At 63.1% G+C, this 228,382-nt stretch carries 213 protein-coding genes, 1 tRNA gene and 2 riboswitches (2 of these 216 cut by a window edge); of the genes, 115 read left to right on the forward strand and 99 right to left on the reverse strand.

Going from position 1 to position 228,382, the window contains the following annotated elements:
• Together C8J33_RS01045 and mnmD are read right to left on the reverse strand one after the other, a co-directional pair.
• Positions 1-196: the start of a DEAD/DEAH box helicase gene (locus C8J33_RS01045; RefSeq protein ID WP_165910536.1), read on the reverse strand. Its footprint begins 1,352 nt before the window's first position; the window shows 196 of its 1,548 coding nt (coding positions 1-196); its start codon is at positions 194-196; the stop codon falls past the left edge of the window.
• A gap of 298 nt (positions 197-494) precedes the next feature.
• Complete coding sequence (gene mnmD, locus C8J33_RS01050) at positions 495-1,247, reverse strand: tRNA (5-methylaminomethyl-2-thiouridine)(34)-methyltransferase MnmD (protein ID WP_132662760.1); 753 nt, start codon at positions 1,245-1,247, stop codon at positions 495-497.
• 38 nt (positions 1,248-1,285) lie between these two features.
• On the opposite strand from mnmD, the gene C8J33_RS01055 reads away from it, so the two are divergent.
• Both C8J33_RS01055 and C8J33_RS01060 read left to right on the forward strand, forming a co-directional pair.
• Positions 1,286-2,449, forward strand: a complete 1,164-nt coding sequence (locus tag C8J33_RS01055; RefSeq protein WP_245507030.1) for an NAD(P)/FAD-dependent oxidoreductase — start codon at positions 1,286-1,288, stop codon at positions 2,447-2,449.
• A gap of 93 nt (positions 2,450-2,542) precedes the next feature.
• Complete coding sequence (locus C8J33_RS01060) at positions 2,543-3,076, forward strand: tetratricopeptide repeat protein (RefSeq protein ID WP_132662761.1); 534 nt, start codon at positions 2,543-2,545, stop codon at positions 3,074-3,076.
• Positions 3,077-3,141: 65 nt separating this feature from the next.
• On the opposite strand, the gene C8J33_RS01065 is transcribed toward C8J33_RS01060, so the two are convergent.
• A complete protein-coding gene (locus C8J33_RS01065; protein WP_110799507.1) occupies positions 3,142-3,495 on the reverse strand; it encodes a PRC-barrel domain-containing protein in 354 nt (117 codons plus the stop codon).
• A 219-nt stretch (positions 3,496-3,714) separates the two neighbouring features.
• Between C8J33_RS01065 and C8J33_RS01070 the strand changes: the two genes are divergently transcribed.
• The 5 genes from C8J33_RS01070 (at position 3,715) to uraH (ending at position 7,048) form a co-directional block, all read left to right on the forward strand.
• On the forward strand, positions 3,715-4,521 hold the full coding sequence (locus C8J33_RS01070) for a DUF1045 domain-containing protein (RefSeq protein ID WP_132447697.1): 807 nt from the start codon (positions 3,715-3,717) through the stop codon (positions 4,519-4,521).
• 138 nt (positions 4,522-4,659) lie between these two features.
• On the forward strand, positions 4,660-5,586 hold the full coding sequence (gene puuE / locus C8J33_RS01075) for an allantoinase PuuE (RefSeq protein WP_132662762.1): 927 nt from the start codon (positions 4,660-4,662) through the stop codon (positions 5,584-5,586).
• Between the two features lie 2 nt (positions 5,587-5,588).
• Entirely contained in the window at positions 5,589-6,101 is a 513-nt protein-coding gene (gene uraD / locus C8J33_RS01080; protein WP_132447963.1) for a 2-oxo-4-hydroxy-4-carboxy-5-ureidoimidazoline decarboxylase, read from the forward strand.
• Complete coding sequence (locus C8J33_RS01085; protein ID WP_422037255.1) at positions 6,098-6,604, forward strand: ureidoglycolate lyase; 507 nt, start codon at positions 6,098-6,100, stop codon at positions 6,602-6,604. Before uraD ends, C8J33_RS01085 begins: the two co-directional genes overlap by 4 nt.
• Before the next feature lie 81 nt (positions 6,605-6,685).
• On the forward strand, positions 6,686-7,048 hold the full coding sequence (gene uraH / locus C8J33_RS01090; RefSeq protein ID WP_110799388.1) for a hydroxyisourate hydrolase: 363 nt from the start codon (positions 6,686-6,688) through the stop codon (positions 7,046-7,048).
• Here uraH and C8J33_RS01095 read toward each other — a convergent pair.
• The 6 genes from C8J33_RS01095 to C8J33_RS01120 form a co-directional block, all read right to left on the reverse strand.
• On the reverse strand, positions 7,033-8,187 hold the full coding sequence (locus C8J33_RS01095) for an alpha-hydroxy acid oxidase (protein WP_132447694.1): 1,155 nt from the start codon (positions 8,185-8,187) through the stop codon (positions 7,033-7,035). The two genes, uraH and C8J33_RS01095, sit on opposite strands and share 16 nt — an antisense overlap.
• 95 nt (positions 8,188-8,282) lie before the next feature.
• Positions 8,283-9,593, reverse strand: a complete 1,311-nt coding sequence (gene guaD / locus C8J33_RS01100) for a guanine deaminase (RefSeq protein ID WP_110799386.1) — start codon at positions 9,591-9,593, stop codon at positions 8,283-8,285.
• On the reverse strand, positions 9,590-10,828 hold the full coding sequence (locus C8J33_RS01105) for a urate hydroxylase PuuD (RefSeq protein WP_132662764.1): 1,239 nt from the start codon (positions 10,826-10,828) through the stop codon (positions 9,590-9,592). The genes guaD and C8J33_RS01105 overlap by 4 nt, the downstream gene beginning before the upstream one ends.
• A 126-nt stretch (positions 10,829-10,954) precedes the next feature.
• The gene (locus tag C8J33_RS01110) at positions 10,955-11,398 is read right to left on the reverse strand and encodes a hypothetical protein (RefSeq protein ID WP_132662765.1); all 444 of its coding nucleotides are present in this window, start codon (positions 11,396-11,398) and stop codon (positions 10,955-10,957) included.
• Positions 11,395-11,649: a hypothetical protein gene (locus C8J33_RS01115; protein WP_110728381.1), complete on the reverse strand. Its 255-nt coding sequence runs from the start codon at positions 11,647-11,649 to the stop codon at positions 11,395-11,397. The genes C8J33_RS01110 and C8J33_RS01115 overlap by 4 nt, the downstream gene beginning before the upstream one ends.
• Positions 11,650-11,727: 78 nt before the next feature.
• Positions 11,728-12,624: a LysR substrate-binding domain-containing protein gene (locus C8J33_RS01120; protein WP_132662767.1), complete on the reverse strand. Its 897-nt coding sequence runs from the start codon at positions 12,622-12,624 to the stop codon at positions 11,728-11,730.
• A 98-nt stretch (positions 12,625-12,722) separates the two neighbouring features.
• Between C8J33_RS01120 and C8J33_RS01125 the strand changes: the two genes are divergently transcribed.
• The gene (locus tag C8J33_RS01125) at positions 12,723-12,935 is read left to right on the forward strand and encodes a hypothetical protein (RefSeq protein ID WP_245507031.1); all 213 of its coding nucleotides are present in this window, start codon (positions 12,723-12,725) and stop codon (positions 12,933-12,935) included.
• Here C8J33_RS01125 and xdhC read toward each other — a convergent pair.
• The 3 genes from xdhC to xdhA form a co-directional block, all read right to left on the reverse strand.
• Positions 12,911-13,735, reverse strand: coding sequence for a xanthine dehydrogenase accessory protein XdhC (gene xdhC, locus C8J33_RS01130; protein WP_132662768.1), 825 nt, complete (start codon positions 13,733-13,735; stop codon positions 12,911-12,913). The genes C8J33_RS01125 and xdhC overlap by 25 nt on opposite strands.
• Positions 13,732-16,071: a xanthine dehydrogenase molybdopterin binding subunit gene (gene xdhB, locus C8J33_RS01135; RefSeq protein ID WP_132662770.1), complete on the reverse strand. Its 2,340-nt coding sequence runs from the start codon at positions 16,069-16,071 to the stop codon at positions 13,732-13,734. Before xdhB ends, xdhC begins: the two co-directional genes overlap by 4 nt.
• 120 nt (positions 16,072-16,191) lie before the next feature.
• Positions 16,192-17,688 (reverse strand): xanthine dehydrogenase small subunit, encoded by a 1,497-nt coding sequence (gene xdhA / locus C8J33_RS01140; protein ID WP_132662771.1) that lies wholly within the window; start codon positions 17,686-17,688, stop codon positions 16,192-16,194.
• A gap of 197 nt (positions 17,689-17,885) precedes the next feature.
• On the opposite strand from xdhA, the gene C8J33_RS01145 reads away from it, so the two are divergent.
• The 4 genes from C8J33_RS01145 (at position 17,886) to sbmA (ending at position 22,430) form a co-directional block, all read left to right on the forward strand.
• Complete coding sequence (locus tag C8J33_RS01145) at positions 17,886-18,944, forward strand: LLM class flavin-dependent oxidoreductase (RefSeq protein WP_132662772.1); 1,059 nt, start codon at positions 17,886-17,888, stop codon at positions 18,942-18,944.
• 134 nt (positions 18,945-19,078) lie between these two features.
• A complete protein-coding gene (map, locus tag C8J33_RS01150; RefSeq protein ID WP_110728375.1) occupies positions 19,079-19,828 on the forward strand; it encodes a type I methionyl aminopeptidase in 750 nt (249 codons plus the stop codon).
• Positions 19,828-21,027, forward strand: a complete 1,200-nt coding sequence (locus tag C8J33_RS01155) for a YbfB/YjiJ family MFS transporter (RefSeq protein ID WP_245507032.1) — start codon at positions 19,828-19,830, stop codon at positions 21,025-21,027. The genes map and C8J33_RS01155 overlap by 1 nt, the downstream gene beginning before the upstream one ends.
• A 131-nt stretch (positions 21,028-21,158) precedes the next feature.
• Complete coding sequence (gene sbmA / locus C8J33_RS01160; protein WP_110733855.1) at positions 21,159-22,430, forward strand: peptide antibiotic transporter SbmA; 1,272 nt, start codon at positions 21,159-21,161, stop codon at positions 22,428-22,430.
• A gap of 22 nt (positions 22,431-22,452) precedes the next feature.
• On the opposite strand, the gene C8J33_RS01165 is transcribed toward sbmA, so the two are convergent.
• The gene (locus tag C8J33_RS01165) at positions 22,453-23,484 is read right to left on the reverse strand and encodes a polysaccharide deacetylase (RefSeq protein WP_422038020.1); all 1,032 of its coding nucleotides are present in this window, start codon (positions 23,482-23,484) and stop codon (positions 22,453-22,455) included.
• Positions 23,485-23,847: 363 nt separating this feature from the next.
• Between C8J33_RS01165 and C8J33_RS01170 the strand changes: the two genes are divergently transcribed.
• From C8J33_RS01170 to der, 3 genes are all read left to right on the forward strand, one after another.
• Positions 23,848-24,435 carry an NnrU family protein gene (locus C8J33_RS01170; RefSeq protein WP_132662775.1) on the forward strand — a complete coding sequence of 196 codons (588 nt, stop codon included), beginning with the start codon at positions 23,848-23,850 and terminating at the stop codon, positions 24,433-24,435.
• Between the two features lie 139 nt (positions 24,436-24,574).
• Entirely contained in the window at positions 24,575-25,237 is a 663-nt protein-coding gene (locus C8J33_RS01175; protein ID WP_132662776.1) for a tetratricopeptide repeat protein, read from the forward strand.
• Between the two features lie 137 nt (positions 25,238-25,374).
• The gene (der, locus tag C8J33_RS01180; RefSeq protein ID WP_110799374.1) at positions 25,375-26,793 is read left to right on the forward strand and encodes a ribosome biogenesis GTPase Der; all 1,419 of its coding nucleotides are present in this window, start codon (positions 25,375-25,377) and stop codon (positions 26,791-26,793) included.
• A 160-nt stretch (positions 26,794-26,953) separates the two neighbouring features.
• Here the strand turns inward: der and C8J33_RS01185 are convergent, their stop codons facing one another.
• Positions 26,954-27,868 carry a sugar kinase gene (locus tag C8J33_RS01185; RefSeq protein WP_132662777.1) on the reverse strand — a complete coding sequence of 305 codons (915 nt, stop codon included), beginning with the start codon at positions 27,866-27,868 and terminating at the stop codon, positions 26,954-26,956.
• Between the two features lie 191 nt (positions 27,869-28,059).
• Here C8J33_RS01185 and C8J33_RS01190 point away from each other — a divergent pair, with 191 nt between their 5' ends.
• Positions 28,060-29,712, forward strand: a complete 1,653-nt coding sequence (locus C8J33_RS01190; RefSeq protein ID WP_132662779.1) for an alpha-glucosidase — start codon at positions 28,060-28,062, stop codon at positions 29,710-29,712.
• Here C8J33_RS01190 and C8J33_RS01195 read toward each other — a convergent pair.
• From C8J33_RS01195 to C8J33_RS01245, 11 genes are all read right to left on the reverse strand, one after another.
• Entirely contained in the window at positions 29,704-29,958 is a 255-nt protein-coding gene (locus C8J33_RS01195) for a hypothetical protein (RefSeq protein WP_110799371.1), read from the reverse strand. The genes C8J33_RS01190 and C8J33_RS01195 overlap by 9 nt on opposite strands.
• A complete protein-coding gene (locus C8J33_RS01200) occupies positions 29,955-30,155 on the reverse strand; it encodes a hypothetical protein (protein ID WP_132447681.1) in 201 nt (66 codons plus the stop codon). The genes C8J33_RS01195 and C8J33_RS01200 overlap by 4 nt, the downstream gene beginning before the upstream one ends.
• A gap of 60 nt (positions 30,156-30,215) precedes the next feature.
• Positions 30,216-31,913: an adenine deaminase gene (gene ade / locus C8J33_RS01205; protein WP_132662780.1), complete on the reverse strand. Its 1,698-nt coding sequence runs from the start codon at positions 31,911-31,913 to the stop codon at positions 30,216-30,218.
• A 153-nt stretch (positions 31,914-32,066) separates the two neighbouring features.
• Positions 32,067-32,795: an esterase family protein gene (locus C8J33_RS01210; RefSeq protein ID WP_132662781.1), complete on the reverse strand. Its 729-nt coding sequence runs from the start codon at positions 32,793-32,795 to the stop codon at positions 32,067-32,069.
• Complete coding sequence (locus C8J33_RS01215; RefSeq protein ID WP_132662782.1) at positions 32,792-33,757, reverse strand: acetylxylan esterase; 966 nt, start codon at positions 33,755-33,757, stop codon at positions 32,792-32,794. The genes C8J33_RS01210 and C8J33_RS01215 overlap by 4 nt, the downstream gene beginning before the upstream one ends.
• Positions 33,758-33,862: 105 nt before the next feature.
• Complete coding sequence (locus C8J33_RS01220) at positions 33,863-35,191, reverse strand: aspartate aminotransferase family protein (protein WP_110799501.1); 1,329 nt, start codon at positions 35,189-35,191, stop codon at positions 33,863-33,865.
• A 338-nt stretch (positions 35,192-35,529) separates the two neighbouring features.
• Complete coding sequence (locus C8J33_RS01225) at positions 35,530-35,871, reverse strand: ArsR/SmtB family transcription factor (protein ID WP_092934751.1); 342 nt, start codon at positions 35,869-35,871, stop codon at positions 35,530-35,532.
• 119 nt (positions 35,872-35,990) lie between these two features.
• Positions 35,991-36,731 (reverse strand): HugZ family protein, encoded by a 741-nt coding sequence (locus tag C8J33_RS01230; protein WP_132662784.1) that lies wholly within the window; start codon positions 36,729-36,731, stop codon positions 35,991-35,993.
• Positions 36,732-36,848: 117 nt separating this feature from the next.
• Positions 36,849-37,898 carry a choline ABC transporter ATP-binding protein gene (choV, locus tag C8J33_RS01235; protein WP_132447675.1) on the reverse strand — a complete coding sequence of 350 codons (1,050 nt, stop codon included), beginning with the start codon at positions 37,896-37,898 and terminating at the stop codon, positions 36,849-36,851.
• The gene (gene choW / locus C8J33_RS01240; protein WP_110728362.1) at positions 37,895-38,740 is read right to left on the reverse strand and encodes a choline ABC transporter permease subunit; all 846 of its coding nucleotides are present in this window, start codon (positions 38,738-38,740) and stop codon (positions 37,895-37,897) included. The genes choV and choW overlap by 4 nt, the downstream gene beginning before the upstream one ends.
• Positions 38,741-38,922: 182 nt before the next feature.
• Positions 38,923-39,879, reverse strand: coding sequence for a choline ABC transporter substrate-binding protein (locus C8J33_RS01245; RefSeq protein ID WP_132447673.1), 957 nt, complete (start codon positions 39,877-39,879; stop codon positions 38,923-38,925).
• Positions 39,880-40,277: 398 nt separating this feature from the next.
• Between C8J33_RS01245 and C8J33_RS01250 the strand changes: the two genes are divergently transcribed.
• From C8J33_RS01250 to C8J33_RS01260, 3 genes are all read left to right on the forward strand, one after another.
• Positions 40,278-40,859, forward strand: a complete 582-nt coding sequence (locus tag C8J33_RS01250; protein ID WP_110799363.1) for a thymidine kinase — start codon at positions 40,278-40,280, stop codon at positions 40,857-40,859.
• A 33-nt stretch (positions 40,860-40,892) separates the two neighbouring features.
• On the forward strand, positions 40,893-41,285 hold the full coding sequence (locus C8J33_RS01255) for a c-type cytochrome (protein ID WP_132662785.1): 393 nt from the start codon (positions 40,893-40,895) through the stop codon (positions 41,283-41,285).
• Positions 41,286-41,406: 121 nt separating this feature from the next.
• Positions 41,407-42,540: a DUF2333 family protein gene (locus C8J33_RS01260; protein ID WP_132662786.1), complete on the forward strand. Its 1,134-nt coding sequence runs from the start codon at positions 41,407-41,409 to the stop codon at positions 42,538-42,540.
• Positions 42,541-42,549: 9 nt separating this feature from the next.
• On the opposite strand, the gene C8J33_RS01265 is transcribed toward C8J33_RS01260, so the two are convergent.
• Complete coding sequence (locus C8J33_RS01265) at positions 42,550-43,545, reverse strand: extensin family protein (RefSeq protein WP_132662787.1); 996 nt, start codon at positions 43,543-43,545, stop codon at positions 42,550-42,552.
• 352 nt (positions 43,546-43,897) lie between these two features.
• On the opposite strand from C8J33_RS01265, the gene C8J33_RS01270 reads away from it, so the two are divergent.
• From C8J33_RS01270 to queF, 3 genes are all read left to right on the forward strand, one after another.
• Positions 43,898-46,087, forward strand: a complete 2,190-nt coding sequence (locus tag C8J33_RS01270; protein WP_132662789.1) for an anthranilate synthase — start codon at positions 43,898-43,900, stop codon at positions 46,085-46,087.
• 259 nt (positions 46,088-46,346) lie between these two features.
• Positions 46,347-47,315 carry a cation diffusion facilitator family transporter gene (locus C8J33_RS01275; protein WP_132662790.1) on the forward strand — a complete coding sequence of 323 codons (969 nt, stop codon included), beginning with the start codon at positions 46,347-46,349 and terminating at the stop codon, positions 47,313-47,315.
• Positions 47,312-47,776, forward strand: coding sequence for a preQ(1) synthase (gene queF / locus C8J33_RS01280; RefSeq protein WP_132662791.1), 465 nt, complete (start codon positions 47,312-47,314; stop codon positions 47,774-47,776). Before C8J33_RS01275 ends, queF begins: the two co-directional genes overlap by 4 nt.
• A gap of 21 nt (positions 47,777-47,797) precedes the next feature.
• Here queF and C8J33_RS01285 read toward each other — a convergent pair whose 3' ends face one another.
• Together C8J33_RS01285 and C8J33_RS01290 are read right to left on the reverse strand one after the other, a co-directional pair.
• Complete coding sequence (locus tag C8J33_RS01285) at positions 47,798-48,628, reverse strand: DUF2076 domain-containing protein (protein WP_132662792.1); 831 nt, start codon at positions 48,626-48,628, stop codon at positions 47,798-47,800.
• 205 nt (positions 48,629-48,833) lie between these two features.
• A complete protein-coding gene (locus C8J33_RS01290; RefSeq protein WP_132662793.1) occupies positions 48,834-49,418 on the reverse strand; it encodes a HupE/UreJ family protein in 585 nt (194 codons plus the stop codon).
• A 274-nt stretch (positions 49,419-49,692) separates the two neighbouring features.
• On the opposite strand from C8J33_RS01290, the gene C8J33_RS01295 reads away from it, so the two are divergent.
• Complete coding sequence (locus tag C8J33_RS01295) at positions 49,693-50,274, forward strand: ATP-dependent Clp protease proteolytic subunit (RefSeq protein ID WP_110799354.1); 582 nt, start codon at positions 49,693-49,695, stop codon at positions 50,272-50,274.
• A gap of 55 nt (positions 50,275-50,329) precedes the next feature.
• Here the strand turns inward: C8J33_RS01295 and C8J33_RS01300 are convergent, their stop codons facing one another.
• Both C8J33_RS01300 and C8J33_RS01305 read right to left on the reverse strand, forming a co-directional pair.
• The gene (locus tag C8J33_RS01300; protein WP_132662795.1) at positions 50,330-50,716 is read right to left on the reverse strand and encodes a type II toxin-antitoxin system VapC family toxin; all 387 of its coding nucleotides are present in this window, start codon (positions 50,714-50,716) and stop codon (positions 50,330-50,332) included.
• Positions 50,713-50,991: a type II toxin-antitoxin system Phd/YefM family antitoxin gene (locus C8J33_RS01305; RefSeq protein WP_110799352.1), complete on the reverse strand. Its 279-nt coding sequence runs from the start codon at positions 50,989-50,991 to the stop codon at positions 50,713-50,715. The genes C8J33_RS01300 and C8J33_RS01305 overlap by 4 nt, the downstream gene beginning before the upstream one ends.
• A gap of 166 nt (positions 50,992-51,157) precedes the next feature.
• On the opposite strand from C8J33_RS01305, the gene C8J33_RS27780 reads away from it, so the two are divergent.
• Complete coding sequence (locus C8J33_RS27780) at positions 51,158-51,283, forward strand: hypothetical protein (RefSeq protein WP_274533663.1); 126 nt, start codon at positions 51,158-51,160, stop codon at positions 51,281-51,283.
• 215 nt (positions 51,284-51,498) lie between these two features.
• Positions 51,499-53,208 (forward strand): 2-isopropylmalate synthase, encoded by a 1,710-nt coding sequence (gene leuA, locus C8J33_RS01310; RefSeq protein ID WP_132447665.1) that lies wholly within the window; start codon positions 51,499-51,501, stop codon positions 53,206-53,208.
• Between the two features lie 68 nt (positions 53,209-53,276).
• Here the strand turns inward: leuA and C8J33_RS01315 are convergent, their stop codons facing one another.
• The 4 genes from C8J33_RS01315 to C8J33_RS01330 form a co-directional block, all read right to left on the reverse strand.
• Positions 53,277-54,104: an anti-sigma factor family protein gene (locus C8J33_RS01315; RefSeq protein WP_132662796.1), complete on the reverse strand. Its 828-nt coding sequence runs from the start codon at positions 54,102-54,104 to the stop codon at positions 53,277-53,279.
• 2 nt (positions 54,105-54,106) lie between these two features.
• A complete protein-coding gene (locus C8J33_RS01320; protein WP_132662797.1) occupies positions 54,107-54,595 on the reverse strand; it encodes an RNA polymerase sigma factor in 489 nt (162 codons plus the stop codon).
• A 199-nt stretch (positions 54,596-54,794) separates the two neighbouring features.
• Positions 54,795-55,703 (reverse strand): metallophosphoesterase family protein, encoded by a 909-nt coding sequence (locus tag C8J33_RS01325; RefSeq protein ID WP_132662798.1) that lies wholly within the window; start codon positions 55,701-55,703, stop codon positions 54,795-54,797.
• 79 nt (positions 55,704-55,782) lie between these two features.
• The gene (locus C8J33_RS01330; RefSeq protein ID WP_132662799.1) at positions 55,783-56,769 is read right to left on the reverse strand and encodes a glutathione S-transferase family protein; all 987 of its coding nucleotides are present in this window, start codon (positions 56,767-56,769) and stop codon (positions 55,783-55,785) included.
• Positions 56,770-57,042: 273 nt separating this feature from the next.
• Between C8J33_RS01330 and C8J33_RS01335 the strand changes: the two genes are divergently transcribed.
• The gene (locus C8J33_RS01335; RefSeq protein WP_132447959.1) at positions 57,043-57,543 is read left to right on the forward strand and encodes a GNAT family N-acetyltransferase; all 501 of its coding nucleotides are present in this window, start codon (positions 57,043-57,045) and stop codon (positions 57,541-57,543) included.
• A 102-nt stretch (positions 57,544-57,645) separates the two neighbouring features.
• On the forward strand, positions 57,646-58,512 hold the full coding sequence (locus C8J33_RS01340; protein WP_132662801.1) for an alpha/beta fold hydrolase: 867 nt from the start codon (positions 57,646-57,648) through the stop codon (positions 58,510-58,512).
• On the opposite strand, the gene C8J33_RS01345 is transcribed toward C8J33_RS01340, so the two are convergent.
• From C8J33_RS01345 to C8J33_RS01360, 4 genes are read right to left on the reverse strand one after another with little or no spacing between them, the layout of a single operon-like run.
• Entirely contained in the window at positions 58,509-60,590 is a 2,082-nt protein-coding gene (locus C8J33_RS01345) for a hypothetical protein (protein ID WP_132662802.1), read from the reverse strand. The two genes, C8J33_RS01340 and C8J33_RS01345, sit on opposite strands and share 4 nt — an antisense overlap.
• A gap of 10 nt (positions 60,591-60,600) precedes the next feature.
• Positions 60,601-63,462, reverse strand: coding sequence for a DUF4159 domain-containing protein (locus tag C8J33_RS01350; protein ID WP_132662803.1), 2,862 nt, complete (start codon positions 63,460-63,462; stop codon positions 60,601-60,603).
• The gene (locus tag C8J33_RS01355; protein WP_165929702.1) at positions 63,459-64,382 is read right to left on the reverse strand and encodes a DUF58 domain-containing protein; all 924 of its coding nucleotides are present in this window, start codon (positions 64,380-64,382) and stop codon (positions 63,459-63,461) included. Before C8J33_RS01355 ends, C8J33_RS01350 begins: the two co-directional genes overlap by 4 nt.
• Positions 64,383-64,386: 4 nt before the next feature.
• Positions 64,387-65,400, reverse strand: coding sequence for an AAA family ATPase (locus tag C8J33_RS01360; RefSeq protein WP_110799344.1), 1,014 nt, complete (start codon positions 65,398-65,400; stop codon positions 64,387-64,389).
• Positions 65,401-65,609: 209 nt separating this feature from the next.
• Between C8J33_RS01360 and C8J33_RS01365 the strand changes: the two genes are divergently transcribed.
• Genes C8J33_RS01365 through C8J33_RS01375 form a run of 3 tightly spaced genes read left to right on the forward strand, consistent with a single transcriptional unit; the run spans position 65,610 to position 68,180 of the window.
• Complete coding sequence (locus tag C8J33_RS01365; protein WP_132662804.1) at positions 65,610-66,245, forward strand: DUF1285 domain-containing protein; 636 nt, start codon at positions 65,610-65,612, stop codon at positions 66,243-66,245.
• A 25-nt stretch (positions 66,246-66,270) separates the two neighbouring features.
• Positions 66,271-66,912: a CoA pyrophosphatase gene (locus C8J33_RS01370; RefSeq protein ID WP_132662805.1), complete on the forward strand. Its 642-nt coding sequence runs from the start codon at positions 66,271-66,273 to the stop codon at positions 66,910-66,912.
• Positions 66,909-68,180 carry a CCA tRNA nucleotidyltransferase gene (locus tag C8J33_RS01375; RefSeq protein ID WP_132662807.1) on the forward strand — a complete coding sequence of 424 codons (1,272 nt, stop codon included), beginning with the start codon at positions 66,909-66,911 and terminating at the stop codon, positions 68,178-68,180. Before C8J33_RS01370 ends, C8J33_RS01375 begins: the two co-directional genes overlap by 4 nt.
• A gap of 56 nt (positions 68,181-68,236) precedes the next feature.
• Here the strand turns inward: C8J33_RS01375 and C8J33_RS01380 are convergent, their stop codons facing one another.
• Entirely contained in the window at positions 68,237-68,422 is a 186-nt protein-coding gene (locus tag C8J33_RS01380) for a DUF1059 domain-containing protein (RefSeq protein ID WP_092934694.1), read from the reverse strand.
• A 190-nt stretch (positions 68,423-68,612) separates the two neighbouring features.
• Here C8J33_RS01380 and C8J33_RS01385 point away from each other — a divergent pair, with 190 nt between their 5' ends.
• Together C8J33_RS01385 and C8J33_RS01390 are read left to right on the forward strand one after the other, a co-directional pair.
• Positions 68,613-69,092, forward strand: coding sequence for a DUF4168 domain-containing protein (locus tag C8J33_RS01385; RefSeq protein WP_110799341.1), 480 nt, complete (start codon positions 68,613-68,615; stop codon positions 69,090-69,092).
• 139 nt (positions 69,093-69,231) lie between these two features.
• Positions 69,232-69,777, forward strand: a complete 546-nt coding sequence (locus tag C8J33_RS01390; RefSeq protein ID WP_132447653.1) for an adenine phosphoribosyltransferase — start codon at positions 69,232-69,234, stop codon at positions 69,775-69,777.
• Between the two features lie 73 nt (positions 69,778-69,850).
• On the opposite strand, the gene ychF is transcribed toward C8J33_RS01390, so the two are convergent.
• Positions 69,851-70,954, reverse strand: a complete 1,104-nt coding sequence (gene ychF, locus C8J33_RS01395) for a redox-regulated ATPase YchF (protein ID WP_110733914.1) — start codon at positions 70,952-70,954, stop codon at positions 69,851-69,853.
• A gap of 160 nt (positions 70,955-71,114) precedes the next feature.
• Here ychF and C8J33_RS01400 point away from each other — a divergent pair, with 160 nt between their 5' ends.
• The 3 genes from C8J33_RS01400 to clpS all read left to right on the forward strand — a co-directional run bounded on the left by C8J33_RS01400 (position 71,115) and on the right by clpS (position 72,149).
• Complete coding sequence (locus tag C8J33_RS01400; RefSeq protein ID WP_110728335.1) at positions 71,115-71,372, forward strand: AbrB/MazE/SpoVT family DNA-binding domain-containing protein; 258 nt, start codon at positions 71,115-71,117, stop codon at positions 71,370-71,372.
• Between the two features lie 2 nt (positions 71,373-71,374).
• Complete coding sequence (locus tag C8J33_RS01405) at positions 71,375-71,770, forward strand: type II toxin-antitoxin system VapC family toxin (RefSeq protein ID WP_281024614.1); 396 nt, start codon at positions 71,375-71,377, stop codon at positions 71,768-71,770.
• A 70-nt stretch (positions 71,771-71,840) separates the two neighbouring features.
• Complete coding sequence (clpS, locus tag C8J33_RS01410) at positions 71,841-72,149, forward strand: ATP-dependent Clp protease adapter ClpS (protein WP_110799338.1); 309 nt, start codon at positions 71,841-71,843, stop codon at positions 72,147-72,149.
• Between the two features lie 37 nt (positions 72,150-72,186).
• Here the strand turns inward: clpS and pth are convergent, their stop codons facing one another.
• The 4 genes from pth to C8J33_RS01430 form a co-directional block, all read right to left on the reverse strand.
• Positions 72,187-72,903 (reverse strand): aminoacyl-tRNA hydrolase, encoded by a 717-nt coding sequence (pth, locus tag C8J33_RS01415; protein ID WP_132662809.1) that lies wholly within the window; start codon positions 72,901-72,903, stop codon positions 72,187-72,189.
• 133 nt (positions 72,904-73,036) lie between these two features.
• On the reverse strand, positions 73,037-73,816 hold the full coding sequence (locus tag C8J33_RS01420; protein ID WP_165929704.1) for a transporter substrate-binding domain-containing protein: 780 nt from the start codon (positions 73,814-73,816) through the stop codon (positions 73,037-73,039).
• A gap of 55 nt (positions 73,817-73,871) precedes the next feature.
• Positions 73,872-76,244, reverse strand: a complete 2,373-nt coding sequence (locus C8J33_RS01425; protein ID WP_132662812.1) for a putative bifunctional diguanylate cyclase/phosphodiesterase — start codon at positions 76,242-76,244, stop codon at positions 73,872-73,874.
• A gap of 215 nt (positions 76,245-76,459) precedes the next feature.
• Positions 76,460-77,110: a 50S ribosomal protein L25/general stress protein Ctc gene (locus tag C8J33_RS01430; protein ID WP_132662813.1), complete on the reverse strand. Its 651-nt coding sequence runs from the start codon at positions 77,108-77,110 to the stop codon at positions 76,460-76,462.
• A 256-nt stretch (positions 77,111-77,366) separates the two neighbouring features.
• Here C8J33_RS01430 and C8J33_RS01435 point away from each other — a divergent pair, with 256 nt between their 5' ends.
• Complete coding sequence (locus C8J33_RS01435; RefSeq protein ID WP_132662814.1) at positions 77,367-79,475, forward strand: putative bifunctional diguanylate cyclase/phosphodiesterase; 2,109 nt, start codon at positions 77,367-77,369, stop codon at positions 79,473-79,475.
• A 24-nt stretch (positions 79,476-79,499) separates the two neighbouring features.
• On the opposite strand, the gene C8J33_RS01440 is transcribed toward C8J33_RS01435, so the two are convergent.
• Positions 79,500-80,699, reverse strand: a complete 1,200-nt coding sequence (locus tag C8J33_RS01440) for a benzoate/H(+) symporter BenE family transporter (RefSeq protein ID WP_132662815.1) — start codon at positions 80,697-80,699, stop codon at positions 79,500-79,502.
• 212 nt (positions 80,700-80,911) lie between these two features.
• Between C8J33_RS01440 and C8J33_RS01445 the strand changes: the two genes are divergently transcribed.
• From C8J33_RS01445 to C8J33_RS01455, 3 genes are all read left to right on the forward strand, one after another.
• Positions 80,912-81,859 carry a helix-turn-helix domain-containing protein gene (locus C8J33_RS01445; protein ID WP_132662816.1) on the forward strand — a complete coding sequence of 316 codons (948 nt, stop codon included), beginning with the start codon at positions 80,912-80,914 and terminating at the stop codon, positions 81,857-81,859.
• Between the two features lie 162 nt (positions 81,860-82,021).
• Complete coding sequence (adh, locus tag C8J33_RS01450) at positions 82,022-83,530, forward strand: aldehyde dehydrogenase (RefSeq protein ID WP_132662817.1); 1,509 nt, start codon at positions 82,022-82,024, stop codon at positions 83,528-83,530.
• A gap of 257 nt (positions 83,531-83,787) precedes the next feature.
• Entirely contained in the window at positions 83,788-84,183 is a 396-nt protein-coding gene (locus C8J33_RS01455; RefSeq protein ID WP_422037281.1) for a DUF779 domain-containing protein, read from the forward strand.
• Positions 84,184-84,195: 12 nt separating this feature from the next.
• Here C8J33_RS01455 and C8J33_RS01460 read toward each other — a convergent pair whose 3' ends face one another.
• A complete protein-coding gene (locus C8J33_RS01460) occupies positions 84,196-86,028 on the reverse strand; it encodes a hypothetical protein (RefSeq protein WP_132662818.1) in 1,833 nt (610 codons plus the stop codon).
• Positions 86,029-86,216: 188 nt separating this feature from the next.
• Between C8J33_RS01460 and C8J33_RS01465 the strand changes: the two genes are divergently transcribed.
• Genes C8J33_RS01465 through C8J33_RS01475 form a run of 3 tightly spaced genes read left to right on the forward strand, consistent with a single transcriptional unit; the run spans position 86,217 to position 88,355 of the window.
• Positions 86,217-87,239, forward strand: coding sequence for a glycosyltransferase (locus tag C8J33_RS01465; protein WP_132662820.1), 1,023 nt, complete (start codon positions 86,217-86,219; stop codon positions 87,237-87,239).
• Positions 87,240-87,255: 16 nt separating this feature from the next.
• Positions 87,256-87,993, forward strand: a complete 738-nt coding sequence (locus C8J33_RS01470; RefSeq protein ID WP_132662821.1) for a class I SAM-dependent methyltransferase — start codon at positions 87,256-87,258, stop codon at positions 87,991-87,993.
• The gene (locus C8J33_RS01475) at positions 87,990-88,355 is read left to right on the forward strand and encodes a transporter (protein ID WP_245507033.1); all 366 of its coding nucleotides are present in this window, start codon (positions 87,990-87,992) and stop codon (positions 88,353-88,355) included. The genes C8J33_RS01470 and C8J33_RS01475 overlap by 4 nt, the downstream gene beginning before the upstream one ends.
• A gap of 30 nt (positions 88,356-88,385) precedes the next feature.
• Here the strand turns inward: C8J33_RS01475 and C8J33_RS01480 are convergent, their stop codons facing one another.
• The 6 genes from C8J33_RS01480 to lgt form a co-directional block, all read right to left on the reverse strand.
• The gene (locus tag C8J33_RS01480) at positions 88,386-89,318 is read right to left on the reverse strand and encodes a ribose-phosphate pyrophosphokinase (RefSeq protein WP_110799329.1); all 933 of its coding nucleotides are present in this window, start codon (positions 89,316-89,318) and stop codon (positions 88,386-88,388) included.
• A gap of 265 nt (positions 89,319-89,583) precedes the next feature.
• Positions 89,584-90,582, reverse strand: coding sequence for a hypothetical protein (locus C8J33_RS01485; RefSeq protein WP_245507034.1), 999 nt, complete (start codon positions 90,580-90,582; stop codon positions 89,584-89,586).
• Between the two features lie 259 nt (positions 90,583-90,841).
• Positions 90,842-91,993, reverse strand: coding sequence for a M24 family metallopeptidase (locus C8J33_RS01490; protein ID WP_132662822.1), 1,152 nt, complete (start codon positions 91,991-91,993; stop codon positions 90,842-90,844).
• Between the two features lies 1 nt (position 91,994).
• Positions 91,995-92,780 (reverse strand): peptidoglycan editing factor PgeF, encoded by a 786-nt coding sequence (gene pgeF, locus C8J33_RS01495; protein WP_132662823.1) that lies wholly within the window; start codon positions 92,778-92,780, stop codon positions 91,995-91,997.
• A gap of 191 nt (positions 92,781-92,971) precedes the next feature.
• Positions 92,972-94,063: a class I SAM-dependent methyltransferase gene (locus tag C8J33_RS01500; RefSeq protein WP_132662824.1), complete on the reverse strand. Its 1,092-nt coding sequence runs from the start codon at positions 94,061-94,063 to the stop codon at positions 92,972-92,974.
• Positions 94,060-94,911 (reverse strand): prolipoprotein diacylglyceryl transferase, encoded by an 852-nt coding sequence (lgt, locus tag C8J33_RS01505; protein ID WP_132662825.1) that lies wholly within the window; start codon positions 94,909-94,911, stop codon positions 94,060-94,062. Before lgt ends, C8J33_RS01500 begins: the two co-directional genes overlap by 4 nt.
• A 267-nt stretch (positions 94,912-95,178) precedes the next feature.
• Here lgt and C8J33_RS01510 point away from each other — a divergent pair, with 267 nt between their 5' ends.
• The 8 genes from C8J33_RS01510 to C8J33_RS01545 all read left to right on the forward strand — a co-directional run bounded on the left by C8J33_RS01510 (position 95,179) and on the right by C8J33_RS01545 (position 101,246).
• Positions 95,179-95,439 carry an accessory factor UbiK family protein gene (locus C8J33_RS01510; protein WP_092934652.1) on the forward strand — a complete coding sequence of 87 codons (261 nt, stop codon included), beginning with the start codon at positions 95,179-95,181 and terminating at the stop codon, positions 95,437-95,439.
• A 433-nt stretch (positions 95,440-95,872) separates the two neighbouring features.
• Positions 95,873-96,373: a YbjN domain-containing protein gene (locus C8J33_RS01515; protein ID WP_132662826.1), complete on the forward strand. Its 501-nt coding sequence runs from the start codon at positions 95,873-95,875 to the stop codon at positions 96,371-96,373.
• Entirely contained in the window at positions 96,370-97,194 is an 825-nt protein-coding gene (gene proC, locus C8J33_RS01520) for a pyrroline-5-carboxylate reductase (protein ID WP_132664416.1), read from the forward strand. The genes C8J33_RS01515 and proC overlap by 4 nt, the downstream gene beginning before the upstream one ends.
• A 124-nt stretch (positions 97,195-97,318) precedes the next feature.
• The gene (locus C8J33_RS01525; RefSeq protein WP_110799325.1) at positions 97,319-97,660 is read left to right on the forward strand and encodes a tRNA-binding protein; all 342 of its coding nucleotides are present in this window, start codon (positions 97,319-97,321) and stop codon (positions 97,658-97,660) included.
• A 320-nt stretch (positions 97,661-97,980) separates the two neighbouring features.
• Positions 97,981-98,232: a PilZ domain-containing protein gene (locus C8J33_RS27860; RefSeq protein WP_422038023.1), complete on the forward strand. Its 252-nt coding sequence runs from the start codon at positions 97,981-97,983 to the stop codon at positions 98,230-98,232.
• Positions 98,145-98,807: a TadE/TadG family type IV pilus assembly protein gene (locus C8J33_RS01535; RefSeq protein WP_245507035.1), complete on the forward strand. Its 663-nt coding sequence runs from the start codon at positions 98,145-98,147 to the stop codon at positions 98,805-98,807. The genes C8J33_RS27860 and C8J33_RS01535 overlap by 88 nt, the downstream gene beginning before the upstream one ends.
• Positions 98,807-99,211, forward strand: coding sequence for a TadE/TadG family type IV pilus assembly protein (locus C8J33_RS01540; protein WP_132662829.1), 405 nt, complete (start codon positions 98,807-98,809; stop codon positions 99,209-99,211). The genes C8J33_RS01535 and C8J33_RS01540 overlap by 1 nt, the downstream gene beginning before the upstream one ends.
• 49 nt (positions 99,212-99,260) lie before the next feature.
• Positions 99,261-101,246, forward strand: coding sequence for a flp pilus-assembly TadE/G-like family protein (locus C8J33_RS01545; RefSeq protein WP_132662830.1), 1,986 nt, complete (start codon positions 99,261-99,263; stop codon positions 101,244-101,246).
• Positions 101,247-101,317: 71 nt separating this feature from the next.
• Here C8J33_RS01545 and C8J33_RS01550 read toward each other — a convergent pair whose 3' ends face one another.
• The 3 genes from C8J33_RS01550 to C8J33_RS01560 form a co-directional block, all read right to left on the reverse strand.
• Positions 101,318-102,697, reverse strand: coding sequence for an ATP-binding protein (locus tag C8J33_RS01550; RefSeq protein WP_422038025.1), 1,380 nt, complete (start codon positions 102,695-102,697; stop codon positions 101,318-101,320).
• A gap of 82 nt (positions 102,698-102,779) precedes the next feature.
• Entirely contained in the window at positions 102,780-103,481 is a 702-nt protein-coding gene (locus C8J33_RS01555) for a response regulator (protein WP_110799319.1), read from the reverse strand.
• A gap of 96 nt (positions 103,482-103,577) precedes the next feature.
• Positions 103,578-104,030: a MarR family winged helix-turn-helix transcriptional regulator gene (locus C8J33_RS01560; RefSeq protein ID WP_132662831.1), complete on the reverse strand. Its 453-nt coding sequence runs from the start codon at positions 104,028-104,030 to the stop codon at positions 103,578-103,580.
• Positions 104,031-104,323: 293 nt separating this feature from the next.
• On the opposite strand from C8J33_RS01560, the gene C8J33_RS26865 reads away from it, so the two are divergent.
• Positions 104,324-104,500 carry a hypothetical protein gene (locus C8J33_RS26865; RefSeq protein ID WP_165929707.1) on the forward strand — a complete coding sequence of 59 codons (177 nt, stop codon included), beginning with the start codon at positions 104,324-104,326 and terminating at the stop codon, positions 104,498-104,500.
• Positions 104,501-104,670: 170 nt separating this feature from the next.
• On the forward strand, positions 104,671-105,312 hold the full coding sequence (locus tag C8J33_RS01565; RefSeq protein ID WP_110799317.1) for an MBL fold metallo-hydrolase: 642 nt from the start codon (positions 104,671-104,673) through the stop codon (positions 105,310-105,312).
• An 84-nt stretch (positions 105,313-105,396) separates the two neighbouring features.
• Here the strand turns inward: C8J33_RS01565 and C8J33_RS01570 are convergent, their stop codons facing one another.
• The 5 genes from C8J33_RS01570 to C8J33_RS01590 all read right to left on the reverse strand — a co-directional run bounded on the left by C8J33_RS01570 (position 105,397) and on the right by C8J33_RS01590 (position 108,531).
• A complete protein-coding gene (locus C8J33_RS01570; RefSeq protein WP_110799316.1) occupies positions 105,397-105,819 on the reverse strand; it encodes a BA14K family protein in 423 nt (140 codons plus the stop codon).
• Between the two features lie 281 nt (positions 105,820-106,100).
• On the reverse strand, positions 106,101-106,316 hold the full coding sequence (locus C8J33_RS01575; protein ID WP_092934625.1) for a cold-shock protein: 216 nt from the start codon (positions 106,314-106,316) through the stop codon (positions 106,101-106,103).
• Positions 106,317-106,792: 476 nt separating this feature from the next.
• Positions 106,793-107,701, reverse strand: a complete 909-nt coding sequence (locus tag C8J33_RS01580; protein WP_132662832.1) for a DMT family transporter — start codon at positions 107,699-107,701, stop codon at positions 106,793-106,795.
• Positions 107,702-107,884: 183 nt separating this feature from the next.
• Positions 107,885-108,073 (reverse strand): hypothetical protein, encoded by a 189-nt coding sequence (locus C8J33_RS01585; protein ID WP_132662834.1) that lies wholly within the window; start codon positions 108,071-108,073, stop codon positions 107,885-107,887.
• A 5-nt stretch (positions 108,074-108,078) separates the two neighbouring features.
• Positions 108,079-108,531: a hypothetical protein gene (locus tag C8J33_RS01590; protein ID WP_110728307.1), complete on the reverse strand. Its 453-nt coding sequence runs from the start codon at positions 108,529-108,531 to the stop codon at positions 108,079-108,081.
• Positions 108,532-108,935: 404 nt separating this feature from the next.
• Between C8J33_RS01590 and C8J33_RS01595 the strand changes: the two genes are divergently transcribed.
• Complete coding sequence (locus C8J33_RS01595; RefSeq protein ID WP_110799314.1) at positions 108,936-110,138, forward strand: pyridoxal phosphate-dependent aminotransferase; 1,203 nt, start codon at positions 108,936-108,938, stop codon at positions 110,136-110,138.
• Positions 110,139-110,159: 21 nt separating this feature from the next.
• On the forward strand, positions 110,160-111,314 hold the full coding sequence (locus C8J33_RS01600; protein WP_132447629.1) for an MFS transporter: 1,155 nt from the start codon (positions 110,160-110,162) through the stop codon (positions 111,312-111,314).
• Positions 111,315-111,385: 71 nt separating this feature from the next.
• On the opposite strand, the gene C8J33_RS01605 is transcribed toward C8J33_RS01600, so the two are convergent.
• The 4 genes from C8J33_RS01605 to trxB form a co-directional block, all read right to left on the reverse strand.
• A complete protein-coding gene (locus C8J33_RS01605) occupies positions 111,386-112,513 on the reverse strand; it encodes an alkene reductase (protein ID WP_132662835.1) in 1,128 nt (375 codons plus the stop codon).
• A 39-nt stretch (positions 112,514-112,552) separates the two neighbouring features.
• On the reverse strand, positions 112,553-112,846 hold the full coding sequence (locus C8J33_RS01610; protein ID WP_092934615.1) for an ArsR/SmtB family transcription factor: 294 nt from the start codon (positions 112,844-112,846) through the stop codon (positions 112,553-112,555).
• A gap of 667 nt (positions 112,847-113,513) precedes the next feature.
• Positions 113,514-114,410, reverse strand: coding sequence for a LysR family transcriptional regulator VtlR (locus tag C8J33_RS01615; protein ID WP_110799311.1), 897 nt, complete (start codon positions 114,408-114,410; stop codon positions 113,514-113,516).
• A gap of 110 nt (positions 114,411-114,520) precedes the next feature.
• Positions 114,521-115,495 carry a thioredoxin-disulfide reductase gene (gene trxB / locus C8J33_RS01620; RefSeq protein ID WP_110728302.1) on the reverse strand — a complete coding sequence of 325 codons (975 nt, stop codon included), beginning with the start codon at positions 115,493-115,495 and terminating at the stop codon, positions 114,521-114,523.
• Positions 115,496-115,864: 369 nt separating this feature from the next.
• On the opposite strand from trxB, the gene C8J33_RS01625 reads away from it, so the two are divergent.
• From C8J33_RS01625 to C8J33_RS01640, 4 genes are all read left to right on the forward strand, one after another.
• Positions 115,865-116,704, forward strand: coding sequence for a glycosyltransferase family 2 protein (locus C8J33_RS01625; protein WP_132662836.1), 840 nt, complete (start codon positions 115,865-115,867; stop codon positions 116,702-116,704).
• Positions 116,705-116,714: 10 nt separating this feature from the next.
• On the forward strand, positions 116,715-117,737 hold the full coding sequence (locus C8J33_RS01630) for a glycosyltransferase (RefSeq protein ID WP_132662837.1): 1,023 nt from the start codon (positions 116,715-116,717) through the stop codon (positions 117,735-117,737).
• Between the two features lie 216 nt (positions 117,738-117,953).
• Positions 117,954-118,421 (forward strand): Lrp/AsnC family transcriptional regulator, encoded by a 468-nt coding sequence (locus C8J33_RS01635; protein ID WP_110728578.1) that lies wholly within the window; start codon positions 117,954-117,956, stop codon positions 118,419-118,421.
• Complete coding sequence (locus C8J33_RS01640; protein WP_132662839.1) at positions 118,422-119,333, forward strand: glycosyl transferase; 912 nt, start codon at positions 118,422-118,424, stop codon at positions 119,331-119,333.
• Positions 119,334-119,342: 9 nt separating this feature from the next.
• Here the strand turns inward: C8J33_RS01640 and C8J33_RS01645 are convergent, their stop codons facing one another.
• The 5 genes from C8J33_RS01645 to carB all read right to left on the reverse strand — a co-directional run bounded on the left by C8J33_RS01645 (position 119,343) and on the right by carB (position 127,004).
• On the reverse strand, positions 119,343-120,416 hold the full coding sequence (locus C8J33_RS01645; RefSeq protein ID WP_132662840.1) for a glycosyltransferase family 4 protein: 1,074 nt from the start codon (positions 120,414-120,416) through the stop codon (positions 119,343-119,345).
• A gap of 149 nt (positions 120,417-120,565) precedes the next feature.
• Positions 120,566-121,042: a transcription elongation factor GreA gene (greA, locus tag C8J33_RS01650; protein ID WP_062592294.1), complete on the reverse strand. Its 477-nt coding sequence runs from the start codon at positions 121,040-121,042 to the stop codon at positions 120,566-120,568.
• 245 nt (positions 121,043-121,287) lie between these two features.
• Entirely contained in the window at positions 121,288-122,886 is a 1,599-nt protein-coding gene (locus tag C8J33_RS01655) for a methyl-accepting chemotaxis protein (RefSeq protein WP_132662841.1), read from the reverse strand.
• Positions 122,883-123,224 (reverse strand): hypothetical protein, encoded by a 342-nt coding sequence (locus C8J33_RS01660; RefSeq protein WP_132447620.1) that lies wholly within the window; start codon positions 123,222-123,224, stop codon positions 122,883-122,885. Before C8J33_RS01660 ends, C8J33_RS01655 begins: the two co-directional genes overlap by 4 nt.
• A 294-nt stretch (positions 123,225-123,518) precedes the next feature.
• Positions 123,519-127,004, reverse strand: coding sequence for a carbamoyl-phosphate synthase large subunit (carB, locus tag C8J33_RS01665; RefSeq protein WP_110799304.1), 3,486 nt, complete (start codon positions 127,002-127,004; stop codon positions 123,519-123,521).
• A gap of 265 nt (positions 127,005-127,269) precedes the next feature.
• On the opposite strand from carB, the gene C8J33_RS01670 reads away from it, so the two are divergent.
• From C8J33_RS01670 to C8J33_RS01685, 4 genes are all read left to right on the forward strand, one after another.
• Entirely contained in the window at positions 127,270-128,181 is a 912-nt protein-coding gene (locus C8J33_RS01670) for a neutral zinc metallopeptidase (protein ID WP_110799303.1), read from the forward strand.
• Between the two features lie 108 nt (positions 128,182-128,289).
• Positions 128,290-130,203 carry a PhoX family protein gene (locus C8J33_RS01675; RefSeq protein WP_132662842.1) on the forward strand — a complete coding sequence of 638 codons (1,914 nt, stop codon included), beginning with the start codon at positions 128,290-128,292 and terminating at the stop codon, positions 130,201-130,203.
• 359 nt (positions 130,204-130,562) lie between these two features.
• On the forward strand, positions 130,563-131,804 hold the full coding sequence (locus C8J33_RS01680) for a TCR/Tet family MFS transporter (protein WP_132662844.1): 1,242 nt from the start codon (positions 130,563-130,565) through the stop codon (positions 131,802-131,804).
• A 154-nt stretch (positions 131,805-131,958) separates the two neighbouring features.
• Positions 131,959-133,356: an MATE family efflux transporter gene (locus C8J33_RS01685; protein WP_132662845.1), complete on the forward strand. Its 1,398-nt coding sequence runs from the start codon at positions 131,959-131,961 to the stop codon at positions 133,354-133,356.
• 201 nt (positions 133,357-133,557) lie between these two features.
• Here the strand turns inward: C8J33_RS01685 and carA are convergent, their stop codons facing one another.
• Complete coding sequence (carA, locus tag C8J33_RS01690; RefSeq protein ID WP_132662846.1) at positions 133,558-134,769, reverse strand: glutamine-hydrolyzing carbamoyl-phosphate synthase small subunit; 1,212 nt, start codon at positions 134,767-134,769, stop codon at positions 133,558-133,560.
• Between the two features lie 330 nt (positions 134,770-135,099).
• Between carA and C8J33_RS01695 the strand changes: the two genes are divergently transcribed.
• The 10 genes from C8J33_RS01695 to C8J33_RS01740 all read left to right on the forward strand — a co-directional run bounded on the left by C8J33_RS01695 (position 135,100) and on the right by C8J33_RS01740 (position 146,782).
• Entirely contained in the window at positions 135,100-135,558 is a 459-nt protein-coding gene (locus C8J33_RS01695; RefSeq protein ID WP_132662847.1) for a GatB/YqeY domain-containing protein, read from the forward strand.
• A gap of 144 nt (positions 135,559-135,702) precedes the next feature.
• On the forward strand, positions 135,703-137,754 hold the full coding sequence (gene dnaG / locus C8J33_RS01700) for a DNA primase (RefSeq protein WP_132664417.1): 2,052 nt from the start codon (positions 135,703-135,705) through the stop codon (positions 137,752-137,754).
• 301 nt (positions 137,755-138,055) lie between these two features.
• Positions 138,056-139,957 (forward strand): DNA helicase RecQ, encoded by a 1,902-nt coding sequence (gene recQ / locus C8J33_RS01705; RefSeq protein ID WP_422038028.1) that lies wholly within the window; start codon positions 138,056-138,058, stop codon positions 139,955-139,957.
• A 588-nt stretch (positions 139,958-140,545) separates the two neighbouring features.
• Positions 140,546-142,600, forward strand: coding sequence for an RNA polymerase sigma factor RpoD (rpoD, locus tag C8J33_RS01710; RefSeq protein ID WP_110728286.1), 2,055 nt, complete (start codon positions 140,546-140,548; stop codon positions 142,598-142,600).
• Positions 142,601-142,877: 277 nt separating this feature from the next.
• Positions 142,878-143,453, forward strand: a complete 576-nt coding sequence (locus C8J33_RS01715; RefSeq protein WP_132662849.1) for a GNAT family N-acetyltransferase — start codon at positions 142,878-142,880, stop codon at positions 143,451-143,453.
• 67 nt (positions 143,454-143,520) lie between these two features.
• Positions 143,521-144,777, forward strand: coding sequence for a DUF930 domain-containing protein (locus C8J33_RS27285; protein WP_132662851.1), 1,257 nt, complete (start codon positions 143,521-143,523; stop codon positions 144,775-144,777).
• 106 nt (positions 144,778-144,883) lie between these two features.
• Positions 144,884-145,237 carry a DUF1428 domain-containing protein gene (locus C8J33_RS01725; RefSeq protein WP_132662852.1) on the forward strand — a complete coding sequence of 118 codons (354 nt, stop codon included), beginning with the start codon at positions 144,884-144,886 and terminating at the stop codon, positions 145,235-145,237.
• A 39-nt stretch (positions 145,238-145,276) separates the two neighbouring features.
• Entirely contained in the window at positions 145,277-145,699 is a 423-nt protein-coding gene (locus C8J33_RS01730) for a secondary thiamine-phosphate synthase enzyme YjbQ (RefSeq protein WP_132662853.1), read from the forward strand.
• 133 nt (positions 145,700-145,832) lie between these two features.
• Positions 145,833-146,237 carry a ketosteroid isomerase-related protein gene (locus C8J33_RS01735; RefSeq protein ID WP_132662855.1) on the forward strand — a complete coding sequence of 135 codons (405 nt, stop codon included), beginning with the start codon at positions 145,833-145,835 and terminating at the stop codon, positions 146,235-146,237.
• A gap of 170 nt (positions 146,238-146,407) precedes the next feature.
• Complete coding sequence (locus tag C8J33_RS01740; protein WP_132447609.1) at positions 146,408-146,782, forward strand: hypothetical protein; 375 nt, start codon at positions 146,408-146,410, stop codon at positions 146,780-146,782.
• 284 nt (positions 146,783-147,066) lie between these two features.
• On the opposite strand, the gene C8J33_RS01745 is transcribed toward C8J33_RS01740, so the two are convergent.
• The gene (locus C8J33_RS01745; RefSeq protein ID WP_132662856.1) at positions 147,067-147,822 is read right to left on the reverse strand and encodes an SIMPL domain-containing protein; all 756 of its coding nucleotides are present in this window, start codon (positions 147,820-147,822) and stop codon (positions 147,067-147,069) included.
• Between the two features lie 153 nt (positions 147,823-147,975).
• Here C8J33_RS01745 and C8J33_RS01750 point away from each other — a divergent pair.
• Positions 147,976-148,051 (forward strand) — tRNA-Ile (locus C8J33_RS01750).
• Between the two features lie 1,107 nt (positions 148,052-149,158).
• Here C8J33_RS01750 and C8J33_RS01755 read toward each other — a convergent pair.
• The gene (locus C8J33_RS01755; protein WP_110799277.1) at positions 149,159-149,713 is read right to left on the reverse strand and encodes a flavin reductase family protein; all 555 of its coding nucleotides are present in this window, start codon (positions 149,711-149,713) and stop codon (positions 149,159-149,161) included.
• 189 nt (positions 149,714-149,902) lie between these two features.
• Entirely contained in the window at positions 149,903-151,381 is a 1,479-nt protein-coding gene (locus C8J33_RS01760) for an FAD/NAD(P)-binding protein (RefSeq protein ID WP_132662857.1), read from the reverse strand.
• Between the two features lie 183 nt (positions 151,382-151,564).
• Between C8J33_RS01760 and C8J33_RS01765 the strand changes: the two genes are divergently transcribed.
• From C8J33_RS01765 to C8J33_RS01785, 5 genes are all read left to right on the forward strand, one after another.
• Positions 151,565-152,545 carry an aliphatic sulfonate ABC transporter substrate-binding protein gene (locus tag C8J33_RS01765; RefSeq protein WP_132662858.1) on the forward strand — a complete coding sequence of 327 codons (981 nt, stop codon included), beginning with the start codon at positions 151,565-151,567 and terminating at the stop codon, positions 152,543-152,545.
• On the forward strand, positions 152,545-153,432 hold the full coding sequence (locus C8J33_RS01770; RefSeq protein ID WP_132662859.1) for an ABC transporter permease: 888 nt from the start codon (positions 152,545-152,547) through the stop codon (positions 153,430-153,432). Before C8J33_RS01765 ends, C8J33_RS01770 begins: the two co-directional genes overlap by 1 nt.
• Positions 153,432-154,223, forward strand: a complete 792-nt coding sequence (locus C8J33_RS01775) for an ABC transporter ATP-binding protein (RefSeq protein WP_132662860.1) — start codon at positions 153,432-153,434, stop codon at positions 154,221-154,223. Before C8J33_RS01770 ends, C8J33_RS01775 begins: the two co-directional genes overlap by 1 nt.
• Positions 154,220-155,389: an FMNH2-dependent alkanesulfonate monooxygenase gene (gene ssuD, locus C8J33_RS01780; RefSeq protein WP_110733999.1), complete on the forward strand. Its 1,170-nt coding sequence runs from the start codon at positions 154,220-154,222 to the stop codon at positions 155,387-155,389. Before C8J33_RS01775 ends, ssuD begins: the two co-directional genes overlap by 4 nt.
• A 198-nt stretch (positions 155,390-155,587) precedes the next feature.
• A complete protein-coding gene (locus C8J33_RS01785) occupies positions 155,588-157,021 on the forward strand; it encodes an FAD/NAD(P)-binding protein (RefSeq protein WP_132662862.1) in 1,434 nt (477 codons plus the stop codon).
• Here C8J33_RS01785 and C8J33_RS01790 read toward each other — a convergent pair.
• Entirely contained in the window at positions 156,955-160,329 is a 3,375-nt protein-coding gene (locus C8J33_RS01790; RefSeq protein WP_132662863.1) for a class I SAM-dependent DNA methyltransferase, read from the reverse strand. The genes C8J33_RS01785 and C8J33_RS01790 overlap by 67 nt on opposite strands.
• Before the next feature lie 267 nt (positions 160,330-160,596).
• Here C8J33_RS01790 and C8J33_RS01795 point away from each other — a divergent pair, with 267 nt between their 5' ends.
• The 7 genes from C8J33_RS01795 (at position 160,597) to C8J33_RS01825 (ending at position 166,299) form a co-directional block, all read left to right on the forward strand.
• Positions 160,597-162,123, forward strand: a complete 1,527-nt coding sequence (locus tag C8J33_RS01795; protein WP_132662864.1) for an aldehyde dehydrogenase (NADP(+)) — start codon at positions 160,597-160,599, stop codon at positions 162,121-162,123.
• Positions 162,124-162,277: 154 nt separating this feature from the next.
• Positions 162,278-163,036 (forward strand): sulfite exporter TauE/SafE family protein, encoded by a 759-nt coding sequence (locus tag C8J33_RS01800; protein WP_110799271.1) that lies wholly within the window; start codon positions 162,278-162,280, stop codon positions 163,034-163,036.
• Between the two features lie 65 nt (positions 163,037-163,101).
• On the forward strand, positions 163,102-163,710 hold the full coding sequence (locus tag C8J33_RS01805; RefSeq protein ID WP_132662866.1) for a DedA family protein: 609 nt from the start codon (positions 163,102-163,104) through the stop codon (positions 163,708-163,710).
• 237 nt (positions 163,711-163,947) lie between these two features.
• Positions 163,948-164,448 carry a sigma-70 family RNA polymerase sigma factor gene (locus C8J33_RS01810; RefSeq protein WP_422038030.1) on the forward strand — a complete coding sequence of 167 codons (501 nt, stop codon included), beginning with the start codon at positions 163,948-163,950 and terminating at the stop codon, positions 164,446-164,448.
• Positions 164,445-165,164, forward strand: coding sequence for an anti-sigma factor (locus tag C8J33_RS01815; RefSeq protein ID WP_132662867.1), 720 nt, complete (start codon positions 164,445-164,447; stop codon positions 165,162-165,164). Before C8J33_RS01810 ends, C8J33_RS01815 begins: the two co-directional genes overlap by 4 nt.
• 161 nt (positions 165,165-165,325) lie before the next feature.
• Positions 165,326-165,883, forward strand: coding sequence for a fasciclin domain-containing protein (locus C8J33_RS01820; RefSeq protein WP_062592338.1), 558 nt, complete (start codon positions 165,326-165,328; stop codon positions 165,881-165,883).
• A 269-nt stretch (positions 165,884-166,152) separates the two neighbouring features.
• Positions 166,153-166,299, forward strand: a complete 147-nt coding sequence (locus C8J33_RS01825; RefSeq protein ID WP_132662869.1) for a DUF1127 domain-containing protein — start codon at positions 166,153-166,155, stop codon at positions 166,297-166,299.
• Positions 166,300-166,552: 253 nt separating this feature from the next.
• Here C8J33_RS01825 and C8J33_RS01830 read toward each other — a convergent pair whose 3' ends face one another.
• Complete coding sequence (locus C8J33_RS01830) at positions 166,553-167,884, reverse strand: dicarboxylate/amino acid:cation symporter (protein WP_132662870.1); 1,332 nt, start codon at positions 167,882-167,884, stop codon at positions 166,553-166,555.
• Between the two features lie 212 nt (positions 167,885-168,096).
• On the opposite strand from C8J33_RS01830, the gene C8J33_RS01835 reads away from it, so the two are divergent.
• From C8J33_RS01835 to C8J33_RS01845, 3 genes are all read left to right on the forward strand, one after another.
• A complete protein-coding gene (locus tag C8J33_RS01835) occupies positions 168,097-169,947 on the forward strand; it encodes a sensor histidine kinase (RefSeq protein ID WP_132662871.1) in 1,851 nt (616 codons plus the stop codon).
• Positions 169,944-171,293: a sigma-54-dependent transcriptional regulator gene (locus C8J33_RS01840; protein WP_132662872.1), complete on the forward strand. Its 1,350-nt coding sequence runs from the start codon at positions 169,944-169,946 to the stop codon at positions 171,291-171,293. Before C8J33_RS01835 ends, C8J33_RS01840 begins: the two co-directional genes overlap by 4 nt.
• A gap of 315 nt (positions 171,294-171,608) precedes the next feature.
• Positions 171,609-174,302: a bifunctional diguanylate cyclase/phosphodiesterase gene (locus C8J33_RS01845; RefSeq protein WP_422037306.1), complete on the forward strand. Its 2,694-nt coding sequence runs from the start codon at positions 171,609-171,611 to the stop codon at positions 174,300-174,302.
• Positions 174,303-174,475: 173 nt separating this feature from the next.
• Here C8J33_RS01845 and C8J33_RS01850 read toward each other — a convergent pair whose 3' ends face one another.
• On the reverse strand, positions 174,476-176,188 hold the full coding sequence (locus C8J33_RS01850) for a methyl-accepting chemotaxis protein (RefSeq protein WP_132662875.1): 1,713 nt from the start codon (positions 176,186-176,188) through the stop codon (positions 174,476-174,478).
• A gap of 316 nt (positions 176,189-176,504) precedes the next feature.
• Between C8J33_RS01850 and C8J33_RS01855 the strand changes: the two genes are divergently transcribed.
• The 4 genes from C8J33_RS01855 (at position 176,505) to C8J33_RS01870 (ending at position 181,205) form a co-directional block, all read left to right on the forward strand.
• Positions 176,505-176,912 (forward strand): DUF4112 domain-containing protein, encoded by a 408-nt coding sequence (locus C8J33_RS01855; protein WP_110799263.1) that lies wholly within the window; start codon positions 176,505-176,507, stop codon positions 176,910-176,912.
• Positions 176,913-177,032: 120 nt separating this feature from the next.
• Complete coding sequence (locus C8J33_RS01860) at positions 177,033-177,233, forward strand: hypothetical protein (RefSeq protein ID WP_181425147.1); 201 nt, start codon at positions 177,033-177,035, stop codon at positions 177,231-177,233.
• A gap of 556 nt (positions 177,234-177,789) precedes the next feature.
• Complete coding sequence (locus tag C8J33_RS01865) at positions 177,790-179,157, forward strand: TadE/TadG family type IV pilus assembly protein (RefSeq protein ID WP_132662877.1); 1,368 nt, start codon at positions 177,790-177,792, stop codon at positions 179,155-179,157.
• A gap of 173 nt (positions 179,158-179,330) precedes the next feature.
• Complete coding sequence (locus C8J33_RS01870) at positions 179,331-181,205, forward strand: DEAD/DEAH box helicase (RefSeq protein ID WP_132662878.1); 1,875 nt, start codon at positions 179,331-179,333, stop codon at positions 181,203-181,205.
• 62 nt (positions 181,206-181,267) lie between these two features.
• Here C8J33_RS01870 and C8J33_RS01875 read toward each other — a convergent pair whose 3' ends face one another.
• The 3 genes from C8J33_RS01875 to C8J33_RS01885 all read right to left on the reverse strand — a co-directional run bounded on the left by C8J33_RS01875 (position 181,268) and on the right by C8J33_RS01885 (position 183,136).
• The gene (locus tag C8J33_RS01875; protein ID WP_132662880.1) at positions 181,268-181,942 is read right to left on the reverse strand and encodes a sulfite oxidase-like oxidoreductase; all 675 of its coding nucleotides are present in this window, start codon (positions 181,940-181,942) and stop codon (positions 181,268-181,270) included.
• A 76-nt stretch (positions 181,943-182,018) separates the two neighbouring features.
• The gene (locus C8J33_RS01880; protein ID WP_110728258.1) at positions 182,019-182,276 is read right to left on the reverse strand and encodes a DUF982 domain-containing protein; all 258 of its coding nucleotides are present in this window, start codon (positions 182,274-182,276) and stop codon (positions 182,019-182,021) included.
• A 125-nt stretch (positions 182,277-182,401) separates the two neighbouring features.
• On the reverse strand, positions 182,402-183,136 hold the full coding sequence (locus tag C8J33_RS01885) for a GntR family transcriptional regulator (protein WP_132662881.1): 735 nt from the start codon (positions 183,134-183,136) through the stop codon (positions 182,402-182,404).
• 245 nt (positions 183,137-183,381) lie between these two features.
• Here C8J33_RS01885 and C8J33_RS01890 point away from each other — a divergent pair, with 245 nt between their 5' ends.
• From C8J33_RS01890 to C8J33_RS01915, 6 genes are all read left to right on the forward strand, one after another.
• Positions 183,382-184,470: an ABC transporter ATP-binding protein gene (locus C8J33_RS01890; protein ID WP_132662882.1), complete on the forward strand. Its 1,089-nt coding sequence runs from the start codon at positions 183,382-183,384 to the stop codon at positions 184,468-184,470.
• Positions 184,471-184,517: 47 nt separating this feature from the next.
• A complete protein-coding gene (locus tag C8J33_RS01895; protein ID WP_132447581.1) occupies positions 184,518-185,813 on the forward strand; it encodes an ABC transporter substrate-binding protein in 1,296 nt (431 codons plus the stop codon).
• 213 nt (positions 185,814-186,026) lie between these two features.
• Complete coding sequence (locus C8J33_RS01900) at positions 186,027-186,947, forward strand: ABC transporter permease (protein ID WP_132662884.1); 921 nt, start codon at positions 186,027-186,029, stop codon at positions 186,945-186,947.
• A gap of 1 nt (position 186,948) precedes the next feature.
• Entirely contained in the window at positions 186,949-187,770 is an 822-nt protein-coding gene (locus tag C8J33_RS01905; RefSeq protein WP_110799253.1) for an ABC transporter permease, read from the forward strand.
• A gap of 8 nt (positions 187,771-187,778) precedes the next feature.
• The gene (locus C8J33_RS01910) at positions 187,779-188,519 is read left to right on the forward strand and encodes an aspartate/glutamate racemase family protein (protein WP_132662885.1); all 741 of its coding nucleotides are present in this window, start codon (positions 187,779-187,781) and stop codon (positions 188,517-188,519) included.
• 131 nt (positions 188,520-188,650) lie between these two features.
• The gene (locus tag C8J33_RS01915; RefSeq protein ID WP_132662887.1) at positions 188,651-189,952 is read left to right on the forward strand and encodes a flavin monoamine oxidase family protein; all 1,302 of its coding nucleotides are present in this window, start codon (positions 188,651-188,653) and stop codon (positions 189,950-189,952) included.
• Between the two features lie 6 nt (positions 189,953-189,958).
• On the opposite strand, the gene C8J33_RS01920 is transcribed toward C8J33_RS01915, so the two are convergent.
• Positions 189,959-190,774: a DUF1194 domain-containing protein gene (locus C8J33_RS01920; RefSeq protein WP_422038032.1), complete on the reverse strand. Its 816-nt coding sequence runs from the start codon at positions 190,772-190,774 to the stop codon at positions 189,959-189,961.
• Between the two features lie 164 nt (positions 190,775-190,938).
• Here C8J33_RS01920 and C8J33_RS01925 point away from each other — a divergent pair, with 164 nt between their 5' ends.
• A complete protein-coding gene (locus tag C8J33_RS01925; RefSeq protein ID WP_132447576.1) occupies positions 190,939-192,228 on the forward strand; it encodes a glucoamylase family protein in 1,290 nt (429 codons plus the stop codon).
• A 47-nt stretch (positions 192,229-192,275) separates the two neighbouring features.
• On the opposite strand, the gene C8J33_RS01930 is transcribed toward C8J33_RS01925, so the two are convergent.
• From C8J33_RS01930 to C8J33_RS01945, 4 genes are all read right to left on the reverse strand, one after another.
• Positions 192,276-193,034: a CbtA family protein gene (locus C8J33_RS01930; RefSeq protein WP_132662889.1), complete on the reverse strand. Its 759-nt coding sequence runs from the start codon at positions 193,032-193,034 to the stop codon at positions 192,276-192,278.
• Between the two features lie 206 nt (positions 193,035-193,240).
• Positions 193,241-193,417 (reverse strand): CbtB domain-containing protein, encoded by a 177-nt coding sequence (locus C8J33_RS01935; protein WP_092984467.1) that lies wholly within the window; start codon positions 193,415-193,417, stop codon positions 193,241-193,243.
• A 49-nt stretch (positions 193,418-193,466) separates the two neighbouring features.
• Positions 193,467-193,730: riboswitch (cobalamin riboswitch) on the reverse strand.
• A 50-nt stretch (positions 193,731-193,780) separates the two neighbouring features.
• Positions 193,781-194,248 (reverse strand): SRPBCC family protein, encoded by a 468-nt coding sequence (locus C8J33_RS01940; RefSeq protein ID WP_207904021.1) that lies wholly within the window; start codon positions 194,246-194,248, stop codon positions 193,781-193,783.
• 98 nt (positions 194,249-194,346) lie between these two features.
• Positions 194,347-194,880: a hypothetical protein gene (locus tag C8J33_RS01945; RefSeq protein WP_132662893.1), complete on the reverse strand. Its 534-nt coding sequence runs from the start codon at positions 194,878-194,880 to the stop codon at positions 194,347-194,349.
• A gap of 172 nt (positions 194,881-195,052) precedes the next feature.
• Here C8J33_RS01945 and C8J33_RS01950 point away from each other — a divergent pair, with 172 nt between their 5' ends.
• Entirely contained in the window at positions 195,053-195,556 is a 504-nt protein-coding gene (locus tag C8J33_RS01950) for a ferritin-like domain-containing protein (RefSeq protein ID WP_132662894.1), read from the forward strand.
• A 79-nt stretch (positions 195,557-195,635) separates the two neighbouring features.
• Here the strand turns inward: C8J33_RS01950 and C8J33_RS01955 are convergent, their stop codons facing one another.
• From C8J33_RS01955 to msrA, 4 genes are all read right to left on the reverse strand, one after another.
• A complete protein-coding gene (locus C8J33_RS01955) occupies positions 195,636-196,760 on the reverse strand; it encodes an ABC transporter substrate-binding protein (protein WP_132662896.1) in 1,125 nt (374 codons plus the stop codon).
• A gap of 5 nt (positions 196,761-196,765) precedes the next feature.
• Positions 196,766-197,545, reverse strand: a complete 780-nt coding sequence (gene fhuF / locus C8J33_RS01960) for a siderophore-iron reductase FhuF (RefSeq protein WP_132662898.1) — start codon at positions 197,543-197,545, stop codon at positions 196,766-196,768.
• Between the two features lie 6 nt (positions 197,546-197,551).
• Complete coding sequence (locus C8J33_RS01965) at positions 197,552-199,729, reverse strand: TonB-dependent siderophore receptor (protein ID WP_132662900.1); 2,178 nt, start codon at positions 199,727-199,729, stop codon at positions 197,552-197,554.
• 170 nt (positions 199,730-199,899) lie between these two features.
• Positions 199,900-200,631 carry a peptide-methionine (S)-S-oxide reductase MsrA gene (msrA, locus tag C8J33_RS01970; protein ID WP_132662901.1) on the reverse strand — a complete coding sequence of 244 codons (732 nt, stop codon included), beginning with the start codon at positions 200,629-200,631 and terminating at the stop codon, positions 199,900-199,902.
• 392 nt (positions 200,632-201,023) lie between these two features.
• Between msrA and aqpZ the strand changes: the two genes are divergently transcribed.
• Complete coding sequence (aqpZ, locus tag C8J33_RS01975) at positions 201,024-201,755, forward strand: aquaporin Z (RefSeq protein ID WP_132662903.1); 732 nt, start codon at positions 201,024-201,026, stop codon at positions 201,753-201,755.
• 70 nt (positions 201,756-201,825) lie between these two features.
• Here aqpZ and C8J33_RS01980 read toward each other — a convergent pair whose 3' ends face one another.
• The 6 genes from C8J33_RS01980 to C8J33_RS02005 all read right to left on the reverse strand — a co-directional run bounded on the left by C8J33_RS01980 (position 201,826) and on the right by C8J33_RS02005 (position 207,709).
• The gene (locus C8J33_RS01980) at positions 201,826-202,311 is read right to left on the reverse strand and encodes a 6,7-dimethyl-8-ribityllumazine synthase (RefSeq protein ID WP_132662904.1); all 486 of its coding nucleotides are present in this window, start codon (positions 202,309-202,311) and stop codon (positions 201,826-201,828) included.
• Positions 202,312-202,400: 89 nt separating this feature from the next.
• Positions 202,401-202,566: riboswitch (FMN riboswitch) on the reverse strand.
• A 73-nt stretch (positions 202,567-202,639) separates the two neighbouring features.
• On the reverse strand, positions 202,640-203,701 hold the full coding sequence (locus tag C8J33_RS01985) for an ABC transporter ATP-binding protein (RefSeq protein ID WP_132662906.1): 1,062 nt from the start codon (positions 203,699-203,701) through the stop codon (positions 202,640-202,642).
• Positions 203,702-203,715: 14 nt separating this feature from the next.
• Positions 203,716-204,504, reverse strand: coding sequence for an ABC transporter permease (locus C8J33_RS01990; protein ID WP_132662908.1), 789 nt, complete (start codon positions 204,502-204,504; stop codon positions 203,716-203,718).
• Positions 204,501-205,406, reverse strand: a complete 906-nt coding sequence (locus C8J33_RS01995) for an ABC transporter permease (protein ID WP_110799237.1) — start codon at positions 205,404-205,406, stop codon at positions 204,501-204,503. Before C8J33_RS01995 ends, C8J33_RS01990 begins: the two co-directional genes overlap by 4 nt.
• Before the next feature lie 92 nt (positions 205,407-205,498).
• Complete coding sequence (locus C8J33_RS02000; RefSeq protein ID WP_132662909.1) at positions 205,499-206,602, reverse strand: ABC transporter substrate-binding protein; 1,104 nt, start codon at positions 206,600-206,602, stop codon at positions 205,499-205,501.
• Between the two features lie 162 nt (positions 206,603-206,764).
• A complete protein-coding gene (locus C8J33_RS02005; RefSeq protein ID WP_132662911.1) occupies positions 206,765-207,709 on the reverse strand; it encodes a MurR/RpiR family transcriptional regulator in 945 nt (314 codons plus the stop codon).
• Between the two features lie 104 nt (positions 207,710-207,813).
• On the opposite strand from C8J33_RS02005, the gene C8J33_RS02010 reads away from it, so the two are divergent.
• From C8J33_RS02010 to C8J33_RS02045, 8 genes are all read left to right on the forward strand, one after another.
• Positions 207,814-208,611, forward strand: a complete 798-nt coding sequence (locus C8J33_RS02010) for an N-formylglutamate amidohydrolase (RefSeq protein WP_245507037.1) — start codon at positions 207,814-207,816, stop codon at positions 208,609-208,611.
• A gap of 215 nt (positions 208,612-208,826) precedes the next feature.
• Entirely contained in the window at positions 208,827-210,410 is a 1,584-nt protein-coding gene (locus C8J33_RS02015; RefSeq protein WP_132662913.1) for an amino acid permease, read from the forward strand.
• Positions 210,411-210,499: 89 nt separating this feature from the next.
• Positions 210,500-211,864, forward strand: coding sequence for a glutamine synthetase family protein (locus C8J33_RS02020; protein WP_132662914.1), 1,365 nt, complete (start codon positions 210,500-210,502; stop codon positions 211,862-211,864).
• 79 nt (positions 211,865-211,943) lie between these two features.
• Complete coding sequence (locus tag C8J33_RS02025; protein WP_245507038.1) at positions 211,944-212,387, forward strand: helix-turn-helix domain-containing protein; 444 nt, start codon at positions 211,944-211,946, stop codon at positions 212,385-212,387.
• Positions 212,380-212,796, forward strand: coding sequence for a type II toxin-antitoxin system VapC family toxin (locus C8J33_RS02030; protein WP_132662917.1), 417 nt, complete (start codon positions 212,380-212,382; stop codon positions 212,794-212,796). The genes C8J33_RS02025 and C8J33_RS02030 overlap by 8 nt, the downstream gene beginning before the upstream one ends.
• 116 nt (positions 212,797-212,912) lie before the next feature.
• Complete coding sequence (locus tag C8J33_RS02035) at positions 212,913-214,298, forward strand: aldehyde dehydrogenase family protein (RefSeq protein ID WP_132662918.1); 1,386 nt, start codon at positions 212,913-212,915, stop codon at positions 214,296-214,298.
• The gene (locus C8J33_RS02040; protein WP_132662919.1) at positions 214,295-215,440 is read left to right on the forward strand and encodes an iron-containing alcohol dehydrogenase; all 1,146 of its coding nucleotides are present in this window, start codon (positions 214,295-214,297) and stop codon (positions 215,438-215,440) included. Before C8J33_RS02035 ends, C8J33_RS02040 begins: the two co-directional genes overlap by 4 nt.
• Before the next feature lie 185 nt (positions 215,441-215,625).
• Complete coding sequence (locus tag C8J33_RS02045) at positions 215,626-216,318, forward strand: ParA family protein (protein WP_132662921.1); 693 nt, start codon at positions 215,626-215,628, stop codon at positions 216,316-216,318.
• A 139-nt stretch (positions 216,319-216,457) separates the two neighbouring features.
• Here the strand turns inward: C8J33_RS02045 and C8J33_RS02050 are convergent, their stop codons facing one another.
• Both C8J33_RS02050 and C8J33_RS02055 read right to left on the reverse strand, forming a co-directional pair.
• Positions 216,458-217,759: an NAD(P)/FAD-dependent oxidoreductase gene (locus C8J33_RS02050; protein ID WP_132662922.1), complete on the reverse strand. Its 1,302-nt coding sequence runs from the start codon at positions 217,757-217,759 to the stop codon at positions 216,458-216,460.
• Positions 217,760-218,003: 244 nt separating this feature from the next.
• Complete coding sequence (locus tag C8J33_RS02055) at positions 218,004-219,395, reverse strand: L,D-transpeptidase family protein (RefSeq protein ID WP_110799226.1); 1,392 nt, start codon at positions 219,393-219,395, stop codon at positions 218,004-218,006.
• Positions 219,396-219,598: 203 nt separating this feature from the next.
• Between C8J33_RS02055 and C8J33_RS02060 the strand changes: the two genes are divergently transcribed.
• Positions 219,599-220,438 (forward strand): DUF4432 family protein, encoded by an 840-nt coding sequence (locus tag C8J33_RS02060; protein WP_422037322.1) that lies wholly within the window; start codon positions 219,599-219,601, stop codon positions 220,436-220,438.
• A gap of 76 nt (positions 220,439-220,514) precedes the next feature.
• The gene (locus tag C8J33_RS02065; protein WP_092934460.1) at positions 220,515-220,856 is read left to right on the forward strand and encodes a TIGR01244 family sulfur transferase; all 342 of its coding nucleotides are present in this window, start codon (positions 220,515-220,517) and stop codon (positions 220,854-220,856) included.
• 87 nt (positions 220,857-220,943) lie between these two features.
• Here C8J33_RS02065 and C8J33_RS02070 read toward each other — a convergent pair whose 3' ends face one another.
• Positions 220,944-221,834, reverse strand: a complete 891-nt coding sequence (locus C8J33_RS02070; RefSeq protein WP_245507124.1) for an alpha/beta hydrolase — start codon at positions 221,832-221,834, stop codon at positions 220,944-220,946.
• A 222-nt stretch (positions 221,835-222,056) separates the two neighbouring features.
• On the opposite strand from C8J33_RS02070, the gene C8J33_RS02075 reads away from it, so the two are divergent.
• A complete protein-coding gene (locus C8J33_RS02075; RefSeq protein WP_132662926.1) occupies positions 222,057-223,109 on the forward strand; it encodes a ribonuclease T2 family protein in 1,053 nt (350 codons plus the stop codon).
• Between the two features lie 151 nt (positions 223,110-223,260).
• Positions 223,261-224,910: an energy-dependent translational throttle protein EttA gene (ettA, locus tag C8J33_RS02080; RefSeq protein ID WP_110799222.1), complete on the forward strand. Its 1,650-nt coding sequence runs from the start codon at positions 223,261-223,263 to the stop codon at positions 224,908-224,910.
• A 303-nt stretch (positions 224,911-225,213) separates the two neighbouring features.
• On the opposite strand, the gene C8J33_RS27865 is transcribed toward ettA, so the two are convergent.
• Complete coding sequence (locus C8J33_RS27865; protein WP_132662928.1) at positions 225,214-225,729, reverse strand: AAA family ATPase; 516 nt, start codon at positions 225,727-225,729, stop codon at positions 225,214-225,216.
• Positions 225,730-225,883: 154 nt separating this feature from the next.
• On the opposite strand from C8J33_RS27865, the gene C8J33_RS02090 reads away from it, so the two are divergent.
• Both C8J33_RS02090 and metF read left to right on the forward strand, forming a co-directional pair.
• Positions 225,884-226,897, forward strand: a complete 1,014-nt coding sequence (locus C8J33_RS02090; RefSeq protein ID WP_132662930.1) for an ArsR/SmtB family transcription factor — start codon at positions 225,884-225,886, stop codon at positions 226,895-226,897.
• Positions 226,898-227,812, forward strand: coding sequence for a methylenetetrahydrofolate reductase [NAD(P)H] (metF, locus tag C8J33_RS02095; protein WP_132662932.1), 915 nt, complete (start codon positions 226,898-226,900; stop codon positions 227,810-227,812).
• Positions 227,813-228,288: 476 nt separating this feature from the next.
• Here metF and C8J33_RS02100 read toward each other — a convergent pair whose 3' ends face one another.
• Positions 228,289-228,382, reverse strand: the 3' portion of a protein-coding gene (locus C8J33_RS02100; protein WP_132662933.1) for a DMT family transporter. Its footprint extends 845 nt past the window's final position; only the last 94 of its 939 coding nucleotides appear in the window; its start codon lies beyond the right edge, outside the window — the gene reads right to left on this strand; the stop codon is at positions 228,289-228,291.

Genomic DNA, 228,382 nt, shown 5'->3' on the forward strand with positions numbered 1-228,382 from the left:
CCAGCATGCGCTCGATCATCGGCAGGCCGAATGCGGCGGTCTTGCCGGTGCCGGTCTGTGCGAGGCCGATGAGGTCATGGCCTGCAAGGACGAGCGGAATGGCTTCGGCCTGAATCGGCGTCGGCACGGTGAAACCTTCAAGGGTAAGGTTCGCAACCATCTGCTCGGAGAGGCCAAGGGAAGAAAAATTGGTCAAAGGTATGCCTTTCGGGGCGCCAAACGACAGGGACCGGAACAACGCTTCTCTGCGGTTCCGGGTCATCTGGTTTCAAGAACCCCGCGTGAAATGGGATCTTGGTGGGTTGAAAAAGCTGTCTGCGCTGCGGGTGCCGAATATGGCACGGTCTCATGGGTGCGCTTGGCCTTCGCTACGGAATGACAAAATCCGCTGGGCACGCTCACGCGGCGGCCGGAAGGTGACGCTGGCCCTCATGTCGTTGTTTCCCGGCCGAAAGTCAAGCTGTCTTTTCGCATGTGCGAACAGACCATCAGCCTTAGAGGGTGCGCGCAAGTTCCGCTGGCTTGGTGCCGCACAACATTTCCCGCTTGCCGGCAAAGCCCTTGCGGCGCTCCACCACGAAGCCCGCGGCCTGGAGATTGCGGCGCACGAAGCCGGCGGCGGCGTAAGTGGCAAAGGTGCCGGCTGGTGCCGTGCGGTCGTGCACCGCTGTCATGAGCGCCTGCGACCACATGTCGGGATTGCGCGAGGGTGCGAAACCGTCGAGGTACCAGGCATCGAACGTCTCGGCATAGGTTTCGACACCGTCGATGGCCGAGCCGCAGACGATGGTGAGCGTGACGTCGCTTGCGAGGTCGAGACGGACGCTGCCGGAAAGCGTCTGCGGCCATTCGGCGACCAGCGCGTCGCGCTCATCCGTGATCTCGGGCCAGGCGGAGAGGGCGCGCGCGATGTCTGCCGCCTGCATGGGGAAGCGCTCGAACGAGGTGAAGGCGAGGCGGGCGCGAGCCGGTTTCTCGGCCATCTTCCACTGGCGCCATGTTTCGCAGAAATTGAGACCGGTGCCGAAACCGAGTTCGCCAATGGAGAAGACATGCGCTTCCTTCCAACGCTCCGGCAGGCCGTTACCGTTCAGGAAGACATGACCGCACTCCAGCCGTCCATCCGTGCGGCAATAAAAATGATCGTCAAATTCAACGGAATACGGCATATCGCCGGTGTGCCAGTCGAGTGTCTGGTGGTCCGGTGTCCGAACTTCAACGTCTTTGGTCGGGCGGCTCTCTGTCATGGACAAGCGATAATAAGCCCTGCGGGCAAGGTCAATCGATGGCGGATATGAAGACGGATCTGGTCGTTATCGGCGGGGGCATCATGGGCCTCTGGGCGGCGCTTCATGCGGCGCGCGCGGGGCTTGAGGTTCTGCTCGTGGAGCGGGCGACGATCGGGGCGGGTGCGAGCGGCGGGCTGCTCGGCGCGCTGATGCCGCATACGCCCGACCGCTGGAACGACAAGAAACAGTTCCAGTTCGATGCGTTGGTTTCGCTGGAGGGTGAGATCCGGCGGATGGAGGCCGAGACCGGTCTTTCCGCGGGATACCGGCGAACGGGCCGGCTTATTCCGCTCGCAAAGCCGCATTTACGAGAGATCGCGCTCCGGCAGGTGGTGGATGCGGATGTGAACTGGCGAAGCGGAGAGGTCGGCTTTGCTTGGGGCGTTCTGGATACTGCGCCGGATGGCCTTTTCTCGTCGGATGTCGTCGCGCATGGAGCCGTTTTCGATCAACTGGCCGCACGTGTTTCGCCGCGCGGGCTGCTGCAACTTCTGACGTCCGTGCTCGGCACGATGCCCGGTGTAACCATCCGCGAGGGATGCGCGTCGCGGGAGATCGATCCGCGGCAGGGGCGGGTCGTTCTTGCCGACGGAGCCGTCGTCCATGCCGGGAATATCGTGCTTGCGGCCGGAGTGGGCAGCTTTCCCCTGATCGATAACTTGCAGCCGGTGGAGGGTGCAGAGGCGCGGCCGGCAAGCGGTACGGGCGTGAAAGGGCAGGCGGCGCGGCTTGCGGTCGATCTCGATCCCGCACTGCCGATCCTCTATTCGGATGGCGTCTACGTCATCGCGCATGACACCGGCGGCGTGGCGATCGGCAGCACCAGCGAGGTGGACTACGCCGATCCGTTGTCGACCGATCACAGGCTGGACGATCTGCTCGCGAAGGCGGGGAGACTGGTTCCGGCGCTGGTCGGCGCGCCGGTCATCGAGCGCTGGGCGGGCCTTCGACCCCGAGCCGTGGGCCGGGACCCGATGGCGGGGCCGCATCCCGACTATCCCCGCCTGCATCTCCTGACCGGTGGCTTCAAGATCAGCTTCGGCATCGCGCATCGCCTGGCGCAGGCGGTGGTGGAGCGAATCTGCGGGCGAGGAGAAACAATTGCGTTACCCCTGTCGTTCCGGTGCGAAAGCCATTTTGGCGTTTCGGCGCGCCGCTGAGCATCGTCATCTCCCGGCATTGCCGGCCGCTGTTTGCATCTGTAAGAATCCTCGACAGGAGCGGATGACATTTTCGTCCGCCTGGAGGATTCCATGTCGATGTCCCAACACGTTCTGTCTCTCCTTGCCGGCGCCTGCATCGCCTCCGGGCTTTTCCTCTCGCCGGTCTACGCGGCAGGAGATGACAGCTCTAAAACGCCCGTCTGCAAGAAGGGTGAGATTTACGACCAGAAAACCAAGAAATGCGTCAAGCAGCAGGGTTCGAACCTGACCGACGAGAACAAGGCGGACTATGCTTACGCGCTGGCCAAGGCCGAGCGCTATGCCGAAGCACTTGAGGTTCTGGACACTGTCGACAATCAGGAGACGGCCGAGGTTCTCAACTATCGCGGCTATGCCACGCGCAAGCTGGGACGGACGGACGAGGGGATCGGCTATTACCTGAAATCGGTCGACAAGGACCCGAAATATGCGAAGGTCCGGGAATATCTGGGCGAGGCCTATATCGTAAAAGGCCAGATCGATCTCGCGCGCAGCCAGCTTGAGACCATCAAGTCGATCTGCGGCACCGATTGCGAGGAGTACAAGGATCTTGCAGAGGTCATCGCCGATCCTTCAAAGATCTGAGGCGACATGAAAATGGGCGCTGCCTTCTGGCGCGCCCCTTAACATTGCGGATGATTTACGCACACCTACATCCAGTAGGGCGGCACGCCGTAATAATCGTAGACGAGGCGACCGTTTTCACGGTTCCAGTCATACTCGTCGTCACTGCGATACTTCGGCGCCTTCTCGACCTGTTCACGGGTCAACTCGGTGCGATAGCCGCCAAGCTCTTCGTCATAGCTGAGCTTCGTCCACGGAATCGGGTAGTGATCTTCGCCGATGCCAAGAAAGCCGCCGAAGCCGAGCACCGCGTAGGCAACCTGACCGCTCTGCTTGCCGATGATCAAGCGTTCGATCGAGCCGATGCGCTTGCCATCCGCTCCGTAAACGCGTGTTCCCTCCACCTTGTCGCTGGCGATGAGATCATGGGTCTCGACAATGCTGGCGTCCTGAAGCTTCTGGCTGTTCTCCGGATGACCGGGGCTGTCGCCGTGCAGATTGGGGTTGTGATAGGTCACGTTCCTTCTCCTCTTCTGGCTTGATGTCTGTAAAACGTGCGAATGGCCGTCCGGTTCCGTTGTTTTCGATGCACATAAGAAGCCGTCTTCGTCAGGCTGTCATGCAAATCACGTAGCGCAGGGGGCAAATCGAGGTTTGCCATGCGCTACGCCATTTGCTTCACCCCGCCGATCCATGATCCGCTCTCCGTTGCCGCAGCCGAATGGCTGGGGCGAAACGTCTATTCCGGTGACCTTTGCGAGCAACTGTCGGTGGCAGGCTGCAGCGCGCAGGATGTGGCCTTCTACACCGCGGTGCCGCGTCGCTACGGCTTCCACGGGTCGATCAAGGCGCCGTTTCATCTGGCGACGGACCGGACCGAATCGGCGCTTCTGAAGGCGATGATGCGGTTTGCCGGCGAGATCACTCCGTTCGAGATTCCGGATCTCGAGGTCTCCTGGCTCGGCAGCGCCTTCGGGCTCAGTCCGCGCGTGCCCTGCGAGCCGATGACGCATCTGGCGGCACGGGTCGTCCAGGCTTTCGATGAGTTCCGCGCCCCCTTTACCGAGCAGGATATCGAGCGGCTTGATTCCGACAAGCTGACGGCACCGCAGTTTTCGAACCTGCACCGCTGGGGACATCCTTTCGTCATGGACGAATTCCGGTTCCACATGATGCTGACCGGGCCGATGACGGCTGCCATGCGCGCGAAGATGGAAGGGCCGCTGCGGGCGCAGTTCGAGCCCTTGCTCGCGCAACCGGTAAAGGTTGCGAGCCTTGCGCTGTTCATCGAGCCTGGGGCCGGGGCACCGCTGCGCGTGCATTCCCAGCACCCTCTCGGCAAGCTTTCGGCGCATAAGCCGACGGCGCGCTTTACCGTGCCTTCAGACCCCACGGCCTCGGCGGCGACGCCGGCGCGTGAGGTGCAGATGGCGCAGGCCATGCGGCGGTTGAGCACGAGCGCCTGATCACCGGCGCTGGAGACAGGCGCATCCGACAGACGTGCGAGCGGTGAAGGAATTGCCGATTTCGGCTGTCGATATCGATCTTTATGCCTCGACTTTCCCGCTTCGGATGGTACCGTTTGGCGACAAAGAGGGGTGACCATGGATTTTTCGACACCGCGCGATCTCGTCGGCTACGGCCGTCATCTGCCGGAGGTTCACTGGCCCGGCGAGGCCAGGATCGCCGTTCAATTCGTCGTCAATTACGAGGAAGGCGGCGAGAGCACGATCATGGATGGCGAGAAGGCCTCCGAATCGCTGCTGTCGGAAATCGTCGGCGCACAGCCCTGGCCGGGGCAGCGCAACCTCAACATGGAATCGATCTACGAATACGGCTCGCGCGCCGGCTTCTGGCGGCTGTGGCGCCTGTTCACCAGCCGCAATGTGCCGGTGACGGTTTACGGCGTGACGCTGGCGATGGCACGTAACCCGGACGCGGTTGCCGCCATGAAGGAAGCCGACTGGGAAATCGCCAGCCACGGCTATCGCTGGCTGGAATACAAGGACTTTACCGAGGAGGAGGAGCGCCGTCACATCGCCGACGCCGTGCGGCTGCACACGGAGCTCACCGGCTCGCATCCGCTTGGCCTCTATCAGGGCAAGCCTTCCGACAATACGCTGAAGCTGGTCATCGAGGAGGGCGGTTTCCTCTATTCTTCCGACAGCTATGCCGACGAACTGCCCTATTGGGTGCCCGGCAAGACGCCGGAGACGCCGCATCTTATCATTCCCTATACGCTTGACGCCAACGACATGCGGTTCGCCACGCCGCAGGGGTTCAATTCCGGCGATCAGTTCTTCACCTATCTCAAGGACACGTTCGACGTGCTCTATGAGGAGGGTGCCGAGGGGAGCCCGAAGATGATGAATATCGGCCTCCACTGCCGCCTCGTCGGACGTCCCGGGCGGGCAGCGGCGCTGGCGCGCTTCGTTGATTACGTGCTTTCCAAGGACAAGGTGTGGATCGCCAAGCGGATCGACATCGCCCGCCATTGGCATGCGCATCACAAGCCGGAGGCTGGCCTGTGAGCATCGAGAAGGACAGCGCCGAAGGGCGGGCCTTCATCGGCCAGTTCGGCGGCATCTTCGAGCATTCGCCATGGGTTTCGGAAGAGGCACTCGACGGGCTGCCGGATGGTCCGCTGACGGCTGCCGCCGTGCATGCGGCCATGGTGCAGGCCTTTCGGGCTGCCTCGACTGAGAAGCGGCTGCAGGTCCTGCGCGCGCATCCTGATCTTGCCGGCCGTCTGGCGATTGCCGGCGGGCTGACCGCCGATAGCAAGGCGGAGCAGGCCTCGGCCGGTCTCGATCGCCTGACGCCGGAGGAGCACGAACGCTTCACCACCTGCAATGCGATCTATACCGACAAGTTCGGCTTCCCCTTCATCATCGCCGTGCGCGGTAAGACGAAGGACGACATTCTCGCGGCATTCCAGGCGCGTCTGGACAACACACCGGACGAGGAATTCGCGACGGCCACAGCCGAGGTCGAGACGATCGCGCGGCTGCGGCTCGACGCTCTCCTTCCCGGATCGCGGACGTGAGCGGGTTGGTCCTGCCCATCGAGCCGCTGACGGCAGAGGCCTTCGCGCCCTTCGGCAGCGTCATCGAGGCTGACCCCAAGACGATGCGGCTCATCAATGGCGGCACGACGGAGCGGTTTCATGCGCTCGGCAAGGCGGAAGCCGCTGGTGAGGATGCGCGCGTCATCATCAACATCTTTCGCGGGCAGCCCCGGTTGTTCCCCTACGTCGTCGACATGATGGAGCGGCACCCCTGGGGTTCGCAGAGCTTCATTCCGCTCGACAACCGGTCGTGGCTGGCGGTCGTGGCGCAAGACGAGGATGGCCAGCCCGGTCGTCCGCGGGTGTTCGCCTGCTCGGGCCGTCAGGGTGTGCATTATGGCCGCAACGTCTGGCACCACCCGCTGGTCGCAGTCGGTGCCGTCAGCGATTTTCTCGTGGTCGATCGCGAGGGGAGCGAGCATAATCTGGAAGAGATCTTCTTCAAGACGCCCTTCACGATCGCGGCGTCTTCGCTGTCGTGAGTCCGACCGCTCGTTCATTTTAAACGCGTTCCACCGCTCCCATCGGCATCCGGCCGGTCGGGTCTCCTGAAAGAGGTCATCATGATCACCACCGGCCGCCTGACCACCCATGTTCTCGATACGGCGCTCGGCCGCCCTGCGGCCGGCCTGCAGGTCGCGCTTTTCCACATCGAGGGCGAGGCGCGCACGCTGTTGAAGATCGTGGCGACGAACGGCGACGGACGGGTGGACGCGCCGCTTCTGGAGGGCGATGCCCTTGTGCGTGGGACCTATGAGCTCGTCTTCCACGCAGGCGATTACCTCAAGGCGAGCGGAACGGCGCTTTCCGATCCGCCCTTCCTCGATATCATCCCTTTGCGCTTCGGCATCGCCGACCCTGCGGCGCATTATCACGTGCCGCTGCTGCTCTCGCCCTACAGCTACTCCACCTACCGGGGAAGCTGACCGGCGTCAGAATCGAGGATATCCCTGTCGACGTCGAGGATGTCGCGCTTGCCGCAGAGCGCCATGGTGATGTCGAGTTCCTTGCGCAGGATGTCGAGCGCGAGACGCACGCCGGTCTTGCCGCCGGCGCCGAGGCCGTAGAGGAACGGGCGGCCGATATAGGTGCCGCGCGCGCCGAGGGCGACGGCCTTCAAGATGTCCTGGCCCGAGCGGATGCCGCCATCGATATGAATCTCGATATCGCCGCCGACGGCATCGACGATGCGGGGCAGCATTGAAATCGAGGACGCCGCACCATCCAGCTGACGTCCGCCATGGTTGGAGACAATGATCGCATCCGCACCGGTCTTTGCCGCCATGCGGGCGTCTTCTGGATCGAGGATGCCCTTCAGGATCAGCGGGCCGCCCCAGAGCTGCTTGATCCAGGCGACGTCGTCCCAGGAGAGTTTCGGGTCGAACTGCTCGGCCGTCCAGGCGGACAAGGAGGAGAGATCCGAAACGTTCTTGGCATGGCCGACGATGTTGCCGAAGCCGCGCCGCTGGGTCTTCATCATCTTCAGGCACCAGCCGGGCCGCGTCGCCATCTGCCAGATATGCTTGGGCGTGAACTTCGGCGGCGCGGAGAGACCGTTGCGCAGGTCCTTGTGACGCTGCCCGAGGATCTGCAGATCGAGCGTCAGCACCAGCGCCGAGCATTTCGCCGCCTTGGCGCGGTCGATGAGATTGCGGACGAAATCGCGGTCCTTCATCACGTAAAGCTGAAACCAGAACGGCTTGGTCGTGACCGAGGCGACGTCCTCGATCGAACAGATACTCATGGTGGACAGCGTGAACGGCACGCCGAACTCTTCCGCCGCCTGCGCCGCCAGCATCTCGCCATCGGCGTGCTGCATTCCGGTCAAGCCTGTGGGGGAGAGCGCCACCGGCATCGAGACTTTCTGCCCGATCATGGTGGTGGCCAGCGACCGGTTGGTCATATCGACCAGCACCCGTTGGCGCAGCTTGATCTTGTGGTAATCCGCCTCGTTGGCGCGATAGGTACCCTCCGTCCAGGCGCCGCTATCGGCATAATCGAAGAACATCTTTGGCACACGACGTTTTGCCAGAGCTTTCAGGTCGCTGATTTCGAGGGACGGCATGGGCAAGCTCCGCAGTGGGTTGTCGTTTGTCTCCTATCACGCCGGATGCCGGGCGTTAAGCGCCTGCGGAGTAACTGGTCAATAAAATTTACCAGTCAGGCAAGCTTGGTCTTTGCCGCGCGTCCGGCGACGTAGGTTTCCACCACGGCACGGTCGTCGCCCATGGTCTGCAGCAGGAAAAGCTCGTCGGAGAGGGAGGTGACGACCTCCGCTTTCAGCGCCATGGCCGGCGTTGCCGCCATGTCGAGCACGATGAGATCGGCGTCGGTTCCTGGCTCCAGCGTGCCGATGCGCTCCGACAGCGACAGGGCCTCGGCATTGCCGAGCGTCAGATAGTAATAGCTGTCGAACGGGTTCAGCCGCTCGCCCAGCAATTGCTGGATCTTGTAGGCCTCGTCCATGGTGCGCAGCATGGAGTAGCTCGATCCGCCGCCGATATCGGAGGCGACGGAGATGCGGACCGGCTTTTCCCGTCGTGCCAGCTCCTTCAGCGGGAACAAGCCGGAGCCGAGGAAGAGATTGGATGTCGGGCAATGCACCGCGATGGAGCCCGTCTCGCTCATCGCATCCCGCTCGCGCTCCGACAGGTGAATGGCATGGCCGAACAGGGATTTTTGCCCCATCAGGCCGTAACGGGCGTAGACGTCGGTATAGTCGGCGGCGTCGGGATAGAGCGAGAGGGTGTAGTCGATCTCGTCGCGGTTTTCCGACAGGTGGGTCTGGATGTGCAGGTCGGGGAACTCGGCGGCGAGCGCCTGCGCGGCCGACATCTGTTCCGGCGTCGAGGTGATCGCGAAGCGGGGGGTGATGGCGACGTGGTTGCGGCCCTTGCCGTGCCATTGGGCGATGACCGCGCGCGTCTCGTCATAGCCCATCTCGGGCGTGTCGAGCAGCCCCTGTGGCGCGTTGCGGTCCATCATCACCTTGCCGGCGACCATGCGCATGTCGTGCTTCATGGCTTCCGCGAAAAAGGCATCGGCCGAGGTCTTGTGAACGGAGCAGTAGGCGACCGCCGTCGTCGTGCCATGGCGGATCATTTCATCGAAGAAATGTACCGCGATACGCTGCGCATGCGCCGTCTCCACGAAGCGGCATTCCTCAGGGAATGTGTAGGTGTTCAGCCATTCCAGCAGATTGGCCGCATAGGAGCCGATGACCTGCATCTGCGGAAAGTGGACATGGGTATCGATGAAGCCCGGCAGGATGAGGTGCGGCCTGTGGTCGATCTCGACGGCATCTTCGGGCGCCTGCTCGCGCACGGCGTCGTAGGTTCCGCTGGTGACGATCAGGCCGTCGCGCAGAAGCAGCGCGCCGTCGGTCTCGTAGGCATAGGCTTGGGCATCGTCCATCGACAGGGGGCGGCGGCGGAAGGTGAGCGTGCGGCCGCGAAGAAGCGTAGATGTCATCGTATGGTGGTTCCCGCGGCGCTTTCGAACCAGGCGGCGATCAGCGCGCGTTCGTCGGCCGTCATGTCGGTGAGGTTGCCGGGCGGCATGGCGTGGCTGCGGCCGGCCTGCAGGTAGATTTCGCGGGCGTGGGCGGCGATCTCGCCATCATTTTCCAGCATCACACCCTTGGGTGCCCGCACGAGGCCCTCGTAAACCGGTTCGGCCGCATGGCACATGGAGCAGCGGGTGGAGACCGTGTCGCGCACGGCGGGGAAATGGGCGTTTTCGGCGAAGCGGGCGAAGGCCGGGGGAACGGCTGCGGTCTCCGCCGCCGTGCCCGGCAGCTTCGGTGCTGTCGAGAGCCACATGATGAGGATGAAGAGAAGGACTGTGACGAGCCATGTCCAGGTCGGGCGGCCCTTGCGGGCGTGGGTGGTGTTGAACCAGTGGCGGATGGTGACGCCCATGAGGAACACCAGCGCCGCGATGATCCAGCTATAGGCCGTGGCGAAGGCCAGCGGATAGTGGTTCGACAGCATGAAGAAGATGACGGGCAGCGTCAGGTAGTTGTTGTGCAGCGAGCGCTGCTTGGCGATCGCACCGTATTTCGGGTCGGGCGTGCGCCCGGCAATGAGGTCCGCCACCACGATGCGCTGGTTGGGCATGATGATGAAGAAGACGTTGGCCGACATGATGGTGGCCGTGAAGGCGCCGAGATGCAGGAAGGCGGCGCGGCCGGTAAAGACCTGCGTATAGCCCCAGGCCATCGCGACCAGCGCCACATAGAGCAGGCCCATCAGCGTCCACGTGTTCTTGCCGAGCGGCGACTTGCAGAGCAGGTCGTAAAACAGCCAGCCTACTCCGAGAGAAGCGAGCGACAGGAGGATCGCGGTGGTGGAGGAGATGTCGAGCACGTGGCGATCGACGAGGAACAGGTCGGCGCCGCCGTAATAGACCAGACAGAGGAGGGCAAAGCCGGACAGCCAGGTGGTGTAGGCCTCCCATTTAAACCAGGTCAGGTGCTCCGGCATCATGGCCGGGGCGACCAGATATTTCTGGATATGGTAGAATCCGCCACCATGGACCTGCCATTCCTCGCCATAGGCCCCAACCGGCAGATGGGCGCGCTTCACCAGTCCGAGATCGAGCGCGATGAAGTAGAAGGAGGAGCCGATCCAGGCGATCGCTGTGATCACGTGCAGCCAGCGCACGGCAAAAGCCAGCCATTCCCACACGATGGCGTATTCGTACATTCCTGTCCCCTTTCATGCCCCCCGACCGTCACATTGCGAGAATTTTCAGGGCGAGGGAAGGGGCGCTTTCTCAAAGATCCGCGTGCTCGACAAGATATTTGGTGGCGAGTGCGATATCAACACGGATCAAGAGTCCCGAGGGGTGAACGAGAGCTTCTTCCGTTTGTTTTCAGCGAGGATCGCCGATTTGATGCGCTCGAAGAACGCTTGAGGGACGAACCCGTAGTCGACACGCTCTGGAATATCTAGTCTCGGGCGTAAATCGTAGCCGGGCCAGATGAAGCGGTTGAGCTGCGTTAGCCGAACCCAATGGCGACCATCGTCCAATCCCAGGGTCCGAGCGACGGCTTGAGGCATTTCGAGTGACGTCGATATCTCGTCAGGTCCGGGGGCGGAATGCGTGATAGGCACGACAACGACCTGGATCTCCGCCGTCTCCCTGACATTCGCAGCCAGAACAATGGCGCATGGTCTGTCCTTGGCTGCTTCGTACCTGCCTTTGTCATGATCCTCCTTCCAGAGGAACGCATATCGAACCACCAGACCCGGTGCCGGCGCCGGTAATTTCACGCCGGCGAAACGCCATAGCGGGCATTTTCGAGATCCGATATCGTCTCGTCGTCTAGTTCGCCGACCACAAGGACTTCGCGCTCCCTGCGTTTCAGCCTTTTGTAGTGCTCAAGTTCACTGGCAGAGAGATAGCCACCGACAACCCGCCCGTGGCTGGTGATTTCAATCATCTTCTCGGTAATGGCCTCGTCCTGATAGCGCGCAAAGCCACGCGAAAAGACGGTTGCCGGGATTCTCAGAGCCTCGGACATCGACATCTCCTTTTCTGAGTAAAATACGTAAAATACAAAAATCGTCAAGGTTGAACGGGAGTCGTATCACCGCAGTCGTTACTTTTGAGCCGTGGCAAACTCCTCTAAAATCCAGTCGCGGAAATCACGGATCTTGCGGACGTTGCGGCGTGCTTCCGGATAGACCAGCCAGTAGTGAAACCCGTCATTTGCGGCGGTGGCAAAGGGCTGGATGAGGCGGCCGCTGGCCAGATCATCGGTGTAGAAAGCCGGGGTGAGCATCGCTACGCCTTGGCCGGCAATGGCAAGGCCCGCCTCGTAGAGTTGCGCGCCCATCTTGCTCGGCGTCTGGTGGCTCAGATCGGGCAGCGGATGGCCGATGGCGGTAAACCAAAGCGGCCACCAGGGGTCGGCAGGATCGATGATCCGGAGTTTGAGAAGATCGGCGGGCGTTTCGATGCCGCCGATACTGTCCGCCAGTTTCGGACTGAGCATGGGCGTAAAATCGACCGGCATCAGCGGGTGTGAGACAAGGCCCGGCCAATTGCCGTGACCGGCCCTCAATGCGACGTCGGCGCCTTCGCGCGCGAGATCGATCACATGCTGCGTCGTCGTCAGCCTGACGGCGATCCTGGAATGGCGAAGTTGGAAGGCGCCAAGATGGCGCGACAGCCAGAGCATGGCGAAGGTCGGCGTTGCATTGATATCCAGCGTTTCCATAGCCGTTTCGCGCGCCGCCGACACGGCCTCTCCCAGAAGGTCAAACCCTTGGGCGACCTTCGGCAGCAGCCGTTCGCCGGTCTCCGTCAGCGTGATCTGGCGCGGACGGCGCAGGAAGAGGGGTTCGCCGATGTTCTCCTCGAGAAGTTTGATCTGATAGCTGACAGCGGTCTGGGTGAGGCCGAGTTCCTCGCCGGCACGGGTGAAGCTCGACAAGCGGGCGACCGCCTCAAACACACGCAGGGCATTCAGCGGGAACTGGCGGGACATCTTCATGGATCAGTTCTCTTGATGGCGGCAGGCGGATGTTCGATTGGATTTCGACTATGCATGGGCCGATGATGCAAGCCAATCCTTAACCGACTGGTGATGCCATGAGCCTGAAGACGACGCGCCCGATCTTTCTTCATAGGTTGAAAGCCAACGCTCTCGGCCATGCCCTGCGCTGTGTGCGGGCGGTGCTCGCCTGCTTAATCCAGCGACGCTACCCGCGGCTCGACCTCCTGAGCATGCCGCCGCATTTGCAGCGCGATCTCGGCTTTCTCGATGGGCGAGATCCGCGCTACGAGCCGGCAGAGAGGCGGTAGACGTCAAGCGCGACCAGCACTTCGGCCACCGTCATCGCGGCGATCACGGGGGGGCGCTTGTCGCTTACGGTCTTGCCACCGATGGGCAGGATGAGGCGGGAGAGGGCGGTGTCAGCGAGGCCTTCGTCGCGCGCCCAGCTGGCGAAGGTCGCCCGTTTGGTCTTCGAGCCGATCATGCCGGTATAGGCAAGGTCGGTGCGGGCGAGCGCTTCCCGCGCGATCAGAAAATCCAATGCATGATCGTGCGTGAGGATGATGACCGCGCTGCCGGGGTCGATGTCCTTTACAAGAGATTCCGGCATGGCGGTCAGGCGATGGCTCGCGCCCGATGACATCAGGTCGAGTTCGGTCCGGCGCGTTTCGACCGCGATGGTGCGCACGGGCAGGAGCACCAGCGCATCGGCCAGCGCCCGGCCGACATGGCCGCCGCCAAACAGCCAGACCTCGGGAAACCCCTTCACACGAGCTTCCAGCATCGCATCGAGATCGTCGCGCGCGGGCGTGTCGAGCGTGCGGAAGGAGAGCGCGACCCGACCGCCGCAGCACTGGCCGATCTCTGGCCCGAGCGGAATGTCGAGGCGCGTTTCCGTCGTCATGCCCGCCAGCAGGTTGCGGGCGTGATCGGTCGCCATGTGCTCCATCTGCCCGCCGCCGATGGTGCCGTGGCTGTCGGTGGGTGAGACGAACATGAAGGCGCCGGTCTCGCGCGGGGTCGAGCCGCGCGTCTCCGCCACCTCGATCCAGACGATCTGTGCCTCGCGGGCGAGAAACGCCTGCAGGCTGCCGACGACGAATTTCATGGTGCGGCACGCATCCGCTCGACGGCCATCAGCACGCGTTCCGGCGTGGCCGGCGCATCGAGGCGCGGGCACTGCCGGTAGTCGCCGACGCTGGCAACCGCCATAGAGATGGCTTCGAGCACGGAGATCGGCAGGTTGAACGGCGGTTCGCCCACGGCCTTGGAGCGGCCGATGGTCTCTTCACCGTTCTCGCTCCAGTCTGCGAGCTTGACGTTGAAGATCTTCGGCCGGTCGGAGGCCAGCGGGATCTTGTAGGTGGAGGGTGCGTGGGTGCGCAGCCGACCCTTGGCATCCCACCAGAGCTCTTCCGTCGTCAGCCAACCCATGCCCTGCACGAAGCCGCCTTCGATCTGGCCGATGTCGATCGCCGGGTTGAGCGAGCGGCCAACATCGTGGAGCACATCCACCCGCTCGACCATGTATTCCCCGGTCAACGTGTCGATCGAGACCTCCGAAACCGCAGCGCCATAGGCGAAATAGTAGAACGGCGTGCCGCGGCCGGTGGTGCGGTCCCAATGGATCTTCGGCGTCTTGTAAAAGCCGGCTGCCGACAGTTGGATGCGGGCGAAATAGGCCAGCTTGATGAGGTCGTTGAAGGGCACGCGTTCCTCGCCGATGAGGACATGGTTCGGCACGAAGGCGATCTTGTCCGGCGTCGTCTGCCAGCGCTCGGCAGCGAAGGCGACGAGCCGTTCCTTGATCTGCCGGGCGGCGTCGGCCGCAGCCATGCCGTTGAGGTCGGTGCCGGAGGAGGCGGCGGTGGCCGATGTGTTCGGTACCTTGCCCGTGGTCGTCGCGGTGATCTTCACGCGGTCGATATCGACCTGGAAGCTGTCTGCCAGGACCTGCGCGATCTTGGTGTAGAGCCCCTGGCCCATCTCCGTGCCGCCATGGTTCAGGTGGATCGAGCCGTCCTGATAGACATGAACAAGGGCGCCTGCCTGGTTGAAGGCGGTCATGGTGAAGGAGATGCCGAACTTGACCGGCGTCAACGCGATGCCCTTGCGGATGATGCGGCTGCCGGCGTTGAAGGCGAGGATGTCGGCGCGGCGCTTCTGATAGTCGGCGTTTGTCTCAAGCTCCGCCACCAGCTTGCCGATGACGTTGTCCTCGACCTGCTGGTGATAGGGCGTCAGATCGCGGTCGGAGCCTTTTTCGCCGTAAAAATTCAGCTTGCGGATCTCGAGCGTGTCTTTGCCGAGCGCATAGGCGATCTCCTCGATCATGCGTTCGGCGCCGACGATCCCCTGCGGTCCGCCAAAGCCGCGATAGGCGGTGTTGGAGACGGTGTTGGTCTTCAGCGGTTCGGAGATCAGGCGCACATGCGGATAGAAATAAGCGCCATCCGCGTGGAAGAGGGCGCGGTCGGTGACGGGGCCGGAGAGATCCGAGGAATAGCCGCAGCGGGCGGCAAACGTCGCGTCCACGGCATGGATGCGGCCGTCGTCGTCGAAGCCGACCTCGTATTCGACCAGGAAGTCGTGACGCTTGCCGGTGCAGGCCATGTCCTCGTCGCGGTCGGGGCGGAATTTTACAGGGCGGTTCAGTTTCTTGGCCGCAACGGCGGCGATGACCGCGAACTGGTTGCCCTGCGTTTCCTTGCCGCCGAAGCCGCCGCCCATGCGGCGCACCTGCACGGTGACGGCATTGGAGGGCACGCCGAGCACATGGGCGACCATGTGCTGCACTTCGCTCGGATGCTGGGTAGAGGACCAGACGGTGATGTCGTCGTCTTCGCCGGGAATGGCAAAGGCGATGTGGCTTTCCAGATAGAAGTGCTCCTGTCCGCCGATGCGCATCTCACCCTTCACGCGACGCGGCGCGTTCGGCATTTCGTGGATGGCATCGCCGCGCGACAGGGTCAGCGGCTTGGTCACGAGCTTGCCGCCAGCCTCGCGCGCCTGCACGACGTCGATCGCATGCGGCAGGTCGTTGTAGACGATCTTGGCATGACGGGCGGCGCGGCGGGCGGCGTCGCGCGTTTCGGCGATAACGGCGAAGGCGGCCTGACCGTGGAACTCGACGAGGCCCTCCGCCAGCACGGGCTCGTCATCGAGGTGGCTGGGACTGATGTCGTTGGAATGCGGCATGTCGCGCGCGGTGAGAACGCAGATGACGCCGGGATAGGCTTCCACGGCGCTCAGGTCCATCGAGACGATTTCGGCATGGGCGCGGTCGGTCAGGCCGAGCGCCGCATGCAGCGTCCCCGCCGGCTCGGGCATGTCGTCGATATAATCGGCGCTGCCGGCCACATGCTTGTGCGCGCTGTCATGGCGAAGGTTCTTGTGCATGCCGCCGCGGATGGTCTTGCGCTCCTGAAAGGTTGAGGTGTCCATGATGCGTCTCCTTGACCTTAAGGCTCGTTTTCGTTTGCAGCCCGCATGCGCGACTGCCCCTCATCCGCCTGCGGGGAGAGGGTTAGGGTGAGGGGCTACGCCAACCCAAGGCGCCACATTTTATTCCGCGGCCTCGAACCTTACCAGCTCCGCCGGCGTGCCCGATGTTTCCAGATAGAAGCGCAACAGCAGGTTCTTTCCCGTCAGCGCGCGATAGGCGCTGGTGGCGCGCCAGTCGCTCAGTGGTTGGTAGTCGATGTCGAAGGCCGGGCGGGCGGCGGTGACGGTTTCCTCCGTCCAGGGCTTGCCGATCAGCGCCTCCTCGACGGCCGTAGCGCGCTTCGGCGTGCCCGCCATGCCGCCGAAGGCGATGCGGGCGGATGTGACCATGCCTTCGGGCGATACGGCGAGGCGGAAGGCGGCGCAGAGGGCGGAGATGTCCTCGTCGCGGCGTTTGGAGATCTTGTAGACGGCGAAATGCTCGTCTGCGGGCAAGCTTGGCACGAACAGGCTCTCGACGAACTCGCCCGGATGGCGGTCCTGCCGGCCATAGGCGATGAAATAGTCCTGCAGCGGCAGGGTGCGTGTGCCGGAGACGGAGCGGAGCGTGACTGTGGCGTCGAGCGCGATCAAGGGCGGCGGGGTATCGCCGATGGGCGAGCCGTTGGCGATGTTGCCGCCGATGGTGCCCATGTTGCGCACCTGATCGCCACCGAGCCTGTCGAGCAGCTTCCCGAGCGGTGGCAGACGGCGAGCGAGCGTGGCGAAGGCGAGCGAATAGGTGACGCCGGCGCCGATGGTGATGCCGTCGGACGTTTCGGTGATCGACTGGAGATCCGAGAGACCGTTGATAAAGATGACGGGGTTGATGGCGCGCATCTGCTTCGTCACCCACAGGCCGACATCGGTGGAACCCGCAACCACGGTGCCTTCTGGATAGGCCGCCAGCGCTTCGGCCAACGCCTGCGCCGAGCCCGGCACGACGAGGCGGGCATCGGGTGGACCGAGGACGATGGTTTCGCCTGTGGGCAAGCCCGAGAGAAACGCGCGGACGCGATCGCGCATTTTCAGGATTGGATCGAACACGGCATCGGGCCGGGCGGTGGCGACGGCTTCGGCCGCGCGCACGATCGGCTCGTAGCCTGTGCATCGACAGAGATTGCCTTGCAGCGCCTTTTCGATGTCGGCCCGGCCGGGAGTGTCCTTCGACAGCCAGAGGCCGTAAAGCGACATGACGAAACCCGGCGTGCAGAAGCCGCACTGCGACCCGTGATAATCCACCATCGCCTGCTGCACCGGGTGGAGGGTGCCGTCGCGTGCGGCCAGATGCTCGACGGTCACGACATGGGTGGCGTTGAGCGAGCCGACGAAGCGGATGCAGGCGTTGACGCCTTCATAGACGAGGTCTCCCGCGACCAGACGCCCGACGAGAACGGTGCAGGCGCCGCAGTCGCCCTCCGCACAGCCTTCCTTGGTGCCCGTCAGCCGGCGCTCCAGCCGCAGGAAATCGAGCAGCGTCGCGGTGGGCGCCACGGTCTTGAGGTCGATCTCGCGGTCGTTGAGCAGGAAACGGATGCTGCCCGAGGACGGATTGGCGGTGTCTGTGGTGATGGTCATTCGGACCCCTTGTCTTGACGGACAAGACTAAGCGCAAAGACAGCCGGCTGACAATTGCTTTTGGTACCTCGCGCGCCCTTCCAAGCTGCCGGCTGATGTAAACAGGGTGGCGACGCAGCGTTTACGCCTTCGGCGGTGGGAAAGCGCGCTCGCCATGTTTATGTGTGGGAAAACAGCTTCATCAGGACAGGCACATCATGGAACTCGGTCTTTACACTTTCGGCGATGTCGATCCCAAAGCCGCTGACAAGGGCCGCGAGGGCGAGCGGCGGCTGAAGAACCTGCTCGAAGAAATCGAACTGGCCGATCAGGTCGGCCTCGACGTCTTCGGCCTCGGGGAGCATCACCGTGTCGATTATGTGGTTTCGTCCCCGGCCGTGGTGCTGGCGGCGGCAGCTACCCGCACCAGCCGCATCCGGCTGAGCAGTGCTGTGACCGTTTTGTCGTCGGACGACCCGGTGCGTGTGTTCCAGCAGTTCGCGACGCTCGATCTTCTCTCCGGCGGGCGGGCGGAGATCATGGCGGGGCGCGGCTCCTTCATCGAATCGTTTCCGCTGTTCGGCTATCCGCTGGAAGATTACGATGACCTGTTTTCCGAGAAGCTGGACCTCTTGATGGCGCTGCGCAGCGGCGAGATCGTGACCTGGGAGGGCGAGAAGCGGGCAGCCCTGCACGATCGCGGCGTCTATCCGCGACCGCTGCAGGCGCCGCTGCCGCTGTGGGTGGCCGTCGGGGGCACGCCGCAGTCCGTTGCGCGGGCGGGTGCGCTCGGCCTGCCGGTGGCGCTGGCGATCATCGGGGGCGAGCCGGCGCGCTATGCGCCGCTGTTCGATCTCTACCGCGAGGCCGCGCGGCGCGCCGGGCAACCGGCAACGGGGCTGAAGACCAGCATCAACGTTCACGGCTTCATCGCCGATACGACGCAGGCGGCTGCCGACCAGTTCTACGGCCCGCAGGCCGAGGTGATGGACAGGATCGGCCGCGAGCGCGGCTGGGGGCCGACCAACCGGGCGCATTTCGACCAGGCGATCGGCCCACGCGGCAATCTGTTTCTGGGCGATTCCGAGACGGTCGCCGAAAAGATCATCAAGCATCACCGGATCTTCCGAAACGATCGCTTCCTGCTGCAGATGGCAATCGGCCCCATGCCGCACGACCAGATCATGCGCGGGATCGAGCTTTACGGCACGAAGGTCGCGCCGCTGGTTCGCGCTGTCATCGCCGAGGACGCGGCGCGGGCGGCCAGCGCCGTCTGAGACAGCGTGTCGATCCCTGCGAACCGCCCGGCTTCCTTGCGTGCGAGAAGCGGAGTACATAGGTTTGCTTTTTGACCGGCGCACCGGGGCCTCGTTCCCCGCTGCACCGCACCAGCCTTCGGATACGAACGACCATGACACTTGAAAACGCCGACGATCTCGAACGCCTGAAGGAGATCGGCCGGATCTGCGCCAATGCGCTGCAGATCATGGGCGCCGCCCTGGAACCGGGCATGACCACGGCGGAGCTCGATCTCATTGGCCGCAAGGCCCTGGAGGCGGAGGGTGCGCAGTCGGCACCGGAGCTTTCCTATCGTTTCCCCGGCGCCACCTGCATCAGTGTCAACGAGGAGGTCGCGCATGGCATTCCGGGCGCGCGGGTGATTGCGGCCGGAGATCTGGTCAATATCGATGTGTCCGCGGAGAAGGGCGGGCTGTTTGCCGATACTGGCGCGTCCTTTGCCGTGCCGCCCATCTCGCGGGCGACGGAGCGGCTCTGCCGGGATGGCAAGCGCGCCATGTGGGTGGGGCTGAACGAGGTCAAGGCGGGCAAGCCGCTCGCCGCTATCGGCAATGCCATCGGCGCCTTTGCCCGCAAGAACCGCTACACGCTGATTTCCAACCTCGCCAGCCATGGCGTCGGGCGCTCATTGCACGAGGAGCCGACCGAAATCTCCACCTGGCCGGACAAGCACGAGAAGCGGCGCATGGAAGACGGGATGGTGTTCACCATCGAGCCCTTCCTGTCGATGGGCGCGCAATATGCCGAAGGCGGCGACGATGCGTGGACGCTCTACAGCGAGCCGCGCGCGCCGACCGTGCAGTACGAGCACACCGTGGTCGTGACCCGCAACGGTCCTCTCGTCGTCACGCTGCCAGGCTGATGCCCACCACGCGCACATCCGGCCTTCGGCTTCTGGCGACGGCAATGGCCGGCGCGATCGCGATGGCGGTCGCCATGGGCTTCGGCCGGTTCTCCTACACGCCCATCCTGCCCGGCATGATGCTGGATATTCCGCTGACGCCGGGGCAGGCCGGGGTGATCGCGGCCGCCAATTTCGTCGGATATCTGCTCGGTGCCGTGCTTGCCGGCCTGTCTTTTGCGCAGGGGCGGGAGCGGGTGATCGGGCTCGGCATGCTGGTCGCGACCACCGTGCTGCTCTGCGCCATGGGGTTGACGACCTCTGTGGCGATGTTCGCGCTGATCCGGTTTCTTGCCGGCATGGCCAGCGCCTTCACCATGATCATGATCTCCCAGATCGTGCTGACCCGGGGGGCGGCCGCCGGCAATACCCATGTGCAATCCCTGCATTTTGCAGGCGTCGGGCTCGGCATCGCCGCGTCGTCGCTCATGGTCTGGCTGCTGCCGTCGGGCCAAGGCGAAGCTTTGGCGAACTGGCGGGAGGCCTGGTTTGCGGGGGCATTCCTCGCTCTGCTCGGCACCGCCTGCGTGGCGCTGCTGCTGCCGGATGGGCCGACGAGCACCGCGAGCGCGAGCGTTGCCGAGCCGCCGCTCGTCTGGACGCGGCCGTTTACGGCCTTGACGCTGACCTACGGCCTGTTCGGCTTCGGCTACGTCATCACGGCGACCTTTCTCGTTGCCATGGCGCGTGCGGGTGCGGTGGATCACACGATCGAGTTTCTCTCCTGGCTCGTCACGGGCCTGAGTGCTGCGGCCTCCGTTGCCGCCTGGCGGAAGGCGGTGCCGCGCTTCGGCATCGTCGGCGTCTATCTCATCGGCCTCGTGGTGGAGGCGCTCGGCCTCATCCTCACCGTGGTTCTGCCGTTTCCGGCAGCACCTCTTGCCGGCGGCCTGCTGCTGGGCGCCACCTTCATCATGATTACGGCCTTCGGCCTGCAGATCGGCCGGGCCCTGGCGCCGGCCAGCCAGAGGCGCGCGCTCGCGGTCATGACCGCCGCCTTCGGCATCGGGCAAATCATTGGACCGCTCGTCGCCGGCTGGCTTGCCGGCACCACCGGCAGCTTTACTCTGCCGACGCTCATCGCCAGCGGCGTCCTCATCCTCTGCGCGATCATCATCTTTGCCGAGCGCCGGGGTATCCGCATGGCATCGGGGCTTTGAGACGCTACGGATTAAATAAACGTAACCTTTCCAAGGCGTGATTGTGATGAGACGGCATTTGGCCTAGGTTCGCGCCGGTTTCGCGCTTCCCGCGCGAATGACGTCGTTGCATCAAGCTGAAGGCGCTCGATTTGTTTGTCTCCTTTTTCCCCTACCCACGATACTTCTTCCCGTCTGTTGTCATATGGACCATGCTCGCGATTGCCGCATGGTATGCGGGGGGAAGCGCGTTCGGTGGGCTGATCGGTCTACCTCCGCTGCCTCCGGGAACGGAACCGGTGATCGGCGTGTCCGTCTTCTGGTCGCCGCCGTTCCTTTGGTTCTATATCTACTATGCGATCATGGTCGGCCTCTTCGCTGCCTTCTGGTATACCTATCGCCCGCATCGCTGGCAGAACTGGTCTATCCTCGGTTCCGCACTGATCATGTTCAACACCTATTTCTCCGTCCAGGTCGGCGTCTCCATCAACGCCTGGTACGGCCCCTTCTATGACCTCATCCAGCAGGCGTTGGCACGCACGGCTCCGGTAACGGCCGACCAGCTCTACATGGGCATGATCGGCTTTGCCGGCATTGCTTTCGTTGCCGTCACGGTGGGTGTTCTGAACCTGTTTTTCGTCAGCCACTATGTTTTCCGCTGGCGCACGGCGATGAACGATTTCTACATGTCGCATTGGGACAAGCTGAGACACATCGAAGGCGCCTCGCAGCGTGTTCAGGATGACACGATGCGGTTTTCACGAACCATGGAAGGGCTTGGCGTCAATCTCGTCAGCTCCGTCATGACGCTGATCGCCTTCATGCCCATCCTGTTCAAATTCTCCGCCACGGTCACCGAACTGCCCTTCATCGGCGAGGTGCCGCATGCTCTGGTCTGGGCGGCGATCTGCTGGTCCTTGTTCGGCACGGTGTTTCTGGCCGCTGTCGGTATCAAGCTGCCCGGGCTTGAGTTCCGCAACCAGCGTGTCGAGGCGGCTTATCGTAAAGAACTGGTTTATGGGGAGGACGATCCAGATCGCGCCGATCCGATTACGGTTATGCAACTTTTCGCCAATGTCCGCCGCAATTACTTCAGGTTGTATTTCCACTACATGTACTTCAACGTCGCCCGCATCTTCTACCTGCAGGCGGACAACCTGTTCGGGACGTTCGTGCTCGTGCCGTCCATCATCGCGGGCAAACTCTCGCTCGGTGTGCTCAACCAGATCCAGAACGTCTTCGGGCAGGTTCGGGAATCATTCCAGTATCTGGTGAACTCGTGGACGACGATCGTCGAGCTTCTGTCGATCTACAAGCGTCTCCGCGCCTTCGAATCGGCCATCGAGGGCGAGCCGTTGCCGGAGATCGATCAGCGCTATCTGCAGGCCCGGAACGAGGAAGACGTGAACCCCGCGCAGCCGTGAAATCCGTCTTTACCCATCACGATCAGAAGGCGGAGGGATCCGCCTTTTTTCGTGCCTCGATCAGAGGTAGGGCCTGCGCATAGCTGACGCAGGCGACGTCGGACTTCCGGCACGTTTCGGTGAGGAAGGTTTCCAGAGCGCGCCAGTAGGCGCCGCCGTTCATTTCCACGAAGTGGAAGCCGAGCTGCAAGGGGATGCGGTTACCGTCGTACTGGGTGGCAAATGCATCGCGATAGGCCTTGAGCGTACGCTGCTCGAAAGTGGCGCTGTCCTTGCGGTTTTCCACGCCCATCGAGTGGCGGACGAAGAGGTTGTAATCCATACCGATGACGCGGCGGCCGGTCGGGCCTTCGGGGATCAGCGGCAGGCCGAAGCGCTGGATGCCGTCTTCCGGCGTCGGCCAGGCCGGTCCCTTCGTCACGAGGCTGGCGTCGTAGGAGAGGCCCGCCTTTCGTTCGGCCGGAACGAGGCCGGCGCTGGTCGAAAGGTAGGGCGCGCGAAACCCCTTGATGCCGTCGATCATGCTGCGCCAGCCGTCCGGCTCTTCGGCGCTGATGCCGGCGGCTTTCCAGCCATTGTCGAGTGCCGCATCGAAGGCGGTGAATTCGGCACTCCAGTCCTTTTCGCTCCAGTCCTTGCCGTCGAAGTGGCCGCAGCCATGGCTGCCGATGTCGTGGCCATCCTGATGGGCCTGCCAGATGTGGTGCACGCGCGTCGCGATCTCGTCCCGGCTCTGGGCATAGCCGACATTCGACGCCCCGACCTTGTGGCCGCTCGGCCGGTAGGACCGTCCGCCCTCGGCTCGCGTCATCAGGAAGGTGCAGGAGAGGAAATAGGTGAAATGCGCCCCGACCTTCGGTGCCATGGCAAGGCTTCGTTCCCAGAGGCGATTGTCGTGGGCGCCATCGAACGAGATGATGACGAGTTGCTGGAATGTCGATGGTGTCTTCGTGGACAGTGACGGGGGAGCGGTTTGCGCTGCCGGGCGCGGCGGGTCCGCCCGCACGACCGACGGCGCCAGCGTCATCGACGGCAGGAGGAGGAGGGCGGCCAAGGGGGCGGAGGATTTGTGCATGCGGAAACCTGACGTGATGCGCCCGCTGCGGACTGTGGCGATCTGAGCGCGATGTCGGCCCGCAGCAGAGAGATGTTGAACACGGCGCGACCGGATGGAGACGATCGGCGCTCGCCCATGCGACAGGAATGCGGCGATCCTTTGAAGCCGTGACAGCCAAAGGCCATAGAATGCGGAAAAACCGACGGAAAGTGGCTTTCGAGGCGTGCGGAGCGCAGCATATCAGAAAAGCGTTGCAGATGCCCGGATTTGCTTCATAAATCTTTGTTAACCCTTTCGGGTGCCGTCTATGGGCGGCTGAAGCTGTTGGGCGACGGCGTGACAAAGTGATGGGGTGCAGCCATGGGACTACTGGTTCTCGGTATCGTCGTTCTCTTGGGCGTGCATCTGCTGCGGATCGTGGTGCCCGGCCTGCGCGCAACGCTCATCGCGCGGTTGGGCAAGCCGACCTTCATGGTGCTCTACGGGCTCGTCAGCCTTGCCGGTCTCTGTCTTGTCGTGGTGGGCTTCGGGCAGGCGCGGGCCGTCACCGGCCTGCTCTATGCGCCGCCGGTGTTCCTCAAGCATGTGGCGCTGCTGCTCATGTTGCCCGCCTTCATCTGTCTCGCCGCCGGGTTTCTCCCGGCCGGGCGGATTGCGGTGAGGACACGGCACCCGCAGGTGCTCGCCATCAAAATCTGGGCGCTGGCGCATCTGCTGGCCAATGGAGAGACGGCATCCGTGCTGCTGTTCGGCGCATTCCTTGCCTGGGGCGTCATCGCCAGAATTTCGCTGAAGCGGCGCGCAAGGGCTGGTGAGGATGTGCTTCCGGTCTTTCGCTCGCCGCGCTTCGACGTCATGGCGATCGCGCTCGGCCTTCTGGCTTATGTCCTTTTCGTTCTGAAGCTTCATGAGGTGCTGATCGGCGTCTCGCCGATCGCGCTGTCGTGAAACGCTTTCGAGGGGATTTATGAGGGCAGGGTGCTCACAATGGCGCGATTTCGCCTTGCCCCCTTACAATATGCGCGAAATAGGCTAGAAGCGCGGCTTTGACAGAAATGGCAGAGAAGGCCGGTCCGCCGGAACCCGAATGGCGCATCAGAACGACAGTTTCATCCGCGAGGTCAATGACGAGCTTCGCTCCGAGCAGGTCAAGGCGGTCTGGCTCCGCTTCGGCGGCATTCTTGCCATGCTCGCGATTCTCATCGTCATCGGCACGATCGGCAAGGTCGCCTACGACTATTGGCACGAGACCTCGGCCTCCGCATCGGGCGATGAATTTCTGGCAGCCCTGACGCTTGCCAAGGACAACAAGCCCGACGAGGCGCTCGCCGCCTTCGACAAGCTGGAAGCCGACGGTTATGGCGCCTATCCGGTTCTGGCGCAGATGCGCGCGGCGACGCTGAAGGCCCAGAAGGGCGATACGGCGGCTGCCATCACGGCCTTTACCGAAATTTCGAAGAACGATGCGATCGTGCAGCCGATGCGGGACGCAGCCCGCATCCGTGCCGCTTATCTGCTGGTCGATACCGGCACCTATGCGCAGGTCGCGGCGGAAGCCGAACAGCTGGCGGTGGACGGCAACGGCCTGCGCAGCTCCGCCCGCGAAGCGCTGGGCCTCGCCGCCTTCAAGGCCGGCGACAAGGCCAAGGCGAAAGAGTGGTTCCAGCAGATCGTCGACGACAACCAGGCACCCCGCGGCCTTGCCAACCGGGCGCGCATGCTTCTGGACGTCATGGCGTCCACGCAGTGACATGAACCCCGTGACGCTGCCCCTCGCGGGGCGGCTTGCGGGATGAACCGAGAGGTCGCAACGCCCAGTGCCCGTCATGACGACGGGCGGCGCTACGGCCAGTACAGCGGCGTGAACGCCGCGACAGGATTTTTGAGATGAACTTCACCGTCGCCATCGTCGGCCGCCCCAATGTCGGCAAGTCCACGCTCTTCAACCGTCTTGTTGGCAAGAAGCTGGCGCTGGTCGATGACACCCCGGGCGTGACGCGCGACCGGCGGCCGGGCGATGCGAAGCTCGTCGATCTCCGCTTTACCATCATCGACACGGCCGGCCTCGAGCAGTCCGGCCCCGAGACCCTGCAGGGCCGCATGTGGGCGCAGACGGAGGCCGCGATCGACGAGGCCGACCTGACGCTGTTCGTGGTCGATGCCAAGGCGGGCCTGACGCCTGCCGACCAGACACTGGCCGACCTGTTGCGGCGGCGCGGCAAGCCGGTCGTGCTGGTCGCCAACAAGTCGGAAGCCAAGGGCTCCGACGGCGGCTTCTATGATGCCTTCACGCTCGGCCTCGGCGATCCCTGCCCGATTTCGGCCGAGCATGGCCAGGGCATGATCGATCTGCGCGATGCCATCGTCGAGGCGATCGGCGAGGAGCGGGCCTTTCCGCCCGTCGTGGACGAAGCCGAGACGAACGTCGACCTGCGCAAGACGGCGGATGAAGGCGACGATGACGAAGAGCCGGCCTATGACGAGACCAAGCCACTCCGCGTCGCCATCATCGGGCGGCCGAATGCGGGTAAGTCGACGCTGATCAACCGCTTCCTCGGCGAGGATCGTCTGCTGACTGGTCCGGAAGCCGGCATCACGCGCGATTCCATCTCGGTGGAATGGGACTGGCGGGGCCGCACGATCAAGATGTTCGACACGGCCGGCATGCGCAAGAAGGCGCGTGTGCAGGAGAAGCTGGAAAAGCTCTCGGTTGCCGACAGCCTGCGCTCGATCCGCTTTGCCGAATCCGTCGTGATCGTCTTCGATGCCACCATCCCGTTCGAAAAGCAGGACCTGCAGCTGGTCGATCTGGTGATCCGCGAAGGTCGCGCGGCCGTTCTCGCCTTCAACAAATGGGACCTCGTCGAGGACCCGCAGGCGCTACTCGCCGAGCTGCGCGAGAAGACCGAGCGGCTGCTGCCGCAGGCCCGCGGCATCCGGGCCGTGCCGATGTCCGGACAGACCGGGTACGGGCTCGACAAGCTGATGCAGTCGATCATCGACACGGACAAGGTCTGGAACCGCCGTATCTCGACGGCGCGGCTCAACAAATGGCTTGATGCGCAGCAGACGCAGCACCCGCCACCGGCCGTCTCCGGCCGTCGCCTCAAGCTGAAATATATGACTCAGGTCAAGGCTCGCCCGCCGGGCTTCATGATCTCCTGCACGCGGCCGGACTCGGTGCCCGAGAGCTATATCCGCTACCTGACCAACGGCCTGCGCGCCGACTTCGAGTTGCCGGGCGTGCCGATCCGCATTCACCTCAGGGCGTCCGAGAACCCGTTCGAAGGCAAGAAGCGCCGCTGAAGGTCGCTCCATCGGGACGCCGCCTAGAGGCGTTCCGATGCGGACCTCTTCGATAGCGTCGTCCGATACGGTTATTTCGCGAGTCTATCCCGATATTTAGCCTCAGCGGTTCGCGTGACTTTTCACGCGAACGCGATGGCGTTGGTTATACACGCTGCTATCACGCCTGCGGCAGATGCTCGACGGGTACGAGCGCGCCGTGATGGGCGATGACGGCGGCGGCGACGCGGGCGGCGAAGGCTGCGGCTTCGGCAGGGGCAACGCCTGCCAGAACTTTCGCCAGAAACGCACCGTTGAAGCTGTCGCCTGCGCTGGTCGTGTCGACCACGGCCTCCACCTTCGGCGGCGATATGCGCGCGACGTCGCTTCCTTCGGCGGAGAGAAGGGCATCTCCGCCGCCATTCTTGACGAGGACCATGTCCGCGCCCCACTGCCGGTAGCGGGCGATCGTCGCCTCGGGGTTGGCATCGCCGAAATGCACCTGCTCGTCATCGAAGCTCGGCAGAAGGACGGTCGAGGCGCGGGCGCCGGCCTCAACGACGGAGCACAGGGTCGCCGCGTCTTCCCACAACCGGGGCCGGATATTGGGGTCGAAAACGACGCGCTTTCCCGAAGCCTTTGCGCGCCGCAGTTCCAGGATCAAGGTTTCGCGCGCTTCAGGCGAGAGGATGGCGAGCGTGATGCCGGAGAAGACGATGGTGTCGGCCTTCTCGATGGCGCCGCGCAGATGCGCGGCATCGTCGGCGAGCTTTCGCGCGGCAGATGCCGAGCGCCAGTAGGAGAAGCTGCGCTCGCCATCCCTGAGGTGGATCATGTAGAGGCCGGGGGCGGCACCCTCGATCTGCCGGATGTCCTCGGTGAGGATGGCCTTGCCCTCGATAAAGGCGAGCATCTCCTGCGAAAGGAGATCGGTGCCGACGGCGCTGAGATAGGCGACGTCGATATCGGCGGGGAGGTAGGTCCGGGCATAATAGGCGGCGTTCAAAGTGTCGCCGGCAAAGCCCTTGCGCAGCAGCCCGCTGCCGGCATCGCCGAGTTCCACCATGCATTCGCCGATCGCCAGAAGCCGTGCCATCGCTGTTCTCCTCTTTGCTTTTGCCGGATAAAGCCTGCAGGCGGTGATGGCAAGGCGACTTGTCTCATTCTCGCCCGCTAATTCATGGGCCGTTCCCGCGGTTGTCTCCGAAAGCGCAGCTCCCGTCATTGCGTCGTCGATTGCCCAACGTTAGAACATCGGCTGTCCCCATCATTCAGAAGGAATCGTCCATGGCCTCTTCCCCGAAGACCAACCCGGACTGGTGGCGTGGCGCGGTGATCTATCAGGTCTATCCGCGTTCGTTCCAGGATACGAACGGAGACGGGATCGGGGATCTGCCGGGCATCACCGCGCGGCTGCCGCATATTGCGAGCCTCGGCGTCGATGCCATCTGGCTCTCGCCCTTCTTCACCTCGCCCATGGCCGACATGGGTTACGACGTGTCGGATTATTGCGATGTCGATCCGATGTTTGGAACACTGGCCGATTTCGACACGATGCTCGCGGAGGCGCATCGCCTCGGCCTCAAGATCATCATCGATCAGGTCATTTCCCACACGTCCGACCAGCATCCCTGGTTCAAGGAGAGCCGGGAGAGCCGCAACAATGCGCGTGCCGACTGGTATGTCTGGGCGGATGCGAAACCCGATGGGACGGCGCCGAACAACTGGCTGTCGATCTTCGGCGGCCCCGCCTGGGAATGGGACGGCGTGCGCCGGCAATACTACCTGCATAACTTCCTCGGCTCACAGCCGGACCTGAACTTCCACAATCCAGATGTACAGGAGGCCGTGCTTGACACGGTTCGTTTCTGGCTGGAGCGCGGCGTGGACGGCTTCCGGCTCGATACGGTCAACTACTACTTTCACGACAAGGAACTGCGCGACAACCCGCCGCTCGGGCTCGGCGACGACGGGCCGGGGCTCGATGCGCCCGACGTCAATCCCTATGGTATGCAGAGCCATCTTTACGACAAGACGCAGCCTGAGAATATCGGCTTCCTCAAGCGCTTCCGGGCGCTGCTGGAAGAATATGACGACCGCACGGCTGTCGGCGAAGTCGGCGATGGCGGACGGTCGCTGAAGACGCTGGCAGCCTATGTCAGCGGCGGCGACAAGCTGCATATGTGCTATACGTTCGATCTCTTGGGACCCGACTTCACGGCAAGCCATATCAAGCATTGCGTCTCGTCGTTTCAGGAATCGGTGACGGACGGCTGGGTCTGCTGGGCCTTTTCCAACCACGACGTTCAGCGGCACGTCTCGCGTTTCATCCAGAACGAGAGCGAGCGGGAGCGGATCGGCAAGCTGGCGATCTCCGTGCTTGCGACGCTGCGCGGCTCCATCTGCCTCTATCAGGGGGAGGAGTTGGCCCTGCCGGAAGCCGAACTCGAACTGCACGAGCTGCGCGATCCCTACGGCATCCGCTTCTGGCCGGCCTTCAAGGGCCGCGACGGATGCCGTACGCCGATGCCGTGGGACAATGCCGGTCAGAGCGGCGGCTTCTCCACCGGGCAACCCTGGCTGCCGGTGCCGGATGTGCACAAGGCCATCGCCGTCGATGGGCAGGATGCGGACCCGGGCTCGGTGCTCGCGCACTACCGCGCGACGCTCGCCTTCCGCAAGGCGCATGCCGAACTCTTCGATGGCGGGATGACCTTTCTCGATACCAACCAGGACATCTTGATTTTCACCCGCGAGAAGGCCGGCGACAAACTTCTCTTCGTCTTCAACCTGCGCCGGGGTCCGCAAACCGTGACGCTGCCGAAGGGCATGACCATCGCCGAGACGCTGCCTTTGCCGGGATTTGACACGGCGCGGGTTGAGAACGGCGAGATCGTGCTGGAGGCGCTGGATGCCTTTTGCGGGCGGGTGTCAGGCTAGAAGCTTGTCATAATCGGCATGCGAGCCGATCCAGAACCAGACAAGGTCTTCGCCGTTTCTAACGGCGAGGGCCCGCCAGGATGATCCGACCCGAACGGACCAGAAGCGGCCCACCTGCTTCAGATGGAGGGAGGGGTGGAAAGGATCACCCTTCAGGATATCGAAATTGCGATCCGCAACCGTTCTCACATGCCCGGGAAGTGCGTCGTAGCATTTCCAGAACGCGGCGGTTGCATGATGCTTCAAAGGCGTCGTGCTCGTCCCGCGGAAAGCTCGGATAGGGCGGCATCTGCCAGCGCATCAAGCTTTCCGGATGTTGCATCCGTTTCGAAACGCTCGTCCCAGCGCTTTGCCTGTAGGTCTTCGAACCAGCGTGTGAACTCCGCGAGGTCTTCGGCGGATAGCTCGGTTACCGATTTTTCGATATGTTCGAGGCGGCTCATCACGGTCTCCGATTTTGCGCGAAGATTAGAACACGCGCCTGTTTCTGCCAAGATCGTCCTTCACCCGATCAGAACGAACCGATCCACATCCACCAGCCCTTTATCCGAGATCTTCAGATGCGGGATCACGGGCAGGGGCAGGAAAGCGAGTTGCAGGAAGGGTTCCTGCAACGTGGCGCCCAGAGCGAAGGCGGCCTGACGCAGGTGGTGGAGGGTGTCGCGGACGCTCTCATAGGGCTCGAGGCTCATCAGGCCTGCGACGGGGAGAGCGATTTCGCCGGTCACGACGCCGTCTTCGACCACGACGAAACCGCCCTTGATCTCGCCAAGCCGATTGGCGGCGAGTGCCATGTCGTCGGGATCGACGCCGACGACGCAGATATTGTGGCTGTCGTGCCCGACCGTCGAGGCGATGGCACCCTTCTTGAGACCGAAGCCCTGGACGAAGCCGTTGGCGTGGTTGCCGTTGACGCCGTGGCGCTCGATGACGGCGACCTTGATGATATCGTGTCCCAGATCGACGCCCGTCTGGTTGCCGTCCGCCGGCAGTTGGAAACGACGATGCTCGGTGATGATCTTGCCCGGGAGAACGCCGATGACGGACGTCTCGCCCTCCGTATAGGGAACGGCGAAGGCGGCGGCGTGGATGTGGCCCGCCTTGACGCTGTCGAGGCCGACGGGTGCGACAGGGCGACGGGTGGTAAAGAGGGCATCGGTCACGCGGCGGCCGCCAGCGAAGACCATCTGCGCCTTGCAGCTTGCAAGGCTATCCACCACCACGAGATCGGCCCGCCAGCCGGGCGCCACCAGTCCGCGATCCCTCAGGCCGAAGGCGCGGGCGGCGGAGATGGAGGCGGCGCGATAGACGACGAGCGGGTCCACGCCGTGGGCGATGGCCTCTCGGATCATGTAGTCGAGGTGACCCTCTTCAGCAATATCGAGCGGATTGCGATCGTCGGTGCAAAGCGCGAGAAAGGGTGACAGCCGCTCGGTCAGGATCGGCATCAGGGCGTGGAGGTCTTTGGACACGGAGCCCTCGCGCACGAGGATGTGCATGCCCTTGCGGATCTTCTCCAGCGCTTCGTCCGCCGTCGTGCATTCATGATCGGTGCGGATACCGGCTGCGAGATAGCCGTTGAGGTCGAGACCGCGCAGCAGCGGGGCATGGCCGTCGATATGGCCGTCCTGGAAGGCTTCGAGCTTGGCGAGGCAGATGGGGTCCTTGTGGATGACGCCCGGAAAGTTCATGAACTCGGCAAGGCCGATCACCTTCTCATGGTTCCGATAGGGCAGCAGCGCCTCGATCGGCAGGTTGGCGCCGGAGGTCTCCAGATGGGTCGCCGGCACGCAGCTCGACAGCTGCACGCGGATATCCATGATGGTCTCGCGGGCGCTCTCGAGGAAGAACTCGATGCCTTCGGTGCCAAGCACGTTGGCGATCTCGTGCGGGTCGCAGATGGCGGTCGTCACACCATATGGGAGCACGCAGCGGTCGAACTCGTGGGGTGTGACCAGCGAGGATTCGATGTGCAGATGCGTATCGATGAAGCCGGGCACGACGATGCGGCCGGAAATGTCGATCTCCTCCACGCCCTGATAGCTGCTGCAGGTGCCGACGATACGGTCGCCGCAGAGGGCGATGTCGGATTCGATGCATTCGCCGGTGACGAGATCGAAGAAGCGGCCGTTCTTGAGGACGATGTCGGCAGCGACGCGGCCCGTGCCCTGGTCGATACGGTCGGAGAGGGAGGCGGACATGGGAGCTCCGATTCTGGCGGCGATAAGCGGCATGATGGGTTGGTGATGTCTGGTGCGGTGCACCAAGGCACATCATAGAGGGCGCAGCCGGCAGGGGAAGGGTAGCGTGCGAATTGTCCTGTCGCCGGTGCTCTGGATCGGTACGCGTGGCCGTCAGATGTAGAGCGCGGCCATCTTGCGCCAGGACTGGCCGCGATGAGCACGGCCGTCCCAGATGTGGAGCTGGTGGCCGACGCCCTTTTCGCTCAGCAACTGGCTCAGATGCCGGTTGTTATCGAGGAAAGGGTCGGCATTGCCGATGGTCAGAACGATGTCCACGGACCTCAACCGATCGAGCCGCCAGTCCTGCGAGAGGCCGGGGAGGAAATGCGTCGGTGTGTGGAAATAGACCTCGTCGTCATAATGTCCGTCGAGCAGGTTCGAGAAGCTCTCGATCTCCAGCGTCAGGTCGTAGCGGCCGGAAAAGGCGACGAGCTTGGAAAAGAGATGCGGGTGGCGGAAGACGAGGCTGGCCGCCTGGTAGGCACCGAGGCTGCAGCCCTGCACGATGGTGGCGCCGTACGGATTCTTGTGCGCCATGAGCGGCAGCACTTCGTTGAGGACGTATTCCTCCAGCGCCCTGTGGCGGCGGATGCGGTCGGCGGGATGGAGGCTGCGGTCGTAGAAGGTCTCCCGCGCGAGCCCCTCGATGCAGAAGAGCTGGAGATGACCGGCGCGGACCTTGTCCGCCAATGTATCGACGAGGCCGAGCTTCTCGTATTCCCAGAACCGACCTTCGCGTGTCGGAAACATCAGCACCTTCGCGCCCGCATGCCCGAACACCAGCAATTCCATGTCACGATGGAGCCGTGGACTGTACCAGCGCAGATATTCGCGATTCATGGTGTCCCGAAGAGGTTCCCGACTTTTGCCATCAGCGCAGAGGACTGCGCCGCCTGACCAGGATAATCGAAATGCCCGGCATCCAGGATGAAGATTTCGTTACAATCCTTGATCGGTAGCGCATTGGCAACGGAGAACTGGCAGGGCGGAGCGACCGCGGGATCGAAACGTGCGACGGCGCAGAGGAGGGGTACGGTGATGCGGGTGGCGGCGCTTGCCGCATCGAAGAACCGCAGCGTCTGCTGCACCTCCGGGTGCGTGCGGCCATAGGCCTGCACGGCGCGGGCGCTGCCGATAGTGGGCAGCGTGAGCCAGAGCGGCCGGTTTCCGAAGGTGGGAACGACGAGGTGGCCCCGATCGATTCGGTCGTCATGGGGTATGGCCAATGCGCCGATACCGCCGCCGAGGCTGATGCCGCTGTAGCCGACACGGCCTTTCGTGCCGGGAAAGAGCGTGTTCAGCACGGTTACGGCGACCCAGACGTCTTCGACGCAGCCGCCGATAATGTAGCGGTCCGGCTTGTCGATATCGTGCAGGACGTGCCAGGCGGGGTCGGACGAGATCGGCGCGCGCGAACTGCGGGAAAGGCCGCGGAAGCAGGGAAAGAGGATAGCTGTGTCTTCGACCGGCAGGTCGAGATCGGGCTGATCGCGTCCGCCATAGCCGTGGCCGACGACGAGGCCGCGGCGCACGTTTCCGTGTTGGGGGACGAGAAGCCAGCCGCCGATGCGGAAGCCGTCCGTCGAGGTGTAGGATAGATCGTGGATGGTCCACCTTGGATGCCGCGTTGCCGAGCGCGTAAGGCTCGGGCTTGGGTCTATGGCAAGCGCCTTGCGGTAGCGCGCCTGCCAGAAGGCGTCGAACCCCTCCACCTCCGGCGGCGGTCGGATCGCGCGGAGTTCCTTGAGCCCGAGGCCGTAGGTGGGGTCGAAGTCATAGGGGTGGCGCTTGGGTATGCTCATGGTCGGCGAGGCTCATGCTCACGAGAGAGGGTGGCCCGACGCGGAGCGCGGGAAGGCCTCCAGCGTCCCGCAGCAGCTCGCTGCTACGGGATGATGATAAATCGCTCAGATGCCGCTTTCGAGCACCTGCCGGATGCCGGCAACAAGCTCATCGATCTGGGCTTCGGTTATGATCAGCGGCGGGGACAAGGCAATCGTGTCGCCGGTTGTGCGGATCAACAGGCCATTCTCATAGGCTTTGAGGAAGGCCGAGAAGGCGCGCTTCGTCGGCTCGCCGGCAATCGGCGCGAGTTCGATGGCGCCGATGAGGCCGATGTTGCGGATGTCGATGACATGCGGGCAGTCGCGCAGCGAGTGCAGAGCGTTTTCCCAATAGGGTGCGAGCGTGGCTGCGCGTGTGAGAAGGCCCTCGTCACGGTAGGTGTCGAGCGTGGCGATAGCGGCGGCCGAGGCGATCGGGTTGCCGGAATAGGTGTAGCCATGGAAGAACTCGATCATGTGTTCCGGGCCCTGCATGAACGCGTCGTGGATCTCAGACGTTACGAAAACCGCGCCCATGGGGATGACGCCGTTCGTCAGGCCCTTCGCCGTCACGATCATGTCCGGCATGACGTCGAAATACTGTGCCGCGAACGGCGTGCCGAGACGACCGTAGCCGGTGATAACTTCGTCGAAGATCAGCAGGATGCCATGCTTGGTGCAGATCTCGCGCAGCTTCTGTAGGTAGCCCTTCGGCGGGATGAGCACGCCGGTCGACCCCGCCACGGGCTCCACGATGACGGCGGCAATGGTCGAGGCGTCGTGCAGGGTGACGATGCGTTCGAGTTCCGTGGCGATATCGCCGCCATGCTCTGGCTCGCCCTTGGTGAAGGCGTTCTTGTCCGGCATGTGGGTGTGCGGCATGTGATCGACGCCGCTCAGCAGCGTGCCGAACATCTTGCGGTTCGAGACGATACCGCCGACGGAGATGCCGCCGAAATTAACGCCGTGATAGCCGCGCTCCCGGCCGATGAGGCGCGAACGGGCGCCGTCGCCCTTCACCCGGTGGTAGGCCAGTGCGACCTTGAGAGCGGTGTCGACCGATTCCGAGCCGGAGTTCGTGTAGAGCACATGGTTGAAGCCCTCGGGCGCGATGTCCACGAGGCGGTTGGCAAGCTCGAACGCCTTGGGGTGGCCGAGCTGGAAGGCAGGGGCGTAATCAAGCTCGCCCGCCTGTTGGCAGATGGCCTCGGTGATCAGCGGGCGGCAGTGCCCGGCATTAACGCACCAGAGTCCGGCCGTGCCGTCGAGAACGGTGCGCCCGTCATGCGTCTTGTAGTGCATGTCCTTCGCCGAGACGAACATGCGTGGTTCTTTCTTGAACTGCCGGTTCGACGTGAAGGGCATCCAGAAGGCGCGCAGGTCGTTGGGAGTGGCGTTCAGGCGGTTCGACATGACGGTCTCCATGGCCAAGACGGCCATTTGGCGTTTGAGCTGATCGGCGAATTTTATCCGATGGTCAAACTATCAGCGGGCCTGAGGGCGTCAAGATATGCCGCAGGCGTTGTCCTGCCGGGGGCAAGCGTCACGAAGGTGATTTAGGTAAGTTACGAATAACATTTAGGATGGTTGTGAAAAGAAGAAAGCCAGGAACCTCCCTGATTCCTGGCTTTCGTCACGCAGAATTTGCCCGCCCCGGCAAAGACCGGGTTGAGGGTCATGCGTTGATATCTGCCCGCTTCGCGCCGCCGTACATCTCGACTTTCGCCGATACCAGCGGCTTTCGCGCAATGTTACGCAGAGCGGCGACGCGGCTGTGCTTCTTCCTTCGCGTCTGCTGCGCCGTAGATTTCGGACAGCATCGAGAGGACCTTCAAAACGGACTCGGACGAAGACGAGTAGTAGATCGTCTGGGCGTCGCGGCGTGTCGTAACAAGGCTCTGGGCCCGAAGCTTCGACAGGTGTTGCGAAAGCGCAGACTGACTAAGGCCGACCTGAGCAGCAAGCGCTCCGACAGCCATTTCGCCCTTGACCAGTTCGTTCAGGATCAGCAGCCGCTTCGGGTTGGCCATAGCCGAAAGAAAATCCGCAGCGACCTCGGCTTTTTCATGCTGGTGGGGAGGAATTGTTTCCATGCCATACTCCATGCGACGTCTTGGCCCCACCCATTTGGTGCGGCTAGAATGAGACAATTAGGCATGACGCATAAAGGGAACAACAGGCCTATGCGAGATTTAGGGGTACTTCCGGGGAGTTAACGGTAAAGTTTGACGAACATTGCACGGAGATCTGCAGTGTTTTCAACCTGCCGGGGAAAGACCACCCGACGGAATGCGTCTCCGAACGCAAGATCGATTCCCTCGGCATCAATGCCGGTCACTTGCCAGCTTGGAGTAACCGGCTCGGGATCGTCCACAATCCTATATGTGACAGCATCTGCGTTGCTTTCGAGTTCGTCAAGAAGAACGCGTTCTGCTGTTGCGATTTCTTCCAGCGCAGGCGACGCGATCAAAAGGTCATTTCCTCCCAACGCGTAAGCCCTGCCGAAGCCCGCATTGAAGCTTGCGCGGAGAGGTGCGAGCCGGAAGAACAGGAAATCGGGGAAATCGATATAAAGCTGCGCCTTGGGATGGCGCCGCAGGAAGCGGGACCGCAAGCGCGGGTGGCGCGGGTCCGTCTGCGTCACGGGTTCCGCCTCGCACTGCACGGTGATTCTCGGATGCGCGAGTGGATCGCCCTTGCCCGTGCGTCCGGCAAGCAGCGAGCACCTGGTATCGGCGAGCAGCGCCTGCGTATGGGTTGCCAGCCGCGAGGCCAAGATGACCGGCGTGCCGTCGATGTCGAAGCCGAGGAGCACACGGCTGACGAAGGGAAAGCCGTCGCTATCCGGTTCGAGAACGGCGATGGCCGCGCTGCGTTGTTCACGCAGGACGAGGCGGGCGAGCTTTCGCGCCGCATCGTCCGTTTCGCGCAACACGTGTGGTTTGTCTGTCATCTCGGGCTCCCTGATGCTTCGTCGTTCGCGGCACGGGTCCGCGAACGATTCGGCTGGGGAGCCTACAGGGCAAAGCTGTCTTGTGAAGCGCTTTAACTGGACGCGCGCTAGGTGGCTTCAGGGGCGGGTTCGGTGCCGCGTCAGGCCCTCGATCACGTCTTGGGCGTCGATGGTTCCGATGACGGCACCGTTTTCGACGACGCCGATCGCCCCCGGCTGGCGGGTCATGGCATCGAGAATGTCGATCAGCGGCGTGTCGGGAGCCGCCGTGGCGCTGACGCCGCCGGGTGCCGGGCGCTGCGCCAGGCCGCGTTGCATGACATCGGTTGCGGTCAGCATGGTGATCGGGTTCATGTGCTGGACGAAATCGGCGACATACTGGTTGGCCGGGTTCTTGACGATTTCCTGCGGCGTGCCGCACTGGATGATGCGTCCGCCTTCCATGATGGCGATGCGGTTGCCGATGCGGAAGGCTTCGTCCAGATCGTGACTGACGAAGAGGATGGTCTTCTTCAAGCGGCGCTGGAATTCGAGAAGCTCGTCCTGCAGGCGCGTGCGGATGAGCGGGTCGAGCGCGGAAAAGGGCTCGTCCATCAGGAGGATCGGCGCGCCGGTGGCAAAGGCTCGGGCAAGGCCGACGCGCTGCTGCATGCCACCGGAGAGCTCCTGAACCTTGCGGCCGGCCCATTGCGTGAGGTTCACCAGTTCCAGCTGCTCGCCGACGCGCCGCCGGCGCTCGGCATCGGGCACGCCGGCCAGTTCCAGGCCGAAGCCGACATTGTCTTCGACCGTGCGCCAGGGCAGGAGCGCGAACTGCTGGAACACCATGGATACGGTGTGCATGCGGAAGTCGCGCAAGGCCTTGGATGTCGCGCGGTAAGGGTCGATCGTGCCGGTGCCCGTCTTCACGCTGACATTGCCGCGCACGACGGGCGCGAGACCGTTGACGGCGCGCAGCAGCGTCGATTTGCCGGAGCCCGACAGCCCCATCAGCACGAGGATTTCGCCTTCGCGCACGGTGAGCGACGCGCCGGCCACGCCGAGGACGAGGCCTGTGGCCTCGCCGATCTCGTCGCGGGTCTTGCCGGTATCGACCATCTGCAAGGCCCGCTCGGGGCGTTCGCCGAAGACGATATCGACGTTTTCGAAGATCACGGCATCGCTCATGCGCCTTCTCCTTCATCCGAGGAGCGGAAGAGGCGATCGAGAATGATCGCCAGAATGACGATACAGAGACCGGCTTCGAAGCCCTTGGCGACGTTGACGGTGTTCAGCGCCCGCAGCACGGGAACGCCGAGCCCGTTGGCGCCGACGAGGGCCGATATGACCACCATGGACAGCGACAGCATGATCGTCTGGGTGAGGCCTGCCATGATCTGCGGCGTGGCGAAGGGCAGCTCGATCTTGCGCAGCACCTGCGACGGCGTGGCGCCGAAGGACACGGCCGCCTCTGTCAGCGAGGGTGGCGTCGAGATGATACCGAGCCGGGTCAAGCGGATGGGTGCGGGAATCGCGAAGATCACGGTGGCGATCAGGCCGGGGACCATGCCGAGGCCGAAGAGGATCAGCGCGGGAATGAGATAGACGAAGGTCGGGATGGTCTGCATGAGGTCGAGCACGGGGCGCATGAATGCGTAGACCCAGGCGCGCCGCGCGGCGGCGATGCCCAAGGGAATGCCGATGGCCATGGAGACGACGCTTGCCGCCAGCACGAGGGCCAGCGTTTCCGTCGTTTCCTTCCAGTAACCCTGGTTGATGATGAGCAGCAGGCCGAGGCCGGTGAAAAGCGTGACGCCGATGGACCGGCGCAGCCACCAGGCCAGCACGGTGACGAGACCGACGACGACGAGGGGATGGGGGTACTGCAGAACGAAGAGAATGGCGGTGACGACGCCCGACAGGAAGCTTGAGAGCTGGTCGAAGAACAGGCTGAAATTGGTCGTCAACCAGTCGACGAAGGCCTTCGCGCCCTGGCCGATAGGAACGCGGTGTCCTGTCAGAAAATCCATGCGGGATCCTCTCCTGAAAGAGTGACGGATGATACGACATCGATCGCTATGACATCATGGACCGCGCTGGCGCAGATCGCAAAGGTCGGACCGAAGAAAGACGGATCTGAGGGAAATAGGGCTTGGATAAGCCCGGATGCCAGCGCGGAAAAGGCGGGGTTTCCCCCGCCTTCATGTCTGGATCAGAGGCCGAGCGCCGCCTTGACGGCCGGCAGGCCATCCTTGCCGTCCAGCGTCGTGACGCCGGCAAGCCAGGGTTCGATGGCGGTCGGGTTGGCCTTCAGCCATTCCTTCGCTGCCGTCTCGGGCTCCTCGCTGTCATTCAGGATCTTGCCCATGATATGGTTTTCCATATCGAGGGTGAACTTCACGTTGGAGATCAGCTTGCCAATATTCGGGCATTCCGAGACGTAGCCGGCGCGCGTGTTGGTGTAGACGGTCGCACCGCCGAAGTTCGGGCCGAAGGTGGAGTCGCCGCCGGTGAGGTAGGTCATCTCGAAGGTCGAGTTCATCGGGTGCGGGGCCCAGCCGAGCCAGACGACCGGCTTGTCGTCCTTCTGGGCGCGTGCGACCTGCGACAGCATGCCCTGTTCGGAGCTTTCGACGATCTCAAGACCGCCCATGCCCATCTCGTTCTTCTCGATCAGCGTCATGACGAGGCGATTGCCGTCATTGCCAGGCTCGATGCCGTAGATCTTGCCGCCGAGTTCGTCCTTGTGCTTGCCGATGTCGGAGAAGTCCTTGATGCCGAGAGCGGCACCCTTGGCATTGGTGGCGAGCGTGTATTTCGCGCCTTCGAGGTTCGCGCCGAGCGATTCGACCGTCTTGTCGTCCAGATAGGGCTTCACGTCCTTTTCCTGCGCCGGCATCCAGTTGCCGAGGAAGACGTCGATGTCCTTGTTCTTCAGCGACTGGTAGGTGACGGGAACCGAGAGCACCTTGATGTCGGGCGTGTAGCCAAGGCCTTCGACAACAGCCGCAACCGTTGCGGTCGTGGCCGTGATGTCCGTCCAGCCGACATCGGAGAAACGGACGGTGGCACAGCTTGCCGGGTCGGCGGCGAAGGCGGTTCCGGCACTCAGCGCGCTCAGAGAAACGGCGGCGGACAGCGTGAGCAGGCGGGCGAAACTTCTGGTCATTGGTTTTTTGTTCCCCTGTTATGACGTCAGAAAGAGCATCGGATCCTCGGCATGTCCAGATCCGACGGTGAGGTCAGTGTATTGCGCTTGCGAACTCACGCGGCCCGTAATGCGACAGCAGGTGTCGCAATGGCGCATTCCATGATCACGATCGAATTAAGTGGGCCGTCGATCCGGAGTGCGATGTCGGACCGGCACGAGGACGGTCGAGCGTTCACGATCGTGAACATAGGGCATCGATTTACCGAGGCATAGGTGCAAGGGCGAGAATGACCGAAGCCGGCCGTCCGAACAGGGCTCTGGCCAAACGGCGTTTGGTCAGGCATGAAGCCGCCGGCCGGGGCGCCATGCGCAGCCCCATCCCGCGGTGCGCTTGAAAACCCGAAAGGATCGTCGGCATGGCCAAGCTCTATTTTCACTACGCCACGATGAACGCCGGCAAATCGACCCTGCTGCTGCAATCCTCCTACAATTACGAAGAGCGCGGCATGCGCACGGTGGTGCTGATCGCGGCCTTCGACGACCGGGCGGGCGAAGGGCGCGTTTCCTCGCGCATCGGCCTGTCGTCGGACGCGATAGCGTTCCGCGTGACGGACGACCTCTATGCGCTGGTCAAGGATGCGATCTCGCAGACGGATGCCGCTTGCGTGTTCGTGGACGAGGCGCAGTTTCTGAGCGAGGTGCAGGTGTGGCAGCTTGCCCGGGTGGCCGACCGGCTCGGCGTTCCGGTCATGGCCTATGGTCTGCGCACCGATTTCCGTGGACAGCTGTTTCCCGGATCGGCGGCGCTTCTGGCGATCGCGGACGAACTGCGCGAGGTGCGGACCATCTGCCATTGCGGCCGCAAGGCGACCATGGTGGTGCGCCTCGACGGGCAGGGGCGGGTGATGCATGAGGGCGCGCAGGTCGAGATCGGTGGCAACGAGAAATATGTGTCCTACTGCCGCCGGCACTGGGACGACCGGATGCATGAAGCATAAGCTGTGTTTCTACCTCGTTCACGGGAGCGCGACATGCGCATCGTCCTCTGTCTTCTGATCTCCTTCGTTGCAGCCACAGGTGCGGCGCGAGCCGGAGATGCCCCAACTGGAGATGCAGGAGCGGGCGAACGGGTGTTCCGCAAATGCGGCGCCTGCCACACGGCGACAGGGCCGGAGAACCGTGTCGGCCCCAGCCTGCAAGGCGTCGTCGGCCGGCCCGTCGCGCATGTCGCGAGCTATGGCTATTCGGATGCGATGACGGCGTTCGCCAGCGATGGCAAGGTGTGGGACGAGGCGAGGCTCTCGACCTATCTGCTGGCGCCGCGCGCCATGGTTCCCGGTACGCGCATGAGCTTTGCCGGCCTGAAAACCGACAAGGATATCGCCGACGTGATCGCCTATCTGAAGAGCACGGCTGCGCAATAAAGCGCGAGGCGGGATGAAGCCGGTTGTGGCGGGTGGCGGCTATGCCTATGTCAGGCTGGGCAGCAAGCATCATGTCCCAAGTCCTGTGTCACCAGCCCCATCCCACAAGGAACACGCCTCCATGTTCGAACCGGTCGTCGCGTTCTTCCAGCGCCTTTTTTCAGCCATCGGCCGGGGGCTGGGCGTCGCCATCTCCTGGCTGCTGTTTCCCTTCGTCAAGTTTGCCGGCTGGTTTCGGGCAAGCGGCGGCTGGATCGTCAAGGGGCCGGTGGCCGCCGTCGTCATCCTGTTCGTCGGTCTCTATGGCTATTTTCTCTATACCACGCAGGCCTGGACGAACTTCGATCCCGACTACGTCAACCGTTACAATTTCACGGCACGCAAGACGGATGCCGGACTGCCGGTGAAGCTTGCGCCGGGGGCCGCAGCGCCTGCGACGGCGACCTGCGAGCGCTCGGCGATCGTCGATGTCGCCTCTGATCTCATCGACTTCAATGTCGACGAGAATGCCTGGATCTCCTCCATGCTGCTCTACAAGGCCGGCTTCTTCGGTATGGACTGGGATCACACGCCGTTCCTCGACAACAAGGCGTCTTTCCAGCGTGGTGTGAACCAAGCGGTACGGCGCACGACAGTGGAACTGGTGGATTCGCTCGGCCGGGTGCGCGGCACGTCCGGCATCAACGAGAATTTGCAGAAGGCCCGCAGCAACATGCAGTTCGATGAGGGCGCGTGGTATTTCGGGCTCGACCCGTTCGGCCCGAAGACGCCGACGCCGAGCTTCTACCGTTCCGCCAAGCGCGATCTGCAGGCCTTCAACGAGAGCCTCGTGAAATGCGAGGCGACGTTCGACGGGCGTTCGGACAATCTGATCGAATTCATCGACCGCATCTCCAACGATATCGGCAACACCTCGGCGATGATCCGCGAGCGTTCAGAGGACCATAATGGCGGCTGGTTCGATACCCGGGCCGACGACCGGTTCTGGTTCGCGTACGGGCAGCTCTACGGCTATTACGGCGTGATGGCAGCAGCCGGTGCCGATTTCGACGGTGTCATCACCCAGCGCGGGCTGGCGCCGATCTGGGCGGAAAGTCTGAAGCAGCTACGCTCGGCGCTACGCATCCAGCCGGCCATCATCTCCAACGGCCGCGAGGACGGCTGGATCATGCCGACGCACCTCGCGACCATGGGCTTCTATATCCTGCGGGTTCGCTCCAACCTTGTAGAGATGCGCGACATTCTGGCCCGTTAAGCTCGAAAATCAGCGGCAATACCGGTAGTTGCCGCGCCGTTGCAGCACGTCGAAATGCAGGTGATTTTCATGGGCCTCGTCGCTGCCGGGGTCCAGCACCGTTTCGAAGTAGAGGCATCCGGTGGCCGTCACCGCACGCTGGAAAGCGCCGGAGAGCGTGCCGTCCTCGTCGCGCGGCTGGATCGCGATCGTCTCGCCGTTCTTGAAGGTGAAGGAGGCGATGTCGATGGCGTTGCCGCGAGCGTGCTCGGAGATCTTGCCCGTGGAGGCGTTGTTGCGCAGGCGGCAGATATAGCTCGAGGCCTGGTTGATGCTCTTCAGTGCACCATCTTCCGACATGGCGACCCGGGCTGCCGGGAGCACGGCCTCCTTCGTCCAGCGCGCGAGTTCCAGCGCGGCTTCGCAGCGCAGCGTCGCGTCCGGCGCAAGCTTGATGCCCGGCAGGATCTCGGACACGGAAATCGGCTTGTCGATACCGCAACCCTGGCCGTCGTCGATGCGCGGCTTTTCAGAGAAGGTCGCGCCGAGCGTCTTCAGGTCCGTCAGGCACTGCGCATAGGCTGCGGGCTCTTCCGGTGTGATGACGAGTTCGGCGGCGGGCGTCGTTGTCTTCGGCTCAGCCGGCTTGTCAGTGGGGGCGGCTTCGCCGGACGCCGGCGCCTCGGACTTCGTGTCCTGCTTGGCTGCATCGGGCTCGCCCGGTTTTTTCGTCCCACTCTCCGACTTGCCGGCTTCGGGCTCTTCCGGTGCCGCATCCGTCGCCGGGGGCACAGGCTTCGTCTCTGGCTTTGGAACATCTTCCGCAGCCGTCGGTTCGACGGGCTGTCCGTCGGTGCTGGTTGCCTCGGGCTCCTTTGCCTTCTCCGTCACAGGCGCCGTCTGCGTTTCGGCGGTTGCGGGCTTGGCATCCGGAACCGGACCGGCCTCCGGCAGGCCTGCACCTGCCAGGATGAAAACGGCCGGGAGGACCATCAGGGGGAAAAGCAGCGGAAGACGTCGGCGCATAGGGACCCATCCAATTTTTGGCGGCGCTTCGGCCGGTCATGCTGAATTAGGTGCGTCATGGCCGATGGCGAGGGGCGGGGCGAGCGGTTTGCCGTGAGGTGTCGCGCTTTCGCCACGGTGTCATCATCGCGAAGCCTGCTTTTGCAGCGCTTGCCGCTTGCCAGACGGCGCTCTCCGCGCTAACAGTTTTTCATGATCAACGCACGCATCCTTTCTGTCTGGTGGTGGGCTCGCTAAAGCGGCCTCGATCAGTCCTGCGTGATGGATTTTTACGATAAGCCGCCCGGAGTTTCGAGGCGGCTTTTTTGCATTCTGGCCGTGCTCGTTTCCCGAGCCAGAACGGAGCGAACGAATGTCGACGACGAAGCTTGAAGACGGTGCCGAATCCTACGTGACGCAGGGCGGGATCACCGTCACGCGCCGCCGGCGCGAGGCGTCCTATGCCGATGCGATTTCCAGCTATGTCGACCAGCTCGACGAGCGGCGCGGCGCGGTGTTCTCGTCCAACTACGAATATCCCGGCCGCTATACCCGCTGGGACACGGCCATCGTCGATCCGCCGCTCGGCATCTCCTCCTTCGGCCGTTCGCTCTGGATCGAAGCTTACAACGCACGCGGCGAGGTGTTGCTGGCTGTGATCGCCGGGCACCTGAAGGGCGTCAAGGACATCACGTTGGGAACGCTAACGGCCCGGCGGCTGGACCTGACGATCGACATGCCGGACCATGTCTTCACCGAGGAAGAACGCTCGAAGACGCCGACCGTCTTCACGGTGCTGCGGGCCGTCACGGCGCTGTTCTTCTCGGCCGAAGATGCGAGCCTCGGCCTTTACGGCGCCTTCGGCTACGACCTTGCCTTCCAGTTCGATGCCATCGATTTCAAGCTGAAGCGCCCGGACGATCAGCGCGATATGGTGCTGTTCCTGCCGGACGAGATCCTCGTGGTCGATCACTATGCCGCCAAGGCCTGGATCGACCGCTATGATTTCGCGCTCGGCGATCTCTCGACCTTCGGCAAGGCCGGTGACATCGAGTCTGAAGCCTTCCGCGTCGTCGACAGCATTCCGCCGAAAGGCGACCATCGCCCCGGCGAGTATGCCGAGCTGGTGACCAAGGCCAAGGAAAGCTTCCGTCGCGGCGATCTGTTCGAGGTCGTGCCCGGCCAGAAATTCTACGAGCGCTGCGACAGCAAGCCTTCGGAGATTTCCAACCGCCTGAAGGCGATCAACCCGTCGCCCTATTCCTTCTTCATCAATCTGGGGCATCAGGAATATCTGGTCGGAGCCTCGCCTGAGATGTTCGTGCGCGTGTCCGGTCGTCGGATCGAGACCTGCCCGATCTCCGGGACGATCAAGCGCGGCGATGATCCGATTGCCGACAGCGAACAGATCCTGAAGCTCCTGAACTCCAAGAAGGACGAATCCGAGCTGACCATGTGCTCGGACGTCGATCGCAACGACAAGAGCCGTGTCTGCGTGCCCGGTTCGGTGAAGGTCATCGGCCGGCGCCAGATCGAGATGTATTCGCGGCTGATCCATACGGTGGACCACATCGAAGGGCGCCTGCGCGACGATATGGACGCCTTCGACGGCTTCCTCAGCCATGCCTGGGCCGTGACGGTCACCGGTGCGCCGAAGCTGTGGGCCATGCGCTTCATCGAAAGCCATGAGAAGAGCCCGCGTGCCTGGTACGGTGGGGCGATCGGCATGGTCGGGTTCAACGGTGACATGAACACCGGGCTGACGCTGCGCACCATCCGCATCAAGGACGGTATTGCCGAGGTGCGAGCCGGCGCGACCCTGCTCAACGACAGCGATCCGCATGAGGAAGAAGCCGAAACCGAACTGAAGGCATCCGCGATGATTGCAGCCATTCGTGACGCGAAATCCGCCAACAGCCATGGTAAGGGCCGCGACGTTGCGCCTGTCGGCACCGGGGTCAAGATCCTGCTGGTCGATCACGAGGACAGTTTCGTCCACACGCTGGCCAATTATTTCCGCCAGACGGGCGCGACGGTCACCACGGTTCGCTCGCCGGTCGCCGACAGCATTTTCGACAGCGTGAAGCCGGATCTCGTCGTTCTCTCACCCGGTCCCGGTTCTCCGAAGGATTTCGACTGCAAGGCGACCATCAAGAAAGCGCGGGCCCACGACCTGCCGATCTTCGGTGTCTGCCTCGGGTTGCAGGCTTTGGCGGAAGCCTATGGCGGCGATCTGCGCCAGCTGGCCGTGCCGATGCACGGCAAGCCGTCGCGCATCCGCGTGCTGGAACCGGGCATCGTCTTTTCCGGTCTTGGCAAGGAAGTGACCGTCGGGCGTTATCACTCGATCTTTGCCGATCCCTCGACCTTGCCGCGTGATTTCATGATTACGGCCGAAAGCGATGACGGCACCATCATGGGGATCGAGCATACCAAGGAGCCCATCGCGGCCGTGCAGTTCCACCCGGAATCGATCATGACGCTGGGCGGCGATGCCGGCATGCGGATGATCGAGAATGTAGTGGCGCATCTGGCCAAACGCGCCAAGGTGAAAGCAGCGTGATAAGCTGAATATAACCCGGATCGGCCTGTTTTAGGGTCTTGCGTGCCCGTGCCTTTTCCGCGAAAGGGTGCGGGCAAAAGCGTTTCGAGCAGAGACATCGATGCCGCGACCGCTCCCTTCGACGGGATGGCCGGCGACCGTGCAGATCAGGCATTCCAGATAATTCCGCATTAAAATACGTCGCGCCGTCGTCACCATCGCGGTGTCGGGCGTCAACGGCATGAGAGGCTGGCACAGTTGCCGGCCAGAGGTACGTTCCATGACGACGACAAGCACCATCAACCGCGCCCAGCGGCTCGCCTTCTGGACCATTCCCCTGTCGCTTCTCGTGCTGGCCATGAAAATGGCGGCGTGGTGGTTCACGGGGTCCGTGGCGCTGCTGTCCGATGGCCTGGAATCGATCGTCAATGTCGTCGCCGCCGTCGTCGCCTTCGTGGTGATCGGCTATGCCGCAAAGCCTGCCGACGACGACCATCCGTTCGGACATCACAAGGCCGAATATTTCTCGGCCGTCATCGAGGGCGTGCTGATCGTCGTCGCGGCTCTCGTGATCGTCTACGAGGCGGTGCCGGCGGTTCTTTCGCCGCAGCCGATCGAGGCGCCGGTCATCGGTCTCGCGATCAACTTTGCGGCCGGTGTCGTCAACGCGATCTGGGCGACCATTCTGCTGCGCGCCGGAAAGGTATTCCGGTCGCCGGCGCTATCGGCCGATGGGCACCACATCATGTCGGATGTGGTCACCTCGGGCGGCGTGCTGGTCGGCCTGCTGCTGGCGATCGTCACGGGCTACACCATCCTCGATCCGCTTCTCGCCGTCATCGTCGCAGGCAACATCCTGTTTCAGGGCTGGAAGGTCATCGCCGGCTCGATCAGCGGCTTGATGGACCGGGCGGTGGAGACCGCGGAAGATGCGGAAATCCGCGCTGCGATTGCGGGCAATGCTGCGGGCTCGCTCGGCGTTCACGACCTGAAGACCCGGCAGGCGGCCTCCGTCATCTTCGTCGATTTCCATATGGTGGTGCCGGCGGACATGACGGTGGGGGCCGCGCATGATATTTGCGACCGTATCGAGGATGCCATCCGCGCCGTCAACGGTGCTGCCAAGATCGCCATTCACATCGAGCCGGAGAGCGAAAAAGCCCACGGCATCCGCGTAAAGGTGACGCCGAGCCACTCCGAGCTGGGTTCAGCCGACGCACCACGAGACCAAGAAGGAGCAGACACATGAGCAAGACCGACGTTTCCGGGCTGTCCATGCTGGGGCAGTCCGTCGCCAGTCCAATCAACCCCGACGAAGCGGTGCTGGAGCGCGTTCCGAGCAACCACGCAGGCACCGATTTCGTCGTGCGTTTCACGGCGCCCGAGTTCACGTCGCTCTGCCCGATGACCGGACAGCCGGACTTTGCGCATATCGTCATCGACTATGTGCCGGATGGCTGGCTGGTCGAGTCGAAATCGCTAAAACTCTTCCTGCATTCGTTCCGCAATCACGGTGCTTTTCACGAGGATTGCACGATCGATATCGCCAAGCGTCTCGTCGATCTGCTGTCGCCGAAATGGCTGCGGATCGGTGCCTACTGGTATCCGCGCGGCGGCATTCCGATCGATGTGTTCTGGCAGACGGGCAACCCGCCCGAAGGCGTGTGGTTGCCCGACCAGGGTGTCCAGCCCTATCGCGGTCGGGGCTGATCGCCTAAAGCGCGGGGCGGCCTACACGTCCGTCGTGTCGTCGGAGCCGAAGTCCGTGTCGAAATCATCGTTGGACGATGTGTCGAGATCGGCCTGCTGCCAGCCATCATTGCCGGCAGGCGTATCCGGCGTCGTATCCGCCGGTGCCGTATCCGACGCCTGGGTCGCGGCATCGTCGCCATAATAGTTGTTGATCGTGGTTTCCTCGATCGGCGCCGCGGTCTGCGTTGCGCTGCCGAGGCCGAGCGACGACATGTGGTTGCCGAAGATGCCACTGAGCGAGTTGGCAAGCAGCATGCCGCCGGCAACACCCGCCGCCGTGCCCATGGCGCCGCGTAGGAAGCCGCCGCCTGCTGACGTCTGCTGCGGCTGACGATCCCATGGTCCGCTCGCGGGCTGTTGCTGCGGCGGATAGGGCTGTTGGGGTGCCGGATAGGCCGGGCGCGGCGCGCTGCCCCAGGGGCCGCCGTCAGCGGAACGGTCGGCAGGGTAGGCCTGTCCGCCCGGAGGGGTATCCGGCTTTTGTTGCGGCTTTTCCGACGATCCGAAGAGCGAGCCGAGAAAACCGCCCGAATGGCTTTCGCGCGGCTCGCTGTCTTGTTCGGTCTCCAGCGCGTGGATGCGTTCCTCGCTGCGGCGAAGCTGCGTCTCGAGGGCTTCGATTCGCTGTGCTGCGGCCTCCAGACCCTTTTCCTGAACGATGACGGCCTGGGCGAGGTAGTAGGGCGCGGATGGCTGGCTGCGGACGGCCTGATCGATCAGGGTTTCCGCCTCGCGGTCGCGGGGTGTCGAGGATGCGGTGCGGACCCGTTCGAAAAGGCCGCTGAGAAGGGATTGTTCTTCCGGTGACATGGTCGTCTCCCAAGGGCGTGATCATTCCAGAATGATGCTGCCGCTTGTCGGTTCCTCATGGACCGGTCTCGCGGCGATGTACCGCCCGGTCCACGCTGGCAGGGTTGCCATGTCCTCGATTACACGAAGAAAATCCGGCTTTTCAGGGCCGGATTTGGGCAGGGTGTAAAAGATTTTTCGGGTCGCCGGGAAGGGAATCGTCCGGTCAGCCGGCAACGAAGAGCGCGGCACCCGTTACGGCCGTTGCGGCACCGAGAAAGCGGGAAACGAGGCTCGCATTGCCCATGCGACCGATCATGAGGCCGAGGCCGATACCTGCTGCATGCAGGGCCGCCGTGGAGATCGCGAAGCCGAGGCCGAAGGGCAGGGCGGTTGCCGCACCCAGTTCGCCGCCATGGGCATAGCCGTGGAACAGCGCGAAGACACCGACGACGCCCGCACCGGCGGTGGCGGGCATGCGCACGGCCATGGCCACCAGCAGGCCCAGAGCGACGATGGAGGCGAGGATGGCGGGCTCGACAAAGGGCAGGTGCAGGCCGGAGAGCGCCAGCGCGAAGCCGAGCGCCATCGTCACCACGAAGGCCGTGGGCACGGCGAGAAGGGCGCGGCCACCCATCTGCGCCGCCCAGAGACCGACGGCGACCATGACCAGCACGTGGTCGAGGCCCGACAGCGGATGGGTGATGCCTGCCATCATCGAGCCGTGTTCGGCCGGGTCGAGGTGGGCGAAGGCCGGAGCGGCCGAAAGGGCGAAAGCCGCGGCAGCGGCGGCGAGAAAGCGACGTGTCATGAAGGTCCCCTCAGTTCATGGCGGCGTGTGGGATCTGCTTGGGAGGCTCGCCGCCGTTATCGTTGCCGTGCACATCCTAATCCGCCTTCGCGCGGTGTCCATACGGCAAATGCCCCAGACGGGGTTCAAAGGCGGCTCTTAACCATCGCGAACGGTCGGGCTTTCGCCGGGCTCGGGGCTTGTTGCCCTGGGTCTTGTGTTTGTTGCATTGTCATCGCGGTCGAGTCGCCTTATCTGAGCGGGTAGACACATGAAATTTCGCGGGAGACAGCGGATGAACGAAGACGAGGACGACAAGAAGACGGAACTGCCCTTGGGCAAGGAAACTGAGGCGAACCTTTTCAAGTCGCGCTCTATTTTCATCTACGGCCCGATCAACCAGGAACTGGCGCAGAAGGTCTGCTCGCAGCTCGTGGCCCTGTCGTCTGCCAGCGATGAAGATATCCGCATCTTCGTCAATTCGCCGGGCGGCCATGTCGAATCCGGCGACAGCATTCACGACATGATCAAGTTCGTGAAGCCGAAGGTCTGGATCATCGGCACGGGCTGGGTCGCCTCCGCTGGTGCGCTGATCTATGTTTCGGTGCCGAAGGAGCAGCGTCTTTGCCTGCCCAACACGCGCTTCCTGCTGCACCAACCCTCGGGCGGCACGCGCGGTATGGCATCCGACATCGAGATCCAGGCACGCGAGATCATCAAGATGAACGAGCGCCTGAACCGGATCTTTTCGGCAGCCACCGGCCAGCCGATCGAAAAGATCGCCAAGGACACGGACCGCGACTACTGGCTCTCCGCCGAAGAGGCCAAGACCTACGGTCTGGTCTCGCGGATCGTCACGAACGTTTCCGACATCTGAGCCATTCTGCCTCGGACGAAATTCTGGACCCCGCCGCTTGCCGGCGGGGTTTTCGTTATGGGGCAGCGGTTGCCGAGAGGGAATGGTCGGCCAGAGCCCGGTCGATGGTGACGAGCCGCATGTTCTCGACGGCACACTGGGCGAGGAGGAGCCTGTCGAACGGATCGCGAGTCGATGGCTCCGGCGAGATGGTGTGGAGGGCGTGATGTTCGTTGATGGGAAGGATGGTCATTCCGGCTCCGGCGATGCTCTTCGGCAGGTTCTCCAGGCTGTCTCCGAACTCCAGCTTCCCGAGCCGGAATTTGATCGCCATCTCCCACAAAGTCGCAGTGCTGATGTAATTCGCGTGGCCATCGAGACATTGCCTGATGTCGTCAGGCAGAGCAGACGTCTGTTGACGCAGAATGGAAATGAAGATCTGCGTGTCCAGCAGATGTCTCACCGATCGCTTACCAGCGGCGGCAACGGCGTAATGAGGAAGTCCTCTGGCAGCGGATCATCGAAATCCGCGGCCACGTAGGTGACGATATCGGTAATACCGTTTTCGCGCTTATAGGCGTCCAGCCCCTCCCAATCGATCCCGCCTTGTTTTTTCGCTGGAACCAGCTCCATCACCGGCTTGCCGTTGCGGGTCACGGTGAAGCGCTCGCCGTCTTCGACGCGGCGGGCGAGTTCGGTCAGACGATTCTTGGCGTCTCGGATCGGGATCGTGGTCATGTGGCCATTGTAGCTGCAAAATAGGAATTTGCAATTTCTCCGCCACTGGCATCCGATCGGACGAGCACGTATGGTTCTTGCGTCAAAAGATGCATTCCACACGCGCAACTGCCTTTTTCTTCAGCCGCCCTTGCCCTTTCTTTTGGCTCCGGCTATAGAGCCCATCATGTCGAAGAACAGCGCCAAGATCATCGAGCAGTTTTCCCGTGGACGCACCGTCGTTCGCGATCGCTCGCGCGCCTTCACCTCGCTTCTTCTCCTCGGCCTTACGCGCGGTTGCCGGGTTCTTTAAGGAGCGCCCGGTGGCCGACAAGCCTACCGGCACAGCTCCTTAGCCTCCGCTAAAATCCGACGTCTCCGCAGCCTTTTCCAGCACTTGGCCAAGCAATTGCCATCGTCAACCGGCCTCCGATCGGTTATGGCATCCCGCGCGACGTTTCACCGTGACAGCGATCCATGCCCCGTATCGACCCGATGCCGGACGCTGTGAAGTCGAAGAGAACCGAAATGATCCTGAAGTCCCATACCGTCAAACAGGGCATGCCCGCGGCGGCCGTCAAATATCAGCCCTATCCGCAGGTGCCGATCACCGACCGCACATGGCCGTCGAAGACGATTTCCAGCCCGCCCATCTGGTGTTCCGTCGACTTGCGCGATGGCAACCAGTCGCTCGTCGATCCCATGGGGCATGACCGCAAGGCGCGGATGTTCCAGCTGCTGGTCGATATGGGCTTCAAGGAAATCGAGATCGGTTTCCCCTCGGCCTCGCAGACGGACTTCGATTTCGCCCGTTGGTGCATCGAAGAGGGCAATATTCCCGCTGACCTGTCGCTGCAGGTGCTGGTTCAGTGCCGGCCGGAATTGATCACGCGCACGTTCGAGGCGCTGCAGGGTGCCACTAAGCCGATCGTGCATTTCTACAATTCGACGAGCGAGCTGCAGCGCCGGGTGGTGTTTGCCAAGGACGTTCACGGCATCAAGCAGATCGCTACGGATGCCGCGAAGATGATCGCGGACATGGCGGCGAAGGCCGGTGGTGACTTCCGGTTCGAATATTCGCCGGAGAGCTTTACCGGAACGGAGCTGGAGGTCTCGCTGGAGATCTGCAATGCCGTGGCCGAGATCATCAAGCCGACAGCCGAGAACAAGCTGATCCTGAACCTGCCGTCGACGGTCGAGATGTCCACGCCGAACATTTATGCCGACCAGATCGAGTGGATGTGCCGCAATCTCGACAATCGCGAGAATATCATCATTTCGCTGCACCCGCATAACGACCGGGGCACCGGGATCGCCGCTGCGGAACTCGGCCTGATGGCCGGTGCCGACCGTGTCGAGGGCACGCTGTTCGGCAATGGCGAGCGGACCGGCAACGTGGATATCGTGACGCTGGCGCTGAACATGTTCACGCAGGGCGTGGATCCGCAGATCGATTGCTCCGATATCGAGCGGATCAAGGACGTCTACGAATATTCCAACCAGATGGCGATTACCGAGCGGCACCCTTATGTCGGCGAACTGGTCTATACGGCCTTCTCCGGCTCGCATCAGGACGCGATCAACAAGGGCATGAAGGCGATCAAGACCGCCAACAAGCCGCAGTGGGAAGTGCCCTACCTGCCGATCGATCCGCGCGACGTCGGACGGTCCTACGAGGCGATCATCCGGATCAACTCCCAGTCGGGCAAGGGCGGCATCGCCTATATCCTGCAGGAGGATTACGGCATCAACCTGCCGCGTGCGCTGCAGGTGGAGTTCCGCGAGGACATCCAGCGGATCACCGACGAGCAGGGCAAGGAACTGCCCTCCAAAGCGATCCATGCGCGGTTCCTGGAGCGCTATATCGAGCAGCCGGGCGCACGCATCCGCTATGTCGATCATACGACGCTGCCGCTCGGCGAGCATCGCGGTGCGCGGATCGTGCAGGCCGAGATCACCGATCGCGGCGAGACGAAGATGATCGAGGGGCGCGGCACGGGGCCGATCGACGGCTTCATCAATGCGCTGTCGCTCTATCTCGGCGTCGATATCTCGGTTGCCGACTATTCCGAGCATTCGCTGCAGCAGGGTTCGAACGCGGCGGCCATCGCCTATGTCGAGGTGCAGCACAATGGCGGTAAGCTCTTCGGGGCCGGCATCAACACCAACATCGTCACCGCGTCGCTCGAAGCCATCGTGTCGGCTGCCAACCGGGTGATCGAGGAGCAGGTGGCCTGACCACCGCCTTTTGAACCTGTGAGAATATGATCCCCGGATGGAAACGTCCGGGGATTTTTTGTTTCAGGCTACATCACGTCCGCGATCGCGTCGGCAAGGTCCTTGAAGTTGGCGGTGGCGGACGGACCGACGACGACATAGGTGGCGCCCGGCTCGTTCCAGGAGATGAGCGCGAGGTCGTCTCGCATGCTTTCTATCATCCGGCCACTATCGTCCGTGGTTGGTGAGCGCTGGAAACAGATGGCGTAGACCTCGCCGTCCTCATCCTTGAAAAGCAGTTGTGCCGTCGGCTTGCCGGCGGCCACCAGCAGGCGGGCGCCCTGGAAGGTGAGCTTGTTCGCCGAGAGATCCGGAATGGCGAAGGACACGCCGGTGCTGGCGGTCAGCCAGTTGCGGATCTCCTCGTCGTTTTCGGCGGTGACCTCGACCAGATGGCGCGGCTGGCGTGAATAGACGCGGTGCGCATCCGTAACATCGTCGAGCCATGTGCGGGCCTTGACGACCGGCGTCGGCGGCGTGTTGTCGTCGATGGTGCGGCCGATGAGATAGCCGGTGGAGCCGCCGATGAGCAGCATGCCGCAGGAGGCGGCCAGCGCTCCGCGCCAGAGCTTGCGCCGTTGTTTCCGCGGTGCGCCGACCACGCGTTCCTGCTTGGGATTGATGTCGGTACCCTGACGGATGCGGCGGGCGAGCGACAGGGGCACGGGATCGTGCAGGAAGGCTTCGAAGCCGGAGGCGCCGAAGGCGCTGCCCTGTTTCAGGTGCTCGAGCAGGCGACGGGCCTCTGCATCCCTGGTCAGAAGCTGGTCGATCTCCCGGCGCTCGTTCTCGTCCACTTCGCCATCGAGATAGGCCGACAGCCGCGCCTCGATGGAGGGACTCTTCGTGTTCTGCAAGGTCAGGCCCTTCTCTCCGTCATGTCGGAGGCCATCGAAGCCAGCCGCGCCCGGGCGGTCGCCAGCTTGGTCGCGATGACATCCGGCGCCAGGTCCAGGATCCGGCCGGCGTCGCGATAGGTTCTATGCTCGACGGCAACCAGAAGGAAGGCGCTGGCAAGCCCTTCGGGCATCGAAATGATCATCTGCTGCACGGCGCCGGCAGTGGCCGCTTTCCCCGACGGGCTCTGGCCGTCCTGCAGATCGGCTGCCATGCTCTTGCGGCCCGTGGTCTCATCGCGCAGGGTGCGCGCCAGCGTGTAGAGCGCATCTTCCAGCCGGCCATGACCGTTCCAGACCGGCTGGCGTCCCGTCGCGCGCTCGCAGACCGTCTGCACAAGGTCATCGGCCTGAAGTCCGTCGCGCGTCAGGGTCAGCGCAAAGCGCCTCAACCTCGGCAGCAGACTGACGAGATCGCGGCTGATGTCGATCGTTTCCTGAGCTGGGCGCATCGCTTTCACCTGCGGAGGTTTAGTCCGGGCTCTTGACTGTCGGCGCTTCATGGTCGGCACCGAGCCATCGGCTCCCGTCTGTCGAACCGAACAGATATGAAACCATCGGCTGCTGCTTCGCAAGCCGAGCCATGGTTCTATCACGGTTTTTTGCCGATCACGATGTGGTGGCGCGGTGGTCGGTTCCGTTTTTGCGTGCTCAGGCGAGGAAACGCGTGGTTTCCGCCAGATGCACGCCCTGGCCGATCTCGTTCAGCTCGAAGCGCTCCCGAAGGAGTTTCCAGTTGCCCGGACTTCCCGAAATCGAAAAGAGGTTGAAGCCTGCGGGCGGCTTGGATCCGCCCAGACCTTGCGATGCCGAGGCGATGCCGACGACCGGGACGGGCATTTTCTGGCCGCGCAGCGAGTACACTGTGTTGAGATGGGTGTGGCCGTGCAGCACGAGTTCCGCACCGCCCGCCGAGATGGTGGCACCGAAGCGGCGGATACCGATCATGCGCTTGTGGGTGGGCGTCGCGCCGCGGATCGGCGGATGGTGGATCATGACGACGCGGAAGAGGCCGGCCTCTCCGGCGGCGCGCAAAAGATTGACCGTCTCGCGCGCCTGTCGGCGACCGAAATAGCCACTGGCGGCGAAGGGCGGTGTGGCGAGTGCCGTCGAGCAGCCGATGATCGCGACATTGCCGCGAACGCGCATGTAGGGATAGCAGTGGAAGTCCTCGTCCCACTCGGCCGGCGCGTCTTCGCCGCGCATGTAGGGATACCAAGCCTTCGTCGTCTTCTCGTAGGCGCCCGGCACATAGGCGTCGTGATTGCCGGGGATGACGGAGATGTTGCGCGGCTCGCCGGCGTCCTGCAACCAGGCCGTTACCGTTTCGATCTCGCGCGAAGAGGCGAGATTGACCATATCGCCGGTGATGGCGAGATGATCCGGGTCGATCCGGTCGATCGCATCCATCAGTGTGTTCAGCGTATCCCCCACCATATGGCTGCGCCGGTTGCGATGCCAGTTGATGAAACCGGTGATGCGTTTCGAGGCGAGTTCGCGAAGGGACAGGCTGGGGAGGGGACCAAGATGAATATCGGAGATATGCGCTAGTTTGAACATAGGTTCTACCTAGCGCATATCCTCGCAAAAGCTAACCGCCGCGGCACCCTTTTGCCACAATCTTGACCGGCACAGGCGATCAGGCCGCTGCCAGGCGTTCCCGGCCATGTGGGCTGTCGAGGTCGAGACGGGGACCTTCCGGCACGATGCCGGTCGGGTTGATAGTCTTGTGGCTCCCGTAATAGTGATGTTTGATGTGGTGCATATCCACCGTGCCGGCGACACCGGGGGTCTGGTAGAGATCCTTCAGGTAGCCCTGCAGGTTGGGATAGTCGGCGATGCGGCGGATGTTGCATTTGAAGTGGCCGACATAGACCGGATCGAACCGCACCAGTGTCGTGAACAACCGCCAGTCGGCTTCGGTCACGCGATCGCCGAGGAGATAGCGCCGGGTCGACAGCCGCTCTTCGAGATCGTCGAGCGTTTCGAAGATCGCCGTGACGCTCTCCGCATAGGCCTCCTGCGTGGTCGCAAAGCCGGCCTTGTAGACGCCGTTGTTGACGGTATCGTAGATGCGGGCGTTGAGCGCGTCGATCTCGTTGCGCAGGTCGGCCGGGTAGAGGTCGAGCGTCGAGCCGGTCAGCCCGTCGAAGGCGGCGTTGAGCATGCGGATGATGTCGGCGGATTCGTTAGAGACAAGCTTGTTCTGCGTCTTGTCCCACAGGACGGGAACGGTGACGCGGCCGGAATATGTCGGATCGGCACGGACGTAGATTTCGGAAAGCGCCTTTGCGCCGAAGAGATGGTCCTGCGTATCGCCCGGGCCGTCCTTGAACTCCCAGCCCTTCGACAGCATGAGGTAATCGACGACGGACACCGAGATCAGGTCCTCCAGACCCTTCAGCGCACGGAAGATCAGCGTGCGGTGGGCCCAGGGACAGGCGAGCGAGACATAGAGGTGGTAGCGTCCGGCTTCGGCCTTGAAGCCGGCTTCGCCTGTGGGACCCGCGCTGCCATCGGCCGTCACCCAGTTGCGGAACTGCGATTCGGAGCGCTTGAAATGCCCCTTGGTCGCTGCGGTGTCGTACCAGACGTCGTGCCAGATGCCCTCGACCAGCATGCCCATGGATCGGTTTCCTCGTTGTCTTTTCCAGTGTCTTCGATGCCACACAAGATAGGAGACCGGCAATGTCCGGACAGGCCTGTCGCAGTGAACGATGCGTTTTCACTTGGTGATGCATTTTTTTTCTGCTATCGGCGCACCAGCTTTTTCTTGAAAGACGTGAACATGCATTTTGCAGGAAACCCTCGACGACGCTGATGACCATGCTTTCGGGCATGCGCGGTCGCGCGTTGCCGTTCCCCATGTTTCGTTCGCCAATCGGGTTTCCCTATGTTCATGCACAAGCACGACCTCGTCTATCTGACGGAAGATGCCTCCCACGCCGCCGCTATCGAACTGATCAATGAGGAAGCTTTCGGCCCCGGCCGGTTTGCGCGCGCCGCTGCCCGCATCCGCGAGCAGGGGCCGCATGATCGCTCACTGTCCTTCATCTGCGCCGACGATGGAGAGACGATCGGTTCCGTCCGGATGACGCCCGTTTCGGCCGGTCCTGTCGCCGCCCATCTGCTGGGGCCCCTGGCTGTGCGGCCTTCCCACAAGAACAGGGGAATCGGACGGGAACTGGTGCGGATCGCCGTGGAGGCCGCCCGGCGGAAGGGCTCGGAGGCCGTGATCCTCGTCGGCGATGCTGCCTATTACCAGCCGCTCGGCTTCGAGCCCGTCTCCCGCGGTGCGCTGGCGTTTCCCGGCCCGGTCGATATGGCGCGGGTTCTGGTGGTTCCGATCGGCGCCGACATCCATGCGCGGCTTGCCGGCGAAATTCGCTGGCGCGGCTGATCGCGCCAATTGTCGGGCTCGGCGTAAGCGTTCCTCAATATCGTCTGCGTAGTGTCGGGGCGTGTCCGGATCCCGTGCCGGACGAAGCCAGGGTGCGCGTTCATGTCCGGTCTCAAGGGTCTCGTGCTCGCGTTCATCGTCTTTGCGCTCGGCTACCTCGGCGTCGCGGGCGACGAGCGGTGGTACCGCTTCAACCCGCCGCCGCCGCTGCCGCGCGCCGATGAAAGCGGCTTTGCCGCCGTCAACGGGATCCGCATGTACTATGCGGTCTACGGTAAGGGGAAGGGGTCGCCGATCCTGCTTGTTCATGGCGGTATGGGAAGCGCCGATGTCTGGGGTTTCCAAGTGCCGATTCTTGCCAAGACCCACGAGGTCATCATCGCCGACAGCCGGGGGCATGGCCATTCCACCCGCACGGATGCGCCCTTCACCTATCATCTCATGGCCGAGGATTATATCGCGCTGCTGGACACGCTGAAGATCGAGCGGACGGCGCTCGTCGGCTGGAGCGATGGCGGCATCATCGGGCTCGACATCGCCCTGCATCATCCGGGACGGCTGACGAAACTCTTCGCACAGGCGGCCAACGTCTCGCCGGACGGCCTTCTTCCCCAACCGCGCTTCTCACTGCACCAGTCCGACGGCAATCGTGACGAGACGGACTATCGCCGTCTCTCCTCGACGCCCGACGACTATCCTGCGTTTCGGGAGGCCATCGCCAAGCTCTGGGAGACCGAGCCTCATTATTCCGAAGCTGACCTGAAGAGCATCCGCGTGCCTACCCTGATCGCTCTCGGGGATCATGACGAAGCGGTCAGCCGTGCGCATTCCGAATATATCGCCCGCACGATCCCCGGCGCCCGGTTCCTTCTGCTCAGGGATGTCGGCCATAAAGCCATCTATCAGGACCCGGCAGGCTATGCCGCCGCTGTGATCGCTTTCATCGACGGCACCAGTCCCAAGAGCTAGCGGCCTTCGCGATACCAAGTGCTGGAGAGGACGAGGAGCAGCGCGGCGAGGCCGAGGAAGCCGGCGAAGAGCGGCAGCGAGTTGACGCCCTTCAGCACGGTTTCATCGGTCATGCGCAGCGACATCCGATTGGCATCGGCGACGCGAACCGGACCGCGAACGGGCAGGATGGCGGGTAGGTCGATGGTGCCGGAGGCATCGGCCACGCGGTGGACGAGCCCCTTCGTCTTCTCCGCCCAGGGCGCCAGCATATCCTCCGTCGAGACCGTTGCCTTGAACTCCGGCGCGTCCACGCTGCCGACATGGACGAGCGTCGTCAGGTCGCCATTGGCCACCTCAAACAGGCCGGTTTCGCCGGTGCGTACATCCGCGCGGTAGAGCCCGGGCTCGCGTTCGGTCAGGGTGACGTCCTGCGTTCCGCCCGAGGGCAGTGTGAGGCGCGCGGGGCCGGGATCTCCGGCAATGGTCTGGCGGGTGACCTCGAGCGTCCGGCCGCTGGCGCGTGCCGTCAGCGCTTCCTCTTCCAAAGCAGGTTCCTGCATCAGCCAGTGGGCCATGCGGCGATAGAGCGATACGCTGGGGCCGCCGCCCTCGAAGCCGCGCGCCCAGAGCCAGCCTTGATCGGATAGCAACATGGCGACGCGGCCCTTGCCGACGCGGTTCAGCACCAGCAGGGGCTTGTTGTCGGCGCCCTGCATGATCGTCTGTCCCTCAGGTGGATCGACATCGACGGTGCGGAACCAGCGGCCCCAATGCGGCGGCTCGCTATTGGCGCCCTCGAGCCCACGTGTCACCGGATGCTTCCGGCCCTCGTCGGTCAGTCGCGGGAAGAAGGCCTTGTCGTTCATCTGGCCGGTGGGGCTCGCGGGAAGGACGGCGGACAGAGGCGTGGTGGCGATCGAGTCGGCACCCGCATGTTCCGGGCCGGCGGCAATCAGCAGCGCGCCGCCGTTTTCGACATATTGCGCGATGTTGTCGTAATAGATGATCGGCAGTACGCCGCGATGCTGGTAGCGGTCGAAGATAATCAGGTCGAACTCGTTGATCTTCTCGATGAACAGTTCGCGCGTGGGGAAGGCGATCAGCGACAGCTCGTTGATCGGCGTGCCGTCCTGCTTTTCCGGGGGACGCAGAATGGTGAAATGCACCAGATCGACCGATGCGTCGGACTTGAGCAGGTTGCGCCAGGCGCGCTCGCCGGAGTGCGGTTCGCCGGACACGAGGAGCACGCGCAGGTTCTCGCGGATGCCGTCGAGAACGTGAACGGCGCGGTTGTTCGCCTCGGTCACCTCGCCGGCAAGCGGCGCCACGGCGAACTCCAGAATGTTGTTGCCGCCGCGCGGAACGGTGAAGCGGAACGGAATATCGGTGCCCGGTTCGGCCTGCTGCGTGGCGATCTGCTGGCCGTTGAGGCTGACCGTGACTTCGGCCGTGCCGGCAGGCGTACGGCCGTCGTCGATAACGCGGAAAGTGACGGCCTGTTCCTCGCCGACGATGCCGAAGCGGGGGCCGCTGATGACCTCGATGCGGCGGTCGAACTCGTCGGGCTGGCCCGTGATGAGGCCATGGATCGGCGCATCGAAGCCGAGCGGCTGGTTGATGTCGGGCACGTCGTGAATTTGCCCGTCGGTGATGAAGATGGCACCGCCGACGCGGGCCGGGGGCACGTCGGACAGCACGTTCGAGAGAGCCGAGAACAGGCGCGTCGATGGCGTTTCGGTGTCGGCATCGTCGGCGGCTTCCACGATGCGCGGCTCGATCTGCGGGAAGCGCGCAAGGCGCTCTTTCAGCGTCGCGAGCGCCTGATCGGTCATGGCACGCCGGTTGGCCGCGCCTTGTCCCACATCCTGGCTCTGGCTGCGATCGACCACCACGGCGACGATGGTGGAGAGCGGCTCGCGTTCTTCCTGAAAGAAGACGGGGTTGGCCAGCGCAAGGCAGAGCGCGGCCAGTGCCAGCGCGCGGAGCACAGCGCCGCGAACGCCGCGCCACAGTGACAACGCGACAAGAAGGGCAGCGAGGATCGACAAGGCGATCAGCACGGCCTGGGGAATGAGAGGCGAAAAGTCGATGGTCATTGATGGGCCTTCACTGGCCGAGCCGTTCGAGCAGCGCCGGGATATGGACCTGATCGGCCTTGTAGTTGCCGGTGAGCATGTACATCATGATGTTGACGCCCGAGCGGAACGCATATTCGCGCTGCATCTCGTCCGGCGGCACGGTCGGCAGCAGCGGCGCGCCATTGTCGTCGGTCGCCCAGGCGCCCGCCAGGTCATTGCCTGTGATCATGATCGGCGAGACGCCGTCGCCCGAGCGGGCAGGGCGCTCCGATTGCTCGCTTGTGCTCTGCGGCTGCGCCTCGATCCACAGCGGGCTGCCGGTATAGCGGCCGGGGAAGGAGGTGAGCAGGTAGAACGACTTGGTCAGCACATTGTCGGTTGGCACGGGTTCCAGTGGGGGAATGTCGAGATCCGCCAGGATTGCCTGCAGGCGCTCGGTGTTCGGGCTCGTGCCGGAGGCCGCCGAAAGGGAGGAGAGCTGGTCGCGCGTGTCGAAGAGCACGGTACCGCCGGCGCGCATATAGGCGTCGATCCGGCTGATGGCGGCAGGGCTCGGCATTTCGGCGTTGGCGGAAATCGGCCAGTAGATCAGCGAGTAGAAAGACAGTTCGTCCTTTGAGATATCGAGGCCGACAGGCGCGCCGGGCTCCAGCGTCGTGCGATAGGTCAGGAACTCGGTGAGGCCGGCAAGCCCGCGCTCGGAGATACGATCGACCTCGCTTTCTCCGGTGACGACATAGGCCAGATGCGTGTTGTCGAGATGGCCGAGAATTTCTTCGTCGCCGGGGCGGGTATCGTCGAATGGGCCTTGCGTGGGTGCTGCTTGTGTCGGCGGAATGGCTTGAGCCTGCGCTAGCTGGGGCGCGAGAGCGTTCACGCCGAGAGCGACGAAACCGATGGCCAGCATGGCGGTTGCCGTGCGCAGGCGGTTGGTGCGCGCGAACGTGCCGGCCATGAAGAGAACGATCAGCGTATCCACGAGCAGGAGAACCAGAGCAGCGGTGAAGAGAGCCGGTTTCATCGACCAGGCCTCGCTGCCGATCAGGGCTTCGCTGGTGTAGGGCATCGGCAGATCCGTGCTTTCGATCGGACGCAGGGTCGCATCCTGGGGCAGGAGATTGAGCGCAACGAAGCCTTCCTCGGAACCGTAGAGGCCGGGAGGATGCTCCACGTCGGCCACGGGCGTGACGCCGGCCGCGATCTCCAGCGGACGCGCGCCGCCCGTCTCGGTCACCAGCGTGCCATCGGCATTCATCAGGCGGTAGGGCGGCAGGGCCTGCGCCGCAGCACCGCCTTCGCTGGTGACGCCGCCGCTGCGCGACAGCTGCACGACGCGGCGTAGCATCTCCACGAAGTCGCCGGAGATCGGCAGGTTCGACCATGTTGCCTCTGCGCTGACATGGAAGAGAACGATGCGGCCGGCGCCCAGCGTGCGCGTGGTGACGAGCGGCGTGCCGTCGGCAAGGCTTGCCCAGGTGCGCTGCGAGAGGTCGGCGGTGGGTTCGGCCAGCACCTGCCGGTTGACGGTGATGCCTTCCGGGCGCGGCATGCCGGCGAAGGGGCTGGTGGCCGGGTAGGGCGCCAGCGGCTGGGGTTCCGACCAGGAGAGGGTGCCGCCGAGCGCGCGTTCGCCCTGGCGCAGGCGCACCGGCACGAGCGGGTCATCGGCCGGTGCAGCGGCAAGGCGCGGGCCGGCGAAACGCACCAGCGTACCGCCGTTCTGGATCCAGCGCGTCATGGCCGGCGTCGTATCCTCCGGCAGGCGGCCGATATCGGCCATAATGACCATCGACGGCTTCTGTTCGAGAAGCTGCGGCAGCGCGACGGCAAGGTCGGTTTCCGTTGGTTGGACGAGGTCGGCATAGGGCGCCAGCGCACGGTTGATGTAGTAGAGCGGCGACAGAAGCGGCTGGGACTGGTCGCGTGCCTCGCCGGAGAGAAGCGCCACGCGGCGGCGGCGGAAGCCGTCGTCCAGCAGGTAGGTGCTGCCCGCAGTGGCCAGGCCGTCGATGCCGATGCGCGCGAAATCGTTGCGCAGTTCGAACGGCGCCGTCAGCGTACCCGAGGCAGTGGCTTCACCCGCTGGGAAGATGATGCTGCCGTTCGAGATGGCCCGGCCGCGTGTATCGAAGGCGGTGAGCGCCACGGTGCGGGGGGCCGCGCTCTCAAGCCGGGTCGCGGTGATGCGCATGGCATCGGCCTCGTTGACGGCGCCCGTCAGCGCGATCGCATCGCCGCCATCACCCTCGATCAGCCGCAGGTTTTGCGGAGACAGGGATGCAAGGTCGCGCATGACGGTGTCGTCGCCCGACGCGATGCCGTCGCTGATGAAGGCGAGCGTGCCTGGGCGCGTGCCATCGAGCCCGGTGCGCAGAGCCGCAACGGTCTCGGTGCGGTTCGGGCGAAGCGGGCGTGGGGCGGCGGCGGCCAGCCGGGTGCGGGCGGCGGTGGCGGTGCCGGGCACACCGTCATTCTCGCGGTCTGCGGAAAAGACGATGGAGACGGGGACGTCGGCGGATTCGGCTTCCGTGATCAGCGCGTCTGCTGTGCGCACGCGGCGCTCCCAGTCGTTTGCCGTCGCCCAGCCATTGTCGATGACCAACGCCAGCGGCCCTGAAGACGACAGCGTGCCGACACGCGGATTGACCACCGGATCGGCGATGGCGAGGATGATCAGCGCCGCCATGAGCATCCGCAAGGCCGTCAGCCACCACGGGCTTTTGGAGGGTGTCTCCTCGCGTTTCAGCACGCTCGCAAGAATGCGCAGCGGCGGGAAAACCTCAGTCACGGGCTTGGGCGGCGTCAGCCGCAGCAGCCACCAGATCGCGGGCAGTGCGACCAGCGCTGCGAGCATCAACGGGCTGGAAAAGACGAAGGGCAGGACGCTCATAGCTGGCCCCCATGCGTGGCGCGTCCAGGCATGCCGGACAGGTGCATGTGAACGGAAACGAGGGCTTCGGAAGCGAGATGGTCGGTGCGGTGGGGAATGAAGGTCCAGCCCATGTGGCGCAGGCCTTGCCCCAGGCTGTCGCGGCGCGCGAAATAGGCGCGGCGATAGTCCTCGGCCAGAATTTCGGCGCGGCCGGCGGTCAGCTTTTCACCCGTTTCGGGATCGGTGAATTCGGTCCGTCCGGCGTAGGGGAAGGTTTCCTCGGCAGGGTCGGCGACTTCGATGACGTGACCGCGCATGCCGCGTCGGCCGAGTGGCCCGAGGCGTTCCATGATCGCGGGGGCGGGGTCGAGAAAGTCGCCGATCAGCACCAGATCGCTCCAGCCGCGGATCATACCGGTGGCCGGCAGTCCGGAGGAGAGGTCGCTGTGCATCAGCGCGGTCGCCAAGCGCTCGGCCGCATTGCGCGCGGACACCGGTTCCATCACGCCGGGGCAGCCGATGCGCTCGCCCGAGCGGGCGAGGATTTCGGCCAGCGCCAGCATGAGCACGAGCGCGCGGCTTTCCTTCGACACCGCGCCGAAACGGGACTTGTACATCATCGACGGCGACAGGTCGGCCCAGAGCCAGATCGTGTGGGCAGCCTCCCATTCCCGGTCACGAACATAGGTATGATCGTCTCGGGCGGAGCGGCGCCAGTCGATGCGCGACAGGCTCTCGCCATCGGAATAGGGCCGGAACTGCCAGAAATTCTCGCCGATGCCGCGCCGACGGCGCCCGTGCCAGCCGGAAATGACGGTATTGGCGATGCGGCGGGCTTCGACCATGCAGTCCGGCACCAGCGCGGCCCGGCTCTGGGCGCGGGACAGGACCTCGCCCGAGGGCGTGCGATCGACGATGTGCCCGACGGCGTTCACCATCCGGTCAGGCCTTGAGCGTCTTGACGAGGCCGGCGATGACGTCGCGCACCGACATGCCCTCCGCGCGGGCGGCAAATGTCAGCGCCATGCGGTGCTGCAAAACGGGTTCGGCGAGCGCTGCGATATCGTCGATCGAGGGCGCGAGCCGGCCGTCGTAGAGCGCGCGGGCGCGGGCGGTCAGCATCAGCGATTGGCCGGCGCGCGGGCCGGGGCCCCAGGCCACATGACGGTCGGTATCGGCATTGCCATGGCCTGGGCGGGCGGAGCGCACCAGGTCCAAGATCGCATCGACCACGGTTTCGCTCACCGGCATCTGACGAATGAGGTTCTGGATGCCCATCAGCTTCGGCGCGTCCAGCACCGCCTTGACGCTGCTCTCCTGCGTGCCTGTGGTCTCCAGCAGAATGCGGCGTTCGGCGGCAAGCTCGGGGTAATCGACATCCACCTGCATCAGGAAGCGGTCGAGCTGGGCTTCCGGCAGCGGATAGGTGCCTTCCTGCTCCAGCGGGTTCTGGGTGGCGAGCACGTGGAAGGGGCGCGGCAGGTCGTTGCGCTGCCCGGCGACGGTCACGTGATATTCCTGCATGGCCTGCAGCAGCGCGGACTGGGTGCGCGGGCTCGCGCGATTGATCTCATCGGCCATCAGCAGCTGGGTGAAGATCGGGCCCGGCACGAAGCGGAACGAGCGGCGTCCCGTCTCGTCCTGGTCCATCACTTCGGAGCCGAGAATATCGGACGGCATCAGGTCGGGTGTGAACTGCACGCGATTGCTGTCAAGGCCGAGCACGGTGCCGAGCGTGGTCACGAGCTTGGTCTTCGCAAGGCCGGGCACGCCGACGAGCAGCGCATGACCACCGGAGAGCACGGCAAGCAATGTCTGCTCGACCACGCTTTCCTGGCCGAAGATCACCTTGCCGACTTCCGTGCGGATGACCGCGATGTCGGCCAGTGCCTTTTCGGCTGCGGCCACGATCGCCTTGTCGTCGAGCGCGGCGTTCGCCGTGTTCATCAGTCCCATCGCTTAACTCTCCGCTCGCCCGGCGCCCTGGATGACCCTGATCCGAACGGGAATTCGAATCGCATCCGCGCCTGTTCCGTGTTCCATTTCAAACTAGCTATCACCTTCAGGCTGACAAGCCACGCGAGGCGCACTATCTCGTGAAGCTCATTCTGATAGAACGCAAGATCACTTCATGCCGCACGATCACGGGCAAACGGGACGGAACGATGGCAGCTGCGAAAACGGATGACAAAAGCGATGCTGCCGGTCTCGCAGCGATGATCGCCCGCGCGGCGGGACAGGCCGTTACCATCGAGGGTGCCGCGCCGCGCGGCGTGCCGCCCGTGGAACGCTGGAACCCGCCCTTCTGCGGCGATCTCGACATGGAGATCCGCTCTGACGGAACCTGGTTCTACATGGGCACGCCCATCGGCCGGCCGGCGCTCGTTCGTCTGTTTTCCACCGTTCTGCGCAAGGACGAGGATGGCAAGACCTATCTGGTGACGCCGGTCGAGAAGGTCGGTATCCGCGTGGTGGATGCGCCTTTCCTCGCGGTGGAAATGACGGTGACGCATCGCGATGGCGAGCCCGTCCTGTCGTTTCGGACCAATGTGGGGGATGTCGTGGAAGCGGGGCCGGAGCACCCTCTGCGCTTCGAGATCGCCGGCGAGCATGCCGAGATGAAGCCTTACTTGCATGTGCGGGGTAGGCTGGAGGCGCTGGTGTCGCGGGCCGTGATGTACGATCTCGCAGCGCTTGGCGAGGAGATCGATATCGATGGCGTGCCGACCTTCGCCGTGCGCTCCGGTGGCGCCGTGTTCCCGATGATGCCGGCGGAAACGCTGGCAGCTCTCGCCGAATGATCGCGGGCTGGACGATGACGCTGCCATGACGGATGCCTTCAACACCGATTTCTCCGCCACGGCCTTCCGGAGCCGCGCGGCATCGCAGACCGGCGGGCCGATCGATCTTGCCTGGCGCGATCACGCCGACATCCTGCTCAATCCCGATGTCGTGCCTTACATCGAGACCCTGTCGCTGAAAGACGCCGCCGTGCTGGTGCCCGTGGTGGACGACGGTGCCGATGCGAGGGTGATCTTCACCGAGCGGACAGCGACCTTGCGCAAGCATTCCGGGCAGATCGCCTTTCCCGGTGGTTCGGTCGATCCCGAAGACCGATCGGTCGAGGACGCGGCGCTCCGGGAAACCGAGGAGGAGATCGGCCTCGATCGCGCTTTCATCGAGCCTGTCGCGCGGTTGCCGCATTACATGGCGCTTTCCGGCTTCCGGATCACGCCGGTGCTGGGCATCGTCCGTCCCGGCTACACGCTGTCCCTGAACCCGGCTGAGGTCGCGGCATCCTTCGAAGTGCCGCTGTCCTTCCTGATGAATCCCGACAACCACACCGTCGACAGCGGCATGTGGAAAGGCTCGACACGCCATTATTACGCCATGCCCTATGAGGGGCATCGGATCTGGGGCATCACGGCGGGCATCGTCCGGATGCTGTATGAAAGGCTCTACGCATGACACCTGCCGCACTCTCCGTCACGGATCAACCCTGGTTTCAGGCGCCGGCGCTTCGCCGCGTCTTCGACCTCTTGAATGCGGATGGCGGCGAGGTTCGCGTCGTCGGCGGTGCGGTGCGCAACGCGCTCATGGGTGCCGTGGTCAACGAGGTTGATCTGGCGACGACGTTGACGCCGGATGTGGTGACGGCGCGGGCACAGGCGGCGGGCATCAAGGTGGTGCCGACCGGCATCGCGCATGGCACTGTCACGCTGGTCGTTGATGGCGCGCCCTTCGAGGTCACGACGCTGCGCCGCGACGTCTCCACCGATGGCCGCCACGCCGAGGTCGCGTTCGGGACGGACTGGGCGGTGGATGCGGCGCGGCGGGACCTGACGATGAACGCGCTCTACGCGACGGCATCCGGCGAGGTCATCGACCTTGTGGGCGGTATCGCTGATATCGAACGGGGCATGGTTCGCTTCATCGGTCCGGCGGCGGAACGGGTGGCGGAAGACTATCTGCGTATTCTCCGCTTCTTCCGGTTCTTCGCCTGGTACGGCTCTTTCCGGCCGGATGCGGATGGCTTGCGGGCCTCGGCACAGGCAAAATCGAAGCTTTCAACGCTCTCGGCGGAGCGGGTCTGGGCGGAGCTGAAGAAGCTGCTGTCCGCGAAGGATCCCGGTCGGGCGCTGTTGTGGATGCGGACCTCTGGGGTGCTCACCGAAATCCTGCCGGAAAGCGAGAAATGGGGCATCGACGCCATTCCCGGTCTCGTGGCGACCGAGCAGGCCCTGGGGTGGCCGGTCGATCCGTTGCTGCGGCTGGCAGCCATGGTTCCTCCGGACGCCGACAGGTTGGAGGCGATGGCTGTGCGCCTGCGTTTCTCCAAAGCGGAAGGCGCTGCCCTGCAGGCATTCGCTCTGGCAGGTCCGATCAAGGACGGCATGGCCGAGGCGGCGCTCGACCGGATGCTGTATCGGCAAGGCCCCGGTGGTGTGGTGTTCCGTCTGAAGCTGGCACTTGCTTCCGCACGCCAGAAGGCGGAAGGCGACGGCGATGCGACGGCCGTGGTGGGACGTCTTGGGCGGTTGCTCGACCGGGCGACGGCCTGGCGGAAGCCGGCGTTTCCGGTGAGCGGTAGTGATCTTATTGCGGCTGGCATCTCGCCGGGGCCTGCCATGGGGGCAACGCTGGCAGACCTTGAAGAGGCCTGGATCGCCTCCGGTTTTCGCGAAAGCCGGGAAAGCCTGCTCGCGCGGGTGACGGACGTGCGCCCGGCGCGCTGAGCTCGGACACGAACAAAAGCCGCAGGCCGGATGCCTGCGGCTTTCATCTTATTCGTTCAGGCTGCCTTCGTTTCATCCGCTATACGCGACTTGATGTTGTCGATCATCGTTTCGCGGATCACGTCTTCACCGTGGGCTTGTCGCAAGTGCTCGACCGTGCGCCTCACGATTTCCGCGTCGTTGTCGGCCCGGGTATGCCAGTCGCATCCCGGCACCAGCGCGCCACATTCAAACAGTCTCATCTCTTCCTCTTCCATTTCCTCCTGCCGCTTAACCTCTCGGATGGCGGCTGAGGCAAACCCACGAGATGGACGGATGGTTCCAGAAATCGGCTTATCGTCACATTCTCGCCGGGTGAACCGGTCAGAAGGTGCGCGGGCTGAGAAACGCAACGGACGCACATTGCTTCCCGGAAACACGGAAGGACACTTCATGAACAACCGCCCCACGACACTCCGTACCAAGGCTGCCTCCACCCCCGTCGCATCGTTGACGGCTGCACTCCTCGGTATCCTCGTCGTCCAGTCGCCGGCCTTCGCGCAGGGTGCGGCCGAGCCGCAGGCGACACAACCACGCACGCCACAAGCTGGAGCCTCTCAGGTTCCAGCACCTCAGGCTCAAATTCCCCAAGCGGCGCTCACCGACGAGAAGCTGAAGGCCTTTGCCGTCGCCTATCTTCAGGTCGATAAGGTGCGGCAGGATTATACCCAGAAGATCGGCACCACGACCGATGCGGCGGCCAAGCAGAAGCTGCAGAACGAGGCCAACCAGCAGATGATCAAGGCCGTGGAAACCTCTCCCGGCATGTCGCTGAACGACTACAAGACGATCATCACCGCTGCGCAATCCGACCCGACCGTGGCGCGCAAGGTGCAGGAAAACCTGCAGAAGAACCCCGCTTCAGCCGACTGATCGACACCATTGAACGGTCCGGCTGACGGCCGGACCGTTTCCTTGCGGGATGCCATTTTCGCGAAAAATGCTGTAGGGCCGGGCGGGGTCCGGTGCTAAAGGTTGGCGGTAACAGACCTTTGCGAGGCCTTCCGTTTTCATGACGTCTTCCCTACAGAGCGAGCTTGCCGCCGCCATCCGCACCATCGAGAATTACCCGAAGCCCGGCATTCTCTTTCGCGACATCACCACACTTCTCGGCAATCCCCGAGCGTTTCGTCGCTCGATCGACGAACTCGTGTATCCCTATGCCGGCACCAAGATCGACAAGGTCGCCGGCATCGAGGCGCGCGGCTTCATCCTCGGCGGTGCCGTGGCGCATCAGCTGTCTTCCGGTTTCGTGCCCATCCGCAAGAAGGGCAAGCTGCCGCACGATACGGTGCGCATCGCCTACAGCCTCGAGTATGGCGTGGACGAGATGGAAATGCATCGCGATGCCATCACGCCGGGGGAGAAGGTCATCGTCATCGACGACCTGATCGCCACGGGCGGCACGGCGGAAGGGGCCTGCAAGCTCCTGAAACAGATGGGCGCCGACATCGTCGCCGCCTGCTTCGTCATCGACCTTCCCGATCTCGGCGGCCGCAAGAAGCTCGAAGCGCTCGGCGTCGAGGTTCGCACGCTGGTCGAATTTTCCGGTCACTGACGAGAACGGCCTCAGGCATGTCCGAAGAGGAGATGCCTGAGGCCGTTTTATTCTTGCCGCCGCTTGTCAGCGATTAGGTGTTGAAGCGGAAGTGGATGACGTCGCCGTCCTGCACGACATATTCCTTGCCTTCGTCGCGCGCCTTACCGGCTTCCTTTGCGCCGCTTTCGCCGCCAAACTGAATGTAGTCGTCGAAGGCGATGGTGTTGGCGCGGATGAAGCCGCGTTCGAAATCGGAATGGATGACGCCGGCTGCGGCTGGCGCCTTGATGCCGCGCTCGATGGTCCAGGCGCGCGTTTCCTTCGGGCCGACCGTGAAGTAGGTGATCAGGTCGAGCAGCTTGTAGCCGGCGCGAATGAGACGGTCGAGACCCGCTTCGCTCAGCCCCAGCGCTTCGAGAAATTCCCGCGACTCTTCTTCCGGCAGCTGTGCGACTTCCGATTCGATGGCGGCGGAGATGACCACGGTTTCCGCCCCTTGCGCCTTGGCCATCGCCTCGACGGCACGCGTATGGGCATTGCCGTCGACCGCATCGGCCTCGGCGACGTTGCAGACGTAGAGGACGGGGTGCGAGGTCAGGAGGTTCAGACCCTTGAGTATCAGCAGTTCCTCGGCGTTCAACGTGGACAGCAGCGTGCGGACCGGCTTGCCTTCGTTCAGGAGCTTCAGCGACGCATCCATGATCGGCAGGGCGGCAACCGATTCCTTGTCCTTGGAACTTGCCCGCTTGCGGGTCTGCTCCGTGCGGCGCTCCAGGCTCTCGAGGTCGGCGAGCATCAGCTCGGTCTCGATCGTGTCGGCGTCCGCAACCGGGTCGATCTTGCCCTCGACATGGGTGATGTCGTCGTCCTCGAAGCAGCGCAGCACATGCACCACGGCATCGACTTCGCGGATGTTGGCGAGAAACTGGTTGCCGAGGCCTTCACCTTTCGACGCGCCGCGCACGAGGCCGGCGATGTCGACGAAGGCGATGCGGGTCGGAATGAGCTCCTTGGACTTGGCGATATCGGCCAGCTTGCGCATCCGCGGATCCGGCACGGCGACTTCACCCGTGTTCGGCTCGATGGTGCAGAAGGGATAATTGGCCGCCTGCGCCTGCGCCGTCTTCGTCAGCGCGTTGAACAGCGTGGACTTGCCGACATTCGGCAGACCGACGATACCGCATTTGAAACCCATGGCGTAACGACCCGTCTCTTCTCGTTTTGCAATGCGGTGCCTATGGGCGAAAGCGGCTAAGGGGTCAAGGGGTGGGCTGCCGTCGGCAGGTCCGAGCGCTTGCGCGCCTTGTCGCTTCTGCTGTCTGTGTTACCATCGAACAATGGAAAGGACAGGTGCGATGGTACGGCTTAAAGTCTCGGCAGAAGGGCAGATCACCCTCAAGAAGGAAGTGCTCGAGCATCTCGGCATCGGCCCCGGAGACGAGGTGGATATCGACTTGATGCCGAGCCGCCGGGCATCGCTGCGCGTGATTGGCAAGACGCGGCCGATCGAGAGCCTGTTCGGGATGGTCAAAAACACCACTGGACGGACCTACACGGTCGAAGAGATCAATGAGGCAATCGCGGCGGGGTATGCAGGGGAGGCAGACGACTGAGTATCGTTGTCGACACCAATATTCTTCTGCGGGTGCTGATTGTCGATGATCCCGAGGAAAGTCGTCAGGCGCAGGCGGTGCTGCGTTCGGATTCTGTCGTGCTCACTATACATGCCCTTTGCGAGCTGGATTGGGTTCTGCGTCGCCTCTACAAAAAGAGCCGTTCAGAGGTGATCGAGATCATCCAAGCATTGACGGAAACGCAAGGGATCGTCACGGACAGCGAAACCGTTCATGCAGGTATGTCCTTTCTTTCAAGCGGCGGCGACTTTGCCGATGGCGTTATCGAACGTGATGGGCGGAGGCTGGGCGGTCAGGTGTTTGCCACCTTCGACAAACGCGCCGCTGCCATCATTCGACGGAGTGGCCGGGCGGTGAATCTGCTCGGCCGTGCTTGAAACCAGCTTTATCCGATGTGATATAGCGGCATGCCTGCACCCGGGCCTTTCCGTCAGAAGGCACTTGCCCATGAGCGATGATACCACCACCACGCCGAAGACCGTGACCAAGCCGAAGCTCGATCGGCCGAAGCTCTACAAGATCATTCTCCTGAATGACGACTATACGCCGCGTGACTTCGTCATCATGGTGCTGAAGATCGTCTTCCGGATGAGCGAGGAGACCGGCTACAGGATGATGCTGACCGCCCACAAGATGGGCTCCTGTGTCCTTCTGGTCTGTGCGCGCGATATCGCGGAGACCAAGGCGAAGGAAGCGACGGATCTTGCCAAGGAAGCCGGATTTCCGATGATGCTGACCACCGAGCCGGAAGACTGATCGGGTCATCGCGGCGGCCTTGACCGCTGCGGGCTGATTAATCGTCCTTGTTGCCGAACAGCTTCTTCAGCATGTCCGCCATTGGGCCGGTCGTTGGCAGGATCTTCGGCTGGGCATGATTGCGCGCCGCGCGGATATGGGACTGGCCGGCGGGCTTTCCCTTCTGCGCCGGCTCGGCCGGTGGTGGGCTGCCGGTGGCGAGCGCGAGCTTGTTCATCAGCTGCGAATCCTCGCCCTTGGCCAGCATGTCCGCATTGTCCGCCAGCGCTTCCAGCAGCGGGTCCAGCCAGATCCGGTCGGCCTTGGCGAAATCGCCGAGAACGTGGCGCTCCACCAGTTCCTTGTTACCGGGATGGCCGATGCCGAGGCGGAGGCGACGGTATTCGCGGCCGCAATGGGCGTCCATGGACTTGATGCCGTTATGTCCTCCATGGCCGCCGCCCGTCTTCAGCCGGGCCTTGCCGGGCACCAGATCAAGCTCGTCATAGATGGCGACGACGCTGCCGACGGGAACCTTGTAGAAGCGCATAGCCTCGCCGACGGATTCGCCCGAGAGATTCATGAAGGTTTGGGGCTTCATCAACAGTACGCGCTCGCCGCCGAGGTCGCCTTCTGCAATCTCGGCCTTGAACTTCTTCGACCACGGGGAGAAGGCATGACGGCGATGGATCGCGTCGAGGGCCATGAAGCCGATATTGTGGCGGTTTCCCGCATATTTCGGGCCCGGATTGCCCAGTCCTGCAAAGATCAGCATGTTTCGTCTCGGGTCGGTCGCCGGTTCGGGTGCATGGCCGCTCTTGCCGACGCATGGTGTTAAGCCGATGTCTTGCACCGCGCAGGGCCGTCCGTGTCAAGCCGGTTCGCGATGCGGAGGCGTCGGGACAGCTCTATTTCGGCGAATTTTTGTAGCGACGCTCCATCTCGGCCTGGGTGCCATCGGCGATCAGGCGGTCCAGTACCGCCTGCATGTCGGCGATGGTCCGGTCCGGCACGGCCTTGTTGCAGGCGATGCCCGAGCGTGCCGTTTCCACGTCGAGGATGGCTTCGAGCGGCTGGCCCTGTCCCCGCAACTCATCGAAGGTCTTGCGGGTCAGCAGCACGAGATCGACGCGGCCGGCCAGAAGTTTCTTCAGGGAGAGGTCGATGCTCGGCGCGGTGTCGAGGTGTGGAAATCCCTGGGCGAGAGCGAAGAGTTCACCGCTGTCGTCCTTGTGAACGGCGACGGTGAAAGCCTTGGCGGCCTCGATCGAGTGGGGGCGGGCTTTGCCGCCGGTGCGGCCGATCAGCATGAGGGTATCGATATTCAGCGGCGACACCCATTTGAAGCGCTCAGCGCGTTCCGGCAACAGTGTCGTCGTGAAGACGCAGGTCGCGGGGTCGGTTTCCGCCGTCGCGATCGCGCGGGCCCAGGGAACGATGTCGAGCGTGTAGTCGGGATGGACTTCGGCCATGATGCGGCGAACCTGATCCACCGAGGAGCCCGTGATCTCGCCGTCCTGCGTGAATGCGAAGGGGGGATATTCCTCCGTCAGCATCGTTAGCGTACGGAGGCCCTCAGGCGCTTCGGACGTTTGCGCAAGCGTCGGGGTATTCGGGAGAAGGAGGCCCAGAAGGACCACGCTCGATACCGTCAAACCCCGTGCCTGCCATGATCTCATTCGCTGCATGCCTGCCGTCATTCCTTGTTGCCCTCGCGAGGGCGGCTGTCCTGGTGTGGTCCGTTCAGGCCGTCGTCGCCTTGGCTTCCGAGTTGCTTTCCAGCATTTTCAGCATCTCGCCGATCGGCATCGGCTTGCTGAAGAAGTAGCCTTGGCCATAGTCGATGCCGAGCTTCTTTAGAAGCTCCCAGTCCTCGAGCGTCTCGATGCCCTCGGCAACCGTGTCGTATCCCATCTGGTTGGAGATGGTGCGGATGCCTTTGATGAGCATGCGGCTCTTCCGGCGGACGTCCACCTCATCGGCCGTCAGCGACCGCGTGAAGGACTGGTCCACCTTGACGATATCGACGGGGAAGCGGTTGAGGTAGCTGAGCGACGAATAGCCGGTGCCGAAATCGTCGAGTGCGATCCGGCAGCCGAATTCGCCGAGCTGCTTCAGCACGGCATGAACATCCGGGCTGTCGAGCATAAGGACGGCTTCCGTGATTTCGATCACGATGCGGCTCGGTGCGATGTGGTTCTTCAGAAGCAGCGCCGCGAGTTTGTGGGGCAGAGTGGTCTCGAACTGCATCGGCGAGAAGTTGACCGCGAGATAGGTCTCGCCGGTGCCTTCCAGACGCGAGATGACGGCGAGATGGCCGATGGCTTTCTCCAGAATGCGCTCGCCGATACGGCCGATCGTGCCGGTTTCCTCGGCGATGCCGATGATGCGGGCGGGGGCGAGAATGCCCTTTTCCGGATGGTTCAGTCGCATCAGCGCTTCGAAGCCAACGATGCGGCCATCGCTCATGCCGACGATCGGCTGGAGATAGGCCTCGAACCAGTCCTCGCGCAGGCCGGCCTCGATATACTGGGCGATCTCGTGGCGTTCGCGTGCGGCGTCGAGCATGGAGGTGTCGAACATCTGCTTGCCGTTCTTGCCGCCGTGCTTGCGCGCATACATGGCGATGTCGGATTTCAGCAGGAGATCCGAGGCGTTTTCGGCATGGATCGGGTAGAGCGCGATGCCGATGCTGCAGCTGACCGACAGTTCGGTGCCGCGCACAATGATCGGTTCGGCAAGACCTGCACAGATGTCGTCGCCGATATCGCTTGCCAGCGTCTCGACATTCTCGCCGTTGATGAGGATGGCGAACTCGTCGCCACCGATGCGCGACATCGTGTCTTCCGGCCGCAGGTTGGCGCGAATACGGGACACGACCTGCCGCAGGACTTCGTCTCCGACAGCGTGGCCGAAATTATCGTTGATCCATTTGAAGCGATCGAGATCGATGAAGACGCAGGCGAGTTCGCCCGACCGCTCGTCGGCCTTGCGAATGCCCGCATCCAGTGCCGCCTCGAAGCCCTGACGGTTCAGGAGGCCAGTCAGATGGTCCGTCGTGGCCTGCACGTGATTGCGGCTTTCGGCCTGCTTCAGCGCGGTGATATCGGTCATGACGGCGAGGGCGGCGTCCTCGGTCTGGCCGTGGCCGAGCGTCATGGTTTCCTGGATCAGCACGGTCATCGTCTCGCCGTTCGCCTTCACGAAGGGGACGGTGACCTCGCAGGTGCTCTGAAGGCCGGCGGCGATGCGGCGTTCGCGATAGGCCGCGTGGGCCGAAGGTTCGATGAGGTCCGAAAACAGGCGGTCGATGACGGCTTCCCGCCCATAGCCCGTCTTGCTCAGCCAGAAATTGCTGACGGCGACGATCCTGTCTTCCAGATCGATCGAGAACAGCATGGCCGGGGTCAGGTTGTAGATCTCGGTGGAGCGGGCATGGGCACGGCGAAGGGCGTTCTGCTCGTTTTCCAGACGGCTCTGCATCTCGTTGAACTTGAGCACGAGCGCGCCCATCTCGTCGTCCGATTCCCATTCCACCCTCTGGCGCGACCCGAACAGGCGGCTCATCTCGATGGCGGCGGTCAGGCGCAGGAGCGGGCGGATGACGGTGATGCGGTTGCCGACGATGGCGGCGATGAACACCACCGCGATGGCGACGATGAGAATGGAGAAGATGACGAGTTCGTCATTGCCGAAGCGGGTCAGGAGGCCGTCGGTCCGCACGTGCAGCTCGACCGTTCCCACGGACTTCCTGCCCGTCGGGGCGTAATAGACGATGTCGCGTGACAGGACCGAATGCGGCGCCGCGGTTTCGTTGTCCGTGGCGGGATAGGCTGCCGAGAGGCCGGCCGACGTGCCGGTGACCTTGACGAAGGCAATGTTCCCGTCGGCGGCGAGCGCACGCGCGATCTGGTTCATGGCTTCCGTATCGAAGTCCCAGAGCGGTTTTGCCAGAGCTTTCGATCCGGCATCCAGCATGACCTCGGCATTGGCAAGATGCTCGCGCTCGATGCGTCCGGAGGAAAGGTAGAGGAAGAGGACGATCAGCGGCGCGACGAACACCAGCATGGCGCCGCAGACGATCGCGACGAAGCGATGTTCCACAGAATGCATCATTGTGCTGCCCCTAAAAACGCCTGCGCCATCGCCCGTTCCCTGCACAGTGCAGCATGATGAAGCACGCCGCACGACCTGCGGCAACATGATCATAAAAGCATTAAATGTTATTGAAGCGATGGAGTCCGGACGGAATACAAAAAGGCCCGCCTGCGGGGTGCAGACGGGCCTTTCGATGAGGCAGTGGTGCTCGTAAACTTAACCGGAGTTAAGGTTTACTCAGCGTTACCTTCGCTCGCAGCATCACCGGCAGCTTCGCCAGCCGGTGTACCTTCTTCTTCTTCGGCCGTCAGGACGTCCGGAGCAGCGATCGTAGCAACCGTGAAGTCACGGTCGATGATCGTCAGCGTGGCGTTCTCGGGCAGCGTGATGTCCGAGATGTGGATGCCGTCGCCGATCTTGGAAAGGCCGCTGAGGTCGACGGTGATGGCTTCCGGGATCGCGTTCGCGGGAACGACCAGTTCGATCGTGTGACGGACGATGTTCAGAACGCCGCCATTCTTGATGGCAGCGGACTTGTCTTCATTTTCGAAGTGAACCGGCACTTCGACGGTGACGACGCTGTTCTTCGACACGCGCAGGAAGTCGACATGCATGGTGAAATCGCGCACCGGATCGAGCTGGTAGTCCTTCGGGAGGACCTGGATCTTCTCGCCGTTGACGTCGATCGTGGCAACCGTGGTCATGAAACCGCCGGCATGGATGTGACGTGTGACTTCCTTCGTGGACAGGGCGATGGAAATCGGTGTCTGCTTGTCACCGTAGATGACAGCAGGAATAAGACCGTTGCGGCGAAGTTCACGGGAGGACCCCTTACCAACCCGTTCGCGCGTTTCGGCCTTGAGCTCGTAAGTTGCGTTGCTCATGGCAGTACCTTTCTTGTTGTGAAGCATTCGCAGGGCGCAATGGCCTTGCGAATTGAGGTTTTGAGGCCTCATCCGCGTTTGCCTCCAAGGGTGTCTGCGCGGACGCGCGTCCATAACGGAGAACGCCCGGAATTGCAATGCTTCGCGCTCCGCGGCCGTTCAGAGGTCGCTAACCGTTTCAAGAGAACGGGTCGGAGTATTAACGGCCTGAGGGGGGAGGGCATGTCAGGTGTGGGCCGTCTCTCATAGGTGTTTCATGCTGACATTTATTACCTGCGTGACGAACGACCATGCATATCCTCTGCTGGTGGCGGCGCTCGTCGTCTGCGTTCTCGGCTCCGTCCTGACGATGCGGCTTTACGCCCGCGTGCGGCGGACGCAAGGCGTCCAGAAGCTGAACTGGCTGTTTCTTTCGGGATGCATCGGCGGCTCGACGATCTGGTCGACGCATTTCATCGCGATGCTCAGCTACCGGATGCCGCTCGATCACGCTTATGATCCGCTGACGACGCTGTGGTCGCTGGCCATCGCGGTCGGCTTCACGCTGTTCGGCTTTGCCGTCACCGCCGGGCGGCAGACCGGCGCCACCATCGAGGTCGGCGGCGGCATCGTCGGGCTGGGTATCGTCTCCATGCACTATGTTGGGATGGCTGCACTGCTCGTTGCGGGCGTCAAGACGTGGGACACGGTGCTGACGATTGCGGCCGTCGTGCTGTCCGTCGGCTTCGGTGCCGTTGCCACCAACCGCATTGCGCGGCCGGTCACCCGTTTCTGCAAATATGGCGGTGCCGCCGGCCTCATCCTTGCGATCCTCTCGCTGCATTTCACGGCGATGACGGGTATGACGGTTTCCCCGGACCCTACGATCTCGATCCCTGCAATGGCGGTGGAGGAGAGCGTGCTGGCCGCAATGGTCCTTCTGATCATGACCGTCATGATGGCGCTCGGCGCCTCCGCCTATGTGATCGACCTGAACTCCAGCCAGATCGCCGCGGAACGCTACCGTCATCTCTCGTCGCACGATGCCTTGACCGGTTTGCCGAACCGGCAGGCGCTTCACGAGCATGTCGGCGAAGCGATGCGGCAGCCGCGCGACGATACGGAGCGTCTGGCTCTGGTGGTCATCGGCATCAACCGGTTCAAGGACGTGAACGATGCCCATGGTCAGGCCGTCGGCGACCGCGTGTTGCGGGCAATTGCAGAAGGGGTGTCCGTCATCCTGCAACCGGGCGAATTTCTCGCGCGGGTCGGCGGCGATGAGTTCGTGGCCGTTCGAGACTGCTTCTTCATGAAGGCCGATGCAAAGGAATTCGCGGAGCGGATCCTCAGCGCCGTCAGCCTGCCGATGGATCTCGAAGGGCAGGCGTTCCGTGTGACGGCGAGTTCCGGTATCGCGCTCTTTCCCGGTTCGGCCCAGACCGCCATCGACCTTGTGGCGCAGGCGGATCTCGCCATGCACCGGGCCAAGGTCAACGGCGCGGGCGCGGTGCGGTTCTACAAGCCGAGCATGGATACGGCCACGCGCGACCGTAGCCTCCTGTCGATCGACCTTCATCAATCCATCGATCGTGGTGAACTCGAACTCTACTACCAGCCGCAGAACGATACGCTGAGCCGCGATATCATCGGCTACGAGGTTCTCCTGCGCTGGCGTCACCCGACGCGGGGCATGGTGTCGCCCGCCGAGTTCATTCCGCTGGCGGAGCGGACGGGATTCATCCAGACGCTCGGCGACTGGGTGCTGGAGACCGCTTGCCGGGAAGCGTCATCCTGGGCGCAGCCGCTGCGCATTGCCGTCAACGTCGCCCCTGCCCAGCTGGCGGACGTGGCTCTGCCGCACCGGGTGCGCGACATTCTTATTCAGACAGGACTTCCGGCCGACCGTCTCGAACTCGAGATCACCGAAACCGGTATCATCGGCGACCAGCAGCACGCCCTGCACATCATCCGGCAGTTGAAGGCCATGGGCGTGAAGATCGCCATGGACGACTACGGCACCGGCTATTCCTCTCTATCGACGCTGCAGAACTTCCCGTTCGACAAGATCAAGATCGATCGCAGCTTCGTTGACGGCATCGGCCGCAGCCGGCCCGCCGAGGCGATCGTGCGCTCGACCATCATCCTGGCACGCAGCCTCGATATTCCCGTTCTTGCCGAAGGGGTGGAGACCGAGGAGCACATGACCTTCCTGCGCGGCGAGGGGTGTCTGCAGGTTCAGGGCTTTCTGTTCGGAAGGCCTCAGCCGCTGTCCGACATCAAGACCGCCGTGATGACAGCCGTCGAGATCGCCCCACCTGCGGACGCCGAGATCGCCCCACCTGCGGACGCCGAGATCGTCCACCTTCCCCAGGCGACGGCCGCCTGACGATTTCAGGCGGATGGACGCAGTTCAGGAGGGGCGCGAAGACGTACCGCGTCCGGACCTGATATGGCCGAGGAACAGCATGAGCCCGCCCGCGACAATGCCCCAGAAGGCGCCGGAGATGCCGGCAAAGCTGACGCCGGACGCCGTGACGAGGAAGGTAATGGCCGCGCCGTCCCGGCTTTCCGCGTCCTTGAACGCGGCGGACGCCGATGCCGCGAAGGCGCCGATCAGTGCGAGGCCCGCCACCGCCTGGATGAGCACCGGCGGCGCCAAGCCGACGAGCAGGGTCACGGTGGCCGCGAGAAGCCCGAAGACGATGTAGAAAATGCCAGCGATGATGGCCGACCAGTAGCGCCGCGCGGGGTCTGCGTGCGAATCCGGGCCGGCACACATGGCCGCCGTGATGGCCGCGAGGTTGACGGCGTGACCGCCGAAGGGGACGGCGAAGAGGGAGAAGATGCCGGTTGCGGCAAAGAGCGGGCCCGGCTCCGGTGCGTAGCCGTGGACTTTCAGCACTGCGATGCCCGGAATGTTCTGCGACGCCATGGTGACGACGAACAGGGGCAGGGCGATGGAGACGAGCCCTGCGAGGGTGAAGACCGGCATGACGAACACCGGCTGCGGGACAAGCGTTGCGACAACGCGGTTCATCGTGCCCGGGGGAATGTCGATGCCGAAGATGATGACGAGGGTGAAGGCGAGAAGGGCGGCCGGCACCGCGAGCAGCCGGTTGAACGTTCCGGCGATCGCCCAGGCCAACACGATCGGCAGGCCGAGTGCGGGATCGGCGCCGACCGCCTTCACCGGAGCGAAGCAGAGCGAGAGGAGCACGCCCGCGAGCATGGCGTTTGCGAGCGGTGCCGGGATCATGGCGACAAGTCGGCCGAGCGGGCGCCAGAGGCCGGCGATCACGATCATGATGCCGCAGAGCACGAAGCCGCCGGCGGCGGCCGGAAATCCGCCGGCGATCGCGCCGGAACTGGCGATCAGGGCTGCGCCCGGCGTCGACCAGGCGATGCTGATGGGCAGGCGGGTCCAGACGCTCAAAAGGATCGCGAGGATGCCCATCGAGACCGACAGGGCCATCAGCCCGGATGCCGCCTCGGCTTCCGTCGCACCCACGGCCGACAGTCCGTGCAGGATGACGGCGAAGGAACTGGCAAAGCCGACAAAGGCGGTGAGGAGCCCCATGAACAGGCTCTGGAGAGAGATGTCGCGCAGCATGATGGTCCGTCGGAAAGCAGAGGAGGAGGCTGGCCCTTGCGGGCATGGTGTCCTTTCGCTGTAGCAAGTTGGAAGCTGTGAGAACACATGCCGACGCGAAATTTCCCGAGCGGGCTTTCTTCGTCACCGCGAGAGTGCGTGCCAGCCCGGCATGGACGTTTCCCGAAATCCCGTTATAGTACCGTTACCGTCAGCTTTCGGGAGGAGAGCGGATGAACCATTCGGATCACGTTCAGGCCGTGGCGCATCATGCGTCGGCGGCAGCCAGTTCGCCCGTTGCCGCCTCGTGGCGGCGATGCATGACCGTGCACGGCCTTTCTCCGGAAGAGGCACGGTCGCCGATGCGGCTCGACGAGCGGGCGTTTCGTTTCGCGCGCGAGGAAAGCGGAGCTCTGCTCGAAGAGGCGCGGGGCGAAATCGACCGGCTGTTTGCGACCGTCGGGAAGGCGGGGTGCTGCCTGCTCCTGACCGACGGGAACGGGGTCGCGCTGGAGCGGCGGGGTGCGGCCGGCGACGACGATGATTTTCGCGGCATCGGCCTCTGGTCCGGCACGCTGTGGAGCGAGGCGAGCGTTGGCACCAACGGCATCGGCACGGCGATTGCCGACGAGCGGCCGATCGTCATCTATCGCGACCAGCATTTCCTCAGCCGCAACACGGGCCTTTCCTGCGCCACCGCGCCGATCCGCGACCATCGCGGCCGCGTGACCGCGGCGATCGATATTTCCACCTGCCGCGAGGATGCCGGGGAAATGGCGATGAGCATTCTCTCGCAAGCGGTGCGGGACGCTGCCGCGCGGATCGAATCGAACCTCTTCCATCGCGCCTTTCGCGGCCATCGCGTGCTTTTGGTGCCGGCGGAAGGCAAGGCGAGCCCGGCGCTGCTCGCCATCGATCGAGACGACCTCGTGCTCGGTGCGACGCGGGCGGCCCGACTGACGCTGGGGATCGACGATCTCAGGATCGCCGCCGGCATTCCTGCCTCCGACCTTCTGCACGACCGCCCCTCGGGCGAGCACGAGAACCTCGATGATGCGGAACGGGCGGCGTTGCGCCGGGTGCTGTCGCGCGCCGGCGGCAATGTGTCGGCGGCTGCCGAATGCCTCGGCATCAGCCGCGCGACGCTCTACCGGAAGATGAAGAAGCTCTCGATCGATTGAGATACCAGACGTTTGCGCGCTGCAGCACGGGTTGCAGCGCACGCGTGTCGCAGATGTGAGACAGTCGCGCGGGGCGATCGGCTCATCCCCCCTTTTGCCGCGGAATGTTCCGGCGCAGGGTCTCCCCCAGACAGAGGTAGCTGTCCCTTGGAGGAGACCCACATGCTGCACCAGAAGATCGTCGAGAACCCGTTCAAGCAGAAGTACGGCAACTTTATCGGGGGCGCATGGCGCGATGCCGCGAGCGGCCGCGCGTTCGACAACACCACGCCCATCACCGGCGGTGTGCTGTGCCAGATCGCCCGTTCGGAAGCCGCCGACGTGGAGCTGGCGTTGGACGCCGCGCACGCCGCAAAGGACAAATGGGGCCGGACCTCGACCACCGAGCGCGCCAATATCCTGATGAAGATCGCGCAGCGCATGGAAGACAATATGGAGCTTCTGGCGCGGGCGGAAACCTGGGACAACGGCAAGCCGCTGCGGGAAACCATGGCAGCCGACATGCCGCTCGCCATCGACCATTTCCGATACTTCGCCTCCTGCGTCCGGGCCCAGGAAGGCACGATCGGCGAGGTGGACCGCGACACCATCGCCTATCACTTCCACGAGCCGCTCGGCGTCGTCGCGCAGATCATCCCGTGGAACTTTCCAATTCTCATGGCCGCCTGGAAGCTTGCACCGGCGCTCGCTGCCGGCAATTGCGTCATCCTGAAGCCTGCCGAGCAGACGCCGGCCTCCATCCTCGTCTGGGCCGAGCTGATCGCCGACCTGCTGCCGCCGGGCGTGCTCAACATCGTCAACGGCTTCGGTCTCGAGGCCGGCAAGCCGCTGGCGACCAATCCGCGCATCAACAAGGTGGCCTTCACCGGGGAGACCTCCACGGGCCGGCTGATCATGCAATATGCCAGCCAGAACCTCATTCCCGTCACGCTGGAGCTGGGCGGAAAGTCGCCGAACATCTTCTTCGAAGACGTGATGCGCGAGGATGACGACTATCTCGACAAGGCGCTCGAAGGGTTCGTCATGTTCGCGCTGAACCAGGGCGAGGTGTGCACCTGCCCGAGCCGTGCGCTGATCCACGAGAAGATCTATGATCGCTTCATGGAGAAGGCGCTGAAGCGCGTCGCCGCCATCAAGCAGGGCAACCCGCTCGATATGTCGACCATGATCGGCGCGCAGGCCTCCAGCGAGCAGCTGGAAAAGATCATGTCCTACATGGACATCGGCCGGCAGGAGGGCGCAGAGGTGCTGATCGGCGGCGAGCGCAACACACTGGAAGGCGAACTGGCGGGCGGTTTCTACGTGAAGCCGACCGTGTTCAAGGGCCATAACAAGATGCGGGTGTTCCAGGAGGAAATCTTCGGCCCCGTGGTTTCCGTCACCACCTTCAAGGACGATGCGGAAGCCCTGGAGATCGCCAACGACACGCTCTACGGCCTCGGTTCGGGCGTATGGAGCCGGGATGCGAACCGTTGCTACAACTTCGGCCGCAATATCCAGGCCGGCCGCGTCTGGACGAATTGCTACCATGCCTATCCCGCCCACGCGGCCTTCGGCGGCTACAAGCAGTCCGGCATCGGGCGCGAGACGCACAAGATGATGCTCGACCACTACCAGCAGACCAAGAATATGCTGGTCAGCTACAGCCCGAAGGCGCTCGGCTTCTTCTGAGCAGCGGGATCACGGAATCAGGAAACACCATCTCCCGGCTCGCCGGGAGATGGGTACGAACGGTTTCGCTCAGCCGTGATGGACGACCAGTGCCAACGCGCTCCAGAGCAGAAGCGACAGGCTCATGCAGCTCAGATAGCACTCCGTGCGATATGACATGATGTGATCCTCCCAAACCCTGGCAGCAAGTATGACACAATGATGAACGGTCGGTCACTCGCTAAATTTAGGAATTCCTCATAAAGGACGACATCCACATGCAGGGCGTTATCGTCGGTGATATGCCGGACGGGCAGAAGCGGGTTCTGGCGACGGAGGCGGCGCTTGCCTTCATCGAGGAGATCCGCCTCGACCATCCCGACATCCTGTTCCATCAGTCGGGCGGTTGCTGCGACGGCTCCTCACCCATGTGCTATCCGGCGGACGACTATATCGTCGGCGACCATGACGTGCGCCTCGGCGAGATCGGCGGCGTGCCGGTCTATATCAGCGGCAGCCAGTTCAAGGTCTGGAAGCACACGCAGCTGATCATCGACGTCGTTCCCGGACGCGGCGGCATGTTCTCGCTCGACAATGGTCGCGAGCGGCGGTTTCTCACGCGCTCGCGTCTGTTTTCCGGCGGGGAGGCTTGCGCCGTTCCCGCCCGCAACTGAGCGGACGAGTGCTCACGGGATGACGCGGAAGATCTTCAGCGCCGGATGGTCCGGCGTTGTGACAGGCTGGAGGTAGGCGGGAACGATACCCCTGCCGAGTGTCGCATAGAGCCCGTCGGGCGCACGCTCCGCGATCAGGCTTGTCTGGCCGTCCTCGGCGCAAAAAGCGAGCAGGGTGACGCCATCGCGGATCAGCAGATCTTTCCCCACCTCCGTCGAGCCAAGGCCGATGTTGAGTTCCGCCAGCATGCCGGCCGGGTTGCGATGATAGGGTGCGGTGAGCACGCGGTGATGCGTAAAACGCAAAATGGACGCGCCGAGGTTGGAGGCCGCCGCGACGACGCCCGCCGGCTCATCGGCCAGAGGCGCGATCGCATCGCGCGCGACGCAGGCGCTCTGCTCCATCCCCGCCATGACCGTGTCGTCCGTACCCGCAACCTTCGCCACGGCTGCCGAAGCGACCGCCCAGACGCTCGGGATCGAGACCAGCATCAGCCCGGCAAAGGCGAGTTCCGCGCCGATCGTCTTCGGTTCGTGGTGCGCGCGGGTGCGAAGGTCTGAAACGGCAAGAGATAACGGGAAGATCGACAGGAAGTTGAGAAAGGTCGTGCCGCGGATCTGCAGCATGCTGATCGCGAGGGTGGGAAGGCAGAGCGCGAGAAAGACGAGATGCAGCTCCCTCCGGTCGTTTCGCCAGATGCGGATGAGGCAGACGATGATGGCAATGGTGCCTGCCGCAAAGCCGAAGCCGAGATAGGACGGCATCGCCTGCACCATCTGCACGATCGACTGCGCTTCCTGCACCCTCTCCAGCCACAGGGTCTTGAGAAGCGGATCGAGCGAGGCGAGCGGGTTCTGCAGACATTGCGGCGCGATCGACACTGTGACGGCGGCAACGACGGCGCCTGACGCCGCAAGGGCGAGAATTCGTGCGTTCCGCGAACGCCGGCTGGTGGAGCGTGCGGAGAGATAGAGCGCGAGGCCGCCCGCGGTCGCGATGGTGAAGAAGCCGAGCGAGAGGTTGTCGCAGGTGACCATCGCATAGAGGCGCGGTGGCGTTGTGGCGAGGAAGGCGGCTGCGACCGTGGCGGCGAGCGACAGGCCGAAGGCCCTGGCGGCCCCATCCATCGGCTCGCCATGCCACGCCCAGCGGAGCGCGACGACGATACCGGCAATCGCCACCAGTGGGGTGGTTTCCACGCCGACCGCGACGGCGAGCCCAGCCATGACGCCTGCGAGGGCATGGCCGCTCCTCTGGCCGAGAGGGTCGGTGAGACCCGCTATCAGCAGGGCGATCAGGGCGAGCTGCACGTTGTGATGGTCGATATTTCCCGGCTGGAAGCGTACATTGCTGATCAGCGACAGGACGATGAGAACGAGACCGATCATCATGGTCTGGCGTCCGCCGATGTTTGAGCACGCTTTTGCCACGCCGATGACGACGGGGACGATCAACAGGATCGGCCAGAGGAAGAGCGCGGCGGCCTCGCTTGGCTCCGGCTGCAGAAACAGGCCGAAGACAGCGATCAGCCCGGCAATCGGAAGATCCACAAGGCGCGACCAGTGCATCAAGGTGCCGCCGTCGAGGCCGAGGCGGTACTGCATCATGTCGAACCAGCCCTGACCGGCGAGAAAATCCCTGACCTCGACGAGGCGCATGGCGTCGTCATTGTCCGCGCCGACATAATCCGTGGCCCTGATGCCGGCGACGACGGAGGCGATGGCGACGACAAGAATGGCGAGGAGGACCGCGACCCAGGGCGCATGTGTCCATGCCCGTTTCGTCTTGGGCGATGTATCTGCTGCGGGTTCGGCGTTGCGGAGGTCGGGTTCGGAAAGGGTCACGGCAGGAGGTCTCGCAATCGTCGTCCGGGGCGTCCGGCTGGCGGGAACCATAGAAGGGGAAGGTGAAAAAAGCCTTTGTCGAACAGGATGGCCGCGGCACGCGACCGTCGATCGGTGCGCGCGCAACATCTTCAACGAGACCTTAAGATTTCCCGGTCATTGTCGTGCGACCGCCACGGATGAACCCGATGCAGACGCTTCCGACAGATCTCAGGATCGCCGTACTTCTCCCCTGCTACAACGAAGCGGCGACGATCGTGTCGGTCGTCCATGCGTTCCGCACGGCGCTGCCTCTCGCGCGCATCCATGTTTACGATAACAACTCGACCGACGAGACGGCGCTGCGGGCGACGCTTGCCGGTGCGGTCGTCACGCGGGAGACGCGGCAGGGCAAGGGCCATGTCGTCCGGCGCATGTTCTCCGACGTCGATGCCGATATCTATGTGATGGCGGACGGAGATGGCACCTATTCGGCGGCCGACGCGCCCGCTCTGATCGCCACGCTGATCGCCGAGCGCGCGGACATGGTGGTGGGCACGCGACGTGGTGTGAAGGCGGATGCGGGCCGGCAGGGGCACGCCTTCGGCAACCGGCTGTTTAACCGGCTTTACCGGACGCTGTTCGGCAATGATTTCACCGACATTTTTTCGGGATACCGCGTGTTCTCACGACGCTTCGCCAGGAGCTTTCCGGCCGTGTCCGGCGGGTTCGAAATTGAAACCGAAATGTCCGTGCATGCCTCGCGGCTGAAGCTGCCGGTGTGCGAGATGCCGCTCGACTATGGCCGCCGGCCGGAAGGGTCGCATTCCAAGCTTTCCACCTTCCGGGATGGTGGGCGCATCCTCTGGATGTTTGCGATGCTGATGAAGGAGACGCGGCCCTTCACCTTCTTTGGTGCCATCAGCACCGCCTTCATGGCGTCGAGCCTGATTTTCATGGCGCCGGTTCTGGTCGAATATTTCGAGACCGGTCTCGTCCGGCGCATGCCGACCTGGGTTCTGTCGGTGGCGCTGATGATGATCTCCTTCATGATGTTCACCGCCGGGCTGATCCTCGACTCGCTGGCCCGTGCCCGGGCCGAGCAGTTGCGGCTGCACTACATGGCCCTGCCGTCGAGCGCCTTCCTCTCCGTGGCCGTGGCCGTCTCCATGCCTGCCTCGGCCGAGCCCGTGCAGGGCGAGACAAGCGATGTGCGGAGCGCGGCTGCGTGATCCCGGAGACCGATCGATGAACCGCGAGACCACCAACCGTATCCGTTTCGTGCTGGAGGACCTCCTGCCGCCGGTGCTGCGGGATTCGCGCCTGTTCCGGGCGGCCGCCAAGCTGGTCTGGGGCGAGCACATCGTCCACCTCGCCCGGTTCCGCGCCCGCGCCCCGTTTCTGTCGGAGGCGGAGTATGAGGACCTCTACCGCAAGCATCCCCGCGTGCATGAGGGGACCGACAACTCGGCCGCCTGCATTCGCCGCATTGCCGGCTCGATCGAAGGCGAGAGCGTCTGCGATGTCGGTTGCGGTACGGGGGCGCTGCTGAAGCATATCCAGTCGGCACAGCCCGGCTTTAGCCGCGTGACTGGTGTCGATTTCGTGGTGGAAGATGCCGCAAGTCTCCCGGGCGTCGAATATGTCGCCGCGCGGATCGAGGATCTGCCTTTTGCGGATGGCGAATTCGATACGGTCGTCTGCACGCATGTGATCGAGCATGTGCTCGACTATCGCAAAGCCATCGCCGAACTGCGCCGGATCGCGCGCCGCCGGCTGATCATCGTCGTGCCTCGTGAGCGGGAGTACCGCTACAGCTTCAATCCGCATTTCAACTTCTTTCCCTACACGCACTCCTTCCTGCGCGCCGTCCACCCGGTTCCCGCGATTCATGTCTGCGAGGATATCGGCCGTGATATCTTCTATTGCGAGACGGTGGAAAGAGCAGGGGATGGCGCTGGCGGCATCGAGGCTGCAGCAGCGTGATCGGGGGAAACTACAGCCCGGCTCTGTGGCTGGGCCTCACCGGCACGCCACTGATGATCGCGATGGGGCAGGTGCTGTTCAAGCTGTCGAGCCGCACCACGGGCGAGTTCGGCGTGGCGGGCATCGTCGCGCTTCTGCTCAATCCGCTGATGATCGGCGCTCTTGCAGTGTACGGCATCGGGACGCTCGTCTGGATCTTCGTGCTGAAGAGCGTGCCCCTGACAATGGCCTATTCGTTCATGGCCCTGACGTTCTGCTTCGTGCCGCTGCTCGCCAGCATCTTTCTTGGGGAAACGCTGACGCTGCGCACGGCGATCGGTGCCGCTCTGCTCATCGGCGGCATGATCGTCATCAACAGTTGAGACACACGCCCGTCGCCGGGTTGCTCCCGATCAGTCGAACAGGCTGGAAACGGATTCTTCTTGGCTGGTGCGGTTGATCGCTTCGCCGATCAGGTTTGCCGTCGAGATCACGCGGATATTGTGCGCGGACTGCACGGCCGTCGTCGGCTGGATGCTGTCGGTGATGACGAGCTCCTTCAGCTTGGACGAGGTGACGCGGGCAACGGCGCCGCCGGAGAGAACGCCGTGGGTGATGTAGGCGGTGACGCTGGTCGCGCCGTTCTTCAGCAGGGCTTCCGCCGCGTTGCACAGCGTGCCGCCGCTATCGACGATGTCGTCGATCAGCAGGCAATCCTTGCCGGTGACGTCGCCGATGACGTTCATGACTTCGGACTCACCGGCGCGCTCGCGGCGCTTGTCGACGATGGCCAGCTGACAGTCCAGCCGCTTGGCGAGCGCGCGGGCGCGCACCACGCCGCCGACGTCGGGCGAGACGACCATGACGTTTTCGAGTTCGTAGTGTTCCTTGATATCGCGCGTCAGGATCGGCACCGAATAGAGGTTGTCCGTCGGGATATCGAAGAAGCCCTGAATCTGGCCTGCATGCAGGTCGAGCGTCAGAACGCGGTCGGCGCCTGCCTCGGTGATCAGGTTGGCGACGAGCTTGGCGGAGATCGGTGTGCGCGGACCCGGTTTGCGGTCCTGACGGGCATAGCCGAAATAGGGGAGGACCGCGGTGATGCGCCGTGCCGACGATCGGCGCATGGCGTCGATCATGATCAGCAGTTCCATCAGGTGGTCGTTCGTCGGGAACGACGTGGACTGGACGAGGAAGACATCCTCGCCGCGCACGTTCTCCTGAATCTCGACGAAGATTTCCTGATCGGCGAACCGCCGGACCGTCGCCCGCCCGAGCGGAAGATTGAGATAGTTGCAGATCGCTTCGGCGAGGAGCCGGTTCGAATTGCCCGCGAAAACCTTCATCGATGGTCCGCCTGTCGTGCTGTCCGGGATAGGCCCGAACCGGACGGTCCGTTTGCCGTAATCCGCAAGATTCCGTAAACCCGCATCCCAATGCGCGTCGGTCTCAGGGAGCGTGCCCCCGTCAATGCCGATGGGCGCTTCATAGCGGCCTTGTCCCCGAATGCAAGAGGAACGCCGGCGTGGAGAGGGTTTATCCGAAAAAGATTTCGAAGGCGCTGCCGGGAAGAGCGTTTTAGAGGTCGTGAAAACACGGTCATGCTTATTCTCAACCGGCCGTGGCATCCCGCCAGGTCAGGTACTGCCCGATGCTCTTGGTGGCGATGTCGCGCATGGTCTGCGGCGGAACGCCCGACCAGAGATCGGCGCCCTTGGTATCGACGCTGTCCTGGCCCTGGATGCGGTGCAGGCGGTTGCCGGCTTGGTCGAGCACATCCCAGACATAAACGATGGTGGTCTTGCGGCCGTCCTTGAACGCCGAGAAGTAGCCCTTCAGGATATGCTGGCTTCCGCCATCCGCTGCCGTCTTAATGGTGAGGCCGTGCGAGCGGGCGTCCGCGCCGAGCTGCTCGGAGAGGGGGCGGATGGCCTCGACGGGTGCGCCCATGATGGGGAGGAAGCGGATGCTGCCGGCAGGGCCGGCCTTGGCGACGGGCGCGATGGCGGCTTGCTCCTCCGGTGCGCTGTTGGCTTCAGCGGGCACATCGTTCTGCGCTGCCTCCGCCGGCTCCGTGGCCGGTTCGGATTGCGGTGCCTCTGCCGTGCGGGTGCGGGCGGCGGCTTCGGTCTCGCTGACTTGATTGCCGTTTGCAGGAAAGCCGACCGCGCTTTCGGACGGGGAGATCTGCGGCGACGGGTTGCTGGCGAGGGCCTGGGCCTGCGCTTCGAAAGAGCCGGCCGGGTTGCGGTAGCTCTCGTCGCCACGGGCATAGGCCGTGCCGGTGATGTCGGGCTGGTCGGCCCGCGGTGCGGACGGATCGGTATAGTTCGGGTCGGAGAGGCTGGCCGATCGCTGCACCCGCATCTCATGGACGGCCATGGCGCCGGCGGGCGCGCTGTTCACCACCGGCTGCTGCGATTGCATGGTGTCGAGATCGGCCTGATTGACCGGGGAGGACTGATAGCTCCCATCGCCGACATTTTCCGGCGGCGTCAACGCGTCGATGCTGTTGCAGGACGACAGGGCGAAAAGAAGGGACATGGCCAAGAGCGGCGTCGCGACCCGAAGGCGCGCGATGTTCGTCGTCGTTGCGAAAAGGGTGCGCACGGTCGACCTCCGTCCTGGACAGATGCAGCGCATGTCGCCCGTCTCCAGCACCGCTCACGCCTCGTGAGGCAGATCGAAACCGCTGGAGTATTACACGCCGATACGCTGGCACACTGCGACGCCATCCGATGGGCCTATCCCGCCGGTCCTGACATCAGACAACCAGTTTACGACGATAATCCTAAGAAGCCGTATTGATCCGGCTTCCCCTTTTTGGGGCTGGCGCGGGTTCGATCCCGCTCTATCGCCCGGCGAGACCTTAGAGGTCGATGACATCGAGACCGTAGCGCGACAGGGCTCGTGGCGCGCCGTCCGTCGTCAGGTAGGTCTGCCCGAGCGTCATGGCCGTGCCGCTGTCGCTGTCCATGATGATCATGTGCACGAAGAGCGACATGTTGGGCAGGATCTCCTGCGGATTGCCGGCATGGAACATCTGCTGCTCCATCCAGGAGGGCGAGAAGCGGGCGCCCAGCGAGTAGCCACAGGCGTTCAGTCGGTGCTTGGCAAGGCCGCGCTCGTCCATGATCTTCGCGTGAACATCGAAGACAGTGCCGAAGGTATTGCCCGGCCGCAGGACCATCTCGATCGCCTGGATGGTTTCGCGGCAGGCGCTGTAGAGCTCGCGATGACGGTTGGTCACCTCGCCGACCACGATCGTACGCATCATGGCGGCGTGGTAGTGGGCGCTGACGCCGGCCCATTCGAGTGTCAGCTGGTCCTGCGCGTCCAGCTTGCGGCGACCGGCCTTGTAGCGGCAGAGAAGGGCGTCCGCGCCAGAGCCGATGATGAATTCGTTGGCCGGATAATCGCCGCCGCCTGCAAAGACCGCGCCCTGCATGGCCGCGAGGATCGCCGCCTCGTCGCCGCCGGGGCCGATCAGCGGCAGTGCGGCATCCAGCGCGTCGTCGGCAAGGCTTGCGGCCTTCTCGACATGGGCGATCTCGGCCGGGCTCTTGATGAGCCGTAGCCGGCCGACCAGCATGGAGGCGTCGATGATCTGGCCGAAGCTCGCCATCTGGTTGTCGAGCAGCCGGGCAATGCTACCGGTCATGCCGTGCGTGTCGTATTCGATGCCGATGCGCGCGCCGAGGAGGTCGAGTTCGCTCAGCAGGTTCTTCAGGTCCATCGTCGGGTCGGCATTGACCCTGTCGACCCAGACCTGAATGCGCTCGATATTCGAGGTGTGGCGTGCCTGGCGCAGGTCGGCCGACCGCGTGAGCAGAACCATCGAGCCGTCGGATTTCACGACCAGCGTCTGGAAGAAGCAGTAGCCGAAGGTGTCGTAGCCGGTCAGCCAGTACATGCTCTCCTGCGCAAAGAGCAGCAGCGCGTCGAGCTTGTCCTCGCGCATCTTCGCCGTGAGGCTTGCGAGGCGTGCGGCGTACTCGTCCTGGGTGAAGTGAAGGGCCATGTCATGCCTCCCTGATGCTGATGGCGGAAATCTGCCGGCCGTAATCCGGCTCGCCGCGATGGGTGGTCCGGCGGTAGGAAAAGAAGCGTGTCTCGTCCTCATAGGTGCAGAGACCGAGCTTCTCGGCCTTCACGCCGGCTGCGAGAAGGCGGGCGACGGTGAGGCCGGGAAGGTCGAACATCGCGTGATCTGCCCGTGTCGATGGCGTGAAGAAACGGGCGTATCCGGCGTCGTGCGCGAGAAAACGTTCGACGAATTCCGGGCCGACCTCGTAATTGTCGGGGCCGATGGAGGGGCCGAGGCAGGCGACGATGGTTTCGCGTGTGGCGCCGAGGGCGACCATGGCCGAGATCGTGTTTTCGAGGACGCCCGTCAGCGCACCCTTCCAGCCGGCATGCGCCGCGCCGACGACGCCGGCTTGTGGATCCGCAAAGAGGATCGGGCCGCAATCGGCCGAGAGGACACCGAGCACGATACCGGGCGTCGCCGTGACCAGCGCATCGGCCTCCGACCGCGTGCCATCGTAATCGCCGCCGATGGTCACGACATCCGGAGAGTGGATCTGATGGACAGTGGCGAGCCTTGCGACGGGTTGGCCGAACCAAGCGGCGACGCGGGCGCGATTTTCCTCGACATGGGCACGGTCGTCCCTTGAGCCGAGGCCGACGTTCAGGCCTTCGTAGATACCGTTCGACACGCCGCCCTTGCGGGTGAAGAAGCCGTGGGCAATGGATGTGGAGGCCAGCAGCGGGCTCTGGAGCGGGAAGGGCAAGGCGTCGTCCTGCATTGGTCTTTCGCCCCTTGGATGTCAGCGGTTGTTGGAGAGGGTGGTGCCGGGAATGGCTCGCGGTGATTTGCGCAGGATGTTGACCCTTTGCCGCCCGCCCTGTCAATCGCGCAGGCGGCAGACAGTGTCGTCGGCGGCGGACCGATGTCCGCTCTCAATGGGGTCGAGGCCGGGTGCCGGTTGCGATCCGCTCAGGCCTGAAACGGTACCAGGGCAATGGCCGGGTGGCTGACGGCGAGGACCTTGAAGAGTTCGCCCATCTTGCCTTCGCCCGAGCCGGAAAGCCGCTCCGCATCCTGGCGCACGCCCTCTTGCACGATGATGTCCTTGCCGCGCGCGAGCGCCTCGGCACGTTCGCGGATACCCAGAGCGAGCAGGAAATCCCCCTGATAGGTCAGGCCGTTGATGCGAAGACCTTCCGCCACGGCGCGGCGGGCGAGCTGTTCGAAATCGACATGGCTGGTAATGTCGGCCTCGCCGGGATGGGCGAGCGGCGGGTCGAACTGATGGGCGCGCACGGCCTGGAGCGTGTCGCCGTAATTGGACGCCATATGGCCGTAGTCGATGATGAGGGCGGAGCCGTCGGTGCGCTTCAGCCTTGCGGAAATGGCGGCCATGACGGCATCGCGGGCCGGGGCGACTTCGAAGATGGTGCCGAGCGGCAGCTTGTCTCCCGGCGGCAGAAGGTCGGGATCGATGGTGGCCACGCCGGCGGTGAAGCAAAGATTGTCCTGCGCATCCAGACCAACCATGCGCTCGCGAAAGCCCTGTTCCGTCTTCACGAACTGGCGGATGGGAATGGCGTCGAAGAGTTCGTTTGCGACCAGCAGCAGGAAGCCGTCCGGGATCTCCTCGAAGCTCTCGTGCCAGTCGATCTTGAACTTGTGGGCGACGAGGGTCTGGCTCTGGACCTTCTGGAGGCGCTCGCTGGTTTCGACCAGATGCACGGTCGCCTTTTCATAGAGCTCCGGCGAAAGGCGCGAGAGGACGCGCAGAATATCCGCCATCATCGTGCCGCGACCGGGGCCGATCTCGGCGATGGCTACCGCTTCCGGCTGTCCGTGGCGGCGCCAGGCCTCGAACAGGAACATGCCGATGAGTTCGCCGAACAGCTGGCTGATCTCCGGCGCGGTGATGAAATCGCCGCTCTGTCCGAAAGGCTCGCGGGTGCGGTAGTAGCCGTGCTCTGGATCTGCGAGGCAGAGGGCGAAGTAGTCGGTGACGCTGATCGGTCCCGTTGCAAGGATGATCGCCTTGATCTTGTCCGTGAGAGGCGTGGTCATGGTCGGCTCCCCACGAGCGATGACGCCCGGCGAGCGCGCAGGATCGCCCAGAGGCCGAGACCGACCATCGGCAGCGACAGCAGCATGCCCATCGTCAGCCAGCCCCCGGCGAGATATCCGATCTGCGCGTCGGGCTCGCGGAAGAACTCGATGAAGATGCGGGCGAGGCCATAGCCCGTGATGAAGACGCCGGCGACGAGGCCGGGCTTGCGCAGGGCATGGCGCTTGTAGATGAGGAAGGCGAGCACGAGGAGCAGGAGAATGCCTTCGAGGCCGGCCTCGTAGAGCTGGCTCGGATGGCGGGCGAACGGGCCGCCGGTGGGGAACACGATGGCCCAGGGCATTGCGGAAAGGCGGCCCCAGAGTTCGCCATTGATGAAGTTGGCGAGGCGGCCGAACAACAGGCCGATGGGGACGACGGCTGCGACGACGTCGAACAGGCTCCAGATCGGAATGGACCGCTTGCGGGCGAAGAGCAACATGGCAAGGATCGTGCCGATGAGGCCGCCATGGAAGGACATGCCGCCGTTCCAGATCTCGAAGGCCCGCAGCGGATTGGCGATGACCGAGGGCAGGTCGTAGAACAGGATGTAGCCGATGCGTCCGCCACCCACGATGCCGACAGCCACCCAGAGCAGGAAGTCGTCGAGATCGACCTCGGTGATCGGTGCCTTGCCGCCCCAGAGCGTCTCGTTGCGCACGATCCGGCGGGCGTAGAACCAGCCGAGCAGGATGCCCGCGACGTAGGCGAGGCCATACCAGTGGATCTGCAGCGGGCCGATGGCGATCAGGACGGGATCGATCTGCGGGAAGGGCAGGATCGAAAGAAGGCTTGCGATGGGTTCCAAAGGACGTGCTTCAGCCTCGGTTTCACCTGGCCGATCCATTGCCGACCCGGCAACGGATCAGGACCTGCGGCGGGTGGTTTCTCTGCGGACCGGCATTTCGCCGCGCCGCCTGCCCGGACCATGGCGGGCGGCATGCATGCGGTCAAGCGAAGCGAGGGTTGCAAGCCCCATGATTCACTGGTTTTTCCTTGCAAGCCGGCCCTGCCTCTCCTACCTCCATATCACAGGCGCCGTGCGGCGCTCCAACCGCGATCCCGGAGGGACATCATGACGACGACAGGCGCAAACCGCATTCTCGACGATCTTGCCAAGCTGATGACGGACGCGGCCGGTGCGGCGCAGGGCGTGCGGCGCGAGGCGGAAACCATGTTCCGGACGCAGGGCGAGCGTATCCTCAACACGATGGATGTGGTGAAGCGCGAGGAATTCGAGGTCGTGCGCGAGATGGCGCTGCGGGCGCGCGAGGAAAACGACGCCCTTCTGGCGCGTGTTGCTCTTCTGGAAGCGCAGCTCGCCGAGAAGGGTTGATTGGGCTTTCGATCTCCTGATGCCGAGAAGCGGAGAGGGCATCTCTCCGCTTCTTTGTCTTCTTCCGGCGGTATCGGCTCCACAGATGAACGTTGGACAGTCGAAAACGAGAAAAATTTCGACCCTGTGGACATCCCTAAAAAACGCAATCCGCTGAATCCTTTACTGACTCAGGCTGAATCAGTTTCCAAAGCTCTATCCACAGCTGCGACGCCTTTTTCGGGCGGTTGGGGCTGGTCTGCAGACTCCGGCGTTATACACTGATTTTACAAGATGATTCGAAACGGGTCACACGAGATACGGGCAGAGTCATCGGTTCGACCTCGTCGTGCGTTCGTCGATCATTCCATGTTGTTTCCGGTGTCGTCGGGCTTGTGGGGCTTCGCGTGAGAACGCGATGGCGCATGCCACGCTGGAACTTTGAAGGTGAAGCATGAGCCTCGTAGAACTGGAACTGCAGCGTCAATCCAATCCGGTCGATATGATCGAGTTCGTCGCGGCCAACAATGACTGGACCTTCGAACGCTCCGGTGAAGACGAGATCGCGATGACGGTGGAGGGCAAGTGGTCCGACTACCACGTCTCCTTCTCCTGGATGGAAGAGTTCGAGGCCCTGCATCTCGCCTGCGCCTTCGACATCAAGGTTCCCGAAATCCGCGTCAACGAGGTCATCCGGCTTCTGTCCCATATCAATGGCCAGGTGCTGATGGGCCATTTCGACCTCTGGCGTCAGGAAGATGTCGTCATCTTCCGGCAATCGCTGCTGCTGTCCGGCGGCGCAGAGCCGACCGACCGTCAGGTCGAGGTTCTGCTGTCGAGCGCGCTCGACGCCTGCGAGAGCTACTTCCAGGCCTTTCAGTTCGTGGTCTGGTCCGGCGTCGATGCCGAGCGCGCGGTCGAGGCCGTGATGTTCGAAACGGTCGGGGAAGCCTGAGCGTGGCGACGAGTGGTGTGGGCCCGATCGTCCTCGTCGGTGCCGGCAATATGGGCGGCGCCATGCTGGCCGGCTGGCTGAAGAGCGGCATTTCCGGCGCGGATGTGCTGGTGCTCGATCCCGGTCCGGCACCCGCCATGGCGGCCTTGATCGCCGAACACGGTGCGCGTCACGTGACGTCCGCGCCGGAGGGCGTCACGGCATCCGTCCTGTTCCTCGCGGTCAAGCCCCAGGTCATGGGCGCCGTGCTACCGGGCCTTGCGACCCTCGTCGGGCCCCAGACTGTCGTGGTGTCGGTTGCGGCCGGCAAGACGCTCGGCTTTCTCCAGTCTCATCTCGGCGACGCCGCCATGGTGCGCGCCATGCCCAACACGCCGGCAATGATCGGCCGCGGCATCACCGGCGCCTTCGCCAATGCGATGGTTGGGCATGACCTGCGCGCGCGGGTCAACGACCTCCTGAAAGTGTCCGGCCCCGTCGAATGGGTCGACAGCGAAGCCGATATCGATTCCGTCACCGCGCTGTCCGGCAGCGGGCCGGCCTATGTTTTCTATCTCGTCGAATGCATGGCGGAAGCCGGTCGCAAGGCCGGCCTTCGGGCGGACCTCGCCATGCGTCTCGCACGGGAAACCGTCGCGGGGGCTGGCGAACTGCTTCACCAGTCCCCCGATGACGCCTCGAAGCTTCGCCAGAACGTGACATCGCCCGGCGGCACCACGGCCGCGGCCCTTGCCGTTCTGATGGCTGACGACGGCATTCAGCCGATCTTTACAGCCGCCATTGCCGCCGCGCGGCAGCGGGCCGAAGAACTGGCCAACTAAAGCATTACCGGTGAACACGGGTTCACCGGTAATGCTTTAGTCTGTTGTTTTTGCTGCATTGTCCGACGCCGAAGCGATTCCGCTTCGGCTGGAAATGCTCTGGATTCCTGAGAGGGCGGGCCCGATGACCGAGACGATCACCTATGCCGATTTCGAACGTGTCGATATCCGTACCGGGACGATCGTCGAGGCCTCTGCCTTTCCGGAAGCGCGCAAACCCGCCATCAAGCTGGTCATCGATTTCGGCCCGGAGATCGGGCTGAAGAAATCCTCGGCGCAGATCACCATTCATTATGATCTGGAAACGCTGGTCGGGCGCCAAGTGCTTGGGGTCGTCAACTTTCCGCCCCGGCAGATCGGGCCGTTCCGGTCCGAAGTCCTGACGCTGGGCTTCGAAGACGAGGCCGGCGCCATCGTTCTCGCTGCGTCCGACAAGCCGGTTCCGAACGGCCGGAAGCTTCTCTAACGCCAATGATATCTCCTGCTCTCGACTGACCCGGCGCTTATCGCTGCGGTAGGCGATGGCATCTGTCCTCAACGGCCTCTACAGCGGGGCGCAGAGCGTCGCGCTGTCCGAATTCCACGGACACAGGGGCATTAAATTTAGAAATGTCTAATTTTAATTGTGCCGCTTTAGAAAATCATTAAGTTGTCAACGGTAGTCTTTTCTCACAACCGGTCGCAGGCGCACGTCACGCGTTGGCTCCGGTTGCAATGGGAACGCAGCGTTTTTGCTCCTAGTTGCTTCAGGAGAGATGCATGGAAGAACATCGAAGCAGACCCCGTATGAGAACGTTCAAATCCGGTCGTTTGGTCTTCAATGAAGGAAGATCAACCCTTGATTGTGTTGTCCGTAATATCTCGGAAGGTGGAGCGAAGCTTTCTTTCAATCAGGTTGCCGCCATTCCCGACGTTTTTCAGATCTCGCTTTCAGACGGCGCGAAGAAGACTTGTCGGATCGTGTGGCGAAAGTCGTTGGATGTCGGCGTGTCATTCGAGGTACCAGGCGAGACGCCTCCTTCGGCCGAAAGCCTATGAAAATCCTGCCTCGCGGCCGCTGCGCTCGGGTCTGGAGGGAGAGTCTGGGTCTGCCGTTGCAACAGGCCGGACGGTTGCGGAGAGATGATTCCGGTGTTGCAGCCGTCGAGTTCGCTCTGGTTGCACCGCTGTTCCTGTTGTTGATTGTCGGGCTTGTCGATCTCGGTTTCGCCTATCATGCGAAGCTGAGGGTCAATGCGGCCATTTCGGCCGCTTCCTATTATGCGTTCCAGAAGGGGCAGGCGCTGACCGCGGCCACGGCTCTTGCCTACACGGCAAATGTCGAGGGCGTTGCGAGCAACCTGCTTGCCGACCTGAGCGACGATCTCTCCGTCGAGGTCTTGATCAATAACGATCCCACGGGAGCGAAAGCATCGACCACCTTCTGCGTTTCGGGCTATCCGCCTGCATTCACCGCTGCAGGTGAGAAGAGCAGCAGTTGTGGCGGCAACGTGACGTTGGGAAAATTCGTTCGGATCGACGTCAGCGGTCACATCACACCGATTTTCATCTCGGCGAACCTGTTCGGCGGCTACCTCGCCGTTGCAGACTCCGCACTTGTCAGGATTCAGTGATGCACGTGTTTCTGAACCGGCGCGACGGGGCGACAGCCGTTGAATTCGCCATCATCGCACCGGTGTTCCTCTCGATGATGTTCGGCGCGATCGTCATGGGGATCGCCATCTGGAGCACGTCGGTTCTCAATCAGGTCGCAGCGGAATCCGCACGGTGCCTGGCTGTGGGTGGGTCGGCCTGCACAACGTTTCCGACCGGCTGCACGTCCGTTACCGAGACGTGCTTCGTCGTGACGCTTGCAGAGCGGCGCGGCCTGCCCGGGCTGGCCGCGTCCGACATCAGCATCGAACCCGACGTATCGATTGGCGCCGCGGTTTCCACGCGCGTTACGCTCACCCGCCCCTTTACGCTCCTCGGCCATACCATGACGCTCTCCGGCAGTGCGTCCTATCCGAACAGTTGACGGTGCGCTGCCCGGGGCATCCACGGCGGTCGTTCAGAAAGTGCACGACATGAGGGACATTCGCAGACACGACGAGGGATCTGTAGCGATCATGTCGGTGTTCGCCATTATGCTGATCCTGATGATCTGCGCGCTCGTGCTGGAGACGTCGTCGCTCTATGTCGACAAACTCCGGGCGCAGCGAACGGCGGATATCGCGAACCTCGCCGCGGCGAATACTCTGTTGCCGATCGTCAATGGTGCGCCGACCGACACGGCGCTTGCGACGGCGAGGCAGATGGCTGTCGCGAACGGTTTTCCGTCGAGCGACGTCATGACGACGGTGACGACGGGAGCATCGGGCGTTTCCGAACTTTCGACGGAGATCCGGCACGATAGCCCGCTGGCCTTCGGTCAACTGCTGACGGCAAGCCAGACGGTTCCGGTCGACGGATCATCGTCTGCGAGTATCACGTCAGCGGCGCCGGAGGGCGACTGCGTCCGTTCCATGCTCGGGCCCGTGAACATCTACAACAACGCTGTGATCAATGGTCCCGACTGCCATATCGGGGCTGCCACCTATCTCTACGTCTGCGGCGATGCATCCGTTTCGGCTGTAAAGGCCGTGGTGGGCTACCCCAAGGAGTCCCAGAAAGCCTATATCTGCAAGGACGGACTGATCGATCTGCCCCTGTCGAGCTTTACGTTCAACGAGAAGAGCGTGGATCTGCTGGCGGCAGACCCCCGCATCGTCGCGATCAAGGCGCGCCTGAAGGTCATGACGAGTTGGGCCTATGGAACGCAGATTCCGAAAACGCCCCTTCAGCCGACAATACCGACAGGCAAGGACGAGAGTTACGCCGGTACCACCGTTTCGCTGTCCGCATCGCGCCTTTACGGCACGCTGGAGATCTCTAATTCCACTGTGGCCTTTACCGGAACAGGTGTGGCCGATCCTGATTGTCTCGCGCCGACGACGATCAGCGGAAACATCATCCTTTCCGGTATAAACCGCCTGACCTTCGGGTCCGGTTGTTATGCCATCGGCGGCTACATCCTGAACCAAGATGGGGCTTCCACCCGTTTCGATCCTCTGCCGGGTGCCCGGGTCACCTTGGCGTTCAAGCAGTATATCGACAATAGGGCCGCGAACCTTTCCTTCGGAAGCATGACGTTCTCGCTCCTGGGGGACGTTCGCAACGCGTATGGCGGCACGTTGACGTTCGGCGACGGATCGTTCCGCTTCGGGGCCGGGATCATCAACGGGACCGGAACCTTGTCGTTCGGCGATGGCGCCTATTACGTGGCTGGCGGTTCGATCATCAATGGAACGGGATCCATGACCTTCGGCAACGGGGTATTCTACCTCTGGGGCGGATCGCTTGCCAACAGTTCCACCGGTTCCGTGACCTTTGGAAACGGAGGGTTCTATTTCTACGGCGGCACGGTGACCAACGTGAAGGGACGCCTGACCTTCGGCGACGGGCCGTTCGAATTCTCCGGTGGATCGCTGGCGCTCAATCCCGGCTCCGATACCACCTTCGGCTTCGGCGATATGAATTTCTACGGGGGAACGGCTTACTTCCACGGAGCGAGCACGCTGATCGGGCGGAACGTCACCGGCGACGCTGTGGGAGGATCCAGCTCGTTTTTCTTCTATGGCGGGTCCTTCTCCATGAAGTCGGACAGGTTCGTTGCTGTGGGTACGACGCTCGCGTTTTACGGCGGCAGCGTCAGCCTCTATGGCGTCGGCGCCATGAACGTGACTGCGCCCACGGGCGAAGCTCCTGTCTTCGGCTACAAGAACATCCTCTTCTATATCTATGGTGGGGCCTTCAGCCTCTATCAGTCCAAGGTCACCGATATCCTCTCGGGGATCATCTATGTGCCCGGGACGAATATCTCGATCTATGGCAGCCAGACCGTGACCATACCCGATAAGGGCTGCTTTCAGGTCATCGGCGGGGTCGTGGATATCTACCAGAATGCGTCGCTGCAGATGCGGCCTTGCAGCGGCGGGGGGACGATGGACCGGAAGGTGCTGCTCACACGCTAGATCATGATGGAGAGCGAGATTTAAGGCGAAAACCGCGCACACTTTTCGCCATCCCGCTCCAACGTTCGGTCTCAGGCAGGAACGCGCGCGACAGCCCTCAATCCTCCGAGCGGACTGTCCGACAGGATGACGTTGCCGCCGTGGCTTCTGGCGATGTCGCGTGCAATGGACAGGCCGAGCCCCGTGCCCGTGCTGTCGAGGTTGCGGGCCTCGTCCAGCCGGAAGAAGGGCTTGAACACGTCCTCGCGGGATCGCTCGGGAATGCCCGGTCCGTTGTCGTCGATGGTGACGGACAGCCACCGCTGCCCGTGCCGCGCCTCGATATGGATCGTATCGGCATAGCGATAGGCATTGGATGCGAGATTGAGGATGAGGCGCGTGAAGGCATTGGGGCGCACCCGGACGTCGTCGTCGCCTTCGATCACGGTGGTCAGCGTCTTGCCGTGCAGCTCGGCTTCAGCCGAGAGGCGCGTCATGACGTCCGTCAGCTTCAGCGTGCCGACATCTTCCTCCGCCTCGCCGCGCACGAAGGCGAGGTAGCCTTCGAGCATGCTCTGCATGTCCTCGACATCCTGGTTCAGCGGTTGCAGATCGGGATGGTCGCCGGCAATGGCGAGCTGCAGCTTGAAGCGGGTGAGGATGGTGCGCAGGTCGTGGCTGACGCCCGACAGCATGGTGGTGCGCTGCTCCATCTGCCGCTCGATCCGCTCGCGCATCTGGATAAAGGCAAGGCCCGCCCGGCGAACCTCCTCCGCGCCGCGCGGCGAGAAATCGTCGATCTTCTGTCCCTTGCCGAAGCTCTCGGCGGCCCGCGCCAGATGCAGGATCGGCCGGATCTGGCCGCGCAGGAACAGGATGGCGATGAGCAGGAGCACCAGCGACGCGCCGACCATCCAGACGATGAAGATATGCGTGTTGGAGGCATAGGCCGAATTGCGGCGCACGGTGACGCGTAGGATGCGGGCGCCGTCGAGCTTGATGCGGACATAGACGTTGTCCTCGCTGGAGATCGTATCCAGCCAGAAAGGCAGTTGCGTTTCCTGCCGGATCTCGTCGGAAAGAATACGGTTGAGGATATCGAAATAGGGCTGGCGAACCGGCATCGGCAATTCGCCGCCGTTCTCAAGCGAGATGACAAGCCCCAGCTGCCGGCGGGCGATCGTCTCGATATCCGGATAGGAGGCGGGCGGCATTGTATTGATCAGGTCGATGATTGCCGCGATATCGGAGGTCACCGCCGCCGAGAGCCGTTGCGTGACCAGCTGCCAGTGCCGCTCCATGAAGACGAAGGCGACGATGGACTGGAGAAGCACCATGGGGATGATAACGATCAGCAGCGAGCGGGCATAGAGCCCCATCGGCAGGTGCCGGCGGAGCCAGCGCGTGAACGGGCTGCGCGGCTTTTCCCCGCGTTCCGTCTTCGTCTGGCGAACGGCCTCGATCATCATTATCCCTCTGGCTTTCCCGGCATGTTGACGCTTCTTCAGAAGCGGTCTCTCTCCGCCGGCCGATGGTCGGCTGGGATGATACGTCTCAGTCCACCGCCAGCTTGTAGCCGATGCCGCGCACGGTCTGCAGCCAGACGGGGTTCGACGGATCGTCCTCGATCTTGCGGCGCAGACGGTTGATCTGGACATCGATGGTGCGCTCGCCGACCTCGGTGTCGTCGCTCACCAGCTCGTGCCGCGGGATCGTCTCGCCGGCGCGCTGGGAGAAGAGCATCATGATCTCCTGCTCGCGGTCCGTCAGGCGGATGTGGTCCGCTCCACGGCGTAGCTCGCGCCGAACGACGGAAAAGGTGAAGGGGCCGAAGATGACCTGCTCCACCTTTGGCGACTGGACCGGCATGTTGCGGCGCAGGATGTTGTTGATCCGCAGGACCAGCTCGCGCGGGTCGAAGGGTTTTGGCAGATAGTCGTCGGCGCCGGCTTCCAGTCCCTCCACACGGGCATTGGTCTCGGCGAGGGCCGTCAGCATGATGATCGGCACGGTCTTGAGGCGGCGCAGGCTCTGGGTGAGCGAAATTCCCGTTTCGCCCGGCATCATGACGTCGACGATGAGGAGGTCGAAGTCGATTCCCTGGAGACGGCGACGCGCCTCGTCGGCATCGGCCGCCGTCGTGACGCGAAAGCCCTGCTCGACCAGATAGCGGTTGAGAAGGTCGCGAATGCGGCGGTCGTCATCAACGACGAGGAGATGCGGCGCGTCGTCGGGGAGGGAGAAGGGTTTCGTCATCGTCGTCGCTCTCTGGAGACTCTCCGGTCAACTCCGGCTCCCTGTTTTCAACGCTGTGCCCGACAGCGAAGCCGTCAGGTTTTACCTGAAAATGTTCTAGACGGGGCCTGTCTTCATGCTGGCGAGAAAGCGGCGAACGACATCGCGGCCGCCGGGTCCGACCTTCGCCAGGGCATCGGCTATGCGCTTCGACTGTGGCTCCGCCAAGGCCTTGGCCAGCGCCTTGCCCTCGCGCGTCGTGTAGAGCATGCGCTGGCGCCGGTCTTCCGGGCCTGCGACCTGATGGATATAGCCGCCATCGATCAGCTGTTTCAGCACGCGCGCCAAGCTTTGCTTGGTGATCTTCAGCGTCTCCAGCAGGTCGGCCACGGTCATGCCGGGTTCGCGATCGACGAAGTGCAGCACGCGATGGTGGGCGCGGCCAAAGCCGCGCTTTTCCAGAATGACATCGGGGTCGGAGGTGAAGTCACGATAAGCGAAGAAGAACAGCTCGATCAGCTCGTAATCGAGGCCGTTACGCTCGGCAGGGGACGGCTCGGCAGGGCGCATCTTCTCCGCGGGTGGAACGTGTTCAGCCAAAGGTGTCTGTTCTGCCAAATGTCTGTGTCCTGCGGATATGTGGTCCCGTACGAGGGGATCGTCGTGGCCTCGCTCCAGAAGCGCGGCCACGACGTTCTGCTCTTTCTACCGTTTGCACAGGCGCTCTGCCAGCAGGAAAGCGTGTTTGTTGCCGCTTTGCAACAGCGTCTTTCGACCATCTTGAAATAGCCGCACTTGACGGCGGAGAGCTGGAACCTTTGCCGCGGAACTGCATTGCAGGGTCAGATACAAGGACCCGTGCCATGCAGCCCGAAACAATCTCTCCCGTCTCCTCGACCGCCGAACAGCTTCGCCCGGTCGTCATCACCGTCGTTCTCGCCAAGATCGCCGTCTTCGCCCTGCTGATGACCACGATCAACTACCCCGTGCTGCCGACTTTAAGCACCAGCGACACCCTCGAAATCGCAGCCGTCCGGTAAGCTGACGACGCGATAAACGTCGGGCAAGGCGTTGTTCGGCCCGATTGCCTGTTTCCCCGCAGCGACGTTGCGCCTATATCGGCTGCGCGTCGCAACCTTGCCGGCAAGGCGAGCGTCGTTGGTTGGATTGGCGGTCTCTTCAATGGGGCTGGCCACAAGCGAGGGTTCTCATGCTTCAGGCAGGCATCATTCCGGTTACGCATTTCCAGCAGAACTGCACCATTCTTTTCGATAGCGAAACCAAGGAGGGTGTCGTCGTTGATCCCGGTGGCGATGTCGATGTGATCCTTCAGATGGTTCGGGAGAATGGTATTGATCTCAAGGCCATCTGGCTGACGCACGGGCACATCGACCATGCCGGCGGCGCCAAGGAGCTGAAAGAGACGACCGGTCTCGAGATCATCGGGCCGCACGAGGACGACAGGCCGCTTCTGGAAAAACTGGAAGCGCAGGCTGAGCGCTTCGGCCTGACGATGAAGGTGGAGAACGTGCTGCCGGATCGGTGGCTATCCGATGGGGATACGGTGTCGTTCGGAACCCATGTCTTCGACGTCCTGCACTGCCCCGGCCACGCGCCCGGCCATGTCGTCTACGTCAATCAACTCCAGCGCTTCGCCCATGTCGGCGACGTATTGTTCCGCGGCTCCATCGGACGGACGGATTTGCCGGGCGGGGATCACCAGCAGTTGCTCGATTCGATCCGCACCAAGATCCTGCCGCTCGGCGATGATTTTGGCTTTATCTGCGGCCACGGTCCCGGTGGGCAGATCGGCGAAGAGCGCCGCACAAATCCCTATTTGCGTGGTCTTTGACGGCGCGTGATTTAACTCTGATACGAAAAAGGCCACGCTTCCGAGAAGCGTGGCCTTTTTCTTTAACGGTGTTACGCGGGCTGATCAGCCGGCGTTGCAGAAGTAGGAGCGGCCGTCATAGCCGACGAAGGTGCCGGTGCGGGAGTCGAACGAGCGGTAGCGGTTCGAGCAGTAGCGGTACCAGGACGGGGACCAGGGCTCCAGCGAGCCGTAATTGTTGACGACGACAGGGCGCGGACGGCGATAGACCGGGGCCGGTTCATAGTAGTCGTCGGCCGGCGGGTCGATGTAGACGCGTTCTTCGTTGCGGTAGCGCGGCGCGCTGGCAATGGCGCCGCCGACGATCAGGCCGGTGGCAAGGCCGACGGCGCCGAGCGCCAGACCGTCATTGTCGCGATGATGATGGCGACGATACCGCCAGTCGTCCGCATGCGCCGGCGTCATGCTCGGCAGCACTGCAGAGAGCGAGGCGATGGTAAGAACTGCAGCTTTGACCAAGGTTCTCATAGCGTTGATCCTGTCTCACGGGACGAAACGGCTCGTCCCTTACGATGACACCAATTTAGGTGGGTCAAACTGAATGCAAGGTGAACGGTTCATTTTCGTGGCCGCCGGTGAAAAGCGCGGGCTTTTCCGGCGCGAGAGCGGTAAACGCCGCTTCACTCTCAAGCGCAGAGGCACAACACAATCGACAGCGAACCGTTCGGATCGCTTATGCCTGTTGGATGCGGCGCAAAAACCCGGCGCTGAAGCCGGGTTTCCATTATCGTCTGCGAGGGGCTGACGTCTCAGCCGGAAACGTTCAGGTTGACGGCCTTCGGGCCCTTGCCGCGGCGGTCCGGCTCGGTGTCGTAGCTGACCTTCTGGTTTTCGGTCAGATCATTGAGGCCAGACGCCTGGACGGCGGAGATGTGGACGAAGATGTCCGCGCCGCCATTGTCAGGCTTGATGAAGCCGAAGCCCTTGTCGGTGTTGAAGAATTTTACAATGCCAGTTTCGGCCATACGTCAGGTCCTTTTTCCTCTGCCCAGATGCGGCGGGCAGCATTGCGAATGTGCCCATGGGGCGAGTGGCAGGCATGTCTCGACTGTGAGGAAAGGTCCCGTCATTCATGTCCCGTACCGGACCTACCGCCCCGACACTGGCCACCCGGAGAATTTTTGCGTCCCCGGTGCGCATTTATTCTTAAGGTCTTCCCGTGTTCGCAGATTGCCCGAACGCATTAAACTTGATGCGTTTATTTTCAATTGGCAAGCAAAAGTTTATTGAAACAAGTCAGTCATTTGCGTTTGTCTAAAATCGGCGCAGCTGCCGATAAACCTCGCTTTTACCTCCTGTATTGCAAGCTATTGAAAAGATTTTCGTTTGAGCGCGGTCTGGTCAAAAAACAGGCTGAAGGCGACGTGGGATGTCATCCTCGTACATCTGCCTTGCCGGGCTGCCGCCGCGCCGCACACGCGCTTAAGGTTGTAAGATCGAGCTAACCCACTGACGAGACAGGGCTCTCGCCGGTTCTGCGGCGGCCGAGTTCCGGGATGATTTCCACCAGCAGCATGGCTGCGAAAATGATGATGCCGCCGAGGTAACCGATCGGCGCGATGGTTTCGCCCAGAAGCAACACGCCGAAGAATGCTGCAAACAATGCTTCGCTCGACAGGAAGATCGCGGCTTGCGGCGCCGTCGTGTAGCGCTGCCCGACGACCTGCAGGGTGAAGGCGACGGCGCTGGAGAAGATGCCGGAATAGAGGAACTCCGTCGTCGTCGCCGTGATAGCGTCGAGCGACAGGGGTTCCACAAAGAGCGCGATGCCGCCGGCGAGGATCGCACAGGTGACGAACTGGATGAGGGAAAGCGCGAAGGGGCGGCCGCTCGAATGGGCGAAGACGGCGATGAGGATGACCTGCACGGCACAGAAGAGCGCCGCGAGAATGGTCAGCAGATCCCCACCCGTCAGCGCCGAGAGGGAGCCTCCAGACAGGAGGAAGATGCCGAGGAACGCCAGACCGGCAGCGGGCCAGATGACCCAGTGGGGGCGTCGGCGCAGGAAGACGACGGTGAGGATGGGGACGAGCACGACGTAAAGACCGGTGAGGAAGCCGGAATTGGCGACCGTGGTCGTCATGATGCCGATCTGCTGGGCGAGGGCGGCGAGGAAGAGAGAGAGGCCGATGGCGACGAAGCCGCGCATGTCCCGACGACTGAGGGGCAGTGCCGCCCGTTGGCGTTCGCGGAGCGCAAAGGGGGCGAGCACGATGGCGGCGATGAGGAAGCGCAGGCTCGTGAACCAAAGCGGGCCGATGGTTTCCATGGCCGTGGATTGTGCGACGAAGCCCGCGCCCCAGATGGCGCCGGCGAGAAGAAGGACGAGATTGGCCTGAATGCGCGTCACGACCTGCTCCCTCAACCGCTTGCTCAGCGCCTCGGCTAGCAGGCTGGGGGTATCGTGACAAGGTCTTCGACTGAGCTTGACCTAAAACATGTCGCGCAAAAGTGTGCAGCGGTTTTGCGATAACGACATGCGAAAAACAGGAGCTTAAAGCGTACGGAGCGATCTGAAAGATCGCGATGCGCTTTAAAGCGCTGCGACGAAGACCGCGCCCGGGCCGGCGACGATGCGGCTCTGCAGGAAGAGGCCCTTGCCGACCAGCATCATGCCGGCAAGCGCCACGATGACGATGGCGGCGACGACGATGGTCTCCAGCGCGTTCAGGCCGGAGAAGAGGCCGAGGCGGCTCTGTTTGTGATCGGGTTCGGAGGCCATGTCTATCACGCTTCCCACGACAGGCCGCGAACCTGCCAGCGCCAGAGGCCAAAGCTGACCGCGGCCATGGCCGCGCCTGCCAGAAGCATCAGGCCGATGGCGATATGGCGTTCCGCCGGCATGATGCGGCCGGGCAGGGAGAAGGCGCTGATGCTGGCAAGCTGGCGGGCCGAGAGGATGGCGCCCGTCGACATGCGGTCCGGCTCCGTCAGCGTCGCATTATCCAGCCAGAGCATCGGGTTGTTGACCGTCGAACCCGTTGCTTCGATCAGCGCCGGTGGCTTGCCGAGCGGAAACAGCGCATCATCCGCCTGCTCGATCGCCAGCTCCGTCTGCCACCGCATTTCGCTGCTCTCTCCGGCCGCCGCACCGCCCGCAAAGGCAAGCGTCGTCGCGATCGCCAGGCCGAAAACGGCGCGGCGTGGCAACGACAGGGCAGGTGGTGCGGAAACGGACATGACGGACCTCGGTGGCAGGCGGCAGGAGCTTTGGCGGATATGATATAGAAGGCGCTCCGAAATCGGCTTCATATCGACCGAATTGCGGCATGCTCCGGCAAATGTCGTGGCAAAAACAAGGCGGCGGGACAGGGTGGAAATACCTGTTTTTATTAAGGAAAAATAAACGGATGCGGCAGGCTTCGCGCAAGCTTTCGTGCCCTCGAAATGGGGCTCGCATTGCCTGATTCGCGGATGGGTCTGCATTCATCGACGCTGATCATGCCATCCATCAAACCTCGTCATGTCACGAGGCGTTGCGGCCTTTCCGCTTGAATTGACCGTCTACATTCGACATACAGCTAACGCTCCGGGCCAATTCTTTGCCGGGGCATCCTTGTCGTAACCATCAGGACCGTCCCATCATGGCCTTTCTCGCCGACGCTCTTTCCCGTGTGAAGCCCTCCGCCACCATCGCCGTGTCGCAGAAGGCGCGCGAACTCAAAGCGAAGGGCCGGGACGTGATCGGCCTTGGCGCCGGCGAGCCGGATTTCGATACGCCCGACAACATCAAGCAGGCCGCCATCGAGGCGATCAACCGCGGCGAGACGAAGTACACGCCGGTCTCCGGCATTCCGGAACTGCGCGAGGCGATCGCCAAGAAATTCAAGCGCGAGAACAATCTCGATTACACCGCAGCGCAGACGATCGTCGGCACGGGCGGCAAGCAGATCCTGTTCAACGCCTTCATGGCGACGATGAACCCCGGCGACGAGGTCGTCATTCCCGCGCCCTACTGGGTGTCTTATCCGGAGATGGTGTCGATCTGCGGCGGCACGCCCGTCTTCGTCGAGGCGACCCAGGCCAACAACTTCAAGCTGACGGCCGAGGATCTGGACAAGGCGATCACGCCGAAGACCAAGTGGTTCATCTTCAACTCGCCATCGAACCCATCGGGCGCCGCCTATTCGCATGACGAGCTGAAGGCGCTGACGGATGTGCTGCTGAAGCATCCGCATGTCTGGGTGCTGACCGACGACATGTATGAGCACCTGACCTATGGCGACTTCAAGTTCGCAACGCCGGTCGAAGTCGAGCCAAAGCTCTATGAGCGGACGCTGACGATGAACGGCGTTTCCAAGGCCTATGCCATGACGGGATGGCGCATCGGTTATGCGGCCGGTCCGCTGCCGCTCATCAAGGCCATGGACATGATCCAGGGCCAGCAGACGTCGGGCGCCTGCTCGATCGCCCAGTGGGCGGCCGTCGAAGCTCTCAACGGGACGCAGGATTTCATTCCCGAGAACAAGAAGATCTTCGAAGGTCGCCGCGATCTCGTGGTGTCCATGCTCAATCAGGCGAGCGGCATCGAATGCCCGTCGCCGGAAGGCGCGTTCTACGTCTACCCCTCCTGCAAGGGGCTGATCGGCAAGACGGCGCCCACCGGCAAGGTCATCGAGACGGACGAAGACTTCGTATCGGAACTGCTGGAATCCGAGGGTGTTGCCGTGGTTCACGGGTCCGCCTTCGGTCTCGGCCCGAACTTCCGCATCTCCTACGCCACGTCGGAGGCGCTTCTGGAGGAAGCCTGCAAGCGCATTCAGCGCTTCTGCGCAGCCTGCAAGTAAGCCAACAAAAAGGCGCGCCCCTTGACCATTGCCGGGCATCACAGGATTTACATCTGCTTCTTCCTGTTTGCCGTGGCGCTGGGGGCGTTGCTTGCGCGCATGCCCGACCTGCAGGTTGCCCTGCAGGTCGATAAGTCCGAACTCGGCCTGACGCTGATCGGTATGGCCATCGGCGCGCTGATCTCGCTCACCGTATCCTCGCCGCTGATCGAGCGGCTGGGCCCGAAAGTCACGGCCTACATCACCGTCATCGGCACGGCGGCGTGCTATGCGCTGGTGCCGTGGATGCCGGGTCCTGCCGGTGTCTTTGCCGTGCTGCTCGTCGCAGGTATGCTGGCCGGGGCGTTGGAAATTAATCTCAACGTCGAACTCGGTCGCATCGAGGCGGCCACCGGCCGCAGCGTGATGAATCGGGCGCATGGCTGCTGGAGCCTCGGCTTCTTCGTGACGGCGCTGGTTGCGTCCTTCATCCGCCAGTCCGGCGTGTCCATGCAGGTCCATCTCGGCGTGACGCTGCTTGCGGTCGTCGTCTTTGCCTGGGTGGCGATCCGGGGGCTTGAGGCCGCGCCGGTGGATGCGACGCATCTGCCGGAAGAAAAGGCGCCGGCCTTCGCCTTCCCGACCATCGGCCTCCTGCCACTCTGCCTGATCGGTATCGCCGCTTTCTTGGTGGAGGGGGCGGGCATCGACTGGTCGGCGATCTACATGCGCGACGTGTTCCAGTCGGAACCTTTCGTTGGCGGATTGGGGCTGACGCTCTTCACCTTCTTCATGGCGCTGGTGCGCATGGTGGCCGATCCGATCGTCGAGCGCTTCGGTAGCCGGGCCGTCGCCGCCGCGTTGCTGGTGCTGTCAGCTATCGGCATTGCCGCCGTCGGCCTTTCGCCGCATCCCGTCGTGGCACTGTTCGGCTTTGCGCTCATGGGTGCCGGCTGCAGCGCCGTCTACCCGCTCGCGGTATCCGCCGCTGCCCAGCGCCGCGACCGCGCACCCCATGTCAACGTCGCCTCGCTCGGGCAGGTGACGTTCATCATCTTCTTCTTCGCGCCGCCGCTGCTGGGTTTCGTCGCCGAACACGCTGGCATCCGGGCCTCCTACTTCATCTGCCTGCCGCTGGTCATCGGCGCGCTGTTCTGCGTGCCGGCCTTGAAGAGCGTTGCCGCGCGTACCGCCTGATGTTTCCTGATCGTCGATATGAAAAAGGCCCGCATCGCTGCGGGCCTCTCTGCATTCGATATCTCAGGTGATTATTCCGCGGCCTGCTGGGTGAGTGCCGGATAGTCGGTGTAGCCCTTGGCGCCGCCGCCATACAGGGTGTCCGGGTCGAGCGCGTTCAGCGGGGCATCCTGCTTCAGGCGTTCCACGAGGTCCGGGTTGGAGATGAAGGGCTTGCCGAAGGCGACGAGGTCGACACGGCCGCTTTCGACCGATTCGATCGCCAGCTTGCGGTCATAACCATTGTTCGCCATCCAGGCAGCCTTGCCGCCAGCAGCCTCGTAGGTCGCGCGGAGTTCTGCGAAGTCGAACGCGGTATCGCCCTGCTTGAAATCTCGGTCGCCGCCGGTCGCGCCTTCGATGACATGGATAAACGCCAGCGCGTGCTTGGCGAGGCCCTTGACGACATGGTCGAAGAGCGGCTGCGGCTCGGGATCGAAGGCATCGTTTGCCGGCGTCACGGGTGAGAGGCGGATGCCGGTGCGGCCGGCGCCGATTTCGGCAACGATGGCGTCCGTGACCTCGAACAGGAAGCGGGCACGGTTCTCGATGGAGCCGCCATAGGCGTCCGTCCGCTCATTGGTGCCGGAGCGCAGGAACTGGTCGATCAGATAGCCGTTGGCCGCATGGATTTCGACACCGTCGAAGCCTGCATCAATGGCCGCACGGGCGGCCTTGCGGTAGTCCTCGACAATGCCCGGGAGCTCCGAAGCTTCCAGCGCACGCGGCTCGGACGTCGGCACGAACTCACCCGTGCCATCGGGATGGCGGATATAGGTCTTGGCGTTGGCGGTGATGGCCGAGGCCGAAACCGGCTGGCCTTCGCCCGGCTGCAGCGAGGTGTGCGAGATACGGCCGACATGCCACATCTGGACGACGATCTTGCCGCCCGCCGCGTGAACGGCGCTCGTGACCTTCTTCCAGCCGTCCAGCGCTTCCGGCGTGTAGAGGCCGGGAACGTCGGCGTAGCCCTGTCCCTGATGGGTAATGGCCGTGGCTTCGGTGATGATGAGGCCGGCGGTGGCGCGCTGTTCGTAATAGGTGACGTTCAGCGTGTTCGGCACGGCGCCCGGCGAGCGATTGCGCGTCAGCGGCGCCATGACGATGCGGTTGGCAAGCGCGATGTCGCCGGCGGTCGTGGGTTCGAAGAGAGACGTCATGGAATGTCCTTTCCAGTCGGGTCGGGGGGGAGGGAAGCTTCAGAGGGCTGTGCCGATTTCGGCAAGGAACGCCTGAATGGTGTCTTCGTTGCGCTTGTAGAAGATCCATTGGCCGACACGTCGGGTCGTCACCAGGTCTGCGCGCTGAAGGATGGCAAGATGCGCCGATACGGTGGATTGCGACAGGCCGACCGTCTCGAACTGGCTGGCGCAAACGCCCATCTCGACGGGGTGCGCCTGAGACGAAAAATGCGCGTGGGGATCCTTCAGCTTGGTCAGAATCTCGACCCGCTTGGGATGCGCCAGCGCCTTGAGGATTTCGGTCAGGTCCATATCAACCCATCGCACGATGACGATTTCTAAATTGTCTTCTTCCGATATGTGGATCGCTGAAATACGATTTACAAGATCGGCGGGAGAGAATTTGGACGGCGGGCAAAAAAAAGGACCTGCGGTCAAACCGAGGTCCTTGAGATGTGAAGGTTAGATAACCTCCAGAGGGGAACAGCTGGTGCGGTGATACTGGGAGGGAATATGATCACCAAGTGCATCAGCTGAATTCGATATGGGAAAGGACTGTGACGAATTCAACATTCGCATTGCGATTTCCGTGAGAATTTTCAGAGAGGACGCCGAGGGCGCTGCGCGTGGGGCAGAGCAAAATCCGGACAAAAAAAGAGGGCGCCAAGTAAACTTGGGCCCTTTTAAATTATGAAGGTTATTCAACCTCCAGAGGGGAACAGCTGCTGCGGTGGCACTGGGAGGAAAATCGCCACCAAAGATGCATCAGCTGTGGTCGGTATGATCGTTTCTTAGGCGGCCAGCAATCAATTTATATGCACATCAGCCATGCGTAAGGCGCATCTCTGCTTAAGTTTCGAGCAAAGTAAATGCATAGCTCTTCTAGGCCGCGTATCGCCGACGAAGAAGCGTAACATTAACAGGATGTTGAGATAGGGATTTCGGTTGGCTGAAATTTCGGCACTGCTAAAACGCGAGGCTAAAAATTCCAGTTGCGCGCCTTGGAGACGATGAAGTCCCGGAAGACCTTCAGTTTTGCCGCATTTTTCAGCTCGTCGGGATAGCAGAAATACGTATCGAACGACGGGATATCGGCGCCGATGGGCAGCTGGATCAGGCCGGGATCGCGCCCGACGATGTAGTCCGGCATCATGGCAATGCCGATGCCGAGCAGGCAGGCACGCTTGATCGAGGTCTGGCTATTGATCTGCAGGTGCGAACCGCGCGGATTGTCGCTGTCGCGCCCCGCGATCGCAAGCCAGTTCACATCGAGAAGATAGTTCGGCGCCGGTTCGCCGAAGGTGATGATGCGATGGTTGTCGAGGTCCTCGATCGACTGCGGCTCGCCATGCTTGTTGATGTAAGAGGGGGCCGCGTAGAGGTGCATGTGCACCGTGAACAGCTTGCGCTGGATCAGGTCCGACTGCTGCGGCTGGCGGAGACGGATCGCGCAGTCGGCATGACGCATGTTCACGTCGAGCTCCTCGTTGTCGAGGATGAGCTGGACAGACATATCGGGATAAAGCGCCAGAAATTCCTGCACCTTGTCCGTCAGCCAGCCCTGGCCGAGGCCGACGGTGGTGGTGATGCGCAGCTTGCCGGATGGCTTGTCGGTCGTTTCCGTCAGGAGGACCTTCACGCTTTCCAGCTTCATCAGCACTTCATGGGCCGTGCGATACAGGATCTCGCCCTGTTCCGTGAGAATCAGGCCGCGGGCGTGGCGGTGGAAAAGCTTGATGCCGACATCCTGTTCCAGCGATGAGACCTGACGGCTGATGGCGGACTGGGACAGATGCAGCTTGTCGGCGGCATGGGTAAAGGAACCTGCTTCCGCCGCCGCATGGAAGATGCGCAGTTTATCCCAGTCAAGCGGCATTCCGTCCCCCACTCAACGCCTGCAAGGGAAAGCGGTGCTGCTTCCCCTCATCCGGCGCTTCTTTCGTTCCCACATGGCACCATCAGTGATGCCTCGTTCTCTCGCAGCGTCTACTCGGCTGCAATTGCGACGGGCATATGACCCGCCAGAAATTTCTCGGCTTCCAGCGCTGCCATGCAGCCCATTCCGGCTGCCGTGATCGCCTGCCGGTAGATATCGTCGGTCACGTCGCCGGCAGCATACACGCCTTCGACATCGGTTGCGGTCGAATCGGGTGCCGTCCAGAGGTAGCCGTTCGGCTTCAGCCGCAGTTTGCCCTTGAAGAGCTCGGTTGCCGGCGCGTGGCCGATGGCCACGAAGACGCCGTCGATCGGCATGTCCGACGTCTCGCCCGTCCGCGTATTGCGCAGCGTGACGCCGGTGACGGAGGCGGGCATGGGCGGCTTCGGTGGCGTGCCGGTATAGGCGGCGACCTCGTGGTCCCAGACGATCTTCACGTTCGGCTTGGCGAACAGGCGCTCCTGCAGAATGCGTTCGGCCCGGAAGTGGTCGCGGCGATGCACGACGGTCACGGTTTTCGCGAGGTTCGATAGGTACAGGGCTTCCTCGACGGCGGAGTTGCCGCCGCCGACGACGATGACGTCCTTGTTGCGATAGAAGAAGCCGTCGCAGGTCGCGCAGGCGGAGACGCCGAAGCCCTTGAAGGTCTCTTCCGTTTCGATCCCGAGCCACTTGGCCTTGGCGCCTGTCGCGATGACGATGGTATCGGCCGTCCAGGCGGTGCCGCTATCGGTCGTCAGGCGGAAAGGGCGGACCGAGACGTCCACCGACGTCACGAGGTCGTTGACGATCTCCGTGCCGACATGCACGGCCTGCTTCAGCATCTGCTCCATCAACCAGGGGCCCTGAATCGGATCGCCGAAGCCCGGATAGTTTTCCACATCCGTGGTGATCATCAGCTGGCCGCCCTGTTCCATGCCGGCGATGAGAACGGGGTTCAGCATGGCGCGTGCGGCGTAGATGGCGGCGGTGTAGCCGGCCGGGCCGGAGCCGATGATGAGGAGTTTGGTGTGGCGGGACGTCATGGCGTATCCTTGGGCGCGGTCTCAAGCCCGGTTTCCGGAGCATGCGCGCGAAACGGGCGATTTTGATAACGGCAGAAGTGCTCAGTGTAGGTATGAGGGTCAAGCGGTTTCAAGTGCGCGGGACAGGATTACCACATTTGATTGTCGACGATACCGGCTTTTCGACCCTCCGGCGGCGGATCAAGCGCATTCGCCCGGTGCAAGCAGGTAGGCCCAAGGGCGCTGAGACTGCCAATGCTGGGGCGTTCTATCGACGGATAATTAAACATTAGTAATTTAGAGAGTTTTCTTTTAGCGTGCGCCATCGGTCCGGGGCGCTTATCATGTGTCTCGATCCCCACGCCGGAAGCCGTCGATGGTCGAGACATGATGCACAGCAGAATAGAACTTACCCCCAAGGCACCGCCGCTTGCCCTTTCCGTGTTCATCATCTGCAAGAATGAGGAAGCCTATCTCGAGAACTGCATCGAGAGTCTTGCCGGATGTGCAGAGATCGTCATCGTTGATTCCGGTTCGACCGACGGCACCTTGCCGCTCATCCGCCGCTATATCGCCGCAGGCTGGCCCATCCGCCTCTTCGAGGAGGCATGGCGGGGCTATGCCGGGCAGAAGCAGTTCGCGCTCGAACAATGTACGCAGCCCTGGTGCCTGAACGTCGATTCCGACGAGCGGCTGGACGGGCCGCTCCGCGCAGCCTTGCCGAGGCTTCTGAATGCGGAGCCCGACGTGGTTGCGTGGAGGGTCGCAAGGCGGCCGTACCTCATCGGCCATGGTTTCACGCCGCCGCATGTCCGCGAGCGCAAGAACCTGCGGCTCGTGCGGCGCGGCAAGGGCGCCTACGATCTCAGCCAGGCGGTGCATGAGGGGATCTCGGCGGATGGGACCGTGCGCAATGCTCGGACCGGCAGCCTGCTGCACTACCGTCCGCTGCCGATGGACGAGCAGATTCTCAAGGAAAACCACTACTCCACGCTGAAGGCCGATCAGGCCTACAATACCGGCCGGCGTCCGAAGGCGCTCAGTCTGGTTTTCTCGCCCCCAATCTATTTTCTCCGGCTTTATCTGAAGAGCGGTCTCTGGCGCTGCGGCACCTCCGGCTTCATCGAGGCCATGACCGGTGCGGTCTACTCCTTCCTGACCCAGGCAAAGCTCCACCAGCGGCACGCTCTTCGCTACCGCGCCAATCTCGACGATTCGCAGAACAGGTAATCCCAGCATCATGAAAGTTTTCCACTTCCACTTCGGAAAAGATGGGGGAGCCGAGATGTTTTTCGTGCACCTCGTCGGTGCTCTCGGGCGTCGCGGCGTCGAGCAGACGACGGTCATTCGGCGGGATCGAAAATGGCGTGTGGATATCGCGCCCCATGCCCGGATCATCGAAAGCAATTTTCGCAATATGTCGCTCGACAGGCTGACATTGCCTTTGCGGGTCCAGTGGCTGGCAGAGCGGGAACGACCGGACGCCATCATGTCCTGGGCAACGCGAGGCAGCCGGCTGATGCCGCGTTATCGCCACGGCCTTACCCTGTCCCGGCTCGGCGACTACCCGACGCATCTCGGCTATTTCAAGAACACGGATGTGCTCGTCTGCAACACGCCGGGCATTGCAGATCATGTGCGTCGGATCGGTTGGACGCGCGGCGTCGAGGTCATCTCCAACTTCACCAAGACGGAGCCGGTGCAGCCCGTGCTGCGCAGCACGGTCGATACGCCGGAGGGCGTGCCTGTGGTGATGACGATGGGGCGTTTCGTGAAGCGCAAAGGCTTCCACACCCTTATCGATGCCGTCGCGAAACTGCCCGACGTCTTCCTCTGGATCGCGGGCGATGGCGAGGAGCGTTCGGCGCTCGAGGCGCTTGCTCTGGAGCGCGGCATGCAGGGGCGCACCCGGTTCCTCGGTTGGCAGAAGGATACGCGGGCCTATGTCGCCGCATCCGACGTCTTTGTGATGCCGTCGTCGCACGAGCCGCTGGGCAATGTCATCCTGGAGGCTTGGGCGCAGAAGCGGCCCGTGGTGTCCTCGCGCTCGGAAGGTCCGTCCTGGTTCATGCAGGAGGGCGAGAACGGGCTGTTTGCCGATATCGACAATGCGGACCAGTTTGCCGATGCGATCGCCCGGATCCTTGCCGATCCCGTTCTCGCCCGCGAACTCGGGGAGGGCGGGCGTGCGACCTTGATGCGGCAGTTCTCGGAAGAGGCGACGGCGGCGGCTTATATCGATCTTTTCAGCCGTCGCAAGTGAAGCGCGGCCGCTGTCGCGCGACGCCGCGTCGGCGGCTTATAAATCTTCTTGCCCCAAGCGGGGCGATGATGCAGAACCCGAAGGGTCTGCCGCGCGTCGGTGCCCGGGCCGATCAGGCCATCGTGTCTCTCGCGTGACAGCGCCATATCCTGCAGCGTTCCAAGCGCGCCAGAAACGGTGCCGCGCTGTGCAGGCGAAGAAGAGGTGGTCACCCCCGTGCTGCGCGCCGATCTCGATCAGATCGACATTAAAATCCTCCGCGAACTTCAAGCCGATGGACGGATCACGAATGTGGAGCTTGCCGCTCGAGTTGGCATTTCCGCACCGCCCTGTCTGCGCCGCGTCCGGCGGCTGGAGGAAACGGGGATCATCGAGGGCTATCGCACGGTGCTGAACGGCCCGATGCTGGGCCTCGATCTCGTCGCCTTCTGCATGGTAGGCCTGAAGCATCAATCGGATGCCAATCTGAAGGCCTTCTCGGCTGCGACCACGGCCTGGCCTCTCGTCCGGCAGGCGTGGCTCGTCAATGGCGACAGCGATTTCCTCCTTCACTGCGTCGCCGAGAACCTCACGACGTTCCAGAACTTCGTGATCGAGGACCTGACGGCGAACGAGCAGGTGGACACGGTCCGGACCATGCTGACGATCCGCCAGGTGAAAAAGGTCGGGTTGGTGGATATCTGAATGGCATCCGATCGACCGCTTCGCCGCCGGATCTGGAAACTGGCCGCCACGCTCGCCTATGGTCGTCGGCGCGCCCACGCCTATGATTGGGCGCCATTGCTGCGGATCGAGCCGGCACCTTACGGCCCGGAAAGAACGATCCTCTTCCGCAATCGCCCGGCCGGTACGCTGTTGCCGCCGTCTGCGCTGTCGGATCTTGCAGGCAGCGACATCACCATCGTCGGCTCGGGACCGTCCGTTCGCCACGCCGATCTCGGCGTGCTCGTCAACCGCAGCACCCTTCTCCTCAACGGAGCTATCGCGCTGGTTCCGGAGCGCATCCCCCAGCCGCTCGCCTTTGTCGTCGAGGACGAACGTTTCGTCTATCGTCATTTCCAGGCTTTCATGGCCGGTCTCGACCCGAGCATTCTCTGTCTGTTTTCCGTAGCCGTCATCCGGGCGATTCTGGAGCATGACCCCGACTGGTTGATCGAGAGGCCTGTCATCCTCATCGACAATCTGCTGAAGCCCTATGGCGAGAACCGGCGGGATCTTGCCGCCGTGTCCCGCATGTCGGCGGTCACCGTGGATGCGCCGAGCCGCTCCGGCGTGTCGCTCGACCCGGCTTCGGGTGTTTTTCAGGGTGGGAGCGTGGCGGTGTCGGCGCTTCAGTTCGCACTGTTCTGCCGCCCGCGGATTATCGGCTTTATCGGCGTCGACATTGCCAATGCGGCACAGCCGCGGTTCTATGAGACGCCCGGTGAGACAGTCTTTTCGGGCGTATCGGAAGCCGAGGGACGCATCCTTGGACATATGCGGCTTGCAAAGGCGGTCGGCGAGGCGCGGGGATCGACCTTCGTCAACTATTCGCCTTCGTCGGCGCTACAGAAAATCGGTATTCCCTACAGCGACAGACTCGTGGGCCTGCGCTAAGGGCAAAGTTCAAACTGGCGGGGCGTTTCTGCCCAGCAATCCATCATACACCTGCGACAGCGCTTTCGCCTCCCGTTCGATGCCGAACTCGGCGCGGACATGGGCGAGGCCGGCCTGGCCGTGGGCGGTGGCGCGGGCAGGGGCCTGGAGGTAGAGGCGGAGCGCCGTCGTGAGGGCTTCTCCGTCGCCGGCGGGCACGACCGCACCGGTTTCGCCCGGGCGAATCATCTCGGCATAGGCGCCGGCATCCGAGGCGACGACGGCGGCGCCCGAGGCCATGGCTTCGAGCGGCGTCAGGCCGAAGCCTTCGTTGCGCGAGGGGGCGACCAGCAGCGAGACGCGACGGTACCACGGCTTGATGTCATCGACCTCGCCGAGGAACCGGATGCGGTCGGACAGGCCGGCATCGGCGATGGAGGTTTTCAGGCCGGCGGCGAAGGCCTCGTGCTCGGGGGTCACGCGACCGCAGATGACGGCGGTCCATTCGGGATGATCTGGCAGCAGCGCGATCATCGCCTCGACGAAGAGATCGGTGCCCTTCTGCGGTCGCACGCGCCCGAAACAGCCGACGAGCCGGCGGCCGGCGAGACCGTCCGGTGCCGGTTCGCGTCCGCCGGTCGCGGGAGGGTGAAAGCGGTCAAGATCGACGCCATGGTGGATGACGGTGTGGGGGACTTCGAGAAAGCTTCCGGAGCGGGCCGATGTGGCCACGACGGCGTCCATGCGCCGGATCAGCCCCTTGGTCCAACGCGAATGCTTGCGCTGCGCGGCGGAAGTGAACAAGAGCTTCAGCGGTAGGCGGAGCACATCGCGCAGGAGAATGCCTGGGAGCATTTCGAGATTTCGGCGAGCATGCCAGATGCGTGCCGTGCGGCCTTCCGGCGGACGGCGGAGATGGAAAAGATCGCGAAAGCGGATGGCAGGCAGGTCTTCCGGCAGGCCGGGGCCGAGCGTCGCGATGCGCTCGCCCATGCGGGTTTGCACCGGCACGAGTTGCACAATGGTCGAGGTGACGCCGGAAAGCCGCTTCTTGAAATTCGGAGCGATGATATCGACGGTGCGGATGTCCAGAAACCTGCTCATGATGGTGTGAGGATAAAGGAACTGCAGCGATCCGTCACGCGCGGGTGCAGGTCATCCACCACGCATTCATGCCGGCTGTGGTGTCATGCCACCGGAATCACAACGGCTCCCGACGCGAGGTCGGGAGCCGTTGCAGTGTGAGTTCGGGATCAACCCCAGTTGATCGCGAGGATCTCGTAGGCCTTCGAGCCGCCGGGGGCGACGACCTCGATCGAATCTCCGACTTCCTTGCCGATCAGCGCACGGGCGATCGGCGAGGAGATGGAGATGCGGCCCTGCTTCACGTCGGCTTCCTGGTCGCCGACGATCTGGTAGGTCTTGTTCTCTTCGGTGTCCTCGTCGATCAGCTTGACGGTGGCGCCGAACTTGATCTTGGAGCCGGACATCTTCGAGAGGTCGATCACTTCGGCGCGGGCCACGTAGTCCTCAACCTCGCCGATACGGCCTTCGTTGTGGCTCTGTGCTTCCTTGGCGGCGTGGTATTCGGCATTTTCCGAAAGGTCGCCATGGGCGCGCGCTTCGGCAATCGCCTCGATGATCCGCGGCCGCTCTTCCTGCTGGCGCCAGCGCAGCTCTTCCTGCAGCTTGGCAAAACCGCTCTGCGTCATCGGTACTTTTTCGACCATTTCAACGTCCTTCATGGTGCGCGCCGGGCCTGCGCAGGCAGGCCCGAAGCAAAATAAAACGGCATCCGGGGCGTCAACCCCGGAACCGTTCAAAACATCAAGGCAATAACTATAGCAGAAAGCGCGGATGGGAAGCCAGATTTTTCGCGCTTCGGGTCGTTGTGTTGGTGCGTGTCGTTCTCTCGACAGTGCGGCACTCTTCGGGCGACATGGATGAGCGTGGGGATCGCCCTTTCACCGTGACGTCATGCGGCGCGCTGGCTGCGGCGTGGCTGTCGCTCCGTGGTCAGGCTGAATTCACCGATCATGTCCTTCAGACGAAGGGCCTCCTGCGCGAGGGCGGAGACGGAGGCGGTCGTCTGTTCCACCATGGCGGCGTTCTGTTGGGTCACCTGATCCATGCCGTTGACGGCGCTTGAAACACTGGAGAGGCTGCTGGATTGATCGCGGGCGGAGACAGCGATCTGATCCATCAGGCTGTTGATGGTCACCACCTGACTGCCGATCGTCTTCAAGGCTTCGCCCGTGTTGCGCACCAGCTTGACGCCGGTCTCGACTTCGCTGGTGGAGGTCTGGATCAAGCTCTTAATTTCACGGGCTGCAGTGGCCGAGCGTTGCGCGAGTTCGCGGACCTCCTGTGCGACGACGGCGAAGCCCTTGCCCGCTTCTCCCGCGCGCGCGGCTTCGACGCCGGCGTTCAACGCCAGAAGGTTCGTCTGAAACGCGATCTCGTCGATCGCGACGATAATCGAGGAAATCTGTTGCGAACTGGCCTCGATGCGACGCATGGCCTGCTCGGCATTTTCGACGACGCCTGAGGATTGCGCCGCATCCTTGTTGGCCTGCAGTGCAACCGATCGGGCTTCTTCCGTGCGCTTTGCCGATGCGGCGACGCTTTCGGTGATTTCGGCCAGCGCTGCGGCTGTTTCCTCGACTGTGCCTGCCTGCCGCTCCGTCCGTCGCGACAGGTCGGTGACGGCACCGGCAACATCCTGTGCGCCGTCGTCGATCCGGGTGGCGACGGCGGACACTTCCCGGAGAACGTTGCCCAGACGCCCGACCGCGTCGTTCATATCGCCGCGAAGCGCTTCGAACTCCGGTGCGAACGGCGTGTCCATCGTGAAAGCCAGATTGCCATCCGCCAGCTTGCGGATTCCGTCGGAGATGCCTACGGTGGCATGGTGCAGGCGATGTTTGAACGTGGTGTCGGCGTCGATGGCGAGCTGCTCGCGTTCACGCACTGTGGACAGTTCGTGCGCGCGGCTGCGTGCTTCGATTTCCGATGTCGCCCGTTCCGCGGACGCGGCTTCCGCCAGGGCGTTTTCGCTGCGGACGAGTGCGCGGGTCATCATGACGACGATGGCGATGAGGACGCCCGTTTCGAGCGAGAGAACGAGTGCGTGCAACACCACGCGCGAGAAACCGGAATTCGTTGGGAAAACAGCCATTGGCACTGTGAAGAACAGCGTCAGGTGGTGAACAGCAACGACCGCTGCATAGGCCAAGAGCGCGCGCCATTCCAGCAAAGCGGAGCAGATGGCGAGAACAGCGAAGAAATACATATGGATGTCGCTCTGGAGATTGGAGTCGCGGAAGCCGTAGACCAGCAGGCAGACAAGCCCGGCATTGGCCACGCTGACGCCCACGGCGGCAGTCGCTCCGGCGCGATCCTGCAACCATACCAGCGTCGCGAGACCCGCAACGACGGCGCTGCCGGCGACAACCCAGAACGTTGCCGGATCTTCCATCGAGAACGCGCGTAATGACACCATGATGACATTCAGCCACATCAGGCCGATGATCCCGAGTGATACCTTTAGGCGAAGAGTCCGAATTGAGTTCATGACGGTTCTCTGCAAATCGAGAGGATGGGACTTTGAAGGGTGAAAAAAGCGCCTGAGACGCGTGCTCGGGCGGCGAAATCGCTCGCATCCGAGTAAACGAAGGCCGTCCAGCGGGTGGGACCATCGGCAACGAAACGGCCTCCGGCCCTCTCGAGCACGTCGAACAATTCGATCTGCGTCAGGCCCGGCGCGACGGCGAGGATGTAGAAGGGGCCGCGTGGCCAGAGTGCTATGGCCGTCAGGATCGAGAGGGTCAGCAGCAACAGAACCACCACGGTGGGAGCATGCAACTCGCTACAGGTTTCCGGCACGGCAGTCCGGTTTGTCATGGAGTGCATGCCGGCTGACCTTTCCGCTGAAGCGTCTCGAATATTAAGATGTCCTGATGCGATTGTTTCCTGTGGTGGTTAATTCCACGTTATCCCTCGCGAAAAACGTGTATTCTTGAAGCGTTTTGTCGCGCAGATATGCTGTCATGCACGCCGATGCGGGCGTGCGTGGTTCCGGTTATGGATATTCTTGAAGATACGGGAGTGCTTCCGACAGCGAAGCGTGTTCGCTTCGCTGTCGGAAAAATGCAGGATAAGAAAGAGACAGAACTCTTCCGTGAGTCTGGGTTTATCCGTAGAGCGTCAGAAATAGCTCTGCAGCGGGCGGACTTCGAGGTTGCCGGCTTTGAGCGCCTTGATCGCAGCGGCGGCGGCTTCGGCGCCGGCCATGGTGGTGAAGTAGGGGACCTTCTGCATCAGCGTGGCGCGGCGGAGCGATTTGCTATCCGAGATCGCCTTGTTGCTGTCGGTCGTGTTGATGACGAGCTGGACTTGGCGGTTGCGGATGGCGTCCTCGATGTGCGGGCGGCCTTCCTGTACCTTGTTGATCTTCGTCGTCGTGATGCCGTTGGCTTCCAGGAAGCGGGCGGTGCCGCCGGTTGCCAGCACCTTGAAGCCGATATCGGTCAGGATGCGGATGGCCGGGAGAACGCCGTCCTTGTCGCCGTCGCGGACGGAGACGAAGACTGTGCCTTCGCGCGGCAGGTCGACGCCGGCACCGAGCTGCGCCTTGGCGAAGGCAAGCGCGAAATCGGTATCGAGGCCGATGACTTCACCCGTCGAGCGCATTTCCGGCCCGAGCAGGATATCGACGCCGGGGAAGCGGGCGAAGGGGAACACGGCTTCCTTGACGGCGATGTGCTTGAGCGCGCGCGGGTCGGGCTTGCCGCCGTAAGCTGCAAAGCACTGGTCGAGCGTTTCGCCGGCCATGACGCGGGCGGCGATCTTGGCGATCGGGGCGCCGATGGTCTTGGCGACGAAGGGCACCGTGCGCGAGGCGCGCGGGTTGACTTCGAGAACGTAGACGATGCCGTCCTTGATCGCGAACTGTACGTTCATCAGGCCGCCGACCTTCAGCGCCTTCGCCATGGCTTTCGCCTGGCGCTCCAGCTCGTCCAGCATGTCGTTGGAGAGCGTGCGCGAGGGCAGCGAGCAGGCGCTGTCGCCGGAGTGGATGCCGGCTTCCTCGATATGCTCCATGATGCCGGCGACGTAGACGTCCTTGCCATCGGAGATGCAGTCGACATCCACTTCGATGGCGTTTGCGAGGTAGCTATCGAAGAGAAGCGGGTTCTTGCCGAGCAGCGTGTTGATCTGCCCTGTCTTGTCGTTCGGGTAGCGCTGCTTGATGTCTTCCGGCACAAGCTCGGGAACCGTGTCGAGCAGGTAGGTCTGCAGCATGCTTTCCGAGTGGATGATCTGCATGGCACGGCCGCCCAGAACATAGGACGGACGCACGACCAGCGGGAAGCCGATCTCGGAGGCGACAAGGCGAGCCTGCTCGACGGAGTAGGCGATGCCGTTGTTCGGCTGGTTGAGGTCGAGCTTCATCAACAGCTTCTGGAAGCGGTCGCGGTCTTCGGCAAGGTCGATCATGTCGGGCGCGGTGCCGAGGATCGGGATGCCGTTCTTTTCCAGCGCTTCGGCGAGCTTCAGCGGGGTCTGCCCGCCGAACTGCACGATGACGCCGACGAGTTCGCCGCGCGTCTGCTCCATCTTCAGGATCTCGATCACGTCCTCGGCCGTCAGCGGCTCGAAGTAGAGCCGGTCGGACGTATCGTAATCGGTGGAGACCGTTTCCGGGTTACAGTTGATCATGATGGCCTCAAACCCAGCATCCTTCAGCGCGAAGGCGGCGTGGCAGCAGCAATAGTCGAACTCGATGCCCTGTCCGATGCGGTTCGGGCCGCCGCCGAGGATGACGACCTTCTTGCGGTCTGAGATGCCGGCTTCGCTGCGGGCCTGACCGACGAAGGGAGTCTCATAGGTCGAGTACATATAGGCGGTGGGCGAGGCGAACTCGGCCGCGCAGGTGTCGATGCGCTTGTAGACCGGGCGCACGTCGAGCGCATTGCGCTTCTCGGCCACTTCCTTCGGGCGCTTGCCCGAGAGCGTGGCGAGGCGCGCATCCGAGAAGCCCATGGCCTTCAGCATGCGCAGGTTGCCGGCATCATCCGGCAGGCCATGCTCGCGGATGCGAGCTTCCATGTCCACGATGGCCTTGAGCTGGGCGATGAACCACGGGTCGATCTTCGAGCCGTCATGCACGTCGGCTTCCGACATGCCGAGGCGCAGCGCCTGGGCGACCATGCGCAGGCGGTCGGGCGTCGGCGTGCCGATGGCGGCGCGGATGGCGTTGCGGCCATCGCTGCCGTCGTCGAGGCCGGGGATCTCGATCTCGTCGAGGCCGGTCAGGCCGGTTTCCATGCCACGCAGGGCCTTCTGCAACGATTCGGCAAAGGTGCGGCCAATCGCCATCACCTCACCGACGGACTTCATGGCCGTCGTCAGCACGGGGGAGGCGCCCGGAAATTTTTCGAATGCGAAGCGCGGGATCTTCACGACGACATAGTCGATCGAGGGTTCGAACGAGGCCGGCGTGGCGCCGCCGGTGATGTCGTTTTCCAGCTCGTCCAGCGTATATCCCACGGCGAGCTTGGCGGCGATCTTGGCGATCGGGAAGCCGGTCGCCTTGGAGGCCAGCGCCGAGGAGCGCGACACGCGCGGGTTCATCTCGATGACGACAAGGCGGCCGTCCTTGGGGTTCACGGCGAACTGGACGTTCGAGCCGCCGGTTTCGACGCCGATCTCGCGCAGCACCGCGATCGAGGCGTTGCGCATGATCTGGTATTCCTTGTCCGTCAGGGTCAAGGCTGGGGCGACCGTGATCGAATCGCCCGTGTGGACGCCCATCGGGTCGATGTTCTCGATCGAGCAGATGATGATGCAGTTGTCCGCCGTGTCGCGGACGACCTCCATCTCGTACTCCTTCCAGCCGAGCACCGATTCCTCGATCAGCACTTCGGTGGTGGGGGAGGCGTCCAGACCCGACGAGACGATCTCGAAGAATTCCGAGCGGTTATAGGCGATGCCGCCGCCGGTGCCGCCGAGCGTGAAGGAGGGACGGATGATGGTGGGCAGGCCGATCTGGTCGATCGCCTGTGCGGCCAGCGCCATGGCGTGGCTCATATAGCGCTGCTTGCGGTCGGTCTCGCCGAGGTTCCACTCGTTTTCCAGCGTGTCGAGCGCCGTGTCGAGCGCTGCGCCGGACAGGCTTTCCTTGAGCTTGTTGCGCTCGGCCTCATGCGTCTTGCGGTCGGCATCCTTGATGTCCGTGGCGTTGGCCAGCATCGATTTGGGCGTTTCCAGCCCGATGCGGGCCATAGCCTCGCGGAAGAGCGCGCGGTCTTCGGCCATGTCGATGGCGGCGGGCTTCGCACCGATCATCTCGACATTGTAGCGGTCGAGCACGCCCATGCGCTTCAGCGAGAGGGCCGTGTTGAGTGCGGTCTGCCCGCCCATGGTGGGCAGCAGCGCATCCGGGCGTTCCTTGGCGATGATCTTCGCCACCACTTCCGGGGTGATTGGCTCGACATAGGTTGCATCCGCAAGGCCCGGATCGGTCATGATGGTCGCTGGATTGGAGTTGACCAGGATGACCCGGAACCCTTCTTCCTTCAGCGCCTTGCAGGCCTGTGTTCCGGAATAGTCGAACTCGCATGCCTGGCCAATGACGATCGGTCCAGCGCCGATGATGAGGATGGACTTGATATCTTGGCGCTTGGGCATGGTCTAGGTTCCGCTTTTCAGGCTGCGCGAAAAGCCGGCTCCGATGGCGGGTGTCCATCGGCCGGTCGTGCAGTCTCACGTCTTTAAGGCTAGAAGGGGCTTATAGGGAAATGGGCGCCGGAGCGAAACCCCGAAATCGCGATCACAACAGGAAAATGCGGTCGGAAAAGCGCTGGCAAACGCATTCGGCGCCGGGGATACCTTTTCCACGGGCATGCGTTATATCGATCGCATCCGTGATGCCGAACCAAGGGAGTGAACCGCCATGGAATGGAAGGGCCGTCGCCAATCGAGCAATGTCGAGGATCAGAGCGGCTCCGGGCCCGTACGGGGCGGTTTCGGCCGTGGAGGGGGTTTCCGCATTCCCATGGGCGGCGGACGCGGCGGCGGCTTGAGCATCGGCACCATCATCTTCCTCGTGGTGATCTACTTCATCTTCAAGGCGATGGGCATCGACCTGCTGCAGGTTCTCGACGGCGGCCAGACGGGACAGTCCGGCTACGAGCAGAGCCAGGGAAGCACGCAGGGCACCGCCGAGCAGGAGGAAACCAAGGCCTTCATCCGCACGGTTCTCGCCGAGACCGAGGATACGTGGAACGGCATCTTCCAGTCGAACGGTCAGACCTATCGCGAGCCGAAGCTTGTGTTTTTCACGGGCGGTGTGCAGTCGGCCTGCGGTCAGGCCTCGTCGGCTTCGGGGCCGTTCTATTGCCCGGGTGACCAGAAGGTCTATCTCGACACATCCTTCTTCGATGAACTGTCGCAGCGTTTCGAGGCTTCCGGCGATTTCGCGCAGGCCTATGTCGTCGCGCATGAAGTGGGGCATCACGTACAGAACCTGCTCGGCACGCTGCCGCAGGTCAACGAGCAGCGGCAGGGCATGGACGAGGCGTCGTCCAACGAGCTTTCCGTCCGCACCGAGTTGCAGGCCGACTGCTACGCAGGCATCTGGGGCAAGTATACGCAGCAGAAGGGCCTGCTGGAGCAGGGCGACCTCGAAGAAGCGCTCAATGCTGCGACCCAGATCGGCGACGATACGCTGCAGAAGCGGACGCAGGGTTACGTCGTGCCGGAAAGCTTCAACCATGGCACGTCAAAGCAGCGGGCGACGTGGTTCAAGCGCGGCTTCGACAGCGGACAGCTGCAGGCCTGCGATACGTTCAACAACCCGGTTTGACCGATCCGGCATGCGGGCGGCTTTGTTCCGTCCGCATGCCATCTGTCTCTTCCATGTCATGAGCAGCCGATAATCCAGGCGCATTCCAACGCACCAGGAGCGCTCGTCATGGCAGACTGTCCCAGCATTTCATCGCCCGTCATCCGCGACATCATCGCGGCCCGGGCTTCGCGCAGAAGCTTTCTCAAGGGCTTTACGGCGATGGGAACCATCGCCGCGACCGGCACCGGCTTCGTCGGCTCGCTGTTTGCAGAGGAGAGTTTTGCGGCATCGGCTGCGTCCACCCTGCAATTCACCGAATTGAAGCGCGTCTACGACAAGGACATGGCGGTTGCGCCCGGCTACAAGGCCGACGTGGTCGCGCGCTGGGGCGATCCGATGACCGGATCTACGTCCGCCTTCGACGGAACCGTGCCCTCCGCTGCAGAACAGCTGATGCGCTTCGGCTATAATTGCGACTATATCGCCTTCATGCCGCTGCCCAAGGGTTCCGACAGCGCCAATCATGGCCTGCTCTGCGTCAACAACGAATATATCTCCCCGAACGTGATCTTTCCCGGCATGACCGAGGACGATGCCGGTGCGAAGATGACGCGGGAGCAGGTGGATTTCGGCATGGCGGCCATGGGTCATTCCATCGTCGAGGTGAAGATGGAGAATGGCGCCTGGGCCATGGTTCAGGACAGCACCTACAACCGCCGCTTGACGGTGGAAACGCCGATGGCGCTGTCCGGCCCGGTCGCCGGCCATGATCTCGTCAAGACCAAGGACGATCCGGAAGGCCGCCTCGTGCGCGGCACGAACTACAATTGCGGCGGCGGCGTCACCCCCTGGGGTACGGTGCTGACCTGCGAGGAGGGTGCTTCCGACACGTTCGGCGGCAAGCCGGACGGGTCGGCGATCGCGCCGGTGCTGGAGCGCTACGGCTTCGACGGTTCCGATATCTATGGCCGCGCCCGCTTCCATGATCGCTTCGACATGACCAAGGAGCCCAACGAGCCGAACCGTTTCGACTGGGTGGTCGAGATCGACCCTTACGATCCGTCTTCCACGCCCATCAAACGCACGGCGCTCGGCCGCATGAGTCACGAGGCTTCCACGGTCGTGCACAACAAGGACGGCCGGATCGTCGTCTACATGGGCGACGACGACTATTTCGAATACACCTATCGCTTCGTCACCAAGGCGGCCTTCGACTCCGCAAAGCCGGAAACGGCGAAGGACATTCTCGACGATGGCATCCTGTCCGTTGCGCGCTTCGATCCTGACGGTACGCTGCACTGGCTGCCGCTGGTGCACGGGCAGGGGCCGCTGACGGCCGAAAACGGCTTTGCCTCTCAGGCGGAGGTGCTGCTGAAGACGCGGCTTGCCGCAGACGCGGTCGGCGCGACGCCGATGGACCGGCCGGAAGACATGGAGACCAACCCGGTGACGGGCCGCGTCTACGCCGTCATGACCAAGAACAAGAAGCGCACACAGGACAAGCTGAACCCTGCCAACACCCGGCCGGAAAACCTGTGGGGGCATATCGTCGAGCTGATCCCGCCCGGCGGACGCGGCCGCGATGCAGACCATACAGCCGACATCTATGAATGGGACCTGTTCGTTCTCGCCGGCAATCCGGCCGATGCGGCGACGAAGGCGAGCTTCCATCCGGAAACCTCCGAAAACGGCTGGTTCGTCTGTCCCGACAACATCACCTTCGACCCCTCCGGCCGGCTCTGGGTCGCGACGGATGGGGCGAATGATTTTGGCCTGCCGGACGGGATCTACGGCATCGACACGGAAGGTCCGGCCCGCGGCCTGCCGAAGCTGCTTTTCACCTGCCCGGCCGGTGCGGAGGCGACCGGGCCTTGCTTCACGCCCGATGGCAAGACCCTGTTCGTCTCCGTACAGCATCCGGCCGAGGATGCCGAAACGCTGGACAAGGCCGAAACCCTCTGGCCGGACTTCAAGGGCACGCTGCCCCGGCCGTCCGTCGTCGCGATCCGTAAGATCGAGGACGGCGCCGTCGGCGCCTGATCCGCGCCCGATCGACGCATTGCCGCTGCGCGACCCGGACCATCTTATACGATTTCCGGCTGATCGCTTCGCGAACCGGAAATCAAGAGCCATCGAAAATCTCTGGCCGGAAGGCCAGATTTTCAATGGACGGAATACGGTTTCCGGTCTGATCAACCGGAAACCGTATTACACGGCCGGGTCCTGTTCTCTTTCCGCCGCCGGTATGCGCGGCGAGGATCGGAGCGACAATGGCCGTTGCCTCGCTTCCTGCTTGCCTCTACAGCAGCGGAAAGCAGACGGAGCCCGACAGGGTCGGACGGTTTGCGTTAGGGCCTCGTGTCTTCGAGACGCGCGGTGCGGGAGTGGGGAGGTTTGGCATGATCGATCCGGCATCCGCGAGGCGGGGGCTTTTCCTCGTTTTCATGATCCTCTTTCTCGACATCATCGGCATCGCGATCATCATGCCGGTGCTGCCGGCCTTTCTGGCGGAACTGACGGGAGATACGGTCAGCGACACGGCCATTGATGGCGGCTGGCTGCTGCTTGTCTATTCCGGCATGCAGTTTCTGTTTGCTCCGCTGATCGGCAATCTCTCCGACAGGTTCGGCCGCCGCCCGGTTCTTCTCGCATCGGTGCTGACATTCGCGATCGACAACCTGATCTGCGCGCTGGCCACGAGTTTCGGCATGCTGTTCGTCGGCCGCATTCTCGCCGGCATCTCCGGTGCCAGCTTTTCCACCGCCTCGGCCTTCATCGCCGACGTTTCCGACGACAGCAACCGCGCCAAGAATTTCGGTCTCATCGGCATTGCCTTCGGCACGGGCTTTGCGCTGGGGCCGGTCATCGGCGGCGCGCTCGGCGAGTTCGGACCGCGTGTGCCGTTCTATGGTGCGGCGCTGCTCTCCTTCGTCAATTTCGTAATTGCCTTCTTCCTGCTGCCGGAAACGCTGGAGCGCAAGCATCGCCGGCGCTTCGAGTGGCGGCGCGCCAATCCGCTCGGCGCACTGCGCCAGATGCGCAGCTATCCCGGCATCGGCTGGGTGCTGCTGGTGTTCTTCCTCTATTGGCAGGCCCATGCGGTCTATCCCTCCGTCTGGTCCTTCGTCGCCACCTATCGCTATGGCTGGAGCGAGGGGCAGATCGGCCTGTCGCTCGGCGTCTTCGGGATCTGCAGCGCGATCGTCATGGCCTTCATCCTGCCGCGCATCATTCCCGTGCTCGGCGAATGGCGCGCCGGCGCGGTCGGCCTCGTCTTCTGCTGCGTCGGGCTTTTCGGCTATGCCTTCGCCTTCCAGGGCTGGATGGTCTATGCCGTGATCGCCGCAACGTGCCTGGAGGCCCTTGCCGACCCGCCGCTGCGCTCGATCGCTGCTGCCAAGGTACCACCTTCCGCGCAGGGAGAGCTTCAAGGCGCTCTTTCCAGCATCTCCTCCTTCACGACCATCCTCGGGCCGCTGGTCTTCGCGCATATCTTCAGCCGGTTCACGGCGGCTGATGCGCCGGTGACCTTTGCCGGCGCACCCTACATCCTCTCCGCCGTCCTCATCGCCGCCGCCGTTTTCCTCTACGTGACTCGCCTGAAACCGAAGGACGCATCCGCCGAAATTCCGAGGATCTGATCGGAAACTGCCTCGAAAACGATCAATCTCCGTGATGTCTGGATGAAATTTCCAGCAGTGCCTGCCTCTCGCTGGAGGTTTGCTGCCATTCGCGCTATGAGCGACACGTCGCGTGAGCCCATTCCGGCCGCGACGGACCAGAGGCTTTTCGATCATGCTGACGTCAACGCACCCCGCTGCGGGGGATATCCGTGGGGACAATTCCTGGGCTGCACACTTCCGCGGGAGCGTCATTCTCGGCGTGCCCTTCGTTGCCGCGCAGATCGCGCAGCTTGCCATCAACACCACCGACGTGGTGATGGTGGGCAAGCTGGGTGCGACGGAGCTTGCCTCCATCATTCTCGCGACGCAGATGTTTTTCACCATCTTCGTGTTCGGATCCGGCTTTTCCAACGCGGTCGTGCCGATGGTGGCACAGGCCGTGGGGCGTGGTGACGTCGTCTCGACCCGGCGTTCCGTGCGCATGGGCATGTGGGCGGTGCTGATCTACGGCGTCCTCACCGCGCCGATCCTGTGGCTGGCCGAGCCGATCCTGCTCTTTGCCGGCCAGCAGCCGGAGGTGGCGGCGAAGGCCGCCGGCTATCTGCATGTCGCACAATGGGCTGTCTTCCCGAGCCTCGTCTTCATGGTGCTGCGGGCCTTCCTCAGCGGACTGGAGCGCGCGGGGATCATTCTCTACATCACCCTGATTACGCTCGTTCTCAATGCCGGCTTCTGCTACCTGCTGATCTATGGCCATTTTGGCTTTCCGGCGCTCGGCATGGTCGGGGCGGCCTGGGCGGCACTGGCGGTCGCCATCCTCGGCCTCGTGCTTGCCATCGTTTACATCCAGCGACATGCGGAACTGCGCGGCTTCGAACTCTTTGTCCGGTTCTGGAATCCCGACTGGCATGCGCTGAAGGAAGTCGTGCTGCTGGGCCTGCCGATCGCCTTGACGATTCTCGCCGAAGTCAGCCTCTTCACCGTCGCGTCGCTGCTCATGGGCACGATCGGCACGGTGGAATTGGCGGCCCACGGCATCGCCCTGCAATTTGCCTCCATCGCCTTCATGATCCCGCTCGGACTTGCCCAGGCGGCCACCGTGCGCGTCGGGCTTGCCTATGGCCGCGGCGACATGGAGGGCGTGCGCAAAGCCGGCATCTCGGCACTCGCGCTTGGCATCATCTGCGCGGCTCTCGGATCCACGCTGTTTGCCGTCATCCCCTACGCGCTCGCCGCGCTCTATCTTGATACGACCCGGACGGATGCAGCGCTCGTGCTGGCCTATGCAGGCCCCCTGATCGTCATCGCCGGCGCCTTCCAGCTTGTCGATGGCCTCCAGGCCATTGCTGCTGGCATGTTGCGCGGGTTGAAGGACACGACGGTGCCGATGGTGCTGGCGCTGATCTCCTACTGGCCGATCGGCTTTTTCTCCGCCTGGATCTTCGCCTTTCCACTCGGCTTCGGCGGGCAGGGCGTCTGGTACGGCTTCTCGCTCGGCCTGCTCGCCGCAGCCGTGCTGCTGAACGCGCGGTTCTTCCGGATCGTTCGCAAGCTGAGCGAAACGGCTTAGGAGAGAGTTCGGCCCCTGCCTCGCAGGTTCGGGCGGGTTCCGACAGGACTTCCGTCTCAGACGGTGGGGATAACTCCGGCGCGCATCGGGCAGGCGCGTTCCGTCAACCGCCGCGTCGATCCGCGCCGAGGTTCCGTCCTCGACGCCGGCTGCTGGCAAGCTGACCGGCGGCGATCCGGCGGCTCAGCCTGCGTCAGCCCATCAGGCGCGTTCCGCCAGAGCGACCTCGCCCTTCTTTTCGCGCAGCAGATTGACGAAGCGGCGGAAGAGGTAGTGGCTGTCCTGCGGGCCGGGGGAGGCTTCAGGGTGATGCTGGACGGAGAAGACGGGCTTGCCGGAGAGGCGCAGGCCGCAATTGGTGCCGTCGAACAAAGAGACGTGGGTCTCCTCGACGCCGGCCGGGAGCGAGGCCGAGTCGACCGCGAAGCCATGGTTCATCGAGACGATTTCGACCTTGCCGGTCGTATGGTCCTTCACCGGATGGTTGGCGCCGTGATGGCCCTGGTGCATCTTTTCGGTCTTGCCGCCGAGCGCAAGGCCCAGCATCTGGTGGCCGAGGCAGATGCCGAAGACCGGGATGTCGGTTTCGATCAGCTCGCGGATGACAGGCACGGCATATTCGCCGGTCGCTGCCGGATCTCCCGGGCCGTTCGAGAGGAAGACGCCATCCGGGTTGAGCGCGAGAACATCGTCCTTGCTCGCCGTTGCCGGCACGACCGTGACCTTGCAGTCGAGCCCGGTGAAGAGACGCAGAATGTTGCGCTTCACACCGTAGTCGATGCAGACGACATGGTACTTTGCCGCATCCGCCGTCAGCGTGGCCGTGCCCTCGTTCCAGACCCAGGGCTTTTCATTCCAGACAGAGGACTGACCCGAGGTCGCGACCTTGGCGAGGTCGAGGCCTTCGAGGCCGCTCCAGTCCTTCGCCATCGCCTTCAGCGCGTCGATGTCGAACTGCCCATTGGCATCATGGGCGATGACGGCGTTCGGGGCGCCATTCTCACGGATCCAGGCCGTCAGAGCGCGCGTGTCGATGCCGCACATGCCGATGATCCCGCGGGCCTTCAGCCAGGCGTCGAGATGGCGCACGGCGCGGTAGTTGGAGGGGTCGGTGATATCGGCCTTGAAGATGACGCCGACCGCGCCGTGGCGAGCTGCCGGCGTCAGGTCCTCGATGTCTTCGTCATTGGCGCCGACATTGCCGATATGGGGGAAGGTGAAGGTGACGATCTGGCCGAGATAGGACGGGTCGGTCAGGATTTCCTGGTAGCCGGTGAGGGCCGTGTTGAAACAGACTTCGGCGGGAACGGCGCCGGTCGCCCCGATGCCCTTGCCTTCGATCACGGTGCCGTCCGCCAGGACGAGCATGGCGGTTGCGGTTTCAATGGTCCATGGAGCGGTCATCGGCGTCATCCCGTTGCGGCGAGGCGGCGGAAGATCGGGCCACCGGGTCGCCAAGCTTCTCAGCACCCGGTGCCGCCCGGCGCATGCGGGCGCGGGTCGCAATTCGGGTCTCTCTTGGTGCAGGTCCTCGACATAAGCGCGCGGTTGCGCGCGGTCAACCACTGCCAATGGAAATCCGCTGAATAATGCAGCCGCGCCCCGCGCTGCTCGCAAGAGGTCGCCGGCCATCCCATCTGATGACGAAGCTGTTTGTTGCGGCCTTGCCGATGGTCTATGAGGGCCGCCAGGACGAAACACCCACAAGAGACGACACACCCACAAGAGACAAGGGAGATACCCATGCTGCGCGACACGATCAACGATGCCCTGAAGACGGCCATGAAGGCCAAGGATGCCCGCCGGGTTTCCACGCTGCGACTGGTGCAGGCCGCGCTGAAGGACCGCGATATCGCCAATCGCGGCGTCGGCAAGCCGGAAACGACCGATGACGAACTGCTGCAGATCCTTGCGAAAATGGTCAAGCAGCGCGAAGAATCTGCGAAGGTCTACGAGGATGCCGGCCGGCCGGAACTGGCGACCCATGAGCGCGAGGAAATCGTCATCATCGCCGACTTCCAGCCGGAGCAGTTCTCCGAAGCGCGGGTGAAGGAGGTCGTTGCGGTCGCCATTGCCGATGCTGAGGCAACGGGGCCGAAAGACATGGGCAAGGTCATGGCGATCCTGAAGGAGCGGCATGCCGGCCAGATGGATTTCGCCAAGGCATCCGGCGTGCTGAAGGGCCTTCTGTCGGGCGCCTGATGCCGTTCGTCTGCGCGATGTCTGGCGGTCGATGACATGGATGCCGGCTTCGCTTTTCCCGCTGGCGAGTGTCTTGCCTGTGGATAGCGGTGAGGGATGTTGCGCGCTGTAGCAGTACGGCGCGCAAGCGACTATATCGGGCGCATGCGTTTTTCCCCGACCTTTCTCGAAGAGATCAAGGATCGCGTTCCGATTTCGGACGTGATCGGCAAGCGCGTGACCTGGGACCGGAAGAAAACCAACGCGTCCAAGGGCGACTATTGGGCCTGCTGCCCCTTTCACGGAGAGAAGTCGCCGAGCTTCCACTGTGAAGATCGGAAGGGGCGCTACCATTGCTTCGGCTGCGGTGTTTCGGGCGATCATTTCCGGTTTCTGAACGAACTCGACGGGATGAGCTTTCCCGAGGCCGTGCAGCAGATCGCCGATCTCGCCGGTGTTGCCATGCCGCAGCCGGACGTGGAAGCGGAGAAGCGCGACAGGGAGCGTTCCACCCTGCAGGACGTCATGGAAATGGCGACGCAATTCTTTCAGGATCAGCTTCAGACTGCGAACGGCGCCCGCGCGCGGGCCTATCTGCGTGACCGGGGCCTGACGGGGCGGACGATCGAGACCTTCCGGCTCGGTTACGCGCCGGAAAGCCGCAACGCCTTGAAGGAGCACCTTGCCAACAAGGGCATTCCGCGCGAGCAGATCGAGGCCTGCGGTCTCGTGGTGCACGGTCCCGACATCGCGGTATCCTACGACCGTTTTCGCGACCGGATCATGTTTCCGATCCTGTCGTCGCGCGAGAAGGTGATCGCGTTCGGCGGGCGGGCCATGTCGCCCGATGCGCCCGCGAAGTACCTGAATTCCAACGAGACCGAACTCTTTCACAAGGGTAACGTGCTCTATAATTTTGCCCGCGCCCGCCGAACGCTGGGGGGCGCCGACGGCAACGACACGATCATCGCCGTCGAAGGCTATATGGACGTCATCGCTCTCCATCAGGCGGGGATCGAGAACGCGGTGGCACCGCTTGGGACGGCGCTGACCGAGAACCAGCTGGAGCTTCTCTGGAAGCTGACGCAGGAGCCGATCCTCTGCTTCGATGGTGACGGTGCCGGTATCCGGGCTGCCAATCGCGCCGTCGATCTCGCGCTGCCGCACCTGAAGCCCGGTCGCTCCGTGCGGTTCGCGCTGCTGCCGGACGGCAAGGACCCCGACGATCTCGTGCGGGAAGAGGGACGGGCGCCGTTTGACCGCGTTCTGGTGGCGGCACGATCCCTTTCCGAAATGGTCTGGACCCGGGAGATCCAGTCGGGAAGCTTCGAGACGCCGGAAAAGCGGGCGGAGCTCGAGGCGAAGCTGAAGCAGGTCGTGGGCGTGATCGGCGACGAGAGCGTTCGCCGGCACTACGGCCAGGCGATGCGCGACCGGCTCAATACCTATCTGCGCGGGCCGCAGCGCTCCGGCTTCCAAGGCGGCGGCTTTCAGGGCGGAAACCATGGGCGCGGCGGAGGGACGGGTGGCTTCCAGCCCGGTGGCGGACAAAGGAGCGGCGGGCCAGGCGGTGGCCGATCCGGCGGTCGCGGCGGTTTCGGCAAGGAATCGGCGCCGATGCGCAGTCTTTCGGGCGTATCCGACCGGCTGGCACGGTCCTCGATCGTCTCCGGCGTGCAGTCGCTGCCGCCGCTGAAGGAAAGCGTGCTGGCCCTGACGATCGTCAATCATCCCGACGTGCTGTTTGCCGAATATGACGAGATCTCGGTGATCGACTACGAGAGCAAGGAGCTTCAGCGCCTCTGGTCGCAGGTGCTGAACGCGGCCGCCGCCAAGGGGCCGCGGCTGACGCGCGAGATGCTGGTCGAAAACCTCGAGGCCGCCGGTTTCGCCGGGCTTCTCGCCATGCTCGACCAGCAGGTTCGGTTCGCCCGCCTCTGGATCGCCACGCAGGCAGCCGATCCTGCCGATGCGCTGGAAGGCTATCGACAGGCTCTGGCACTGCACAAGCGCACGAAGGCGCTTCTCTGGCAGCGTCGCGAGCTGGAGCGGGATCTCGCACGGGCAACGGAAGATGGTGACGACGAACTGGCAAGCCTTGTCCTGCGCAATATGGAAGAGGTGCAGAACGAAGTGGAGCGCCTGGAGAATCAGGAGGCGATTATCGAAGGATTTGGCGTGCTCTCCGGACGGGTCAAAGGGCCGGGTGCCAAATGACGGATGGACTGTAGAGGTCATTCCGCTGCTCCTTGTCCCTGCTCCGGTTGATGGTTTCCAACACGCGACCCGCTCTGGTCTGTGCGAAGAGGCGCGTGTCGTTCATGAGGGAATCCTAATTCATATTATGAACAAATCAAGAACAAATCGCTTTTCTTTCGTCCCTCTTTCTGTATTCTCTTAAGCCACGCCAGATGGGCAGGCAGGTGCACTCTGCTGTGGTCTTCATGGCGTTCGGCAGCCAGCGCCCTCGCGCGGGCTGGTGGAATCGTGCAGAATGGCTTTCATGACATCTTCTCAAGTGCCTTCTTTCTCGACACGTAACGATCCGGTTCTCGATCCACCGGGCAGACAACGGCGGGAGTCCGGGCAGACCACGTTTCAAGCAACCGGCAAGGCGCCGCTGGATGTGTTGAAAGCCGTCTATGGCTATTCCGTTTTCCGCGGACAGCAGGGTGAGGTGGTCGAGCATGTGGTTTCGGGCGGGGATGCGGTGGTGCTGTTCCCGACGGGGGCCGGTAAGTCGCTCTGTTTCCAAGTGCCGGCGCTGTGCCGATCCGGGCTCGGGATCGTCGTGTCTCCTTTGATCGCGCTGATGCGCGACCAGGTGGAGGCCTTGAAGGCGCTCGGCGTTCGGGCTGCGGCGCTGAATTCGTCGCTGTCGCGCGAAGACTTCATCGACGTGCGGCGATCGGTGCGCGACGGGACGCTCGATCTGCTCTACGTCACGCCGGAGCGGATCGTGACCGACGGGTTTCGCGAGATGGTGGCGGGGGTGGAGATCGCATTGTTCGCGATCGATGAGGCACACTGCGTATCGCAATGGGGGCATGATTTCCGGCCGGAATATCGCACGCTCGGGCAACTGGCGACGCTCTATCCCGGTGTGCCTCGTCTGGCGCTGACGGCGACCGCCGATCCGCAGACGCGCGGCGATATCATCGAGCGGCTGGCGCTCTCGGATGCGCGCGTGTTCAGCTCGAGTTTCGACCGGCCGAACATCGCCTATGAGATCGTCGAGCGCGACCAGCCGCGCCAGCAATTGCTTCGCTTTCTCTCGCGACACAAGGGCGCGAGCGGCATCGTCTATTGCCTGTCGCGTGCGAAGGTCGAGGACACGGCGGAGTGGCTGAACGGGCAGGGCATCCGCGCGCGCGCCTACCATGCCGGCATGGACCGCGCCGTGCGTGACGCGAACCAGGACGCCTTCCTAAAGGAGGAAAACCTCTGCCTCGTGGCGACGGTCGCCTTCGGCATGGGGATCGACAAGCCGGATGTGCGCTATGTAGCGCATCTCGATTTGCCGGGCTCTGTGGAGGCCTATTACCAGGAGACAGGGCGCGCCGGGCGTGACGGCCTGCCGTCTCAGGCCTGGATGGCCTATGGCATGGCCGACGTCATCCAGCGGCGCAAGATGATCGACGAAGGCGGGGCGGCCGAAGACATCAAGCGCATTGAGCGGGGCAAGCTCGGGTCGCTTCTCGGCATCTGCGAGACGGCGTCCTGCAGGCGGCAGGCGATCCTCGCGCATTTCGGCGAGCGCCATGCCGGCGGCTGCGGCAATTGCGATACCTGCCTCAATCCGGTGGAGACATGGGATGGCACGGAGGCGGCCATCAAAGCGCTGGCGGCCGTCTATCGCACGGGCGAACGCTTTGGCGCAGGTCACGTCATCGATGTACTCACCGGCACGGTGAACGAGAAGACGACGCGGTTTGGCCATGCGGATATGCCGGTGTTCGGGGCGGGCAAGGAGATTGCGGCGAAGACCTGGCAGTCGATCCTGCGGCAGTTGCTGGCTGCCGGCTTTCTCAGCGTCGATCACGCTGCGTTCGGCGCCCTGAAGCTGGAGCCGACGGCGCGGGCGGTCTTCAAGAAGGAGACGGAAGTGCGGTTCCGCAAGGACCGCCCGACATCTGCCAAGGCGGCCAGAAATGCACGCTCGCCGGCAGCAAAGGAAAAGGCGGCACTGGACGGGTCGGATCTCGAACTCTTCGAGGCGCTCCGGGCGGAGCGTGCGGAAATCGCCCGCGGCATGAACGTGCCGCCCTATGTCGTCTTCCCGGATACGACGCTGATCGCGCTTGCCAAGATGCGGCCGGATGATGCGGACGATCTGCTGGATGTTCCCGGCATCGGGCAGAGCAAGAAGGAGCGGTTCGGCGAGCAGTTCCTGGAGGTCATCCGGACGTTCCGCGGATAGTGTCCGCCTGTCCTTAAGCCTGTCTCTCGACGGTATGCTGTGGTTTAGCCGGACCATCACACGTGAACGCAGCCATCGTCCTGTTGAAGGGCTCTTTTCATGCCAAGTGCAAGAAAGTCATGTGAGATTTCACTTACCCTTGCAGGTGTCTCGGGTGAAAAAAGACGAGCGCGGTTGCTTGCGTGCGCAACCTTTCGTCTTGCTCTTGTCTTGCGGGTGAAACGTCCTACATCTGCCTAGCAGATAGACATAGCGGCAATGCCGAGCCTTAATTACGGCGTTTTTCGCCTAATTGCGCTGTTTTCTGCCGGAAGAGCTTGACGTAGCCGAAGAATCTGGGAATCAACCGTCTTTGGCTTGGAAGGTTTATTGGATACGGCGGAAACGATCATCATGCAAGTGATGTTTGGAGCGTGCTGCTGTCGCAGCCGACCGGGATGATCGCGGCATATGCCGTGGTTAATCGGGAATTAATATCAGCCCGTTAGGTCAGGGGTAATGTTCGCGGTGTTGCGCCGAAAGGCGCCCGGGCCACACGGCTCGTCACCGCTCCAACGTGGAATGCTGGTCCAAAGAAAGCGACGAAGAATGGCAACCAAAGTCAAAGAGAACGAAGAAGCCGAATCTGAACGCGACGGCGCAACGGACGGCCCGCTTCTCGATCTCTCGGACGACGCGGTCAAGAAGATGATCAAGGCCGCCAAGAAGCGCGGCTACGTCACGATGGACGAGCTGAACTCCGTGCTCCCGTCCGAAGAGGTGACCTCCGAGCAGATCGAAGACACGATGGCCATGTTGTCCGACATGGGCATCAATGTCGTCGAGGACGAAGAGGTCGACGAGAACGCATCCGGCGGCGAGGAAGAGGCAAGCGACGACGAGCCCGATAGCGAGGGCGGCGAGATCGCGACCTCCAGCGGCACCGCGCTTGCAACCGCAAAGAAGAAAGAACCGACCGACCGCACCGACGATCCGGTGCGGATGTATCTGCGCGAAATGGGCTCGGTCGAGCTCCTTTCGCGCGAGGGCGAAATCGCGATCGCCAAGCGCATCGAGGCCGGTCGCGAGACGATGATCGCGGGCCTCTGTGAGAGCCCGCTGACGTTCCAGGCCATTATCATCTGGCGTGATGAACTGAACGAAGGCCAGACGCTGCTGCGTGAGATTATCGATCTCGAAACGACCTATTCGGGTCCGGAGGCCAAGGCTGCGCCGCAGTTCCAGTCGCCTGAGAAGATCGAGGCGGATCGCAAGGCGGCCGAAGAGAAGGAAAAGACCCGCCGTTCGCGCACCAGCGAAGACGATATTACCAATGTCGGTGGCGAGGGCCTGCCGCCCGAGGAGGAGGAAGAGGACGACGACGAGTCGAACCTTTCGCTCGCCGCGATGGAAGCGGAACTGCGCCCGCAGGTCATGGAAACGCTCGACATCATTGCCGAGACCTACAAGAAGCTGCGCAAGCTGCAGGATCAGCAGGTCGAGTTGCGGATGAATGCCGCGACGGGATCGCTGACATCCGCTCAGGAAAAGAAGTACAAGGAGCTTAAAGACGAGCTCATCACCGCCGTGAAGTCGCTGTCGCTCAACCAGAATCGTGTCGATAACCTGGTCGAGCAGCTCTATGACATCAACAAGCGGCTGGTGCAGAACGAAGGCAAGCTGTTGCGTCTTGCTGAAAGCTACGGCGTGAAGCGCGACTCGTTCCTGGAGCAGTATTCCGGTAGCGAACTCGTGACGAACTGGATGGAAACGGTCAGCAACCTGACGGGACGTGGCTGGGCGCCCTTCGTGAAGAACGAAGAGCACATGATCAGCACGATCCGCGGCGAGATCCACAATCTGGCGACGGAAACCGGCATTTCGATCTCGGAATTCCGCCGGATCGTTCACATGGTCCAAAAGGGCGAGCGTGAAGCCCGGATCGCGAAGAAGGAGATGGTGGAAGCCAACCTCCGCCTCGTGATCTCGATCGCCAAGAAGTACACGAACCGCGGCCTTCAGTTCCTGGATCTTATTCAGGAAGGCAATATCGGCCTCATGAAGGCGGTCGATAAGTTCGAGTATCGTCGTGGTTACAAATTCTCGACCTATGCCACATGGTGGATTCGGCAGGCGATCACACGTTCGATTGCCGACCAGGCCCGCACGATCCGTATTCCGGTGCACATGATCGAGACGATCAACAAGATCGTCCGCACATCGCGCCAGATGCTGCACGAGATCGGCCGCGAGCCGACCCCGGAAGAGCTGGCCGAGAAGCTGGCCATGCCGCTCGAGAAGGTCCGCAAGGTCCTGAAGATCGCCAAGGAGCCGATTTCGCTCGAAACCCCCGTGGGCGACGAGGAAGACAGCCATCTCGGCGACTTCATCGAGGACAAGAACGCGCTGCTGCCGATCGATGCTGCCATTCAGGCGAACCTGCGCGAGACGACGACACGCGTTCTGGCGTCGCTGACGCCGCGCGAAGAGCGCGTCCTGCGCATGCGCTTCGGCATCGGTATGAACACGGACCACACGCTGGAAGAAGTCGGCCAGCAGTTCTCGGTCACCCGCGAACGTATTCGCCAGATCGAAGCGAAGGCGCTGCGCAAGCTCAAGCACCCGAGCCGGTCGCGCAAGCTGCGGTCGTTCCTCGACAGCTGAGCCACAGGCTCGGACCAGAGAAAGATACGGCGCCCGCGACAAGCGGGCGCCGTTTTCGTTTATGGGCTGAGGTGCCAGCCGGCCGCCTTGACTGTCGGCCGTAAGCTGCCTACGCTTTGCCTTATGAACCGCATCTGCTTCATGACGACCTGCATCGTGACATCCCGCATGGGGTGTGCGGAGCGTTGTCCGGACTGATCGTCTGTTCCGCCGTCCGTGCCCCCTTCCAAAGGGTGGCCCGGTGACGGCTCGCCCTTGACCCTTCAAGGAGCGATCCATGCCTGATCCATCACCGTTCTCCCATCCTTATGCCGATCGTCGTCTTCCCGAGGGGCTGAGACTTCGAGCGGCGGAGCAGCGCGATGTCGCGGGGATCACGGAGCTTTCCAATCTTCCGCTCTATCGCGCGGGTACGCAAAGGCTACCGTTTCAAAGCGAAGACGTAACGGCCCGGTGGTTGGGGTCAGGCGGGGAGGCGGCATCAACGGTGGTGGTGGCCGAGCTCAATGGGCGGATCGTCGGGCTGGGCGGCTTGCACCGCCAGACCGGCCGGCGCCAGCATGTCGCCATTCTCGGCCTCGGCGTTCATGACGATTTTCAACGGCAGGGTATCGGCGTGGCGCTGCTCGATGCGCTTCTGGATGCGGCTTTCAACTGGCTGCAGATCCGGCGTGTGGAACTGACGGTGTTTTCCGACAATGCGGGCGCGATCGCGCTTTACGAGCGGGCTGGCTTTCGCGGCGAGGGCCTTTTGCGGGCCTATGCGTTTCGCAACGGTGCCTATGCCGATGTCATCGCCATGGCGAAGATGTCGTGGGAACTTGGCTTGGAACCCGTGCAGGCAGAAAGCTGATCCTTATCCGTGATGAGAAAACGCCGGCGAGACCGCCCTCCGCTTGGTCTTGCGGCGGAAAGTGCCTATGTCCATCCCCGTGACATCAGATTCTTCTCAGCGGCGGTACGATAAACCTCTCCTGGCGATCCTCGCCTCGCTCGCGCTCCATGCCGCCGTGGTTGCTCCGTTCCTCCTGCAACTTCCCGAGAAAACGGCGGAGGCGCCCGTCGAGCCGAGCGTCACCGTGGAAATCGTGCCCGAGCCGGAACCACCGCCACCGCAGCCAGAGCCTGAGGCGACGAAAGCGGAGAAGGCACCGCGGTCGCCGGCCGCTGCCGCCAAGCCGGAGTCTGCATCTCCTCCGCCACCATCTGGCGCGACACCAGCTCCAGCCGAGCCGACGCCGCCCGCCGCGCCATCGCAGCCCTTCGAAGCGTCTGCAGCGGCGGAGCCGGATGCGCCACCGGACCCCGTCGATATGCCGGCACCGGATGGTGAGGCGAAACAAGCTGATACGGTACCGCCCGAGCCGGTCGGGGCGCCATCGAGGAGCCCTGCGCAAGCCGCGGAGAAATCGGATACGGCACCTCCCGCCACGGCCAAAGCGCCTGTCACGGAACCGACGCCGGGTGCGGCCGCATCACCAACGCCAGCGCCAGCGCCCGAACAGACGGAGACGTCGTCAGCCGTACCGGAGATCCTCGTGGGCACGACCACGTCGGGCGAAGGAAAGGGGGAGGCCGTTCCCCCGGCATTACCGAAGCCCGCCACCGAACCACCTTCTGCCGAGCAAGAGCAGCAGCCTTTGCGCGAAACACCTCTCCGTGAGGATGGTAAGAGCCCAGAGGAAACGCCAGCCGCTACGCCGTCCGAGAGCGCGGACGACTCCCCGATGACGCCGAGTGAGCAGGCGGCCTATGTTCCCGCTACGCCTGCCATCCCGCAGGCAAAGCCCACCCCGGCGCCGGCGCCGAAGCCGGCGAAGACTCTTTACTCCAAGAACATTCTGGCGGATCCGCGTGTGCGCGGCGCCTTGGACAAGTTACCGCCGGACGTACGTCTCGTGCAGATCTGCAGCATCGAGGCGCTTGAGCAGACACGACACTCCAGCGCGGCGTTTGTCCCGGAGATTATCAAGGTGTTCGGGAGGAATGGCGGCTTGATCTCCGGGCAGCATCTCAGCGCCCGCGGTGGCGCCGTCCGATCCCGTGGCGTGTGGCGCGAGATCACGTTCGAATGCACCGTCAACGCCACGTACGATACGATTACGGCCTTCCGCTTTGCCCTTGGCGGAGCGATTCCGCGCAGCGCCTGGGCCAGCCGCCGTCTCCCGGCGGATTAAGATTTCACCTTTGCGGTCGGCTTCCCCCTCGTTGCGGAACATCTCGCCAGCCTTCGCCTTCTTTCGCCATAACGAACGCACGCTCTTGCGCGTGAAAGGAGGAGATATGACCTACGTCGATGGTTTCATCGTCGCCGTGCGCCGGGATCGGCTCGACGACTATGCGGACCTCGCGCGGCTGGCCGGCGCAGTCTGGAAGGCGCATGGCGCGCTGGATTACGTGGAATGCGTCGGCGACGATTTGCCCTATGGGCAGGTCACCTCGTTTCCCCGCGCCGTGCAGGCAACCGGGGATGAGGTGGTGATCTTCGCCTGGATCGTCTACGCCTCCAAGGCCGAGCGGGATCTGATCGTGCCGAAGGTCATGGCGGATCCGCGACTGAAGATCGATCCGGACGCCATGCCGTTCGACGGGCAGAGAATGATCTATGGTGGGTTCAACACGCTGGTTCAGGTATAGAGTGGGCTTCCGCCGATCCATCAGCATCCGGGAGATGTCATGCCACAGACCATGCTGACCGTATCGACCCGCGGCGCGGGGCTCTATGAGTTTACCGGCGAGGTGCAGGCCTTCGTGCGACAGTCCGGGGTCGAGGAGGGCTTGATGACGGTGTTCGTCCGTCACACCTCCTGCTCGCTGCTTATCCAGGAAAATGCCGATCCGGATGTGCGGCGGGATCTCGACACGTTCTTCTCGCGCCTCGTGCCGCCGTCCGACGACCCGTCGATGCGCTGGGTCATTCACACCGACGAGGGCCCGGACGACATGCCGGCGCATATCAAGGCGGCGCTTACCGCCGTGTCGATCGGCATTCCCGTATCGGCGGGGCGCCTTGTGCTCGGCACGTGGCAAGGCCTCTATCTCTTCGAACATCGCCAGCGCCCGCATCGGCGCGAGGTGGTGCTTCATCTGGGACGTTAGTCGGGGGCATTCGTTCCGGCCGAGCGGAAACGGTCCGAACGAGACCACCGCTTGACATCGGCCACTCCCACATCATCTTTTTCTCATGGGCCTATGCTTTGATAAAGCGTGGGCGGACGACGATGGAGGAGAGATGACCGATGTACAGACGATCGCGCAGCGCTTCATGGAGGCTCTGAACCACCGCGATTTCGAAACGATCGCAGAGTTTCTGGACGAAGATGCGGCATTGGATACCCTGACCGGACAGCGCGCCATCGGCTCGCATCCCTTGCGCTTGGCGATCATGAGCTATTTTCGGCATTTTGACGAAGAATTCGTCGATATGGTGCCGATGCGCGATCAGCTTGGCCAGCGCGTCGCCGTGGATGTCACAGCGCGCGGACACTATCGCGAGAGCATGGCCGGCTTTCCCCCGGCAAGCGGGCAGTCCTATTCGATCCCGAGTGTCTTCGTCTTCGAGTTCGACGGGCCGAGCGTGACGCGCCTCACCCATTACCGGAACATCCGCATCTTCGAGCAGCAATTGCTGCGCTAGAGCGCATCTCTTCGTGCGCCTCGTTCAAAATGAACGGTACGTGAATGTGCGATTTTACCTGCGTTCAGCTTCCTCGCGCTAGAAAAGGGGCCTTCGCCGGAAGACGGCGAGCAACAGATGAACGCCCTGCGGCGACGCCGGTGCGCTCCAGAAGATCGAGGAAACGCTCCATGAAAACCATGATCACCCGACTTGCCGTTGCTGCGCTGATCGGCGTCTCCGGCCTTTCCGCCTTTGCCGGCACCGCATCCGCCGACCAGATCCGTCTCGGCCTGTACTCTGGCTCCGTCGTCGATGTTCAGTATCGCGACGAGCGCGACTGGTCGCGCAACCGCCACGATCGCGACCGCCGCGACTGGGGCCGTGATCGCCGTGGTCGTTGCGCACCGTGGCTTGCTGCCGACAAGGCCAGCGCCTACGGCCTGCGCCGCGCCCGCGTGGTCGACGTCACCCCGCGCCGCGTCGTCGTCGAAGGCCGCTTCCGCGGCGGTTTCCGCACGGTGACATTCGCAAATGTCCGGGGATGCCCTGCTCTCGGCCGGTAATCGAGCCACCGGCCTTGCAATAGGCACCTTCGGATTGCCGATCGTATGAATCGAAAAGCTTGCCGGGTCCAGACGGAGCCGGCAGGCTTTTTCAATGATGGGTGCTTTTGATGAGAATTCGCAGGGAAGAGGGAGAGATCCTGATAGCACACCGTCCCTCTGCTCCGGCGCGAATCTCCTCCGTCGCCGCCCCGCCTGGGATCTCATGAGCGGCGATGGATATTCCTATCCACCAGAAACGGAGCGGCGAGCCGGGACAAGGCTCGCCGCTTGTACCTTTGCTGTCAGGGATCGATTGCAAAGGTCACGTTGACCGTGACGTTGTAGTTGTTTTCGCCGTTGGCGATCGGAACGGACGTTTCGGCCATATCCTTGGCCATGGCGCGGGCCATGGGCATCGGTTCGGGGCGACCGGCATTCTCGTTGATCTCGATCACCCGCCCGAGTTTGACGCCTGCCGCTTCGGCAAGCGTCCGCGCTTTGGTTATCGCGTCGGCAACGGCGGCCTTGCGGGCTTCGTTGAGCGTTGCCTCCGGCTTGTCGTTCGTAAACTGGATGCTGCCGCCCTGATTGACGCCGAGCGTCACGGCCTGATCGATGATCGCGCCCAGCTTGGCGATCTCGCGCAGACGCACGGTCAGCGTGTTGGCCACCTGATAGCCGATGAGGGTCGGGGGCTCGGTGCCGTTGTTGTTTTCGGGGTAGCGGTACTGCGGATTGACGGCAAAGCCGGAGGTCTGGAGATCCCGATCGGCGATGCCGCCGGTGCGCAGTGCGCCCAGCACATCGGTCATCGCCTTCGAGTTGCCGTCGAGCGCTTCCCGCGCCGTCTTGCCGTCCGTCACCACGCTGAAGGAGAGGATCGCCATATCCGGCGCGACAGCCGCGCGTCCCTCACCGCTGACCTCGATCACGGCCTCGCGATGCGGCGGCGGTGTCTGGGCGAAAGCGGGCAGGGCCGCCGTGGTCGCCAGGGCGAGCGCGAGAGTGGCGGCGAGGCCAGCCGGAAGGGCACGGCGCAGGCGGAGCGTTGACGTCATATCAGGTTCTTTCTCTTCATCTATTTCGTCCCTGCAACCTTGTTGCGGGCCGAATGTGAAGGGAATACGGCGGTCCCTTGTGACAATCCCGAAATTCCGCTAAAGCCATCCCGCGGAGGCCACCATTGACCTCCCGCAACGGCACCGCCGTCAGGGCCTGTAGCTCAATGGTTAGAGCCGGCGGCTCATAACCGCTTGGTTGGGGGTTCGAGTCCCTCCGGGCCTACCAATGACTTGTGGCTCCCCTCTTGACGTGGATCTGCTACCTATTGTGGATGGATAAGAATCGCACTCCGGAACAGCTACACGCCGAGTTGAAGGCGCTAGTTGATAGCGCCCCTAATCTGTTGATATGCGACGTCCAACTGCCAGAGATTCGGCGGTGGTTGGGCAGGGCCTATGTCTCAGTGGAATCTATTTCGGGATTGGCCGACGCGGTCACATTCAAAGTCTCTTCGGACAATCTAGACAGCGCGTTGCGGCGGATGAATGCTCAAGCGATCATGGGGTGCGTCAATCGAGCGTTGTCGCGTGTAGAGGCTCAGCTGCCGCACAGCAACGGCAACGCTTTTATTCAGCCGGGTGACTTATGGGGCGCGTTCCGGAGCATATCTGGTCTGTTTGGCGAGGGGACCCGTGATCTGCTAGTCGTCGATCCATATCTGGACGATAGCGTGCTACGTGATTACGCGGGACACTTGGCGGATGGAGCAAGCCTCGTCTCCTCACGACTAGTGTAGCCAAAAGGTTTGCCCTGCTCCAGCCCGCGCTGGAAAAGTGGAATGCCACGCACCCAACCCGGGCTGTGACATTGAGGGTTGCGTTGATTGGAACAATCCACGATCGGGTGATATGCATCGATGGCAGCACAGCTTGGATAATCACTCAGTCATTGAAAGACTTCGGCACAAGGGCTCCAGCGACGGTGATGCGCTTCGACGATGTGCTGACGGTGGACAAGATCGCAGCTTATGAAAAGCTTTGGGCACAGACTTTACCGTGAGATAGTCCACAGAAATCCCATGCAATCCCAAAAAAGTGTTGGTATGGGTGTTAATACGCCAAGCATGCATGCTCAAGAAAGCTGAGCGATAACAAAATGTTGTGCCGAATTTCTTGGTTCCCTCCGGGCCTTCAATTCTCATTAAGTTATCGAAAAAATTGGAATTTTTCTACGTAAAAGCGATTGCACGTGGCAAGTACACCTGCGGGACTTGCGCCAAGAGCCTGCCTCAACATCCATGTTGCTAAGCGCCGTCGTCCGTCAGGAAAAGCCTGGACCTCGCCATCGAGTCTCTTGCGAATAGTTCCGAAGCCACCCCCGAAGGGGCTCCCTCTACCCCCGGAACGTGCCGTATCCACCATTGTGGTAGAGCAAGGGTGCGCCTTCCTTTTGCCGGATGGCGAGGACGCGGCCGATGATGATGGCGTGGGTGTGGTGTTCGATGATGTGCTCGACTTCGCAGTCGATGGCGGAGAGGGCGTCGCTGAGGACGGGGGCGCCGCTGGCGAGTGTTGTCCACTCGGCGCCGTCATAGCGGGCGGGGCCTCTGAGGCCGCCTTTTCCGGCGAAGCGATCGGCGATGTCCTGCTGGTCGTCCGACAGGATGTTGACGCAGAAATGGCCGTGGCGGGCGATCACCGGCCAGCTGGAGGACGAGCGGTTGATGTTGACGATCATCGTCGGGGGATCGACGCTCAGGGCCGTGGCGGAGGTGACCGTGGCGCCCGTCCGGTCGTCCGTGCCCGCGGTGATGACGGAGACCGTGGCGGCGACGTGGCGCATGGCCTGCTTCAACTGCTCTGTTCCATCGAACTGCACGATGGACAGCGGCGCTTTGGCTGCAGCGCTGACGCCGTTTGCGGCTGAAGAGGTCTTGGCAAGGCTCATCGCATTTTCCTTCCGGAATGGCCGGGCTCGAAGCTGCCGGCATGTGTTCGGCGCGGGCGATGTGGCAGATACGTATGTGCTGCCCATCTCCGATAGGCCGGCACGATAATGTCTACTTGAATGCTAGACAAAGAAGAGAATGCCACTGCGGGCATCGCACCGGGAATGGATTTCCGTTTTTATTGGCTCTTACGGTGCGGTGATCCCGGTGGCGTGCCGTTGCGCTATGCGTGCGTCGGCGACGCGGGCGGCGACGAGGCGGGCGTGCTCGCTCACCTGCGGCAGGCCCATCAGTTCGCCGAAGCGACCGCGGGCAAGGGGACCGGAGATCAGGAGGCTGTCGTCCGGCTTGCCATCCGTGTCGAGCGCGCGGGATTCCGCGTCGCAATCGATGCCGAGGCCGGTCGGGTCGAGGCGGAGATGGCCGGCGTCCCGGAGATCCCGCAGCCAGCCCTGGCTGTCGAGAATGCCGCCATGGGCGGGGCCGGTGGTGACGACCACGGCGTCGAAGAGGCGTTCGATGGTGCTGGCCGACCCTTTCAGCTTCAGCGTGACGCGGATGCGGTCACCCTCGATAAGGGCCTGCCGGACGGAGCCTGCGACGATGTCGAGACGGCCCGTTTCGATCGCCGTATCGAGGGCCTGCTCGACCTGCGGGGCGATGCGGAAGCGATGGACGTCCCAGAAGACCCGGAGGTGTCGAACGATCCGGCGGCGTTCCGTTATCGGCAAGTAGGGCCAGAAGGTGGCGGCCTGTGTGCGAACCTGATCGATGACGGCATGCCATGTGAGGCCAAAGGCTTCCGCCGTGCGGATCGCGTTGCGGACGCGTTTAACGAGCTCGCGGGCAGAGGTGGGCGGTGGGGTGAGAAAGTCGCCAAAGGGTTCCAGCGGGAACGGCGCATGGCCGCGGGAGCGCAAGCCTCGGCGCGAGACGGAGAGGATGCGGCCATAATGGCCGTTGCCTGTGAGCGAGGCGACGACGTCGGCAGACGTCAGGCCGTTTCCGACGATGAGGACATCGTCGTCCGGGCGAATCGAGGCGAGGGAGTGGGGTCGCGTCGGATCGGGCACGAAGCGCGGATGGTTACCCAGCGCCTCGACGAGCGCGCGGGGCGGGGCCGGTGGTGGATGCGTCGTGGCGATGACCACGATTGCGGCGTCGTGGCGCGTCCCGGTGTCGTCCTCGATTTCCCATCCGCCAGCAACGCTGCGCACCGCCGTCACGGCCGAGCGGACGTGGCGCACAGCGCCGCTTTCGATGTGTGGTTTCAGACTGTCGGCGACATAGGCGCCGAAAATGCCGCGTCGCGGGTAGAGCGCGCCATCCGGGCGTCTCGCCTGGCTGTCTTCGGCGGTCGCGTTCGTCCGCTCCAGCCAGGCTGCGAAGTGCTCGGGCTCGTCCGGGCGCAGGCTCATGCGGGCTGCAGGCACGTTGATGCGGTGGGCCGGATCGGCGGTGTCGTAGGCAAGGCCGCGGCCGATTTCGGCGCGGGGCTCGAAGACGACGATGTCGGTCTGGAAGGCGACGTCGGCGTTTCCGGCCAAGTGATAGGCGACCGCCGCACCGGAAAACCCGCCGCCGATGATGGCGATGGTCTTGCGGGCGCCAACCCTGGGCTGGCCTGCCTGAACCGCAGCAGACAGGCGCACATCGGTGATCGTCATGAGGGTATCACATCCATTCGCTTCGAGTTGGCGCACTTTCCACCGAATGTGGGCCTGCTGCAAACGTAGAAATTCTAAGGATTTGATAGATAATAAAAAGCCATTCCTTCTTCCCGGCATGTCTCCTTTCTACCTTCCTGATCTTTCCCGGCAGCGGCCGGCGGCGAGAGGACGGTGGGCGACATGGCAACGATTTTGGGCAAATTCCTGGCACTCGGCATTGCCACCGGCGTGGTGCTTGCCGGGGCTGTGAGCGGCGCGCTTGCTGCCGACGTGAAGGAGATCCGGATCGACTGGGCCACCTATAATCCGGTCAGTCTGCTCCTCAAGAAGGAAGGCCTGTTGGAAAAGGCGTTCGAGAAAGACGGGATCAGCATTCGCTGGGTCCAGTCTGCCGGGTCCAACAAGGCGCTCGAATATCTGAATGCCGGCTCGATCGATTTCGGGTCCACGGCCGGCGCTGCGGCGCTGATCGCCCGCGTCAACGGCAATCCCATCAAGTCCGTCTATGTCTATTCGCGTCCGGAGTGGACGGCGCTGGTGACGGGCAAGGACTCCAAGATTGCGAGCGTCGCCGATCTCAAGGGCAAGACGGTTGCCGTCACGCGCGGAACGGATCCGCATGTGTTTCTGGTGCGGGCGCTGGCAGATGCCGGGCTGACATCGAAAGACGTGAAGTTCGTGCTGCTGCAGCACGCCGATGGTCGGCTGGCGCTGAGCCGTGGCGATGTCGATGCCTGGGCGGGTCTCGATCCGCTGATGGCGGCGGCCGAGGTGGAGGAGGGCGCAAAGCTCTTCTATCGCAAGCCGGAGAACAACAGCTGGGGTGTGCTGAACACGCCGGAAAGCTTTGCCGCCGAACACCCTGACATCGTGAAGCGCGTTCTGGCCGCCTATGAGGAGGCGCGCAAGCAGGCGCTGGCCGATCCCGCTGCGTTGAAGGCGGCGCTGATCGAAGCCGCGAAGCTGCCCGAGGCGGTTATCGACCGTCAGCTGGAGCGTACCGATCTCTCCACATCGCGCATCGGCGACGTGCAGGCCGAGACCATCACCAAGGCGGGCCTCGCGCTTCAGGAGGCGGGTGTTCTGCCGGCCGATGCCGATATCGGCAAGACCGTGGCCGACCTTATCGACCCGAGCTTCAGTCAGGATCTCATTCAGTAATGACCATCGGCGCGGCAGAAGCAGGGCTGGGAGCAGGCGTCGGCGACGGGCGGGCGGAAACGGCTGCCGTTTCGCCACGCGCATTCTGGCTGCGCCCTTCGGCAGGCGGTTGGGGCGGTGCGCTCATTCGGTTCGCCCTTGCCGTCGCACTGCCGCTCGGCGCGTTTCTTCTTTGGGAGCTGGCAGTCGATAGCGGGATGGCCAGTGGGCGGCTCGTTCCGCCGCCGTCGCGCATTGTTACCACGCTCGCCGACCTCTGGACGGCGGGGCAGCTTGCCGACCATATCGCCTCGACCTGTCTGCGCGTGCTTCTCGGGTTTCTTGCCGGTGCTGCTGCCGGTGCGCTTGCGGGAAGCCTCACCGGTTATTTCCGGTTTGTGCATGCAGCGGTCGATCCGACCTTGCAGGCGTTGCGCGCCATTCCATCGATCGCCTGGGTGCCGTTGTTCATCCTCTGGTTCGGCATCTTCGAGACGTCCAAGGTGGTTTTGATCGCCACGGGCGTGTTCTTCCCCGTCTATCTCGGCGTGTCCACGGCGCTGCTCTCGGTCGATCGCAAGATCGTCGAGGTCGGGCGGATTTTTCGGCTGAGCGGGTTCGATCTCGTTCGGCGCATTCTCTTTCCCGCCGTGCTGCCGGCCTTCATCGTTTCGCTGCGGGCGGGGCTCGGGCTCGGTTGGATGTTCGTCGTCGCAGCGGAGTTCATGGGCGCGTCCGAAGGCCTCGGCTATCTTCTCGTGGATGGCCAGCAACTGGGCAAGCCGGACCAGATCATGGCGGCGATCCTCATCTTCGCAGTCATTGGCAAGCTGTCGGATGCGCTTCTGGTGCGCGCGACCGCGCCGCTGGTCGCATGGCAGGACAGTTTTAGCCGGGGAGGTCTCTGATGCTGTCGCTGACGGGACTGGGCAAAACCTATGCTGGCGGCGTGCAGGCGCTCGCCGGCTTTACGCTGGACGCACGGCCGGGCGAGATCTTGGCCGTTATCGGCGGTTCGGGCTGCGGCAAGAGCACGCTTCTTCGGTTGATCAGCGGGCTCGACACGCCAACCACGGGCACCGTCAGCATCAACGGCGAGACGGTCGAGCAGCCGCATCCGCTGATCAACCTCATCTTTCAGGAGCCGCGCCTTCTGCCCTGGCTGAGCGTGCGTGACAATGTCGGCTTCGGGCTCGCGCATCTGCCACGGGCCGAGCAGGTGCTGCGGATCAACGAGGCGCTCTGTCGCGTGAACCTGGAAGCCTATGGCGACCGGATGCCGAAGGCGCTCTCCGGCGGGCAGGCGCAGCGCGTTGCCATTGCCCGCGCGCTGGTGACCCGGCCGGAGGTTCTGCTGCTCGACGAGCCCTTTTCCGCGCTCGACGCCTTGACGCGCGAAACGCTTCAGCAACATCTCCTCGATATCTGGTCGGAGACGCAGGCGACGATGATCCTCGTGACGCACGATATCGACGAGGCCGTTTCGCTCGCCCACCGCGTTATCGTCATGAAGCCGTGGCCCGGCCGTATCCTCGACGAGATCGTCATTGCACGGCCGCACCAGCGCGGCGGTGCCGATTTCGATCAGGCGCGGGCGCGGGTTCGTAGCGCGCTCAATCAATCCCTTTCCGCCTCGGAGCCTGCGGATATCCGCAAGGGCCGGGCACAGCTTCCATCCGTTCTGGAGACATCGCCATGACTTCCGCCCCTGAAAAAATCAACGTCCTCTGGTTCCTGCCGACCCATGGCGACAGCCGCTATCTCGGCACCACCATCGGCGGCCGTAATGTCGATCTCGCCTATCTGAAGCAGGTTGCGCAGGCGGCAGATTCGCTTGGCTATTACGGTGTGCTCATCCCCACCGGCAAGAGCTGTGAGGACAGCTGGGTTGTCGCGTCGGCGTTGGCACCGCTCACGGAAAAGCTGAAATATCTGATCGCCGTGCGTCCCGGCCTGCTGTCGCCGACGCTTGCAGCCCGCATGACGGCGACGCTCGACCGGATTTCGGAAGGGCGCGTGCTCATCAATGTCGTGACCGGTGGTGATCCGATCGAGAACAAGGGCGACGGCATCCACTATGCCCATGGCGAGCGCTACGAGGTGACGGAGGAGTTCCTCCATATCTACAAGGCGCTGCTTCAGGGCGAGACGGTCAACCACAAGGGCAAGCACTTCGATATTCAGGATGGGCGCGTGCTGTTCCCGTCCTACCAGACGCCGCATCCGCCGCTTTATTTCGGCGGCTCCTCCGGCATCGGGCAGGAGGTTGCGGCGCGCACCATCGACAAGTACCTGACCTGGGGCGAGCCGCCGGAGGACGTGGCAAAGAAGATTGCCGAGGTTCGGGCGCTGGCCGACCGCGAAGGCCGTGAGGTCACCTTCGGCATCCGCCTGCACGTCATCGTGCGCGAGACGGCGGAAGCGGCCTGGCGGGCGGCGGACGAACTCATCCAGTACCTCGATGACGACACGATCGCCGCGGCGCAGAAGGTGTTCGAGCGCATGGACTCGGTGGGCCAGAGCCGCATGAGCCGCCTGCATGGCGGCCGCCGCGACAAGCTGGAGGTCAGCCCCAATCTCTGGGCGGGTGTCGGCCTCGTGCGCGGCGGCGCCGGCACGGCACTGGTCGGCGATCCCGATCAGGTGAAGGCGCGGATGGAGGAATACCGCGAGATCGGCATCGATACGTTCATCATGTCGGGCTATCCGCATCTCGAGGAGGCCTACCGTTTCGGCGAGCTGGTCCTGCCGAACCTGCCGCTGGCGCATCCCGTCAGGACGCGTGAAAAGTCGATCAATACGGGGCCGTTCGGCGAGACGATCGCAGGCGACCATCGCCCGACGCTGAAGGTCAGCCAGTCCTGATCTCATTGCGAGGTCATCGCCGATACCGGTGCCCTCTGTCGGCATGGGTGTCGGCGAAGGCTCGACCGCGTCGTCTATAAAATCACTCGACAAACTCCGTGACGTCTCTACCTTGGGCGTGTTGCGGTCATCAGGCGTTCCGGTTTGCTGCCGGAATGCTCCACGATGCCGCATCGAAGACAGACGGAGGGGTTGCTTTTGGATTATGATGTTGCGGTCGTCGGCTCGGGGTTTTCGGCCATCGCGGTCAGCGTTCACCTGTTGCGGTCGCTGCCGCCGTCGGCCAACATCGCGGTTGTCGGCGACGATCCGGCCTTTGGCCGGGGCACCGCCTACCGCACCGAGTTCCACCTTCATCGGTTGAACGTGCCGGCGGGGCGCATGAGCGTCTTCCCGGACGAGCCGGATCATTTCCTCAACTGGTTGGAGCGGCAGGGGCGCGGAATCTCGCGCGATGAGTTCGCCTCGCGCGGCGACTACGGGCTTTATCTTCGCGATACGCTCGCCTCGCTGCTGAGGGACCGTCATGCGCGCCCCAAACTCGATTTCATCCGGGCAAAAGCGACCGGATGCGTCCGCTCGCATGACGACGGGCTGCTGTTTCAACTGGCGGATGGCGAGAGCCTGCATGCGCGGGCCGTGGCCCTGTGTCTGGGTGTCGGCACCGCAGATCTGCCGCTTCGGGAGGAGCGGATCGCAGACGCGGCGCGGCGGCGGCTGGTGCGCAATCCCTGGCGGCTGAAGTGGCTTTCGAAGGTGAAGCCGGACGACACCATCTGTATCCTCGGCTCCGGCCTGACGATGATCGATCAGGTGTTGACGCTTCGGGCCCGGGGGCATCGCGGGGTGATCCACGTTCTCTCGCGGCGCGGGCTGGTGCCGCATGCTCATGCCGGGCATCATGGCACGGCTGTGCTGCCGGATCTTCCCGACGACCCTCTGACGATCAGCAGCATTCTGCAGGCGCTGCGCGCCCAGGTCCGCGCTGGCGCGGAGTGGCGCTCGGTGATGGATGGCCTGCGGCCGCGAACGCAGGCGCTGTGGCAGCGGCTTTCCCCGCCCGAGCGTTCCCGCTTCCTGCGGCATGCCCTGGCCTGGTGGAACATCCACCGCCACCGTGTCGCGCCGCCCGTGTTCGAGCAGTTCGATGCGCTGCGTCGCGATGGGTCCGTGATGGTTCATGCCGGGTTTTTGCGGGATATCGGCATCGAGGGAAATCGGCCCTGCCTTGCCTACCGGCCACGCGGTTTGCAGGATGTCGTGTCCCTACCGGTCGATTGGGTGGTCAACTGTACCGGCATGGAGCGCGCCGGCATCGGGCATTCGCCCCTGCTGGTCGAAATGGCGGATCAGGGGATCATCGTTCCCGACCGGTTGGGCCTTGGCTTGCGCGTCGATGAAATGTCGCGCGCCATCGGTGCCGGCGGCGGGGCTCGCCCGGGCCTTTTTGCCGTGGGTGCGCTGACGGCCGGGCAGTTCTGGGAGATCACGGCGGTGCCGGATATCCGCGTCCAGGCACAGACGGTTGCCGGCGCCATCATCGCGGATACCGCGCTGGTTAAAGCTCAGGCCGCGCGGCGGAAGGCGAACGTTCTTCCCATGTCCGAGGTGGAGACCAGCCCCATCCGGTAGAGGGACGCGAGCACGCTGGCGACGGCCGGGCGGATACGCTGTCCCTGGCGGAACCGGCCGGCAATGTCGGCCGCATCGACGGCACCGCCGCTGGCAATCAAGGCATCGATGACGAGCGCGGTCTGCGCGGCGTCGTCACGGGCAGGGAAGGCCGGAAGGCCTGCTGCCGCGGCAATACCTTGGGGAAGGCTGAGATCGGCCTCGATCTGCTGCGCCCTTTCGGTTTCGGAGCCAAAGCGCTCGATCTGGTAGTCCGGGCGGACCCAGCGAACGATTCCACGCTTCTCCTCCCGGGCGCGCTCCCTGTTCAAGGCAACGAGGTGGGCCAGCACGTCGGCTTGGGGCAGGTCTGCCGACCAGCCATAGGCGGCGGCCACGGCCATATCCAGCTCGTCGTGCAGCTCCCTTAGGATCAGAACGAGACCGTCCTCGAAGATCCGGCGTTCCCTCGGCTCCAACCGGTCGGGATGCGTGCCGGAGACGATGCGGTCGAGCACGTTGTAGAGGCTGGTCAATGTCAGATGCGGATGGGCTGCGAGCACGCGCTTGCGATGGGCATCGAGCGCTTCACTGACACGGCCGATCGGGTTCCGGTGCGTGTCCGCCATGAGGGGAAACGGGAAGGGATCGAAGCAGCGGGATTTCGAGTATCGTGGCCTGTCTTCGAGCGTGCCACCCTGCGCCGCCGCCCACATCGCGTGCCAGCGGGACGAGAGGATGCCAAGGACCGCAGCGTCGTCCGTGGCGATGACGACCAGCATGTTGTCGGGCAGGATATCCGCATCCAGGAACTGGAAGACGCGATGCTTTGCCGTCTCGACCGTGGCGATGTAGCGGGACAGACCGGCAAGGGCCGGGCGAAGCTCGCGGCGGGGTTCGCCGAAGATCCACCAGTTGTCCCGGTAGATCGCCCTGTTGTTGCGGTCCCGCTCCGGCTTCACGGTCAGCCTCAGATGCTGGTAGAGCTCGGGATAGAACGTGCGCACCTCGTCCTGCGTCCGCCCGAGGAGATCGATGGCCATGACCTCGCGCGGCCGGCTCGTCAGATCGCGGCCGTTGCAATAGGCCCGGATGTGCGTGTCGAGACCGGCGTGCGTGCCACGTCCGAGATGCTCCGCCTCTTTCCGACTGACGATGAAGCCGGCCCCATGAAGTTTGACGCCGGGCGAGCAGATCCCGATATTCGCCTTCAGGCCACCCGCGGCGGTCACATCGGTGCCGATGGTCAGGTCCGCGTTAATCCTGCCGGACGTCTCGCGAAACAGGATCACCGGCGTATCCGTCGCCACGCCGTCTTCCGAGACCACCTCCATCAGCCGTCCTTCCAGCCTGCCCGCTTCCACAACGGTCATGGCGATCCGCACGGCGGCGCTGTCGCGCGTGACTTTCGTCCAGGGATGGTCGGGGATCGCCATGACCAGCGAGACCGGCGCTTTGGCGGCAAGGTACCGCTCCATGACGCGACGCTGGAAGACCTGGCCGATCGAGTTGGTGGTCACGAAGCCGAAGCGCTTGAGGCGGGTGCCCTTCCGGGCCAAAAGCTCGGCCGACCTGTCCCACCAGTACATGACGAAATCGGCACTCTCGTTCATCTCAGGGTGCGCGGCCCACAGGGCTTCCGCATAGGCATCGCCCATGCGGTTGCGCAGGTCCTTGCCGCCGATGAAGGGTGGGTTGCCGACGATGTAGTCGGCGTCCGGCCAGTCCGGCGGACGAGGATCGTCTAGCGACACGAGAACCGCATCCATGCAGCGGATATTGTGGAACGCCTTGAGAATCGGTTCCGAGGGGATGCCGCCATTGTTGCGGAAATGCAGTTGCAGATGGCCGATCCAGAGGACGAGTTCGGCGATGGCGGCGGCGCGGGGGTTGACCTCAAGGCCGAGGAACTGGTGGGGATCGACGGTGTGGCTCTCCAGCCCGTGCAGGGCTTCCTGTCCGCCGAGATCGTTCAGGGCTTCCAGCACATCGCTTTCCAGCGTTTTCATCAGCTCCAGCGAGACATAGAGAAAGTTGGCGGTGCCGCAGGCGGGATCGAGGATGCGCAGGTTGCAGAGCCGATCGTGGAAAGCCTGAACGCTGGCGATCGCCTGCTTCTCCCGGCCTTCGGTCTTCTGCCGGTCAGCGGTTGCCCGGATGCCGGCCCACTCCAGCCGCAAGGGGTCGATGACGGTCGCGATGACCAGCCGCTCCACATAGGCACGCGGCGTGTAATGGGCGCCGAGGCGACGACGGTCGGTTGGGTCGAGCGCCTGCTCCAGGAAGGTGCCAAAGATGGCGGGCTCGACATCCTTCCAGTCGTGGTTGGCCGCGGCAGCCAGTTCGCCGATCTCCTCGCGCCGGAGGGGCAGGGCACGGCGGTTGCGGAAGAACTCGCCGTTGAACCGCCGCACCGGGTGGCGGATGGTGGCGGAAAAGCCGCCTTCGTCCATCGCCCGCCAAAGCTCCTCCATCATGCCGGGAAAGATTTCCGGCCGATCGGCGCAGTCCTTCAGCAGGACCTTGAAACTGTTGCGCGGCAAAAGGTCCACGTCCTCGGCGAACATGGTGAACAGCACGCGCATCAGGAACATCGCGACGTCTTCCGTGGGATGGCCCGCCTTCTCCAGTGCCTGGGAGACCTTGGCGATCCGGGTAGCGATCTCGCGGGTGACCTTGGCGGCGTGGCGGGCGGGGTCAAGAGACAGCGGATCGGACCAGATGGCGACGAGGCGCTTGCGGACGGCCTCGTCGCGCAGGTCTTCCAGATAGATGCGGTAGGTGCGTCGGTCCGGGAAGATGTCGTAGGCCTTCCCGTCGCGTCGAAAGTTCGCGTAGATTTCGATGCAGTGGCCGACGTCGCAGACGAGGAGGAAAGGTGGGGGATCATGATCGGGCGGTAGCAGGCGCACGTAATCCTCGGCTTGCGCGCGCGCATTGCGCATCAGCACGTCCCAGGCGCGACCGGCTCCGCGCCGGCCGCGGGTCTGCGGCTCCATGCCGGGGAAGGCCAGCATGTTCTCTGCGGAGCCCGCCGTGCCGCGCAGGCTCTTGTCGCCGAAGATCCGGCTTTGCTTGGCCTCCAGCACGAAGCAGTCGCGCTTGTAGAGGTCGATCCGGCGGCGCGTGGGTGCGCCTTCGCGGTTGGGCTCGCGCACGACGCGCTCGAAGACGTAGTCGTTGGCCTCCGTGCTGGCGGCGGCCGGCTGGGCATGGGGCAGGCCGAGGAGATCGCAAAGTTCGGTGAGGAACAGGGCGTAATTGGCACGCTCCTGCCCACCTTCCTGTCCCTGCCACCGACGAATGAACGTTTCAACTGCGGACTGCACGCTCGTCCCCCTTGCACGCGTTTATTTCTGGGAGACTCCTGACGTAGATGCAAGCATAAATTACATTTCAATCTGATGCTCGTTTTACGTGCTGTCGCTGGATTATGGCAAAAGCCGAAATTGGAGGTGCGGTGCGGTAATCCGGCTCTTGCGGTTTAAATCGCCGGCGCCACACCCTATACAGACCTTCACACGCTGCGGTGCGACATGCGCCGTGGCGAACGGTGGCATCGGACGCTGCCTCATGACAGGACCAAGGAGACGAGCATGACCCTCACAGGCGAACTTCTGATCGGTGCAACGGCGCGGCGCGGGCAGGGCGGTGCGATCACCGGGTACGACGCCGCCACGGGTGAGGCGCTGCCCACGGTCTTCTCGGGCGCGACGACTGCCGATGTCGAGGAAGCCGCAGCGCTCGCCTGGGAGGCGTTCGGAAACTATCGCGAAACGGGGCTCGAGGCCCGCGCGGCGTTTCTCGAAACCATCGCCCAGAACATTCTCGACATCGGCGACAGCCTTATCGAGCGCGCCATGGCCGAATCCGGCCTGCCGCGCGGACGACTGGAAGGCGAACGGGGCCGGACGGTCGGCCAGCTTCGGCTGTTTGCCGCCGAAGTACGGGCCGGCGAATTCCAGAGCCTGCGTTTCGACGCGCCGGACCCGGAGCGCAAGCCTGCGCCGAAGCCGGACCTGCGTCTGCGCAACATCGCCGTCGGCCCCGTCGCCGTTTTCGGTGCCTCCAACTTTCCGTTGGCCTTCTCGGTTGCCGGTGGGGATACGGCCTCCGCGCTTGCCGCCGGCTGCCCCGTGATCGTCAAGGCGCATTCCGCCCATCCCGGCACGTCTGAGCTCGTTGGTCGCGCCGTGCAGAAGGCGGTTGCCGATTGCGGCCTGCCGGCTGGAACGTTCTCGATACTGTTCGATGAGGACCGGGCCATCGGTCAGGCACTGGTCGCCGATCATCGCATTCGCGCTGTCGGCTTCACCGGCTCGCGCGCCGGCGGCACGGCGCTGATGAAGATTGCGGCGGAACGCCCGGTGCCGATCCCGGTCTATGCCGAGATGAGCTCGATCAATCCGGTTATCCTGTTCGAACATGCGCTGGCCACTCGCGGCGCCGCCATCGGCAAGGCCTTTGCCGGCTCGCTGACGCTCGGTGCCGGCCAGTTCTGCACCAATCCCGGCCTGATTCTCGCCATCGACGGCCCCGGGCTCGATGCCTTCATCGCGGCGGCCGGCGAAGCGCTGAGCGCCATTCCGGCGCAGACCATGCTCACCAGCGGCATTTGCAAGGCTTATCTCTCAGGCGTCACCCGCTTGTCGGGCCACGCCGAGGTGAAGACGCTGGCGCAAGGGTTGGAAGGCACTGCGACGCAGGGCCGTGCCGCCTTGTTCGAGACGAGCGCCAAGGCCTTTCTCGCGCATCACGACCTGCAGGACGAAGTCTTCGGTGCGGCCGGTCTGATCATCCGCTGCGCGGATGCCGCGGAACTCGAGGCGGTGATCGACGCGATGGAAGGTCAGCTGACGGCGGCACTCCATATCGACGAGGCGGATCACGAAGCGGCTCGCAAGCTCCTGCCGAAGCTCGAACTTCTGGCCGGGCGCCTGCTCGTCAACGGGTTCGGCACCGGCGTCGAGGTGTCTCCGGCCATGGTCCATGGCGGCCCCTATCCGGCAACGTCGGACGGCCGTACGACGTCCGTCGGCACGCTGGCGATCTATCGCTTCCTGCGTCCGGTCAGCTATCAGGACATGCCGCAGGCACTGCTGCCGGAAGCGCTGGTCCGCTAAGTTTCGACGTTTCCTCGGACTGCCCACGCGGGCAGCTTTAGACTTGACGACGTGCCGCCGATCCTGAACAGATCGGCGGACACGCCGCAGTCTCTGGAGGAGCCTCGATTGCGGCATACTCTCGCATCAAGGCGGCGTCCGCGCCGGCAATTCCATGATTGAACATACGCCGCTGGTGATCGCCATCGCCGTCGTCGCCGCTTTTCTGGTCGGCCTGTCCAAGGGTGGACTGCCGATGGTCGGCACCATTTCCGTGCCGCTGCTGGCGCTCGTCATCTCGCCGGTGACGGCCGCGGCGCTGCTGCTGCCGATCTATGTCGCGAGCGACATGGTCGGGCTGTACCTTTACCGCAAGGATTTCTCGCGCAGGAACCTCGTCATCCTGACGCCTGCAGCACTCTTCGGCGTCTTTCTCGGCTGGTTGTTCAGCGCCCATCTGTCGGCCGTGGTCATCGGGGCACTCGTTGGGCTCGTCGGCGTGCTCTTCTGCCTCAACATCTGGTTCGGCGCGCGCTACCGGAAGGCCGCACGTGAGGCCGATGTTCCGGGCGGTCTCTTCTGGGGAACGCTGACGGGACTGACGAGCTTCGTGTCCCATTCCGGCGCGCCGCCCTACCAGATGTATGTGCTGCCGCAGCGGCTGGAGAAAATGACGTTTGCCGGGACGTCCACCATTCTCTTCGCCATTGTGAATGTCGCGAAGATCTTTCCCTACTGGCAGCTGCAGCAGTTCTCCAACTACGATACGTCGCTGGTCCTCTGGCTGGCGCCGGCCGCCATCATCGGCACGATCGCGGGCCGGCGGCTGACGCTCGTCATCCCCGATGGCCTGTTCTTCAAGATCGTGCAGTTCACGTTGATGATACTTTCGATCAAGCTTATTGCCGATTACGTGATCACACTCGTGCGGTAGACCTCTTCCTTTCGCACCGCAGCAACATCACATTGGGGCCGGAATAATACCCCGTTCGAGGACCCATGGAAAATATCGTTGAAAGCCTGATGCAGATGTTCGGCCCGTGGGGCATCGCGCTTCTCATGTTCCTGGAACACATTTTCCCGCCCATCCCCTCGGAACTCATCATGCCGCTCGCCGGCTATCGTGCCTCGCAGGGCGACATGTCGATCGTGACCGTCATCGTCGCGGGCAGCATCGGATCGCTGCTCGGGGTCATGCCGTGGTATTATGCCGGGCGAAAGCTCGGCGAAGCGCGGATGAAACGGCTGGCAGCAAAGCATGGGCGCTGGCTGACGCTGACCGAGGCGGACGTGGACGCAGCAAGCAGGCGGTTTCGCGAGAAGGGGGCGACCGCCATCCTCGTCGGCCGGCTCATTCCGACGATCCGCACGCTGATCTCGGTGCCCGCCGGCATCGCCCGTATGCCGCTCTCCACCTTCACCATCTTCTCGCTCATCGGAACCGTCGCCTGGACCTCCGGGCTGGCGCTTGCCGGCTATCTGCTCGGTCAGGCTTATGATGTCGTTTCGACCTATGTCGATCCGGTCTCCACCGGCATCTTCGTGCTGATCGTTCTTTTCTACGGCTATCGCGTCGCGACCTTCAGGCCGCAACCGAGCGATGCGTAGCGGCCGTTTTATAGCCGTTATGACTGTAGTGCAGCCGTGAACGATCCTTGTCTTGAAATGCTCGCTTACGTCACTGGACAGTGAAATAAAGCGCTATATCTTGCGCTGCAGTGTGGAGGAGTGGCCTGACGGCGGCTCGTTGTTCGAAGGCGTCTTGGCCATCAAGGCCGCGTCTCCCGTGAGAAAGGCGGCTTCGTGCCCAGTCTTGATATCGCCGGACTGATTTCAAAGGTCGCCATGGGCGATCGCGCAGCGCTGGCGTCGCTTTATTCCGCCGTCTCCCCGAAACTCTTTGCCATCTGCCTGCGTATCCTCAAGGATCGGACGGATGCCGAGGATGCTCTTCAGGATGTCTTCGTCAAAATCTGGCAGCGTGCAGACCGGTACGCGGCGACGGGCGTGAACCCGAACGGCTGGCTGGCGGCCATCGCGCGCAACCAGGCGATCGACATGATCCGGGCACGCCGGCCGGCAGCCGACACGATCGGTGACGAGGGGCTCGAGATCGCCGATGGCGGCCCCGATCCTGAGGCCGTCTCGATCGGCCTCGGCGAAGGGCGGCGGATTGACCGCTGCATGGGCGAACTTCCCCCGGAGCGAGCCGATGCCGTCCGGAACGCCTATGTCGAGGGATTGAGTTACCAGGAACTGGCGGAGCGCTATAGCGTGCCGCTCAATACGATGCGAACCTGGCTGCGCCGCAGCCTCCTGAAACTGAAAGAGTGCCTGGAGCGATGACCGAGTTGGATGACAGCGACAGAGACCGCTCCCGCGACGAGGTGCTTGCCGCCGAGTATGCCGTGGGCGTGCTGTCCTTCGCCGATCGGAAGCGGCTGGAAATCCGGATCGAGCGTGAACCGGCGTTCGCCCTGCTTGTCGCCCAGTGGGAAGACCGTCTGAGCCCGCTGGAGCCGGCGGACGAGGAAACGCCGCCGCGCACTGTCTATCCGAAGATCGAGGCGCGCCTGTTCGGCACTCCCGTTGCCGCCGGTGCCGCACGTGCCGGATGGTGGCACTCCCTGGCGCTCTGGCGGGGCATCGCCTTCACCTCGCTGGCGGCCGTCGTCGGTATGGCTGCCTTCCAGCAAGGACTGTTCGGACCCGCGGCGCCGCCTGCACCGCTTGTCGCCTCCATGACGGGCGAGGGGTCGCCTCTGGCGCTGCTCGCCTCCTACGATGCTGCGAGCGGACGGATCGCCGTGACGCCAGTTGCCGCCGATGCAGGGCAGCCGCGCTCGCTACAGCTGTGGATGGTTCCGGGCGGCGATGCCGCCCCTGTGCCGCTCGGTGTCCTGCCGCAGGATGGCCGCGGCGTGATCGAGGTTCCCTCAGCGCTGCGGGCGAACCTTGGCGACGGCATGACGCTTGCCGTCAGCGTCGAGCCGCCCGGCGGATCGCCGACCGGCCTGCCTACAGGGCCTGTCATCGCAGCCGGGCAGGCGCGCCATCCCTGATCGGGACATGCTCAACACTTCTTAATGATTCATCGGCCGGGGCTCTCTCCGGCCGAAACTCTTTCTGCGGCCGGCTCGTCTCCTGTCTGTCACCCGAGACGTGACGCCCCGAAAGGCGCGACCGCGCCGGGCCGAGAACCGAACAGGAAGAGGAACCATCCATGTTGACGTCCGCACTCCGTACCATCGCCCTTGCGACACTCGTTTCCGCCACCGCCGTTTCCGCCTATGCCGCCAACCCGAAGGTCGGCGGCGCTGCCATGTTCGAAGACAAGAACATTGTCGAGAACGCCGTCAACTCCAAGGACCACACGACGCTGGTCGCCGCCGTCAAGGCGGCCGGTCTGGTCGAGACCCTGCAGGGCAAGGGCCCGTTCACAGTCTTCGCACCGACCAACGAAGCCTTCGAGGCGCTGCCGAAGGGCACCGTGGAAACGCTTCTGAAGCCTGAAAACAAGGCCCAGCTGACCAAGGTCCTGACCTGCCACGTCGTCGCTGCCGATGCGATGTCCACGGCGATCGCCAAGATGATCAAGGACGATGGCGGCGAGCATGACGTGAAGACCGTCGGCGGCTGCGTGCTGAAGGCCAAGGAAATGGGCGGCAAGATCACGCTCACCGACGAAACCGGCGGCGTGGCCCATGTCACCATTGCCGATGTGAAGCAGTCGAACGGCGTTATCCACGTCATCGACAAGGTTCTTCTGCCGAAGATGTAAGCTTCAGCAAATTAGCGATTTGACGAGCCGGTCGTTCCGAAAGGGCGGCCGGCTTTTCATATGTTGCCGCCATGTGTTGCTAAGGGAGCGAACCGATTGAATGCGGGAAAGCCGTGCGGCTGGCGCATGGGTGGCCTGAGGGCTTTGCGCTGGTTGGTCGCGGTGCGGAGGCGTATAAAACGGTCATCGAACAGCAACGGGGTCTGGCACTCGGAAACATCCAGACGGTGTTTCGAAAGACCCCTCGAAGACCTTGGAAAGGGAATATCATGAACGTAGCGCGCTCTTTCAGCACGTGGCGCAAGTACCGTCAGACGGTCAACGAACTCGGCCGCATGACGACCCACGAACTCAACGATCTCGGCATTGCCCGCAGCGACATCCGCACCGTCGCCCGTTCGGCCGCCGCTCTCTGATCTGACATCGAATACCTGCCGCCGGCATCTGCCGGACGGCCCCACCAAACGCCCGCGCCTTGTCGCGGGCGTTTCGCGTTTTGCGTGTTCGACGGAGCCGGGTCTTGGCTGATCCGGTGGGGCAAGCTGCCTTGACCGGGCAAACGAAAACCCCCGCTTGTGGCGGGGGGTTCGGCCTTGGGAGGCACCCCACGGGCGATGCCGGGGGGAGGGTGGCACCGAAAGCCAAGAGGCATCCGGTGCAATTCGAAGGTTATTCCGCAGCCTGGAGGGCGGGTACCGGTTCGACCAGCGGCGGGGCGTTGCCGGCGAGGGCTGCGGCGAGCTGGTCCTTGTCCAGCTCGTTTTCCCAACGGGCGACGACGACGGTTGCGACCGCGTTGCCGATGAAGTTGGTGAGCGCGCGGCACTCCGACATGAAGCGGTCGATGCCGAGGATCAGCGCCATGCCGGCGACGGGAACCGAGGGAACGACCGAGAGCGTGGCAGCGAGCGTGATGAAGCCGGCGCCTGTGATGCCGGCAGCACCCTTGGACGAGAGCATGGCCACGAGCAGCAGAAGGATCTGGTCACCATAGCCGAGCGGCGTATCGGTCGCCTGGGCGATGAACAGGGCGGCGAGCGTCATGTAGATGTTCGTGCCGTCGAGGTTGAACGAATAACCCGTGGGGATGACGAGTCCGACGACCGAGCGCTTGCAGCCCGCACGTTCCATCTTCGCCATCAGGCCGGGAAGGGCTGCTTCCGAAGACGACGTGCCGAGGACGAGCAGAAGCTCTTCCTTCAGGTAGCGGATCAGCGCCAGGATCGAGAAGCCGTTGTAGCGGGCAACGGCGCCGAGGATGCCGAAGACGAAAATCGCGGCCGTCAGGTAGAAGGTGCCGATGAGGAAGGCGAGGTTGGCGATCGAGCCGATGCCGTATTTGCCGATGGTGAAGGCCATGGCGCCGAAGGCACCGATCGGTGCGGCCTTCATGAGGATGGCCACGAGGCGGAACATGGGGGCGGTCACGGCATTCAGGAAGTCCGTGACGGGACGGCCCTTGTCGCCGACCATGCCGAGCGCGATGCCGAACAGCACGGAGAAGAACAGGACCTGCAGAATGTCGCCATCGGCAAAGGCGCCGACGATGGTCTGCGGAATGATGTTCATCAGGAAGCCGACGATGCTCGCCTCATGCGCCTTCGTCGTATAGGTCTCCACAGCCGTCGCATCCAGCGAGGCGGCGCTGATGTGCATGCCGGCGCCCGGCTGCACGAGGTTGGCGACGACGAGGCCGACGGCAAGCGCCAGCGTCGAGAACGTCAGGAAGTACAGCATCGCCTTGCCGGCGACGCGGCCGACCTTCTTCAGGTCCGACATGCCGGCGATGCCGGTGGTGACGGTGAGGAAGATGACCGGCGCGATGATCATCTTCACCAGCTTGATGAAGGCATCGCCCAGAGGCTTCAGCTGTGTTCCGAGTTGCGGGTAGAAGTGACCCAGCAGGATACCCGCGATGATCGCGGTGAGGACCTGGAAATAGAGATGCCGGTAGAAGGGCAGCTTCGACTGGGGTGCCATCGGTTCGGGTATCGCGTGCATGTCGTTCCTCCTTGCGTCCCCCGCCAACTGGCTCTCCCGGGACTGTTCCTACTCAAGCGAGAGATTTGCAAAGAGCGTGCCAGTTTTCAGACGCAGGTCAGCCTATTGTTTTTCCTTGGAAAGATCCTAGTGCCTGTCGGCCGTAGAGACGGATCATGCGGATTTCCGCACGGTGTCGTTTGCGGTTTGTCCGAATTTATGCACAATAGGATATGCACCATCCGCTCCAGATCCGTCCGAAATCCGCCCCTCGGGACCGCGTTCTTCCCTGGGTCGTCCTTGGGGCGTTTGTCCTTGCCGGGCTGATGGTGGCGATATTGGCGGGGTCCTATCTCGGACGGGAGGACGCGCTCCGGACGCTGGAAGCACAGGCCCGCACGGATACCAGCTTGAAGGTCGCGCACCTCAGAGCCGTCTTGGAGCGACCGCGCGCCTTGCCGATGCTGCTGGCCCGGGATCGTCAGCTTGCCGATACGCTCGAGCGGCCCGATGCGGAGCGCAGCCTGAGCCTCGACCGCAAGCTGGAGGAGATCGTCGCCGATACGAACGCAGCCGTCATCTATGTCATTGGGCGGGACGGGATCGCGATTGCGTCGAGCAACTGGCAGGAGCCGACGAGCTTCGTCGGCAACGACTATACGTTCCGCGAATATTTCACCAAGGCAATGGCGGCGGGGACGGCCGAGCATTTCGCGCTCGGATCGGTCAGCAAGCGTCCGGGCCTCTATATTTCGCAGCGGATCGAAGGCGCGTCCGGCCCTCTAGGCGTCGTCGTGGCCAAGATGGAATTCGACCAGATCGAGACCGACTGGAGCATGGCGGGGCGGCCGACCTTCGTGACCGACCAGAACGGCGTCGTACTGATCACCAGTGTTCCCTCCTGGCGGTTCATGGCGATGACGCCTCTCGCCCCCGACAGCCTCGATGCGATCCGCACCAGTCTTCAATTCGGCGATGCGCCGCTGACGCCGGTGCCGATCACGGTACTTGAGAGGATGTCGCCGGGTGTCGAGCGGGTGAGTGCCGTCATGCCCGGCGAGCGCCAGCGGGATTTCCTGCGTCTCGCCGTTGCCGTGCTCTCGACGGGCTGGAGCCTCGATTATCTCGTGGAGACCGATGCTGCCGTTGCTGCGTCGGTTCAGAGCAAGCGTTTGCAAGGCCTCGCGGTCGTCCTGCCGATGGCCGCGCTGGCGGCGTTTCTGCTGGCCCGTCGCCAGCAGGCGATCGGGCGGCTGGCGCGGGAACTGGCCGCGCGCGAGGAGTTGGAGCGGCGGGTGCGCGAGCGCACGGAAGCCCTGACATCGGCACGCGACAGGCTGGAAGACGAGATCGCCGGTCACCGGGCGACGGAAACCAAGCTTCAGGGCGTGCAGCAGGAGCTCGTCCATGCCAACCGGCTTGCCATCCTCGGGCAGGTTGCTGCGGGCGTCGCACATGAGATCAACCAGCCGCTCGCCACCATCCGCGCCTATGCCGACAATGCCCGCGTGTTCCTGACGCGCGCGCAGACGGGGCCGGTCGACGAAAATCTCGAGAGCATCGCCGCGCTGACCGACCGGATCGGCAGCATCACCGATGAGTTGAAGACGTTTTCCCGCAAGGGCCGGGCGCCGGCCGGGCCGGTGTCCGTCCGCACCATCGTGGAGAGCGCCGTCATGCTGTTGAAGAGCCGGTTCGCCGGGCGGCTCGATGCGTTGCAGATCGGCCTGCCGGACGCGGACCTCCTTGTGCTCGGCGATCGCGTGCGGCTGGAGCAGGTGCTGATCAATCTGTTGCAGAACGCACTGGAGGCTTTGTCCGGCCGCAGCGATGCGCGGGTGGATGTCGAGGTCGAGACGCAGGGCGACGATGTCCTTCTGCATGTCCGGGATAACGGTCCGGGCATCTCGCCGGACATCATGAGCGCGCTCTTCACGCCGTTCAACACCTCCAAGGAGCGTGGCCTCGGGCTCGGGCTCGTCATCTCGCGGGATATCCTTGCCGATTACGGCGGGCGCATCGCCGTCGAGAGTTCGGATCGTGGGGCGCATTTCACCATTCACCTGAAAAGGGCAGAGGCATGAGCGAGGTCAACGTTCTCCTGGTCGATGATGACCGCGATCTCCTGAAGGCGACGCGGCAGACGCTGGAACTCGGCGGCTTCACCGTCACCGCCGTCTCCTCCGCGTTGGAAGCGCTGGCCCTGCTCGATCCGCGCTTCCCCGGCGTCGTCGTCACGGACATCCGCATGCCGCTTATCGACGGTCTGGAGCTGTTCGACCGTATCCGCCGCATCGATCCGGATATCCCCGTCATCCTCATGACGGGGCACGGCGATATTCCGATGGCAGTGAAGGCGATCCGGGATGGTGCCTATGATTTCCTGCCCAAGCCGTTTCCGACCGACCGGCTGGTGCAGGGTGTCATGCATGCTGGAGAAAAACGCCGGCTGGTGCTGGAAAACCGGGCGTTGCGCGATGCGGCGGAAGAGGCGCGGGATGGCGGACTGCTGATCGGGCAGACACCGGCCATGGAGCGGCTGCGCGAGACGATCCGTCAGATCGCCGACACGGATGTCGACGTGCTGATGACGGGGGAGACCGGCAGCGGCAAGGAGGTCGTGGCAACGCTGCTGCACCGCTGGAGCCGGCGAGCGAAGGGGCATTTCGTTGCGCTGAACTGCGGCGCGCTGCCGGAGCAGGTCATCGAGAGCGAGCTTTTCGGGCACGAACCCGGCGCCTTCACCGGTGCGCAGAAGAAGCGCGTGGGTCGGATCGAGCATTCGAGCGGGGGCACCCTGTTTCTCGACGAGATCGAGAGCATGGCGCCTGCGACGCAGGTGCAGATGCTGCGCGTGCTGGAAATGCGCGAGGTAACGCCGCTCGGCACCAACGAGGTGCGCCCGGTCGATCTCAGGGTGGTGGCGGCGACGAAGGTGGACCTCGGCGATCCGCGGTCTCGAGGCGATTTTCGCGAGGATCTCTATTACCGGCTGAATGTCGTGACGCTGTCGATCCCGCCCCTGCGCGAGCGCCGCGACGATATTCCGCTGTTGTTCTCCACCTTCGCCGTCCGAGCCGCATCGCGCTTCAAGCGGGACGTGCCCGTCATGACCGATGCCGTGCGTCGCTATCTGGCCGAGCATGACTGGCCCGGCAATGTGCGCGAACTCACCCATTTCGCCGAGCGGACTGTGTTGGGTTTTTCACCGGAGGGGGCGTCTCCGGGCGCGCTGGATGTATCGGATACAGGAGCCGGTACGCTGCCGCAGCGGATGGACCGGATCGAGGCGGAGCTCATCCGCACCGCTCTTCGTGAGGCCGAGGGGGACGTACAGAGGACGATCGAGGCGCTCGGTATTCCCCGCAAGACCTTCTACGACAAACTCCAGCGATACGGGATCGTCCGCAGCGACTTCGCCCGGAAATAAGGATGCATCTTTCACCCTATAAATGGGACGCATTAATGCGGCTTGAAGGATTCCGGAGGTAGTGTGAGCCGGGATGCCGATCGGGTCGCTGTTCCCACGGCCTTGCTCCGGTGTCCCCCATCATCGCTTTCGTCACGCAGTCAGCCGTTCGGATGCCTGTTTCTCTATATTTTCGACCCACGCACCTTTATGGGTTGCGGCGGTTCGCCATGAGGCGTGCCCATGCTCAGAGTTCTCTCGTGCATCACAACGGAGCATGATTTGCGTCTGGTTGTTTTTGCCGGTTTTCTGTGTCTCGTTTCCTGTGCGGCAGCCATGATGCTTCTGCAGCGCGCCCATCGTGCGGGTGGATATGTGCGGTGGATCTGGCTCGTCAGCGCCGGGACGTCCGGCGGTTTCGGCATATGGGCGACGCATTTCGTCGCGATGCTGGCCTATGAGGCTTCGCTGGTTCTCGGCTACGAGCCGTCGCGCACGCTGCTGTCGCTTGCGATCTCGGTGACGACGACCTTTCTTGCGGTCGCGGTTGCCTCGTTGCTGACCGGCCGTCTGGCCTTCATCATGGCCGGTATTCTGTTCGGTCTCGGCGTTTCCACGATGCACTTTGTCGGCATGACGGCCATCGAGTTTCCCGGCGCGATCCACTGGAATGCGACTCTCGTCTGGAGCGCCATTCTTCTTGCCGTACTGTTTTCGGTTCCCGGATTTGCGTGCGTGAGCCTTGGGCGCCGGAGTCCGAAGCGTCTGGCCGCTGCGGCAAGCCTTCTGACGCTCGGCGTCGTCTCCATGCATTTCACCTCGATGGGTGGTGTTGTCATGACGCCGATGGCCGACTCGCCGCTCCCGTCGAACCTGCTGTCGCCGGCCCTTATGGTCATCGTGATCGCCACGACCGCCTTGTCGCTGTTGTTTTCCGTTCTTGCTGCCGCTCTTTTCGCCAGCCGGTCCGAGAACGCGACCATGGCCATGAACACGCGGTTCCGGCATCTCGTCCAGGGCGTCAGCGACTACGCGATCTACCTGCTCGATCCCTCGGGTCGGGTAACCAACTGGAACGTTGGCGCGCAACGCATGAAGGGCTATGCCGACGGCGAGATCGTCGGCAAGAACTTTGCCGTCTTCTACTCCGAAGACGAACGCGTGAACGGCGCGCCCGAACACGCTCTGCGCACGGCGCTTGCCACGGGCAAGTTCGAGACGGAGGGATGGCGGTATCGCAAGGATGGTACGGCGTTCTGGGCGTCCGTCGTGATCGACCCGATCTACGACGAGCACAACGATCATATCGGCTTTGCCAAGATCACGCGCGACTGTACCGAAGCCAAGGACAGCGCGGCACGGCTGCTCGACGTCACCAACAATCTCTCGATTGCGCTGAACACCATGGGGCACGGGATTGCACTTTTCGACGCGAACGAGCGGCTGATTCTGCACAACGAACTCTTCCGCGAGATCATCGAGTTTCCCCGCTCGTTGGACATCGTCGGGCGGACCTTTCATTCGCTCTGTTACGAGCGTTTCAAGACCGACCAGACCGGATCGCATGACGCGGACGGGCTGTACGAGCAGCATCGCGCACTGTTTATGGCCCCCGGTGGGGGCGAAACAGCGCGGGAGGTGGCGAGCGGACGGACGATCCGCACGGTACATCGGCCGACCGGCGATGGTTCCTTCGTCATGACGCTCGAAGACATCACCGCGCGTGTGGATGCCGAGGAAAAGATCCGGCATCTCGCCCGGCACGATGCCCTGACGGGCCTTGCCAACCGGCACCAGTTCGGCGAGCGGCTCGACGCCGCGATCGAGACTGTCAGCGGCTCGGAGAAAGTCGCGGCCATCTGCATCGATCTCGACGATTTCAAGGAAATCAACGACCGCTACGGCCATGCGATGGGCGACAAGGTGCTTTATGCGCTGGCGAGCCGGATGCAGAAACTCATGGGCGAGCACGAGGCCGTCGGACGCTTCGGCGGGGACGAGTTCGTTGCCTTCAAGCGTTTTGTTCAGGAAAAGGACCTCGAGGATTTCATCGGCCGCCTTTTTCGGGCGCTGACCGAGCGGATCGTCATCGATGAGACGGAGATCCTGCCCGGCGCCAGCATCGGCGTGTCGGTCTATCCCTCGGACGCCGCGGACCGCGAGAAGCTGCTGAACAATGCCGACATGGCGATGTATCGCTCCAAGGCGCAGCCGGAACAGCGCATCAGCTTCTACGAAGCCGCGATGGACGAGGCTGCGCGCGAACGTCGCGCCATGGGCCGCGATCTCGGCGTTGCGCTTGAGGAGAGGCAGTTCTTTCTCGTCTATCAGGTGCAGAAGTCGGCGAGGACGCGTGAGACGACCGGATACGAAGTGCTGCTGCGCTGGCGGCATCCGCAGCGCGGGCTGATCTCACCGGCGACTTTTATTCCGATTGCGGAAGAATGCGGGCTCATCTCCCCGATCGGCGACTGGGTGCTTGAGGAGGCCTGTCGCGAAGCCGTTGCCTGGGGTCTCGGTCACAAGATCGCGGTCAACCTGTCGCCGCTGCAGCTCGGGGATGTCTCGCTCGTGGACAAGGTCCGCTCCGTCCTGCTGCGAACGGGTCTTCCGCCGTCGCGATTGGAGTTGGAGGTCACGGAAAGCGCCATTATCGGCGACAAGGGCAGGGCACTCCACATTCTCCGCCAGATCCGTGCAATGGGCGTGATGATCGCGATCGACGATTTCGGAACGGGGTATTCCTCGCTGGAAACGCTTCGGGTATTCCCGTTCGACAAGATCAAGCTCGACCGAAGCTTCGTCAACGAACTGGACGGCCGCCAGTCGAAGGCCTTCATCCGAGCCATCGTTGCACTCGGCAAGAGCCTCGATGTGACCATCCTTGCCGAAGGCGCGGAGACGGAGGAGCAGCTCCACGTCCTGGTTGCGGAGGGCTGCGACGAGGTACAGGGCTTCCTGTTCGGCCGTCCATGCCCCATCGAAGCCCTTCAGGATCGATCGCTCAACCTTCCGGCGCTTACGGCCTGACGCCGGTCACGTCGAACGTCAGGTTTCGGTTGACGTGCGGAAGGGCGGGAGAAGGAGGGGCAAGCACCCGACAAAGCTCGTTACCGCCGAGGTGCAGTCGTTACAACGCCAAAGGCCCGGTGCTGCACCGGGCCTTTTTGTTCAACCATTCGGGAAGCTTCCAGCATTGAGGCTCAAGCGGTCTTTCGAAAGGCCGACGTCTCGATGTGACGTGCCGGCTTGGCGGCGGCGGGCTCGCGGGTGGTGCTGTTGTGGTTGAGCTGGAAGCGGCAGACGAGGTCGGCGAGCGTGGCCGCGCCCTGTGCGAGCGTATGGCTCAGTTCGGTCGTGCGGGCCACCATGGTCGCGTTCTGTTGGGTCATGCCGTCGAGGCTGTTGACCGAGGCGCTGATGTCGCCAAGGCCGGTGGTCTGCTCGGATGCGGCGGCGGCGATGGCGTCGATGTTCTCGTTGATCGAAGCGACGAACACCTCGATTTCCGTCAGAGCCCGTCCGGTATCGCCGACGAGGCGGACACCGTCCACGACTTCCCGTGAGGCGTTCGAGATCAGATCCTTGATTTCCTTTGCCGCACGCGCCGTGCGCTGGGCCAGCTCACGCACCTCCTGCGCGACCACGGCAAAGCCGCGACCGGCTTCGCCGGCCCGGGCTGCCTCCACGCCTGCGTTCAATGCCAGCAGGTTGGTCTGGAACGCGATCTCGTCGATGACGCCGATGATGTGCCCGATGGAGGATGAAGCGGTTTCGATGCGCTGCATGGCGGCAACGGTGTCGCCGACGACGGTCACGGAGTGGCCGGCCTGTTCCTTGGCCTGCTTCACGAGATTGCGCGTATCCTGCACGCGCTCGTTCGATTGGCGCACGGTGATGGTGATCTGCTCCAGCGCAGCCGATGTTTCCTCGAGCGCGGCGGCCTGTTCACGGGTGTGCTGCGCGAGGATGCCGGACGCCTCACGCATGGTGTGGCTATGGCCGTTGAGGTTTTCCGTCTGCCCGAGAACATTCACCAGCGTCTGCTGGAAGCCGCCGATCGACATATTGAAGTCGTGACGCAACTGCTCGAACTCCCGCGTGAACGGACGGTCGAGTGTCTCGCTGATATTGGCCTGTGCAAGGCGCCCGAGACCGGCCCCCAGCTCCTCGATGGCGCGAACCCGTTCTGTCATGTCGGTCGCGAACTTCACGACCTTCACCACCCGGCCGCTCTCATCCACGATCGGATTATAGGTCGCCTGAATATGAACCCGTCGGCCATTTTTGCCGAGGCGCAGGAACTGGTCGGTCACGAACGCGCCACCGGCGAGCTGCTCCCAGAACGTCCTGTAGGCCGCAGACTGGACGTAGGCAGGCTCGCAGAACATTGCATGGTGCTGGCCGACGATCTCCTCCAGCCGATAGCCGAGCACGGACAGGAAGTTCTCGTTTGCCGAAACGATGCGACCGTCCGGCGTGAATTCGATGACGGCCTGCGCACGCGACAAGGCCTCGAGCTTGCCATTGTCGCTCAGGCTCTTGATCTTCGATGCCGTAATGTCCGTTGCGAACTTCACGACCTTGACCGGTCGCTTTCCTTTGAAGACGGGGTTGTAAGAGGCCTCGATCCAGACTTCGCGTCCGCCTTTGCCCAGGCGCTTGTACTGCGCCTGCTGGAACTTGCCCTTGGCGAGCGCCTGCCAGAAGGCCGCATAGGCCGGTGAACGTGCTTCCTCCGGCATGACGAACATGCTGTGATGGCGACCCACGATCTCGCCGGAGTCATAGCCGATAGCGCGGCAGAAATTGGCATTCGCGCGAAGGATCTTCCCCGTGAGGTCGAATTCGATGATCGCTTGCGATTGATCGAGCGCCTGAAGGATGGCACCGTCAGATGAAGAAAAGAGAGACATACGGCCGGTTCGCTTTTTTAGATGACGATCATATTATTCCCCGAAAATAGGGTGCCATATGTAAATTATCCTTAAAGTACTGGCGGTTCCCAATGCTTCGGGACAAGAATTCCCCAGTTGTGAGACTTAGGCTTCTCTTCGCATCTTCAGGTCATTACGAATAGGTTCGACAGTCATCCTAAGTTGCGGGCAGGATTGTTCCCTCGACGGTCCTGTTTTTGGGGCGTGCATCTTACAAAAGTGTTCTTCCCATCTCTTGTCTCGGATGAACAAGCACTCCACATGTAAAGTAACACTAACACAGGAGTGGCTTTTGATGGCGACGACAGCATATGCAGCCGATTTTGCCGAAGCGGCCGGCGATGTCGGCCGTGTCGAGCAATTGCGGCGGTTACGCCGGCTCGCCAAGCTCGCCCGCATCATGGATACGGCCGTCGGCATTCCGGGGACGCGGTTCCGGTTCGGCGCCGACGCACTACTCGGGCTCGTTCCCGTGTTCGGTGATGCGACCGGTGCGATCATCGGTCTTGCCATCGTCAACGAGGGCCGCAGGCTGGGTCTTCCCAAGCGCAAGATCGCGCGGATGCTCTACAATCTCGGCGTGGACGCGACGATCGGCGCCGTGCCTCTGGTGGGTGATGCGTTCGACATCTACTTCAAGGCGCACAAGAGGAATATCCGCGTGATCATGGACCATTTCGCGCTGACCGAAAACGATCTTTGACCGATCGATCTAATTCGCGCCATCGACTTTCCCAGACATATTGCGAACAAAAAATGGAACCAGTTTCGATCTGGTTCCATTCCGGGGAGTCTGAAAATAATAGGAGAAGAGATCATGTCCATGCAGAAGCCGGCCACAGCGGTCGCTGAACCGAACGTCGTAACAGCGCAGGAAGCGCTGGAACCGCTCTTCGTGAAGCTGGAAGTGGAAGCCGATGCGCGTCTGATCCGGGCTGCTGTCAGCGCGGGCTGGACGGCAGAGGAGGCCGTCGCAGCCATCGACGATCTGCGCCGTCAGGACATGGAGCCTTCCCGCCACTGATGGCTTTTCCTTCGCACGATCCGGGCAGGGCTTTTCGTCTCGCTCTTCATGTCAAAAAGGCCGGGTGATATCCCCGGCCTTTGTCGTTCGAATGATGGCCCGTTATTTCCGGGGCTCGATACTTGGCACTAGTGCTGCGTATCCGACTGCGGCTCCGAATAGTCCCAGTTCTTCCGAGCGAACTGAATGGCTGCCGCTTCTGCGCTTTCCTTCGTGTTGAAGCGCTCTACAAGCACATGGCTTCTATCGCGGCATTGGAGCAGGACTGTTCCGCTTCTGAAGTCGTATTGCACTTTCAGATGACCTGACGTTTCCATCATCATTCCTCCCATAGGCGTCGGCGACTCCTCATCGCATCTCTAGATGTAAGCCAAGGACCGGCAGGCGCAAGGAAACTTAACCGTAAAACCCTTCACGGTTTCATGATCTCCACCATGCTCGCCGAGCAGGTGCGTGTTTTGGAATTTGTTTACTTCCCTGTTTCACCCTAAATTTAAAGTGGTGACTTACGTTGTGCCGAAGCGCCGGGAGACATGGCGCGGGTAGGGCTGTCATCATGTTCAAGCGTTTTTTCGTCGATCGTTCCGGCAATCTTGCCATTATCGGGGCTCTGTCGCTGATGCCGCTGCTGGGCACGGCCGGGCTGGCGCTCGACGTGACGCACGCAATCAAGGTCAAGACCAGGCTGCAATGGGCGGCAGACGCCGCGGTGGTCGGGTCGATCACCGACAAGTCGGCCGGCGTCGCTGAGGCCATGGCCATGACGGCGGACGGTTCCGTCAGCGTGAGCGAGAGCGAGGCGCGCAGTATCTTCGCCGCACAGATGGCGGACGGGACGGCAATCGATCTGCCGAGCAAGGCGGCGGGGAAGTCTGACCCCGACGACCTCGAGGAGACTGCACGAACCTTCAACGTCAGCGTCGTGAAGTCCGGCCGCGACATCAACGTGTCGGCGACGTTTTCTACGCTCGTGCCGACCACGTTCATGAAGATCTTCGGCAAGGACACCATCGAGGTGGATGGCATCGCGAAGGCGACCTTCCAGTCGAACTCCTTCATGGATTTCTACATGCTGCTCGACAACACACCGTCCATGGGCGTCGGCGCGACGCCTGAGGATGTGGACAAGCTGATCGCTGCAACCAAGAACCAGGCGGATTCAGGCTCGCGCAACTGCGCCTTCGCTTGCCACATCGTTTCGGAAAAAGGCGTTGCCGACAAGAACAGCAATTATTTCGTCGCCCGAAAGGTCGGTGCCACCATCCGCATCGATGTCGTGGCAAAAGCCGTTGCGGCGCTGACGAAGGAGGCAGAGAAGACCGAGACCTATCCGAACCAGTACCGCATGGCGGCCTATACGTTCGGGCAGAAAGCGGAGGACGCCGACCTTTATGAAGTCTCCAGCCTCACCGACGACCTGAAGGACATCCAGACGAAGGCCGATACCATCTCGCTGATGAGTATCCCGTTTCAAGGGTACAACAACGACCAGATCACCAGCTTCGACAAGGCGCTGACGCGGATGAACAGTGAAATTCCGGCGCCGGGTGACGGCTCGAGCCCTGCCAAGGCGGAGAAGGTCGTCTATTTCGTCGCCGATGGCGTCGGCGATAGCTACAAGCCGGCCGGTTGCACGAAGAAGGTTACGGGCGGTCGCTGCCAGGAGCCGATCGACGTCACCTATTGCAAGACGCTCAAGGATCGCGGCATCAAGATCGCCGTGCTCTACACAACCTACCTGCCGCTGCCCACGAACAGTTGGTACAATACATGGATCAAGCCGTTCCAGCCAGAAATCGGCAGCAAGATGCAGGCCTGCGCATCGCCGGGCCTCTATTTCGAGGTCAGCCCGTCGCAGGGTATCGAGTCGGCGATGAAGGCCCTTTTCGTCAAAATCATTCGCAGTCCGCGCCTCACGAGCTGAACCGAGCTTCTCTCGGAAACAGCCAGCCCATCGGTGTCGCGGCGCTCCTCTGTACATTTGCTGTCGGAGGGATTAAGAGATCGCCATGGTATGGGCCGCAGCGTGCGGTCCTCAAGGCATGTGCGCATCACTTTGCGCACGCTGCACGGTTCGAACTTCCGAGAGACAAACATATGACAGAATTCGCAGGGGTCGTTCCGGCGATCGCCGAGGCGTTGACCAAACGCGGCTATTCCACCCTGACGCCGGTCCAGGCCGCCGTCATCGAAGCGGAAATGTCGGGTCGCGACGCGCTCGTCTCCGCCCAGACCGGCTCCGGCAAGACCGTCGCCTTCGGGCTGGCGCTCGCGTCGACGCTGCTGGATGGCGCAGATCGCTTTGGCTCGGCGAGCAAGCCGCTGGCCGTCGTTGTCGCCCCGACCCGTGAACTGGCGCTTCAGGTCCAGCGCGAACTCGAATGGCTCTACGAGATGACCGGCGCCGTCATCGCCGCCTCGGTCGGCGGTATGGACATCCGCACGGAGCGCCGCGCGCTCGATCGCGGTGCGCATATCGTCGTGGGTACACCTGGCCGTCTCTGCGACCATGTTCGTCGCAGTGCGCTCGATCTCTCCGCCTGCCGGGCCATCGTTCTCGACGAAGCCGACGAGATGCTCGATCTCGGCTTCCGCGAAGACCTCGAATTTCTGCTGGAGACGGCACCGGCCGATCGCCGCACGCTGATGTTCTCGGCCACGGTGCCGAAGTCCATCGCGACGCTTGCCAAGAACTACCAGCGCGATGCGCTGCGGATCTCGACGCAGGCCGAGGCCAAGCAGCATCTCGACATCGACTACCGGGCGCTCGTCGTTGTTCCTTCTGACCGCGAAAACGCGATCATCAACGTACTGCGCTATTATGAGGCGAAGAACGCGCTGGTGTTCTGCTCTACCCGCGCGGCCGTCAACCACCTGACCGCGCGCTTCAACAATCGCGGCTTCTCGGTCGTCGCCCTTTCGGGTGAGCTCAGCCAGAGCGAGCGGACGCATGCGCTGCAGGCCATGCGCGACGGTCGTGCCCGCGTCTGCATCGCGACCGACGTGGCTGCCCGCGGGATCGACCTTCCCGGCCTCGAACTCGTCATCCATGCCGACCTGCCGACCAACCCGGACACGCTGCTGCACCGCAGCGGCCGTACGGGCCGGGCAGGACGCAGGGGCGTCAGCGCCATCATCGTGACCTCCAATGCCCGCCGCAAGGCCGAGCGGCTGCTGCGCGACGCGCGCATCGAAGCCGTCTGGGCCAAGCCCCCGTCGGCCGATGAAGTTTCGCAGAAGGACGACGAGCGCATTCTCTCCGATGCCGCGCTCAACGATCCGATCCGCGAAGAAGAAACGGCTTTCGTCCAGCAGGTCCTGTCCGGCTTCAGCGCCGAACAGGTTGCGGCAGCCTTCGTGCGCCTCGCGCGTGCCGGCCGTTCCGCGCCGGAAGACATCATCGATACGCCGGCGTTTCAGCCATCCGGGGCGTCATCCGGTCCGGCATCCGGGGACCGCGGTCCTCGGCCGGAACGGTCCGAACCGCGTGCCCCGCGTGGCGATTTCGGCGATGCCGTCTGGTTCTCCATCTCTGCCGGTCGCAAGCAGAATGTCGAGCCGCGCTGGCTGATCCCGATGCTCTGCCGCATCGGCCGCATCACCAAGCAGGAAATCGGCGCGATCAAGATGATGCCGGAGAACACGTTCGTGGAAATCGCGCGCGAATTCTCCGACAGCTTCGTCGAGGCGCTGGGACCCAAGCGCATGCTCGAAAAGGGCATTACCGTGACCCAGCTCGACAGCGCGCCGGATCTGTCTGCCGCACCGCGCAAGCCGTTCGTCCGCAAGGACAATGCTGGGCCTTCGGACAGCAAGCCACGCTGGAAAGAGGGCGGCGAAAGCGCTGACCGGCCTGACAGCAAGCCCTGGGCGAAGAAGGCGGCCAAGGCCGGCTTCTCGAAGTCCGGCCCAAAGCTGACGGACGATGGCAGCAAGCCCGCCAAGAAGCCTTTTAAGAAAAAGGCGTACTGATCAGAAAAGGGCTCCGGCGAACATCGCCGGAGCCCTTTTTCTTTCGGTCGATTGAGGTTTCCTCAATCGTCGGAATAGCGCTGCTCCCGCCATGGGTCGCCCAGCATGTGGTAGCCGTTCTTCTCCCAGAAGCCTGCGCGATCACCGGTCATGAACTCGATTTTCGTCAGCCATTTCGCGCTCTTCCACAGATAGAGGTGCGGCACGATGAGACGGGCCGGTGCGCCGTGCTCGCGCGTCAGCGGCTGCCCCTCCCAGTCGGTGGCGAGAAGCGCATGTTCGCTCGCGAAATCGGCGAGTGGCAGGTTTGTCGTATAGCCGTCATAGCTCGTGAGCATAACATAGGTCGCCTCGGGCTTCGGCATGACCAAGTCCAGCAGATCATGCGTCGAGACGCCCTTCCAGCTGTTGTCGTAGCGCGACCAGGTCGTGACGCAATGAATGTCCGACAGGAATTTTCTCTGCGGTAGGGCCTTCAGTTGCGCCCAGTCCAGCGTCACAGGGTTTTCGACGGCGCCTTTCAACGTCAACGACCAGCTCGCGGTCTCGATCATCGGAAGCTGGCCGAGGTCGAGGACCGGCCAGTTCTTGACGAGATGCTGGCCTGGAGGCAGCCGGTCGGTCTCCGACCGCGAGACCTGTCCGGTTAGAAACTTGCCTTCCTCCGCCCAACGGCGCTTGGAGCGGGTCAGTTTGGTGTCGTCGGAAGGATCTTCCGGGGAATTGATATCCGACATGTCGTGCTCCTGACCGCGCTCTTCGTGACTGTATGGTCGTCCGTCCCTTATGCTTTCGTCAAGAGACGATGCCCGATCAAGCCGGCGCCTTGGTTGTCGCCAAGATGCCGGCCTCGCGTGCCGCGGCCATGAAGGATGCCTGCGCCTTGCGGGGGCTGAGGATGCCGTCGAGGGCATCCATGCAATGCTGGAGCGCGATGCGATAGGCTCTGCCGGCCTGTCCGGCGGGCCAGCCCCGCAGGAACTCAAGCGCATCCCAGGCAGACGCGATGGTAAATTCCTGGCTCTGCTGGAGAATGATCCGGACCGGTTTCGGAAAATGCTTGTAACTCATACGCGCCTCGCATGCTGTCTGTCGTGCGCGTGCAAAACTCGTTGCGAGGATTTTGGTTCCGCTTTCGGTTAACAAAAAATCTTGAAGAAAATCAGATGGTTGTTGATCGATATTTCTTTCCCGTCTTAGGGGAGAAGAACGTCGCGAAGCTCGTTGGCGCGGCGGATGCGCAGGTCGAGATCGGCCTCGATATGGCGAATATGGTGCACCATCAGGCGGTTGGCGCGGTCGAGCTGGCCGGCTTCGATGGCGTCGACGATTTCGGTGTGCTCGCTGTGGCCGCAGCTTGAGACCGTGGATTGTCCGTAGAGCGAGATGACGAGGGAGGAGCGCGCGATGAGCTCGTCCATGAAGCGCTGCATCACGGCGTTTCCGGTCATCGCGGCGATCATCAGATGGAAGTCCCCGGATGCCTTGATCTCCGCCCGGCGGGCGCTCTGTCCGCGCTCGTTCATCAACCGGCCTTCATCGACCAGTTGCTCGCGAAGCTGGCGGAAATGCGACGGCGTCATGTGGCGCGCCGCCTCCGTCAGGATGCCAGGCTCGATGATGCGGCGGGTTGCGAAAATCTGGCGCGCTTCTTCCGGCGACGGGTTGGCGACGAAGGCACCGCGATTGCGCTCGACGGTGACGAGACCTTCATGCACGAGCGCCTGAAGGGCGCCGCGCACCAGCGTTCGGCTGACATTGAACAGGGCGCCGACATCCGTCTCTGTCAGCTTCGTCCCCGGCATCAGGCGCCGGTCGACGATCGCGTCGCGGATGGCGTCGCGAATGGCACGCTGGCTGCCGTCGATCCCGTTGCCATCGGCGTCAGGTCTGGCGATCAGGGTTTCCGGTTTCGTCTGGCGGCTGTTCATGGTTGCCTAATCTAATGCAAATGACCGCGGGACAGAAGGCCCATTCGTATCCAGGACGGAGCTTGATTGTATACGATCTGGCGGATTATTTTGCACAATAGATGAAAAAATAGGCGGATTCTGGAGGCTGAATGTGAGTGAGCCTAAAGGTTTTGACAGTTTTCTTTTAGAAACAGTCCCCTAACGGCTGCCCGACGAACTGGCACGGTTGATGCATTCTCTGCATTACGACAGGGGAACCCATCATGACCAAAGCGGCAGAGATCGACATCGTATCCGTTTCCAAGATCTATGGAAGCACCACGGCCGTCCATTCCATCAGCCTCAAGATCCCATCCGGCAGCTATTGCTGCTTTCTCGGGCCGTCCGGATGCGGCAAGACCTCGACGCTGCGGATGATCGCCGGGCATGAGACGATTTCCTCCGGCGATATCCGGCTCGGAAATACTGTTGTGACCGATCTGCCGCCGGCCAAGCGTGGCACGGCGATGATGTTCCAGTCCTACGCCCTGTTCCCGCATCTCGACCTCATCGACAACGTGGCCTTCAGCCTGAAGATGAAGGGCGTGGAGAAGGAGGAGCGCCGTGCGAAGGCGCTGGAGATGCTCACGCTGATGCAGATGGAGCCCTATGCCAACCGGCGCCCGGCCCAGCTTTCCGGCGGTCAGCAGCAGCGCGTGGCGCTCGCCCGCGCGCTGATCACAGACCCGGAAGCGCTGCTGCTCGATGAGCCGCTGTCGGCGCTCGATCCGTTCCTCAAGATCCGCATGCGCGCCGAGCTGAAGAAGCTCCAGAAGAACCTCGGCATCACCTTCGTGCATGTGACGCACAGCCAGGAAGAGGCGATGGCGCTTGCCGACATCATCGTCATCATGAGCGACGGGCGCATCGAGCAGGCGGCCAGTCCGCGCGAAGTGTTCGAGCGGCCGGCAACCGCTTTCGTCGCGCGCTTCATGGGCGATCACAACGTGCTGACCGGTCGTGTGGTTTCCAGCGCCGACGGCGTGCTGACCCTTCAAGTGCCGGAGGGGCAGACCTTTACCGTTGCGGGCCAGGGGCGGGAGGCGGGGTCGCCGATCGACATCGGCATTCGCACCGATCGCGTCCGGCTGTCGGAGCCGAGCGAGAAGACGCTCGGCTTCAACGGCGTCGTTTCCAACGTCGAGTATCGCGGCGCTTCGGTGAAGATCACCGTGATGGGGGCCGGTTCCGAGGATTTTACCGTCATCGCCACCGATGCGGATTATTTCGAAAAACCCGTCGCCGTGGGCGATGCGGTTTCCCTGAGTTGGGGCCTGGAGGATGCCGTCCTTCTGGGTGCCATGGCTGCCTGACCTGCCAGAACAAAGACCTGTCTAACCAGAATAAAAGGGAACAGACTATGACCGAGATCAAGAGCACGAAGAAGGCGACCGGCATCAGCCGTCGCGCATTGATGAAGACAGGGGCTGCGGCCGTCGGCGCCATTGCCGGCTCCGGCGCGATCACCGGTTTCCCGACCATCTGGGCGCAGAACCCCATCACGCTGCGCCAGTTCGGCACGGGCGTTTCCAACATCAATGCCATCGCCGAGAAGTGCAAGGCCGACCTCGGCATCACGCTCGAGATGACGGCGACCGACTCGGATGCCGCCGCCCAGCGCGCCGTGACGCAGCCCGACAGCTACGACATCGCCGACATCGAATACTGGATCCTGAAGAAGGTGTTCCCGTCCGGCGTCATCCAGCCGATGGAAATTTCCAAGCTGAAATATTACGACCAGATCGTGCCCCTGTTCAAGACGGGCAAGCTGACGCCGGACAGCGTCATAGCGCAGGGCACCGCACCGCACACGGTCGGCTTCGTGGAAAAGGCCGGCGACAAGACGTTCGCCAAGTCCGAGACCGGTCTCTTCACGATGGTTCCGACCATCTACAATGCCGACACGCTCGGTATCCGCCCCGACCTCGTCGGCCGCGAGATCACGTCCTGGGCCGACATCATGGACCCGGCCTTCAAGGGCAAAACGTCGATCCTCAACATTCCCTCGATCGGCATCATGGATGCCGCGATGATCATGGAAGCGCTCGGCAACATCAAATATGCCGACAAGGGCAACATGACCAAGGCGGAGATCGACGCGACGATCGACTTCCTGATCAAGGCGAAGCAGGATGGCCAGTTCCGCGCCTTCTGGAAATCGTTCGACGAGTCGGTCAACCTGATGGCGTCGGGCGAAGTCGTCATCCAGTCCATGTGGTCGCCGGCCGTCGCCGCCGTCCGCTCCAAGGGCATCGCCTGCAAGTACCAGCCGCTCAAGGAAGGCTATCGCTCGTGGGGCGGCGGTCTCGGTCTTGCCGCGCATCTTCAGGGCGCGCAGCTGGATGCGGCCTATGAATACATCAACTGGTACACGTCCGGCTGGGTCGGCGGCTATCTCAACCGGCAGGGCTACTACTCCGCCGCCATGGACACGGCGAAGAAGTTCATGACCGAGGACGAGTGGGGCTACTGGATCGAAGGCAAGGCTGCCCAGGGCGACATCATGTCCCCGGAAGGCAAGATCATGGAAAAGGCCGGTGCCGTGCGCGATGGCGGCTCCTTCCAGGAGCGCATGGGCAAGGTCGCCTGCTGGAACTCCGTGATGGACGAGGACCGCTACATGGTTCGTCGCTGGAACGAGTTCATCGCTGCTTGATGCGGTGCGGGTCGCATGTGCGGCGGCCCCTCACCCTAACCCTCTCCCCGCTTGCGGGGAGAGGGGACGTGCCTCGCTTTACCTTTCGATAGAGGCGGGCGGATCGCCACAACCTTCCTTCTCCCCTCAGGCGGGGAGAAGGTGCCGGCAGGCGGATGAGGGGCAGCCTTCTCACTCCGCTGAGCTTGAGTCCTCAACGGAGACGACCGCACTATGGCGACCATCGCTGCAAGCAAGCCGACACCGGCGCCGGATGCGCGGGTGCGCATTCCGAAAACATTTCGCCTGCCGCCGCGGGCCGTGTCCTACCTGCAGTCGGCGCCGCTGATCGCCATCCTCGGCTTCTTCTTCCTTTTGCCCATCCTGATGATCCTGATCGTCAGCTTCTGGGACTACGACTTCGCGGGCCTCTACCCGGATTTCCTCACCCTGAACTACGAGGAGACGCTGGGGTCCTGGGTCACGTGGAAGACCTATCTGAACACCCTGAAATACACGGTCGCCGTCTGGGCGCTGACGACCTTTATCGGCTTCTGGGTCGCCTATTTCCTCGCCTTCCACATCCGCACGACGACCATGCAGATGGTGCTGTTCCTCGTCTGCACCGTGCCGTTCCTCACCTCCAACATCATCCGCATGATCTCATGGATCCCAGTCCTCGGGCGCAACGGGCTCGTCAATTCGACGCTGATCGAAATGGGAATCATTCCGGCGCCCATCGAATGGTTGCTCTATTCCGATTTCGCCGTGGTGCTGGCTATGGTGCATCTCAACACGCTGTTCATGGTCACGCCGATCTTCAACACGCTGATGCGGATCGACAAATCGCTGATCGAGGCGGCGCGGGATGCGGGTGCCACCGGCTGGCAGATCCTCTGGAACGTCATCATTCCGCTCGCCAAGCCCGGCATCGCCATCGGCTCGATCTTCGTTGTCACGCTGGTGATGGCGGACTTCTCGACGGTGCAGGTAATGTCCGGCGGGCAGAGCGCGTCGGTGGCGCTGATGATGCGCAACCAGATGTCGCTGCTGCAATATCCTGCCGCCGCTGCCAATGCCGTGGTGCTGCTGATCGTCGTGCTCTTGATGGTGGCCGCGATCCTGCGCGTCGTCGATATCCGCAAGGAGCTTTGAGATGAGCCACGAGAAACGCACCTTCGAATTCTACGTGCTCGCCGCCTTCTTCGCGCTGTTCGTGCTCTTCCTCTACGGCCCGCTGTCGGCGGTCCTCATCCTGTCCTTCCAAGGGCCGAACGGCGGTTTGACCTTCCCGATGAACGGGGTGTCGCTGCGCTGGTTCTACAATCTGTTCGAGCAGCAGGCGGTCGGCAATTTCGGCTCGTCGTTCCGGCGGTCCTTCTCGCTCGGCATTATGGTCATGGTCGTCAACGTGCTGGTGTCGCTGCTGGCGGGCCTTGCTTTCCGGCGGAAGTTTCGCGGTTCGACCACGCTGTTCTACCTCACGGTCGCCAGCCTCGTGGTGCCCTCCATCATCATCTCTCTCGGCATCGGCGTCGTTTTCCAACAGTTCGGGCTGAAGCCCGCCTGGTACTCCTCGGCCTTCGGCGCGCATCTCACCTGGACGTTGCCCTTCGGCGTGCTGATCATGTTCGCGGTGTTCAACCGGTTCTCGCCGGCCTATGAGGAAGCCGCGCGCGATCTTGGGGCGAGCTCTTGGCAGACGTTCCGGCATGTCGTGCTGCCGATGATCGCGCCGAGCCTGATCGGCGTCGGCCTCTTCGGCTTCACGCTGTCCTATGACGAGTTCGCCCGCACGCTGATGACGTCCGGCACCTACAACACACTGCCGCTCGAAATCTACGGCATGACCACGAACGTCACCACGCCGGTGCTCTATGCGCTCGGCACCGTCACCACCGTCTTCTCCTTCACCGTCATTCTGCTGGCGCTCGGCATCATCCTGATGCTCGGCCGCAAGCAGGCAAAGCTGGTCTGATCCCTCGCATGCGCATTCTCGTCGTCAATCCGAACACCACCGTTTCCATGACCGAAAAGGCGGCCGAGGCGGCCCGCCTCGTCGCTGCCACCGGCACGGAGATCATCGCCGCCACGGCCGCGATGGGGCCCGCCTCGATCGAGGGACATTATGACGGTGCACTGGCTCTGCCGGGCCTGCTCGATGCGATCCGGGAGGGCGAGGCGGCCGGCGCGCAAGCCGCCGTCATCGCCTGTTTCGACGATACGGGGCTCGACGCCGCCCGGTCGCTCGCCTCCATTCCCGTGCTCGGGCTCTGCGAAAGCGCGCTGGTCACGGCCGGCTTCCTCGCGCAACGCTTCACCGTCGTCACCACGCTGGAGCGCTCCCGCGTGCTGCTCGAGAACCTGACGCGCCACTACGGATTCGGCGGGCGGGCTAAGGTTCGCGCGGCCGATATTCCCGTGCTCGACCTGGAGAAAGAGGGCTCGGGTGCGCTCGACAAGCTCCGCCACCAGATCGAACGGGCGCTCGCTGAAGACGGTGCGGAGGCCATCGTGCTCGGTTGTGCGGGAATGGCGGATCTCGCCTACGAGCTACAATCCATTTATCGTGTGCCGGTGGTCGACGGTGTTTCGGCTGCCGTCAAGCAGGCCGAGGCGCTGATCGCCCAGCGGCTGACGACCAGCAAGCGCGGCTCCTACGCTGCACCCTTGGCCAAGCCCTATTCCGGGATGCTCAGTGGTTTTGCACCCGCGGCGTCTGTCTGATCGTCCCGATCTTCAGGGCCGTAAAGCCCATCCGACAAACCCACGCGCCGCATATTCTTTCGCGCCGTTCTTTCTATATTGTCCGAACGAAGGACCGGACCTGTGGTCCTCAGGCGGAAAAGAGGCGCGGCATGGAACGGGATGCGGATGTGATCGTGGTCGGTGCCGGCTTTACGGGGCTGGCGGCTGCGCAGACGCTGGTGGATCGCGGGCTGTCGGTCGTCGTTCTGGAGGCTCGCGCCGAGGTCGGAGGGCGTGTCCGCTCATTCGAGACATCGGATGGGACGCGGCGGGATGCCGGCGGGCAGTTCATCTGCGACGACATGCCGGAGGTGATGACGCTTGTGCGGGAGGCCCGGCTGGAGATCGTCGAGAGCCGCTGGAAAGGCGCGGCGAAGACGGTATCTGCGACACCTTCGAGACGCGCGTCGCACCGTGACAATCCACTCTATGCAAGCATGGAGGCGGCTGATCCGGCCGATCCCGCACTGGCCGGCCTGTCCATTGCCGACTGGCTGGACGAACAGGATGCGACGGAGGAGGCGAAGCGGGAATTTCTCAGCATGGTGCACGGGCTCTGGTGCCTCCCGGCCGATATCATCCCCTTCTGGTATCTTGTCGACAGCGATCGTCGGAACACCGCCGAGGTTTCAGAGCTGCAATATTTCCTGAAGCACAGCGCCGCCTCGCTGGCCGATGCCATGGCCGCGCGCCTGCGTCCGCACGTCTTTCTGTCCACGCCTGTGGCGGGCATCCGTCGGGATGAGCATCATGTCGTCGTAGAAACCGCCAAACGGCAGCTGACCGCGCGACATGTGCTCGTTGCCGTGCCGCCGGTGCGTGCGCGCGATATCATCCAGCATCCGCCGCTGCCGGAGCCGCTTGCCCGGGCGCTCGGCTGCTGGCGGAGCGGGGCCGTGATCAAGATCCTGCTGCGCTACGGCGAACGGTTCTGGTCGCCGTCCGTGTCCTCTGGCGCCTCATGGGAGGATGTCAGCGGGCTCTATGCGTTCGACGTCAGCCAAGACGCGGAACATGCTGCCTTCGTGGTGTTCGTCGGCGGTCCGCTGGCCCTCGACTGGCGGGTGCGGGGCGCGGCGTTCATCGAGCGGATGGTGCGCGAGCGCATGGGCACATTGCTGGGCACGGAAGCGCCGGAGCCTGTCGAATTCATCCTTCACGACTGGACGGACGACCGCTGGAGCGGTGGCGGATATAGCGATGTGATCGTCGATTTCGCCGCCCACGATGCAGAGACGCTTCTGCGGCAGGGCGTCGGCCGCGTTGCGTTTGCGAGTTCCGAGCTCTCTCCGGCTTTTCCAACCTATATCGAGGGGGCGATCGTGGCCGGACGGATTGCAGCGGAGCGCATTGCGGATGCGCTGGCGATCGAAGACAAGGAGAGTGGGGGACGTTTGAAGCAGGCGAACTGACGCGTCTTATCTGTCGAAGAATCCGGGGCGCAGCTTTTCACCGATCAGGCAATCCACCGCAGAGGGATTTGCAACAGGGATGGGACGAAGTGGCGGCTGACGCCCGCTGACCTCCATCACGAGCTTCTGCCGGATGGCGACGCCGAAGTCTTCCGGATTGTGGATCGGCAGTACGAAAGCGCCGAGGCCGCCGATAACGCAGTCGTTGTAATAACGGTCGAGCCGGACGCCGACGCCGGTCGGGCGGATGATGATGGCGAGGCCGTTGACGATGATTCCGCTGCGCACCGCCATGTCCCGGGCGGGCAGAACCGGCGGACCGAGATTGTTGGGACCATCGCCTGAAACATCGATGACGCGGCGCTGGCCGGTAAAGGCATTTGTGTCGATCATCCCCGTCGCGTAGGTGAGCGCGTTGGAAATCGAGGTGCCACGGCGGGTGGTGACGGGCCGGGCGGCGATCTCGTCTGCAAAGGCGGCTGCATCCGCGGCACTGGCAATCACATGCCAGTCCACGCGCGAGCTTTCGTTGACGCTGCCGGCCCACTCGAAATAGCTGATGGCGATCTCGCCGATCAGCCCACCACGAACGGCATCGATGAACGCCTTGTGACGTAGGGCTTCGAGGTAACCGGCGCGCTGGATGCGCGCTTCCTCCAGATCCATCGATCCCGACATGTCGACGGCAAGAACCAGCTCGACATCCACGTCTCGGCGCCCAAGCGCCGCGATGGTCGTTATGTGGGTCATGTCGGTTGTGGAAGGGGCGGATGGGAGCCCTTGACCGGAAAGGCCCATCAGCAATGCAATTCCCGCCAAGATCATGTCATCCAATCCCCGCTTCGCACCGTAGAGGCGAACATTAACACAACGGGTGATGGCGGCGACCGGTAAGCGGCTGCAGGACTTCAACACTCGGTGAGGATAAGAATTTCTGGGTATGAGAGACGAGACACGCGCCGCGTGACCGCTCGCGAGGAGTTGCAATGCTTTTCAAGGATACGACCGACGCCGGGCTGATCGACCGATTCCAGCTGGGCGCGTTTCGGTATTTCATGCGGTATACGCATCCGGAGACGGGTCTCGTTGCCGACAGCTCGCAGGAAGGCTCGCCGGCCAGCATCGCCGCGACCGGCTTCGGCCTGTCGGCGCTGCCCGTCGGTGTCGAGCGCGACTGGCTGTCCCGCGAGGATGCGGCGCAGCGGGCGCTGAAAACGTTGCGCTTCCTGCGCGATAGCGAGCAGAGCCGCGACACGCTGGCCACTGGCTATAAGGGTCTCTACTACCACTTCCTGGATATGAAGACCGGACGGCGGGCGTGGCGGAGCGAGATCTCGCTGATCGACAGCGCACTGCTGATCGCCGGTGCCATCACGGTCGGTACCTATTTCTCCGAGAACACGCCGGCGGAAAAGGAAATCCGGGATATTGCCGACATGGTCTATGCCCGTGCCAACTGGGCCTGGGCGCTGGACGAGCAGGATACGCTGGCTCTCGGCTGGAAGCCACGCAGCGGCTTCCTTCCCTATCGCTGGCATGGGTATAGCGAGGCGGTCATTTTGTACACGCTGGCGCTGTCCTCGCCGTCCTACCCGATCCCGGCCAAGAGCTATCTCGCCTTCGGCAACCAGTGCGACTGGAAGGAGGCTCTGGGCAAGCCGTTCCTCTATGCAGGACCGTTGTTCATCCATCTGTTCTCCCATGCCTGGATCGACTTCCGGGGCATTCGCGATGCGGCAATGGTGGAGCATGACAGCGATTACTTCGAGAACACCCGCCTCGCCATCGATTTGCAGCGTGACTACGCGGAGCGAAACCCGGAGTCCTTTGTGGGCTACGGCGCGGATTGCTGGGGGCTGACTGCCTGCGACGGGCCTGAGCGGTCGCGGCGTTTGCGGGATGGTCGCCAGCAGAATTTTTCGGGCTATGCCGCGCGTGGTGCGCCGTTCGGCCCGGATGACGGGACGCTGGCACCCTGGGCGCCCCTTTCCTGCCTGCCGTTCGACGAAAAAGCTGCTCTCTCCGCGACGCGGCATATCCTTGAGACCTATCCGGGTGTGGTCGAGGAAGACGGATTCATCGGCAGTTTCAATCCGAGCGTACCGGCCCGCACGGCGGAGGGCTGGATGAACACGCGGCGGATCGGGCTTGATCAGGGCATTCTGCTGATGATGATCGAGAACCATAGGACCGGCTTCTTCTGGAACCTGCTGCGCCAGTCGACTCCGATCCGGCGCGGGCTGAAGCGCGCCGGTTTCGCGGGTGGGTGGTTGTAAGTTCCATATGATAATGCGGCCCACCGGGTAAGCGGGCCGCATGGCTGTCACGCCGTCTTGAGAAAGCGGTCGTTGATGGCGCCGGAGACGATGCCGAGGACGAGCCAGAAGGCCAGCGTCGTTGCCAGTGCCGCCACTGCGAATTCCGCGCCGAGAACGGCGGGAACCGAGCTCGCGATATCGCCGGGCTGGGGCGCGCCGTAGATGTGAGGCAAAGCGAGGAGGATAAATCCTGCACCCTTCGCCACGATCTCCGGCCGCAGCGCGATCAGGCCGAGTCCGAGCGCCGAGAGCGCCATGGTGACAAGCCACCACGTCTGGCGATCGCCGAGGTCGGCGGCGGGGAAGCCGGGCAGTTCGGGCGGAAGGCCGAGAGCCGGAAGCATGTGGACCGAGAGCCAGCCGAGGGCACCCCAGGTGAGGCCTGTGCGCAAGGTCGGAGGGCTGCCCGTGAGAACGCCGATGCCGCCCAGAAGCAGCCCGAAGCCGGCGCCCGTCACCAGATTGGCCATCAGCGTCCCGGAGAAGCGGCTCAAGCCGAACATGATGCCGCCATCCTCGTGTGCCTCGCCATCATGCGCATAGGCCGGCGTCACCGGCTGAAGCGCGGATGCGAGAGACTGGAGGAGCGATCTCGATTCGCGCGAGGAATGCTCGTGTGCCGTCGGGGTTCCGGGGGCAGGTTCGCCTTCATAGGTTTCCGCGTGGAGGATCAGGGGCACGACGCGGAGTTCCTGCGCGGCGGTCATGAAGAGGCCTGCGATGAGGCCGGCGCAGATGGCGGCCAGAAGTGTCTTGACGATCATGGTTATACCTTTCGGAGCAACGCCTTATTGGCGTGCCCTCGTCCTGTGCATGTGTGGAATGATCCGATCCATCGGCACGACGATGCGCAGCGCGACCGGCGCGGTCGCACAGAGGCGGTCGCGTCGGGCATGCAGGCGTCAGCAACGCAAGGCCCGGTCACGGGGCTTGCGTTCGCCTGTCGCTTGAGAGATCGGGCCTGTTTACTCTAGTGGCAGGGGAAGCCGAACGAGTGACGGACGTCGTGCGCGGTGTCGTGCAGCACGGCCGAATTGGCCAGACCGGCTCCGAACACGAGGAAGGCCCCAATGCACAGGGAAAGGAGACCCGCGATCATGCGGTCATTGAGAGAAAGCGAAACGCCGGATGCGTTGGTAACAGCCATGACAACCTCCGTGATGGCAACGTGGGACGTGTCCCACTCATTTGGGCGAAATGCCCGACATCAATCGGCAGGTTTCCTGGCTCGCGGCGTCTGATGCCGGCTGGCATCGTCGGATCTTTCTCGCCTTCCCGCAGATCGGGGATATCCCCGTCACCACAGTGGCTTCTACCGGTTGCCCGGCATGAAAGACCCTGACCGCTCTACAGTCGCGGGGTCGGCCGTGATTGAGGTGCCGCACTGGGTCCACCCGTCACGTTCCCATTTACTCCCCGGATGGTGTGGCACCCGGAGAACCTATTGATAAGCATCACTATGACGCGTGCGGAACGGCTGTCAATCGGCCTGGCTCGCCTGTCGCTGAGATCAGAGGGTTGCGGCGAGGGCCGCGAGCTGGTCGGCGCACTGGTTCCAGCCCTCGTAAAAGCCCATCTGCTCATGCGCGTCGCGGTCGGTCTTCGTCCAGTGGCGGACACGGGCCGTGTAGCATGTGCCGCCATCCTCCGGTTCGAAGGTGATGATGCCGGTCATGAAGGGCTTTTCCGACGGCGTCCATGCGTGGATGTAGGCGTCGGTGAAGACGATCTTCCGATCCTGCACGATGTCGAGATAGACGCCGCGATTGGGCATTTCCTCACCTTCCGGGCTCTTCATGACGATGAGGTTCGAGCCGCCGACGCGCAAATCGACCTCGGCCGTCGCGATCGTCCACGGCTTCGGCACGAACCATTGCTGGAGGAGAGCAGGCTCCGTCCAGCAGCGGAACAGCGCGTTCGGCGTGACATCGATGTGGCGGGTGATGACGAGGTCGCGATCGTCGGTGGGTTCTGTCATTGGCATGGGCATTGTCCTGAGGCGGCTCGTCTGTTCTGCCGAGTTTCCGTCATCCGGCGCCGACTGTCGAGGCCTTTGCGATCGGCTTCGAACACCGGTTACGGACCGGCGGGGGAGGACTGGATCTTGACGATCGCGGTGGTCCACTGCGGAGCCTCGGGCGGGCCGCTGCGTGGTGCGGGGAAGATGAGGGAGGTGCGGAGCGGCGCTGAGTGACCTGGCGGGATTCGGGCGATGATCAGCGCGTCGTCGCGACCGATCGTGCGGCAGGCGCCGGACGGGCAATCGTCGAGCGTGACGTCGAGGGTGAAATAGTCGAGGAAGGCGGTGCTGTCATTGTGGACCGTGCCGGTCACCACATAGCTGCTCGCGGGTGTACTCTTTTCGAACTGAAGGTTTTCCAGCCGGACCTGACTTTCCGCGATCGTGGCGACAGGCTGATCCGCGGTGACCGGCGACAGAGACTCGGGCGGCCGGGCATTGTCATCGGTCCACCAGACGACGAAGGCACTGATGAGGCCGACGGCGACGAGCACCGAAAGCGCCGGCTCGGCCATCTTGCGAAACCGCTGGTCCCAGACGGCAAGCGCGACGACCACAAGGCTCGCGATCGCGAGCGAAATCCAAAGCATGAACTGCCTCCCCATGCATCTATATATAGGGACGACACGGCCGGGTTGAAAGCGCATGCGGTGAATCAAAAGGGGAACAAAGGTGAGATCGCCAAGTTCCTCAGCCGCAGAAACACCGTTTGAACCACCGCGGCGACAAACCTGTCCCGCGGACCCGTGAAAGGATAGAACAATGGCAGGAAAAGCACTCGAGGATCTGTTCCACGACATGCTCAAGGATGTCTACTACGCCGAAAAGAAGATTGCGAAGACGCTGCCAAAGATGGCTCGTGGCGCGCAGAGCCCGGACCTGAAGGCCGCTTTCGAAAAGCACCGTGAAGAAACCGAAGGCCAGATCGAACGCCTCCAGCAGGTTTTCGAAATCTTCGGCAAGCGCGCCACCGGCAAGACCTGTGCGGCCATCGAAGGCATCATCGAAGAAGGCGAGGAAGTTCTTGAGGAATTCAAGGGGTCGCCCGCCGTCGATGCCGGTCTGCTGGCCACGGCGCAGGCCGTCGAGCACTACGAAATGGCACGTTACGGCACGCTCAAGACCTGGGCCGGCCTGCTCGGTCTCGACGAAGCCGTCAAGCTGCTCGACGAGACGTTGAAGCAGGAAGAAAAGACCGACGCCGACCTGACGAAGCTGTCCAAGGCCGTCAACGCCAGCGGCATGGTCAAGGCGAAGGCTGCCTGAGCTTCACAGTGATCGCCACGAATGAGAACGCCGGCCGGATCGCTCCGCGCCGGCGTTCTCATGTCCGGCAAGAGCCGCGTTATTCCGAGATGCTGATCCAGTAGGCGCCTTCGAACGGGACCGCGGCGAAGCGTGTGTTGATCTCGGCAAGCGTCGCCTTGGGGTCGAGATCGGCGAAGAGATCGGGCCGAAGCCAGTGGGCGAAGGCTTCTGCTGCCAGAATGTTAAGCGGCACCGCGTTGAAGAAATTCCACAGCCCATGCACGCGTTTGTCGCGCACGCCCTTGAGGTTGGCGAGGATGGGGGAGGTGATGACCTGCGCCAGCGTGCGTCTTGCTTCCTCATCCGGCACGCCGGGGCCGATGGAAAAGGTGCTGTAGGTGCCGCCGGGGGAGCCCGTGGCGATGTAGACGTCCGGGTCGGCGCCGATCAGATATTCCGTGCTGACGATGCCGCCCTGGGCGGGCAGGTTGCCCTCCGCGATGTTCCGGCTGCCGGTGAGGCCGATGAAAGCGCCGAGACCGCCGGTGCCATAGGCGTAGCAGCACTTGTCCGGGTTGGGGAACGCATCCATCAACACCGTCGGGCCGGGCGCGGTCGCCTGTGCCACCCGGTCGCGAATGCGCTGCAGATGGGCCTCGTAGAAGGTCGCGAAATCCTCGGCCTGTGCCTCACGGTCGAGCACGGTGCCCAGCAGGCGCATGGCGGAGGGCGTGTTCTTCAGGGCATCGCTGTTGAAATCGACCACAATGACGGGGACGCCCGTGCTTTCCAGATAGTCGATGGCGCGCTTGCCGAGCTCGGTATCGGCCTGCCAGTTGGCCATGATCGCCAGATCGGCCTTCAGCGACAGGATCGTTTCGAAGGACAGGCCATCACCGGTGCCATCGCCGATGGTGGGCAATTTGGCGATGTCGGGAAATCGTTTCTCGAAAGCGGCATAGATTTCCGGGTTATCGCCCTTCATGTCGCCCGACCAGCCCGCAAGCAGGCTGACCGGATCCGGATGGATGAGCGAGAGAGCGACGAGGTTGAAGCCGCTGCCGAGCAGGATCGCCTTCGGCTTCTCCTTGATGGTCACGGTGCGCCCGATGGAATCGGTGACCGTCAATGGATAGGTGGACGCGCTTGCCGTGCCAGCCGAGAGAGCACCCAGAGCCAAGAGAAGAAAGACGAGAACGGCGAACAGGCGGCGGGAAAGCATCGGTCTCAGTGTCCTTTTTGCGGGCCTTCGCCACGCTGGGCGGGCAAGGCGCAGAGCGCGCCGCAGCTCGGAATGCCGGGGAGGAGGTAGCGCAGGCAGCAGACCTTGCGGCGACAGACGGTCTCGTCGCCCACGGGCTCATGCCGCAGACAGCCGCGGAAGGGGTTCGCCGTGCCATCGGCAAGGACCGGCTGCTCGAACAGTGGGCGGGAGGCCCACGCGTCGCTGCCGCTCGTCGGGGCCGTGGCGTTGAACGCGTAGTCGATGTAGACGGCCGCATTGTTCCAGGCGAGCTTCGGCGCCAGACCGGCGGCGGCTTTCATGGCCGCGACCACGGTGGCGAGATGGCGGTGGACCAGAGGCACGACATAGCCATCCGCGCCATCCGCTGCATCGGCCTCGCTCCAGTCGCCTTCGGTTTCCAGCCCGAAGGCTCGTGGCAGGCCGTCTTCAGCGAGCGCGATCGTCATGCTGGCGAGATCGACCGGCAGGACGTAATCAGCCCGGCGCGCGACGATAAAGGGGATCGTCAGTCCGGCGAAGTAGTAGAGCGACCACATGGATGCGATCGCCCGCCGGTCGCTACCGCCATGGGTTTGCGCATAGCGATCGAGCGCTTCGGTGAAGGCCGGAGATGAAAAGAATCCGGCAAGGGGCAGCGCCCCTTCCAGATCCCGCGACAGCATCATCTTTTCGCCGCACCAGGCATGCTCGCCGGTGAACACGGATTTCAGTTCCGGTGGCCGGAAGGCATCGTTTGGCGAAGAGGGAGGGGTCGGGATCATCCGGGCCTACCAGCTGTATTTCAGCGAGCCGATGACGGTGCGGCCCTGATCACGATAGCAGAAACCGCCCGAGCACACGGCATCGCGCCGGTCGAAAAGATTGGTGGCATTGACCTGCAGCTTCAGCCCCTCGTATTTCTTGTCGATTGCGGCGAAATCGTAGTGGACGGCGGCATCGAACAGAACCCGCGACGAATTTTTCACCGTGTTGGTGTCGTTGCCGAAGCTCGAGCCGATGAAGCGCGCGCCGGCCCCGACGCCCAGCCCATGTGCGAACGTATCTTCCGGCATGTCGTAATTCGCCCAGACCGAGGCCATGTGCAACGGCACTGAAGAGACGAAATTGCCCTGGCTATCCGCTGGCCCCTCGATGATCTTCATATGCGTGTAGGTGTAGGACGCCGTCAGCGAGAGGCCGTTGTCGAGGCTGGTCGTTGCCTCCAGCTCCAGCCCGCGCGACCGCAGCTTGCCGCGCTGGACCTGGATATTTTCAGGGCCCGTCGGCAGGTTGACGACTTCGTAATAGAGGCCGTTATCCTGATCGATGTTGAAGAGGGCGGCCGTCAGAAGCGTGTTGCTGTCGGGCAGCAGATATTTCACGCCGATTTCCTGCTGCTGGCTCTCCGTCGGGTCGAAGGGCCGGCGCGTTTCCTGATTGATGCCTGCATTGGGCGAGAAGGCTGTGGAGTAGCTGGCATAAGGCGCGAGGCCGAAATCGGTCTCGTAGGTCAGGCCGATGCGGCCGGAAAACGCCTTGTCGCGCTGCGACGTCGTGGTCGTGTCGCCGCTCGCCAGCACCGTGTCGTCGGTGTCGGTATCGACCCAGTCGTAGCGACCGCCGAGCGTCAGCGTCCAGGCATCGTAGCGGATCTGATCCTGCGCATAGGTGCCGATCTGCCACTGGTCCTGAACGGTGCGGGTGGAGAAGGGAATGGGATCCACATCGCGCCCGGCATTCGGGTTGGCGGTGTCGAGCGGCGGGGCCGTTCCGGTGCCGTCGAGCGAGCGGTAGCGCAGCTTCTGGAAGTCGAGGCCGAAGAGGAGCGTATGATCGAACGCGCCGGTCGCGAATTTCGCCTCGATCTGGTTGTCGATGACGCCGGCCGTCAGGCGCTCATCGAAGGTGCCGGCGCTGCTGTCGAGCAAGGTCGGGTCGAGCGCGTTCGGCGCATAGGCGAAGGCGTAATCGGCATCGATGTTGAGGGTCGAGAGGCGGGCGTTCTGGCGGAAGACGAAGACGTCGTTCAGCCGGTGCTCGAACTCGTAGCCGATCCGCGCCTGCTTCTGGACGGAATCGTTGAAATCCGGATTGCCGCCGAAGATGTCGGTGACCTTGCCGGTCAGCGGATCGTTGTAATAGGCGGCGGTGCCGCCCGATTTCGTGCGGGAATATTCGCCGAGGATGGTGAGCTTGGTGTCCTCGTCGGGCTTCCATGTGATCGCGGGGGCGATATAGGCGCGGTCGTCGGAAACGGAGACTTGTTCGGTATCGGCATCGCGCAGCAAACCGGTCAGGCGGTAGTAAACCGGGTCGGTTTCGTTGATCGGACCGGAGAGGTCGAACTGGCCCTGATAGCGCTGGTTCGTTCCGTATTGTAGCTCGACCTCGCGCAGCGGCTCGATCGTCGGTCGTTTGGTGATCAGGTTGTAGAGGCCGCCGGCGCCGGATGCGCCATAGAGTGCGGACGAGGGGCCGCGGAGGATCGAGACGCCTTCGAGCCCATAGGGTTCCGTCTTGAAGAGCGAGGAGCCCGCGCCCGGCTGGCGCAGGTTGTCGCGGAAGATGCCGGTATACGTGACATCGAAGCCACGGACGGAAAAGCTGTCGAAACGCGGATCGAAGCCGAAGGCGCCGACGCGCGTGCCGGGCGTGTAGGCGAGGGTTTCCTGAAGCGACTGCGGATTGCGGTCTTCAAGTTGCGCGTCCGTGACCGAGGAGATGGATTGCGGGGTCTGGAGGAAGGGCGTGTCCGTCTTCGCGCCGGTGGCGCTCGCTGTGCCGACATAGCCTTCGCCCGTGATGACGCCGCCGCTGCCGCCGGTGACGACGATTTCTTCAAGCACCGTCGGCTCGCCTGTTGCTGTATCCTGCGCGAAGGCAGCCGTGCCCGCCAGAGGCAAGGCGAGCGCCAAGAGGGAGGTGCTGGTGACGAGGGCTGAGCGAAGCGGGAAACGGCGTGGCATGCGAACTATCTCTCGGTGAAAAGATGATTTTCACTATCAAGATTCTGTCGCAAAGACAGCCATAAAACATGATGATTCCTATCATGTTTTATGGCTGTGGGAATTTCGCAACGCTCGGCTTACGGGGAACCGCCGTGGCACGGGCACCGACAGCGGTTCCTAAAAGCCGTTCAGCCCTTGGCTTGCGAGACCAGTGCCGGCTTGTCGCGATAGGTCTTCGGGAACACAGTTTTAAGGTTCTCGATCTTCGGCAGGTCGTTGTAGACGATGTAGGGATAATCTGGGTTGAGCGTCAGGAAGTCCTGATGATAGGCCTCGGCCGTGTAGAAGCCCTTGAGGTCGGCAACCTCGGTCACGACCTTGTCCGGAAAGACCTTTGCCTTGTCGAGTTGTGCGACATAGGCGTCCGCAACCTTCTTCTGCTCAGGGCTGAGCGTGAAGATGGCAGAGCGATACTGCGTGCCGTGATCGGGGCCCTGATAGTTCAACTGCGTCGGATTGTGTGCGACCGAGAAGAAGATCTGGAGTAACTGGCCGTAGCTGACCTGCGAGGGATCATAGGTCACCTCGACAGCCTCTGCATGGCCGGTCTTGCCGCCGCTGACGGTCTCGTAGGACGCCGTTTCCTTGGCGCCGCCGGAATAGCCTGAGACGGCGTTGGTCACACCTTTCACATGCTGAAAGACGCCCTGCACACCCCAGAAACAGCCGCCGGCAAAGACGGCTTTTTCGGTCTTGGTCGAGGTCTTCTCATCGATACTTGGCGGTGGAATGACCACGGCCTCTTCAGCGGCACCGGCGCGGACGGCCGTGACGGCGATGATGAGGGCCGTCAGCGCGAAGGCGCCGAGAACGCCGCCTGTGAGGTTGCGGCGGAGATTGGAACGGGAGGTTTTCGACATACGGCAATCCCTAAGGGCGCGGATGGCTTGAGCGCCTGACGACGCGCCGTGACGTTTTGAAAGTCTGCGCCGACAGTGAGCCGATCCTTGTCCGGCGTCAAATCGCGTTTTCGTGTAGTTTTCCGGTGCGCGAAACATGATGACGATGGGAGCTGTCGATGCGCCGATCTCGGTCCTTTTGCGTCTTTAACGGATACATAAACGAGCCGGAATAGCCGAGTCATTCGAATCGTTTGCGGCGGCGCGTTCATGCAAGAATTTGCAACCCAATTACGATTTCCTCTAAATTATTGGTTGCTTAATCTATGCGTTGGAGACAGATCTGTGCTGTCGGTGGGAGGAGAGGCATGTCCTCGTTCTGCGACATTTGATTTCAGAAGGGGCTATCTTTCATGAGTAGAAAACTTGCGGCCGAACTTTTCGGCACATTCTGGCTGGTCTTCGGCGGTTGCGGCAGCGCGGTGCTTGCTGCGGGCTTCCCGGCACTCGGCATCGGTTTCGTCGGCGTATCCCTGGCTTTCGGGTTGACCGTGATGACCATGGCCTATGCGGTCGGCGGCATTTCAGGCGGGCATTTCAATCCTGCCGTTTCGCTCGGTCTCGCCATCGCCGGACGCTTCAGCTGGAAGGAAATCGTGCCTTACTGGCTTGCCCAGGTCATCGGGGGCGTGGCCGGAGCCGCCGTTCTGTACGCGATCGCGGCGGGAAAGCCGGATTTCATTGCCGGCGGGTTCGCATCGAACGGCTTTGGGGCAAACTCACCGGGGGGCTATAGCCTGTTTGCGGCATTGGTGGCCGAGATCGTCCTGACGGTGGCATTCCTCATCATCATCCTGGGCGCCACGGCGCGGGCGGCACCTGCCGGCTTCGCCCCGATTTCCATCGGGCTCGGGCTGACGCTGATCCATCTGATCTCCATTCCGGTGACCAATACGTCGGTCAATCCCGCACGCTCGACGGCCGTCGCGTTCTTTGCCGAGAACGGCGCAACGAACCAGCTGTGGGTCTTCTGGCTCGCGCCTCTGGTCGGCGCGGCGATCGGCGCGTTGATCTGGAGATTCGTTCTGTCGCCCGGCGAGTCGCCGCGGGGAATCGGCCGCGAAGCCGGAAAGTCCGGCGCCTGACGACAGGCCATGTGAAGACGAGATAGTGCCTGGGGGCCCGCTGCCATTACGGCAGCGGGCCCTCGTCTTGTCAGGTAGTCGCTTGTGCCGGAACGAGCGCGATCTCCGCGCGGGCTGCCAGCAACTGGCGGGCGGCATTGGCTGCTTCCGCGCCCTTGATCACGAAGTGATCCGTGAAGAAGCGGATGTGGGCTTCCGATTCCTGGAAGTGATGCGGCGTGAGGACGGCCGAGAGAACGGGAACGCCGGTGTCGAGCGAGACGCGCACCATGCCGTCGAGCACGGTGGAGGCGACGAAGTCGTGGCGGTAGATGCCGCCATCGACCACGAAGGCCGTGCCGAGGATGGCCGAGAAGCGGCCGGTCTTTGCCAGCGTCTGGGCATGAAGCGGGATTTCGAGCGCGCCGGGCACGTCGAAGATCTCGATATCGGCTGCATTTCCGCCGAGTTCCTGCCAGCGGGCGGCAAACGCGTTGACGCACTGATCGACGATGGCAGCGTGCCAGCGCGCGCGGATGATAGCGATTTTCTGTGAGGGGTGGGATGCGATGGTCATGCAAGTGGCCTTTCAAGGGTTAGCCGTTCGACGGGATCCCTTGGGCGAACACGCGGACATGACGCAGCCTTGTCGGGCCGTGACCTGCCGTTTGCTCTCTTTCATCCGGACTATACCGTCGGCTCCGGAGTCACACCGGATCTGCTGACCTTCCTGCCGCCCGCCAACATGCGGGAGACCTGAAGCGCTCGCGGGCTCCAGGCATTGCCGCCTGTTACCGCCGGTGGGGAATTTCGCCCCGCCCTGAGAACGTACGATCGTGACTATAAGCACCTGCAGCAAACCGTCAAATCCGCTTTGTTTCGTGCGGACGGGTTTTTGAAGAAAACTATTCCCTGACGATGAGAAGATCGCTCGCCGTGAAGCGCAGCGTCACCGTTTCCCCGATGGCCGGTGGCTTCAGGCCGGGATTGTTGAACATGTCGAACGAGATCACGCTGTCGGCGATCTTCATGCGGGTGCGGATGACCGAGCCGAGGAAGTTGGTGGCGATGACGGTGCCGGTCAGGGCGGTATCGCCCTTGGCATCGGGTGCAATGGAGCCGGCTTCCGGCCGGAGCGCCAGCGATATCGTATCGCCGGCCTTCGCGTCCCCGAGCGGTTCGCGCAGCGTGATGCCCTGATCACCGATGACGATGCGATGGGTTGCGGGATCGACAACCTTGGCGTCGATCAGGTTCAGCGTTCCGACGAAGGAGGCGACGAAGCGGGTCGCGGGGCGATTGTAGATCTCGAACGGCGTGCCGATCTGGTCGGCGCGTCCGCCATTCATGATGACGATGCGGTCGGAGATCGACAGCGCCTCTTCCTGGTCGTGCGTAACGAAAACCGTGGTGATGCCCAGCTGCTGCTGGATCATGCGAATCTCTTCGCGCAGCGATACGCGGATCTTGGCGTCGAGCGCCGAAAGAGGCTCGTCAAGGAGGAGGACCTGCGGCTTGGGGGCGAGCGCCCGGGCCAGCGCCACGCGCTGCTGCTGCCCGCCCGACATCTGGTAAGGGTAGCGATCCGCCAGGTGCTCGAGGTGGATCAGCGCGAGCATTTCCTTCACACGGCTGTCGATGTCCGCCTTCGGAGCGCCGGCGACCTTCAGGCCGAAGGCGACATTGTCGCGGACCGTCATGTTGGGAAACAGGGCATAGGCCTGGAACACCATGCCGATATTGCGCTGGTTGGGCTTCAGCTCGTTCTGGTTCCGGCCGTTGATCATGATCGTGCCGGAGGAGGGCGTCTCGAAGCCGGCGATCATCCGCAGCACCGTCGTCTTGCCGCAACCGGACGGCCCGAGGAACGACACGAACTCACCCTTCTCGATCGCCATGTCGAAGTCGTGCACGACCTGTGTCTGGCCAAAGGATTTCCGGATGTGGGTCAGGTTGAGAAACGACATGGAGCCTATGACCTTTATGCCTTGGCCGGGGCGGACTTGCCAAAGCGCGAAACGAGATTGAGAAGGCCCATGGAGAGCCAAGTGATGGAGAAGGCGATGACCGCGAGCGCCGATGGCTCATAGGCCTTGTTGGCGCCGACGAGCTGCAGGTAAGGGCCGAAGGCCGGGCGGTTGAGGAGGGCTGCCATGGTGAACTCGCCCATGACGATGGCGAGCGTGATGAAGGCACCGGAGAGCACACCGCTCATGACGTTCGGGAAGATGCAGCGGAAGAGGATGGTCGACCAGCTCGCGCCGAGGCTCTGGGCCGCCTCCGTCAGCGTGCGGACGTCGATGGCCCGCATGGCGGTGTCGACCGCCTTGTACATGTAGGGCAGCGACAGGGTGATGTAGGAGAACATCAGCAATATGTTCGTGCCCGTCGTCGAGCCGGTCAGCGGCAGGATGGACGACGAATTGTACAAGCGCAGATAGCCGAACACGATGACGATGGCGGGAATGACCAGCGGTAGCAGCGTGATGAACTCGACCACGGGTCGCATCTGCGGCAGGCGCAGGCGCACCCAGTAGGCCGTGGGGACCACCAGCAGCATGCCGAAGACGATGGTCAGCAGAGCCATCATCATGGAATAGCCGAAGGTCTCGCGGAACTGCATGTCCGAGAACACCGAGCGGTAGGCGTCGAAGGAATATTCGCCGCGGCGCATGCGCAGCGAGAATTCGAAGGTGCCGATCAGGGGAATGACGAAGTAGCTAGCCCCGATGGCCATGGCGATCCAGGCGCCGATGCGGTTCGTCTTCATTTCTGCCACCTCTCGGCGCGCATCCGCAGCATGAGATAGAGCACGTTGGAGACGCCGGTGATAACGATCATGCCGAGCGCAATGGCGTAACCAAGGTTCGGATTGTGCAGCACGTCGCCGCGGATCTGCGCGTAGAGCAGGATCGGCACGATGTTGAGCGAGCTTCCCGTGAGCGCATAGGCGGTGGCGATGGCGCCGAAGGCGTTGGCGAACAGCAGCAACGTGGTGCCGAGCAGGCTCGGCCACAGGATCGGCAGGGCGACCATGGTCCAGTACTGCCGGTTCGTTGCGCCCAGGATCTCGGAGGCTTCGCGCCATTCCTTTTTCATGCCGTCGAGCGCCGGCGTGAGGATCAGGACCATCAGCGGGATCTGAAAATACATATAGGTGAGCGTCAGGCCGGTGAAGCTCAGGAGATTGAAGCCGGTCGAATAGAGGTTGAACCCGAACCAGTCGCGCAGGAGCACCGTTGCAAGACCCGTGCGGCCGAGGGTGGCAAGGAAGGCGAAGGCGAGGGGGACGCCCGCGAAGTTGGAGGCGACGCCGGAGAAGGTCAGAAGCGTCGAGCGCACCGAGGCCGGCAGTCCGCCGAGCACGACGGCCCAGGCAAGGAAGAAGCCGATGAACGCGCCGCCGAGGGCGGAGGCAAGCGAGATGCGGATTGAGATCCAGTAGGCGGACAGGATCGACGGGGTGAAAAGGTCGGAGATGTTCTTGAGCGTCAGCTGGCCGTCCGGCGTGAAGAAGGCGCCGATGACGAGGTAGAATGTCGGCGCCAGCAGGAAGAGAAACGCAAAGAGCATGAAGGGCGCGATGCCCAGCCAATCGATGATCCGGTCCTTGCTGATGGTCGGGCCCGATTTCGGTATCGGCGCTGTCACTGTGCGGATCGGTGGGCTCATCGGCGAGCTTTCGTTCGGGAGGGCGTATCGGAAGCCTCTCCGCGCGAACGCGGAGAGGCTGGGTTTACAGGTCCTACGACCGGTAGAGTATCTTACTGGACGTTGGCGCCGACGACGCCGTCCCACTTGCCGGTGATCTCGGTCTTGCCGGCAGCCTGCTCGTCGAGCGTCGGGAACACGGCCTTTTCATAGGCAGCGGCCGGCGGCAGCTTGTCGAGCATTTCCTTCGGGATCTTGTTGTTCTTGGCAAGATCGTTGAAGCGGATCGGGTGGCAATAGCCCTTCAGCCAGCCGAGCTGACCTTCGTCGGAATAAAGGTATTCCATCCACAGCTTTGCAGCGTTCGGATGCGGTGCGAAGGCAGAAATGGCCTGCACGTAGACGCCGGCGACGACGCCGCTCGTGGGAACGACGACTTCGACGGGCGGGTTGCCGTTGAGGCTGTCGCGCCAAGAGAGACCATTATAGTCCCAGGCAACGACGATCGGCGTGGAGCCCTGCGCAAGCGAGGCCGACTTGCCGATGACGGGCACGAGATTGCCGGCCTTGTTCAGTTCGCCGAAGTAGGAGAGGCCAGCGGTGCCAGCCTTCGTCGCGTCCGTTTCACCGGCAGCAAGGCCAGCGGCGTAGACGGCCTGAACGGCCTGGTTGGAGGCGCGCGGATCGCCGGCCAGCGCGATGCTGTTGGCGTAATCGGACTTCTTCAGGTCCGCCCAGTCCTTCGGTACGTCCTTGACGATGTCGGTGTTCACGACGAAGGAGAGAACGCCGTAATAGTCGCCGTACCAGAAGCCGTCGGCATCCTTGGCGCTATCGGGGATCGAGTCCCAGGTGGAGACCTTGTAGGGCTGGATCAGGCCGTCGGCCTTGGCGGACGGGCCGAAGGAGAGGCCGACGTCGATCACGTCGGGCGCCTGCGGGCCGGTGTTGCCCTTGTTGGCCTTGATCGCCTCGATCTCGTCGCCGGAGCCGGCGTCGGGGTTCAGTTCGTTGACCTCGAGACCGTACTTGGCCTTGAAGCCGGCGATGACGTCGCCGTAGCCGCACCAGTTGTGCGGAAGCGCGATGGTGGTGAGCGTGCCTTCCTTCTTGGCGGCAGCGATCAGTTCTGCGCTCGGCTCGGCAGCGGCAAGCGCCGTGGAAGCGACGAGCATCGCCGATGTCAGCGACAGAAGGCGGTGGGTCTTTGACAGCACGAAAGTCTCCTTGGGTTTGTCAGGCCGGGGTTTCCGACCCGGTGGTTCAAGCTGATAGAGCGGCGTCATGAAGCTTCTATGACAGACGCGGTGGACAGTTTTACGCTTTGTCTCCCGGCTAAACCCCTGTATTTAGGGTTTTTTGTTGCAGGGTTTCCGGTGTCATCCCTTTCTCTCCTGAAAAGGCTTGCGAAACAGCGGTGTCGCATCGAACAGGGTCTCCAGCGCCTTCATCCGGTCGCGAGTCTCCTCCCAGATCGAGTTCTGGACCGCTTCGATCAGCGCCTCCACGGTGAAGAGGGTCACCACCGAGCTATCCCAGGCCGAAGGCGCCTCGATATGCACGCGGAAGACCTTTGCCGCAGACTTGGCGACGGGGGAGGACCACTGGTCGGTGAAAAGGATGATCTCCGCGCCACGGGAGCGGGCGGCCTTGGCCAGCGTCTCCAGTTCCTGCTCGTAGCGCCGGATGTCGAACACCACCAGCACGTCGCCCTTCTTCATGTCGAGAACGTAATGCGGCCAGGGGCTGGAGCCGGAGGCGATCAGCGTCACGCCGGCGCGGATGACCTGAAGATGGGTGAAGACATAGTCCGCTAGCGTGCGGGTGATGCGGCCGCCGATCAGGTAGACGCGCCGCTTCGGGTCGGCGATGAGCGCTGCCGCGCCATCGAAATCCTGCGTCTCCATCTGGGCGAGGGTGGCCCTCAGATTGTTGATGGTGGCGTCGGCAAAACGGTTGAGGATGTGGGTGCCCGGCGCGTTCGTCGCCCAGCGGTCGTGCTTGCTGATCGGGTTGGAGATGGTCGCCTCCAGCTCCTGGTGCAGCCGCGCCTGAAAATCCGGGAAGCCGCGAAAACCGAGCTTCTGCACCATGCGCGCGACGGTCGGCGTCGACACCCCGGCGTTCTCGGCCACGGTCGTGATGCTGCCAAGCCCGGAAACGGGATAGTTGTCGAGCAACGTTTCCGCCAGCTGCTTCTCCGCCCGCGTCAGTGCGGTGAAGTTCGCGGCGATCACGTCCGACACCGTCTTGTGTGTTTCGGTGCTGATCAAGATTTTCCCCTGAGACCGATCTTCGCCGGCCTTATGTGACAGAGTAAACATCGCTGTCACAATCGGAGTCAATGGGGTTCATGAAGAGATCGTTTCAGTTTGTAATTGACAGGCACGAAATTGTGAAGAATTCTCTTCAGTAAGGGAGGCCTGCCATGATGGCGGGCGCAGCGACGGAGCCGGGTGTGAGTGCTCTTCTGACTGCCGAGGATGGCGCGCCTGTCGCTCTGGAGAATGCGGATGCCGGTTCCCGCATCCTGCTCGTCTGCGAGCACGCATCTCGCCGGTTACCCCAGAAAATGGGGACGCTTGGGCTTTCGGCGGAGGCGCTGGAAAGCCACATCGCCTGGGACCCGGGCGCGCTTGCCGTGTGCCAGCTGCTGGCGGCCTCGCTCGATGCGACGCTGATTTATCAGCGTTTTTCCCGCCTCGTCTATGATTGCAATCGCCCCCCGGATTCGCCGGGCGCCATGCCGGCAGTCAGCGAGATTTTCGACATTCCGGGCAATGCAGCGCTTTCGGCGGCCGAACGGCTGGCGCGGACGGAGGCGATCTACAGTCCGTTCCGCAAGGGCTTGTCCGATCTCATCAAGACACGGGTTGCAAACCGTCGCCCGCCGGTTATCGTCACGATACACTCCTTCACGCCGGTCTGGCACGGCCGGCCGCGGGAGGTGGAGGTGGGCATCCTGCACGACAGCGACAGTCGGCTTGCCGATGCGTTTCTGGCGGATGCTGCGGAGGACGATGCCTTCGTCACGCGTCGCAACGCGCCCTACGGGCCGCAGGACGGAGTGACGCATACGCTGATCGAGCACGGCATTCATAATGGCCTGCTCAACGTCATGATCGAGATCCGCAACGATCTCATCGCAAGCAAAGACGGCCAGAGGGTCCTGGCCGGCTATATCGGGGATCATCTGGGCAAAGCCCTGATGCGCCTCGAACCATAAAAAGACCCGGGGAGCGGCATGTCCGCGGAGACCGTTCCCGCCTTGTTGGCGGGGGCACTGGCACGACTGCGTGAAGACCTCGAAACGAACCTGAAAAACGGGGCACACACGCAGCACGATCAAGCGTTGCAGCGCCCGTGCGCCTTCAAGGTTGCGCGCCGCTGTACCGGCATCCGGCAATACCGCCCGGCGCCGAGCGTTCAGAGGGGACCATCATGCCTGACTATAGTGACGTGGATAAGCACGCGGACCTTCAGGTCCTTCATTCCATGGGATACGCGCAGGAACTCGAGCGACGCATGAGTTCGTTCTCGAACTTCGCCGTGTCCTTCTCGATCATCTGCATTCTTTCCGGCGGTATCAATTCGCTGGCACAGGCGACGGCCGGGGCCGGCGGGGCCGCCATCGGCATCGGCTGGCCGATCGGCTGCTTCGTCTCCTTCGTCTTCGCGATGGCGATGGCGCAGATCTCCTCGGCCTATCCCACGGCTGGCGGCCTCTATCATTGGGGCTCGATCCTCGGAAACCGCTTCACCGGCTGGCTGACCGCTTGGTTCAACCTGCTCGGCCTCGTCACCGTGCTCGGCGCCATCAATGTCGGCACCTATTATTTCTTCATGGGCACCTTCGGCACGCCATATTTCGGCCTGGAGGACACGACCACGTTCCGCATCCTGTTTCTCGTGGTCATCACCGGCCTGCAGGCGCTGGTCAACCACATGGGCATCGGGCTGACGGCCAAGCTCACGGACTTTTCCGGCTACCTCATCTTCGTCACGGCCATCCTGCTGTCGTTGGCCTGCTTGATCGCCGCCGATAGCTATGATTTCGCGCGCCTCTTCACCTTCTCCAACTTCTCGGGCGCTGCCGGCGGTAATGTCTGGCCGGAAACATCCTCCACCTGGGTGTTCCTGCTCGGCCTGCTTCTGCCGATCTACACGATCACCGGCTACGACGCTTCGGCCCATACGTCCGAGGAAACGGTGAAGGCTGCAACGGCGGTGCCGCGCGGGATGATCTCGTCAGTGCTCTGGTCGGCGCTCTTCGGCTATATCATGCTGTGCTCGTTCGTGCTGATGATCCCAGCGCAGGCGCCGCTGGCCGACGGAACGGTTGCCGACGGCATGACGGCTGCTGCGTCGCAGGGCTGGAACGTGTTCTTCTGGTCGATGGACACGCAGATGAACCCGATCGTCAAGGACGTGCTCTATCTCGCGATCCTGTTGTGCCAGTGGCTCTGCGGCCTTGCGACCGTTACGTCGGTTTCCCGTATGATCTTCGCCTTCTCGCGTGACGGCGGCCTGCCGGCCTCCAAGGCTCTGGCCAAGGTCAGCCCGAAGTTCCGCACGCCTGTTGCGGCCATCTGGACGGGGTCGATCCTCTCGGTGCTCTTCGTCTGGGGCTCGTCGCTGATCACCATCGGCGAAACGCCGGTTTACACCATCGTCGTGTCCTGCACGGTCATCTTCCTGTTCTTCTCCTTCGCCATTCCGATCACGCTCGGCCTCTTTGCCTGGGGCACGTCGAAGTGGCCGGCACAGGGACCCTGGAATCTCGGCGAGGGCGTCTTCAAGCTCTTTGCCGGCCTGACGGTTCTGGCCATGATCCTGATCTTCGTTCTCGGCGTGCAGCCGCCGAACGGTCCGGCGCTCTATGTCACCGTCGGGTTCCTCGTGCTGACCGGCGTGATCTGGTTCGGCTTCGAGAAGCGCCGATTCCGCGGTCCGCCGATCGGCGAAGAGGTCAAGCGCCGTGCCGCCGAGATTGCCGCAGCGGAAAAGGCCGTGGGCCAGGCATAACATTCTCTGCAAGCGAGGCGGCACCCGAAAGCCGGGTGCCGCCGATGACAGACACCAACGCATTCCGAAAATCGCAGACAGGACGCCCGATGACCTACTCGTTCGAAGACCTGAAGACCGACGTTGCCGAAGGCCGTATCGATACGGTTCTTGCCTGCCAGATCGACATGCAGGGGCGGCTGATGGGGAAACGCTTTCAGGCCGAGTATTTCGTCGAGAGTGCATTTGAGGAAACGCATAGCTGCAACTACCTGCTCGCCACCGACCTCGAAATGGAGACGGTGACCGGATACAAGTCCACGAGCTGGGAGTCCGGCTATGGCGACTATACGATGAAGCCGGATCTCGGCACCCTTCGCCGGATTCCATGGCTCGAAGGCACGGCGCTGGTGCTCTGCGACGTGCTCGATCACCACACGCATCAGGAAGTCCCGCATTCGCCGCGCGCCATTCTCAAGCGGCAGGTCAAGCGGCTGGAAGCCATGGGATTGAAGGCCTTCATGGCGAGCGAGCTCGAATTCTTCCTGTTCGACCAGACCTATGACCATGCGCGCCAAAGCGGCTATCGCGACCTGAAGCTCGCCAGCGGCTACAACGAGGACTACCACATCTTCCAGACCACCAAGGAAGAGGACGTGATGCGCGCCATCCGCAAGGGCCTACAGGGCGCCGGCATTCCGGTCGAGAATTCCAAGGGCGAGGCGTCCTCCGGTCAGGAGGAGATCAACGTGCGCTATGCCGAGGCGCTCGACATGGCCGACCGGCACGTCATCATCAAGAACGGCTGCAAGGAAATCGCCTGGGCGAAGGGCAAGGCGATCACCTTTCTCGCAAAGTGGCACATGAATGCGGCCGGCTCCTCTTCGCACATTCACCAGTCGCTCTGGAGCCTCGACGGCAAGACGCCGCATTTCTTCGACAAGCAAGGCGAGTACGGCATGTCGGAGACGATGCGGCATTATATCGCCGGCCTGCTGACGCATGCGGGCGAGATCACCTATTTCCTCGCGCCCTACATCAACTCCTACAAGCGTTTCATGGCAGGCACCTTCGCGCCGACCAAGGCTGTGTGGTCGAAGGACAACCGCACGGCCGGTTATCGCCTCTGCGGCGAGGGCACGAAGGGCATCCGTATCGAGTGCCGCGTCGGCGGCTCCGACCTCAATCCCTATCTCGCCATGGCAGCGCTGCTGGCCGCGGGGATTGCCGGCATAGAGGGCAAGCTGGAACTGGAGGCGCCGTTCGTGGGCGATGCCTATTCCGGCAAGGATATTCGCGAGATCCCGAAGACGCTGCGCCACGCGACCGGCCTCATGACGAACTCGGCCATGCTGCGTCAGGCCTTCGGCGACGAGGTGATCGACCACTATACCCGCGCCGGCACCTGGGAGCAGGAGGAGTACGATCGCCGGGTCACGGACTGGGAGGTGGCGCGGGGTTTCGAGCGTGCGTGAGATTATCACAACATTGAGATAAATGGTGACAATATCGCATCTTTGGTGTATTTTTCACATCATGGTGCGGAGAACGGGCATGGCGATCAATACTGTGTGGTTTCATGACAGGCTCAATACAAAAGGGAAATCCCTGCGGGATCTCGCGCGGTTTCTCGGGCTCGATCCCAGTGCCGTTTCAAGAATGTTGAAAGGAGAGCGGAAGATGACCGCGGAAGAGCAGGACCAGATCGCCGCGTTTCTGGACGTCGGCATTCTTGATGTCGCGGCGCATCGCCGTGGGGACCCGCAAGGCCTTCAGGGGCCTGGGTTCGAAGAAGGTCTTCAGAAGGCCTATGTGCCGCAAGACAGGCAGGCGTCGCGCGAGGGATCGTCGTCCCGCGTGCGTCTTGTCGATCCTTCCGATCCCGCTTTTGTTCACCCGGCTTTCGGGTGCATGGTCGGAACCATGACGGTCCCCGGCGATCTCGATCTCACCGCTCCGATGGATGTCGAATGGAGCGACACCCTCTATAATGCGTAACGAGATTCTTCTCGATACCTGCGCCGTCATCTGGATGGCGACCGGGCAGCCGATGCGGCCGGAAGCGATCGATGTGTTCAAGGCTGCCGGGAGCGGAAACGGACGACTATACGTTTCCGCGATCTCGGCCTGGGAGATTGGAATGCTGATGTCGCGCGGTCGGCTGCCGGCAACGAAGGATGCGTTGTCCTGGTTCAACGAGTTCGTCGCGGAGGGGGAGATCATCGTCGAAGCCGCGTCGCCGGATATTCTGGTGGCGGCGTCTTATCTTCCGTCGCTTGCGCACCGTGACCCTATCGATCGCATCATCATCGCGACGGCGCGCGAACGGGACCTGAGGATCGTGACGCGCGACCATGTCATCCTGGACTATGGTGCGCTTGGCAATGTGATGACGCTAGCCTGCTGACGTGTGCTTGCCGGGTTGACGATCTCCCGGCAGGTTTTCGTATTTGTATTTTCGTTTGTCTTCTCGGGACATTGCTTTCCGGCTCGTCCCTGACAAACTTTATTCCGGAGACCCTGATGACGATGATCCAATGCATTTCGCCGGTCGACGGCTCGGTCTATGCCGAGCGCGAGGCCATGCCCTACGAGGCCGCTTCCCAGGCGGTCGCCCGTGCGCGAAAAGCGCAAAAGACCTGGGCTAAGCGGCCGCTCGAAGAGCGGGTGCAGCTCGTGCTCAAGGGCGTGACGCGGCTGAACGAAATGGCGGCCGACGTTGTGCCGGAGCTTGCCTGGCAGATGGGCCGGCCGGTAAAGTATGGCGGCGAGTTCCGCGGATTCAATGAGCGCTCGAACTATGTCGCCTCCATCGCCGCCGACGCCATGAAGCCGATGGTGATCGAGGAGAGCGACCGCTTCGAGCGGCGGATCGTGCGCGAGCCGCACGGCGTCGTCTTCGTCATCGCGCCGTGGAACTACCCCTACATGACGGCGATCAACACGATTGCCCCGGCCTTGATGGCGGGCAATGTCGTGATCATCAAGCATGCCAGCCAGACGCTGCTTGTCGGCGAGCGCATGGTGCGAGCCTTCACCGAGGCCGGCATGCCGGAGGACGTGTTCCAGAACCTCTTCCTCGACCACGAGACGAGCGCGCGGCTGATCGCTGCCAAGAGCTTCGACTTCGTCAATTTCACCGGCTCCGTCGAGGGTGGCCGGTCGATCGAGCGGGCAGCGGCGGGAACCTTTACCGGGCTCGGCCTCGAACTGGGTGGCAAGGACCCCGGCTACGTCATGGAGGATGCCGACCTCGACGCTGCTGTGGATACGCTGATGGACGGTGCCACCTACAATTCCGGCCAGTGCTGCTGCGGCATCGAGCGCATCTATGTGCACGAAAGCCTCTACGACGATTTCGTCGAGAAGTCGGTCGCCTGGGTGTCGAACTACAAACTCGGTAATCCGCTCGATCCGGAAACGACGCTCGGGCCGATGGCCAATAAGCGCTTTGCCGCCGTCGTGCGGGCGCAGGTCGCTGACGCGATCTCGAAGGGCGCGCGGGCGACGATCGATCCGAAGCTGTTCCCGGCGGATGACGGCGGCGCCTATCTCGCGCCGCAGATCCTCGTCGATGTCGATCACTCCATGGAATTCATGACCGAGGAAACCTTCGGTCCCGCCGTCGGCATCATGAAGGTCAAGACCGATGCGGAGGCGCTCGCCCTGATGAACGACTGCAAATACGGGCTGACGGCTTCGCTGTGGACGCAAGACCCCGAGCGTGCGGCCGCTATCGGGGCCGAGATCGAGACGGGCACCGTCTTCATGAACCGTGCCGACTACCTCGATCCCGCGCTCTGCTGGACCGGCGTCAAGGAAACCGGCCGCGGCGGCTCGCTCTCCATCTTCGGCTTCCACAATCTGACCCGGCCAAAATCTTATCATCTGAAGAAAGTCACGGCATGACCATTACCGCTAACTGGAGCTACCCGACCGCCATCAAGTTCGGGGCAGGGCGCATCAAGGAACTCGCCGAGCATTGCAAGGCCGTGGGCATGAAGCGGCCGCTGCTCGTGACGGACCGCGGCCTTGCGCCGATGGCGATTACGCAGAATGCGCTGGATCTTCTGGAGGCCGCTGGCCTCGGCCGCGCGATCTTTGCCGATGTCGATCCGAACCCCAACGACATCAACCTCGAAGCCGGGGTGAAGGCCTTCCACGATGGCGGGCACGATGGCGTCGTGGCCTTCGGTGGCGGTTCCGGGCTCGACCTCGGCAAGGCCGTCGCCTTCATGGCCGGCCAGACCCGACCGGTCTGGGATTTCGAGGATGTCGGCGACTGGTGGACACGGGCCTCCGTTTCCGGCATCGCACCGATCATCGCGGTGCCCACGACGGCGGGCACCGGCTCGGAGGTCGGTCGCGCCAGCGTCATCACCGATCACAAGACGCACACGAAGAAGGTTATCTTCCACCCGAAGTTCCTGCCCGCCGTGACGATCTGCGATCCCGAACTCACCGTCGGCATGCCGCAGGTGATCACGGTCGGTACCGGCATGGATGCTTTCGCGCATTGCCTGGAAGCCTACTCCTCGCCGTTCTACCACCCGATGTCGCAGGGTATCGCGCTCGAAGGGATGCGGCTCGTGAAGGACTACCTCCCACGCGCCTTTGCCGATGGGCAGGATATCGAGGCCCGCGCCAACATGATGAGTGCCGCCGCCATGGGCGCCGTGGCGTTCCAGAAGGGCCTCGGTGCCATCCACGCGCTGTCGCACCCGGTGGGCGCTCTCTACAACACGCATCACGGCATGACCAACGCCGTCGTCATGCCGGCCGTGCTGCGCTTCAACCGGCCTGCCATCGAGGAGAAGATCGCCCGGGCCGCAGCCTATCTCGGCATTTCCGGCGGGTTCGACGGGTTCACCGATTATGTCCTCGACCTGCGGTCGAGCCTCGGCGTTCCCGATGCCCTCTCGGGTCTCGGGGTCGGCACCGACCAGATCGAGCGCATGGCCGAGATGGCGATCGTCGATCCCACGGCCGGCGGCAACCCGGTCGAATTGACGCTCGATGCGGCGCGGGCGCTGTTCATCGAAACGATCTGATGTCGAAATGCAGCCTGGCGCGAGTGTCTGCCGAAGCTCGCGCCAGGCTGTCTCTTATTGGTTCTCGTATGGCGCGTTAACACTTCGTTAACCACGATTTGAAAGGTTCGGTTAACCACAGCGGCTTCAGGGGCTGGAGCTGTTTGCGGGGCAAACCGGGGCTTTGCATCCCCAACGAGGTTTCCATGCCAGTCATCACATTCGCCAACACCAAGGGCGGCGCGGGCAAGACCACCGCAGCGCTCATTCTCGCAACCGAATTGGCGCGCGCCGGCAACCGCGTGACGGTGCTCGACGCCGATCCGCAGCGCTGGATTTCGACATGGCATGAGCTCTCGGGCCGCGTTCCGAACATCGACGTCATCTCGGAAATCACGATGGCGTCGATCCAGGGACACATCATCGAGAACCGTGGAAATACCGACTATTTCATCATCGACCTCGCCGGCGCGCGCAACAGCCTGCTCGCAACCGCGATCGGCCTTTCCGACCACGTGCTGATCCCCATCCAGGGCTGTTCCATGGATGCCAAGGGCGGGGCGCAGGTTCTGGAACTGCTCGCCCAGCTGGAGAAGCAGGTCGGCGTGCGCATCGATCATTCCGTTGTGCTGACCCGGGTCAGCTCGCTGGTGACGACACGGGCGCTGCAGGTGGTGAAGGTGCTTCTGGCCAGCCGCAACGTGCGCGTTCTGCAAACGCCCATTGTCGAGCGCGCGGCGTTCCGCGACGTGTTCGATTGCGGCGGGACGCTGCAGACCATGGACCCCGCCCGCGTTAGCAATCTCGACAAGGCGCGGGAGAATGCTCGCATGTTTGCCGAGGAGGTCCGCCGCCTCGTGCCACTCCACCTCACCCGCGCCTTCCGCCGCGCCGCCTGACCCGCCAGTCAGGACGCGGCATCTTCGGTGTCGCGTCCTAAAGCGTATCGCGATCTCTCGGATTCGCTGAAGACGCTTTAGGTCCTTGTTTTTCGCATGTCGTGGTCGCAAAACCGCTTCACACTTTTGCGCGACAGCTTTAGAAACGTCGGTCGATCAGGTGCTTGGCCTGTGCGCCGACATGGTAGAAGGCCGACTTCACCGTCCGCAACGGATCAGGTGTGAGCGGCGTTTCATCAAGCGGCATTGCATAGGTGCCGCCGGTGATGTGATGGGCGAGCGCCCGGCCGAACACGGTGCCGGGCGCGATGCCGCGGCCATTATAACCGCTGACCGAGAGAACATCGGGCGCCACCGTGTGCAGGCGGGGCAGGGCGTTGGTGGTCATGCCGATGCGGCCATCCCACCAATATTCGAAATCGACATCGCCGAGCTGCGGAAAGAGCGCCGTTAGCGAACGTTTTGCGAAAGCACGATGCGTACCCGTCGCCAGCGTATCGAGACGGCCGATGCTGCCGAAGATCAGGCGGTTCTGCTGGTCCATGCGGAACGAGGTCATCACCATGCCGGTATCCCAGCACCCCTGCCGTTCCGGCAGGATCGTTGCCGCGACATTTGCCGAAAGCGGCTTCGTCGCGAACTGGAAATAGGGCAGGATGGTCAGCTCCGTCGTTGGCGCGCTCCAGGGCATACCATCGACCAGCGTGCCATAGGCGTTGGTGGCGAGAACGACTTTAGGCGCGGTCACGCTGCCAGCCGGGGTTTTCAACACCCAATCATTCCCCCGGCGGGTGGCGCCGGTCAGCGGCGTCTCGGTGAAGAGGCGAACGCCGGCTTTGACAGCCGCATGCGCCAAACCCCGCGCATAGGCTAGAGGCTGGATCGTGCCGGCACGGCGGTCGAGAAGGCCGCCTGCGAAACCCTCGGCGCCCGTGAGCTGGCGCGCGCGATTCGCGTCGAGCACCTCCACCGGCGCGCCGAAGCCCGCCCACTGCGCCTGCCGGTCGGTAATGTCGGCAAGGCCTTCGGCACCCACGGCCATATGCAGCGTGCCGTTGCGAACGGCCTCGCACCGGATCTCGTGCCGGGCGATCAGATCGAAGACGAGGGCCGGACCATCCCCGAGTGCGTGCAGCAGGCGCTCGCCGGGCTCCTTTCCGAGCGAGGCGATGAGATCGGCTGGCTTCGTCCACATGCCCGCATTGACGAGCCCAACATTGCGTCCCGATCCGCCGAAGCCGATCATGCGGGCTTCGATGAGGACGACCTTCACACCCTGTTCCGCAAGGTGCAGCGCCGCCGAAAGGCCGGTGAAACCACCGCCGATCACGGCGACATCTGCCGTGACCTCCGCCTGCAGGGCTGCGGTCTGCGGCGGGGGCGGTGCGGTTGCATGCCAGAGGTTCGGCCCGATCTTGTAACGCGCGCGTTCATCCGCCATGCGGCAATCCTTGTCGTATCGCTAGGTCGTTCACCGCAGAGATAGCCGATCCCCGGCGCCTTGCGTCATGACAATAGCGGATGACGTGATGAGCCCGCGCGATCCGGGTCGCCAGCTGACCGACGATCATCCCGAGATTTTGCGGGACATCCGGTCGGATGTCCCCGACACTTCCGGTTTCCGAACACGCCTGCTGCCGTTGCGGAAGCCGCTTTCCCGTGTCGATGCGGCCAAGTTTGGTCGCCTATTCGAGGAACTCCACCGTCGTGCCGACGCTCACCATCTTGGCCAGTTCCGTCGCATCCCAGTTGGTCAGCCGCACACAGCCATGGCTCTGTGTTTTGCCGATCTTCGACGGTTCCGGCGTGCCGTGAATGCCGTAGGTCGGCTTCGACAGCGCGATCCAGACCGTGCCGACGGGGCCGTTGGGGCCGGGCTGCAGGGTCAGGACCTTGTCGTTCTCGCCCTGCTTGAAATTGATCTTCGGATTGTAGGTGTAGCCGGGATTGAGCGCGATCCGATCGACCTGCACGGTGCCGGAGGGTGACGGCGTATCCGACGAGCCGATCGTTGCGGGATAGGCCGCAATCAGCGCGCCCGCCTCGTCATAGGCGAACACCTGCTTGCGCGCCTTGTCGGCGACGACGCGCGTGACCTTGCCCGTCTTCGGTTCGCCCGGATTGATGACCTTGATGATTGTCCCGGGAATCGTGAAGTCGACGCCGGGGTTCAGTTCGCGCAGATAGGCCTCGTCCATATGGAAGCGCTCGCCGAGCATTTCCGTCGTCGAGGTGAAGGACATGTGCGGAAGCAGAGCCTTGTGGGCGTAGTCTTCCGGGATTTCCGCGACATAGGGCCCTGCCGCATCCGCCGCGGTGATGGTGTAGCTGGTGATCGCGAGCCCGCCGCTGAGGCGCAGGCGCTCCAGCGTGTCGTCCGTATTGTTCGGATCGAGCGTTTCCCCCGTCGCCTGCTGCCAGGCTTCGATGGCCTTGGTGACGTTCGAGCCGTTCTTGCCGTCGATCACACCGGGAGAGAAACCTTCCCGATCGAGGAAGACCTGCAATGCGGTGATTTCCGCGCTGGACTTGCTGGTGATCGCCGCTGCACGGGGCAGGGTGGTGCCTTGCGATGCCGTCGGCTGTTCCGGCGGCAGTGCGGCCATGTCGTTTTCGTCTTGCGGAGCGTCCTGGCCTGCGGTCGGAAGATCGCCCCGCTCGACGCCCGGAGGCACGAAGTTGCGGTAATCCGGCACGCCATTCGCGCCACCGCGCTGCCGAATATAGGGACGTTCGCCGTAGGCTTCGTTTCCGAAGGTCCTGTCGCGGGAGGGCTGGCCGCCGAAGGCTTCGTCGCCATAGGGTTCCGCGCCGTAAGGATCCGGCGGCGGGCGGCGGCGGCCTTCGTTTGCGGCACGCGATCCCATGACCGTTGCGACGATGTTGCCCCAGTTATCGACCAGTACCGTGCGGCCGCGCGCATCGCGCATCACCCGCACGTCGCCGTTCTCGGGCACATAGTCGAGAATATCGCCCTGCGGCGTTACCAGAACCTGATCTGGAGACAGCGCGATGCGGGACTGCGCCGCAGCCGGTGTGGAAACCGGCATGAGGCCGGCCGCCACGAGGGCGGCCATGAGGAAAGAAGGGATACGTCTCGGAGCGATGGTCACGACAAGAACCTGTTGATGGGCGGGCCGACCCGCGAGCTACAAGCGGAATGGGACGTTAATATGAAAAGACTGAATTCAACGTTAAAGAACTGCTAACCATATGCCGGGCAAGACGGCCGACGGCAAGAGAGACGCCTCGAGCGTTCCGAAGAGGTGACGATATGCGCATGGACGGAAGCCACGACGGGAAAATCGTGACGCTGCTTCTCGATCCCGCATCGGCGATGGATGTCGCGGCGCTGGTGGTCGACGGGATCGATCTCTCGCCGGGCCACGCCATCCCCTCCGACGGCGATCCGCGCATCGACCAGGCGCTGAAAGGCTTTCTTTTTACCTGCGGTCCCGACCATATCCGGCACCCCGAGCCGACGGCGAACGGCGGACGCTATCCGTTGCATGGCTCCCTGTCCGGCACGCAGGTGCCGACGGAAACGCTGACCGCGACGGAGAGCATGTGCCTTGCGATCGTCGATATCCGTCTCGTCGATGGCGGACGCGCGCGCCTGACGCGCAGATGGTCGATGACGCAAGGGGCCGTTCATCTCGAGGATCGAATCGAAAACATCGGCGGGGCGCCGTTCCCGCCCATGTGGATGTATCATCTGAACATCGCCGGTCGGTTGTTTGACGACAACACCCGCATCCGGGGAGATATGATTCCAGATGGATCGCAGGGCTGGCGATTCGGTGATGGCGAGAGCGCGCATGTGCTTTTTCCGGCGGCCGCTGATGATGGTTGGGCGAGGGTCGGCATCGGGCCATTCCCGGCGCTGGGACATCGCACCCTTGAGGTCCGGTTCAAGACCGACAGCCTGCCGTTCCTGCAGATGTGGCGCTGCCAGCGCGGTGACGCCGATGTGGTCAGCATCGAGCCGGCATCGCACAGGATCGCCAAGCGTTCGGCGCTCTCCGAAAGCGGTGCGTTGTCCATGCTCATGCCGGGTGAGGCGATTGCCTATGAACTGATGTTCGGCCTCATTGATGACGCTTCGTCCGGCAAGGTGTGATTGACGTGCGCGGCAAAGGCGTCCTACATCTTCTTCAACGAAGGTTGCGGCACGCCGCGCGCCGAGGAGAACTTGCATGGACGACATCCGCCCGATCAACGATGAATATTCCGTAACCGGCCAGATCACGGCCGCCGACCTCGACCAGATCAAGGCCTTGGGCTTCAAGTCGATCGTCTGCCACCGGCCCGATCACGAACAGCCCGGCCAGCCGGATTTTGCTGAGATCGAACAGCGCGCGCATGCACTGGGCATCGAAACGATGCACATCCCGGTCGGCCCTGCCGGCGTTACCGCCGACGCCGTTCATAAGATGGTCGATGCGCTCGATACGTTCCAGCGGCCCATTCTCGGCTACTGCCGCTCCGGCGCGCGCTCGACCGCGGTTTACCAGCAGACGCAGCATATTCGCGGATAAGGTTGCTGGATAATCTTATCCTTCGACCGATTCCGGCTTAAGGAATTCTGCAGCAGGCGACGGGGCCTCCGGTGCCCCGCAACGCCTTCATACCGGTGATGGCTCGTCTCTTTTTTCAACGACACTCAGGCACCAGGCTGAAAAGTCGTCGATCGCCTGCTCGCGGATGGTGTCGTTCAGCGTCTCATGGCGCGCGCCCGGGTAAATGGTCGCCGTAACCTCTCGCAGCCCCGCCGTTTTCATCCGGGCTTGCAGCCACCGCATGGCCTTGCCCTTCTCTGTGGCCGGATCTTCTCCGCCGCCGACAAGGTTGATGGGCATGCCGGGCGGCAACTGGCCGAGGCGGTCAGGCTGGGCGCCCGCGTAGCTCATGCGAAACAGGTCGATCCAGAGCGAAACCGTGACGTCGAATCCACAAAGCGGGTCGGCGATATAGCGATCGACCTCTGCCGGATCATGTGAAAGCCAGTCCAGATCCGTTCTGCGCGCCGGTATCGTCCGTGCCCACGTTCCAAACGAGAGGCGGTCCACGAGCGGGCTCGGAACGTCCGAGCCTTTCAACATGCGCTCGATGGCCAGCAATCCCTGCCCGAACCGGCCGGCAAGGCCCGGGTTGAAGTTGGCGTTCCAGACGGCGAGGCCGTCATAGAGCCCAGGCTCTGCTTCGGCTGCATTCAATGCGATCAGGCCCCCCATCGAGTGCCCGAAAAGGATGACGGGAAGACCCGGATGCCGTGAAACCGCATGGTTCCTGACGGCGGCGACATCCGCCAGAACCGCGCCGATCCCGTCATCGGGCGCAAATCTCCCCTGCAGGTGCGCAGCACTTCGCGTGGCGCCATGCCCGCGATGATCGTGCGTGTAGACCGCAAAGCCCCGCGCCGCCATGGCCGCCGCGAAACTCTTGTACCGCCGAGCATGCTCTGCGAGACCATGGTTGATCAGAAGCACGCCGCGCGTCCCGCTGCTTGCAGCCATGTGGTAGAGCGCAAGATCCGCCCCGGACGGACTTGCGAGCCGACCCTCCTCGAATGCCACTGTCACCACCTCCCCAAGCCGTCCCAGACCGCCACTATCCCGCCCGGAAACAGGTTCTGTCAATATGAGGATCATCTAAAAAATTCGCCACCGTACATAAATCGTGCTTGCGTTATTCCTGTTTTAGTCCTCTATTGATCATGGTTTGTTCTGGAGGTTGAGATGACGTCAACATATATGGAAATGATGGTGATCGCTCTGAAGCGAGGGCTGCGCACCTTTCGTCCGGTGCTGGTATCCTGCGCTATCATCACGGCAAGTTGCGCTGCGTATGATGTGCATGCCGCGGAGTTGGCTGCTCCTCGAGCGGCGATCGGGCAGGAGGCGCCCCGCCTTGCCGACAGCACATCTTCCGTCGGGGCATCCGGGGTCCTTTTCAGCGCGACGCCAGCTCTCCCCGTTGCAGCGGAGGCCTCACCGCCAACATCTGTTCGGATACAGCCTGATCCCTCCGTCACGCAGAGGGCCGATACGCGTCCGCCGGTGCCCGGCAAAACCGGCTTCGTCCTCGGTCTCAGCTGGCTACCCGCCTTTTGCGAAACCAGGGCGAAGCGGCCGGAGTGCGTTGGGCAAAGTGCCGAGCGCGCGGACGCGAAGCAACTCACGCTCGCGGGGCTCTGGCCGGTCCGCAACAGCTTCTGCAAGGTCTCCGAGGCGCTACAGGCCGAGGATCGCAAGCGCGACTGGTTAGCCTTGCCGGCCGTACCGCTGTCGGCGGACGTCGCGACCAAGCTTGCCGCTTCCATGCCGGGTACAGCCTCGGGCCTCGACCGTCATACATGGCTGCGCAGCGGCACCTGCCAGGTTCTCGATCCCGACGCGTATTTTTCCCTGCAGATCCGTTTGCTGGACGCCGTCAACACGTCGGTTGTCGGCGCGCTGTTTCGAAGCCGGATCGGCAGCGACATCACCGAGGCCGAGGTTAAGGCTGCGTTCGACCAGAGTTTTGCGGCCGGAGCCGGGGATCGTATTCGTCTCCAGTGCCGGCAGGTCGGTGACCGTATGCTGGTCACGGGGCTGACGATCGGTCTTTCCGCGACGATGGAAGAGATGTCGGATCTCGGGGCCCTGATCCATGCGGCAGCGCCGACGCGTTCGCGCTGCAGTGGCGGCGTGGTGGATGCAGCCGGCCGGGTTCGTCCCGAACGTCAGGCCGTTGCTGGGCAAATGGCGCCCGGGGCGAGCGGGGCTGCCAAGCTGGTTGACGTTCGCTAGCGATGGAGCCCGGCGGCGGCCTCTGGAGCTCGTCGGGCACGCGCTTCCGAAGGGTATGCGGGTGGAAATGACGGCGAGCGTCATTGCTCCCCCGGCGCAATTCGCCTACATAGCGGGCCAAATTCCAATTCCCGCGGAGCATTGATCGAGCATGGCGCGTCAATTTATCTATCACATGGCCGGGCTGAACAAAGCCTACGGCACCAAGAAGGTCCTGGAGAACGTCCATCTTTCGTTCTACCCGGACGCAAAGATCGGTATTCTCGGCCCGAACGGTGCCGGTAAGTCGACGGTCCTGCGCATCATGGCCGGCCTCGACAAGGAATATACGGGTGAGGCCTGGCTGGCCGAAGGCGCAACGCTCGGCTACCTGCCGCAGGAACCGCATCTCAATGCCGAGAAGGACGTGCTCGGCAACGTGATGGAAGGCGTGGCCCATAAGACGGCCGTGCTTGAGCGGTACAACGAACTGATGATGAACTATTCAGACGAGACGGCCGACGAAGGTGCGCGTCTCCAAGACGTCATTGACAGCCAGAACCTCTGGGATCTCGACAGCCAGGTCGAAATGGCAATGGATGCCCTGCGCTGCCCGCCGGCCGATGCCGACGTCACGGCGCTGTCGGGCGGTGAACGCCGCCGCGTGGCACTCTGCAAGCTGCTTCTGTCGCAGCCGGACCTTCTGCTTCTCGACGAACCGACCAACCATTTGGACGCCGAAACGATCGCCTGGCTCGAAAAGCACCTGCGGGAATATCCGGGTGCCGTCATGATGATCACCCACGATCGTTACTTCCTCGACAACGTCACGGGCTGGATCCTCGAGCTCGACCGCGGCCGCGGCATTCCGTACGAAGGCAATTACTCCGCTTACCTGCAGTCGAAGGCGAAGCGCCTGGCTCAGGAAGGTCGCGAGGACGTCGCCAAGCAGAAGGCGCTGTCGCGCGAACAGGAATGGATGGCGTCCAGCCCCCGTGCCCGCCAGGCGAAGTCGAAGGCGCGTATCCGGGCCTATGACGAGTTGGTGGAAGCAGCGGAAAACCGGAAGCCCGGCGAAGCGCAGATCGTCATCCCGGTCGGAGAGCGGCTGGGGACGGTGGTCATCGAGGCCGAGAACCTTTCGAAGAGCTATGGCGACCGCTTGCTGATCGACAACCTGACGTTCAAGCTTCCTCCAGGCGGCATCGTCGGCGTGATCGGGCCGAACGGCGCCGGCAAGACGACTCTGTTCCGCATGATCACGGGTCAGGAAACACCGGACAGCGGCTCGATCACCGTCGGTGAAACGGTCGATCTCGGCTATGTCGACCAGAGCCGCGACTCGCTCGGTGGCGACAAGACCGTCTGGGAAGAGATTTCCGGCGGCAACGATATCATCAAGCTCGGCAAGTACGACATGAACAGCCGCGCCTATTGCGGTGCGTTCAACTTTAAGGGCGGCGATCAGCAGCAGAAGGTGGGGTCGCTCTCGGGCGGTCAGCGTAATCGCGTGCACCTCGCTAAGATGCTGAAGGACGGCGGCAACGTCATCCTCCTCGACGAACCAACCAACGACCTCGATACCGAAACGCTCTCGGCGCTCGAAGAGGCTCTGGAAGCGTTCGCAGGCTGCGCTGTGATCATCAGCCACGATCGCATGTTCCTCGACCGGCTTGCCACACATATCCTCGCTTTCGAGGGCGACAGCCATGTAGAATGGTTCGAAGGCAACTTCGAAGACTACGAAAAGGACAAGGTCCGTCGTCTCGGCCCGGACTCCGTCAACCCGCGCCGCGTCACCTATAAGCGCCTGACGCGGTAACCGCCGGTTCGCAGAAATCGCTTCGAGCGTGCCGTTTCTTCGGGAGCGGCACGCGGACAGTTATCAAGTGTGTCGATTGCGCGCGAGATAAGGCGTGACTCAGGCCAGACATCATGTGCCTCTGGGTAAAGCTCATGCGTTCGATGTGAAGCACGGTGGTGACCTCGTAGGCGTATCGTTTGCATTGCGAGTGTTATTCGGCCTGCACTGCACGACTCTTAGATCGGAATGGTTTCAGGATAAACTTGCGCCAGCTTTAGAGTGTTGCGGCGTCCCTGAGCGCGTCAAATATGACGCAGCACCTTAGGGCGTCGGCCTTAAGCTCTGAATGTGAGTTGCAAGTTGTCTTGCCAGCGCATCCGGGTGGGAGATCGCGGTGTCCAAGGTCAGATCGGGTGGCACGTCCCATGGATCGTAGCGATGTGTCACGATCCGATCCCATGATGGTTTGACCAAGCCGATGACATCGCTTTGACGGGTTTCGGCGCGGCGCCGGTGTTCATCGAGATCGCTGCAGATCAGGACTACGTCGAGCGCCATTGTGCCTGTCTCTGCCGCGACGGACCGCCATGCCTTTCTGGATGCTTCGACCGGATTGACGCAATCGGCGACGACAATGTGGCCAAGACGAAGGTTGTCGGCAGCAATGGCTTGGGCGACGACATATCCGAGCGGACTATCTTCCTTATGACGGTGGTCGGAGTGGAGAGCATGCTCGATCGTGTCGATGCGGAGATGGACGGCGTGCAAATGGCGGCAAACGCGGGTTGCGATCGTCGTCTTTCCGATTCCTGGCAGGCCTGAGAAAACGATAAGCATCGACACACCACGTGCTTTGGAGCCGGTTGGACAACGTTAGTATCCTACGTTTCATGACCGTCCTGTCCATGACGGATATCGTCAAGCCCGTCTTTCCGCTTGCAGGTCTCCCATTTATCACATAAACATATCTTTATGTGTTGATGGGAAGAGCATGATAAACGAGACCGGATTGCGGCTGGATGAGGTGGTGGATGTGCTGAAGGCGGCGGGGGAGCCGACGCGCCTGCGGTTGCTCGCTCTTCTGGCTGCCGGAGATCTGACGGTGACGGATCTGACCGAGATTCTCGGGCAGTCGCAGCCACGGATTTCCCGTCATCTCAAGCTCCTCACGGAAGCCGCCCTGATCGACCGCTATCAGGAAGGGGCCTGGGCGTATTTTCGCCTGAGGGGGCAGGGACAGAGTGTCGCGCTGGTCCGGCAGATCTTGGGCGCGGCGGATGGCGACGATGCCGTTCTCGCCCGCGATAGCGAGCGGCTGACCGCGCTGAAGCAGGCCCGGTCCGATCGTGCGCAGGCCTATTTCAGCCGCAATGCCGCGGAATGGGACGCCATGCGGCGGTTTCATGTGAGCGAAGCGGAGGTCGAGGCGGCGCTGGTTGGCGCCGTCGGACCGGGGCCGGTGGAGAGCCTGCTCGATTTGGGAACGGGTACCGGGCGCATTCTCCAGCTCTTCCAAGGTCTCTACCAGACCGCCACGGGCGTGGATGCAAGTCGCGACATGCTGGCGGTCGCGCGTGCCAACCTCGATCGCACCGGGGTCTCCACGGCCTCCGTGCGCCACGGCGATATCTTCAACCTGCCACTCGATGGCCGTCAGTTCGATCTGGTGACGATCCATCAGGTCCTCCATTTTCTCGAAGCGCCGGAAGCGGCGATCGAGGAGGCGGCGCGCCTGCTGGCGCCCGGTGGACGTCTGGCGATCGTCGATCTTGCGCCCCATGCGCTCGAGCATCTGCGTCAGGATCACGCCCATCTGCGTCTTGGCTTTTCGCATCAGGTGATGGGAGAATGGCTGGAAATGGCCGGTCTTTCCGTCCAGCGCGCCATCGATCTTTCGCCAAAGGCGGCACAGGATACACCGCTCACCGTGACCATCTGGATTGCGGGGAAGCCCGCCGATTCCTCTGCCGACCAGACCCGACGTCTTGCTTCAGGAGCCCGCTGAATGTCCACCCGCACGCTTTATCCGGCCGAGCGCGGCGATCTGCGCCTCTCCTTCGAGTATTTTCCGCCGAAATCCGACGAAATGGATGCGCAACTGACGCGGACGGCTGCGGCCTTGAACGCGTATACGCCGGAATTCGTCAGCGTCACCTATGGGGCGGGCGGCTCCACTAAGGCGCGTTCGCTGACCACGGTTCGCCGTTTGCTCGACGATTGCGCCATTCCGGGCACGGCGGCGCACCTCACCTGCGTCGGTGCGACGCGGGCCGAAGTCGATGCCGTCGTCGAGGAGTTCGCGGCGGCCGGTGTCCGGCATTTCGTGGCACTGCGCGGCGATCCGCAGGGCGGCATCGGTGCGCAGTACCAGCCCTTTCCGGATGGCTATGAGAATGCGGCGGCGCTCGTAGCTGCGCTTTCCCGCAGCGGCCGGTTCCAGATTTCGGTTTCCGCCTATCCCGAGAAGCATCCGGAGAGTTCGGATGTCGATGCCGATATCGACATGCTCAAGCGGAAGGTCGACAATGGCGCGACACGGGCCTTGACCCAGTTCTTCTTCGACAACAATGACTTCGAGCGCTATCTGGAGCGTGTTCGCAAGGCCGGCATCTCGATACCCGTCGTTCCCGGCATCCTGCCGATCAACCAGTTCGGGCAGGTTTCGAAGTTTGCGGGTCTCTGTGGCGCGCGGATTCCCGAAGCCTTGTCGGCCCGGCTTGCTCATCTCGACGAGTCTCCGGAAGAGCGTTTCAAGGAGGCGACGCATATTGCGGCCGAGCAGATCGTGGATCTCGCGCGCCGCGGTGTTCGGGATTTTCATCTCTACACGATGAACCGCTCGCCGCTGATCACGGCCGTCTGCGATCTCGTGGGTTTCAAGCGTACGGATGAGGCAGTTGTCGAGGGTGCTGCTGCCTGAAATTGAGCCCGGACGTACAAAAGCCCTCGAAGGTTCATTTCGAGGGCTTTTGCATGCCAGATCAGGGAGACGATATCCTCCCGTCCCACGCTGAGAGTTTCCCGTCGGCCTCCATCCTCAAGGCCACCGGAATTTTCATCTCCTCCTAGATGAAGAGCATCATCGCAACGAATGCGAACGAGGCACCTATCATGAGAACATTCACGGACCGTGCGATTCCCATTCAACCCTCCAAGCGTTAACGCGTGAAACATAGGTTGAAAATGTCACACCTCCAAGGAAATCTTGTGCTGCACTGCGGTGGCTTGAGAGGCGGAAAGGTGCGCAAAAAGTCTAGGTCCTTGCGTTTGCTGATCTAATCCGCATTAACGGATTGTTCTCAGCTGTTAACAACTTCCTGCGCCAGGGCGATGATCGTTAACGCCTGCGGCCGAAATGCGACAGATCGGATGACAATGTCCCGTGTCGCGTGATGTCTACCGCGTCCTGCTGCGGGCCAGCAGGCGCCCATCCAGCACGATCAGGCCGGCTGCAATCAGCGTCATGCCGCCGATGTCAGTGGCGTCGAGA

Origin of the sequence: Rhizobium sp. PP-CC-3G-465 (assembly GCF_004343445.1) — a bacterium.
GTDB lineage: Bacteria > Pseudomonadota > Alphaproteobacteria > Rhizobiales > Rhizobiaceae > Ferranicluibacter > Ferranicluibacter rubi.

Coding starts and splice junctions, on each gene's coding strand:
- mnmD (WP_132662760.1), bottom strand. CDS start 1,247: ATGACAGAGAGCCGCCCGACCAAAGACGTTGAAGTTCGGACACCGGAC.
- C8J33_RS01055 (WP_245507030.1), top strand. CDS start 1,286: ATGGCGGATATGAAGACGGATCTGGTCGTTATCGGCGGGGGCATCATG.
- C8J33_RS01060 (WP_132662761.1), top strand. CDS start 2,543: ATGTCGATGTCCCAACACGTTCTGTCTCTCCTTGCCGGCGCCTGCATC.
- C8J33_RS01070 (WP_132447697.1), top strand. CDS start 3,715: ATGCGCTACGCCATTTGCTTCACCCCGCCGATCCATGATCCGCTCTCC.
- puuE (WP_132662762.1), top strand. CDS start 4,660: ATGGATTTTTCGACACCGCGCGATCTCGTCGGCTACGGCCGTCATCTG.
- uraH (WP_110799388.1), top strand. CDS start 6,686: ATGATCACCACCGGCCGCCTGACCACCCATGTTCTCGATACGGCGCTC.
- C8J33_RS01095 (WP_132447694.1), bottom strand. CDS start 8,187: ATGCCGTCCCTCGAAATCAGCGACCTGAAAGCTCTGGCAAAACGTCGT.
- guaD (WP_110799386.1), bottom strand. CDS start 9,593: ATGACATCTACGCTTCTTCGCGGCCGCACGCTCACCTTCCGCCGCCGC.
- C8J33_RS01105 (WP_132662764.1), bottom strand. CDS start 10,828: ATGTACGAATACGCCATCGTGTGGGAATGGCTGGCTTTTGCCGTGCGC.
- C8J33_RS01115 (WP_110728381.1), bottom strand. CDS start 11,649: ATGTCCGAGGCTCTGAGAATCCCGGCAACCGTCTTTTCGCGTGGCTTT.
- C8J33_RS01120 (WP_132662767.1), bottom strand. CDS start 12,624: ATGAAGATGTCCCGCCAGTTCCCGCTGAATGCCCTGCGTGTGTTTGAG.
- C8J33_RS01125 (WP_245507031.1), top strand. CDS start 12,723: ATGAGCCTGAAGACGACGCGCCCGATCTTTCTTCATAGGTTGAAAGCC.
- xdhC (WP_132662768.1), bottom strand. CDS start 13,735: ATGAAATTCGTCGTCGGCAGCCTGCAGGCGTTTCTCGCCCGCGAGGCA.
- xdhB (WP_132662770.1), bottom strand. CDS start 16,071: ATGGACACCTCAACCTTTCAGGAGCGCAAGACCATCCGCGGCGGCATG.
- xdhA (WP_132662771.1), bottom strand. CDS start 17,688: ATGACCATCACCACAGACACCGCCAATCCGTCCTCGGGCAGCATCCGT.
- C8J33_RS01145 (WP_132662772.1), top strand. CDS start 17,886: ATGGAACTCGGTCTTTACACTTTCGGCGATGTCGATCCCAAAGCCGCT.
- map (WP_110728375.1), top strand. CDS start 19,079: ATGACACTTGAAAACGCCGACGATCTCGAACGCCTGAAGGAGATCGGC.
- C8J33_RS01155 (WP_245507032.1), top strand. CDS start 19,828: ATGCCCACCACGCGCACATCCGGCCTTCGGCTTCTGGCGACGGCAATG.
- C8J33_RS01170 (WP_132662775.1), top strand. CDS start 23,848: ATGGGACTACTGGTTCTCGGTATCGTCGTTCTCTTGGGCGTGCATCTG.
- C8J33_RS01175 (WP_132662776.1), top strand. CDS start 24,575: ATGGCGCATCAGAACGACAGTTTCATCCGCGAGGTCAATGACGAGCTT.
- der (WP_110799374.1), top strand. CDS start 25,375: ATGAACTTCACCGTCGCCATCGTCGGCCGCCCCAATGTCGGCAAGTCC.
- C8J33_RS01185 (WP_132662777.1), bottom strand. CDS start 27,868: ATGGCACGGCTTCTGGCGATCGGCGAATGCATGGTGGAACTCGGCGAT.
- C8J33_RS01190 (WP_132662779.1), top strand. CDS start 28,060: ATGGCCTCTTCCCCGAAGACCAACCCGGACTGGTGGCGTGGCGCGGTG.
- C8J33_RS01200 (WP_132447681.1), bottom strand. CDS start 30,155: ATGAGCCGCCTCGAACATATCGAAAAATCGGTAACCGAGCTATCCGCC.
- ade (WP_132662780.1), bottom strand. CDS start 31,913: ATGTCCGCCTCCCTCTCCGACCGTATCGACCAGGGCACGGGCCGCGTC.
- C8J33_RS01210 (WP_132662781.1), bottom strand. CDS start 32,795: ATGAATCGCGAATATCTGCGCTGGTACAGTCCACGGCTCCATCGTGAC.
- C8J33_RS01215 (WP_132662782.1), bottom strand. CDS start 33,757: ATGAGCATACCCAAGCGCCACCCCTATGACTTCGACCCCACCTACGGC.
- C8J33_RS01220 (WP_110799501.1), bottom strand. CDS start 35,191: ATGTCGAACCGCCTGAACGCCACTCCCAACGACCTGCGCGCCTTCTGG.
- C8J33_RS01225 (WP_092934751.1), bottom strand. CDS start 35,871: ATGGAAACAATTCCTCCCCACCAGCATGAAAAAGCCGAGGTCGCTGCG.
- C8J33_RS01230 (WP_132662784.1), bottom strand. CDS start 36,731: ATGACAGACAAACCACACGTGTTGCGCGAAACGGACGATGCGGCGCGA.
- choV (WP_132447675.1), bottom strand. CDS start 37,898: ATGAGCGATGCCGTGATCTTCGAAAACGTCGATATCGTCTTCGGCGAA.
- choW (WP_110728362.1), bottom strand. CDS start 38,740: ATGGATTTTCTGACAGGACACCGCGTTCCTATCGGCCAGGGCGCGAAG.
- C8J33_RS01245 (WP_132447673.1), bottom strand. CDS start 39,879: ATGACCAGAAGTTTCGCCCGCCTGCTCACGCTGTCCGCCGCCGTTTCT.
- C8J33_RS01250 (WP_110799363.1), top strand. CDS start 40,278: ATGGCCAAGCTCTATTTTCACTACGCCACGATGAACGCCGGCAAATCG.
- C8J33_RS01255 (WP_132662785.1), top strand. CDS start 40,893: ATGCGCATCGTCCTCTGTCTTCTGATCTCCTTCGTTGCAGCCACAGGT.
- C8J33_RS01260 (WP_132662786.1), top strand. CDS start 41,407: ATGTTCGAACCGGTCGTCGCGTTCTTCCAGCGCCTTTTTTCAGCCATC.
- C8J33_RS01265 (WP_132662787.1), bottom strand. CDS start 43,545: ATGCGCCGACGTCTTCCGCTGCTTTTCCCCCTGATGGTCCTCCCGGCC.
- C8J33_RS01270 (WP_132662789.1), top strand. CDS start 43,898: ATGTCGACGACGAAGCTTGAAGACGGTGCCGAATCCTACGTGACGCAG.
- C8J33_RS01275 (WP_132662790.1), top strand. CDS start 46,347: ATGACGACGACAAGCACCATCAACCGCGCCCAGCGGCTCGCCTTCTGG.
- queF (WP_132662791.1), top strand. CDS start 47,312: ATGAGCAAGACCGACGTTTCCGGGCTGTCCATGCTGGGGCAGTCCGTC.
- C8J33_RS01285 (WP_132662792.1), bottom strand. CDS start 48,628: ATGTCACCGGAAGAACAATCCCTTCTCAGCGGCCTTTTCGAACGGGTC.
- C8J33_RS01290 (WP_132662793.1), bottom strand. CDS start 49,418: ATGACACGTCGCTTTCTCGCCGCCGCTGCCGCGGCTTTCGCCCTTTCG.
- C8J33_RS01295 (WP_110799354.1), top strand. CDS start 49,693: ATGAACGAAGACGAGGACGACAAGAAGACGGAACTGCCCTTGGGCAAG.
- C8J33_RS01305 (WP_110799352.1), bottom strand. CDS start 50,991: ATGACCACGATCCCGATCCGAGACGCCAAGAATCGTCTGACCGAACTC.
- C8J33_RS27780 (WP_274533663.1), top strand. CDS start 51,158: ATGTCGAAGAACAGCGCCAAGATCATCGAGCAGTTTTCCCGTGGACGC.
- leuA (WP_132447665.1), top strand. CDS start 51,499: ATGATCCTGAAGTCCCATACCGTCAAACAGGGCATGCCCGCGGCGGCC.
- C8J33_RS01320 (WP_132662797.1), bottom strand. CDS start 54,595: ATGCGCCCAGCTCAGGAAACGATCGACATCAGCCGCGATCTCGTCAGT.
- C8J33_RS01325 (WP_132662798.1), bottom strand. CDS start 55,703: ATGTTCAAACTAGCGCATATCTCCGATATTCATCTTGGTCCCCTCCCC.
- C8J33_RS01330 (WP_132662799.1), bottom strand. CDS start 56,769: ATGGGCATGCTGGTCGAGGGCATCTGGCACGACGTCTGGTACGACACC.
- C8J33_RS01335 (WP_132447959.1), top strand. CDS start 57,043: ATGCACAAGCACGACCTCGTCTATCTGACGGAAGATGCCTCCCACGCC.
- C8J33_RS01340 (WP_132662801.1), top strand. CDS start 57,646: ATGTCCGGTCTCAAGGGTCTCGTGCTCGCGTTCATCGTCTTTGCGCTC.
- C8J33_RS01345 (WP_132662802.1), bottom strand. CDS start 60,590: ATGACCATCGACTTTTCGCCTCTCATTCCCCAGGCCGTGCTGATCGCC.
- C8J33_RS01350 (WP_132662803.1), bottom strand. CDS start 63,462: ATGAGCGTCCTGCCCTTCGTCTTTTCCAGCCCGTTGATGCTCGCAGCG.
- C8J33_RS01355 (WP_165929702.1), bottom strand. CDS start 64,382: ATGGTGAACGCCGTCGGGCACATCGTCGATCGCACGCCCTCGGGCGAG.
- C8J33_RS01360 (WP_110799344.1), bottom strand. CDS start 65,400: ATGGGACTGATGAACACGGCGAACGCCGCGCTCGACGACAAGGCGATC.
- C8J33_RS01365 (WP_132662804.1), top strand. CDS start 65,610: ATGGCAGCTGCGAAAACGGATGACAAAAGCGATGCTGCCGGTCTCGCA.
- C8J33_RS01370 (WP_132662805.1), top strand. CDS start 66,271: ATGACGGATGCCTTCAACACCGATTTCTCCGCCACGGCCTTCCGGAGC.
- C8J33_RS01375 (WP_132662807.1), top strand. CDS start 66,909: ATGACACCTGCCGCACTCTCCGTCACGGATCAACCCTGGTTTCAGGCG.
- C8J33_RS01380 (WP_092934694.1), bottom strand. CDS start 68,422: ATGAGACTGTTTGAATGTGGCGCGCTGGTGCCGGGATGCGACTGGCAT.
- C8J33_RS01385 (WP_110799341.1), top strand. CDS start 68,613: ATGAACAACCGCCCCACGACACTCCGTACCAAGGCTGCCTCCACCCCC.
- C8J33_RS01390 (WP_132447653.1), top strand. CDS start 69,232: ATGACGTCTTCCCTACAGAGCGAGCTTGCCGCCGCCATCCGCACCATC.
- ychF (WP_110733914.1), bottom strand. CDS start 70,954: ATGGGTTTCAAATGCGGTATCGTCGGTCTGCCGAATGTCGGCAAGTCC.
- C8J33_RS01400 (WP_110728335.1), top strand. CDS start 71,115: ATGGTACGGCTTAAAGTCTCGGCAGAAGGGCAGATCACCCTCAAGAAG.
- clpS (WP_110799338.1), top strand. CDS start 71,841: ATGAGCGATGATACCACCACCACGCCGAAGACCGTGACCAAGCCGAAG.
- pth (WP_132662809.1), bottom strand. CDS start 72,903: ATGCTGATCTTTGCAGGACTGGGCAATCCGGGCCCGAAATATGCGGGA.
- C8J33_RS01420 (WP_165929704.1), bottom strand. CDS start 73,816: ATGCAGCGAATGAGATCATGGCAGGCACGGGGTTTGACGGTATCGAGC.
- C8J33_RS01425 (WP_132662812.1), bottom strand. CDS start 76,244: ATGATGCATTCTGTGGAACATCGCTTCGTCGCGATCGTCTGCGGCGCC.
- C8J33_RS01430 (WP_132662813.1), bottom strand. CDS start 77,110: ATGAGCAACGCAACTTACGAGCTCAAGGCCGAAACGCGCGAACGGGTT.
- C8J33_RS01435 (WP_132662814.1), top strand. CDS start 77,367: ATGCTGACATTTATTACCTGCGTGACGAACGACCATGCATATCCTCTG.
- C8J33_RS01440 (WP_132662815.1), bottom strand. CDS start 80,699: ATGCTGCGCGACATCTCTCTCCAGAGCCTGTTCATGGGGCTCCTCACC.
- C8J33_RS01445 (WP_132662816.1), top strand. CDS start 80,912: ATGAACCATTCGGATCACGTTCAGGCCGTGGCGCATCATGCGTCGGCG.
- adh (WP_132662817.1), top strand. CDS start 82,022: ATGCTGCACCAGAAGATCGTCGAGAACCCGTTCAAGCAGAAGTACGGC.
- C8J33_RS01455 (WP_422037281.1), top strand. CDS start 83,788: ATGCAGGGCGTTATCGTCGGTGATATGCCGGACGGGCAGAAGCGGGTT.
- C8J33_RS01465 (WP_132662820.1), top strand. CDS start 86,217: ATGCAGACGCTTCCGACAGATCTCAGGATCGCCGTACTTCTCCCCTGC.
- C8J33_RS01470 (WP_132662821.1), top strand. CDS start 87,256: ATGAACCGCGAGACCACCAACCGTATCCGTTTCGTGCTGGAGGACCTC.
- C8J33_RS01480 (WP_110799329.1), bottom strand. CDS start 89,318: ATGAAGGTTTTCGCGGGCAATTCGAACCGGCTCCTCGCCGAAGCGATC.
- C8J33_RS01490 (WP_132662822.1), bottom strand. CDS start 91,993: ATGGCCCTTCACTTCACCCAGGACGAGTACGCCGCACGCCTCGCAAGC.
- pgeF (WP_132662823.1), bottom strand. CDS start 92,780: ATGCAGGACGACGCCTTGCCCTTCCCGCTCCAGAGCCCGCTGCTGGCC.
- C8J33_RS01500 (WP_132662824.1), bottom strand. CDS start 94,063: ATGACCACGCCTCTCACGGACAAGATCAAGGCGATCATCCTTGCAACG.
- C8J33_RS01510 (WP_092934652.1), top strand. CDS start 95,179: ATGACGACGACAGGCGCAAACCGCATTCTCGACGATCTTGCCAAGCTG.
- C8J33_RS01515 (WP_132662826.1), top strand. CDS start 95,873: ATGAGCCTCGTAGAACTGGAACTGCAGCGTCAATCCAATCCGGTCGAT.
- C8J33_RS01525 (WP_110799325.1), top strand. CDS start 97,319: ATGACCGAGACGATCACCTATGCCGATTTCGAACGTGTCGATATCCGT.
- C8J33_RS27860 (WP_422038023.1), top strand. CDS start 97,981: ATGAGAACGTTCAAATCCGGTCGTTTGGTCTTCAATGAAGGAAGATCA.
- C8J33_RS01540 (WP_132662829.1), top strand. CDS start 98,807: ATGCACGTGTTTCTGAACCGGCGCGACGGGGCGACAGCCGTTGAATTC.
- C8J33_RS01545 (WP_132662830.1), top strand. CDS start 99,261: ATGAGGGACATTCGCAGACACGACGAGGGATCTGTAGCGATCATGTCG.
- C8J33_RS01555 (WP_110799319.1), bottom strand. CDS start 103,481: ATGACGAAACCCTTCTCCCTCCCCGACGACGCGCCGCATCTCCTCGTC.
- C8J33_RS01560 (WP_132662831.1), bottom strand. CDS start 104,030: ATGCGCCCTGCCGAGCCGTCCCCTGCCGAGCGTAACGGCCTCGATTAC.
- C8J33_RS26865 (WP_165929707.1), top strand. CDS start 104,324: ATGCAGCCCGAAACAATCTCTCCCGTCTCCTCGACCGCCGAACAGCTT.
- C8J33_RS01565 (WP_110799317.1), top strand. CDS start 104,671: ATGCTTCAGGCAGGCATCATTCCGGTTACGCATTTCCAGCAGAACTGC.
- C8J33_RS01570 (WP_110799316.1), bottom strand. CDS start 105,819: ATGAGAACCTTGGTCAAAGCTGCAGTTCTTACCATCGCCTCGCTCTCT.
- C8J33_RS01575 (WP_092934625.1), bottom strand. CDS start 106,316: ATGGCCGAAACTGGCATTGTAAAATTCTTCAACACCGACAAGGGCTTC.
- C8J33_RS01585 (WP_132662834.1), bottom strand. CDS start 108,073: ATGGCCTCCGAACCCGATCACAAACAGAGCCGCCTCGGCCTCTTCTCC.
- C8J33_RS01590 (WP_110728307.1), bottom strand. CDS start 108,531: ATGTCCGTTTCCGCACCACCTGCCCTGTCGTTGCCACGCCGCGCCGTT.
- C8J33_RS01595 (WP_110799314.1), top strand. CDS start 108,936: ATGGCCTTTCTCGCCGACGCTCTTTCCCGTGTGAAGCCCTCCGCCACC.
- C8J33_RS01605 (WP_132662835.1), bottom strand. CDS start 112,513: ATGACGTCTCTCTTCGAACCCACGACCGCCGGCGACATCGCGCTTGCC.
- C8J33_RS01610 (WP_092934615.1), bottom strand. CDS start 112,846: ATGGACCTGACCGAAATCCTCAAGGCGCTGGCGCATCCCAAGCGGGTC.
- C8J33_RS01615 (WP_110799311.1), bottom strand. CDS start 114,410: ATGCCGCTTGACTGGGATAAACTGCGCATCTTCCATGCGGCGGCGGAA.
- trxB (WP_110728302.1), bottom strand. CDS start 115,495: ATGACGTCCCGCCACACCAAACTCCTCATCATCGGCTCCGGCCCGGCC.
- C8J33_RS01625 (WP_132662836.1), top strand. CDS start 115,865: ATGCACAGCAGAATAGAACTTACCCCCAAGGCACCGCCGCTTGCCCTT.
- C8J33_RS01630 (WP_132662837.1), top strand. CDS start 116,715: ATGAAAGTTTTCCACTTCCACTTCGGAAAAGATGGGGGAGCCGAGATG.
- C8J33_RS01640 (WP_132662839.1), top strand. CDS start 118,422: ATGGCATCCGATCGACCGCTTCGCCGCCGGATCTGGAAACTGGCCGCC.
- C8J33_RS01645 (WP_132662840.1), bottom strand. CDS start 120,416: ATGAGCAGGTTTCTGGACATCCGCACCGTCGATATCATCGCTCCGAAT.
- greA (WP_062592294.1), bottom strand. CDS start 121,042: ATGGTCGAAAAAGTACCGATGACGCAGAGCGGTTTTGCCAAGCTGCAG.
- C8J33_RS01655 (WP_132662841.1), bottom strand. CDS start 122,886: ATGAACTCAATTCGGACTCTTCGCCTAAAGGTATCACTCGGGATCATC.
- C8J33_RS01660 (WP_132447620.1), bottom strand. CDS start 123,224: ATGCACTCCATGACAAACCGGACTGCCGTGCCGGAAACCTGTAGCGAG.
- carB (WP_110799304.1), bottom strand. CDS start 127,004: ATGCCCAAGCGCCAAGATATCAAGTCCATCCTCATCATCGGCGCTGGA.
- C8J33_RS01670 (WP_110799303.1), top strand. CDS start 127,270: ATGGAATGGAAGGGCCGTCGCCAATCGAGCAATGTCGAGGATCAGAGC.
- C8J33_RS01675 (WP_132662842.1), top strand. CDS start 128,290: ATGGCAGACTGTCCCAGCATTTCATCGCCCGTCATCCGCGACATCATC.
- C8J33_RS01680 (WP_132662844.1), top strand. CDS start 130,563: ATGATCGATCCGGCATCCGCGAGGCGGGGGCTTTTCCTCGTTTTCATG.
- C8J33_RS01685 (WP_132662845.1), top strand. CDS start 131,959: ATGCTGACGTCAACGCACCCCGCTGCGGGGGATATCCGTGGGGACAAT.
- carA (WP_132662846.1), bottom strand. CDS start 134,769: ATGACGCCGATGACCGCTCCATGGACCATTGAAACCGCAACCGCCATG.
- C8J33_RS01695 (WP_132662847.1), top strand. CDS start 135,100: ATGCTGCGCGACACGATCAACGATGCCCTGAAGACGGCCATGAAGGCC.
- dnaG (WP_132664417.1), top strand. CDS start 135,703: ATGCGTTTTTCCCCGACCTTTCTCGAAGAGATCAAGGATCGCGTTCCG.
- rpoD (WP_110728286.1), top strand. CDS start 140,546: ATGGCAACCAAAGTCAAAGAGAACGAAGAAGCCGAATCTGAACGCGAC.
- C8J33_RS01715 (WP_132662849.1), top strand. CDS start 142,878: ATGCCTGATCCATCACCGTTCTCCCATCCTTATGCCGATCGTCGTCTT.
- C8J33_RS27285 (WP_132662851.1), top strand. CDS start 143,521: ATGTCCATCCCCGTGACATCAGATTCTTCTCAGCGGCGGTACGATAAA.
- C8J33_RS01725 (WP_132662852.1), top strand. CDS start 144,884: ATGACCTACGTCGATGGTTTCATCGTCGCCGTGCGCCGGGATCGGCTC.
- C8J33_RS01730 (WP_132662853.1), top strand. CDS start 145,277: ATGCCACAGACCATGCTGACCGTATCGACCCGCGGCGCGGGGCTCTAT.
- C8J33_RS01735 (WP_132662855.1), top strand. CDS start 145,833: ATGACCGATGTACAGACGATCGCGCAGCGCTTCATGGAGGCTCTGAAC.
- C8J33_RS01740 (WP_132447609.1), top strand. CDS start 146,408: ATGAAAACCATGATCACCCGACTTGCCGTTGCTGCGCTGATCGGCGTC.
- C8J33_RS01745 (WP_132662856.1), bottom strand. CDS start 147,822: ATGACGTCAACGCTCCGCCTGCGCCGTGCCCTTCCGGCTGGCCTCGCC.
- C8J33_RS01755 (WP_110799277.1), bottom strand. CDS start 149,713: ATGAGCCTTGCCAAGACCTCTTCAGCCGCAAACGGCGTCAGCGCTGCA.
- C8J33_RS01760 (WP_132662857.1), bottom strand. CDS start 151,381: ATGACGATCACCGATGTGCGCCTGTCTGCTGCGGTTCAGGCAGGCCAG.
- C8J33_RS01765 (WP_132662858.1), top strand. CDS start 151,565: ATGGCAACGATTTTGGGCAAATTCCTGGCACTCGGCATTGCCACCGGC.
- C8J33_RS01770 (WP_132662859.1), top strand. CDS start 152,545: ATGACCATCGGCGCGGCAGAAGCAGGGCTGGGAGCAGGCGTCGGCGAC.
- C8J33_RS01775 (WP_132662860.1), top strand. CDS start 153,432: ATGCTGTCGCTGACGGGACTGGGCAAAACCTATGCTGGCGGCGTGCAG.
- ssuD (WP_110733999.1), top strand. CDS start 154,220: ATGACTTCCGCCCCTGAAAAAATCAACGTCCTCTGGTTCCTGCCGACC.
- C8J33_RS01795 (WP_132662864.1), top strand. CDS start 160,597: ATGACCCTCACAGGCGAACTTCTGATCGGTGCAACGGCGCGGCGCGGG.
- C8J33_RS01800 (WP_110799271.1), top strand. CDS start 162,278: ATGATTGAACATACGCCGCTGGTGATCGCCATCGCCGTCGTCGCCGCT.
- C8J33_RS01805 (WP_132662866.1), top strand. CDS start 163,102: ATGGAAAATATCGTTGAAAGCCTGATGCAGATGTTCGGCCCGTGGGGC.
- C8J33_RS01810 (WP_422038030.1), top strand. CDS start 163,948: ATGGGCGATCGCGCAGCGCTGGCGTCGCTTTATTCCGCCGTCTCCCCG.
- C8J33_RS01815 (WP_132662867.1), top strand. CDS start 164,445: ATGACCGAGTTGGATGACAGCGACAGAGACCGCTCCCGCGACGAGGTG.
- C8J33_RS01820 (WP_062592338.1), top strand. CDS start 165,326: ATGTTGACGTCCGCACTCCGTACCATCGCCCTTGCGACACTCGTTTCC.
- C8J33_RS01825 (WP_132662869.1), top strand. CDS start 166,153: ATGAACGTAGCGCGCTCTTTCAGCACGTGGCGCAAGTACCGTCAGACG.
- C8J33_RS01830 (WP_132662870.1), bottom strand. CDS start 167,884: ATGCACGCGATACCCGAACCGATGGCACCCCAGTCGAAGCTGCCCTTC.
- C8J33_RS01835 (WP_132662871.1), top strand. CDS start 168,097: ATGCACCATCCGCTCCAGATCCGTCCGAAATCCGCCCCTCGGGACCGC.
- C8J33_RS01840 (WP_132662872.1), top strand. CDS start 169,944: ATGAGCGAGGTCAACGTTCTCCTGGTCGATGATGACCGCGATCTCCTG.
- C8J33_RS01845 (WP_422037306.1), top strand. CDS start 171,609: ATGATGCTTCTGCAGCGCGCCCATCGTGCGGGTGGATATGTGCGGTGG.
- C8J33_RS01850 (WP_132662875.1), bottom strand. CDS start 176,188: ATGTCTCTCTTTTCTTCATCTGACGGTGCCATCCTTCAGGCGCTCGAT.
- C8J33_RS01855 (WP_110799263.1), top strand. CDS start 176,505: ATGGCGACGACAGCATATGCAGCCGATTTTGCCGAAGCGGCCGGCGAT.
- C8J33_RS01860 (WP_181425147.1), top strand. CDS start 177,033: ATGCAGAAGCCGGCCACAGCGGTCGCTGAACCGAACGTCGTAACAGCG.
- C8J33_RS01865 (WP_132662877.1), top strand. CDS start 177,790: ATGTTCAAGCGTTTTTTCGTCGATCGTTCCGGCAATCTTGCCATTATC.
- C8J33_RS01870 (WP_132662878.1), top strand. CDS start 179,331: ATGACAGAATTCGCAGGGGTCGTTCCGGCGATCGCCGAGGCGTTGACC.
- C8J33_RS01875 (WP_132662880.1), bottom strand. CDS start 181,942: ATGTCGGATATCAATTCCCCGGAAGATCCTTCCGACGACACCAAACTG.
- C8J33_RS01880 (WP_110728258.1), bottom strand. CDS start 182,276: ATGAGTTACAAGCATTTTCCGAAACCGGTCCGGATCATTCTCCAGCAG.
- C8J33_RS01885 (WP_132662881.1), bottom strand. CDS start 183,136: ATGAACAGCCGCCAGACGAAACCGGAAACCCTGATCGCCAGACCTGAC.
- C8J33_RS01890 (WP_132662882.1), top strand. CDS start 183,382: ATGACCAAAGCGGCAGAGATCGACATCGTATCCGTTTCCAAGATCTAT.
- C8J33_RS01895 (WP_132447581.1), top strand. CDS start 184,518: ATGACCGAGATCAAGAGCACGAAGAAGGCGACCGGCATCAGCCGTCGC.
- C8J33_RS01900 (WP_132662884.1), top strand. CDS start 186,027: ATGGCGACCATCGCTGCAAGCAAGCCGACACCGGCGCCGGATGCGCGG.
- C8J33_RS01905 (WP_110799253.1), top strand. CDS start 186,949: ATGAGCCACGAGAAACGCACCTTCGAATTCTACGTGCTCGCCGCCTTC.
- C8J33_RS01910 (WP_132662885.1), top strand. CDS start 187,779: ATGCGCATTCTCGTCGTCAATCCGAACACCACCGTTTCCATGACCGAA.
- C8J33_RS01915 (WP_132662887.1), top strand. CDS start 188,651: ATGGAACGGGATGCGGATGTGATCGTGGTCGGTGCCGGCTTTACGGGG.
- C8J33_RS01925 (WP_132447576.1), top strand. CDS start 190,939: ATGCTTTTCAAGGATACGACCGACGCCGGGCTGATCGACCGATTCCAG.
- C8J33_RS01930 (WP_132662889.1), bottom strand. CDS start 193,034: ATGATCGTCAAGACACTTCTGGCCGCCATCTGCGCCGGCCTCATCGCA.
- C8J33_RS01935 (WP_092984467.1), bottom strand. CDS start 193,417: ATGGCTGTTACCAACGCATCCGGCGTTTCGCTTTCTCTCAATGACCGC.
- C8J33_RS01940 (WP_207904021.1), bottom strand. CDS start 194,248: ATGACAGAACCCACCGACGATCGCGACCTCGTCATCACCCGCCACATC.
- C8J33_RS01945 (WP_132662893.1), bottom strand. CDS start 194,880: ATGCTTTGGATTTCGCTCGCGATCGCGAGCCTTGTGGTCGTCGCGCTT.
- C8J33_RS01950 (WP_132662894.1), top strand. CDS start 195,053: ATGGCAGGAAAAGCACTCGAGGATCTGTTCCACGACATGCTCAAGGAT.
- C8J33_RS01955 (WP_132662896.1), bottom strand. CDS start 196,760: ATGCTTTCCCGCCGCCTGTTCGCCGTTCTCGTCTTTCTTCTCTTGGCT.
- fhuF (WP_132662898.1), bottom strand. CDS start 197,545: ATGATCCCGACCCCTCCCTCTTCGCCAAACGATGCCTTCCGGCCACCG.
- C8J33_RS01965 (WP_132662900.1), bottom strand. CDS start 199,729: ATGCCACGCCGTTTCCCGCTTCGCTCAGCCCTCGTCACCAGCACCTCC.
- msrA (WP_132662901.1), bottom strand. CDS start 200,631: ATGTCGAAAACCTCCCGTTCCAATCTCCGCCGCAACCTCACAGGCGGC.
- aqpZ (WP_132662903.1), top strand. CDS start 201,024: ATGAGTAGAAAACTTGCGGCCGAACTTTTCGGCACATTCTGGCTGGTC.
- C8J33_RS01980 (WP_132662904.1), bottom strand. CDS start 202,311: ATGACCATCGCATCCCACCCCTCACAGAAAATCGCTATCATCCGCGCG.
- C8J33_RS01985 (WP_132662906.1), bottom strand. CDS start 203,701: ATGTCGTTTCTCAACCTGACCCACATCCGGAAATCCTTTGGCCAGACA.
- C8J33_RS01990 (WP_132662908.1), bottom strand. CDS start 204,504: ATGAAGACGAACCGCATCGGCGCCTGGATCGCCATGGCCATCGGGGCT.
- C8J33_RS01995 (WP_110799237.1), bottom strand. CDS start 205,406: ATGAGCCCACCGATCCGCACAGTGACAGCGCCGATACCGAAATCGGGC.
- C8J33_RS02005 (WP_132662911.1), bottom strand. CDS start 207,709: ATGTTTACTCTGTCACATAAGGCCGGCGAAGATCGGTCTCAGGGGAAA.
- C8J33_RS02010 (WP_245507037.1), top strand. CDS start 207,814: ATGATGGCGGGCGCAGCGACGGAGCCGGGTGTGAGTGCTCTTCTGACT.
- C8J33_RS02015 (WP_132662913.1), top strand. CDS start 208,827: ATGCCTGACTATAGTGACGTGGATAAGCACGCGGACCTTCAGGTCCTT.
- C8J33_RS02020 (WP_132662914.1), top strand. CDS start 210,500: ATGACCTACTCGTTCGAAGACCTGAAGACCGACGTTGCCGAAGGCCGT.
- C8J33_RS02025 (WP_245507038.1), top strand. CDS start 211,944: ATGGCGATCAATACTGTGTGGTTTCATGACAGGCTCAATACAAAAGGG.
- C8J33_RS02030 (WP_132662917.1), top strand. CDS start 212,380: ATGCGTAACGAGATTCTTCTCGATACCTGCGCCGTCATCTGGATGGCG.
- C8J33_RS02035 (WP_132662918.1), top strand. CDS start 212,913: ATGACGATGATCCAATGCATTTCGCCGGTCGACGGCTCGGTCTATGCC.
- C8J33_RS02040 (WP_132662919.1), top strand. CDS start 214,295: ATGACCATTACCGCTAACTGGAGCTACCCGACCGCCATCAAGTTCGGG.
- C8J33_RS02045 (WP_132662921.1), top strand. CDS start 215,626: ATGCCAGTCATCACATTCGCCAACACCAAGGGCGGCGCGGGCAAGACC.
- C8J33_RS02050 (WP_132662922.1), bottom strand. CDS start 217,759: ATGGCGGATGAACGCGCGCGTTACAAGATCGGGCCGAACCTCTGGCAT.
- C8J33_RS02055 (WP_110799226.1), bottom strand. CDS start 219,395: ATGGCCGCCCTCGTGGCGGCCGGCCTCATGCCGGTTTCCACACCGGCT.
- C8J33_RS02060 (WP_422037322.1), top strand. CDS start 219,599: ATGGACGGAAGCCACGACGGGAAAATCGTGACGCTGCTTCTCGATCCC.
- C8J33_RS02065 (WP_092934460.1), top strand. CDS start 220,515: ATGGACGACATCCGCCCGATCAACGATGAATATTCCGTAACCGGCCAG.
- C8J33_RS02070 (WP_245507124.1), bottom strand. CDS start 221,834: ATGGCTGCAAGCAGCGGGACGCGCGGCGTGCTTCTGATCAACCATGGT.
- C8J33_RS02075 (WP_132662926.1), top strand. CDS start 222,057: ATGACGTCAACATATATGGAAATGATGGTGATCGCTCTGAAGCGAGGG.
- ettA (WP_110799222.1), top strand. CDS start 223,261: ATGGCGCGTCAATTTATCTATCACATGGCCGGGCTGAACAAAGCCTAC.
- C8J33_RS27865 (WP_132662928.1), bottom strand. CDS start 225,729: ATGCTTATCGTTTTCTCAGGCCTGCCAGGAATCGGAAAGACGACGATC.
- C8J33_RS02090 (WP_132662930.1), top strand. CDS start 225,884: ATGATAAACGAGACCGGATTGCGGCTGGATGAGGTGGTGGATGTGCTG.
- metF (WP_132662932.1), top strand. CDS start 226,898: ATGTCCACCCGCACGCTTTATCCGGCCGAGCGCGGCGATCTGCGCCTC.